This window comes from Undibacterium sp. 14-3-2, from assembly GCF_016595265.1.
Lineage (GTDB): Bacteria > Pseudomonadota > Gammaproteobacteria > Burkholderiales > Burkholderiaceae_D > Undibacterium > Undibacterium aquatile.
Genome location: NZ_JAENGS010000004.1, coordinates 173,015 through 403,700, shown reverse-complemented (window position 1 = coordinate 403,700; position 230,686 = coordinate 173,015). Strand labels below are relative to the sequence as shown.

General features: G+C 48.8%; 218 protein-coding genes, 5 tRNA genes, 2 other RNA genes, 3 pseudogenes and 1 riboswitch (1 of these 229 only partly in view). Of the genes and pseudogenes, 117 read left to right on the top strand and 111 right to left on the bottom strand.

Annotated elements, in window-relative coordinates:
- The 31 genes from Undi14_RS11940 to Undi14_RS11785 all read right to left on the bottom strand — a co-directional run.
- A protein-coding gene (locus Undi14_RS11940) for a sialidase family protein (protein WP_200180429.1) crosses the window boundary here: on the bottom strand, positions 1–1,521 show its 5' portion. 6 nt of this gene lie to the left of the window's left edge; the window shows 1,521 of its 1,527 coding nt (coding positions 1–1,521); it begins with the start codon at positions 1,519–1,521; its stop codon lies beyond the left edge, outside the window.
- A gap of 2 nt (positions 1,522–1,523) precedes the next feature.
- Positions 1,524–2,207, bottom strand: a complete 684-nt coding sequence (locus Undi14_RS11935) for a hypothetical protein (protein WP_200180428.1) — start codon at positions 2,205–2,207, stop codon at positions 1,524–1,526.
- Positions 2,191–2,352, bottom strand: coding sequence for a hypothetical protein (locus tag Undi14_RS11930; protein ID WP_200180427.1), 162 nt, complete (start codon positions 2,350–2,352; stop codon positions 2,191–2,193). Before Undi14_RS11930 ends, Undi14_RS11935 begins: the two co-directional genes overlap by 17 nt.
- Before the next feature lie 21 nt (positions 2,353–2,373).
- Complete coding sequence (locus Undi14_RS11925) at positions 2,374–4,542, bottom strand: hypothetical protein (RefSeq protein WP_200180426.1); 2,169 nt, start codon at positions 4,540–4,542, stop codon at positions 2,374–2,376.
- 8 nt (positions 4,543–4,550) lie between these two features.
- Positions 4,551–5,768 (bottom strand): phage tail protein, encoded by a 1,218-nt coding sequence (locus Undi14_RS11920; protein WP_200180425.1) that lies wholly within the window; start codon positions 5,766–5,768, stop codon positions 4,551–4,553.
- The gene (locus Undi14_RS11915) at positions 5,761–6,882 is read right to left on the bottom strand and encodes a baseplate J/gp47 family protein (RefSeq protein WP_200180424.1); all 1,122 of its coding nucleotides are present in this window, start codon (positions 6,880–6,882) and stop codon (positions 5,761–5,763) included. Before Undi14_RS11915 ends, Undi14_RS11920 begins: the two co-directional genes overlap by 8 nt.
- On the bottom strand, positions 6,879–7,238 hold the full coding sequence (locus tag Undi14_RS11910; protein ID WP_200180422.1) for a GPW/gp25 family protein: 360 nt from the start codon (positions 7,236–7,238) through the stop codon (positions 6,879–6,881). The genes Undi14_RS11915 and Undi14_RS11910 overlap by 4 nt, the downstream gene beginning before the upstream one ends.
- A 57-nt stretch (positions 7,239–7,295) precedes the next feature.
- Positions 7,296–7,559, bottom strand: coding sequence for a PAAR domain-containing protein (locus Undi14_RS11905; RefSeq protein WP_200180420.1), 264 nt, complete (start codon positions 7,557–7,559; stop codon positions 7,296–7,298).
- A gap of 2 nt (positions 7,560–7,561) precedes the next feature.
- Positions 7,562–7,984: a phage baseplate assembly protein V gene (locus tag Undi14_RS11900; RefSeq protein WP_200180418.1), complete on the bottom strand. Its 423-nt coding sequence runs from the start codon at positions 7,982–7,984 to the stop codon at positions 7,562–7,564.
- 42 nt (positions 7,985–8,026) lie between these two features.
- Positions 8,027–9,055: a phage late control D family protein gene (locus Undi14_RS11895; protein WP_200180416.1), complete on the bottom strand. Its 1,029-nt coding sequence runs from the start codon at positions 9,053–9,055 to the stop codon at positions 8,027–8,029.
- Positions 9,043–9,258, bottom strand: coding sequence for a tail protein X (locus tag Undi14_RS18530; protein ID WP_370589946.1), 216 nt, complete (start codon positions 9,256–9,258; stop codon positions 9,043–9,045). Before Undi14_RS18530 ends, Undi14_RS11895 begins: the two co-directional genes overlap by 13 nt.
- Before the next feature lie 2 nt (positions 9,259–9,260).
- Positions 9,261–9,788: a phage tail protein gene (locus Undi14_RS11885; RefSeq protein ID WP_200180410.1), complete on the bottom strand. Its 528-nt coding sequence runs from the start codon at positions 9,786–9,788 to the stop codon at positions 9,261–9,263.
- The gene (locus Undi14_RS11880) at positions 9,788–12,526 is read right to left on the bottom strand and encodes a phage tail tape measure protein (RefSeq protein ID WP_200180409.1); all 2,739 of its coding nucleotides are present in this window, start codon (positions 12,524–12,526) and stop codon (positions 9,788–9,790) included. The genes Undi14_RS11885 and Undi14_RS11880 overlap by 1 nt, the downstream gene beginning before the upstream one ends.
- Positions 12,527–12,542: 16 nt before the next feature.
- Positions 12,543–12,773: a hypothetical protein gene (locus Undi14_RS11875; RefSeq protein WP_200180408.1), complete on the bottom strand. Its 231-nt coding sequence runs from the start codon at positions 12,771–12,773 to the stop codon at positions 12,543–12,545.
- Positions 12,774–12,854: 81 nt separating this feature from the next.
- The gene (locus Undi14_RS11865; RefSeq protein WP_234030553.1) at positions 12,855–13,154 is read right to left on the bottom strand and encodes a phage tail assembly protein; all 300 of its coding nucleotides are present in this window, start codon (positions 13,152–13,154) and stop codon (positions 12,855–12,857) included.
- Between the two features lie 140 nt (positions 13,155–13,294).
- Positions 13,295–13,816, bottom strand: coding sequence for a phage major tail tube protein (locus tag Undi14_RS11860; protein WP_200180405.1), 522 nt, complete (start codon positions 13,814–13,816; stop codon positions 13,295–13,297).
- A 10-nt stretch (positions 13,817–13,826) separates the two neighbouring features.
- A complete protein-coding gene (locus Undi14_RS11855; RefSeq protein ID WP_200180403.1) occupies positions 13,827–15,248 on the bottom strand; it encodes a phage tail sheath subtilisin-like domain-containing protein in 1,422 nt (473 codons plus the stop codon).
- On the bottom strand, positions 15,238–15,438 hold the full coding sequence (locus Undi14_RS11850) for a hypothetical protein (RefSeq protein ID WP_200180401.1): 201 nt from the start codon (positions 15,436–15,438) through the stop codon (positions 15,238–15,240). The genes Undi14_RS11855 and Undi14_RS11850 overlap by 11 nt, the downstream gene beginning before the upstream one ends.
- Complete coding sequence (locus tag Undi14_RS11845; RefSeq protein ID WP_200180399.1) at positions 15,435–15,959, bottom strand: Gp37 family protein; 525 nt, start codon at positions 15,957–15,959, stop codon at positions 15,435–15,437. The genes Undi14_RS11850 and Undi14_RS11845 overlap by 4 nt, the downstream gene beginning before the upstream one ends.
- Positions 15,960–15,965: 6 nt before the next feature.
- Entirely contained in the window at positions 15,966–16,313 is a 348-nt protein-coding gene (locus Undi14_RS11840; protein WP_234030552.1) for a DUF1320 domain-containing protein, read from the bottom strand.
- A gap of 109 nt (positions 16,314–16,422) precedes the next feature.
- Complete coding sequence (locus Undi14_RS11835) at positions 16,423–16,791, bottom strand: hypothetical protein (RefSeq protein WP_200180395.1); 369 nt, start codon at positions 16,789–16,791, stop codon at positions 16,423–16,425.
- A gap of 1,043 nt (positions 16,792–17,834) precedes the next feature.
- A complete protein-coding gene (locus Undi14_RS11830) occupies positions 17,835–18,143 on the bottom strand; it encodes a hypothetical protein (protein WP_200180394.1) in 309 nt (102 codons plus the stop codon).
- Positions 18,140–18,514 carry a hypothetical protein gene (locus Undi14_RS11825; RefSeq protein ID WP_200180393.1) on the bottom strand — a complete coding sequence of 125 codons (375 nt, stop codon included), beginning with the start codon at positions 18,512–18,514 and terminating at the stop codon, positions 18,140–18,142. Before Undi14_RS11825 ends, Undi14_RS11830 begins: the two co-directional genes overlap by 4 nt.
- Positions 18,515–18,516: 2 nt before the next feature.
- A complete protein-coding gene (locus Undi14_RS11820; protein WP_200180392.1) occupies positions 18,517–18,738 on the bottom strand; it encodes a TraR/DksA family transcriptional regulator in 222 nt (73 codons plus the stop codon).
- Positions 18,739–18,837: 99 nt separating this feature from the next.
- A complete protein-coding gene (locus tag Undi14_RS11815) occupies positions 18,838–19,293 on the bottom strand; it encodes a hypothetical protein (protein ID WP_200180391.1) in 456 nt (151 codons plus the stop codon).
- On the bottom strand, positions 19,253–19,876 hold the full coding sequence (locus tag Undi14_RS11810) for a transglycosylase SLT domain-containing protein (RefSeq protein WP_200180390.1): 624 nt from the start codon (positions 19,874–19,876) through the stop codon (positions 19,253–19,255). Before Undi14_RS11810 ends, Undi14_RS11815 begins: the two co-directional genes overlap by 41 nt.
- Entirely contained in the window at positions 19,876–20,244 is a 369-nt protein-coding gene (locus Undi14_RS11805) for a putative holin (protein ID WP_200180388.1), read from the bottom strand. Before Undi14_RS11805 ends, Undi14_RS11810 begins: the two co-directional genes overlap by 1 nt.
- Before the next feature lie 94 nt (positions 20,245–20,338).
- Complete coding sequence (locus Undi14_RS11800; RefSeq protein WP_234030551.1) at positions 20,339–21,187, bottom strand: TIR domain-containing protein; 849 nt, start codon at positions 21,185–21,187, stop codon at positions 20,339–20,341.
- A gap of 63 nt (positions 21,188–21,250) precedes the next feature.
- Positions 21,251–22,051 carry a hypothetical protein gene (locus Undi14_RS11795; RefSeq protein ID WP_200180387.1) on the bottom strand — a complete coding sequence of 267 codons (801 nt, stop codon included), beginning with the start codon at positions 22,049–22,051 and terminating at the stop codon, positions 21,251–21,253.
- Positions 22,052–22,075: 24 nt separating this feature from the next.
- Positions 22,076–22,987 (bottom strand): hypothetical protein, encoded by a 912-nt coding sequence (locus Undi14_RS11790; RefSeq protein WP_200180386.1) that lies wholly within the window; start codon positions 22,985–22,987, stop codon positions 22,076–22,078.
- Positions 22,988–22,992: 5 nt separating this feature from the next.
- A complete protein-coding gene (locus Undi14_RS11785; RefSeq protein ID WP_200180385.1) occupies positions 22,993–23,445 on the bottom strand; it encodes a hypothetical protein in 453 nt (150 codons plus the stop codon).
- Between the two features lie 104 nt (positions 23,446–23,549).
- Between Undi14_RS11785 and Undi14_RS11780 the strand changes: the two genes are divergently transcribed.
- Positions 23,550–23,774, top strand: coding sequence for a DNA-binding protein (locus tag Undi14_RS11780; RefSeq protein WP_190481036.1), 225 nt, complete (start codon positions 23,550–23,552; stop codon positions 23,772–23,774).
- Positions 23,775–23,876: 102 nt separating this feature from the next.
- On the opposite strand, the gene Undi14_RS11775 is transcribed toward Undi14_RS11780, so the two are convergent.
- Positions 23,877–24,056: a hypothetical protein gene (locus tag Undi14_RS11775; protein WP_200180384.1), complete on the bottom strand. Its 180-nt coding sequence runs from the start codon at positions 24,054–24,056 to the stop codon at positions 23,877–23,879.
- Between the two features lie 112 nt (positions 24,057–24,168).
- Here Undi14_RS11775 and Undi14_RS11770 point away from each other — a divergent pair, with 112 nt between their 5' ends.
- From Undi14_RS11770 to Undi14_RS11715, 12 genes are all read left to right on the top strand, one after another.
- The gene (locus Undi14_RS11770) at positions 24,169–24,663 is read left to right on the top strand and encodes a hypothetical protein (protein WP_200180383.1); all 495 of its coding nucleotides are present in this window, start codon (positions 24,169–24,171) and stop codon (positions 24,661–24,663) included.
- Complete coding sequence (locus Undi14_RS11765) at positions 24,656–24,961, top strand: IclR family transcriptional regulator (RefSeq protein ID WP_200180382.1); 306 nt, start codon at positions 24,656–24,658, stop codon at positions 24,959–24,961. Before Undi14_RS11770 ends, Undi14_RS11765 begins: the two co-directional genes overlap by 8 nt.
- Before the next feature lie 5 nt (positions 24,962–24,966).
- On the top strand, positions 24,967–25,950 hold the full coding sequence (locus Undi14_RS11760) for a hypothetical protein (protein ID WP_200180380.1): 984 nt from the start codon (positions 24,967–24,969) through the stop codon (positions 25,948–25,950).
- Between the two features lie 14 nt (positions 25,951–25,964).
- On the top strand, positions 25,965–27,755 hold the full coding sequence (locus Undi14_RS11755; protein ID WP_370589943.1) for an integrase: 1,791 nt from the start codon (positions 25,965–25,967) through the stop codon (positions 27,753–27,755).
- 20 nt (positions 27,756–27,775) lie between these two features.
- Positions 27,776–29,023 (top strand): ExeA family protein, encoded by a 1,248-nt coding sequence (locus Undi14_RS11750; RefSeq protein ID WP_200180378.1) that lies wholly within the window; start codon positions 27,776–27,778, stop codon positions 29,021–29,023.
- A gap of 25 nt (positions 29,024–29,048) precedes the next feature.
- Positions 29,049–29,291 carry a hypothetical protein gene (locus Undi14_RS11745; protein WP_200180376.1) on the top strand — a complete coding sequence of 81 codons (243 nt, stop codon included), beginning with the start codon at positions 29,049–29,051 and terminating at the stop codon, positions 29,289–29,291.
- Positions 29,292–29,301: 10 nt separating this feature from the next.
- Positions 29,302–29,949 carry a hypothetical protein gene (locus tag Undi14_RS11740; protein WP_200180374.1) on the top strand — a complete coding sequence of 216 codons (648 nt, stop codon included), beginning with the start codon at positions 29,302–29,304 and terminating at the stop codon, positions 29,947–29,949.
- A gap of 51 nt (positions 29,950–30,000) precedes the next feature.
- Positions 30,001–30,618, top strand: coding sequence for a DUF3164 family protein (locus Undi14_RS11735; RefSeq protein WP_200180372.1), 618 nt, complete (start codon positions 30,001–30,003; stop codon positions 30,616–30,618).
- Between the two features lie 135 nt (positions 30,619–30,753).
- Positions 30,754–31,029 carry an HU family DNA-binding protein gene (locus Undi14_RS11730; RefSeq protein ID WP_234030550.1) on the top strand — a complete coding sequence of 92 codons (276 nt, stop codon included), beginning with the start codon at positions 30,754–30,756 and terminating at the stop codon, positions 31,027–31,029.
- A gap of 8 nt (positions 31,030–31,037) precedes the next feature.
- Positions 31,038–31,112, top strand: an RNA gene (locus tag Undi14_RS11725) — hammerhead ribozyme type II.
- Positions 31,113–31,114: 2 nt separating this feature from the next.
- Complete coding sequence (locus tag Undi14_RS11720; RefSeq protein ID WP_200180369.1) at positions 31,115–31,690, top strand: gp16 family protein; 576 nt, start codon at positions 31,115–31,117, stop codon at positions 31,688–31,690.
- Positions 31,680–32,030, top strand: a complete 351-nt coding sequence (locus Undi14_RS11715; protein WP_200180367.1) for a Mor transcription activator family protein — start codon at positions 31,680–31,682, stop codon at positions 32,028–32,030. The genes Undi14_RS11720 and Undi14_RS11715 overlap by 11 nt, the downstream gene beginning before the upstream one ends.
- Before the next feature lie 584 nt (positions 32,031–32,614).
- Here the strand turns inward: Undi14_RS11715 and Undi14_RS11710 are convergent.
- Both Undi14_RS11710 and Undi14_RS11705 read right to left on the bottom strand, forming a co-directional pair.
- Entirely contained in the window at positions 32,615–34,336 is a 1,722-nt protein-coding gene (locus Undi14_RS11710) for a glycosyltransferase family 39 protein (RefSeq protein WP_200180365.1), read from the bottom strand.
- A 97-nt stretch (positions 34,337–34,433) separates the two neighbouring features.
- The gene (locus tag Undi14_RS11705) at positions 34,434–34,700 is read right to left on the bottom strand and encodes a type B 50S ribosomal protein L31 (RefSeq protein WP_186885000.1); all 267 of its coding nucleotides are present in this window, start codon (positions 34,698–34,700) and stop codon (positions 34,434–34,436) included.
- 345 nt (positions 34,701–35,045) lie between these two features.
- Between Undi14_RS11705 and Undi14_RS11700 the strand changes: the two genes are divergently transcribed.
- The gene (locus tag Undi14_RS11700) at positions 35,046–35,654 is read left to right on the top strand and encodes a trimeric intracellular cation channel family protein (protein ID WP_186885275.1); all 609 of its coding nucleotides are present in this window, start codon (positions 35,046–35,048) and stop codon (positions 35,652–35,654) included.
- A gap of 39 nt (positions 35,655–35,693) precedes the next feature.
- Here Undi14_RS11700 and Undi14_RS11695 read toward each other — a convergent pair whose 3' ends face one another.
- Positions 35,694–36,338: a TetR family transcriptional regulator gene (locus Undi14_RS11695; protein WP_200180363.1), complete on the bottom strand. Its 645-nt coding sequence runs from the start codon at positions 36,336–36,338 to the stop codon at positions 35,694–35,696.
- A 448-nt stretch (positions 36,339–36,786) separates the two neighbouring features.
- Here Undi14_RS11695 and Undi14_RS11690 point away from each other — a divergent pair, with 448 nt between their 5' ends.
- The 3 genes from Undi14_RS11690 to Undi14_RS11680 all read left to right on the top strand — a co-directional run bounded on the left by Undi14_RS11690 (position 36,787) and on the right by Undi14_RS11680 (position 42,803).
- Positions 36,787–38,100, top strand: a complete 1,314-nt coding sequence (locus Undi14_RS11690) for an efflux RND transporter periplasmic adaptor subunit (protein WP_200180362.1) — start codon at positions 36,787–36,789, stop codon at positions 38,098–38,100.
- A gap of 102 nt (positions 38,101–38,202) precedes the next feature.
- Complete coding sequence (locus tag Undi14_RS11685) at positions 38,203–41,370, top strand: efflux RND transporter permease subunit (RefSeq protein WP_186885003.1); 3,168 nt, start codon at positions 38,203–38,205, stop codon at positions 41,368–41,370.
- A gap of 2 nt (positions 41,371–41,372) precedes the next feature.
- A complete protein-coding gene (locus Undi14_RS11680) occupies positions 41,373–42,803 on the top strand; it encodes an efflux transporter outer membrane subunit (RefSeq protein ID WP_200180361.1) in 1,431 nt (476 codons plus the stop codon).
- Between the two features lie 146 nt (positions 42,804–42,949).
- On the opposite strand, the gene rho is transcribed toward Undi14_RS11680, so the two are convergent.
- The gene (gene rho, locus Undi14_RS11675; RefSeq protein ID WP_186885005.1) at positions 42,950–44,212 is read right to left on the bottom strand and encodes a transcription termination factor Rho; all 1,263 of its coding nucleotides are present in this window, start codon (positions 44,210–44,212) and stop codon (positions 42,950–42,952) included.
- A 214-nt stretch (positions 44,213–44,426) separates the two neighbouring features.
- Positions 44,427–44,753: a thioredoxin TrxA gene (gene trxA / locus Undi14_RS11670; protein WP_186885006.1), complete on the bottom strand. Its 327-nt coding sequence runs from the start codon at positions 44,751–44,753 to the stop codon at positions 44,427–44,429.
- Positions 44,754–45,191: 438 nt separating this feature from the next.
- On the opposite strand from trxA, the gene Undi14_RS11665 reads away from it, so the two are divergent.
- The 5 genes from Undi14_RS11665 to ybiB all read left to right on the top strand — a co-directional run bounded on the left by Undi14_RS11665 (position 45,192) and on the right by ybiB (position 47,541).
- Positions 45,192–45,416 (top strand): DUF904 domain-containing protein, encoded by a 225-nt coding sequence (locus tag Undi14_RS11665; protein ID WP_223826996.1) that lies wholly within the window; start codon positions 45,192–45,194, stop codon positions 45,414–45,416.
- A gap of 11 nt (positions 45,417–45,427) precedes the next feature.
- Positions 45,428–45,739, top strand: a complete 312-nt coding sequence (locus Undi14_RS11660; RefSeq protein WP_200180480.1) for a cell division protein ZapA — start codon at positions 45,428–45,430, stop codon at positions 45,737–45,739.
- 77 nt (positions 45,740–45,816) lie between these two features.
- Positions 45,817–45,997, top strand: a non-coding RNA gene (ssrS, locus tag Undi14_RS11655) — 6S RNA.
- Positions 45,998–46,088: 91 nt separating this feature from the next.
- Positions 46,089–46,544, top strand: a complete 456-nt coding sequence (locus tag Undi14_RS11650; protein ID WP_200180360.1) for an EVE domain-containing protein — start codon at positions 46,089–46,091, stop codon at positions 46,542–46,544.
- A gap of 4 nt (positions 46,545–46,548) precedes the next feature.
- Entirely contained in the window at positions 46,549–47,541 is a 993-nt protein-coding gene (gene ybiB / locus Undi14_RS11645; RefSeq protein WP_200180359.1) for a DNA-binding protein YbiB, read from the top strand.
- Positions 47,542–47,647: 106 nt separating this feature from the next.
- Here the strand turns inward: ybiB and Undi14_RS11640 are convergent, their stop codons facing one another.
- Both Undi14_RS11640 and Undi14_RS11635 read right to left on the bottom strand, forming a co-directional pair.
- On the bottom strand, positions 47,648–49,891 hold the full coding sequence (locus tag Undi14_RS11640; RefSeq protein ID WP_200180358.1) for a TonB-dependent receptor: 2,244 nt from the start codon (positions 49,889–49,891) through the stop codon (positions 47,648–47,650).
- Between the two features lie 217 nt (positions 49,892–50,108).
- Positions 50,109–50,357, bottom strand: a complete 249-nt coding sequence (locus tag Undi14_RS11635; RefSeq protein ID WP_200180356.1) for a hypothetical protein — start codon at positions 50,355–50,357, stop codon at positions 50,109–50,111.
- Between Undi14_RS11635 and Undi14_RS11630 the strand changes: the two genes are divergently transcribed.
- The 4 genes from Undi14_RS11630 (at position 50,356) to dnaG (ending at position 54,473) form a co-directional block, all read left to right on the top strand.
- Entirely contained in the window at positions 50,356–51,552 is a 1,197-nt protein-coding gene (locus Undi14_RS11630) for an NAD(P)/FAD-dependent oxidoreductase (RefSeq protein WP_200180354.1), read from the top strand. The two genes, Undi14_RS11635 and Undi14_RS11630, sit on opposite strands and share 2 nt — an antisense overlap.
- A 287-nt stretch (positions 51,553–51,839) precedes the next feature.
- Positions 51,840–52,052 (top strand): 30S ribosomal protein S21, encoded by a 213-nt coding sequence (rpsU, locus tag Undi14_RS11625; protein ID WP_005877634.1) that lies wholly within the window; start codon positions 51,840–51,842, stop codon positions 52,050–52,052.
- A 127-nt stretch (positions 52,053–52,179) separates the two neighbouring features.
- Positions 52,180–52,626, top strand: coding sequence for a GatB/YqeY domain-containing protein (locus tag Undi14_RS11620; protein WP_200180352.1), 447 nt, complete (start codon positions 52,180–52,182; stop codon positions 52,624–52,626).
- 50 nt (positions 52,627–52,676) lie between these two features.
- Complete coding sequence (gene dnaG, locus Undi14_RS11615) at positions 52,677–54,473, top strand: DNA primase (protein WP_186885013.1); 1,797 nt, start codon at positions 52,677–52,679, stop codon at positions 54,471–54,473.
- Between the two features lie 324 nt (positions 54,474–54,797).
- Here dnaG and Undi14_RS11610 read toward each other — a convergent pair whose 3' ends face one another.
- Positions 54,798–55,322: a hypothetical protein gene (locus Undi14_RS11610; protein ID WP_200180350.1), complete on the bottom strand. Its 525-nt coding sequence runs from the start codon at positions 55,320–55,322 to the stop codon at positions 54,798–54,800.
- Between the two features lie 163 nt (positions 55,323–55,485).
- On the opposite strand from Undi14_RS11610, the gene rpoD reads away from it, so the two are divergent.
- From rpoD to Undi14_RS11595, 3 genes are all read left to right on the top strand, one after another.
- A complete protein-coding gene (gene rpoD / locus Undi14_RS11605) occupies positions 55,486–57,705 on the top strand; it encodes an RNA polymerase sigma factor RpoD (protein WP_370527196.1) in 2,220 nt (739 codons plus the stop codon).
- A 169-nt stretch (positions 57,706–57,874) separates the two neighbouring features.
- Positions 57,875–57,952 (top strand) — tRNA-Ile (locus Undi14_RS11600).
- A gap of 6 nt (positions 57,953–57,958) precedes the next feature.
- A complete protein-coding gene (locus tag Undi14_RS11595) occupies positions 57,959–59,407 on the top strand; it encodes a DEAD/DEAH box helicase (RefSeq protein ID WP_200180348.1) in 1,449 nt (482 codons plus the stop codon).
- A gap of 67 nt (positions 59,408–59,474) precedes the next feature.
- Here the strand turns inward: Undi14_RS11595 and Undi14_RS11590 are convergent, their stop codons facing one another.
- From Undi14_RS11590 to Undi14_RS11570, 5 genes are all read right to left on the bottom strand, one after another.
- Entirely contained in the window at positions 59,475–60,446 is a 972-nt protein-coding gene (locus Undi14_RS11590; RefSeq protein ID WP_200180347.1) for an ornithine cyclodeaminase family protein, read from the bottom strand.
- Positions 60,447–60,567: 121 nt separating this feature from the next.
- Positions 60,568–60,759, bottom strand: coding sequence for a helix-turn-helix transcriptional regulator (locus tag Undi14_RS11585; RefSeq protein ID WP_186885017.1), 192 nt, complete (start codon positions 60,757–60,759; stop codon positions 60,568–60,570).
- Entirely contained in the window at positions 60,756–61,148 is a 393-nt protein-coding gene (locus Undi14_RS11580; RefSeq protein ID WP_200180346.1) for a hypothetical protein, read from the bottom strand. Before Undi14_RS11580 ends, Undi14_RS11585 begins: the two co-directional genes overlap by 4 nt.
- A gap of 282 nt (positions 61,149–61,430) precedes the next feature.
- Entirely contained in the window at positions 61,431–61,850 is a 420-nt protein-coding gene (locus Undi14_RS11575) for an organic hydroperoxide resistance protein (protein WP_186897854.1), read from the bottom strand.
- A 140-nt stretch (positions 61,851–61,990) separates the two neighbouring features.
- Positions 61,991–62,443 carry a MarR family winged helix-turn-helix transcriptional regulator gene (locus Undi14_RS11570; RefSeq protein ID WP_200180345.1) on the bottom strand — a complete coding sequence of 151 codons (453 nt, stop codon included), beginning with the start codon at positions 62,441–62,443 and terminating at the stop codon, positions 61,991–61,993.
- Positions 62,444–62,602: 159 nt separating this feature from the next.
- On the opposite strand from Undi14_RS11570, the gene pyrF reads away from it, so the two are divergent.
- A complete protein-coding gene (gene pyrF, locus Undi14_RS11565) occupies positions 62,603–63,424 on the top strand; it encodes an orotidine-5'-phosphate decarboxylase (protein WP_200180344.1) in 822 nt (273 codons plus the stop codon).
- A gap of 36 nt (positions 63,425–63,460) precedes the next feature.
- On the opposite strand, the gene Undi14_RS11560 is transcribed toward pyrF, so the two are convergent.
- The 8 genes from Undi14_RS11560 to Undi14_RS11525 form a co-directional block, all read right to left on the bottom strand.
- Positions 63,461–63,730, bottom strand: coding sequence for a hypothetical protein (locus tag Undi14_RS11560; protein WP_190479765.1), 270 nt, complete (start codon positions 63,728–63,730; stop codon positions 63,461–63,463).
- 167 nt (positions 63,731–63,897) lie between these two features.
- On the bottom strand, positions 63,898–64,650 hold the full coding sequence (locus Undi14_RS11555; protein ID WP_200180342.1) for a LytTR family DNA-binding domain-containing protein: 753 nt from the start codon (positions 64,648–64,650) through the stop codon (positions 63,898–63,900).
- Complete coding sequence (locus Undi14_RS11550) at positions 64,647–65,720, bottom strand: sensor histidine kinase (protein ID WP_200180341.1); 1,074 nt, start codon at positions 65,718–65,720, stop codon at positions 64,647–64,649. Before Undi14_RS11550 ends, Undi14_RS11555 begins: the two co-directional genes overlap by 4 nt.
- 15 nt (positions 65,721–65,735) lie before the next feature.
- Complete coding sequence (locus tag Undi14_RS11545; protein ID WP_200180340.1) at positions 65,736–66,431, bottom strand: LiaI-LiaF-like domain-containing protein; 696 nt, start codon at positions 66,429–66,431, stop codon at positions 65,736–65,738.
- Between the two features lie 33 nt (positions 66,432–66,464).
- Positions 66,465–66,818: a hypothetical protein gene (locus Undi14_RS11540; RefSeq protein ID WP_190479773.1), complete on the bottom strand. Its 354-nt coding sequence runs from the start codon at positions 66,816–66,818 to the stop codon at positions 66,465–66,467.
- A 283-nt stretch (positions 66,819–67,101) separates the two neighbouring features.
- Positions 67,102–67,473 (bottom strand): hypothetical protein, encoded by a 372-nt coding sequence (locus Undi14_RS11535; protein ID WP_186885026.1) that lies wholly within the window; start codon positions 67,471–67,473, stop codon positions 67,102–67,104.
- A gap of 176 nt (positions 67,474–67,649) precedes the next feature.
- On the bottom strand, positions 67,650–68,579 hold the full coding sequence (locus Undi14_RS11530; RefSeq protein ID WP_200180339.1) for an MnmC family methyltransferase: 930 nt from the start codon (positions 68,577–68,579) through the stop codon (positions 67,650–67,652).
- 22 nt (positions 68,580–68,601) lie between these two features.
- On the bottom strand, positions 68,602–69,447 hold the full coding sequence (locus Undi14_RS11525) for a hypothetical protein (protein ID WP_200180338.1): 846 nt from the start codon (positions 69,445–69,447) through the stop codon (positions 68,602–68,604).
- A gap of 313 nt (positions 69,448–69,760) precedes the next feature.
- Between Undi14_RS11525 and Undi14_RS11520 the strand changes: the two genes are divergently transcribed.
- Positions 69,761–70,006, top strand: coding sequence for a hypothetical protein (locus tag Undi14_RS11520; RefSeq protein WP_200180478.1), 246 nt, complete (start codon positions 69,761–69,763; stop codon positions 70,004–70,006).
- Between the two features lie 16 nt (positions 70,007–70,022).
- Positions 70,023–70,868: a PA4780 family RIO1-like protein kinase gene (locus Undi14_RS11515; protein ID WP_200180336.1), complete on the top strand. Its 846-nt coding sequence runs from the start codon at positions 70,023–70,025 to the stop codon at positions 70,866–70,868.
- A 147-nt stretch (positions 70,869–71,015) separates the two neighbouring features.
- Here Undi14_RS11515 and phaP read toward each other — a convergent pair whose 3' ends face one another.
- On the bottom strand, positions 71,016–72,023 hold the full coding sequence (gene phaP, locus Undi14_RS11510; RefSeq protein ID WP_200180334.1) for a phasin family protein: 1,008 nt from the start codon (positions 72,021–72,023) through the stop codon (positions 71,016–71,018).
- A gap of 290 nt (positions 72,024–72,313) precedes the next feature.
- Here phaP and Undi14_RS11505 point away from each other — a divergent pair, with 290 nt between their 5' ends.
- Entirely contained in the window at positions 72,314–72,685 is a 372-nt protein-coding gene (locus Undi14_RS11505) for a nucleotide pyrophosphohydrolase (protein WP_200180332.1), read from the top strand.
- A 29-nt stretch (positions 72,686–72,714) separates the two neighbouring features.
- On the opposite strand, the gene Undi14_RS11500 is transcribed toward Undi14_RS11505, so the two are convergent.
- Positions 72,715–73,185 (bottom strand): hypothetical protein, encoded by a 471-nt coding sequence (locus tag Undi14_RS11500; protein ID WP_200180330.1) that lies wholly within the window; start codon positions 73,183–73,185, stop codon positions 72,715–72,717.
- Positions 73,186–73,316: 131 nt separating this feature from the next.
- Positions 73,317–74,735 carry an MFS transporter gene (locus tag Undi14_RS11495; protein WP_200180328.1) on the bottom strand — a complete coding sequence of 473 codons (1,419 nt, stop codon included), beginning with the start codon at positions 74,733–74,735 and terminating at the stop codon, positions 73,317–73,319.
- A 236-nt stretch (positions 74,736–74,971) separates the two neighbouring features.
- Between Undi14_RS11495 and Undi14_RS11490 the strand changes: the two genes are divergently transcribed.
- Entirely contained in the window at positions 74,972–75,550 is a 579-nt protein-coding gene (locus Undi14_RS11490; protein ID WP_186885034.1) for an outer membrane beta-barrel protein, read from the top strand.
- Positions 75,551–75,790: 240 nt separating this feature from the next.
- Positions 75,791–76,423: a glycine zipper 2TM domain-containing protein gene (locus Undi14_RS11485; protein ID WP_200180325.1), complete on the top strand. Its 633-nt coding sequence runs from the start codon at positions 75,791–75,793 to the stop codon at positions 76,421–76,423.
- A 248-nt stretch (positions 76,424–76,671) separates the two neighbouring features.
- Here the strand turns inward: Undi14_RS11485 and Undi14_RS11480 are convergent, their stop codons facing one another.
- A complete protein-coding gene (locus Undi14_RS11480) occupies positions 76,672–77,145 on the bottom strand; it encodes a hypothetical protein (RefSeq protein WP_200180476.1) in 474 nt (157 codons plus the stop codon).
- A gap of 343 nt (positions 77,146–77,488) precedes the next feature.
- On the opposite strand from Undi14_RS11480, the gene Undi14_RS11475 reads away from it, so the two are divergent.
- Positions 77,489–77,923, top strand: coding sequence for an Hsp20/alpha crystallin family protein (locus Undi14_RS11475; protein WP_186885037.1), 435 nt, complete (start codon positions 77,489–77,491; stop codon positions 77,921–77,923).
- Between the two features lie 160 nt (positions 77,924–78,083).
- Here Undi14_RS11475 and Undi14_RS11470 read toward each other — a convergent pair whose 3' ends face one another.
- The 6 genes from Undi14_RS11470 to Undi14_RS11445 all read right to left on the bottom strand — a co-directional run bounded on the left by Undi14_RS11470 (position 78,084) and on the right by Undi14_RS11445 (position 82,910).
- The gene (locus tag Undi14_RS11470) at positions 78,084–78,509 is read right to left on the bottom strand and encodes a DUF6691 family protein (protein WP_200180323.1); all 426 of its coding nucleotides are present in this window, start codon (positions 78,507–78,509) and stop codon (positions 78,084–78,086) included.
- Positions 78,510–78,522: 13 nt separating this feature from the next.
- Positions 78,523–78,951, bottom strand: coding sequence for a YeeE/YedE family protein (locus Undi14_RS11465; protein WP_200180474.1), 429 nt, complete (start codon positions 78,949–78,951; stop codon positions 78,523–78,525).
- A gap of 127 nt (positions 78,952–79,078) precedes the next feature.
- Positions 79,079–79,453 (bottom strand): glutathione S-transferase N-terminal domain-containing protein, encoded by a 375-nt coding sequence (locus Undi14_RS11460; protein ID WP_200180321.1) that lies wholly within the window; start codon positions 79,451–79,453, stop codon positions 79,079–79,081.
- A 253-nt stretch (positions 79,454–79,706) separates the two neighbouring features.
- On the bottom strand, positions 79,707–80,060 hold the full coding sequence (locus Undi14_RS11455) for a FlxA-like family protein (RefSeq protein WP_200180319.1): 354 nt from the start codon (positions 80,058–80,060) through the stop codon (positions 79,707–79,709).
- 388 nt (positions 80,061–80,448) lie between these two features.
- Positions 80,449–81,909 carry an aminoacyl-histidine dipeptidase gene (locus tag Undi14_RS11450; RefSeq protein WP_200180317.1) on the bottom strand — a complete coding sequence of 487 codons (1,461 nt, stop codon included), beginning with the start codon at positions 81,907–81,909 and terminating at the stop codon, positions 80,449–80,451.
- 113 nt (positions 81,910–82,022) lie between these two features.
- The gene (locus Undi14_RS11445) at positions 82,023–82,910 is read right to left on the bottom strand and encodes an HTH-type transcriptional regulator ArgP (protein ID WP_200180314.1); all 888 of its coding nucleotides are present in this window, start codon (positions 82,908–82,910) and stop codon (positions 82,023–82,025) included.
- 104 nt (positions 82,911–83,014) lie between these two features.
- Here Undi14_RS11445 and Undi14_RS11440 point away from each other — a divergent pair, with 104 nt between their 5' ends.
- Positions 83,015–83,617 (top strand): LysE/ArgO family amino acid transporter, encoded by a 603-nt coding sequence (locus Undi14_RS11440; protein ID WP_234030548.1) that lies wholly within the window; start codon positions 83,015–83,017, stop codon positions 83,615–83,617.
- Between the two features lie 105 nt (positions 83,618–83,722).
- Here the strand turns inward: Undi14_RS11440 and Undi14_RS11435 are convergent, their stop codons facing one another.
- From Undi14_RS11435 to Undi14_RS11425, 3 genes are all read right to left on the bottom strand, one after another.
- Positions 83,723–84,571, bottom strand: coding sequence for an alpha/beta fold hydrolase (locus tag Undi14_RS11435; RefSeq protein WP_200180312.1), 849 nt, complete (start codon positions 84,569–84,571; stop codon positions 83,723–83,725).
- Positions 84,572–84,653: 82 nt separating this feature from the next.
- Entirely contained in the window at positions 84,654–85,628 is a 975-nt protein-coding gene (locus Undi14_RS11430) for a PHB depolymerase family esterase (protein ID WP_200180309.1), read from the bottom strand.
- Positions 85,629–85,665: 37 nt separating this feature from the next.
- A complete protein-coding gene (locus tag Undi14_RS11425) occupies positions 85,666–86,358 on the bottom strand; it encodes an energy transducer TonB (RefSeq protein WP_200180307.1) in 693 nt (230 codons plus the stop codon).
- Between the two features lie 244 nt (positions 86,359–86,602).
- Here Undi14_RS11425 and Undi14_RS11420 point away from each other — a divergent pair, with 244 nt between their 5' ends.
- A complete protein-coding gene (locus Undi14_RS11420) occupies positions 86,603–87,319 on the top strand; it encodes a TonB family protein (protein ID WP_200180305.1) in 717 nt (238 codons plus the stop codon).
- A 156-nt stretch (positions 87,320–87,475) separates the two neighbouring features.
- Here the strand turns inward: Undi14_RS11420 and Undi14_RS18255 are convergent, their stop codons facing one another.
- Positions 87,476–89,443 (bottom strand): DUF4157 domain-containing protein, encoded by a 1,968-nt coding sequence (locus Undi14_RS18255; protein ID WP_234030547.1) that lies wholly within the window; start codon positions 89,441–89,443, stop codon positions 87,476–87,478.
- A gap of 235 nt (positions 89,444–89,678) precedes the next feature.
- On the opposite strand from Undi14_RS18255, the gene Undi14_RS18250 reads away from it, so the two are divergent.
- The gene (locus Undi14_RS18250) at positions 89,679–91,223 is read left to right on the top strand and encodes a DUF4157 domain-containing protein (RefSeq protein WP_234030546.1); all 1,545 of its coding nucleotides are present in this window, start codon (positions 89,679–89,681) and stop codon (positions 91,221–91,223) included.
- A 105-nt stretch (positions 91,224–91,328) separates the two neighbouring features.
- Here the strand turns inward: Undi14_RS18250 and Undi14_RS11405 are convergent, their stop codons facing one another.
- Positions 91,329–92,264: a phytanoyl-CoA dioxygenase family protein gene (locus Undi14_RS11405; RefSeq protein WP_200180288.1), complete on the bottom strand. Its 936-nt coding sequence runs from the start codon at positions 92,262–92,264 to the stop codon at positions 91,329–91,331.
- A 335-nt stretch (positions 92,265–92,599) separates the two neighbouring features.
- On the opposite strand from Undi14_RS11405, the gene Undi14_RS11400 reads away from it, so the two are divergent.
- From Undi14_RS11400 to Undi14_RS11390, 3 genes are all read left to right on the top strand, one after another.
- Complete coding sequence (locus Undi14_RS11400) at positions 92,600–93,781, top strand: GGDEF domain-containing protein (protein ID WP_200180284.1); 1,182 nt, start codon at positions 92,600–92,602, stop codon at positions 93,779–93,781.
- A 138-nt stretch (positions 93,782–93,919) separates the two neighbouring features.
- The gene (locus Undi14_RS11395; RefSeq protein WP_200180282.1) at positions 93,920–94,561 is read left to right on the top strand and encodes a hypothetical protein; all 642 of its coding nucleotides are present in this window, start codon (positions 93,920–93,922) and stop codon (positions 94,559–94,561) included.
- A gap of 364 nt (positions 94,562–94,925) precedes the next feature.
- Positions 94,926–95,390: a cache domain-containing protein gene (locus Undi14_RS11390; RefSeq protein WP_234030545.1), complete on the top strand. Its 465-nt coding sequence runs from the start codon at positions 94,926–94,928 to the stop codon at positions 95,388–95,390.
- Positions 95,391–95,529: 139 nt separating this feature from the next.
- Here the strand turns inward: Undi14_RS11390 and Undi14_RS11385 are convergent, their stop codons facing one another.
- A complete protein-coding gene (locus Undi14_RS11385; protein ID WP_200180281.1) occupies positions 95,530–95,964 on the bottom strand; it encodes a hypothetical protein in 435 nt (144 codons plus the stop codon).
- A 193-nt stretch (positions 95,965–96,157) separates the two neighbouring features.
- Between Undi14_RS11385 and Undi14_RS11380 the strand changes: the two genes are divergently transcribed.
- A complete protein-coding gene (locus Undi14_RS11380) occupies positions 96,158–98,356 on the top strand; it encodes an OsmC domain/YcaO domain-containing protein (RefSeq protein WP_200180280.1) in 2,199 nt (732 codons plus the stop codon).
- Between the two features lie 320 nt (positions 98,357–98,676).
- On the opposite strand, the gene Undi14_RS11375 is transcribed toward Undi14_RS11380, so the two are convergent.
- From Undi14_RS11375 to Undi14_RS18525, 3 genes are all read right to left on the bottom strand, one after another.
- A complete protein-coding gene (locus tag Undi14_RS11375; RefSeq protein ID WP_200180279.1) occupies positions 98,677–101,310 on the bottom strand; it encodes a DUF4157 domain-containing protein in 2,634 nt (877 codons plus the stop codon).
- Positions 101,311–101,732: 422 nt separating this feature from the next.
- Positions 101,733–103,346: a hypothetical protein gene (locus Undi14_RS11370; RefSeq protein ID WP_200180278.1), complete on the bottom strand. Its 1,614-nt coding sequence runs from the start codon at positions 103,344–103,346 to the stop codon at positions 101,733–101,735.
- A 258-nt stretch (positions 103,347–103,604) separates the two neighbouring features.
- Positions 103,605–103,733 carry a hypothetical protein gene (locus Undi14_RS18525; protein WP_370589942.1) on the bottom strand — a complete coding sequence of 43 codons (129 nt, stop codon included), beginning with the start codon at positions 103,731–103,733 and terminating at the stop codon, positions 103,605–103,607.
- Between Undi14_RS18525 and Undi14_RS11360 the strand changes: the two genes are divergently transcribed.
- Positions 103,722–103,883, top strand: coding sequence for a hypothetical protein (locus Undi14_RS11360; RefSeq protein WP_200180277.1), 162 nt, complete (start codon positions 103,722–103,724; stop codon positions 103,881–103,883). The genes Undi14_RS18525 and Undi14_RS11360 overlap by 12 nt on opposite strands.
- A gap of 94 nt (positions 103,884–103,977) precedes the next feature.
- Here the strand turns inward: Undi14_RS11360 and Undi14_RS18245 are convergent, their stop codons facing one another.
- Together Undi14_RS18245 and Undi14_RS11350 are read right to left on the bottom strand one after the other, a co-directional pair.
- Positions 103,978–105,375, bottom strand: a complete 1,398-nt coding sequence (locus tag Undi14_RS18245) for a DUF4157 domain-containing protein (RefSeq protein WP_234030544.1) — start codon at positions 105,373–105,375, stop codon at positions 103,978–103,980.
- A 404-nt stretch (positions 105,376–105,779) separates the two neighbouring features.
- A complete protein-coding gene (locus Undi14_RS11350; protein WP_200180276.1) occupies positions 105,780–106,865 on the bottom strand; it encodes a GGDEF domain-containing protein in 1,086 nt (361 codons plus the stop codon).
- A 308-nt stretch (positions 106,866–107,173) separates the two neighbouring features.
- On the opposite strand from Undi14_RS11350, the gene Undi14_RS11345 reads away from it, so the two are divergent.
- Entirely contained in the window at positions 107,174–108,121 is a 948-nt protein-coding gene (locus Undi14_RS11345) for a M23 family metallopeptidase (RefSeq protein WP_200180274.1), read from the top strand.
- Between the two features lie 263 nt (positions 108,122–108,384).
- Here Undi14_RS11345 and Undi14_RS11340 read toward each other — a convergent pair whose 3' ends face one another.
- From Undi14_RS11340 to Undi14_RS11320, 5 genes are all read right to left on the bottom strand, one after another.
- Positions 108,385–109,416 (bottom strand): toll/interleukin-1 receptor domain-containing protein, encoded by a 1,032-nt coding sequence (locus tag Undi14_RS11340; protein ID WP_200180272.1) that lies wholly within the window; start codon positions 109,414–109,416, stop codon positions 108,385–108,387.
- Positions 109,417–109,501: 85 nt separating this feature from the next.
- Entirely contained in the window at positions 109,502–111,247 is a 1,746-nt protein-coding gene (locus Undi14_RS11335) for a glutamine--tRNA ligase/YqeY domain fusion protein (protein ID WP_200180270.1), read from the bottom strand.
- A gap of 375 nt (positions 111,248–111,622) precedes the next feature.
- Positions 111,623–112,948 (bottom strand): GGDEF domain-containing protein, encoded by a 1,326-nt coding sequence (locus Undi14_RS11330; RefSeq protein ID WP_200180269.1) that lies wholly within the window; start codon positions 112,946–112,948, stop codon positions 111,623–111,625.
- Positions 112,945–113,853, bottom strand: coding sequence for an ABC transporter substrate-binding protein (locus Undi14_RS11325; RefSeq protein ID WP_234030543.1), 909 nt, complete (start codon positions 113,851–113,853; stop codon positions 112,945–112,947). The genes Undi14_RS11330 and Undi14_RS11325 overlap by 4 nt, the downstream gene beginning before the upstream one ends.
- Before the next feature lie 78 nt (positions 113,854–113,931).
- The gene (locus Undi14_RS11320) at positions 113,932–115,977 is read right to left on the bottom strand and encodes a TonB-dependent siderophore receptor (protein ID WP_200180257.1); all 2,046 of its coding nucleotides are present in this window, start codon (positions 115,975–115,977) and stop codon (positions 113,932–113,934) included.
- A 265-nt stretch (positions 115,978–116,242) separates the two neighbouring features.
- Between Undi14_RS11320 and dnaE the strand changes: the two genes are divergently transcribed.
- The 6 genes from dnaE to Undi14_RS11290 all read left to right on the top strand — a co-directional run bounded on the left by dnaE (position 116,243) and on the right by Undi14_RS11290 (position 125,902).
- Positions 116,243–119,761 (top strand): DNA polymerase III subunit alpha, encoded by a 3,519-nt coding sequence (gene dnaE, locus Undi14_RS11315; RefSeq protein ID WP_200180256.1) that lies wholly within the window; start codon positions 116,243–116,245, stop codon positions 119,759–119,761.
- Positions 119,739–121,124 carry an O-antigen ligase gene (locus Undi14_RS11310; RefSeq protein ID WP_200180254.1) on the top strand — a complete coding sequence of 462 codons (1,386 nt, stop codon included), beginning with the start codon at positions 119,739–119,741 and terminating at the stop codon, positions 121,122–121,124. Before dnaE ends, Undi14_RS11310 begins: the two co-directional genes overlap by 23 nt.
- A 170-nt stretch (positions 121,125–121,294) precedes the next feature.
- On the top strand, positions 121,295–123,040 hold the full coding sequence (msbA, locus tag Undi14_RS11305; protein ID WP_200180253.1) for a lipid A export permease/ATP-binding protein MsbA: 1,746 nt from the start codon (positions 121,295–121,297) through the stop codon (positions 123,038–123,040).
- Positions 123,041–123,197: 157 nt separating this feature from the next.
- Complete coding sequence (gene waaF, locus Undi14_RS11300) at positions 123,198–124,253, top strand: lipopolysaccharide heptosyltransferase II (RefSeq protein ID WP_200180252.1); 1,056 nt, start codon at positions 123,198–123,200, stop codon at positions 124,251–124,253.
- The gene (locus Undi14_RS11295; RefSeq protein ID WP_200180251.1) at positions 124,246–124,839 is read left to right on the top strand and encodes a Crp/Fnr family transcriptional regulator; all 594 of its coding nucleotides are present in this window, start codon (positions 124,246–124,248) and stop codon (positions 124,837–124,839) included. The genes waaF and Undi14_RS11295 overlap by 8 nt, the downstream gene beginning before the upstream one ends.
- 103 nt (positions 124,840–124,942) lie before the next feature.
- The gene (locus Undi14_RS11290) at positions 124,943–125,902 is read left to right on the top strand and encodes a DUF808 domain-containing protein (RefSeq protein ID WP_190479839.1); all 960 of its coding nucleotides are present in this window, start codon (positions 124,943–124,945) and stop codon (positions 125,900–125,902) included.
- Between the two features lie 107 nt (positions 125,903–126,009).
- Here the strand turns inward: Undi14_RS11290 and Undi14_RS11285 are convergent, their stop codons facing one another.
- Complete coding sequence (locus Undi14_RS11285; protein WP_200180250.1) at positions 126,010–127,875, bottom strand: alpha/beta hydrolase; 1,866 nt, start codon at positions 127,873–127,875, stop codon at positions 126,010–126,012.
- A gap of 187 nt (positions 127,876–128,062) precedes the next feature.
- On the opposite strand from Undi14_RS11285, the gene Undi14_RS11280 reads away from it, so the two are divergent.
- The 9 genes and pseudogenes from Undi14_RS11280 to Undi14_RS11245 all read left to right on the top strand — a co-directional run bounded on the left by Undi14_RS11280 (position 128,063) and on the right by Undi14_RS11245 (position 138,532).
- A complete protein-coding gene (locus Undi14_RS11280) occupies positions 128,063–129,394 on the top strand; it encodes a TolC family protein (protein WP_200180249.1) in 1,332 nt (443 codons plus the stop codon).
- Between the two features lie 119 nt (positions 129,395–129,513).
- Positions 129,514–130,626: an HlyD family secretion protein gene (locus Undi14_RS11275; RefSeq protein ID WP_200180248.1), complete on the top strand. Its 1,113-nt coding sequence runs from the start codon at positions 129,514–129,516 to the stop codon at positions 130,624–130,626.
- Positions 130,623–131,273 (top strand): annotated as a pseudogene (locus Undi14_RS18520) (ABC transporter ATP-binding protein); the annotation flags it as partial. The gene Undi14_RS11275 and the pseudogene Undi14_RS18520, both read left to right, overlap by 4 nt.
- A 426-nt stretch (positions 131,274–131,699) precedes the next feature.
- Positions 131,700–132,653, top strand: a pseudogene (locus Undi14_RS18515) (ABC transporter ATP-binding protein); the annotation flags it as partial.
- The gene (locus Undi14_RS11265; protein WP_186885074.1) at positions 132,650–133,804 is read left to right on the top strand and encodes an ABC transporter permease; all 1,155 of its coding nucleotides are present in this window, start codon (positions 132,650–132,652) and stop codon (positions 133,802–133,804) included. The pseudogene Undi14_RS18515 and the gene Undi14_RS11265, both read left to right, overlap by 4 nt.
- Positions 133,805–133,821: 17 nt before the next feature.
- Positions 133,822–134,979 carry an ABC transporter permease gene (locus Undi14_RS11260; RefSeq protein ID WP_200180244.1) on the top strand — a complete coding sequence of 386 codons (1,158 nt, stop codon included), beginning with the start codon at positions 133,822–133,824 and terminating at the stop codon, positions 134,977–134,979.
- A gap of 81 nt (positions 134,980–135,060) precedes the next feature.
- Positions 135,061–135,840, top strand: coding sequence for an enoyl-ACP reductase FabI (gene fabI, locus Undi14_RS11255; protein WP_186897905.1), 780 nt, complete (start codon positions 135,061–135,063; stop codon positions 135,838–135,840).
- Positions 135,841–135,902: 62 nt separating this feature from the next.
- Positions 135,903–137,327, top strand: coding sequence for a bifunctional enoyl-CoA hydratase/phosphate acetyltransferase (locus Undi14_RS11250; RefSeq protein WP_234030539.1), 1,425 nt, complete (start codon positions 135,903–135,905; stop codon positions 137,325–137,327).
- A complete protein-coding gene (locus Undi14_RS11245; RefSeq protein WP_200180242.1) occupies positions 137,324–138,532 on the top strand; it encodes an acetate/propionate family kinase in 1,209 nt (402 codons plus the stop codon). The genes Undi14_RS11250 and Undi14_RS11245 overlap by 4 nt, the downstream gene beginning before the upstream one ends.
- Here Undi14_RS11245 and Undi14_RS11240 read toward each other — a convergent pair.
- From Undi14_RS11240 to Undi14_RS11200, 9 genes are all read right to left on the bottom strand, one after another.
- Positions 138,518–139,555 (bottom strand): acyltransferase family protein, encoded by a 1,038-nt coding sequence (locus Undi14_RS11240; RefSeq protein WP_200180239.1) that lies wholly within the window; start codon positions 139,553–139,555, stop codon positions 138,518–138,520. The genes Undi14_RS11245 and Undi14_RS11240 overlap by 15 nt on opposite strands.
- A 21-nt stretch (positions 139,556–139,576) precedes the next feature.
- Positions 139,577–141,043: a ribonuclease G gene (rng, locus tag Undi14_RS11235; protein WP_200180238.1), complete on the bottom strand. Its 1,467-nt coding sequence runs from the start codon at positions 141,041–141,043 to the stop codon at positions 139,577–139,579.
- Between the two features lie 12 nt (positions 141,044–141,055).
- Positions 141,056–141,673 (bottom strand): nucleoside triphosphate pyrophosphatase, encoded by a 618-nt coding sequence (locus Undi14_RS11230; protein WP_200180236.1) that lies wholly within the window; start codon positions 141,671–141,673, stop codon positions 141,056–141,058.
- An 18-nt stretch (positions 141,674–141,691) separates the two neighbouring features.
- Positions 141,692–142,162, bottom strand: coding sequence for a 23S rRNA (pseudouridine(1915)-N(3))-methyltransferase RlmH (gene rlmH, locus Undi14_RS11225; protein ID WP_186897908.1), 471 nt, complete (start codon positions 142,160–142,162; stop codon positions 141,692–141,694).
- A 90-nt stretch (positions 142,163–142,252) separates the two neighbouring features.
- On the bottom strand, positions 142,253–142,957 hold the full coding sequence (gene rsfS / locus Undi14_RS11220; protein ID WP_200180234.1) for a ribosome silencing factor: 705 nt from the start codon (positions 142,955–142,957) through the stop codon (positions 142,253–142,255).
- Positions 142,947–143,633 carry a nicotinate-nucleotide adenylyltransferase gene (locus tag Undi14_RS11215; RefSeq protein ID WP_200180228.1) on the bottom strand — a complete coding sequence of 229 codons (687 nt, stop codon included), beginning with the start codon at positions 143,631–143,633 and terminating at the stop codon, positions 142,947–142,949. The genes rsfS and Undi14_RS11215 overlap by 11 nt, the downstream gene beginning before the upstream one ends.
- Positions 143,624–144,523: an oxygen-dependent coproporphyrinogen oxidase gene (gene hemF / locus Undi14_RS11210; protein ID WP_200180226.1), complete on the bottom strand. Its 900-nt coding sequence runs from the start codon at positions 144,521–144,523 to the stop codon at positions 143,624–143,626. The genes Undi14_RS11215 and hemF overlap by 10 nt, the downstream gene beginning before the upstream one ends.
- 95 nt (positions 144,524–144,618) lie before the next feature.
- On the bottom strand, positions 144,619–145,893 hold the full coding sequence (gene purD / locus Undi14_RS11205) for a phosphoribosylamine--glycine ligase (RefSeq protein WP_200180224.1): 1,275 nt from the start codon (positions 145,891–145,893) through the stop codon (positions 144,619–144,621).
- Position 145,894: 1 nt separating this feature from the next.
- Positions 145,895–146,620 carry a YebC/PmpR family DNA-binding transcriptional regulator gene (locus tag Undi14_RS11200; protein WP_200180222.1) on the bottom strand — a complete coding sequence of 242 codons (726 nt, stop codon included), beginning with the start codon at positions 146,618–146,620 and terminating at the stop codon, positions 145,895–145,897.
- 508 nt (positions 146,621–147,128) lie between these two features.
- On the opposite strand from Undi14_RS11200, the gene Undi14_RS11195 reads away from it, so the two are divergent.
- From Undi14_RS11195 to Undi14_RS11180, 4 genes are all read left to right on the top strand, one after another.
- Entirely contained in the window at positions 147,129–148,040 is a 912-nt protein-coding gene (locus Undi14_RS11195; protein WP_200180219.1) for a DMT family transporter, read from the top strand.
- An 8-nt stretch (positions 148,041–148,048) separates the two neighbouring features.
- Positions 148,049–149,023, top strand: a complete 975-nt coding sequence (locus Undi14_RS11190) for a quinone oxidoreductase (protein ID WP_200180217.1) — start codon at positions 148,049–148,051, stop codon at positions 149,021–149,023.
- An 11-nt stretch (positions 149,024–149,034) separates the two neighbouring features.
- Positions 149,035–149,172 carry a hypothetical protein gene (locus tag Undi14_RS11185; protein ID WP_186897915.1) on the top strand — a complete coding sequence of 46 codons (138 nt, stop codon included), beginning with the start codon at positions 149,035–149,037 and terminating at the stop codon, positions 149,170–149,172.
- Between the two features lie 82 nt (positions 149,173–149,254).
- Entirely contained in the window at positions 149,255–151,432 is a 2,178-nt protein-coding gene (locus Undi14_RS11180) for a DUF1631 family protein (protein ID WP_200180215.1), read from the top strand.
- Positions 151,433–151,442: 10 nt separating this feature from the next.
- Here the strand turns inward: Undi14_RS11180 and Undi14_RS11175 are convergent, their stop codons facing one another.
- Complete coding sequence (locus tag Undi14_RS11175; RefSeq protein WP_200180213.1) at positions 151,443–152,072, bottom strand: DUF4136 domain-containing protein; 630 nt, start codon at positions 152,070–152,072, stop codon at positions 151,443–151,445.
- A gap of 298 nt (positions 152,073–152,370) precedes the next feature.
- Here Undi14_RS11175 and pepN point away from each other — a divergent pair, with 298 nt between their 5' ends.
- The 10 genes from pepN (at position 152,371) to Undi14_RS11125 (ending at position 163,017) form a co-directional block, all read left to right on the top strand.
- Positions 152,371–155,049, top strand: coding sequence for an aminopeptidase N (gene pepN / locus Undi14_RS11170; RefSeq protein WP_200180211.1), 2,679 nt, complete (start codon positions 152,371–152,373; stop codon positions 155,047–155,049).
- Between the two features lie 124 nt (positions 155,050–155,173).
- A complete protein-coding gene (locus Undi14_RS11165) occupies positions 155,174–156,175 on the top strand; it encodes a class 1 fructose-bisphosphatase (RefSeq protein WP_200180209.1) in 1,002 nt (333 codons plus the stop codon).
- 230 nt (positions 156,176–156,405) lie between these two features.
- On the top strand, positions 156,406–157,380 hold the full coding sequence (gene tolA, locus Undi14_RS11160) for a cell envelope integrity protein TolA (protein ID WP_200180207.1): 975 nt from the start codon (positions 156,406–156,408) through the stop codon (positions 157,378–157,380).
- A 66-nt stretch (positions 157,381–157,446) separates the two neighbouring features.
- Entirely contained in the window at positions 157,447–158,673 is a 1,227-nt protein-coding gene (tolB, locus tag Undi14_RS11155; protein WP_234030566.1) for a Tol-Pal system beta propeller repeat protein TolB, read from the top strand.
- A gap of 33 nt (positions 158,674–158,706) precedes the next feature.
- Positions 158,707–159,243, top strand: a complete 537-nt coding sequence (gene pal, locus Undi14_RS11150) for a peptidoglycan-associated lipoprotein Pal (RefSeq protein ID WP_186885095.1) — start codon at positions 158,707–158,709, stop codon at positions 159,241–159,243.
- 103 nt (positions 159,244–159,346) lie between these two features.
- Positions 159,347–160,120 (top strand): tol-pal system protein YbgF, encoded by a 774-nt coding sequence (gene ybgF, locus Undi14_RS11145; RefSeq protein WP_186885096.1) that lies wholly within the window; start codon positions 159,347–159,349, stop codon positions 160,118–160,120.
- Positions 160,121–160,191: 71 nt separating this feature from the next.
- Positions 160,192–160,267: transfer RNA gene (locus Undi14_RS11140), tRNA-Lys, on the top strand.
- Between the two features lie 54 nt (positions 160,268–160,321).
- A tRNA-Lys gene (locus Undi14_RS11135) sits at positions 160,322–160,397 on the top strand.
- Positions 160,398–160,552: 155 nt separating this feature from the next.
- Entirely contained in the window at positions 160,553–161,461 is a 909-nt protein-coding gene (locus Undi14_RS11130; RefSeq protein ID WP_200180205.1) for an SAM-dependent methyltransferase, read from the top strand.
- A 98-nt stretch (positions 161,462–161,559) separates the two neighbouring features.
- Positions 161,560–163,017 carry a Ppx/GppA phosphatase family protein gene (locus Undi14_RS11125; RefSeq protein WP_200180203.1) on the top strand — a complete coding sequence of 486 codons (1,458 nt, stop codon included), beginning with the start codon at positions 161,560–161,562 and terminating at the stop codon, positions 163,015–163,017.
- 111 nt (positions 163,018–163,128) lie between these two features.
- Here the strand turns inward: Undi14_RS11125 and Undi14_RS11120 are convergent, their stop codons facing one another.
- The 13 genes from Undi14_RS11120 to Undi14_RS11060 form a co-directional block, all read right to left on the bottom strand.
- On the bottom strand, positions 163,129–164,874 hold the full coding sequence (locus Undi14_RS11120) for a methyl-accepting chemotaxis protein (RefSeq protein WP_200180201.1): 1,746 nt from the start codon (positions 164,872–164,874) through the stop codon (positions 163,129–163,131).
- A gap of 659 nt (positions 164,875–165,533) precedes the next feature.
- Complete coding sequence (locus Undi14_RS11115; RefSeq protein WP_200180193.1) at positions 165,534–167,669, bottom strand: TonB-dependent siderophore receptor; 2,136 nt, start codon at positions 167,667–167,669, stop codon at positions 165,534–165,536.
- Between the two features lie 58 nt (positions 167,670–167,727).
- Positions 167,728–167,825, bottom strand: a riboswitch (TPP riboswitch).
- Positions 167,826–167,952: 127 nt separating this feature from the next.
- Complete coding sequence (rarD, locus tag Undi14_RS11110; protein ID WP_200180191.1) at positions 167,953–168,837, bottom strand: EamA family transporter RarD; 885 nt, start codon at positions 168,835–168,837, stop codon at positions 167,953–167,955.
- Positions 168,838–169,007: 170 nt separating this feature from the next.
- Complete coding sequence (locus Undi14_RS11105; RefSeq protein WP_234030538.1) at positions 169,008–169,895, bottom strand: cobalamin-binding protein; 888 nt, start codon at positions 169,893–169,895, stop codon at positions 169,008–169,010.
- Positions 169,895–170,734 (bottom strand): pantoate--beta-alanine ligase, encoded by an 840-nt coding sequence (panC, locus tag Undi14_RS11100; protein WP_186897923.1) that lies wholly within the window; start codon positions 170,732–170,734, stop codon positions 169,895–169,897. The genes Undi14_RS11105 and panC overlap by 1 nt, the downstream gene beginning before the upstream one ends.
- Before the next feature lie 34 nt (positions 170,735–170,768).
- Complete coding sequence (locus tag Undi14_RS11095) at positions 170,769–171,545, bottom strand: ScpA family protein (RefSeq protein WP_186885287.1); 777 nt, start codon at positions 171,543–171,545, stop codon at positions 170,769–170,771.
- 99 nt (positions 171,546–171,644) lie between these two features.
- A complete protein-coding gene (locus Undi14_RS11090; protein WP_186897924.1) occupies positions 171,645–171,854 on the bottom strand; it encodes a DUF3460 family protein in 210 nt (69 codons plus the stop codon).
- A 147-nt stretch (positions 171,855–172,001) separates the two neighbouring features.
- The gene (locus Undi14_RS11085) at positions 172,002–172,583 is read right to left on the bottom strand and encodes a TIGR00730 family Rossman fold protein (protein ID WP_200180189.1); all 582 of its coding nucleotides are present in this window, start codon (positions 172,581–172,583) and stop codon (positions 172,002–172,004) included.
- Positions 172,580–173,251 carry a TetR/AcrR family transcriptional regulator gene (locus Undi14_RS11080; RefSeq protein WP_186885105.1) on the bottom strand — a complete coding sequence of 224 codons (672 nt, stop codon included), beginning with the start codon at positions 173,249–173,251 and terminating at the stop codon, positions 172,580–172,582. Before Undi14_RS11080 ends, Undi14_RS11085 begins: the two co-directional genes overlap by 4 nt.
- Positions 173,252–173,316: 65 nt before the next feature.
- On the bottom strand, positions 173,317–173,829 hold the full coding sequence (locus Undi14_RS11075) for an RDD family protein (RefSeq protein WP_370589941.1): 513 nt from the start codon (positions 173,827–173,829) through the stop codon (positions 173,317–173,319).
- A 3-nt stretch (positions 173,830–173,832) separates the two neighbouring features.
- Positions 173,833–174,549, bottom strand: a complete 717-nt coding sequence (locus Undi14_RS11070) for a DUF3106 domain-containing protein (RefSeq protein ID WP_200180187.1) — start codon at positions 174,547–174,549, stop codon at positions 173,833–173,835.
- Positions 174,550–174,551: 2 nt separating this feature from the next.
- Positions 174,552–174,968, bottom strand: coding sequence for a DUF3619 family protein (locus tag Undi14_RS11065; RefSeq protein WP_200180185.1), 417 nt, complete (start codon positions 174,966–174,968; stop codon positions 174,552–174,554).
- On the bottom strand, positions 174,965–175,537 hold the full coding sequence (locus tag Undi14_RS11060) for an RNA polymerase sigma factor (RefSeq protein ID WP_186885107.1): 573 nt from the start codon (positions 175,535–175,537) through the stop codon (positions 174,965–174,967). The genes Undi14_RS11065 and Undi14_RS11060 overlap by 4 nt, the downstream gene beginning before the upstream one ends.
- A gap of 527 nt (positions 175,538–176,064) precedes the next feature.
- On the opposite strand from Undi14_RS11060, the gene Undi14_RS11055 reads away from it, so the two are divergent.
- The 28 genes from Undi14_RS11055 to Undi14_RS10920 all read left to right on the top strand — a co-directional run bounded on the left by Undi14_RS11055 (position 176,065) and on the right by Undi14_RS10920 (position 204,585).
- Positions 176,065–177,780 (top strand): acetolactate synthase 3 catalytic subunit, encoded by a 1,716-nt coding sequence (locus Undi14_RS11055; protein WP_186885108.1) that lies wholly within the window; start codon positions 176,065–176,067, stop codon positions 177,778–177,780.
- 1 nt (position 177,781) lies between these two features.
- Positions 177,782–178,273 (top strand): acetolactate synthase small subunit, encoded by a 492-nt coding sequence (gene ilvN, locus Undi14_RS11050; RefSeq protein ID WP_186885109.1) that lies wholly within the window; start codon positions 177,782–177,784, stop codon positions 178,271–178,273.
- A 57-nt stretch (positions 178,274–178,330) separates the two neighbouring features.
- On the top strand, positions 178,331–179,347 hold the full coding sequence (gene ilvC, locus Undi14_RS11045) for a ketol-acid reductoisomerase (RefSeq protein ID WP_186897929.1): 1,017 nt from the start codon (positions 178,331–178,333) through the stop codon (positions 179,345–179,347).
- 671 nt (positions 179,348–180,018) lie between these two features.
- A complete protein-coding gene (locus Undi14_RS11040) occupies positions 180,019–180,747 on the top strand; it encodes an SIMPL domain-containing protein (protein ID WP_234030537.1) in 729 nt (242 codons plus the stop codon).
- A gap of 113 nt (positions 180,748–180,860) precedes the next feature.
- Positions 180,861–181,727 carry a CDP-diacylglycerol--serine O-phosphatidyltransferase gene (pssA, locus tag Undi14_RS11035; RefSeq protein ID WP_190479894.1) on the top strand — a complete coding sequence of 289 codons (867 nt, stop codon included), beginning with the start codon at positions 180,861–180,863 and terminating at the stop codon, positions 181,725–181,727.
- 356 nt (positions 181,728–182,083) lie between these two features.
- Positions 182,084–183,622: a 2-isopropylmalate synthase gene (locus Undi14_RS11030; protein ID WP_200180183.1), complete on the top strand. Its 1,539-nt coding sequence runs from the start codon at positions 182,084–182,086 to the stop codon at positions 183,620–183,622.
- Between the two features lie 117 nt (positions 183,623–183,739).
- On the top strand, positions 183,740–184,009 hold the full coding sequence (gene rpsO / locus Undi14_RS11025) for a 30S ribosomal protein S15 (protein WP_186885114.1): 270 nt from the start codon (positions 183,740–183,742) through the stop codon (positions 184,007–184,009).
- Between the two features lie 218 nt (positions 184,010–184,227).
- Entirely contained in the window at positions 184,228–186,372 is a 2,145-nt protein-coding gene (gene pnp, locus Undi14_RS11020; protein WP_200180181.1) for a polyribonucleotide nucleotidyltransferase, read from the top strand.
- Positions 186,373–186,470: 98 nt separating this feature from the next.
- The gene (locus tag Undi14_RS11015; protein ID WP_200180179.1) at positions 186,471–187,451 is read left to right on the top strand and encodes an NAD(P)H-quinone oxidoreductase; all 981 of its coding nucleotides are present in this window, start codon (positions 186,471–186,473) and stop codon (positions 187,449–187,451) included.
- 191 nt (positions 187,452–187,642) lie between these two features.
- Positions 187,643–188,392: a triose-phosphate isomerase gene (gene tpiA, locus Undi14_RS11010; RefSeq protein ID WP_200180176.1), complete on the top strand. Its 750-nt coding sequence runs from the start codon at positions 187,643–187,645 to the stop codon at positions 188,390–188,392.
- 44 nt (positions 188,393–188,436) lie between these two features.
- Positions 188,437–188,802 carry a preprotein translocase subunit SecG gene (gene secG, locus Undi14_RS11005; protein ID WP_186885118.1) on the top strand — a complete coding sequence of 122 codons (366 nt, stop codon included), beginning with the start codon at positions 188,437–188,439 and terminating at the stop codon, positions 188,800–188,802.
- 85 nt (positions 188,803–188,887) lie between these two features.
- Positions 188,888–188,972 (top strand) — tRNA-Leu (locus Undi14_RS11000).
- Between the two features lie 111 nt (positions 188,973–189,083).
- Positions 189,084–189,443 carry an NADH-quinone oxidoreductase subunit A gene (locus Undi14_RS10995; protein ID WP_200180174.1) on the top strand — a complete coding sequence of 120 codons (360 nt, stop codon included), beginning with the start codon at positions 189,084–189,086 and terminating at the stop codon, positions 189,441–189,443.
- A 6-nt stretch (positions 189,444–189,449) separates the two neighbouring features.
- Positions 189,450–189,926, top strand: coding sequence for an NADH-quinone oxidoreductase subunit B family protein (locus Undi14_RS10990; RefSeq protein WP_186885120.1), 477 nt, complete (start codon positions 189,450–189,452; stop codon positions 189,924–189,926).
- Positions 189,927–189,955: 29 nt separating this feature from the next.
- Positions 189,956–190,552, top strand: a complete 597-nt coding sequence (locus Undi14_RS10985; protein ID WP_200180173.1) for an NADH-quinone oxidoreductase subunit C — start codon at positions 189,956–189,958, stop codon at positions 190,550–190,552.
- The gene (locus Undi14_RS10980; RefSeq protein ID WP_186885122.1) at positions 190,552–191,805 is read left to right on the top strand and encodes an NADH-quinone oxidoreductase subunit D; all 1,254 of its coding nucleotides are present in this window, start codon (positions 190,552–190,554) and stop codon (positions 191,803–191,805) included. Before Undi14_RS10985 ends, Undi14_RS10980 begins: the two co-directional genes overlap by 1 nt.
- A gap of 34 nt (positions 191,806–191,839) precedes the next feature.
- Complete coding sequence (gene nuoE, locus Undi14_RS10975; protein ID WP_186897936.1) at positions 191,840–192,328, top strand: NADH-quinone oxidoreductase subunit NuoE; 489 nt, start codon at positions 191,840–191,842, stop codon at positions 192,326–192,328.
- Positions 192,328–193,623 (top strand): NADH-quinone oxidoreductase subunit NuoF, encoded by a 1,296-nt coding sequence (nuoF, locus tag Undi14_RS10970; RefSeq protein WP_186885124.1) that lies wholly within the window; start codon positions 192,328–192,330, stop codon positions 193,621–193,623. The genes nuoE and nuoF overlap by 1 nt, the downstream gene beginning before the upstream one ends.
- 32 nt (positions 193,624–193,655) lie before the next feature.
- On the top strand, positions 193,656–195,962 hold the full coding sequence (gene nuoG, locus Undi14_RS10965; protein WP_200180172.1) for an NADH-quinone oxidoreductase subunit NuoG: 2,307 nt from the start codon (positions 193,656–193,658) through the stop codon (positions 195,960–195,962).
- Positions 195,962–197,032, top strand: a complete 1,071-nt coding sequence (gene nuoH / locus Undi14_RS10960; RefSeq protein WP_186885126.1) for an NADH-quinone oxidoreductase subunit NuoH — start codon at positions 195,962–195,964, stop codon at positions 197,030–197,032. Before nuoG ends, nuoH begins: the two co-directional genes overlap by 1 nt.
- A gap of 12 nt (positions 197,033–197,044) precedes the next feature.
- Entirely contained in the window at positions 197,045–197,533 is a 489-nt protein-coding gene (gene nuoI, locus Undi14_RS10955) for an NADH-quinone oxidoreductase subunit NuoI (RefSeq protein WP_186885127.1), read from the top strand.
- A 16-nt stretch (positions 197,534–197,549) separates the two neighbouring features.
- Positions 197,550–198,182, top strand: a complete 633-nt coding sequence (locus Undi14_RS10950) for an NADH-quinone oxidoreductase subunit J (protein WP_186885128.1) — start codon at positions 197,550–197,552, stop codon at positions 198,180–198,182.
- Position 198,183: 1 nt separating this feature from the next.
- Positions 198,184–198,492 carry an NADH-quinone oxidoreductase subunit NuoK gene (gene nuoK / locus Undi14_RS10945; protein WP_200180171.1) on the top strand — a complete coding sequence of 103 codons (309 nt, stop codon included), beginning with the start codon at positions 198,184–198,186 and terminating at the stop codon, positions 198,490–198,492.
- 82 nt (positions 198,493–198,574) lie between these two features.
- On the top strand, positions 198,575–200,620 hold the full coding sequence (nuoL, locus tag Undi14_RS10940) for an NADH-quinone oxidoreductase subunit L (RefSeq protein ID WP_200180170.1): 2,046 nt from the start codon (positions 198,575–198,577) through the stop codon (positions 200,618–200,620).
- 26 nt (positions 200,621–200,646) lie between these two features.
- Entirely contained in the window at positions 200,647–202,140 is a 1,494-nt protein-coding gene (locus Undi14_RS10935) for an NADH-quinone oxidoreductase subunit M (protein ID WP_186897940.1), read from the top strand.
- A gap of 86 nt (positions 202,141–202,226) precedes the next feature.
- Positions 202,227–203,702 (top strand): NADH-quinone oxidoreductase subunit NuoN, encoded by a 1,476-nt coding sequence (gene nuoN, locus Undi14_RS10930; protein WP_370589940.1) that lies wholly within the window; start codon positions 202,227–202,229, stop codon positions 203,700–203,702.
- 12 nt (positions 203,703–203,714) lie between these two features.
- Positions 203,715–204,026, top strand: a complete 312-nt coding sequence (locus Undi14_RS10925) for a DUF2818 family protein (protein WP_186897941.1) — start codon at positions 203,715–203,717, stop codon at positions 204,024–204,026.
- Positions 204,019–204,585, top strand: coding sequence for an NUDIX hydrolase (locus tag Undi14_RS10920; protein WP_200180169.1), 567 nt, complete (start codon positions 204,019–204,021; stop codon positions 204,583–204,585). The genes Undi14_RS10925 and Undi14_RS10920 overlap by 8 nt, the downstream gene beginning before the upstream one ends.
- A 74-nt stretch (positions 204,586–204,659) precedes the next feature.
- On the opposite strand, the gene Undi14_RS10915 is transcribed toward Undi14_RS10920, so the two are convergent.
- Positions 204,660–205,301 (bottom strand): CoA transferase subunit B, encoded by a 642-nt coding sequence (locus Undi14_RS10915; RefSeq protein WP_186885133.1) that lies wholly within the window; start codon positions 205,299–205,301, stop codon positions 204,660–204,662.
- Between the two features lie 18 nt (positions 205,302–205,319).
- Positions 205,320–206,021, bottom strand: coding sequence for a CoA transferase subunit A (locus Undi14_RS10910; protein ID WP_200180167.1), 702 nt, complete (start codon positions 206,019–206,021; stop codon positions 205,320–205,322).
- Positions 206,022–206,205: 184 nt separating this feature from the next.
- Between Undi14_RS10910 and Undi14_RS10905 the strand changes: the two genes are divergently transcribed.
- The gene (locus Undi14_RS10905) at positions 206,206–206,766 is read left to right on the top strand and encodes a LuxR C-terminal-related transcriptional regulator (protein ID WP_186885135.1); all 561 of its coding nucleotides are present in this window, start codon (positions 206,206–206,208) and stop codon (positions 206,764–206,766) included.
- A 302-nt stretch (positions 206,767–207,068) separates the two neighbouring features.
- Here the strand turns inward: Undi14_RS10905 and Undi14_RS10900 are convergent, their stop codons facing one another.
- Positions 207,069–207,845, bottom strand: coding sequence for an SDR family oxidoreductase (locus Undi14_RS10900; protein WP_186885136.1), 777 nt, complete (start codon positions 207,843–207,845; stop codon positions 207,069–207,071).
- A 357-nt stretch (positions 207,846–208,202) separates the two neighbouring features.
- Between Undi14_RS10900 and Undi14_RS10895 the strand changes: the two genes are divergently transcribed.
- Positions 208,203–209,831 carry an electron transfer flavoprotein-ubiquinone oxidoreductase gene (locus Undi14_RS10895; RefSeq protein WP_200180461.1) on the top strand — a complete coding sequence of 543 codons (1,629 nt, stop codon included), beginning with the start codon at positions 208,203–208,205 and terminating at the stop codon, positions 209,829–209,831.
- A gap of 61 nt (positions 209,832–209,892) precedes the next feature.
- Here the strand turns inward: Undi14_RS10895 and Undi14_RS10890 are convergent, their stop codons facing one another.
- Entirely contained in the window at positions 209,893–210,687 is a 795-nt protein-coding gene (locus Undi14_RS10890; RefSeq protein WP_186897946.1) for a 3-hydroxybutyrate dehydrogenase, read from the bottom strand.
- Between the two features lie 183 nt (positions 210,688–210,870).
- Here Undi14_RS10890 and Undi14_RS10885 point away from each other — a divergent pair, with 183 nt between their 5' ends.
- The 12 genes from Undi14_RS10885 (at position 210,871) to Undi14_RS10830 (ending at position 222,436) form a co-directional block, all read left to right on the top strand.
- Entirely contained in the window at positions 210,871–211,686 is an 816-nt protein-coding gene (locus tag Undi14_RS10885) for an alpha/beta fold hydrolase (protein ID WP_200180165.1), read from the top strand.
- Between the two features lie 8 nt (positions 211,687–211,694).
- Positions 211,695–212,045: a RidA family protein gene (locus Undi14_RS10880; RefSeq protein ID WP_200180163.1), complete on the top strand. Its 351-nt coding sequence runs from the start codon at positions 211,695–211,697 to the stop codon at positions 212,043–212,045.
- An 8-nt stretch (positions 212,046–212,053) separates the two neighbouring features.
- Positions 212,054–214,288, top strand: a complete 2,235-nt coding sequence (locus Undi14_RS10875; protein ID WP_200180161.1) for a bifunctional (p)ppGpp synthetase/guanosine-3',5'-bis(diphosphate) 3'-pyrophosphohydrolase — start codon at positions 212,054–212,056, stop codon at positions 214,286–214,288.
- Positions 214,289–214,443: 155 nt separating this feature from the next.
- Positions 214,444–214,520 (top strand) — tRNA-Val (locus Undi14_RS10870).
- 215 nt (positions 214,521–214,735) lie between these two features.
- Positions 214,736–216,646 carry a threonine--tRNA ligase gene (gene thrS / locus Undi14_RS10865; RefSeq protein WP_200180159.1) on the top strand — a complete coding sequence of 637 codons (1,911 nt, stop codon included), beginning with the start codon at positions 214,736–214,738 and terminating at the stop codon, positions 216,644–216,646.
- A 71-nt stretch (positions 216,647–216,717) separates the two neighbouring features.
- Complete coding sequence (gene infC / locus Undi14_RS10860; RefSeq protein ID WP_186885293.1) at positions 216,718–217,239, top strand: translation initiation factor IF-3; 522 nt, start codon at positions 216,718–216,720, stop codon at positions 217,237–217,239.
- A gap of 156 nt (positions 217,240–217,395) precedes the next feature.
- Complete coding sequence (gene rpmI, locus Undi14_RS10855) at positions 217,396–217,593, top strand: 50S ribosomal protein L35 (protein ID WP_038493025.1); 198 nt, start codon at positions 217,396–217,398, stop codon at positions 217,591–217,593.
- 29 nt (positions 217,594–217,622) lie between these two features.
- Positions 217,623–217,982 carry a 50S ribosomal protein L20 gene (gene rplT / locus Undi14_RS10850; RefSeq protein WP_186885142.1) on the top strand — a complete coding sequence of 120 codons (360 nt, stop codon included), beginning with the start codon at positions 217,623–217,625 and terminating at the stop codon, positions 217,980–217,982.
- A 126-nt stretch (positions 217,983–218,108) separates the two neighbouring features.
- Positions 218,109–219,125, top strand: coding sequence for a phenylalanine--tRNA ligase subunit alpha (gene pheS / locus Undi14_RS10845; RefSeq protein ID WP_186885143.1), 1,017 nt, complete (start codon positions 218,109–218,111; stop codon positions 219,123–219,125).
- Positions 219,126–219,173: 48 nt separating this feature from the next.
- Positions 219,174–221,600, top strand: coding sequence for a phenylalanine--tRNA ligase subunit beta (gene pheT, locus Undi14_RS10840; RefSeq protein WP_200180157.1), 2,427 nt, complete (start codon positions 219,174–219,176; stop codon positions 221,598–221,600).
- A gap of 41 nt (positions 221,601–221,641) precedes the next feature.
- A complete protein-coding gene (locus Undi14_RS10835; protein ID WP_186885145.1) occupies positions 221,642–222,055 on the top strand; it encodes an integration host factor subunit alpha in 414 nt (137 codons plus the stop codon).
- Positions 222,056–222,064: 9 nt separating this feature from the next.
- On the top strand, positions 222,065–222,436 hold the full coding sequence (locus Undi14_RS10830; protein ID WP_186885146.1) for a MerR family transcriptional regulator: 372 nt from the start codon (positions 222,065–222,067) through the stop codon (positions 222,434–222,436).
- A gap of 364 nt (positions 222,437–222,800) precedes the next feature.
- Here the strand turns inward: Undi14_RS10830 and Undi14_RS18510 are convergent.
- Positions 222,801–223,151, bottom strand: a pseudogene (locus Undi14_RS18510) (methyl-accepting chemotaxis protein); the annotation flags it as partial.
- 1,633 nt (positions 223,152–224,784) lie between these two features.
- The gene (locus tag Undi14_RS10820; protein WP_370589938.1) at positions 224,785–225,192 is read right to left on the bottom strand and encodes a winged helix-turn-helix transcriptional regulator; all 408 of its coding nucleotides are present in this window, start codon (positions 225,190–225,192) and stop codon (positions 224,785–224,787) included.
- An 88-nt stretch (positions 225,193–225,280) separates the two neighbouring features.
- Between Undi14_RS10820 and Undi14_RS10815 the strand changes: the two genes are divergently transcribed.
- Positions 225,281–226,141, top strand: coding sequence for an SDR family oxidoreductase (locus tag Undi14_RS10815; RefSeq protein ID WP_200180153.1), 861 nt, complete (start codon positions 225,281–225,283; stop codon positions 226,139–226,141).
- 72 nt (positions 226,142–226,213) lie between these two features.
- Here the strand turns inward: Undi14_RS10815 and Undi14_RS10810 are convergent, their stop codons facing one another.
- The gene (locus tag Undi14_RS10810) at positions 226,214–228,091 is read right to left on the bottom strand and encodes a potassium transporter Kup (protein WP_200180151.1); all 1,878 of its coding nucleotides are present in this window, start codon (positions 228,089–228,091) and stop codon (positions 226,214–226,216) included.
- Positions 228,092–228,932: 841 nt separating this feature from the next.
- Positions 228,933–230,279 carry a hypothetical protein gene (locus tag Undi14_RS10805; RefSeq protein ID WP_200180149.1) on the bottom strand — a complete coding sequence of 449 codons (1,347 nt, stop codon included), beginning with the start codon at positions 230,277–230,279 and terminating at the stop codon, positions 228,933–228,935.
- Positions 230,280–230,686: the final 407 nt, after the last annotated feature.

The following is a 230,686-nucleotide window of genomic DNA, read 5'->3' as shown; positions in this document are numbered from 1 at the left end:
AAGACGGCATACGAGGCCGGGAAGATAAGGGAGCTGCAGGTAGTTGCTGTAGTCATTGGCGAAGACGTAACTATTGACCTGTAACTTGTTCGTTGTCCCCGGAAAAAAATTCACTGTTTTATAGGAGCCAGTATTTGCGTTATACCAATTGATATGCGCCGTGGTATACGAAAGAAATCGGGTGACATCAGAAGAATAGGCGAGACCACCTACAAAATTGTCGGCGCAGCGCGTTGTACGGACTACCAGCGCACCGCCACCTGATGGGTAAACAAAATGCCGATCACCCGACGGAATGCGATCAACAACGATCGCCTCTGACAAGGCAATGTTAGCAAAGCCGTAGAATGATCCAATCTTTATCGATCCCGCATTCATGCCACCGACTGAACTTTTTAAACCTGTGGTTAAATCAAAACGTTGGCCTGTCACTGGGTTTGACAGCGTGTTTGTCAGCAAGCGAATACCGGTATTATCGAGACCAACATGCACTATTTGCGGTGTTCCTGACCATCCAGCAGGCAATTTATAGGTTGTACCTCCCCGATTGAGATAATAGTTACCACTTGCCGAGGTCAGGTACTGCCGCCCAGATGAAACGGAGGTTATTGACATGCCGACATAGTTTGCCGAGTAAGGTATCTCAGAAGTGATCAGTCCTGAAAATGCCGTACCATTGAAGTTGAGCTTTTTCATCGTCCATGAACCGGCAGCGTAAGCAGCGAAGTGCAACTCGCTGTTACCAGCGGAAATTACCCGCCCACCCAACAGGCGGCAATTTGAATCGCTAGTGCCATCGCTGTTAACAGTAAAACTGTAAGCCATATTAGTGGCCGTATTGAATGCAACGATGTAGCTTGAAAACGGAGGAGCCTCGCCAATATAAAAGCTGAAATAATAATATCCGGCACCGCTACTACTCATTTCAGCGTCAGCCGATACAGATAAAAGGCTCACACCTCCAGCAGTAACGTTGACCAGTTGTTTTGGTGTGCTCCAGGTTTGCCCCAGATCATTAGAAAATACGACGGAATAGTGAGTCCCTCCGCTTTCGTAACTGCGTATCACCAACAGCAAGCGATTGCCGCCAAACCATTCCAGATGTTCAACCGTAAAGAAGCTGCTAGCGACAGGCATTGCCCCTAAGTCATAAGGTGCCCAATTCGCTCCTGCATCCGTTGAGCGCCATAAGCGCAGACCAGAAATCGACGATGCACCGTTTTGACTTGGCATGAATACAAAGGTATCACCGACAGCGACTTGCTTGCCGACATACATCTGTTTCACACCATCACGCATGGTTAAGACCGTTTCGGTCACAGTTGGCGTACTGTCGAAAAATCGTGCATCTCCAATAATGGAAACAGCATCAGGATGCTGTACACGAGATATTAAAGAGCCATCAAGGTGGCTCCAACCCTGTTGCAAAATTGCAGGATCAACCGCGAAGCTAGGCAATACACAGCCTGCGGGCGGTTTTGACTCACGCGCTACAGCATAAGTAATAGCATCAAACGTCATGATTACACCTCTGTTGCGGTCATGCCTGTCAGGCGGCCGCTCGTATAGTTATAGGTTTCGGTTCGCGTTACGCCAGCATAAGTAATCACGACACTGGCCACCGTTCCGTCCAGGTTGTAGCTGATGGTCGTTGTACGCTGACTGCCGGCGACGGTCTCAGTGATGGTCTGAGCACGTCCCTGAGCGTCATACAACATTCCGATAGAGGCAGGCTTGGACACATTTTGCAAAAAATCACTTTGCAGATTCGCTTTCCATGCCTGTATTTCTGCTTCCCATGCGTGTAAATCAGCCCATGTAGCACTTTTCCAGACATCAAAGCTGGCCAACGTAGCGGCTTTCCAATCGGCGATATGCGTTTCCGCATCGCCCTGGTAGCTGGCAATGGCATTTTGCAGTGTCGTAATGGCGGCGATCGCTGCCTGACGCTTGTTCTCGATCTCAAGTAATTTGCTCGCCGCACTGTCGAGGTTCTGGTTCATCTGATCAAAAGCGGGGGCCAATACTTCATTCATGCGTACCAAGCCAAAATCAGTCACCGTCCGCACAACTTCTTCCCACGTGACGCGTAACTCTTCGATCGAAGCTAACCGCAAGTCAAGATCTTGCCAGATGGGGTTGAAATAACGCTCGGACAGCAGCGTCAATCCATCCCTCATACGGTATTTATCAAACCGGTTTGGCATCGCTTACCCTATCCAAAACCGTTTTTAATATGTCGCCACGCAATATAACGTCGTGCCCTGGATACATCACTTGACCAAACAGCTCAATGCGTTCCTTCAACTGCACCTGATACTGCAGATCATTTTCAATTTTTTTCAAGTCCATTACAAAGCTCCCTATCAATAATTAGCTGGCGATATCGGTACGCTCAACAACGACAAACGGTGCTGAAGCGGCATTGCGGCCACCGACCAGTTTTATCTGGTAATTTGTCACGCCTGCTGGTGTGAACGTGTAGATAAAGCGTTTTGCCTGGCCATCTGGTTCATCTTTCACCACGGTGGTTACTGGCGTGAGTGATGAGCCGCCAGATTTCAGTGTGCAGGCGAGTGTGTGATTGGCCTGATCCCACTGAGCAACAACAACTTGCACCTGGACATTGTTCGTCGCTGTTGCCAGGTTGCGTAACTTAGACCAGTGAGTAAATCCTATTCCGGCACGACTGGCGGTTAATGCGTTATTTGACAATTGGAATGCCGGAGCCAGATCACTGGTACCGACCATCACCGCACGCAGCGGGACAATGTCCGGGCCATTTGCCAAACGGTTGATAGGATCGCCCAGCTTGTACCATTTACCACCGACCTGAATCTCATACGTCAGCTCGCAACCTTTCGGTACAACCTGAGGAGCAGAAATAGAAAGGTCAGAAATGCCGCCAGCCAATGAAATAGGGTTCAGCATCACCTCAACACGTGGTTGCTGGAACTGGGCTGCATACAGTGTGAACATCAAGTCTTTTGTAAGGTCGCCGCTGAAGTAGTCGCCATCTGTTCCAAAAAACAATGTGCCCTGAGTGTAGTTATTGCCCGACACGGTGGCCACACGATGATCGCCTTGCGTAATGATGACGATAGCGTAGCGTTTGCCAGCTTCCAGCATTACTGGCGGCACAGCAATCCCAGTTTCTGTCGGATATTTTTTAAGATCGCCACGTGCAACACTGACTTTAGTTACCGTCTTTCCGAGAACGGGCTTGCCACCGTCCGTTTCAGTGACCGCCACCACAACATCCCCGGATGCCCCCACCTGCGTAAATTGAAGACCAATTTTCGTCAGCCACATTGCATTAGAAACGAGGAGTGTCTGACCGATGATAGCTCCGTTATAGCTGGTTGTGACGGTATCAAGCTGATATGTGGTTTCTGTGTGGCTGGTGTAATAGCCATAGTAGCCAGACCAGCCGTAACCGGAACCATAGTAATTCCAGTACCAGCTGTTATACCAGCCACCGTAATAGTTGTAGTTATAGCCGTAATGGTAGTCCCAGACCGTGGTCGTATATTCACGGAGTACCTGGCTTTGCACTTGGTACTGACTGATTGAAATGTCGCCAGAATAGCCAGTGGTCTGAATCCGTGCTTTTGATTCATAGGCAGGCAAGATCAAGTCCGTCGCGCTGCGTGCGATCGCGACATCGTAGGGATTGAATAACGACAGCGCTGCTTGCGCCTGTGCTGACAACGGAAAGATCAGACCGTTCTTAATTTGGGAGCTATAACCGACACCTTGATCATCAGTCTTAGTGATGTCTCCGAAATAGTCAGCCTCGTAACTTGCATACGCGCTCGGCAAGTTAAGTTTAGCTTTGACCCGGGCAATATCATTGGCCAACTCGATGACATTAGCGCGTTTCGCCAGGTCACTTGTTTTGTTTGCCAGCGCCGACAGATCAGTCGCAATTGAGGCAATGCGCGGCTCGGCCAAATTGCGCCAGGCTTCCTGTTCAAACAACCGTCCTTCGTGATCACGCACATTTGGCAAACGAGCCCGCACAATCATCTCGATGCGCTCGATACCGGTGGCCGTCAAATAAATATAGGCGATCGCCAATGTATTGGTTTGTATGACAGGCGGCTGTGGATCGACTGATTCAGAACCCGGTAGCAAGTTAATGTTGCAAGCGTTCAAGCGCTGCATCGGAACCGCTTGCGGCTGTGTCGCACCTGTCGTCAGGTCGGTAAGGAAATCGCGAGGCTCAACTTGGGTATCGGTCTCTTTTCCCCACAGAACGACTGCAACGCATTTCTTCGTCACCAGCGGCAAATATTGAAACAGATTCAGTGTTTGCACCTGTTCTGATACGTAGACTTTTCCATCGTTATAAAACCGAAGAGCATCAACCGTAATTTCAGTAGCACTGATTGGAGAAACCAGTCCACCAGTGAAGTGTAGTGCATTTGAGATTGCATCTTGCCTCAAATGTTGTAAGGCGACGGCTGAATAAGACTGGATGTTGTTCAGATCTGCACTCTGCAGCTCCTGACGGTCACGAAAGACGACTTGCTTTTCCATAGGTTCTCCTAATTGATGGTCCAAGCACCAGCGCAAAGTACGCTAGCGGTGTTTTGTTCACCGGCTGTGGCCGGGCGATTAATTGATGTATCGAGACTGATCCTGTCTGCAGCACGTGCAACGTCGCGCATTGATTCCAGACAGTCATTTAAGTTTGTTTGCGGTTGTTGAACCAGATGGCCATGTGTAAAGCGCCATACAGCTGTCGGCTGGATGTTTCCAACTATTTTGACGGCCAACTCTGCATGAAAAGGTGGCATCGATAAGCGCCCCTGATTCAAATGCAAGCCGACTGTACGGCGACCAAGAGCGACATCTGGCGAGAAAAGATATAAGCGCTGAAATAAGCGGTCTCGCGCCGTCGATACTTGCGTCTGTCCGTGCAAGACTTGTCCAGCAAACAGTCCTGTCGCATTCCCTGGCATCGCCACCTGATCGTACTGTGTCTCCAATACACTCAGCCCAGGCTGCACCACACTGCGTTGTACCGTTTCGCTACTGTCCTGATAAGTTTCAGTTAGCTGGAGAGAGTAAATACGCTTGCCAGCATCGGACTGCGCTAAATGATGTGGAAAATGGTTGCAAAACGAATGACTTCCTCCTTTCCCTTCTGCCCGTATTTCTGTCACGGTAGTGGCGACATGAGTGGAGGTAGTCGTTTCACGCTCTACAACACTCAATTCTGTTTCCTGCCCGTTAACCCAAAGATATGCACGGGGCATTACCCGAAGCAAAGCATCGCTGATCAACGGAAAGGTTCGTCCCAGAATGGCTCCGGATAACATTCCACCTTGACGTTGCCCGACAACACGGTACCGATACAAGCGCAACTGCGGATAACGACTCACAAATTCATTACGTTCAGCCACGGTCTGCGCTGGTGCTGCAAACAGTTTTGCAGGCGGCGTGATTGCGCCGATCAACTCAGCACCTGCGTCTTTCGCTGCTAAACGAAAGCCAGCTAAAGTGCCTTTCAATTGATGACGCAATAAGCTGGTTCTGATCAAAGAGCGTTGCTCGGCTGTACTTTTTGCATGTTGCCAGGCGACTGTATGACGGATATGAAACTGGTCGGCTAAATGTGGTAACACCGATGCCGGCACATTCCGCACATCCTGTGCAATGACAGTATCGACGTCCAGGTAAGTAATACGCTCAGCCAGCTTTGCCAATGCGGTCACATTTGGATCTGTTGCCAGCGAAGGTTGAATCATGAGGTTAGCCATCTGCCATCCCCGCAATCACCACGCTGATGGATGAACAATCTGCCCACTGATGAGCGCCCAGGGTTTGTAATGACGGAGATAGCAACTCGACTCTGTAAACGCCCTGAACACTCTGCAATAATTCAATGATCTGCGACGGGACAACATCGCGGCCCAAGCGGCGACGTAGCTGTCCTGTCCAGTTTTCGAGACGTTCCTGTGCTTGTCGTTGCGCATCGGCAACGGAGGATCCACTGTAAAGCGTCAAACGTGCTTCAATCTGAAAAACGACTGGTGTCGCTGCAATCACAACAACCTCATCTGTCGCTGGACGGATGTCTTCTCGATTTAATTGCGTCCGCAAAATATCTAACAAAGCACTGTCTGGTGCCCCAGCATCTGTCATCGCGGACACGCGAACCGCACCCGGACGATCAGAGCTGATACCAACATCTAGCAGATCTGAATGCGCCGATAGAGCGTGATAGCGATATGCGGCCAACGTTCCGCACGCAGGACGCTCTGCGGCCAGGCGAACTCTGTTTCTGAATCGTTCGTCATCTTCATCGACCGACCCACCATAACTGGTGCTGACGTTCTGAACCGTGGCAGCAACACCAAAGCTATCCAGTAAAACAGAAATCTGATTATTGGTCAGGCCATTTGCCCGGGTGCCAGTACTCAGTGCAGATGCCCAGACCTCAACATTCATTGCGCCGGCAACTGCAGTGACGTCGGTCATTGTGGCAAATGTAAATGCGGCTCCGGCATCCTGTGCCCGCGTACCAGCCGGAATCACAATCTTGTCGATTAATGGGCTCGCAAAATTAAAGCGGAGCAATGTACGGGGCTTACCACCAGCCAGACGACGACAGCCAAGGTATTCGCCGAGGTAATCCAGATAAGGCGCTCGGGCAAAAGACACCAGATTCTGCTTGCCTGCATCCTGAATCGCTTCGCGGGTCATGCTTTCACGATAAGCGGTCAAGTTAATCAGTAACCGCTCTATTTGAGCAGGGTACAAAGTGCGACCGGTGACTGTCTCGAACTGTGCGATCATTTCCTCAATTACTTGTTGCGGATCGCGGATAACAAATTCAGGATCGGCCAGTCCGGTTAAAGGTAGCAAACTCATATCGTGACCTCAGTCTGATTTTTCTGGCCAGCAATTTCCCAGACAATATGTAGAATGATCTGACCAGGTTCAGATCCTGACCGAGGCGAAATACTGATCAAATTGATGCGTGGTTCAAACGTTTCAATAGCGTCCCATGCTTCACGCACAATATGTGGTGTAGTCTTAGAAATGGGAGCGTCTATATAACGCCATAGATCGCATGCGAACTCTGGCCGGAGCGGATCAGATCCTTTAGGCGTCGTCAGAATGACTTGAATGCATTGGGAGATGTCGTCAGCATCTGTAACAACATCACCTGGTCGATTAAGCGCCAGTTGCCAATGGGAAGCAGAGATTTGAGTGAGTGGAGTCATGGCACCATCGTGCCAAGAATTCCGGAGAAGCGATATTAAAGCAGTTGAAGAATTGCTTTAGCCTGCGAATACATTATTAGAGCCGGTAGCTGCATGACCACAACTGGCTCGATCACCTTGTCGGCAAATCTGAATATCGTGGGCAAATACAGTAGTGGAATGAGACACCATCACCGCAGCAATGTGAATCCCTGGCCCGTGTCCTAAAACAACGGCACCTTTAACGGCGATCGGTACTCCGTTAACGAACACCTTGGGCGCGAGCACGCCAACGATAATACCTCCGGCCGTGTCTTTGATAATGCGGGATACGCCAGACATAATCAGTTCAAGTCTATTCGTGCTGCTGTTAAACTAAGATTACCAGTGGCGTTGATCTCAATATCACCGACGCACTGGATCTTCAGTTTATGCTCGGCGCGATCATACTCAATGGTGGTTCCATCGTTAAAACGTACATGGCGTTTGTCTTTATTGCTGACCGGTGGCAAATCCGCCTCTGAATACACAGCACATAAAATGACGCCACTTTCCGCATTCGTATCCATCAAACAAGCAACATGCTCTCCAACGTCAAGCATCCAGTAGCTCTTATCTTTAAGTGATTTTTGAACGGCGATTGGCAGAAACATACTTTCTAAACCGTCCAAATCATCGAATCTGACGCGCGCTTTGACACCACTCTCGTCAATCGCTGAAACCACCCCAAATTTAAAACTTGCCTGTTGCTGCTGAAGTTCATTCATTTCAATACCACTTTCCCATTTTCGACGTTGGCTAAGTTCAGCTTATTTTTTGTTGTTGCCGGCAGCAATCGCTGTTCTCCTTAACTCCAGTTCTGTCGTGTAACCGCTGCTGCTTTCCTGGCTATGATGTGATTTTGAAATCTGATAACGTCCACTCAAATTCCCGAAGCCTTCCAGCTCGACATTGATTCCAGCAACCAATTTTGGATTTCCCCAGAGACTTAAAGTAGCGGTCGTCGCCTCATCATTTGCTCTGTTGATTGCTGCTTTGGCTTTACTCTTTGCCTGTTCGGGTGATTCCGCCCGCGTATTTAACTTGAGACTGTCTGCAGAAGGCTTGGCAACGACCTTCTTGTCAGATGCCACCTCGTATGTCACGACGGCTTTCTTTTGAGGGTCGTGATAGCTGACCTTAGCGCTTGAGGGCGTTCCTTTCACTTTATCCCGAAATGTATAGCGCGTCAGATCATTAATGCCAATCACTAACACGCCAGGCAACGCTCGCAGCTCTTCCAAAGAGTAAAAAATCAGTTGATCATCACGCACGTTGAATGCGTAGCCGTATTCCTGCGCCAGACGTTTGAGGAACTTCATGTCCTCTTCATGCATTTGCGTCACCCGCTTGATAGGAATCGCTTCAATATTGCCAACCACTTTAAGTTTCTGCCGTTCTGCCACGGTCTTGACGATACCGGCCAGGGTGGTGTCTTCATACGCCTTTCCCTGATTCGTGCGTAACTCTTTCATTACACTGGCAGCTAAAGCCCGGATCCTTACCGTCGATGGAGGACCTTCAATTTCAATCTCGTCAATTTCAAAGTCACCACAATCCACCAGAGCCTGACCTTGGTAGCCCATGCGTAAATTGAGCCTATCTCCCATGACGGGATACCATGCCTGCCACCAGCGACCATCGCTATCTTCAAGTGAAAGCTCCAGGCTATCTGACTCTTCTCCGTCGAGGTTATCGGTATAGCTGACCGAGAGTTTAAATGGCGTCAGATCTGCCGTTATGTCTCGCTGGTTATAGGTCAGAATAAAGACCGGAACTGCAACCCCTAACGTTTCCATGGTGGTACATCCTCTGGCAATAGTCGATCTTCCTCCTCCAGAACCGGTACACGTAATGGCAGTCCCCCCACCAAAACGGGCTGCAGACGCAAGTGTTCATTTGCCTCGGACAGCGCACTTATCCTGGTTGAGTCACCGTAATACATGTGCGCAATTTGATCCCAACGTTCGCCGTCTTTTGTGATGTGTTCAATATATTCCATCATTAACCGCCTTTCGTTGGTGCGCGGCTACCATTCTTTGCAAATCCATCACGTGCATCCAGTACAGGTTTTTCAGTACTACTTTTCTTTGCTGCAGCAGTACGTTTTTTCTTCGCTGCTTTTTTTGCTTGTGCTCTTCTTGTTTCCAGAACTCGTGGTTCGACGTACTCACGTAATGTTGCCGTCGCCTCCAGCGCGATCAGAGAACCTTCTTTATCAGTTTGCTTACTTGATGCAGTTGCATTGACCAAGACAAACCACCCCTTGCAATCCCCATTGCCCAGTACAAATTGATGCGCCTCTGCGGATTGCACCATTTGCCGTAATTTGAGCAACTCTTTTTCTGGATCACAAAAACTTGAGTGGAATACCATTTGTAGCTGAAACTCATCTAGCTTATAGCCGACCCATTGGAGACGAGGTTTACGGCCAATCAAAGCATGTTCAGCATAATTTGCGCCAAACTGCAGATCCATTCCATCAAAATAGGTAATCAACTCAAACTCTGTATCACCAAGCACTGCGTACATCAGATACTCCTACGTTGTTGTTGATTCAGCATTCGTTTTATCAAACGCTCCAGTTCCTCCATTGACAAATGGAGCGCGTCAGTTACTGCGCCAGCGACATCTCCACCGCTTCCCTGGACAGTAATTTGGGGACTGAACTGAATATGAAAGCCAGAAGAGTTGCCTGCACCTCCAGCTTTAGACCCGACACTTCGCACGCTTCCAGATCCATTTGCCGCACTACTCGCATCCTGTGCCATATTTTTTGATGCACCACTGGCAAGTTTTGCTGAACGACCGATACCAATGGCAGCTCCCTCGGCAATATTGTCACCGAAACCTATGAATACACGCGAAGGCGATTTAATACCAAGAGTGCTTGCAAACCAGTTCTTTATGTCAGAACCAAAGCCAACAATGGCGCTTTTGGCGGCAGATATTTTATTGGTGATACCGCCGATCAACCCTTGGATTAGCATTCGGCCAAAACTACTAAAAGTAGTAGGCAACTGAATACCAAAGTAACGCAGGACAGCTGAAAATCCGCGATAAAACAAGCCCACCGGAGACCAGTTCAGGATTAAGCGGCCGATACCGCGTATTCCGCCTGCGAAGGCAGTGCGAATTTCCCCCCACACTGAACCAAATATTGCCCTTGCTTTGCTCCATCGAAAGAGCATGCCTATTGGAGACCAGTTAAGAATTAAACGACCAACACCAGCAATTCCCCCAGAGAATGCGGTACGGACTTCACTCCAGACGCTACCAAAGAATGCTTTTATTTTGCCCCAGTGATGCACAATCAAGCGAGCGCCACCAACAACCGGAAAAATATAGTTCAATATTGAATAACGCTTAAATACACCATCGATTCCGGACCACAGATTGGTAAAAAACTGTTTGATCGGCGCCCAGTATGTCCAGATGAGGTATGCACCAACGGCAATCCCCGTGATGATCGCACCGATTGGGTTCATCATCATGGCCCGTCCCAACCAAAGTACCGCCTGGCCAGCAGTACGAATACCACTCAGCAAGCCGCCTCCCAGCAGCCTTCCAAGCGTCATGGCACCGCGGCCCAACCAAGAAAAACCCGTTGCAAGTTTTGTCGCAGTAGATGCTCCTGCTCCGAATAACTGAAAGACCGTCGCCAGCCGCGATCCACCGCCCAACATCAAAGCGCGGAACAGGGTGTACTTTGCTGAGATAGAGGTAAAACCGGTGATCAACGTCTGTATTGGCGATTTAACGAAGAAATTCAAACCCCAGCCAAGTGCCTGGGTAGCGATCTTCATACCGACGACGGCACCAACAAAGCCGACTGTCGCTTGAATAGCGCCGGGATGGGCTTTCGCAAAATTACCTATGCCTATGATTATGGGACTTAGTTTATCAGCTACCTCCGTTAAGGTTGGCAATAGTGCATTGCCGATGGTGATGCCGACATCAGAGACCTCTGTGTTGAATCGATTCCACGCTATACTCGCCAGAGCAGCACGATTCTGGTAATCGACATCGATGGTACCCATCGCATCTTTACTACCCATTTGTTTTTTTGTGCTCTGGTATTTATCCCAGTTCTGACGCATGGCCAGCAAATGATTGATCGTCGTTGTATCCTGAAAAACTTCACCCAATCCAGAGCTTTCCATCAACTTGCGTTGGGCGCCTTCATCGCCTTTGCTGCCAGCATCTTTCCACTGTTTCGTGAAGCCTTCACCGCGCGACGCAATGAAGTTCTGTCCGATTTCTAATGACGCCTCATAACTGGAAGCCCCACCAGCCATCAGCTCTTGCATCTTCTGTTGATAGTCGATGCCTACCTTGCGATAGGCTTCTTTTGTCTCCTTGGTATTTATGTGTGACAACCAGCTACGTAAGTTTGAAACAGCTTCTTCACCCGAACCGGCGCCTTCACGGCCAACTTCCAGACTGGCGACGATCTGAGTCAACGCTTCCTGTCCCATAATTCCTTTGGACGCAAACGCTGCAGTCATATCAGGTAAAGCCTTTGCAATATCTTCAAACTTAAAGCGCCCCTGTTTGCCGCCAGAGGCTGCGCGATTAAATGCCTCTTTTAATGCCCCCTCTCCTTTAATACCAAGGGTTTCAGACAATGAGAGAGCCATGTTGGCGACATCTTTTATGTTCGCATTCGTGGCTGTGGCGACTTTACCTAACAGGTTGGAGTAGGTACCTGCCTGGTTAGCATTCATGCCTCCGGCTACCAAGGTATTAACACCAACTAAAATCGCATCATGCCCCTGACTTGTGTTTAGTGCCGACTTACGTATAGCCTCGCCTAGCTTAACCTCCTCAACTTTGGATAAATTACCGTTGATGGCAATGTCTCTTAACCCCACTTCGAAATTAGCAGCTTTTTTGATGGATCCGACTATTGGTTTTGCGAGGTCAGCCGCTTTAGAAAATGTGCCGAACATTGCACCTTTCATCTCGTTTCTCGCTGTTCGAAGGGATTCACCTTTCGCTACTTGCCCAGCTAATCGGGCCTGTTTTTCCGTCACCTGATCGATAGTATTGCCGAGCAAATAATATTGCTTTGTAAGGGCAGACAGATTTCTGGCCGGATGAGCCAAAGCTTTTGCCATCGTATTACCGAGTCGGGCTTGTCGCTTCTTGAGATCGCCAGAAACTTCCCCTAAGCGAATCAGGGTCGTTTTTGAGCTGCCTAGAGCCCCACCGGAACTGGCCAGCAACCTGACACCGATCTTGACGCTTTTATAAAACTCGCTTGCCATAAGGGATTTTCTGGTTTTAGAATGAACGGAAGAACACTGACGACATTGCCAAAAACATCGCCACGACAACGACCACTTTGCTACTTAAAGCATGGTTGGTGTGGCTTGCCGTTACACTCTCTTTATTGGACATTTCTATTGTGTTCGCACTGGCTACTTTTTTTGGCTTAGCGCTGTCGGGACCGGTGTTTGCAATCGGCGCATACTGTATTTCTGGGTTATTCAACGCGACTAATTGGCGGCTCAACCATCGCCATGTTCACGTTTGATTTGCTCACTTGCTTCCTTAACCCAGTCCCTGAACTCATCCAGCGTCAAGCCGTCGATCTCACTCGGCTGAAACCGGAACCATCTCGCCAGTAGCCCCATCTCCGACTGAAGATGCAGGGGTGATACCCACATACTCCAGAAATCGTGCTTTCACCTTCTGATAGTCGGCAGCATCCATTTCATCCAGGTCTTCGGGGATGATGTTGCACATACGGCTTACACCCAGCACTTCCAGCAGAACTTCATCGCTGCCAGCCTGCTTTCCAATGGCTTTTAAATCTTTGACTTTGAGACGACGTAACTCAAGCGACGTGACGCTGACACCCGCAGCGGTAGTGAAAGGAAATTGCAGATCCATAGTAAGCCTCATTTGAACGTTGTTAGGAATGGAGTCCTATTATCGGTTCCGACGCTTATCTGGTCAGTTAAACTGCATTAAAAGAAAACGCCCCAAGATGACTTGGGGCGTTTTTGAATATGATTGCTTTGGATATCTAACTATCCACCGATATTTTCCCTGTAGGTCGCCAGCATGTCGTCGCCATTCACTTTAAACACGTTGGCCAGGTAATCCAGCTCCAGTACTTCCTTACCCTTGATGACTTGTTTGATGTACGTCGCTGTAAATGACGAACTGAACTCAGCGTTATCATGTTGTTTGAACGTGCCAAGCGGATTTTTCTTAAACATGACCGTCAGAAACGTCACTAACGAAACCTCTTCAACCCGGCCGCCAGACGTGTATGTTTCGATGCTGGAGCGGCACTGTATCTGCATAGTTTTAAATGGGTTTGCCATCGCCGCTGCGGATTCTTCATACAATGAATTCCATTTAATCTCGCCCTCAAGCTTATCAAAACCAGAAGGGAGTTCAATTTTACCCACCATGCCGAGCGCCTTATGTTCAGCCATGATCGCAGTAATATCTGGCAGTTTTACTTCTTCAGCACGCCCCAGCATGTTATTGCCGTCGAGATAAATGTTGGCGTTAACAATGCGGTTCACTTGGATTTTTGACATAAATTACCCCTTATTGACCAAGTTGCTTGATCATGTCGATGTTAATGAAAGACTCAAACGTAATACGTTCAGCCGGTGTTGGTGGCATAAAGTCGAGATCAAAGACCAGATGCCCCAGAGCAACTTCGGTTGCGGGGTTTTTGTTACGGTCATAAGTGCATCGGCCGTCTAGCAGCGCACCGCGACCGATCAACGTCCGAATGAATGAGTTCACGCTTTCGGTGATCGAATCGATTAATGCGTTATTGATCGGCATGTCGATGAACTGCAACATTGAATACTCAACTGACTCATGCAAGATATCGGCTGTACGACGAACATTTATGAAGTTCTTCGGATGCGTCACTGACGGCCACGCTGCAGAACGATTTCCCCAAGTGCGAATGCCGGTACCGAAGGTATTAAACAAAGTCATGATCCCTACTTCATTGAGCAGGTTGACCTCGCTCTGTGGATCATTGATCATTGCAGACAGTTGACGCTCAACACCAACGACACCATTGATCTCTGTGTTGGACGGACTCCACCAATAACCTTTCTCAGTATCTTTGGCACACATCACGCCAGCCAGGCGTTGCGAGTAAGGTTCCAGTCGTTCACTGTCGGTCGTTGCGTCATAGACCTTCAAATGTGGATAACATAAAACAGCACGACCACTGGACGTGTTAAAGTTGATGGCACCCATTGGACCACGTCCTGAAATTACCTGGTCGTAAGTTGTGCCGATCGGAGCATCAAGTAAAGTGACTGCTCGTAATTTTCCAGCTAACACAATCAGCTCGCTGGCAACGGAATTCAACGTGCAGAACCCCGGTGCAATCAGGATTTTTGCGAAAAATCCCATCGCGTTATAGGTATCGAGCAGCGCCTGCATACCTGTTCGTTTGCCGGCGTTATTGACTTGTCCGATCACATCTGCAGCGGTCACTTTGCTAGGGTCGGCATATTCATAACTGACTTTGACTTTTCCGTTAGCATCAATTGCGCCCCCAGCCTTGCGGCGAATTTCACCGCTCAGACTATTGCTGGTGTAGTCCACATCCAGCACATACGTCGTGGTACCGGCTTCATTTTTAATGACCGCTTCCGCCACCCAGGCTGGTTTTTCTGTCTTACCTATGTCGCCGGTCAAGGCCACAAGTTCACTTGGTACCGCTGTTTTATGCTTGGTTGGATCGAGAACATTAATCACAACCACGGTACCAGCGCCTTGATCGAAAATTGCATCCAGCGCCTGCGGTACTGAGAAGCCTGATAACTGCCCACCAAATTGTGCAGCCTGTCTGTCAGACAAGACGATTGTGGGCGTATTCACAGCACCTGTCGGCGCAGTCCCAATCAAGCCAATAACAGCAGACTTGACGGTGCGGATAGGACGCGCACCTTTTTCGACTTCAATGGTTTCAACGCCATGCAAAAAATTAGCGGCCATCGTTTTCTCCTTTTACCTTTGAATTTTTGGCAGTTGGCATCTGAGTTAAATGACCCAATGCTAATAATGTTTTGGTGTATGTGTCCTGCTCAGACAATTCAATCTCACTATCTGGATTAAGCATCACCTCTTGTCCACTAGCCAGCGTGACGCCAGACAGTGGGCCGGTATAACGGTACTTCGTGTTCATAGACTAAACTCCTCTTTGATAATTGTTCCATCCGACATCTTGCGTATCTCATTGCGTCCGTATTCATCTTGCATAGTGAGATTCGTCAACAAGGCTCCCGGTTCATCTTCAACTACTTCGATCAAAATGCTCTCCGTATTCATATCCAAAGCGTATTGCCAAATACCAGCTGATTCATCTAAAAATCTTTCATTTAGGGCCCACATCTTTCGATGACAATCAGGTGGCTTAAACCCAATTAAAGCCGCCCGTACTTTATCCAACACATCTACTGCACCTTCAGATCCATTCGGCAGACGCATCACTACCGTAATTGAAAGTGTTATTGTCTGGCGCTGAACTACCGTGCCGACACCTTCTATCTCTCCAAAATGACTACCCGCGTAACTGACCAGCAAGGCTCCATTTGGGTGATTAAGTCTGTATTCCGATGGCTTATCGGGAAAATTTTCAACAGCCAGAGTCTGTATCTGTCTTTTCAAACGATCGACTACAGCCTCAATAATTTGTAGTGTTGCCATAGGCACCTACTTATAGTTATTAAGCATGCCGTTTATGAAGCCTTGCACCCGTGAACGAACCTTGATTTCGCTAAGTTTTGGCACGGGGTCACCATTGGGCATGCTTATTGTCAGCTTGTCTGCGAGAGTAGACTCAGGCAAATGCTCGGAGAATTTACAAGCAAAGATAACGGCTTCAGGAATGTCGGATCGTTCAGTGCTACGGGTATAAAGCCAATAGCGAGCTAGGTTGACTGCGATATCATTGAAGAGCGACCTCAAGAGGACTGAGCCGCTACCAAGTAATGCGTTGTATGGCTCGCGACGGTTGGTACTATTCAGACCTTCCATCTGGCTAACAGCTTCGACGACCATATACTCCTGTACGTTTGTGGCGTTTTCATCATCGTTCGACAGCCAGATCAGAGTCTGTCCAGGGATTGATACTCGTAGGTTCGAGAGAGTGCAATAATGCATACAGAACTCAGATTCCGTGCATGATGAGAATCAGATCACTGGCAACAGTTGCCGTTTCCCAAGCGATACAGTTGCCGATGCTTGCAGTCACTGGACGATAGAAACTAGCGGCGATTCTCTTGTATCTGCCAACTTCCATGAGTGGTAAGAATTCAGCGGCAGCTTGATGAGATTCTGCGCTCAAGCATTCGTTGCTAGGTATCAGAGGGACATGGCCCCGGGGGGCAATGATGATGGAATAGTCACTTTTGGCTGGATTGCAGGCGAGGGCTCTTTCGACCATCTCTGATTCAGAAAACATCAAAGTGACACCAGACATTGCGGTCTGGTTACCGTGCCTAAAAATGTGCAGTGATTTGGGTGTCGAAGTAGTCATACCCAGATCTTCGCGTGATCAGGACAATTGGTCTTTTAATCCAGTTTAACAATTACCAAATTAGTTGCACGGACGAGTTTAATACGGAGGAGGGTGTGTTAAACGCTTTATAGGCCTTTACAGACGTATTCAATGACTGTGTCGTTAGCATCGGACATGTTGAACGTTCTAAGCGTTTCTGAAGGCTTAAATTTTCAGTGCAGCTTCCAAGTGATAAAAAACAGTTTCGAGTACTGCTTGATCAACCTCTGGCTATAGTTTTACGTCGTCGGCTATCGGCAAAAATGGACGCGCTGGAATACTGTCCTTGTTACCTAGCCCAGCATCTCCACCAAATTAATGAATTGGTGAACATACTTTGTTGTTACCGATAACTGTGTGGCTACGATCTGAATCTGTGGTAATGGATGAAGTCAATGCACCAGTATATTGCAGGATATGGATCCTCTTTTACCCTTTGCACAGAGGCCTCGAGCTTGCCAAGCTTGCGACCCCTTCGTCGGTTTCAAGCGAGTGCGGCATTAATTCCGACAGCGCTTGCCACTGCGAGAATTTCTTTACTCTAAAATTGTTTTCGGTTTCGGTAAAAAGTATTTGTGCGATTTTGCGCGTCGCCGATGCTATTTTATGTGTGTCACGATACGGAAACCGGACGTGATGAGTATCAGTTAGGCCAAGATTGCTTTTCATCGCAACCGTTCACAAAGACGTCTTCAATCTCCAACCGCCAGAATAAATACTTGCCCACAACAGCTCAATCACGGATAAACGCTTGTGCCATATCCACTGATGGGCGAGACTTTTCCATTACCTCGACCAGAGAAAATCATTGGCTCGCACTCGATCCGGTTTTCAAAGAGCTAAATCATGTGACAACGCCGAAAATCTGACTATGGATGGCCGACCTGCTGACGATACAGCCGCGTTGACATAGCGTATTTTCCAAGACATGGTAGACGCTGAAGTTATCTTTAACCTGGACTTGATCAAACTGATCACGTTCAGAGTTTGGCCGCTCTTCAACACTGGTGCGACATACCATGTCAGCCCCAGTACTTAACTGGACGAGCAATGCCAGGATCGCAATCGACAGTGTATTCAGCGATATCAACGCCATGTCGCGTCAAGCTACCCCACCATTGACCTGAAGGTTCTTTACGTAGATCAACCAACTCTCGATCACCCAGATAATCCAGCTCACGGCGAACTTCAATCGGCGTTGCATCCGGATAGATGGATTGCATTGTTACTTGAATCGGACCTTCAGATAGCTCCTCTGGCCGGGCGTTATACAGTGCCAGCAACAAATACCAGCGCAGCGATTCACGGCGAATTTTTGTTTGATCCATCATCGTTGATTACCTTTCAATTGGATGTTTTCGATTTTTAGTGCTACGGCATCCAGCTTGGCTTCGATCACGGTCTGATTACGTACATAGTCTTCGCGGCGTACATATTGGAGTGGTAATTCAGCTTGAAATCGCAGGAAGTCGCGTTCGAGATTCGCCCACCCCTGGGCTTCACGGCGGTTTTGTTCAATGACTGTTGAGAATTTTTCATCCCAATGCTTACTCGCGACATCACGAGACTCTTCCATTGCGGTAAAGCGTTCATTCAGGCGACGGTCAATTTGCGATAACAATACTTTCCCAGTAGTAAAGCAAAAGCCCATAAAGGTGAGTAATAAGCCCACCAATTGCCATAACTCGATTTGTAAAAGCATTGCTAACTTTCTTTGCGTGCTTGGCAGCTAATACACAACTGGCAGCCTGGCATTGCTTGCCGACGTTTCAACGGAATTGGCAAGCCGCATTCTTCGTTAACACAGAATAATGCTGAATCAGCTACCGTCTTAGTTGTGATTCCCATACGCATTCTGTGTGCTTGGATAGCTTCGTCCCGGACGACTTGTTCGAGTTCACTTGCAATGTCTAATAAATCTGTCATTTTCTTCTCGTAATCCAATCCACCAGGTCAATAAGGCGACCTGCGCAAGTGCCGTACTGGTCATACGTCTTTTTTAACGCCACTGCGACATCATCCGCGCTAGGGCTCGTTGCCGCTTCCGGTGCCGGGCAAGGCGTTGCGTATTCCGCTGGCAGCACTACTGGCTGCTCGCTCACGGGCAATGTCGAGCTGGTGCATGACGCCAGCATCAAAACGGCAATCAACACGATCAGCTTGTTTTTTTGCGAGTGCATTTTTGAAGTCTTCTGTAGTTTTTGAATCAAAGACATAGCGTGTGGACATCGCAGTACGCATGGCTTTGCTGGCAGCATTGCTGTCATTGATCAAGGTCTTATAGTTATTCAGCACAGATGTCAGATTCTGTACGGTTTCTTCTGTTTGTTTGGCACGTTCGTTCATCGCGCCTTGGCGCATACCCATAAAGAATGCACCTACTGCACTGATGACCGTTACTAGGAGCATGATCAATATGGCTTTAACTGACGAGACCAGATTAATCATTGCACGCCCCACTTCCCCAATTTGCTGCGACATACATAGGTTCGTAGCGCCAAAGGATGCGTTGAGGGTACGCGCGGTTTTCTTGCCAGTTGGCAGGGGAGCGACCAGCATTGACGCGCTCCACTGATCCGAACCACACCAGGGGATCAAGCCCCTTGCCGGAAGCCAGTGTTTTGTCACGGTTAACCCAACCCAGCCCACCGTTATAGGCAGACAAGGTAAAGGCCAGACGCTCGCAAGCGTTCTTGGCTCGGATGCGGGTATATAACCAAAAATCGTACTGCACAAGGGCACGAATAGCCCAAGAGGGATTGGTCGGCTGCGCATTGCCCAGATCATCTGGATACTGTTCGGCGATCCAATTGGCGGTGGCTGGCATAAACTGCGCCATACCCTTGGCTCCGACTGGCGAAAGTGCATTGGCATTCCATGCACTTTCTTGTTGGAACTGTGCAGCAAAACTCGCTACAGGGGCATCGATCCCCCAGACTGCACGTGCGTTACGCACCAGGGAAGACCGATGCTGCTGAGCAGAATTTGGAATTGCTGCAAACAGAGGCGCGGCGCAGATGGCGCTCGCAATACTCAGAATTAATAGGGACGTTGTGCAACGCATTACAGCCCCAAAGTCACACCGATGATGCTCGCGGCAATGATCGTCGCCCGCCGCAACATGGCGGCTGCAAACACGCGGTGATAGCCATTAACGATACGAAAATCAACGTCACCGATTGGTTCATCAGTACCTAAGCGCCAATCATCATTCAGGTAACTGTCTGGTCGCGCATAAGGGAAGAACGTGCGATCGAGCCAGAAGCCGACACTGGCAGCTAACGTCACGAGGCAGAGCTTATAGGGAACGATGGGTAACTGCTGTGGCGCAATGCGCCAGATAACGATTAGCAGAATGATAGAGATCAGCAACCATACTACATCGCGTGGTAACCGATGATGTGGAGCCAGGTAGTACTTATTACGAGGCATTTATCCTCCGAATCAAGAAAAGGTGAACAACGTCACCATTTTCTTGCTCAGAGGGTATTGGGTCTTTTAATCTTGTTTAAGTAGTCGAAACCGTTCAAAGAGCTTTGTTCATATCAACCGCGTATCCAAGTTGTTGCATTTCCTTTACAACCTTCATTTTCCAAGCACCGTGATCGTCAAGCGGAACGTATACGACGCCACTAATGTCGCTCGGAGGTTCGACGTCCCCCCTCACCAGTGCACATACTTTATCCCGGCCGAGCTTTCCTAACAGGTAGCCATGCTCAAAGACGACGTTTTGGCGCGCTCTGTTCTTTAGATTTTCTTCGCCAAACAATCCGCCAATATCACATGGTGTATAAAGCACCAAAGCAAAACCGACATTGGTATGTTCATCAATTTTTTCAATAATCGTCTTTCCTGCATTCACTTGCTCATGCAAGATTATTGCCGAGTAACCTAGTTTTTCAACAAAACGTGCGACTTCGGTTTTTGCACTGTCATCCCGGCCATGAACAATGAATATTTTGTTCATGTCAAAAGATTGATTGCTATTTGCAGATGAATGTTTGCTCGGCATGCTTTTTTGAGTATTGATCAATGCTCTTGCCTTGGACAGAACTTGTTGTGTAATGTCATTGGAGTACCTACCACTCTGAACAATGTCAGACGCATCAAATAAAGAAGTTATACCTTCATTACTATTACGTTCCATAGTTTTCAATTCGGCTGATAAATACTTCGTCTCTTTTACAACTAGTCTCGCGATCTGATTAGCTTGTAAAAAATATCCATTAAATTGAAAATTTTCACCTTTTACAAACGGATTAATTATTCGGCTTTCAATATCCTCGATATCATTGTTATCCAACTCCGTGTATTGCCTATTGCGACCACTTTTACCTAATTTTTCTGTGATCTCAATAATGATGTGATAGTACATTTCTGGGTCCGTAAAGTGATATTGTCTGGGTTAAAGTAGGTAGAGTTGAATCCAGTCGCCAAACTATTTAGGGCAATGCTCAGGCTTCCGTTTTTCTACAACTTGACCAGTAGTTTTGTTCACATCGAACACTGTCAGACAGTCTCTACCAGCAAATTCTTCGACTAGCTCGGCATCTTCTTTGGCAATAGCGGCTTTTATCTCATCGTCACTTTTATTGAGCGCTTCTACGCATTGTTGTTTTATTTTCCGATAGCGTGCTTCGTCCTGACGCAGATACTTCATCAATTCCACTGTCTGGGTACGCAACGATGAAAATGACAATGTTTGCAATTGCGCGGCCGCATCGAGGCAATAGCCAAAGTGCTGGCGTTGATCATCTGGATGCTGGATTCCCAAGTCAGACCATTTTTCCAGCTCCTGGTGGAGTGGCTTGCGAACAAACCTTTCTACTCCGCCCTCATCACGTAGCCGAACCCCATTTTCCAATGACTTCTCCGCTTCGTTAACGATGTGGAGCGTACCTTTTGCAAATAAGCGGGCATCTGTCAGATTCAACGGAATGACTTTACGCTCAGCAATCTCGGATTTCTTTGTTTCATTGGACTGATCTGGAGAGCTTGGTGCGGTAGTCGTCGGCTTTGTCTCTATAGCAGGCTCAGATGGTGTTTTATCCGGTGCAATAAATGAAGCAACAACGAAGCTTATCGCCGCCGCTATAAGACCACCGGCGACGATTTCGCGACGCGTAGGTGCTTTTCCTGTCTTCGGACCTTTGAATGTATCTGGCATGATCGCACCGATAATGGCAACCAAAATAAATAACAGAGCCAAGACCTCGATCAGGCTCGCCAAGAACGACATTAACGGCCTCTTATTCCAGATTAATTACAACTCTTCTTCGTCCCAGGTATCTCTTGGTTTTTTCTTTAACGGAGGTTTTGCAGGCTTGGCCAACGCCCAGCTGGCCTTCATCTGACTTGCTCGACATTCAAGATTAAGTCCATTCTTGAGCGATACACTTTGTCCCACAACATAGTATTTTTGTTCTAAAGGACACTGTTGATTGAATGCTGTACTTACTGCGAGATTACTTTGTAACTGACGATACCCCTGATAAAACCAAGCTGTCAGCATGCCAAGCAGAAGTGAGGTGAGAGCTAAAAAAATCAAACCAGCGCGAGTTATCTTCAGGGCGCGCTGACTGGCATTGAAATCGGAGGCAAATCGTTCGATTCTTGCTTCAGCATATTTTATTTGCTTATCTGAGCGTTGACGTTCTGCTACTAATGTTTCCTGCAGAGTAGCTTTTTCATTGATTGTTTTTTTTAGTTCTGAAAGAGTGTCTTGCCCTGAAGCATTTCTGCCGTTCGGCGCGGGTTGCTTTAATTTTTGTTCGGCGTCAGATCGAAGTATTGCTATTTTCTGATTCAGTTCACCATTTTTTGTCATTGACGCAATCAATTGACGGCTGGTTTCAGCATGGGTTTGCTCTATTTCAAAGTTCGCTACTTCGAGTTCAGTTTTTTCCAGCCATAAATCAAGTACCGCATGAGCTGGTTTTTCCTGATCTTTAAACAGATCATTGTGACCTTCTCCAAATATTTCCTTCAACTTCCCCCAAATCTCTACGCTCTCTTTTCCCGTCAGCTCAATCAGTTTTTTACCTTTCAGCTTGATCGGCCTTACTTCTGCCGGGCTAAGGCGCTCACGTCCAGGATAATTGAAAGTATTGGTAATGTTGCCATTGGCGAGTTGACCATTAAAGTCGCCATCGATGCTCGTATTATTTTCATCCATAAAGCTTATTTGTTTTTATTACCAATATTCATCGTACCAGTGTTGCTGAAATCGCCTTCCACTGTGTGGCCATAGAAATTCCCGCCAATTGAGATTTTTGTGCCAGCGCTTGTTGTTGCTGGTTTAGCCGATTTAGCGACGAGTTTAACGACCGCTTTGGCTAGTTGCTGAGCATCTACTTTTGTCTCCAATGACAAGAGATCGACAGCGTCAATCACAGCCTGATGGACAGCAGACTCACCAATTCCTGCCTCTTGGTGTTGACCCGTAAGCACGAACACAGTATCGACACCTATCGACGCCAGCGCCGCAAGTAAGTCCGCCGAGAGTCGCTTTCGTCCGCCCAGTACATCTCTAAGTCCTTGAGAGTCAGATTCGCCGACGGCTTTGGCAGCTGCTACTGCTTTTATGCCAAGTCGATCCAACTCATTCTTCAAACGAATATGTATCAAATCCACACCTTTGCTTGACTTTGTGGATATAATCCACAATAATCATTCTCACCAGTTCAAAACAATGCTTGCTCTGTCAAACAAGCGCACACAAACAAGGACGCAATGCCATGTCTAAAACACGCGATGCAATCCGCAAAGAGTTCGCCCGCAAAGGGCTTTCTTACACTGCCTGGGCCAAACAACGTGGCTACAGTCCAAACATGGTGATTGAAATCATCAACGACGATGACATCAATCCTAAACGCAAATGCCTGCGCGGTGATTGTCACAACATCGCAGTTGAGCTTGGCCTCAAAGATGGCGAAGTCAATCGTCAACTTGTTGCTGCCTGAGGCAAGCCATGAATACTAGCCGCTTTGGTGCTTCGCTGGATTGTGCTGCACTTGGTGCGACCTATCCAACTCTAACGAAAGAGCTATCTCATTCAACGTGCGTTAAGTTGCACCCTGATGCGCTGTTTGCATTTGCAAACCACGTGCCTCGTTGCGCAAGTCATCTGGATAGCGTGAGCCATCCAGCGCACAGCAGTGCATTCCAGCTTTGCTACCAGCAAGAGCAACACGGGTCGTGCCCTCAATGCGCCCAGCCAATTCATGAAAATCAACGTCAGCCATTTCTGCCGCATCACCTGAATGAATAAGGCCTGAAGGTTAGATTAACTAGCCGACATTGAATAGTACCAAAACTGTTATTTGTTTGGAAAGCAAAAAAGCTAAAGGAAGATCAATGAATATAAAAAAACGGCGAAATTGGAATGCCCTGCAGGTCTGTAATTTGCGCCAGGCATTGGAGTGGTGCAAGGAGTATGCACGCTACCGCCATAACTGCTCGATTGAGCGGATTGCTGAGCTGATGGAATTGGCTAATCACTGGTCTCTGTATAAATGGCTGGAAAACGGACGCATGCGCGCAGTCTTGATTCGTAGTTACGAAGCAGTATGCGGGATCGATTATGTCACTCGCTGGTCGGCTGCATTGTCTGGAAAGATGTTAATCCGCATTCCAAATGGACGACAACTGCAAGATGCAGATGTGATTGGTTTGCATTTTGGTTTTGCCTCAGCACTGGATTTACTGACCCAATTTTACGAGGGAAAAGCGGATGTGGCTGCGACAAGTGAGGCGTTGACCAACCATTTGCAAAAAGAGGCATTTCATCTTGCGAACGCGCAAAAACGCGGTGCTCCTGAATTCAATTTCGGTGAGGACTCGCATGACTAAAACTGACTACACCAATGCAGGGCAACAGCGTCTTTTGTCTGTCATCCGGGTGTTGGCCGGAAATGAATTTGACGGTTTATCTCTCACGTCTATTGCCAAGTCGCTTAACGAAAAAGCACCGGTTGTTAAACGAGATTTAGAAAATCTGAAAACTGCAGGAATGGGTGAACAGGATGGGCGCACTGGCCACTGGCGGCTGGGGCCGAAGTTCATTCAGATCGCTATTGCTCATTTTGATCATGTGAACCGCACAGAGAGCCGCATGGCTGAATTGAAAAAACGTTACTCAATAGGATAAAGAAAATGGCACGTACACCAAAAGCACAAGCAGCAGACGTAAAAATTGCCGAAGGCATCCCGGCAGTGCACCAAGAGCATGTGGAAATTGCATCTGATTTGGCTGTTATTACCCAAGGCTATTCAAATGACCGCGATCTGCTTAATCAATTGCTGGGTCAGGCACAAATGGCAGATGCGTTTGGCAAATTTTCCCAAACCGTTTGGAGTTCAAAGTTAGCCTACGTTAAAGAAAACAAGTTATATCAAGCACTTACTGGAAAACGTAGTCCAAACGGTTTGGAATTATCAGGGACTTGGGCAGAATTTTGCAACCTGCTTGGTGTGTCTGATGAGAAAGCGAATCAAGATATTGCCAACTTAAAAGCTTTTGGTGAAGAGGCGCTGGAAAGCATGTCCCGCATGGGCATAGGCTACCGCGAGATGCGTCAATACCGCAAGCTACCAGATGACGACAAAACGGCTTTGCTGGAGGTGGCGAAATCTGGCGACAAGGAAGCGTTTATCGATCTGGCAGAATCCCTGGTCGCTAAACACGCCAAAGAAAAAGAAGCCTTAAACACTAAGGTCGCCAACCTCGAAGCCGACCAAAAGGCGACTGAGAAAGTATTAACCGAAAAAAATAAGAAGCTCGACCAGGTACAAACCAGTCTGGAAAAACTGCAGTTACGTACCGCCCCTTGGGATGAGCGCGTGGCGCTCTTTAAGGAAGAAATCACTCAGCGCCAATCCATCATTGACGAAGCAGTTGCCCGTCATCTGCAAGCAGTGGATGCATTGGACGCCTGGACGAATGCTGAACTGACGCAGCAGCCCGATTATGACCCGGAGAACGGCGCTGCCATGCCAACGGAGGTGCTGACGGTGCTATTGCATTTGTCTGATGCGATAGAGCGCACAGCAACGCTGGTGGCAAATGCACAGCATGAATTGCGCATGCGCTTTGGCGGTTACATCGACGAAGCCCGTCAACAATTGTTGGCTGCCTGATCCGGGAGAGCCAGGTGAATACTTCTATCAGCCCGGACATCCGCGATTACCTGTGCGACTTAGCCAGGAAACTGGACGCCGCTGGCCATGGTGATCGCGGTCCGATTATGGATGCTGCCCAGGGCTTTCTGGGCTGGTCGCAGCAAACCATTTACCGCAAGTTGAAATCGGCTTGCGGCTGGGGGCCAGCGCGCAAGGCGCGTGCCGACAAGGGCAAGACCAGTGTGGCAGCAGAAGCCTTGACGATCTTGGGTGCGGTGCAGCGAGAGGCTATCCGCGATAACGGTAAGCAAACGCTGTTCACCACCACAGCACGCGGCATGCTGGAACAAAACGGTGTCGCCTTCAATGTCAGCAACGGGCATCTGAATAAACTGATTCGTGATCGGAAGCTGAATGTCGCAGCTCAGCGCAATGTGTCGCCAGTGCAGTCGCTACGTGCTTTGCATCCCAATCATGTGCACGAAATTGATCCGTCTTTGTGCCTGATCTATTACATGAACGGTAAGCAGCACATGATGCGCGATCGCGAGTTTTACAAGAACAAACTGGAGAACTACGCCAAGGTGAAGTTCAAGGTGTACCGCTATGTGATGTATGACCGCGCCAGCGGCTTGCTGGTGCCGTGGTATGTCGAGGCTTTGGGTGAAAACCAGCATAGTTTGTTTGACTTCCTGATGTTTTGCTGGAGTGTGACACCTGGCCGTCTTTTTCATGGCGTCCCAAAGTTTGTGTTGTGGGATAAGGGGACGGCCAACACAAGCGCAGCAATCAAGAACTTGCTTGTACATCTGGAAGTGACGCCTTTGGAGCACGAAGCTGGCAATTCTCGCGCCAAAGGCGGCGTGGAAAACGGCAATAACATCGTTGAAACGCAGTTTGAATCGCGTCTGCGCTTTGAACCGGTGACAGATATCGGCGAACTGAACGAACGGGCCTTCGCCTGGGCAAATGCTTATAACGCGAATCTGATACCTGGGCAGGACACGCGTCTGCGCCGTGATGGCTTGTTGCAACCGGTATCACGTTATGACTTGTGGCAACTGGTGACGGCGGCGCAATTGCGCTTGTTGCCAGCCATAGAGGTATGTAGGGCACTGATGGTGGCGCGAGAACAAGAACGCAAGGTGAAGCCAAACCTGAGCATTGATTTCAAACATCCAGACTCAGAGCGGTCGATGCTTTACAGCCTGCGTGATCTGGATGGCGTGAATGTCGGCGACAAGGTGCAAGTGCGGCCAATGGTGTATGGCGACTGTGCGATTCAGATTCAGGCACCACGCTACGATGGCGAAATGCTCACTTATCGGATAGAACCAGATCGCAACTATGACCGGTTCGGTCAATCGCTGTCAGGTAGCGTGATCGGCGAAGAGTACAAGGCGATGCCAGATACCGCGATTGAGCATGCCGCCAAGGCTATGGACGCAATGGCCTATCCGGACATGGATAAAGACGAAGTGAAGGCGGCACGCAATCGCAAAGCGACGCCGTTTGCAAACAAGCTGGATGCGCATTCCTATTTGCAAAAAGTGGAAATGCCGAACTTCATACCTAAACAAGGAGATGAAATCGAAGCACCAGCGCATCTGCAAATCGAGGGGCCGAAGTTATCAGCCATTGCAGCGATGATGCGGATTGCGGCTGCAATCAAACGTAATCTCAGTGAAGAAGAAAACACTTTTCTGCAAGCTCGCTACGCAGATGGTGTCCCTGAAGACCAGATCGACGCGCTCATCGATCAGTTTATCAATCCCGCCCAGTCAGTACCGAAACGAGCAGCCGGTGGCCTGCGGGCAGTTTAACTCGATAAGGAAGAGAAAACATGGCACTGAAATTGAAACGCGTCCTGGTTGAACTGCGATTACCGCAGTCTGCATTGGCCACCAAAGTCTTGATGGCCAATGGTCGCCCGATGAGCCAAGCCACGCTGGCGCAAATCGTGAATCACGATGACTGGCCACGCACTACCGAGCGGGAAATTATCACTTCGCAAGTGAAGGCATTTTTGTTCGCCCACGGCGCAAACAATAACCATATCCGCAATTTGTTTAAAGAAGAAAAAACCGAAAAATCCGAAGCAGTGTCATCCGCCAAGACAAGCACTGCTTCGGAAGAGCACCCATCCACAGACGAAAAGGAGCCCGTCGATATGCTACTACGAAAACATACCTTAACTGCCGATGCCCGCCGTAAGTTCAAGATTCCCCGCGATCCATTCACTGATGAAATGACGAGTGACGCTGACGTGTTTTTGTCGGACGACATCCGATATGTGCGCGCCACAATACGCCAGACGGCCAAGCACGGCGGGATGCTGGCAGTGATTGGAGAATCCGGAGCGGGTAAATCCACACTGCGACATGACCTGATCGAATGGATCAATGTAAATCACGAACCAATCACTGTGATTGAGCCTTACGTGCTGGGTCTGGAAGACAACGATGCTAAGGGCAAGATGATCAAGTCTATCGACATTGCGGCCGCCATCATTACCACCATCGACCCGAATGCTAAGCCACGTCGTGGTGGCGAGGCTCGTGCTAAGCAGATGCATGACTTGCTTCGTGCCTCTGCTCAGACCGGACGTCAGCACGTGCTGGTAATCGAAGAAGCACATGGCTTACCTATTCCAACATTGAAACACTTAAAGCGTTTTTTTGAGCTGCAGGAAGGTTTTAAGAAGTTGCTTGCGATCATTTTAATCGGCCAGACCGAACTCGAATGGAAGCTCAGCGAAAGCAACCCCGAGGTACGCGAAGTGGTGCAGCGCTGTGAGACGGTAAAGCTCCAGCCTTTAGACAATCAAGTGGAAGCCTATCTGCGCCACAAGTTCAGCCGAGTTGATGCCAACTTTGATGCGTTCTTTGACATCAGTGCGGTTGATGAAATCCGCAATCGTCTACGCCGTTCTGAAACGGAGGGTTTTCGCGGTAACCGTGCTGTCAAAACGAAGTCGCTGTGCTATCCACTTGCAGTGAACAATCTGGTGGCCGGTGCGATGAATGAGGCGGTAAAGATCGGTGCCAGCCGGATCTCGGGCGACTTAATTGCTGCTGCCGTGCGCGCTTAAGCAACTGTCATCAATAGGAGATGGTATGAAAATCGCAAAAATAAATGCCCCTGTGAACAGCTATGTCTTGCGTGTCGTGGTAAGAAACGGCTTTCAGCGCATTACAAAAGCATTCCAGATCTGGCGCATTGATTGTCAGTATCGTTCACTCGGTGACTATGCTGACGATTTAAAAGCCAATCAAATCGCTATAGAAAAAAAGCGTCACGAGTTACTTATGAAACGCTCGGACTTACGTGTCAAATTGCTTGAGATCGGAGGCAACTGAGGTGTCTACTTTGCCTACTTTTGACTGCCCTGTCTGCCGCAATCCATTGAGTTGGGATGTCGTTTTTGCCCATCAAGGCGTCCGCGATACGATGCTTGCGCTGGTTAATGCACATGCAGATGGCCGCAAATTATTGCGTCCTATGCTTGCTTACATTGGCTTGTTTGCGCCCGTAAAAACAGCGATGCGTTATGAGCGCATTGCCAGCTTGGCGAATGAACTGGTCGCACTGATCGTCACTGCGACTATTAATCGTGGTGGCCGGATCTGGCCAGCACCAGTTGATTACTGGCGCCTGGGCTTTGAAGAGGTGGTGCAACGTGCCCACAGCAATACAGGTTTGCGCCTGCCATTAAACAGTCACGGCTATCTGATGGAAGTCATCACTGGCTATGCCAGCAAAACAGCGGCACAGGCAGAAACACGCAACGAGCAGCAACGCGCAGGCCATGCAGGCACAGGCAGTCATCGCCCCCAAACCACAACCGTTGGCGTACCGGCATCTATCCAGGCAATTGCAGAGCAGCCACGTACAGCGATGCCAGCCAGCGCCCGTCAGCACCTTGATCAATTTTTAAAAAGAAAGCCACAGCATGAAAGTATTCCAACCGCAGAACCAGGCACCACAGAAACCACGGCCATTAATACCGGCCTCTGAGAAACCACGCCGTATTCCTATTGGCCCTACTGATATTTAACAGGAGAAACCATGAGTAAAAACAACGCAATGCCCGGCTTTATGCTGAATGCAGTAGGCCACTACGTGCCTGAGTCGATGGTGGAGCCTATCGACAAGCAACGCGATCAGCTGGTGAAAGAATTGCTATCGAAAGCGACGGACGTTAAATCTGCGTTAGTTGAGTTTAAAAATTCAGCTTTTGCTGATATCGCTGCATTCATTGAGTTAAGCGCGGAAGAATACAACACCAAGGTCGGCGGGAAAAAAGGCAATGTCACTTTGTATAGCTTTGACGGACAGTACAAAGTCCAGTTTGCCGTCGCGGAAAAAATCAAGTTTGACGAACGCTTGCAAGTTGCAAAGAACTTGATAGATGAGTGTATCAAGGCATGGAGCGAAGGCTCTAGTCCGGAAATTCAAGTTCTTGTTCAGAGTGCGTTTGAGACCGATAAAGAAGGAAACCTCAATCATGGTCGCATTCTCAGCCTACGCCGTTATGCAATTAAAGACGAACGCTGGCAGCGCGCCATGCTTGCTATCAGCGAGTCCATTCAAGTAGTTGGAAGTAAGCAGTATGTTCGTTTCTATCAACGACGCGAAGGTACTGATCAATACGACGCAATCAGCTTGGATTTTGCCTCAGTTTAGTTGTTGGCTGCGCCCAGTCGCAGGTGGCGGGTAACAGCGACAGCACATGCATAGGTAACCTTTCCCCATGTGAGTGTGCCGACTGACCCGCGTTAAGGGTTACTTCACATTCAATTTCAATTTTATGGAGCAATCATGAGCAAAGCAGAACTCGTTAAACACCTCGCAGAATCCGCAGATGTCACCAAAGCTCAAGCTGAATCAGTCCTGAACGCGCTGGTGAAAACCGTTAAAGACATCGTGGCTGCTGGCAATGAGATCACGATTGCCGACCTCGGAAAATTCAGTCCAACAGAACGCGCCGCGCGTACTGGCCGCAATCCCAAAACAGGTGAAGACATTGAAATTCCAGCGAAACGTGCGCCGAAATTTAGCCCGGCCAAGTCGTTCAAAGACCTGGTTAACAAATAAAGCGACTTAAGCGAAACCAGACCGAGTTAATCCTCGGTTTGGTCTGCCAGGCGTGGTTGTCTGGTACTGATGAGCAGCCAATTAAATGAAAAATCGTACGCAATACATACAACTGATTCATATCGCGAAATCCCAACTGGGACTGGACGATGATGTCTATCGATCGATGTTGACTGGTTTGGAATTGCCGAACTCTACTACCAAGATGAGTGTTCCAGAACTGCAAAAGGTATTGGATCACCTGAAACGTTCGGGCTTTAAAGTGCGTTCCAAACCAAAAGATCGATCACAGGATGACAGCGAACAAGCAAAAATGCTTCGAGCTCTTTGGCTTGAGTTGTCTGGGCTCGGATATGTCCGGGATCCAAGTGAAAAGGCACTGGCAGCCTGGGTAAAACGTGAAACCGGAGTTGCAGCTCTGCAGTGGCTCAACGTTGAAACAACTCAGAAGACGATAGAGAAACTCAAGCAGTGGCGGTGGCGCGACGAGCAGAAGATTAAAAAGATGGCATCCCAATTGTGCAGACAAGGGCATTTAGCAACCTCGGATATACATGTTCTGTCAAAAGAATGGTTTCAAACGACCAACATCACTAAACAGGTTTCAGCACAGATGTTGCAAAAATTAAAGCAATTTAAGGAGGTAACACATGGCAAATGAGTTTCGCAGTAAAGGACCAGAATTACTTATCGATCTGGCGCAACACGTAGCTGCCACCTTGACAGAGCTTGCAAAAATTGACAAAGAGCAAGCGGAGCAGCTCGGCCGAGAGATTTCGGATCGTATGGCTGGCCACTGGGGCGGACAGAATATATATTTCCCTATGGGGCTTTCATATAAGCTGTCGCAGCGTGACCTGGCAATTTACAACGAATTCAATGGAATCAATCACAGCGAACTGGCGAGGAAGCACCATGTTTCCCTACAGTGGATATATAAGATAGTTAAAACTGTCCAAAAAGAAGAAATCGCTAAGCGCCAAACGGATATGTTCCTGTAATAAAAAGCGGGTCTCAATCGGACCCGCGTCTCTTTTCCCAGTCTGTAACTTTTTTTTATTTTACCGTTCCGTTTCTTCCCATATTATCCCATCTCTTCCGATTTATCTCAGTAATTCTTGGGTATTTATATCATTCCATCTCACCCCGTCCTTATTTCGTATCTTGTATGAGGAAACTTGAATTATGTCTGACACCTTTTGGCTTCTACCACGCCCAAGATGTCAACCATGGTCACGGTAGATATCTTGGGCATGTTATTTATCGAGTGATAGCCCCGCCTTGACTATTGCAGAAGGTATTTTGTGCTAAATAGTTGCTGATCATAAAAATATGGGATGCGCTGATATTACGCGTAGCGCTAATTAGAATTGCCCCATGCTGTCCTTCCACGGGCTCAAGAGTTTGACATGTTCAAAACAGCTATCTCTATCGCCAATTGCAAGAGGATTCAATTTTTTGATTGCATTGAGCCATCGTTGGATAAGTAAGAGCCGATAACGCTGCTGAATATTCTGGGTAACGTATCCCTGATCGCGATGAGCATACCTGGTTGTAAATGATCCGATATGCTTACGCTATGTTATTACTGCAATTTGCGGCGATACAATATAAACAGTTCATCTTTATCGGCAGCGCGGTGCCCACTCCAGACGGGTTCCCATTGTTCAGCGTCAACGTGAGCTGGCATAACGGGTGCGGTGGTTTGCTTCCGGCTATTCTGCACCATCAGATAGCCGCAGTCATGATCCGAGAATCCGGCAAATTGAATTTTGCCGAAGTAAGCAAAAGTACTTCGTTGCGATGGCCCGATATATCCCTCGATACAGTATGCTTTATTCGGTAGTTGCTGGGCGAGGTCTTCGGCAACACTGGCGTATGTCACTCGGTGATTAATCCACGGCAGCCATAATGTCAGCAGTAGCAACCAGCATAAAATAAGCCCACCACTAGACAGCACAACTGCCCGCCAAAGAACCGATGGTTGCCGCGAAATACGCCAATAAACCAGAAGGAACCAGGCAAGCGTAGCGATGAAAGCGAGCATAAAAACGAACGGGTTAAAGCTTGCTTCGAAACCAGGAGCCAGCCTCAGGATTTTAGCTCCTAAGTTGCTTGGGAAGCCGGTTTGCTCTGCTATCCAGCCCAGCCAGATAAAGCCCGCAGTGCCTGTGAGTACTGTCACTGCAAACCAGTCAACAGCGTTGATCGCACTGCGCTTCATTGTTGGCAGGCCGAATGCGGCAAGAATTGCCATTGGAGGCAGCAGCGGAAGTAATAAACTTTCCTCTGCATTTTGACTCATTAAGGCCAGAATGATAAATCCGAACAGGAATGTAACTGGTAACGCAATATGCAGCGCTTTTTCTTGCCTCCGCCAAGCATAAATAGCCCACGCAGCAAAAGGCCAGGCTGGCCACGCAAACCAGATGCTATATTTAAAAAAGTAGCTGACGCTATCGATGCCAGGCCAGTTAATCTGACGATAATTCCATAGCATCCAGGCGGGAACCGGGCTGCTGTCGTATGGATGATTGATTTGTATGGCGAGTAGCCAGATTGCTGTTGGGAGCAGTGCTACCGGTAACGCTGCAACAATAAATTTATTGTGCTGCGTTTGTTGGCGATAGACGCATAGTGCAATCAGTATAAAAAATAAGGTAACCGGCAGCACCCAGCCTTTCGTCAGCACGAGCAGACCGAGGCTAAGTCCTAATTGAGCACTAAGAGAAATTTTCGGCGTATCGAGCAGGCGGACGCAAACATACAGAGTGAATGCCACCAGCGAAATTTGCAGAGTTTCAGCACCAGTTTCATGGCTACGTATCAGTAAGCCCAGGCATCCGAGGTAGATGAGTAAAGCACCGTCGGCAAGTGTGCGGCCGAAATCTTTAGGATCCGGTTGCCCCCCAAACGCGAGTTTCAGTGGCTGGGCTTCTGCACGGCGCCCGAGCAGATAGGTTGCATACCAGACTGAAACTGATCCGAGTAAAAAGAAAAAACCAGTCGACAGTCGGGCCGCCATAGGGGCGCCAACAATACCGCCGAATAGTTTGATGCAGATCGCACCGATCCAGAACGCCAGTGGTCCTTTTTCTGCCATGGGCAGGCCAACGATATGTGGCCACAGCCAGTCGGAAAGCGTGCCTTGCGTCATCGTCCACATGATGCCGAAGCTTGTCGCATCATCGCCTTTCCATGGATCTCGTCCAATCAGGCCTGGCAGGATGTAGAGCAGACAGAGAGCCAGTATTCCCCAGCGAGGAAGGGCAATGGTGGCGGAGGCAGGAAGACGAACTGGCTTCATAGCTTTAAATGTGGGTGGAAAGCGTGCTTATTGTAAGGAAAGAAGAAGTAAAAAAGGCAGCCTGAGCTGCCTTTTTTTATTTAAATCATTGCACGAATTAGTTAGCAACGGAAGTCTTGGAACCAACGCTGCCGAACTTTTTACGGAATTTGTCAACGCGACCAGCGGTGTCAACGATTTTATGTTTGCCAGTGTAGAAAGGATGGGATTCTGCAGAAACCTCAATCTTAACCAGTGGATATTCTTTACCTTCAAATTCAGCTTTGTCTTTTGTGCTGATAGTTGAACGTGTGATGAATTTGAAATCGTTAGAAACGTCGTGGAACAACACTTCGCGATAGTTTGGGTGGATGCCTTCTTTCATGCTTGCCTCAATATAAAGTTGGTAGCCAATCAGCACTTCGTCGGTCGTCTCGCTTCTTGACCCGATTGCGTATCACTTGCCAGAGTTAAAGTAATGATGGATTTCGCGATTGCAAAATGCCAAGCCCGAGATTATACAATAGGATCGATCGTTGGCGCCATATCGGATTGTTTTACCATGTTTACTAATCAATCAATGAATGCAGGGGAGGGGATTGATTTCTTAGTTTTGTTTATCTGTATAGCGTTGCTGTTTTAGTTTTATGTAATGATTTAGCCGGACTACAGTTAAAATTTGGCATTGATTGAATGACGTGAGAAGAGTATGGCAGGAAGCTATGTAGGAATGAACGCAATGTTACACACCATAGAAGTGGCAGGTGTCGTGGCTTTTGCCTGTTCCGGATTTATAGAAGCCAGGCGCAAGCGTATGGATCCGGTCGGCGTGTTTACTGTCGCCTTTATTACTGCTTTCGGTGGCGGCACGCTGCGTGATTTGTTGCTCGATCGCCGACCGCTGTTTTGGGTGGAAAATCAGGAATATCCTATATTGATTTTTTTACTGGCATTGATCGCCACACCTTTGTTTCGTCATTTGCGCCATGCTGTTACTGAGAGTGCGATCGAGTGGGCAGATGCTCTAGGCTTGGGCTTATTCAGTGTGACAGGAACGTCGCTGGCACTGGAGTTGGATATGCCGGCTTTTGTCTGTGCCATGATGGGCGTTATTACTGGTATTTTTGGTGGTGTATTGCGGGATGTGATCTGTAATGAGATACCGATGGTGTTCCGGCGCGGGCAACTTTACGCTACCTGTGCTTTCACGGGGTGCTGGGTTTATCTCGGGATGACTTACCTACAGTTTAACGATGCGGCAGCCTTACTCGCCGGCATTATCAGTACTTTCGCGTTACGGATGCTGGCAGTAAAGTTTGATCTGAAGTTGCCCGCTTGAATACGAGTAATACTGCCAGTCGCTGCGCTTACCCTGTACTCAGACAGACGGGGGATTTTTTTTAAGCGGAGGGCGTGTCAGTAAGCCGCTTAAAAACATATCCACCATATCCTCTGCGTGCGTGTTGATGCAGTATGCATTTGGGTCCTCAAGCCATTCGCCGATGAGACCTACCAGGAAACTATGATTCGCGTGCATGGCGATCCATGTATCAGTCTCCGGCGGCAACTGGCCTGAAGCTACTGCATTGTCGATAATGACCTGCACTTTATTCAGGCATTCTGTGCGTTTTTCTTTTTCAGTTTCGAAGTAGGGTAGGTCAACATTTTTTTCGCTGCGATGAAAAATAATGTCGAATACCTTGCGTTGACGAGAATCACTGGATACCAGCTTCAGAAAGTGGATATTCAACTGGCGTAGCGCTGCGATGGGATCTTTTTGGGGAGCATCACTGATTTCGTTCAATAAGGCTTCCATAGGCAGGAAGGCGCGATCACACATCGCCTGAAACAGCGCGTTCTTATCTTTAAAGTGCCAATAGATAGCGCCGCGCGTCATTCCTGCTGCACATGCTACGTCATTCAGCGTTGTGTTGGTCACGCCTTTGGTCGAGAAGACATCTTCCGCAGCATTTAACAGAGCCGTGTGGGTTTCCTGTGCTTCCTCTTTCGTCTTTCTTGCCATGATTTTCCTTGCTAAGTCCATATCTGCCGCCCGGTCGCCGAAGGTAACCGGAAGCGCTGATATCACTCTGTCTGATGCGTCCCCGTTTTTTATAAAGAGGCGCTTTCCTCTTTTTGGTCGGCATCTTAAGAGGGGGGCGCAATTATCGCAATACCAGAATGACTCTATTTCCACGAAGTTTGCGGTAGTACACATCTTTTTACGAAAAATTCATACTTTGTTACATGAGAAACAACGCTATCCAGATAATAATAACGGGCTCAATCTTGGTGCGCTTGTTGAATACAACCTGCCGTTAATTTCGATGATTTCACGATTCGTAATCAAGTTGTCATCGTTATCTGTGAATGCCTTGCTAATCTATAGGGTCATTTCAGAATTTCATTTACAAACATTCGTGTATGTATATAATAGCACACCGTCCTTTCATTTATAAGAAAGAATTTCTATGTACTCCTCAGGTTTCCCTTCGTCCCAGTCCTTGACCCTGTCATCACAGATATCGCAATTGTTCACTCGCCGCGCAGCCAGTGCGCTGGCGATCAGTTTGTCTTTAATTGTGTTGACTGCGTGCGGCAAGCAAGGTGGGCAAAATGCTGGTCCAGGCAATATGCCTCCGCCAGAAGTTAATGTAGTTGCGTTGGAAAGTCGTGATCTTGCAGTAGATTTTGAATATGTGGGCCAGACTGCAGGCTCGAAAGAAACAGAGATCCGGGCGCGTGTTCCGGGAATTCTGGAAAATCGTTTATACGAAGAAGGCTCCCGCGTGAAAGCAGGCACAGTCTTATTTCAGATCGACCCAGCAACTTATCAGACGCAACTGGCCTCCGCCGAAGCTTCTGCTGGCGTTGCAGAAGCGAAGCTGAATCAGGCAAAACGTGAATATGCGCGTCTGGCACCTCTGGCGACAGAAAAAGCGATCAGTCAAAAAGAATTTGACGATGCGAAGTCAACGTTGGAAACCGCAGAAGCGAGCTACAAGCAAGCGCGTGCGCAGGCCAATGAAGCAAAACTGAATCTGGGCTATACCAAAGTGGTTGCGCCAATAGACGGCGTGACCGGCATGGCGGCTAAGTCGAATGGTAGTCTGATCACTAGCGCAGATAGTTTGTTGACCACGATTGTTCAGACCGACACTTTGTATGTGAACTTCAGCATTCCGGAATCGGATTACTTGAAAGTTTCCAAAGAGGTGAATGGCGGCAAGGTTGCTGTACCAGGAAAAGTCGCTAAAAATGGCAGCATAGGCTTTGATGTGAAGCTGAAACTGGCTGATGGCAGTATGTTCCCAGCGACGGGAAAAATGAATTTTGTCAGTGAACGTATCAACGCTGCCAATGGCGGTTTTGATGCGCGTGCGCAAGTGACTAATCCTGACGGTACTCTGCGTCCTGGACAGTTTGTTCGCGTCATGTTGTCAGGGGCAAAACGTATAGGGGCACTCGCTGTACCGCAACGCGCTGTGATTGATGCACCAATGGGCAAGATTGTTTTTGTGGTGACACCAGATAACAAACTGGCACCTCGTCCGGTTGAGCTTGACGGCTGGTCGCACGGAGAATGGATTGTTACCAAAGGACTTAAAGCTGGTGAGCGCGTGATGGTTGACGGCGTGATCAAAGCACATGATCCTGGTATGACAGTGAAGCCAGTGCTTATTTCTGCACAGGCAGCCAATGCCGCACCAGCACCAACAGCAGCTCCGGCTACCGCAAAAGAAGGCGCTTCTGCATCTGCCGCTTCGGCTGCCAGTGCTAAGTAAACGTGTCGATACGCATTGAGAGATGCATAGCTTATTGTTGATAGCACTCCATTCTTTATGAACATCCCGCTTCTGACAGAAGCGGGCGACAAGGAATAATTCATGTTCTCTAAATTTTTTATTAACCGGCCGATTTTCGCGACTGTCGTTTCGCTGATTATCGTGCTGGCTGGTCTGGCCGCATTACGCGTCCTGCCAATTTCTCGCTACCCGGAAATTTCTCCGCCGGTAGTTAATGTGACTGCCGTTTACCCAGGTGCTTCTGCCGAAGTGATTGAACGCACCGTCGCCGCCCCGATTGAGGAACAGATCAACGGTGTCGAACATATGCTGTATATGGACTCTGTTTCGTCTGCAGATGGTCGCGTGTCAATTAACGTGACCTTTGAAGTCGGTACCGATCTCGATATTGCAGCGGTGAACGTGAACAACCGCGTGCGTCAGGCCGATGCCAAGTTGCCGCAAGAAGTGCGTCGTCAGGGCGTGACAGTTTCCAAGAGTTCGTCGAATTTCCTGGTGGTTGCAGCTTTGTATTCGCCTGACAATCGTTACGATGCTTTGTATCTTTCTAATTACGCGACGCAAAACGTGTTGGATGCGATCAAGCGGATTCCGGGAACAACGAACGTACAGATTTTCGGTGCGAAAGACTATGCAATGCGGATCTGGATGCGTCCTGATCGTATGGCGCAGCTTGGTGTCACGGTGGCAGATATTTCTAATGCGGTGAATGAGCAAAATGCACAGTATGCTGCAGGCAAGATTGGTGCTACGCCGAATAATACCGAAGAGTTGACGATGACCGTCACCGCCAAAGGGCGTTTGCTGGAACCGGAACAGTTTGCCAATATCATCGTGAAGTCGGATAAGAGTGGTGCCACGATACGCATTAAAGATGTGGCGCGTGTCGAACTGGGTTCAAAAGATTACAACCTCTATGGTCGTATTAATGGACATCCATCTGCCAATATCGGTGTGTTCTTGCAAACCGGCGCAAATGCGCTGGAAACACGTAAAGCGGTTGAGAAAACACTGGAAGACCTGAAGGCCAAATTCCCGGAAGGAATGAGTTACGCAACACCATATGACACGACACCGTTTGTGACCGAGTCTATTTATGAAGTACTCAAGACTCTGGGCGAAGCGATGGTGCTGGTGTTCATTGTCGTGTATCTGTTTCTGCAAAGCTGGCGCGCAACCATCATTCCTACGCTGGCGGTTCCTGTATCTCTTGTCGGTACGATGGCCGGTTTGCATTTGTTGGGATACAGCATCAATACACTGACCTTATTCGGTATGGTGCTTGCGATCGGTATCGTTGTTGACGATGCGATTGTGGTGTTGGAAAACGTTGAGCGTCTGATGAACGAAGAGGGCATGACCCCGAAGGACGCGGCGATTGAAGCGATGCAAGAAGTGACCGGGCCTGTGATTGCGATTGTGCTGGTGCTGGTGGCTGCTTTTGGACCGATTGCTTTCCTTGGTGGCCTTGCCGGTGAATTATATCGCCAGTTCTCTGTCACGATTTCGATCGCGGTAGTGTTATCCGGTATCGTCGCTTTGACTCTGACCCCAGCTCTGTGTGCGATTTTATTGAAACCCGGAGCAGAAAATCACCATCCATTTTTCTTGTGGTTTAACGCGGCTTTCCTGCGTTTCACAAAACACTATACCAATGGCGTCAGCTTTTTCCTCAAGCGAGCCGTGTTAGGCGTTGCGTTAGTGCTCGGCATGGTGGCTTTGACTGGCGTCCTGTGGAAAACCGTCCCTGGTGGACTGGTGCCTGATGAAGATCAGGGCTATTTCATCGGCGCGACTATTTTGCCGGATGGCGCATCGCTTGATCGCACTGATGCCGTCGTCAAACAAGTTGAAGCGGCAATGAAAACGAATCCGGATATCGACACTACATTTGCGTTAGTTGGTCTGGATTTCCTTGGCGGTGGTGGTCTGAAATCATCCGCAGCGACGATGTTCTTCCCGTTGAAACCGTGGGAAGAGCGCAGTAAATCTGCGCAACAGCTGGTTGGCGAAAGCTATATGAAAACGGGTGGCATTAAAGAAGGCTTACCTTTATTTTTTGCTCCGCCAGCGATTCAGGGTTTAGGACAAACCGGTGGTTTCGAGTTCTATCTGCAGAATGCTGGTGAAGGTGGCGTTAAACGTCTCGCAGAGATTTTGCCTTTGCTGATTGCAGAAGCGAACAAACAGCCAGAACTCGCAGGTGTGAAAACATTATGGCAAGCGAATTCACCACAATTGTACGTGGATGTGGACAATGAAAAAGCCAAATCGATGGGCGTTGCGCTGGCCGATGTTTACAGCACGCTGGCTGCTACGATGGGTAGTTACTATGTGAACGACTTCAATAAAAACGGTCGTATCTACACAGTACAGTTACAGGCAGAAGGCCAGTTCCGCGCTAAACCAGACGATATTGGCGGCATGTATGTGCGCGCTGCCAATGGTCAGATGGTACCGATCCGCGCATTTACCACGATCAAGTTCATTACCGGACCTGACTCGGTAGAACGTTTCAATGCCTTGCCTGCGATTAAACTCATGGGCGATGCTAAACCGGGCTTCAGCTCTGGTCAGGCGATCGCGGCGATGGAACGTGCAGCGAAAAATGTGTTGCCATCGGATGTGGTGTATGACTGGGGTGGTGCATCGTTCCAGGAAAAACGTAGCAGCAACGCCGCAGGTCTGGCATTGGGCGCGGGTGTCTTAATGATTTTCCTGATTCTGGCTGCACAGTACGAAAAATGGTCGCTGCCGTTCTCGGTATTGCTGGCGATGCCTTTCGGTATCTTCGGTGCGCTGCTGGCGGTGTATCTGCGTCACTTTAATAATGACGTGTACTTCCAGATCGGCTTGGTCACCTTACTTGGTTTGTCGGCGAAAAATGCGATTCTGATTGTGGAGTTCGCGGTGATGAAAGTGCACGAGGGTTATGCGCCGGTTGCAGCAGCGGTGGAAGCAGCACGCTTGCGTTTCCGTCCGATTCTGATGACGTCACTGGCGTTTATTCTGGGTGTGGTTCCGCTGGCATTCTCACACGGTGCGGGTGCTGCGGCACGTCAATCCCTGGGGACCGGTGTTTTGGGCGGTATGCTGGCAGCGACTTTCCTCGCGATCTTCTTTGTTCCTTTGTTCTTTAAACTGATTAATGACAAGCGGTTTAAAACATTCCCTGAAGACTTCCATCATCCTGATCACATCCCTCTGGGGCAGCTGATTAAAGAAAAAAAAGTAGAAGGGAAGGAGTAATTATGTTGAAAACTCGATTTGTCCTGAGCACTATCGTCGCGAGTCTGGCACTGGTGGGTTGTGCATCGGTCGGGCCTGATTATCAACGTCCTCAGCTTGAGGTTCCTGCCAAGCTGGAGGCGACCGGCGGTAAAGCGGTCAATACTGATTTTGTGCAATGGTGGAGCGCATTCAGTGACCCGGTTCTGCTTGATCTGATACAGGAAGCGGCAAAAAACAATCAGGACTTGCTGCTGGCGACTGGGCGTATAGAAGAGGCTCGCGCTCTTGCTGTTGGCGCGAAGTCGAACCGCTATCCTAGTGTTGACGCAACACTGAGCGGCTCTAAAGTCCGTACCAGTGAGACTGCCGGTAAGTTGGCCGCTGGCGCTGAGCCGGTCAGTAAAGATTTCCAGCTGGGTTTGACTGCTTCTTATGAAGTCGATTTCTGGGGAAAATTATCTCGTGCAGATGAGGCTGCGAAAGCAAGATTATTCGCACAGGAGTACAACCGTACGACGGTGCAAACCAGTTTGTTCAGTAATCTTGCACAAAGTTATTTTGCCTTGCGTGCCGCTGACGCACAACTGGCGTTAGCGCAGGCTACTTATCAGACACGTACGGAAAATTTGCGTTTGCAACAGAAACGCTTTGCATCTGGCGCGACAGGTGAGCTGGATTTACATCAAGCCGAATCTGAAGCTGCTGCCGCAGAAGTCAGCGTATCGCAAGCGAAGCTGGCTGTCTCCAATCTTGAGTCAGCGATAGCAGTGTTGGTTGGACGTAGCCCTGCAGCAGTCGCGCAGCCCGTGATCGCACGTGGTAATGATATCCAGGCGTTGTACCAACATCTGAGCTTACCTGCTGATTTGCCTTCCGATGTGTTGAATCGCCGTCCGGATATTCTGGCGGCGGAACAAACGCTGGTGGCAGCGAATGCGGATATCGGGCAGGCGAAGGCTGCGTATTTTCCTAGTCTGAAGTTGACGACAGGTATAGGTTACGAGTCGCGCGTATTCAAAGATCTGGTTGACCCGACATCGTTGCTGTGGAATCTCGGTGCCAATCTGGTGCAGCCGGTATTCCGTGCGGGAGCAATTGGTGCCGTGGTCTCCGGCGCTGAAGCTCGCAAAACGCAGGCGACTGCGCAGTATGTGCAAGCGGTGCAAGGAGCCTTCCGCGACGTGCATGATGCGTTGAGCAGCGCTGAATCGAATGAGCAGATTTATCGCGCAAATCTGAAGCGCGTCAAGGCATTGAAAGATAGTCAGCGTTTAGCTGAGTTACGCTATAAAAATGGTTACAGCAGCTATCTGGAAGTGTTGAACGCGCAACGCGATCTGGCTGCGGTCGAAACAGCGTTGATTGACACTCAGAAGGCACATCTCAGCGCTGTTGTCAGCTTGTATAAAGCGGTTGGTGGTGGTTGGGAAGTGAAAGCTATCTCACAGTAAATTGTGCGCTTAAAGCAAAAGGCTTCCTGATGTAATTCAGGAAGCCTTTTTTATTTTCATGACATTTACATCAGATAGCGAGATATAAAAAAAGCTGACAATTTACATTGTCAGCTTTTAAGTACATCCATCACAGATGGCAGTACTTAACCACCACGACGCATCATTTCAAAAAACTCTGCATTATTTTTGGTGGCTTTCATTTTATCGAGAATGAATTCCATCGCTTCGATCTCATCCATCGAATACAGCAATTTGCGCAGAATCCAGATTTTCTGAAGCTGATCTGGTTTGATCAGTAATTCTTCACGACGTGTGCCAGATTTATTCAGGTTAATTGCCGGATAAACGCGTTTTTCCGCCAGGCGACGTTCCAGATGCACTTCCATATTACCCGTGCCTTTGAATTCCTCGTAGATCACGTCATCCATACGGCTGCCTGTTTCGATCAGTGCCGTTGCGATGATGGTCAGTGAACCACCTTCTTCGACATTACGTGCCGCACCGAAGAAACGTTTTGGACGCTGTAGTGCATTGGCATCGACACCGCCGGTCAACACTTTGCCGGATGCCGGAATAACGGTATTGTAGGCACGTGCCAGACGGGTAATCGAGTCGAGCAGAATGACCACATCTTTTTTCATTTCGACTAAACGCTTGGCTTTTTCCAGCACCATCTCGGCGACCTGAACGTGGCGCGTTGCCGGTTCGTCGAAAGTGGAAGCAACGACTTCACCACGCACGGAACGCTGCATTTCGGTCACTTCTTCAGGACGTTCGTCGATCAGTAAAACGATTAATGTTACATCCGGATGATTGGTGGTGATCGCATGCGCGATATGCTGCAGCATCACGGACTTGCCAGATTTTGGTGATGCAACCAGCAAGCCGCGTTGACCACGCCCTATTGGTGCAATCATGTCGATGATCCGGCCTGTTGTATTCTCTTCGCCGCGCATTTCGCGTTCCAGCGTCAGCACCTTATTCGGATGCAGAGGCGTCAGATTTTCAAACAGAATACGGTGTTTCGATGCTTCTGGTGATTCACCGTTCACCTTGTCTACCTTCACCAGTGCGAAGTAGCGTTCGCCATCCTTAGGAGTACGGACTTCACCCTCAATCGAGTCACCAGTATGCAGATTGAAACGACGGATTTGCGAAGGCGAGATATAGATATCGTCGGTCGATGCCATGTAACTGGCATCGGGCGAGCGCAGGAAGCCAAAACCGTCAGGCAATACTTCGAGTGCGCCATCGCCAAAAATTTGTTCGCCCGCTTTTGCACGTTTTTTCAGAATCGCAAACATTAACTCTTGTTTGCGCATACGTGCAGCGTTGTCAATATCAAGCCCAATAGCCATTTCCAGCAATGCGGATACGTGTAGGGCTTTTAATTCAGATAGATGCATGGTGAGTGTCCCGGGATGGGAATATGAGGTGGGGGAGTGAACAGAGGAACTGCGGAATAAACAGAATCGTTATTTGTCTTTTGAGGTCAGCGACCTGTTAAGCATTCTTTATGTATTTGTACTTTGTGCTCAATGCGCATACGGCGCCGGATTTCATTTTTGAAGGATTGTACACCATCAGAAAGAACATCCAGCGCAGCAAGTGAGCAAATTTTCAGATATTGCTATCAATAAAAGAGATCAGCTGACCTTTAGCCAGTGCGCCGACTTTTTGTGCGGCGACTGCGCCATTTTTAAACAATATCAGTGTCGGGATGCCACGGATGCCAAATTGAGCAGGAACTGCCTGATTTGCATCAACGTCCATTTTTGCGACAATAATTTTGCCATCGTATTCTTTAGCAACTTCTTCCAGAATCGGCGCAATCATTTTGCATGGACCACACCATTCGGCCCAGAAATCGACCAGGACAGGTTTGTCAGATTTTAATACATCAGCTTCAAAAGAAGCATCGCTTACGTATTTGATGTTTTCGCTCATGGAATCCTCATCGAGAGGGAAAAATTAAGGGGTAACAGCGCCACAGAATATCGGTCGGGCAGTTGGGAACTCGCCGTATTCAGAGGTTGGATCTGGCGGCGATTGGCTTAAATTCAATAGCGGAGATTTATTTCTCACCTTGAATATGCCAATGAAGAACCAAGCGTGGTTAGCTATGCGTCAAATAATAACCTATTTTCAAAAAAAGTGTGATGCTAAGCGCCAATTTGTATAATTCGGTACGTAAAATCCCGGGAACGCATTCTGATTTTTCTGGTTTTAAGCAGTGCGCTTTTTGTTTGAGAAGTGTTTCTGGATGTTGAATGCATCGTTCAGACACTGAATTTACGTGTTTAGCTTTAGATCACGATGCTGATGCCGAGGGTTTGCTCGTATAATAAGAAGTCAGGTTTGTCGAGCCCCAATACACATAAACATATGATGATTTCCGATTTCGAATTGCTTGCTGAAAAAGTAGCCAAGCTTGCTGAGCTTACCCACGCCTTGCGGGTGGAGAACGCTGCCTTGCGTAATGAGGTGACCGCGTTAACGACGCAGAATCAGGATGTCAGGGAGCGTATGCAACAAGCGCATGAACGGATTACTGCTTTACTGACACAATTACCAGCAGAAGTCCTGAAGGATGAAGAGGTGTCAGCATGACTGATAAGAAATTGATTCAGGTCGACGTCAATATCATGGGACAAGCTTACAAGTTGTCCTGCAAAGAAGGTGAAGATCGGGCGTTGCGCGAGGCGGCTGCTTATCTTGATGCGAAGATGTGTGCAATTCGCGATTCTTCCCGGATCAAAGGTACTGACAGGATTGCTGTGATGGCGGCGTTGGGTATGACAACGGAATTGCTGGCGACGAAATCTCCCGAAGGCCCCTTATCTGGATTGTCTTTGTCGGAAGTAAAGCAAAAGATGACGCAGATGCATGAAGTGATGGATCAGGCGCTGACTCCACAAGAAAATCTATTTTGATTTTTAGAGTTATTACTTAATTTAATCAAAAATGAGCAAAATAGTTCTCGCTTCAATCGCATTTGAGAGTAAACTTTAATTCCCTGCCGTGTTCGCCAGTGCCATATATTCCTTGAACCATTTATGTGCATAGGCTGTGGGATATTGTTTGATGGGTGTGAGCGTCGCTAGTTCGATGAACCCGAAATTGAACTGACCGTGGCCAACTTGAACCGCTTAGGTTCAGGATGCCGGCATAGCGGCATCGGTGGGGACTTATTCTGAAACGACTGTCATTTCTGACAGTCGTTTTTTTATTTGGTGCGTCTGAATGTGCGACAATTTATTTTTACCTTCCTCTCAAACGACGATGAATTATTGGCTAATGAAGTCAGAACCTGATGAGATCAGTATTGATGACGTGCTGGCGATGAGGAGCGTGCCGTGGTTTGGTGTGAGAAATTATCAGGCGCGAAATTTTATGCGGGATGCGATGCGAATCGGTGATGGCGTGTTGTTCTATCATTCCAGTTGCGCCCAGCCGGGCATTGCTGGTATCGCGGAAGTGAGCAGCACATCGTATCCTGACCATACGCAGTTTGATCCCGACAGTAAATATTTCGATCCTAAGTCGACTAGAGAAAATCCGCGCTGGATGATGGTTGATATTAAGGCCTTGCGTAAAACACGCTTATTCAGCCTCGCAGAGTTAAGATCGGTACCCGGGTTAGAGAGTATGCTGGTACTGCAAAAAGGCAGTCGCTTATCGATAACGCCGGTGACTCCGCATGAATGGGAAACCATATTGGCTATTTTGGATAAATAAACTGATGACCGACGATCTGACTCAAACAGTTGCAACAGCTTTTCCAGCCGCCAGATTCATTAAGGAAATTGGCCGGGGAAAAGATGGTGCCCGCAGCATGTCATCTGAAGATGCTGCAAGCTTATATACCGCAATGCTGAATGGTCGCGTCAGCGACCTTGAGTTGGGTGCAATTTTGCTGGCGATGCGTATCAAAGGCGAGTCGATCGATGAGATCGCTGGTTTTTTACACGCTGCCCGCCCGTTTATGCTGGCGCTGGAAGCTCCGCTCAGCAGCAACTATGTTCCGGTATTGATACCGACTTACAACGGCGCCCGCAAAAAAGCGAATCTGACGCCATTACTGGCAATCTTGTTGGCTCGTCGTGGCGTTCCTGTGTTGGTGCATGGCGTTAGTAGTGACCCCGGTCGCGTGACTACTGCTGAAATTTTTTCCGCGCTGAATTTTCCCGTGTGTAGTAATGCCTCCGATATCAGCCTTGAAATGTCTTTATCGCGCCCGGCTTTTATTCCCGTTGAATTGCTTGCCCCAGCCCTCGCACGTTTGCTTGCTTTACGAAGAATACTCGGTGTCCGTAACTCGACACACACCTTGGTGAAGTTGCTGCAGCCTTTTACAACACCGGCTTTGCGCCTGACTTCTTACACTCATCCGGAATATCAGCAGATGTTGCAACACTACTTTAGTCAGCGTGCGCCACATGACGCTGGCGATGTCTTTTTGATGCGTGGAACCGAAGGGGAAACGGTTGCCAGTACCGGGCGTGCACAGCAGATAGACTGGATACATGAAGGTGAGGTGACAACCTTGGCTCACACCCAGTCTGTGATTGTCGGAGAGATTGAAAATATTTCAGAGCAGTTCGATGCTGCGACCACCGCAGCATGGATACAGTGCGTATTAAATGACGAAATTCCCGTACCAGTGAATATTGCGGCGCAGGTAGAGCATTGTGTGCTGGTGTCGCGCCTGATTCATCAGCGATTAGTGAGGTAATTTGCCGGAGATATATTTGCCGGAGATTGTGCGAAGGCACCGCTAACGATTAACGAAAAAAAACGCCGGACGATAAATCCGGCGTTTTTTTATGTGCGATGGTGTATCAGAAGTTTGCTTTGAACTGCACGCCATAGCTGCGTGGTTCATTGACGATACCTGTCAGGTTATTGAAGTCGATTGCGGCGATGACTTGTTGCTTATTGGTGATGTTACGGCCATAAGCTGCGAGTTCATATTTGCCATCGGCCCAGACGTAACCAACGCGCAGACCACCTTCCAGCATAGACTTTGCTTTGTACTCTTTTGCTTCGTACAGGAACATGTTGTAGCTGTCTTTGTAAGCCCAGTCCGTATTCGCATACAGAGTACCGGCACCGATTTGCGTCGAATATTTCAACGAGAAATTTCCTACCCATTTAGGCGCACGTGGCAACGGGTTGCCGCCGATTAAAACTGTACCGGCGACAGGGCCTTTCGTATTTGTTACAGTACAACCGTTGCCACATGGAGCAACGAACAGTTTGTCATCTTTGATTTCAGTATCGTTATAGCTGACACCTACCGTCGTTTTCCAGTTGCGGTTCAGATTTGCTTGTAAATCCAGTTCAAAACCCTGACCAACGGCTTTATCTGCGTTAACCAGTTTGTTTTGATTGACGCTGCCGCTACCAGCAGTGAGCTGCAAATCTTTTGCTGTGTAATGGAATACTGTCGCGCTCACACGGGCCGTATTGTCCAGAATATCCTTTTTGATACCGGCTTCGAATGACAAGGTTTTTTCTGATTGTGCGACGGAAATCGAGTCGCCGAAAAGAACCCGGCCTTGAACGCTGGGAGCACGATAGCCGGTTGCTGCGCGGGCAAATAAAGATGTTTCTTTATCCAATGTGTAATTGGCACCCAGATCCCAACTAACGTTAGTGGAAGACGGATGTGCTTGCAGGAAATCGGTATTTTTTCCACCAAACGGCGTTTGCGTTCTCTGTGCGTCAAAATCTTTTTTATCGCTGGTGTAGCGCACGCCGCCACGCAATTTCAGTTTTTCGCTAACTGCATAATTCAGAGTCCCGAACGCGGCCCACGATTTTGCGTTCTGATGTTGTACTGCATAGCCATTTTGTGGGTTGCCAGCGCTCATGGAGTCAAAGTTAAAACTGTCGACTTGCAGATCTTCGCTGAAATAGTACAGACCTGTGATCCATTGCAGAGGATCTTTGGTATTGGACTCAACGCGCACTTCCTGAGTGACTTGTTTCAGATTTGGAAGGCCATCAGCGGTTTCAGATGCGAACGGAATGAATCCCGGGCCGGAAGTCGCTCCGGCGCTGTAACCACCATCAACGTCAGCGCGGCTATAGAATTTTGCTTTGTCATACGCCGTGATGGAGTGAACGCTCATGCCTGGCAAATCCCAGCGCAGACGCAGGCTGGCACCGGAGGAGGTCAGGGTTTGAGTATTCAAACCATCGGTAGGGTAGGTTCCGTAATCAAAGCCAGGCACCAGATTGTTCGTGCCTTTCTGGATGATATTGGCGCGGAATAAGGTCGCGTTACCAGACATGTCGCGACCATGTAAATTAATCAGAGCGCTGAAGTCAGATGTTTTGTACGAGAACTGCAGGCGCGCAGCATTGTCACGGTAGCCTTCCAGATTTTTTTCACCGGTAGAACGTGGATTGGTCACGCGGTCATCACGGCTTTGCGCCTGACCTGAGAAGCGCATCGCCCATTCTTTGCTGAGCGGCACGTTGATGGCACCTTCCAGATTCACCGCATTGTTGTTGCCGTAACCGAGGCTGCCATAACCTTCAAAGCGATTCGTTGGTTTTGCGGAGTCGAATTTCAGTACGCCAGCTGGCGAGTTGCGACCAAATAGTGTACCTTGCGGGCCGCGTAAAATTTCAACCTGATCGACGTCAAAAACCGGGAAGCCTTTGAGAATAGGGCTCTCTTGTACGACATCATCAAAAATAAGTCCGACAGGTTGCGACGCATTCAGATCGAAATCAGTGTTGCCCAGACCACGGATATAAAAGCGTGGGAAAGACCGACCGAAATCGGATTCAATATTCAGACTGGGCACGCGCGCTGAAAGGAAGCGGATGTCCTGACCGCTGGCGTTATAAGTATCAAGCGCCTCGCCTTTAATGGCGGAAATGGACATCGGCACTTCTTTGATGTTTTCTGCGCGGCGGTTCGCAGTGACGATGACTGTTTCCAGTTTCGTTGTATCGTTGCTTGCTTCCTGTGCCCATGCAGACTGCACAGGAAACGCAGATGCGATTGCCAGCGCAATCAGACTGCGAGCTTGTACTTTCAGTACGGAATGAGAAGATAACTTTTGCATGAAGGGAGTCCCCGTAGTGGTTGATCAGTGACCAGATTGAGTGCATTAATGAGCCAGAAGTGTGCGTAGCGAAGATGGTGTTCTTTGTTTGATCGTCGCTGCGCAAACGTTTGCTTGCGGCTGCAATTAGTTATCTCTTTTGATGTAAATCAAGTCAAGTGTTAACTCTTTTATGACAAAAATAAGTTTAGATATAAGCGAAATCGTGTGGTGAATTTCAAACAGTCGGGTACTCCGCGATCAGCAACCTCAGTTTTCTGTATTTGCAGAATCCGATGGCGCGATTTTTACGATGAGGCGATTTTGCACTGTAAAGCAGCATCGCTGGTTGAACCGCACAATCAAGCAGCTGACGTGTTGGCGTCGTCGTGTGGTAGCGCCATTCTGACTCGTATTGCTGATTGTTATTGTCCGTAGCTGAAGTGGATTCCGCTACAATCACGCCTGAATTTTTTGAGGCTGCCATGAATAAACAATTTGATGTTGCTGTAATCGGTGCCGGCGCGGCAGGAATGATGTGTGCGGCGGTGGCCGGGCAGCGTGGCAAACGTGTTGTGCTGATCGACCATGCCAGCCGTCTGGCGGAAAAAATCCGCATTTCTGGCGGCGGCCGTTGTAATTTTACGAATCTGCATGCCAGCCCCGTCAATTTTTTGTCAGAAAATCCGCATTTCTGTAAAAGTGCTTTGTCGCGCTACACCCCGCAAGATTTTTTGTCTCTGATGAAGCGCTACAACATCGCCTGGCACGAAAAACACAAAGGCCAGTTATTTTGTGATGACAGTGCCGAAGACATCATTCGCATGCTGAAGGCGGAATGTGATCTGGGTAAAGTGCAGTGGCGCATGTCTTGTGCCGTCACTGATGTGCAAACGGCCGATGCAGGCTTTTTCGTTCAGACGTCGCAAGGCGACATCATGGCGGCGCAGGTTGTCGTTGCAACGGGCGGGCTGTCGATTCCTAAGATCGGTGCCACCGATTTCTCACACAAGATTGCACGTCAGTTTGGTTTGAAAATCATAGAGACCAGACCCGCTTTGGTGCCGCTGACGTTTGATGCGGCTGCGTGGGAACCGTTTGTGCCGCTGTCTGGCATTTCTCTTGAGGTCGATATTGAGACCGGTGATAAGAAGAACAGGGCGCTGTTCCGTGAAGATTTGCTGTTCACGCACCGGGGCTTGTCGGGGCCAGGCGTATTGCAGATTTCAAGTTACTGGCAACCGGGTACGCCTATCCGGATTAATCTGTTGCCGGAAATCGATCTGGCAGAAGATTTGATCGCGGCTAAAACAACGACAAAAAAGAATCTGGCGAATTATTTATCACAATATTTACCGGTACGCCTGATTGATGGCCTGCTGACTGCCCATGCATTCGATGGCAATCTAAAAATCGCGGATATGCAGGATAAGCGTTTGCGTTTGCTGGCCGAAAAAATCAATCGCTGGGAGCTGATTCCTAATGGTTCTGAAGGTTATCGCAAGGCTGAAGTGACGCGTGGCGGAGTTGATACGCGAGAGTTGTCGCAGCAGAGCATGATGGCAAACAAAGTGCCCGGGCTGTATTTTATCGGTGAGGCGGTGGATGTCACAGGCTGGCTGGGCGGTTATAACTTTCAATGGGCATGGGCTTCGGGCAGCGCTGCCGGAATGGCAGTGTGATCCGGTTCGCCCAATCTTAAGTAGCGAGAGCAGAGGCCGTCTGGGAGAGGCTAAATATACTGGGGGGAGTATATTTTAAACCCCAGATTTAACGCGGACATTTATTCGTTTTTGCCGGATACTCCCCATTTTTCTTAAAAAATATGGCTTGAGGTGTTGACTTCTTGTTGTTTTTTGCTAGGGCGAGGCAAGTTTTTTGCGTAAGATTTAATCATCGTCCTTCCCATATCTGCAAAAGCCTGCTAATATCTCGTTCTTCTATAAATCTTTCATTGGTTTGAACTTACATGACCACAATTCGCCTTAAAGAAAACGAGCCGTTCGAAGTCGCCATGCGCCGCTTCAAGCGCACTATCGAAAAGACCGGTCTGTTGACCGAATTGCGCGCTCGCGAGTTCTACGAGAAGCCAACTGCAGAGCGTAAGCGTAAGCTGGCAGCAGCAGTTAAGCGTCACTACAAACGTATTCGTAGTCAGCAATTGCCTAAGAAAATGTATTAATTCCGATTTTGTGTCTGGCTTAGTCAGATACTTTCGGTATTGCATTGCTTAGGTATTGCATGCCCGCTCCGGTCAGCCGCAGCGGGCTTTATTATTTTTATCTGATTCAGTTATTCAGGGGTAAGTCATGAGCTTAAAAGAGCAAATCACCGATGATATGAAAGCCGCGATGCGTGCCAAGGAAGCTGGCAAGCTCGGGACTATCCGTTTGTTGACGGCAGCAATGAAGCAAAAAGAAGTCGATGAACGTGTTGAATTGGATGATGGCATGATCCTCGCCATTATTGAGAAGATGATCAAGCAGCGTAAAGATTCGATTCAGCAATTCGAAGCGGGTGGCCGCCAGGATCTGGCCGATATCGAAAAAGCGGAATTGGCTGTGCTCTCTACCTATATGCCAGCAGCTTTGTCTGATGAAGAAGTTCAGGCGGCGGTTGCCGCTGCTGTTGCCGAGACTGGCGCTGCAGGTCCGCAAGATATGCGTAAAGTAATTGATGTGTTAAAAGTGAAGCTTGCCGGCCGCGCTGATATGGGAAAAGTATCCGGTTTGGTGAAAGCAGCTTTGAGCCGTTAATTTTGTATTTTATTTGTCATTTGCAGCGGTTGAAAAACCGGTAAGCAGACTTGATTCCACAAAGCTTTATTCAGGATTTACTCGCCCGCGTTGACATTGTTGACGTGGTGGGTAAATACGTCCAGCTGAAAAAAGGTGGCGCAAACTATATGGGTTTGTGTCCCTTTCATAATGAAAAATCCCCCAGTTTTACCGTAAGCCCGACCAAGCAGTTTTATCACTGCTTTGGTTGCGGTGCGCATGGCAGCTCCATCGGGTTTTTGATGGAATATTCAGGTTTAAGCTTTGTCGACGCCATCCGTGATCTGGCGCAAAGCAATGGCATGGTTGTCCCTGAAGAAGATCGCATGCTGCCTGCGCAACGGGCGGAGGTGCAGGCTAAAAGTCTGGCCTTGTCAGAAGTCATGACCAAAGCCGGGGAGTATTACAAGCAACAGTTGCGCTCGGCACCGCCAGCGATTGCGTATCTGAAAAAGCGTGGTCTGACCGGGGAGATTGCCGCTCGTTTCGGTTTGGGTTTTGCGCCGGATGCATGGGATGGTTTGCGCTCTGTCTTTGCGGACTATCAGGCGCCCGAGCTGGTTGAGGCTGGGCTGGTCATCGATAAAAGCGACGAGGAAGGTGGTGGACGCAAGCGCTATGACCGTTTCCGCGATCGCGTGATGTTCCCGATTCGCAACACGAAGGGGCAGATCATCGGTTTTGGCGGGCGCATTATGGAGCAGGGCGAGCCTAAATATCTGAACTCCCCTGAAACGCCACTATTCCAGAAGGGCTACGAACTCTACGGTTTATTTGAAGCGCGCCAGGCGATTCGGGATGCTGGTTATGTACTGGTCACCGAAGGCTACATGGATGTCGTAGCGCTGGCGCAAATGGGTTTTCCGCAAGCCGTTGCGACGCTGGGAACGGCTTGTACGCCAACTCACGTACAAAAATTGTTGCGGCAGACAGATCATGTTGTATTCAGCTTCGATGGTGATACTGCCGGCCGCCGCGCTGCCCGGCGTGCGCTCGATGCCTGCTTACCTCATGCGAATGACGATAAATTTATTAAGTTTCTGTTTTTGCCTGCCGAGCATGATCCTGATAGCTTTATCCGTGAATTCGGCGCGGACGCGTTTGAGCAGCAGGTACATGAGGCTATGCCGTTGTCCCAGTTTTTCATGCGGGAGATGATCGCTGATCATGATCTCAATTCGGCAGAGGGGCGCGCAAAAACGCAGTTTGACGCTAAGCCCTTGCTGCAAACGATGCAGCCTTCTGGGTTGCGTTTGCAAATGGTGCGCAATCTGGCGCAGGTGACGCAGACGACTCCCGCCGAGATCGAGGCTTTGTTTGAGCTTTCCCAGCCAGTTGCCCGTCAGAAGCTTGCTCCGCCACGGTCGAAACGCAGTGCGCCGGTTGGCCTTGAGCGCCAGATTATGCGGATACTCGTGGCTTATCCAGCCTTAGCGCTAATGCTCGACGACGTTGCTCTTGCTGAGGCGGCATTGTTGGCGCCGGATGGCGCAGAGATGTTGATGCAGTTAGTCGGTATTGCGAAAGAGATGGGCGAGGGGGCGCAATTTGCAGCGCTGGCTGAGCGATTGCGCGTCGTTAGTTCCGATTTCGATGGTTTGATCGCGGAAGTGGCAGGCCAGACCGATGCTGATGCTGAATTAGTCAGGCTGGAGTTGCTTGGTGCTATTCGACAGATTCGCTCTCAGGCGCTCAAATATGAGGCAGAAAGATTAGTAGCATCCGGTTTGCGTACTGAAGTAGAAAAGGCGCGCTGGCGTGAAATTATGCAGTTGCAGGAAGATTTGCGCAAAGAGGCGGCCGCGGAAGCAGGGAGTCGCCAATAGCTCGCGGCGGTTCTTTTTCCGTAAGAAATTGGTCAGTTTTTCATTTGAATTTATTTCGACTATGCCTGTGATAATAAATGGTTTGCCTATTTTTTTATCAATTTAGTTGTCATTGCTCTGGCTTTGGGCTAGAGAATGTGACGCTCGCGTGGTATAATTAAAGGCTTACGATTCAAGGTCTTAGGTTGTTTCATTTTGCGTAAAATCATTTGATTGTCGCAAAATGTGTTGTTTAGGTGAGCGTAATGCTCCTCCGAGTAACCCAAAACACTGGCGCTGAGACTCGGGAAGTCTGAAGCAAAAATGGTTTGCTCCGCATACAGGTCATCTGGTTTGATGCAGGAGTGTGTCTTTTTTGCAAAATATGTTCGCAGGCGACTTCCTCAGTTCCGGATGGTTTGATTCAATGGCTAGCGCAATGAAGAAACCCTCGAAAACCCTGATGCCTACAACGGTTAAAAAAACTACGGCAAAGGCATCTAAAAATGCAGGTGTCGGCACCGCAGCAAAAACGGTGAGTAAGGCAGTTGTAGCCAAAACAAAAACTACCAGCCCGAAAGCGCCGTCCAAAGCCATTAGTAAGCCTGTCGCTGCCAAAGCACCGAAAGTAGTCGCGCCAGTTAAGGCTGTCGCAAAAGCAAAGGCTGCAGCAACTGTTAGTGTGGCGGGTAAAAAAACGGGGGCAAAAGATATCAAAGCGCCTAAAGTAAGTAAAGCGGCAGCGTCCGCGCCGGCAGTCAAAAAGACAGTATCAAAGTCGGTTGCTGCAAAAACAGATATAAAGAAATCAGTTAGCGTCCCATCTAAAAAAACGACTGTGAAAACGACTGTAAAGCAGGTTGCAGTCAAGGCGCCACCGAAAGCAAAAAAAATTGATGAGAAGCTGGCGGAAGGTGCAGTTCATCAGGCTGAAGGTAAGCAAAAGCGAGTGACAACGGAGTCGTCCCGAGCTAAATCAGTACCATCCGCAACATCGAAAGCTTCCGTGACAACTAACAAAACCGATTCAAAGATAGTGACCAAACCTACCAAGAAATCAGCGAAAGCTGCTGCACCTGAAGTTCAGGAAATCAAGACCGGATCTGCGCCTACCGTCAGTCAGACGACAGACGCTGCCGTACTTGCTGCTATCGATACGTCCGGCTATGTTTTGCCCGGAGTAAAGGTGCCTGGACGCCGTGGCCGCAAACCAAAAGAATACCAGCCGGAAAACGAAGAAATTGCAGCATTGAATGCGGTTGAACGCGCGGAAATGAAGGCAATCGATAAGGCGAAGGCAAAAGATCGCAAAGCAAAAGAGAAAGCGTTATTGAAGGATGCGTTTTCCTCTGATCCAGAGGCGACAGAGGAAGAGCTCGAACGTCGTCGCCAGAAACTGAAAACACTGATTAAGCTTGGTAAAGATCGCGGCTATCTGACCTTTGCCGAGATTAACGATCACCTGCCGGAAAATGTTGTTGATCCCGAAGCGATCGAAGGCATCATCAGTACCTTTAATGATATGGGCGTTGCGGTTTATGAGCGCGCCCCTGATGCTGAAACATTGTTGTTGTCCGATAACGTCGTTACTGTCACGACGGATGATGATGAAGTGGAAGCGGCAGCCGAGGCTGCATTGTCAACTGTTGATTCTGATTTCGGACGCACTACCGATCCGGTTCGCATGTATATGCGTGAAATGGGCTCGGTTGAATTGTTGACTCGCGAAGGCGAGATCGTTATTGCGAAGAAGATTGAAGAAGGCCTGAAGGATATGATTCAGGCGATTTCAGCATGTCCTACGACAATCGCAGAAATTCTGGCAGCGGCCGACAGAATTGCCGCAGACGAAATAAAAATCGATGAAATCGTCGATGGTCTGGTCGATCCAAACGCGACCGAAGACGCGCCTCCTGCTCCAGCTGTCGTTGCTGCCGCAGAAGAATCTGATGAAGATGAGGACGAGGAAGAAGATGAAGAGGAAGAAGATGAGGATGGCGGTGCAGCTGCTGCTGCCGCAATTTCTTCTGAACAGTTAGAGCAAATGAAGCGTGAGGCGCTCGCTAAATTTGAAATCATTGCTTCTAATTTTGAAAAAATGCGCAAGTCTTATGAGAAAGAAGGCTATAACTCTAAGACTTACGTCAAAGCTCAGGAAGCTATTTCGAATGAGCTGCTTGGCATTCGTTTTACTGCCAAAGTAGTTGAAAAGCTTTGCGATACTTTGCGTGGACAGGTTGACGAAGTTCGTCATATTGAAAAACAAATTCTGGATGTGGCAGTGAACCGCTGTGGTATGCCACGTTCGCATTTCATTAAAGTTTTCCCCGGCAATGAAACCAATCTGAGCTGGGTTGAGGGCGAAGTGAATGCCGGACACTCCTATAGCGCGATCCTTGGACGCAATGTCCCTGCGGTTCAGCAATTGCAACAGAAATTGATTGATTTGCAGGCGCGCGTGGTATTGCCATTGCCTGATCTGCGTGGCATCAATAAAAAGATGTCGGCTGGTGAGATGAAGGCGCGTAAAGCAAAGCGTGAAATGACTGAAGCAAACTTGCGTCTGGTCATTTCTATCGCGAAGAAATACACCAATCGTGGCTTGCAATTCCTGGACTTGATTCAGGAAGGCAATATCGGTCTGATGAAGGCTGTTGATAAGTTTGAATATCGCCGTGGTTACAAGTTTTCCACTTATGCGACATGGTGGATACGTCAGGCAATTACCCGCTCGATTGCCGATCAGGCGCGTACGATCCGTATTCCGGTACACATGATAGAGACGATTAATAAAATGAATCGTATCTCGCGTCAGATTTTGCAGGAGACAGGCGCGGAGCCAGATCCGGCAACGTTGGCGATTAAGATGGAAATGCCGGAAGATAAAATCCGCAAGATCATGAAAATCGCGAAAGAGCCGATTTCGATGGAAACACCGATCGGTGACGATGATGACTCTCATCTTGGTGATTTCATTGAGGATAATCACACGCTGGCACCGGCAGATGCAGCTCTGCACGCATCCATGCGCAATGTCGTTAAAGATGTGTTGGATTCTCTGACGCCACGTGAGGCGAAAGTATTGCGTATGCGTTTTGGTGTTGAAATGTCGACTGACCATACTTTAGAAGAGGTTGGTAAACAGTTTGACGTGACACGTGAACGGATTCGTCAGATAGAAGCAAAAGCATTGCGTAAGTTACGTCACCCATCACGTTCAGATAAGCTGAAGAGCTTCCTTGAAGGTAATTAATGTTATATAATTGGCGCTGATTTTTTTCAGCGCCCGTTAATATATTGAGCTGAGTTTTCAGCGCAATGTTTTGCAGGCGGCAGCATCGGGCTTTTCCTGCAAATCCTGAAGTGATTTCCAAACCTGGATTAACCTCAGATTACAGCAGGCAGTGCTTGCAGAAAGAATTGGGCCTCTAGCTCATGTTGGTTAGAGCAGCGGACTCATAATCCGTTGGTACCGTGTTCGACTCACGGGAGGCCCACCATTTACCATGACTGATATTAAGTCCATCCCCAATTCCCCTTCCGACCAGACTGAACACAAAGTGAAGTTTGAAGATTTCGGCTTATCTCCTGATATTCTGCGTGCTTTGACTGAGCAGGGTTACGTCCACCCTACGCCAATACAAGCGGAAGCAATTCCTGTTGTATTGCAAGGCAGGGATGTGATGGGTGCCGCACAAACGGGCACCGGTAAAACTGCAGGATTTTCTTTACCGATTATTCAGCGCTTACTTGCTCATGCGAGCACCAGTGCCTCTCCTGCGCGCCACCCGGTTCGTGCTTTAATCCTGACACCAACGCGTGAACTCGCGGATCAGGTTGCTGAGAACGTCAAGGCATACTCTCGCTTCACACCGTTACGTTCCACAGTTGTCTTTGGTGGCATGGATATGGCGCCACAAGTTGCCATGTTGCGTTCCGGCGTGGAAATCGTGATTGCAACACCGGGGCGTTTGCTCGATCACGTTCAGCAAAAGACGATTAATTTATCGCAGACACAGATTCTGGTGATGGATGAAGCTGATCGTATGCTTGATATGGGGTTTTTGCCGGATCTGCAACGCATCATTAATCTGTTGCCTAAGCAGCGACAAAATCTGATGTTTTCGGCGACTTTTTCTCCTGAAATAAAAAAGCTAGCAGCCAGTTTTTTGAATGATCCGCAAACGATAGAAGTTGCCCGCAGCAATGCGACAGCCGATAACGTGACGCAGATTTTGTACAAGGTTGCGGAAGATGAAAAGCGTGATGCGGTCTCCTTCATTATCCGTGAGCGTGGTTTGAAACAAGTGATTGTTTTCAGTAACACGAAAATTGGTGCATCACGTCTCGCCGTCCATCTGGTTAAGCAAGGTGTGAAAGCGTCTGCGATTCATGGTGATAAATCGCAAAATGAACGTATGGTCGCGCTGGAAGATTTTAAACGCGGTGAAGTGGAAGTGCTTGTGGCGACGGATGTGGCTGCACGTGGTCTGGACATATCCGAAATGCCTTGCGTGATCAATTACGATCTTCCGTATAACGCCGAAGACTATGTTCACCGTATTGGACGTACCGGGCGTGCTGGTGCTAAAGGTGACGCAATTTCTTTGTACACGGATCAGGACGAGCGCTTGCTCGTTGATATTGAGAAGCTGATCAAACAGAAAATTGTCAGATTGACTCTCGCTGGTTTTGTCCCTGTTACCCATCAAGTGGAGCGCAGTCGTCCGGCGCGCGATAAATCTGAACGTACTACCGAGCGTGCTGAGCGTAGCGAAAAACCTGCGCGAGGTTATCAGCCGCCAAGAGAAAAAGTGGACCCGTGGTTCTTGAAGCCTTATGAGCCAGCTGTATCCCCTTCCCTGAAAACCGGTAGCTCTGCTAAAACCAGTGAAAATACCGACGTGAAGCCACAAAAACGTGCAGCTTTACTTGGCGGCATCCCTAAAGTCTGAACGCTCCTCAATGGCAACTGAGGTCACGTATAGCGGATCTCAGTTGACGATTTCATTGTTGAAAAACTCAGGCAGACGCTTTTTCATTAACCTCCTGCTGGTGAGATTGCCAGACGAGGTTCGCGGCACACAAATCTTCCAGAGCTGTTCCTACTGACTTAAATACCGTCACTTCCTGTTCCGATCGACGGCCGGTATGTCTTCCCGAGCAGAGATCGGCAAGCTCTGCAACAATCGCTTCTTTCTTTAAGCTGCCACTTTGTAGCGCCTGCAGAATGTCGCCAGCCTCTGCTAATGCTCCGGTAAACGTGTCCACGAATACGACAGATTTCGCCATCAGTTCATCGTCAACTTCCCGCATATCGGGTTTGAAACCGCCAACCAGGTCAAGATGCGTACCTGCTTGTATCCATTCTCCTTTGATGACGGCTTGTCTGCTTGTTGTTGCACAGGTGATGATATCTGCAGACATGCAGGATCCGGCGAGATCGCTCGTTACTTCAATCTTGATCCCCTTTGGTAAATCTGCGAAAGACGTTAACGTCTGACGGCAACGTTCTGATTTTTCTGCAGAGCGGCCCCAGATCGTGATTTTATCGATCGGTCTGGTATGGCAATGTGCGAGCGCCATATGCGGTGCAAGACTACCGTTGCCGACGAGAAGTAAATGACTGCTGTTTTTTCTGGATAAAAAACCGGAAGCGAGCGCCGATGCTGCTGCAGTTCGTTTTTGTGTTATTTCCTCACCATCCATGAAGGTTAGCGGTGCGCCAGTGATCGAATCAAATAAAATGAATATCGCGTGCACCGTCGGAGTGTCTATATTTTGTGGCGCAACCGTGACTAATTTCACGCCAGTATGACCGGACGGATTCCATGCCGGCATCAAAAGTAAACTTGAGTTGGCCTGTTCCGATAGTTGATGTGCATGTCGTTTGGGGGTAATGATCTTTTGCTGAAAAGCTTCCCGTAACGCGTGTATTAGCTGCGGATATTGCAATGCCTGCCGTACTTTTTCTTTGCTTATAAATGGAATCATATAGATAGAATCACAAGAGACTTCTGGTAAGAATCAAATGCACATCATATCGAGTCGGCAAAAAAGAAGAGGTGAAAAATATGCATTCAGCCCATCTTCGTTTGCAGACAAATTTTCAGTTTTATTCCGCTTCAAAAATTTTTTCTATCGGCATTCCGAATAATTTTGCAATTGCAAAAGCGAGCGGCAAACTGGGATCGTATCTGCCTGTTTCTATGGCGTTAATCGTCTGCCTGGATACCTCAAGAAGATCGGCGAGTTGCGCCTGACTCCAATCTTTTTGAGATCGTAATTCCCTGAGCGAATTTTTCATGCTGATTTCTCTTTCCAGCAGCGCACTGCATCGCTTATTCCCCAGCCCGCCATCAGCAAGCCCCAGACAATAAACATGCTTAATTTAGGAAAACCTGCTGCTTCCATGAAGCCATAAGATAATGCGAAGACAGCAGTCATCGCTGCGGAAATACCGACATTTTCTAATTGGCGACGTCTGATGTATTCATCCATACGGCGGAATTGTCTGATGATCGCCCAGATCATCATGATGGCTGGAATGAGCGGCGCCAGAATAATCAGGGTACGGAGCGGCTGTGGTGTCATCTGATCAGCAAGGAAATTACTGAGAAATATGACGATAAAGTATATAAAAAAAGCACTCAGTAACTCTTTGAAATACATGTGATTCGCTTGTTTTTCACGCATTATATTCTCCATGTAAAGTTTGTTTGATATGTGTGGGCAGAAAAATAGCCATTGCAAATGCAGGCTGTTTTACCTTACTTCTTGAATAATCTGAAATTGATGTATTGAAAAGTAAAGTATACTTTACATACTAGCGTTAAAATAAATAATGTCAAGCCAACTTTACATTGATGAGAAAAATAATACCCGCACCAATTTCTCAAGGAAAAACCGGTGCGGGTAACTTGTATTTGGTCTGATTCTGCCGCGCCAGGGTGATTTTCCCTGGCAAGAGCGATGTTATTACAATATGGTCAGTGTGACTTCGATGTTGCCGCGGGTTGCGTTCGAATAAGGGCAAACTTCATGCGCTTTATTGACCAGATCTTCAGCTAACTGACGATCCATTCCCGGTAACGAGATATTCAGTGCAACCTGAATACCAAAGCCACCTTTGCCATTTGGGCCGATACCAACGTCCGCTTTGATTGAAAGATCTGCTGGCAATGCAGTCTTACTCGCCGCAGCGACGAACTTCAGTGCACCGATAAAACATGCAGAATAACCCGCAGCGAATAATTGTTCCGGATTCGTACCTGCGCCGCCCGCGCCGCCTAATTCTTTTGGCGTCGTCAGTTTAACATCCAGTTGATTATCACTGGAAACAGAGCGGCCATCGCGGCCACCGGTAGAGGTTGCACTTGCTGTGTAAAGAACTTGCATAAGATTTCCCATTTAAATTGACTGCATGAAGAATATTTTCGCTACGACCCAATGAGTCGATGGAAGAATGATATTACACGATTTAATTGCGTGCAATGTAAATGGCGATTGTTTTTTTCTATGTACTCGATAAAGGAATTTTATTTTTCTGTGAGATTTGCTCTCAACTCTGAGAGTTGGCTGCGCAGATGCGTCAGTGTTTTTTGGTCTTGTCCGCTGGCACAGAGGATTTTGAGTGGAATTTTTTTTGCTGCCTTTTTCAACTCTTTCCCACTGTTCGTGAGAATAATTCTGACCTGCCGTTCGTCAGCGTCGTCCCGCTGGCGTTCCAGTAGGCCAGCTGCTTCCATGCGTTTCAATAGAGGCGTCAATGTGCCAGAGTCAAGAAACAGGGCGCTTCCTATATCTTTAACGAGAATATGATCCTGTTCCCAAAGTACCAGCATGACCAGATACTGCGGATACGTCAGGCCGAGTTCTTCTAATAGTGGTTTATAACTTTTGGTGAGTGCCAGCGACGCAGAGTACAAGGCAAAGCAAAACTGGTTATCAAGTGCCAGTAAGTCCGGTTCTTTTTTTACAGATTCGTTCATATGACACTCAAAAAATAGAAACTAAACAGAAATAATAATGGTTGCCTGACATGATAATCAAATTCGGTGTCACTTGTCTTTGATCTTCGGGTCTATCAGGCTTGAGTCTGCACGGTATAATGCTGGATTAACGAAAATCCGTATACGCAGAGGTAAGTTGTGACTTTTATCGAAAAACTAAATGCCGCCTGGGCTGAAAATCAATCTCTGCTTTGCGTTGGACTCGATCCTGATATCAGTCGTTTTCCGGCCGAGTTAGCCGGCAAACCTGATGTCATTTTTACTTTTTGCAAAGCGATGATCGATGCCACTGCCGATCTTGCCTGCTCATTCAAACCGCAGATTGCTTATTTTGCTGCATTACGTGCAGAAGATCAGTTGGAAGCCCTTTGCCGCTATATCAAAACGACTTATCCCGCTATTCCCGTCATATTGGATGCAAAGCGGGGTGACATCGGTGCAACAGCAGAGCAATACGCACGCGAAGCATTTGAACGATATGCCGCCGATGCGGTGACCGTCAATCCTTATATGGGATTCGACTCTGTCGCACCGTATATGGAATGGAAAGATAAAGGCGCGATAGTTTTATGCCGCACATCAAACGCTGGCGGATCTGATTTGCAATTCCTGGCCGTCGGTGGCGTGCCTCTGTATCAGCATGTTGCCAAACTGGTTGTCGAAAAGTGGAATACCAATGGACAATGTGCACTGGTCGTTGGCGCGACCTTTCCTGATGAGTTGGCGCAGGTACGCAATATTGTCGGCGATATGCCATTGCTGGTGCCTGGCATTGGTGCGCAAGGCGGCGATATTGCTGCGACTGTCGCTGCAGGCAAAACAGCGAACGGAACAGGGATGATGATTAATTCGTCGCGCGCAATTCTGTACGCAAAAACTTCCGGTAATGAAACCTTTGCAGAAGCTGCCAGACGCGTCGCGATTGAAACTCGTGACGCGATTAATCAGCATCGAGCTTAACTGAAACAGTATTCATTTTTACCGTTAGTCATGACACTAAAGAATTTGCTTTACGGAGCCGCGTCGTGTTTTTCTGACTGCAAAAATAATAATTACGCTGAATATTTTCAATAAAAGAAAAATACAAAAAAGACTGATTGCCAACGGGAGCACAGTGAATATCAGTGCGATGGCAATGCAAGCGATGAAAATGCTGTGCAGTGGCAAACTGGCAATCAGGTAAGCCGTTTTTTTGATCAGGTAAATAAATTCATGCAGGCTTTGGCGGAAAAATGCTGTCACTTCATCCAGATTTATTGAGTTCATCTTCTTTCCTCGGGTGTTTGTCTGAAGTAGAAAGATAGACTTAATTTCTTTGCTTTGCACACGAGCTGCGATGAACGGAATTATCTTGGGTTCCAATCAACAAAAAACGAGAATGACTGGTCGTTGTCGCCGACTGATTCAGGGACAGGGAACGTGGTTCAAGTCAATCAATTCAATCTCGTTTTCAGGCGCTCATAGCCCGTGCGGCTGACTGGAATTTTTATACCACTGCGTAGCACGGCCACCTGAGTATCTTTACTCTGGCGTTCTATTCCAGTTAATGCCTTAATCTGCAAAAGATAAGAGCGATGGACTCTGACAAAACCGGCTGACGAAAGCTGTTCCTCGATGTCCGACAGACTCTGCGTTTTCATCACTGTTCTGCCTTGTGCGTGAACCAGAATGTAGTCATCCTGCGCCTCGATAAAATCAATTTCCTCGAATGGCAGCACATGTACTTTCTCTCTGTCGCGTATCGTCAGGCGCTGCGATTGTTGCACACTTGATGTAATCAGTTGTTGCATACCGATTGGCGGTGAAGCAACTATCTTATCTTCCTGTACGAGCTTTTTCGCCTTCTGCAGTGCCTCGTCAAAACGCTGTTGGGAAAAAGGCTTTAAAAGATAATCTATTGCGTGTAAGTCAAAGGCCTTCACCGCATATTGGTCATACGCGGTCGTAAAGATAATGCCGGATTTTCTGCCGGTGGCATCCAATACTTCCAGCCCGGTTAATTCCGGCATTTGTATATCTAAAAAAATCAGATCGGGTTGATGTGCAAATATCGCGTCAACTGCTTCAGTGCCAGTCTCACACTCACTGATAACGATGATGTCCGGATGAGAGCGCAGATACTCACGGATCAGGCGGCGCGCAAGTTCTTCATCATCAGCAATTAATACTCTGAGGGAATGATTCATATCGTGTCAGCTTGTCGTTTTAACTCTATTGGTAACGATATTTCTACAAAGAAGAGATTTTCCGTGCGTGACCAGTGTACCCGGGCACGATCACCATAAATCGTATTAAAACGCTCGCGTAAATTTGTTAATCCCAGGCCGATACCGCTATCCGAGATGACTTTATCTGAAACGGGATTTTCTACCCGGATATGTAGCCATCCGTCTTGGCCACAGATACTGGCGCTAATCAAGCCGCCTTTGGGTAATTGCCGTACGCCATGTTTGATCGCATTTTCAAATAAGGGTTGCAAACTCATAGGCGGTATTAATGCAAGATCAGTATGATCAACTTGTATATTGACTTGTAATTTCTGGCCGTAACGGATTTTTTCTACCGCCAGAAAATGCCCGCAGAGATCAAGTTCTTCTCTGACAGTGATTGTTGTATGTTCAGACAAGGCCAGCGTTTTTCTGAAAAAATCTGCCAGCGAAATTGCCATGTTTCTGGCGCCAGCAGGATCAATGCTTGTCAGTGCACTGATGGAGTTGAGGCTGTTGAATAAAAAGTGAGGATCAATTTGTGTACGTAAAAGCTGTAATTCTGCATCACGGGCAAACAGGCGGGAAGCAGCCTCACGACGTTCCGCTGCTCGTAAATTATCAAAGCTAATAAGCACATCGTAAGCCAGCAGAGCAAGCAAATACAGTGCAAATCCGGTGGCGAAAATAATCGCTGCGAGCTGGTTTGATATAACGAGTACCACTTCCTGACCGGTCACGGAAATGATAGCCATATTCCAGATTTCGCATATTCCTAACAGCAGGATGCCTGAAACCATCGCACTGCTGCCGAACATCAGAAACGTCAGGAAAACAGAACGTCTGGATAAGGGAAGTGTCCGGCAAATGTAATACGATGACGTCGCCACAAAACCGAAAATCAGTGACACTGGCAGAGCAAAAGTCAGGGCGTAACTCCATTGGCACAATCCAGCGGAAACCAGGAGCCTGGAAAATAAAGCGCCTGCTAACAGCCAGATTGCGACATACCAGAGAAACCGGCGGAAATCGGACAGAATCGGAGGCATGCGAGTTCTCGAACGTCAGTTCTTCACTTCGACGCCGCCCATGATCGCATATCCTTGCAGGTATAATTTTTTATCGCGTACCATCGGCGGTACTGTCTTATCTTCGAACCCACCCAGAATGGGGACTCCCTGAGAAATGACTGTCCAGTCGTGAGGAATTTTTAATTCTATTCCTCCCCACATTGCAAAGACATTTAAGGTCGCTTCGTTTTGCAAACCGGCATTACGCAGATCAAGTTCGATACCACCCATCACCGCTGTCAGCTCGCCACCGCGGAAGTCCGGCGTTGAATTCTGCATTTTTGCGCCGCTCATAATTGCGGAGATATTGCTTTCCGCTTGCTGATTGCCGCTTCCTGTAGCCGGATTGGAATAAGATGTACTGCTATTCATCTTATCCTTGAAAATAATCATCAGACCTGCAGCGATAATAAAAACTGGCCACCAGTCACGCATTCTGAAGTAAACGATCCCCAGATGTTGCAGCGTCAGCAGCGCGCCTAAGGCAACGAAACCTGCGCCGATAAGACGACCAGAGGTATTCTGACTGCGGGAAATTTTGAGCATTCCGACCAGAATAAATACCATGGGCCAGAATTGGAAAAACTGACGTGTACTGAAAATGTCTAAATTATCTACTAGTGCTAATGCACCGAAAATTAATAACAGAACGCCAAAGAATACCTGGGTTTGCGGTTGTCGCTTACTCATGATGTGAACTCCACAGATGAACGGATAATAAAATTACTGACGTGTTGAAAGCAGACCGGCGACGATACTTTTGATACCAACGGCAATCAAAACAACTGGCCAGCTGGTGGAGAATGTCCAGCCCCACAGATTTTCTACAGATGCGTATATCCAGAAAGCCAGAATCACGGTGCAGCAACCATTCGCAATATTCTGGGGCTGGCGTGAGCTAAGTATTTCAATCAGACCAAAACATCCCATCAGTGCTGGCATGATGTACCAATAATCAGCCAGATCAGAAACACGCATTTTTTCTGCAAGAAACAGAACGCCTATCGTGACCAGTACGGTACCAAGCAAAAAGTTTTTTCTGTGTCGCGTTTGAGGCTCTTCATGTTGTCGGCTCATCTCAGCTCCTTGATCAATATTTCTTTAGACAGAGTAAAGATAAACCGTATAACGATGCTTGTCGCATATTTATCGGTGAATAGCGCTGCTTTGTCGGTGAATGACGATCTTCAGATTTTATATCGTCAATAGCAGGCAGAATAGAGAGGGCGCAGTATCTATCGTTGATGCTTAGTGTAATACCAGAGTCATTGCCGTTCGCTGGTTGCCATGAGCAGAGCAGCGCCAGAAAGAGAAGGCAAAGTAACGCAGATGGAGCTGGAATATTGAAAAGTGTAGCGACTTAACTGAGCAGTTGGTTGAAGTCGTCGGCTTTTCTGACAACGCGTCGGGATGCGGTGCCGAATATATTGTGGGTTTCCTCGACAACGTATTCGTTCGATCCCCGGGTACAGTACATTAAGCCGCGAAAATTGGTTCCTAAGTAGGCGAAGGGAGCAAGCTTGGTTTTTACCGGAGAATCGTCGCCCAGCAGTGCCCGCAGTTTGCGCTCGACATCGTACAGGCTTCTCTCATTGAGCGATACTTTGGCGCCTTTGGGCGTCGGAAAACTGGTCACAAAGGACGGGTTTTGCCCCATGGGATTGGTGAAGGTGATTTTAATTCCTAATTTCAGAAATTTGGAAATCGCGGAAAAATCATTTTCATCATACATAGCAACTCTCCCTGAACCGATGTTCTGTACTTGTTCTTCTCAGAAGTGATATTTAAAGCTTGCCAGAAATCCCCTGTTTTTACAATCTGCACAGAATAAAAAAGCAGCAACCTATGATGTATCGCAGAAGTTATTTCTCTGTCTATATCGTCGGTGCAAGCGACATGTTCATGCGGTCACGCCTGCACAGATAATTTCCATTCTGCATAGCTTTGCGGCACATTCGGATCGGTGACCAGGATCCCGCGCAGACTTTGTTTGATGGCCTCGATCATGTCCTCACTGCCAGGCGCTGATGCCGTTATCTGGTGCCAGCGAAGGGGAATCTTTGCCAGCCCCAGACTTTCATGCGCGCCGTTCAGCTTTTCAGCGTTGGCAATCAGCTGATTCTGTCCGGTCTGTTGTTTGCTGGCGAATACAATCAGGTTGTAGCTGTCGTAGGATTTCAGCCAGCGTAACTGATGAGCAAACTGGGTGTACAGCATTTCCACCATTGGAGATAGCGTGCTTGGCTTTCCCCATACATTGGCAATGAGTACACCGCGCGCATGTAAATTCCGGTAACAGTGTGCGTAAAATGCAGCGTTATTCAATGCTGGTACCAGGCCTTCGGTGTCGTAGGCGTCCAGAAAAATCACATCGGCCTGTTCGGTTTGCTGCGGTAACCATTCAGCCGCATCCGCATGAATCACCGTCAGGCGCTCGTCATCGGGCGGCACAAAAAATTGTTCCCGCATCGCGATCACGTCGGCGTTGATTTCGATAGCAGTAATGCGGCAATCCGGCAGATGGTGGTAACAGTATTTGACCAGTGAGCCGCCGCCAAGACCGATCAGAATAATATGTTTCGGTGCCGGATTGAACAGCAGAAACCCCATCATGATTCGGGAATAAGCACAGAGTAAGCGATGCGGTTCATCCAGCTTCATCGCGCTTTGCATACAGGTCGGTGTCAGATACATCATGCGCAGACCGTCATCATCGAGAATAAACGGTTTACCTTGATGCTGATCTGAAAGTGCTTGCAAACGCTTGCGATGGATCACTTCATCCGCCGGTGGCTTATTCAGAAAAAGGCGGGACAAGCTCTGACGAGGCTTCGACATGATTATCCTGAAATTCTCTGTATTAGTTCGTCGTTGTCGCTGCCGACAAGGCTGCATTCAACTGTGTAATCTTTTCTATGAGCGCTGCATTTTCGGCTTCGAGTGCTTTAATCCTTTGCTGAAGAATGACAGATTCGCTGACCTGATCCATGGCTCCGTTAGCGGTATCAGACGGATTTTCTGTCTCTTGAGATTCAGGAACCTTGTTCATTTTTGCCGGTGCTTTTTGCTCGCGTATTTTCTCGCGAACCTGTTTGGCGGCTTGCTGTAATTCTTTACGCCCCCCGGCAACTGCGGCAGCTTGCTCATTGCTTGGCAGTGTCGCGACGGCAGCCGCAGCGCTGATGGAAATAGTGCCATCGCGCACAGCCTGAACCAGTTCCGGCGCTGCTGCACGCTGAATTTTTTCTATCTGTAAAACAGCGTTGCTGCTGATACCTGCGACCCGCGCAATTTCCTGACGACTTTGCGTAGGTTTAACTACGGGAATAGCGACGTCTGTTTCTTCATTTCCCGATGTGTCGCTTTCATCTTGAGCTTTGATGCGCATAGAAATAATTTCTTTTTTTCGCAGCGCTAACATGCCGCGCTGAAAATCGGAAACGCTGCGTCGTGCCAGATGATTATCGATCATCCATAACTGCACATCTTCAATATCTTTAAAGTGATCGTTTTGTATGGTCTTAAAGGGAATGCTATGGCGCTGGCAGATCGCATAGCGGTTGTGCCCATCAATCAAGACTTCGCCCCAGAGTACCAGCGCATCACGGCAGCCTTCGGTAAGAATGCTGCGTTCCAGCGCCGCATATTCGTGTTCAGTCAGAGGGTCAATATAGGCGCGTAGCCCTTCGTGAATAATGATGCTCATAAAACCAGCCTTGCAGTGTTTCGGGAAAGGTCGCATTGTAGCCGAGAAAAAGCATTGATTTCCGCTTGTCGATCGCGAGTTCTGGCGAATGTTTGTGCAGCCTCACGTGTACAATGCGGTCTGAAACAGTTGCCACTTGGATGTGGCTCAGCATCCGGGCAGATGCGCGTTAATCCTGCGGTGATCCTGATCGTGTGCTGACTCGCTGATGCCGCTGATGTCTGGCGCTGTACATCAGTGCACTGGGTGACATTCAATAAATATAAATAATATACATCGCGCGATAAGCGCTTTTCCCAAGGGTACCCTGATGATGACCTATGAAGAATATCTGGATGAAGTCACCACGCTGATGACAGAAAAATTTGATCTCACTGATGACGCTGCGATTAAGCACGTGATGCGTGCGCAGGCGAATGATTTCTTTACGCTGCACGATGATCATCCTGAAATGCGGACGCAGGAACGCGCGGAGCAGGACGCTCAGACCATTTACGATCAGCGCAACAAATCACGTCCGCATACGCCGCCGCAACGTACCGGCAAACCGCGTAAGTGAACATGACTGCGATGGCATGAAAACACCAAAAAGACTACAGCCTCTGATCGAAGAGGGGCTGATCGATGAAGTACTGCGGCAGTTGATGAGTGGCAAAGAGGCCACTGTCTATGTTGTTCGTAGCGGCGAAGATGTTCGCTGTGCAAAAGTCTACAAAGAGGCGAGTCAGCGCAGTTTTAAACAGGCGGCCTCTTATCAGGAAGGACGTAAGGTAAAAAACAGCCGCCAGGCAAGGGCGATGGAAAAAGGTACGCGCTACGGACGTAAGATGCAGGAAGAAGTCTGGCAAAACGCCGAAGTCGATGCCCTTTATAAGTTAGCTGCAGCCGGTGTGAAAGTCCCAGCGCCTTATATTTGTTTTGAAGGCGTGTTGCTGATGGAACTGGTGACGGACGCTGATGGCAATGCAGCTCCAAGGCTGAATGATATTGCCTTGTCGGCTGAGTTGGCATTGCAATATCACGCACAATTATTACATCAGGTGGTGCTGATGCTGTGTGCAGGTGTTATTCATGGTGATTTATCAGAGTTCAATATTCTGGTCGATGGCGATGGCCCTGTCATCATCGATTTGCCGCAGGCGATTGATGCTGCCAGCAATACGGAAGCGGCAGTGATGCTGGAGCGTGACGTGGCGAATCTGGCATCGTATTTCGGGCAGTTTGCACCGCAGTTGAATGACACCCAATATGGCAAAGAAATCTGGAAGTTGTATGTTGCAGGTCAGCTGACACCCGAAACGCCGTTGACCGGGCATGTCACAGCCGATATGCGTCCGGTGAATGTGGGTGAAGTGATGCGTGAAATAGAGTCGGCCATCCTCGAAGAGCAGGAAAGATTAAGGCGCCTGGCTGAAATGTAAAAACAGGCGCTTAGTCTGATTGCAAAGATTCACAATGCTCCCGTACGCCTGACAACGGCGGAATAAATGGAATAAAAAAAATCCCGATAGAAATGTATCGGGATTTTTTTATGTGTCCATTAATTTCACAGGCCTTGCATCTGGTTGTTATTGGCGTACACGCTTTTTCGCGCCGGTTGCAGGGCTGGCTTTACCTTTATAGGCTGGTCTGCCACCTGCTTGCGGAAATGCAGGTTTATCGCCTTGCAGATTTTTAGTCGGTGGGAAAGGAAATTTCACCGCTGATTTTTTTTCCGGAACTGCGGTCTTTGGAGATGCCTCAGCTGTTGTATTTGCCGTATTTACTGCCGTTACTTCCTTTATTTGTACCGGCGTTGTAGATGCAGCAGGCGCGGTGGCTGGGATTGTTTTCTGTACTTCTGCCTTGGCTGATTTTGCTGCAGCCTGAGCCGTGGTCGCTTTTGTCGCTAATGCTTTTTTGGATGCTTTAGGAGCTGGCGCTCTTGTTGCCGGAACAGCAGTTTTTGCCGGCGTCGCTGGAACGACCTTTGTACTGACCGATTTTGCCGCCACTTTTGCTACCGTTTTAGTTTTGCTGGTCGCTACCGATGTTTTTTTTGTTTCTGCTGGCGGCAGACTGACCGCCTTCTTACTGGCACTGACTTTCACATCCGGTTCTGGTAAAAGTGAAATTTGCTTAGCGCTGGCGCTGCTTTTGATTTTTACTGGAGATACCGTTTTTTTACTGACCGGGCTTGCGTTCAGGGATTTCTCTGCGACGACCGGTAAAGCCTCGGTATTTGTGATTTTCACCGAAATCAGATTATTTTTACCTGCGTTAGCAAGATTTAGAAATGCTTCGCGCGTAGCGCTGGAGATGGTCGCCAGTTCTTTGCCATAGGCGAGCAAGCTGTCGATCTGAGGTTGTCGCTGCGTTTGTGCCAACGCTAATAATTCCTGAGGTCCGCCGCTTGCTAATACCTGGCGAGAACTCGCGGTGACTTTCTCCACGGTGTCTTTGATGGTTGCGAAGTTGAGCGCAATCATTTTTTCAAGGCCTTGAAAGGCGGTGTTAGAGAATGATTGTAAAAGTTCCAGTTGTTTGCTCAACTGCTCTTGTGCAACGACTGAAATTTGTGTTTGAATCAAAGGCATGAATCTCTCCTTAAAGGTGGATAAGACGTTTCAAGCGTTAATTTTGATCAGGAACGCCTGGTAAAGTGATTGCACAAATGAATCTTGAAATGATCGGTAAAACTGATCGCTAACAACGCAGCAGGAACAACAGTTTCTGTTTACCTTAGCTTTGCGCATTACCCTTGATCCGGTAGTTCTTTAAAAATGGCGCAATGCCGCAGTGCGCATTTTAACCTTGGATGTACGTCCCTGCCATTAAAAATATTGCAGTGCAATAAAACATCTTTTTACGTTTTATGGAAAATGACATGGCGAATGAATTCGCAACGACAGACAGCCTGAATGATTTACGTGCGCAATTGCGTCAATTTACTGCTGAACGCCAGTGGGAACAGTTTCATACCCCAAAAAATCTGGCGAGCGCCCTGATTGTAGAAGCGGCTGAATTACTGGAACCTTTTCAGTGGCTAAACAATGGCAAGGCCGATGAACTCGGTCCGGAAAAATTACAGGCGGTGCGGCATGAAATGGCCGATGTTATGGCATACCTGATCATGCTGGCAGATCAGTTAAACATCGACCTGATTGCTGCGACGAATGAAAAAATTCAGTTGAATACGCGGAAGTATCCGAGTGATATCGTTCGTGGAGATGCTCGCAAGTACAACGAGTATGAGTGATCCGATTGCGTCGCCAGATGCAGTAGGCCTTAAGCAACTCTGAAGAAGCTACTCAGTGGGTCATTTTCCAGCGTTCTTTTGGCTTTTTCTAAAAATGCCGTGTGCTGAAAATCCTGTATGGAAAATGGGAAACCTTTGGTCGTCAGCCACGCGCAAGCTTCTTCAGTCGTCGCGCAGACATAAAAATCATCACTAGGAACAACGCCAGTGTTTCGTTGCACAATTTCCAGATGAAACCGGCTGGGGCAAACGAAAGCGATACATTGGCAACCATGTGCAATTGCCCACTCACGCATCGACGTATAAGCTTTTAAAGCGGCGGAGGGCGCCATTTCCCAATATTCGCCTTGTGCCAGACTTGCCCATGCTACACCGGTTGGAGCGATTGCTTTATAGTCTTCAAACATGGCTCTGACACCCTGTTCATTAAAATTGCCTGCAAAAGCACGTACAACCACATTACGTACCTGACTCACTTCCCACTCGCCGTGTATCTTCATTATTTCACCTGTAAAGCCAGCTGGAATTTTAATATTGAATTGAGTGCACTGTACGAAAACAATCGTTAAGTAAGGTAAATGTGAAAAATAAAAACAGCATTTTCCTTATTCCAATCACATTCAAGGCAATTTCAATGTGCTGATGGCATATTTCCGGCTTGCCGATAGAGTTGAGGAATTTTATTTTTACTCAGAATCACCATGACGACACTGGCAAGCGCCAACAATAGCCAGTTGAGGCGGGGGCTGTCGAAATGCTGCGAGAGATCGAAAAGTATTCCGCCGGCAAGACTGCCCACCATATTCCCCATGCTTTGATACAGCATTTGTTTCGACATCAGTTTCCCGGTATCTGCGCAAGTTTTGTCCGCAAAACGCGCGGTCAGCACGTCTAAGGATGGGCCATAAAATACTTGTCCGAACGAGAGCAATACCGCTGAAACGATAACGGCGGCGGCAGAATGCGTAAATACAAGCATGAGTAAAAAACTCAGGAAAAGACAACCATAACCGATTTGCAGGAAGCGGAAATGATCTCTGATTCTGATCGCACGTTTAGAAATCGGAATCTGAAAAAAGATGATCACCAGTGCGGATATCCAGAATGGTGTCGATACCGGAATATCTGGTGTGAATTTAGGAATGTGCAGACTGAATCCTATCATCGGCTGTATGGCAAAACACCAGAACATCGCGTTGGACAGATAGAAAAGGATGGGCAATTCGGTCGTTCTTTGTCCTGTTTCAGCGATGTCTTGGCTGGCTGAATTTGTCTGTCGTGTTGATGCCTGTCTTTCCTGTTGCGCCAATGTCGTATGCAAGGCCAGATATTGTTTTTCATGTTCAGAAATTGCCCGCATGGCGATCAACATAAAAATGCCATACGCAATGAAGGTGACGAGGACGATCAGAAATACCAGGCGCAGGCTTTCATGCGGCACCCAGCTAGCCATCAGATAACCGCTGACCAATCCCATCCGTATAGCAAACGCCAGGCGACTGAATAATGCAGACTGATCCAGATCACGGAGTTTCAGCAAATAATTTTTTAAGCCCGGGAATGACAACCCGCTACCGAAGCCAGCGAGAACAGCAAACAGCGCGAGCGCCCACGCTTGCTGTAGAAATGCCATGCAATACAGCGCAATTCCTTCGAGAAAAATATTCCCGCAAACCATGAGCGGATGATTGACTGCACGTGAAAACCGGCTACCTGCAAATGAACCAATAACGCGACCCAGATTTAATCCGAAAAGGATAGACGCAGCCCAGAAACCAGAAAAATTTTTACCTGTTTCAGAGACGATGAGTGGCGTGTACAAAGCGACGCCGCCGGAAGCAATGGCAACACCGATGTAGATCAAATATGAATTTGCCAGCGAGTTAAATTTCTTGTTGTGCATACTAAAAGCCGCAGCTTTGATGAATGGTTTTTTTACCGGGTTGAGGCAGATATCTGCAGAAGTGCGGAATGCGTGGCATCGGTTATTTTGATGCCCGCCAAAGCCGTTATTGTACGCTGCCACTGGCTTGAATATGCCGGATTTCATTACCAGAAGTCGTCGCGATGATGTCGCTCCCCCGGCCTTTTGTAACGAATTGAAAGGTCGCAGATTCCGGTACCTGCTGTTTCATTACGGGAGACTATCAGAATTTTTATTTCAAAAAAAATTTCCCACTGCCAGACTGTTTCCACACTTTAAGCACAACTTGTCGTGCTGAGGCTGAGCTACATAGTCATTGTGTAGCAATGAATTGTAAGACGTTGGATAACCTGAGGAGTCACATGATGTTGAATAAAAAATTGGTTGTTGGAATGATTGCTACTGCTGGTTTTATGCTGAGTGCGGCAGCATCTGCGCAAGTGTATGTTGGCGCGACTGTCGGTAAAGCACATTGGAATGACGATTGCAAAAATGTCGTTTCATGCAGTACCAGTTCAAACACCTACAAGTTATTAGGCGGTTATAACATCGACAAAAACTTTGCAGTTGAAGCGAGTTATTTTTCTCTGGGAACCATTTCTGCAACCGGCAATGTTGGCGGTACGAACGTATCTGCTGATATGAAAGGTAAGGGCTTTGAAGTCTCCGGTTTATATAAATATGAATTCACCCCTGAACTGAGCGGATTTGCTAAATTGGGTCTGGCGAGTATTAAGGCTGAAGGCAGCGGCGCGGTTGCAGGCGTAGGCGCCTACAACGATAGCACTACATCAACGCAGCCAGTATTTGGTTTTGGTGCAAGCTACAAACTGACGAAAGAGCTTGCCTTACGTGGTGAATTTGAAACCCGCAAAATCAAATTCAGCGGTGACAAAGAGGCTGTCAATAACGTCTCTGTAGGCTTGCAATATTCGTTTTAATTATTGAACCTGACAACGGCGCCGTAATGCACTGTTGTCAGGAAAAAGGGGCGTACATTCTTTGCGGTGTTGCTGCCCGTTGGCAGGAAAACTGAAATTTTCCTGATCTTTGTTTTGACGTAACTGACCCGCTGTTGTTACATGTACTTACGATTAATACGACAGTCGGGTCAACTTGATGAACACATGTTTCGTTGAGATATCCATACTTCTGTTTTAATTTTTTAATGGATCCGAGCTATGTCAGATAATCAAACAAATAAACGTATTCATCCACTGGTTGCAGGTGCTGCGGTATCAGTAATGCTGGTCAGCCTGATCGGTGTTGCTGCGATGACCGGGGTATTACCTAACTCTAACAGCAAGACTGTACCGGACAACGCCAATGCCGTGGCGATGAAAGATGCCGGTGTCAATAACCAGACTTCCTTCTCACCATCAAATGAGCCTGTGCAAAACACAGCTAAGCAGGGTTACCGTTCTGGAGGTTATGATAATCTGGGCACGACAACGACAGCGGAACGTAAGCCGGCTGTTTGCGATAATTGCGGTGTCGTTGAATCGGTGCGTGCGATTGAGCAGCAGGCTTCACAGGGCAGCGGTGTTGGTGCTGTTGCCGGGGCTTTACTTGGAGGTGTATTGGGTAATCAGGTTGGCGGTGGCGATGGCCGTAAACTGGCAACCGTGGCGGGCGCTGTTGGCGGTGGTTTTGCCGGTAATGCTATCGAGAAACGTACCCGTACCACGACCGTTTATGAGGTGCGAGTGAAAATGGAAAATGGCCATGTACGTACTTTCCATCCTTCGGCACAACCAGGATGGCAATCCGGCGATCGCGTCAGAATTGTCAATGGTAGTTTGCAGTCGGCATAAGACCATCGATTAGTTGAATTCAGTTTTCATCTCTCAATATACATGCGCTTGCCAGCATAGAAATGCTCTGGCAGGCGCATCAGATATGAGAGATTGCGTGGAATTTGACTGCGGAAATTCTCAGTACAAATTTTCAGTATAAATTCCGACCAGAGATTTGCTGTGCAGATTCACATCAGCGTAGCAGCAAAAAAATAACGTCCGCTTGTCGTCGATTTTTTGGGGGGGAGGGCTTCTTGGGGGGCCGTTTAATCTGGGCGGCGAAATTCATTCTCTATCCACCGTAAGGCATTTTTTCTGTCCAGCTTATAGTTCGCAGCAACTTTCACTTTTGCCAGTTCTGTACCATCTGCATCGCAGGCGCTCAGATACGCATACGGATCATCGTCATCCGGCACAATATCCAACATGATTTTATAGTCAGCCTCATCCGTGCTGACCAGCAGATTCTTGTGCAGCAGCGCGTGTAATTGTTGTTCATGACGGCGGATCACTTCTGACGCAGTTTTGACCAGCGTACCGAACGCGTTGGCATCTAAAGGTTTAGGATTTTTTTTATCGCGTCCCATCGTCCACGGGCCAACCAATGCCGGTTCAGGTTCGCCATCTTTCAGCATTGCGACTGCCCAGCCTTCATCGTCATCATTTTTAATGACCTTTGCTGTCCAGCCTTTGTCGCGCCATAAGCGTGGCTCAAAAATCGGCTGGTCTTGTTCTGGCATAGTCTCTTCAACGTCATCGAAGTGATCGCCGGTGTTTAGATGAGTGTGTTGCAAAAGAAATTCTCTGTAAAAGCAAATACAGACGACATCCTACACGCATAGCGGCAACGTGGCAGATCTGATGCCGTTTCTGATCCGAAAACCTGCGCAAAGGCGCATGCTATCTTGCCGTGATTTGACGTTTGACGAAGATCAAATCTAAAAAAAACGGGCTTGTTTTTTGGATAGTTTATTCCTATCTTATGGATGGAATCAGGGAGCGTGTTGCCTGAATCTGCATCAGGTGCATGCGTGTCAGATATGTTTGTAAAGATGATTGCAACGACATGATAAGGAGAGAAATATGGGCGCACTAACACCGCGTGGCAGTGGTTTTTTTGATGATTTTTTCCGTGATCTGAGTCCGGCTTTTTATGTCAAACCTCTGCACGGTGATCCACTTCCCAGCCCGGCGCAAATCAAGATTGACGTACAGGAAAATGAGGGCGCTTACACTGTGCAGGCAGAAGTGCCTGGCGTTCCTAAGGACGATATCCATGTTGCTCTGGACGGCAATGTCGTTACCTTGCGCGCTGAAATTAAGCAAGAAGACAGCAGCCGGAAAGACGACAAAGTGCTGCGTAGCGAACGCTATTTCGGCGAAGTGTCACGGAGTTTTCAATTGCCTGTCGAAATTGATACCGCATCGGCGAGCGCAAAATATGATAACGGCGTGTTGAGTCTGACTTTACCTAAGAAACGTCCCGCAGGTGGTGTGCAGAAACTCAAAATCGAATAGTTTCGCTAACGGTGGCACGCGTATGTGGCATTACGCTTTTACCAGTAATGGGCAGTGAGCCTGAGTGCCATAAAAAAGCCTGCACAATTTTGCAGGCTTTTTATTTTTATATGAAATATTCAGCGTAAAAGTGATACTACTTTCAGCAGACTGCTTACTGTCAGTTCGCTTTTCTATTCTTATCGAAACGGTCAACCAGTAACATACCAACGATCATCGCCAGTAAAAATGCAGCGCCTTTGGCGATGCCGGCGCCAAGCAATACAACTGCTGGACCCGGGCAGATACCTGCCATGCCCCAGCCTATACCAAACAACAGGCTGCCACCAACCAGACGCAGATCGATCACCGAGATCGTCGGGAATTGCATGGGCTCTCCCAGCAATGAAAGAGTACGCCGGCGTAACAGCGTGAACGGAATAATAGCGACGCCGATGGCACCGCCCATGACGAAGGCCAGTGAAGGATTCCAGAGTCCGGCCAGATCAAGAAATGCGAGCACCTTTGCCGGGTTAGCCATGCCTGCGACGATCAGACCCAGACCAAATATCAGGCCGCAGAATGCGGCGGCGATCAGTTTTTTCATGTTGTCATCTCTCTCAGCGCAGGTGGCGAACGACATACACGGTCAGAAAACCGCTGCTCATAAAGGCGAGCGTCGCTACGATGGAACGCGGCGACATGCGTGCCAGACCGCAGACACCGTGACCACTGGTACAACCTGAGCCGAGGCGGGTACCGATGCCGACCAGCAGACCGGCGATCAGCAATGTGAGCCAGCCCGTATCGAGGGTGATTTCAGGCAGAGCGGAAAATTGGCTATAGGTCAGCGGTGCGGCGATCATTCCCAGCGTGAACAAGGCACGCCATGCCCAGTCGCCACGTACCGGACTGAACAGGCCAGCAACGATACCAGTGATACCGGCAATGCGCCCCAGTCCGGCCATCAGCATGACCGCTGCCAGGCCTATCAGTACGCCGCCGGCTAAGGACGTTATCGGGGTAAATTCATTCCACGCAATCTGCATCACGATTCTTTCCATCTCTGAGGTTCAAACGGAGTCCCTTTATTTATGCGCTTGCTGGCAGCAAAATCGCTGAAAAGGCTTATCTATATTGAGACTTCACAACCTGTTGCTCGCCGCATCAGGAAAATCAGGCAAATTGCTGTTGCAGATAACGGATGATATCGCTCGATTCATACAGCCAGCGGACCTTACCCTTGTCATCGGTGATTTGCATACACGGTACTTTCGGGCTGCCGCCCTGTGTCAGTAAAGCCTGACGGTGTTGTGCTGATTTTTGTGCATCGCGAAATTCCACGGTGAGCGATAGTCGCCGCATTTCCTGACGAACCTTGATACAAAACGGGCAGGTCGTGAATTGATACAAGGCCAGTTTCTGGCAGGCTGCATCGACTTTCGCCTGATCTTCCGGAGCGCGGACGATGCCTTGCGGTCTGCTCAGATGTTCTTTGAGCAGCATGAAAGGGCCGAGTATGACCCGCAATAATCTGAAAAAAAGCTTCATTAGTTCTTTCCGTGACGGTTTGCTGGCATGCAGCAAGAAGAGCGCCATTGTAAGTCAGAACGGCAGGTATCTGCTGACGCTTACTGGCTGAAAGAGTGAGTTGGATGCTAACTTTTACGGGGGATAGCAGAGCGGACTGCGGTCAATGCAACAAATTTAAGGCAGTGAATCATCCGGCACAGACAAATGCGCTGACACACCGCTGGTTGTTGCCGTGATCTCTTACTACATCGTTTTAATCGATGTGGGCAGATTAAATGTACTGATCGATACGGTTGCCCAGCGTTTCCGTCGGATGTGCAGCGGGCGTGGCATTTTGGGTGTCTTGAGTATGTGAGGTGACATTGTTGCCGGCAGCCTCATTCAACGCTTGCGCCTGTTCCAATTTCAGCCGAGCTATTTTTTGCTCAATTTCGGCGATTTGCAGTCTGAGTTGCAGCATTTGTCGTTGCGACGCTTCGGTCGTCGCTGTTTTTTCTGCGTCAGTCAACTCTTTTTGTAATGTTGCAAGTTGTCTTTGCAGTGCGGCGATTTGCGCATGACTGGCCGCGCTGATGGTTGAGGTGCTGCCGACGGCGGTGGCGGCATCGACTGGATTGACAGGCATATATCCCTCCGGCGAGATTGAACTGTATTTCGATTAACGCGCGTTGCTGGTTGATCGCAGAGTCGGTTCGCAAACCATCGACTGTCCGCTTAATGACATTAACGGCACAAAAAGCCTCAACCTCAGGGGAAAGAGGAAAATAAGCAAAAAAACAATACCGCAGGCGAACAGCTTGGCTGATTTGCGGGATCGCGGAAGGTTAATTTGTGGGATATAAGCAGGATATATGTGGCATATCGATGGGATATGTCTCCGTCTTCTATATTTGATGCGGCTTCTGGCCTGAAAACCGGCTACAAGCCAGAAACAATAAGGAGGTGAGAAAACGAAGCGATGCCAGTTAACGCAGACGCATGCCGGGTGGATCGCATGCGTCTGTTGCGGCAGATTATTTTGCCGGGATACGTTCCAGTACCGCCAGTAACAACGTCCAGTATTGACCGACAGTTTCGATATTCACCATTTCATCGGGGCCGTGCGGATAACGGATGGTCGGGCCGATGGATACCATATCCAGTTCAGGATAATGCTTTTTGAACAGGCCGCATTCCAGTCCCGCATGGATGACCATGATCACCGGTTCTTTGTGATAAATGCTTTGATAGGTGTCTTTAACGATCGCCATCACCGCAGAGCTGGTGTCAGGCTTCCAGCCTGGATAGCAACCGGAAAACGCGATCTGTGCACCCGCCAGGTCGCTTAGCGATTGCAGCGTGCTTTCGATATTTTCACGACCAGTATCGATCAGCGAACGGATCAGGCACAGGATGCTCACTTTGTCTTGCGAGGTACTGATCACGCCGACATTCAGCGAGCTTTCGGTGACGCCGGTGATCTCGTCACTCATGCGGATCACGCCATTCGGACAACTGTTGATCACGTTAATCAGCGTTGTTTGCGTTGCGGCCTGCAAGACCTGCGCAGGCAATGGTGTACTTTGCAGGCTCAGTGTTAACGCGGGTTCCACGACGGCCAGCTCGGCTTGCAATATCGCCTGATATTGCGCGACGCGTTGCTCTAACAATGCAGTTTGTGCCGCGGCGATCGTAAAGCTGCACTGCGCTTCGCGCGGAATCGCATTACGCAGCGAGCCGCCTTTGATGTCGGATAAAGATAATCCGAGTTCCTGCGCATGCCCGGCAAGGAAGCGGGCAATCAGCTTGTTTGCATTGCCGCGTCCCAGATGAATATTCACGCCGGAGTGACCGCCTTTCAGACCTGTGATGCTGAGCGTGAACGCTTGCTGATCTGCTGGCGCTGGTTGCCATTGTATAGCGACGCTGATTTCTGCATCGACACCACCGGCGCAACCCATGTAGATTTCGCCTTCCTGTTCGGAGTCGGTATTGATCAGGATTTCAGCATCCAACATGCCCGCCTGCAAGCCGAACGCGCCTGTCATGCCAGCTTCTTCATCGACTGTCAGCAGCACTTCCAGCGGGCCGTGGTGAATATCGTCAGAACCCAGAATCGCCAACGCGGATGACATACCGATACCGTTGTCGGCACCTAATGTTGTACCGCTTGCCTTGACCCATTCGCCATCGATCCATGGCTGTATAGGATCGGTCGTGAAGTCATGCACTTTATCGGCATTCTTCTGCGGCACCATATCCAGATGTGCTTGTATCACGACGGTTTTGCGGTCTTCCATACCAGCGGTGGCTGGTTTGCGGATGATGAGGTTGCCGACATGATCGACCACCACTGGCAGGCCGCGCTGTTTTGCCCATTGCTGGATAAATTCGCTGAGTGCGGCTTCGTGTTTGGATGGGTGCGGAATTGCACAGATTTGTTCAAACCATTGCCATAAAGGCTGAGGGAAAAGTTGATGAATTGCGGTTGTCATGATTGTCCTGTGTAGCCTTTTGCGCCCATGTATATCCATGTGTCCGCTTGTTTACGGCTGAGGGCAAAAGTTTAACATAGGCATCATCCTGAGCCGATAGCAGTTCATGCTCTTCAGCGCAAGGCGTGTCGCGCTGTTTCGACCAGCTTCGCAGACAAGCGCGCCAGACGTGGCGACTGTACTTTCCAGCGATGCCAGTACAAGGTGACATCAACCGGGTGGGCCGGCGCGAGTCTGACGAGTCCGGAGTCGTCCGGCATCTCTTGCAACATCAGCTCGGGAATCATGCCCCAGCCCAGTCCCAGCACAATGGCACTGTTATACGGCGAGGTGGCGGGAATGTAGTGACGGGGAAATGCGTTGTCAGATAAACCGAAATGCTCAAGCAAAAACTGCGATTGCAATTGATCTTTACGATTGAATGTCAGCACAGGGGCAAGGCGGGCGCTGTCACGTTGCATTCCCTGTGGAAACCAGCGTGCGCAAAACGCTTTGCTGGCAACTGCCTGATAACGCATGTTGCCCAGCACTTCTGCCTCGCAACCCCGCATCGCTGCTAGTTGTGCTGATATACAACCAAGCACCGTGCCGTTTTCCAGCAAAGTGTGGGTGTGCTCCTGATCATCAATGCACAGATCCAGCAAGATATTTTCTTTGATCAGAAAATCCGCCAGCGCTGGCAAAACCCAGCTGTCCAGACTATCCGCGTTGACCGCCAGCGCAATGCTGACGGGGGCATGCGGCTGATCGGAAAACGTATCGGATAAATCCTGCTCCATTTCCGCGACGCGTCGCAAGTGCTGCAAGAATCGCTGTCCGGCAGGCGTGGCGCGGCAAGGGCGGCTACGAATAATCAGCGTGGTTCCGAGCTGTGTTTCCAGCGCCCGCACTCGTTGTGACAGCGCTGATGGCGTCAGATTCAGTTGCTGTGCCGCAGCTTCAAAGCTGCCGCTGTCGATCACACTCATCAGCGCTGCACATTGGCGGGTATCGAATTTCATTATGAAGAAATTTTAATGTAATCGTAAATAAATTAAATTTACTTCAGATTAATCGTTATGCGCCGCATCATGCAAGCTTATTCATTGCAGCAGGAGCGCTAAAGATGTTCACGTTTTTCTTGAAAGGCATGGGGCTCAGTGCCAGCCTGATTATGGCTATTGGCTCGCAAAATGCGCATGTGCTGCGCATGGGCTTGCGGCGCGAGCATGTCGCTTTGACGGTGCTGGCTTGCGTGGTCTGTGAAGCGGTGCTGATCGCCATTGGCATTCTGGGTATGGGAACTTTGCTCAGCAATAACCCGCTGTGGATGCGTATCGCCAGTTGGGGCGGCGCTGCTTTTCTGTTCTGGTATGGCGTGCGAGCCATGCGTTCGGCGATGCAGTCACACAGTATGCGGGTGAGCGGCGGCGAACAAGCCATGAATTGGCGACCTGCGCTGGCGGCAGTGCTGGCGGTGACGCTGCTCAATCCTCACGTCTATCTGGATTTACTGGTGTTGCTGGGCGCTGTGGGGGCGCAGCAGCCCGGGCATGGAAAATTCTGGTTCGGGCTTGGCGCTTTATGTAATGCCGCGCTGTGGTATGGCTTACTCGGTTACGGCGCCAGATTGCTCGCACCATTATTTGCCCGCCCTCTGGCATGGCGCATTCTCGATGCCGCCATTGCTATCATGATGTGGGCATTGGCGATTCAATTGCTGATGTGATGAAGAGATTTCGCTGATGCCGTGTTGGCTTGACGCTGATGTCAGTTTGAGTTGATCACCGCCGCAGACTATGTGAATACCTGACGGCGGTGCGTGCTAGTCAGATCAAAACTGACCGTTTAAGAAATCACGATACGCTTTCAGTGTTTCCGGCTTACTTAATGCGTTCATATGACCGGCATTGGCAACTTCTTCATAACGCTTATTGCTGCGCGGAATACTGGCAAATAATTCGCGCGCGGTGGCTGCCGGGGTCTGTACATCGTTGACACCGTTAATGATCAGCACCGGGCCAGCGTAGTTACGCAAGGCGGCGCGATTATCGACGGCAGTCAACTCTTCATCAAGATTGATTTTGACGAAAGGTTTTGCAAACCACGGTACCATATTGTCGGAATAGGCGAGAGCAGTTGTGCCTGTACCTTCCATTACCAATGCGTCGATGGCGCGTTTGCTCGCCAGTCTTGCTGCGACAAAGCTGCCAAAAGAATGACCGTGTACGACCATTCGGCCAGGTACCATTTTGCGGGCATAGTCATACAGCGCGAGCGCATCGCTCTCTAACTCGATCAGACTATGCTGCTTGCCGTTTGAATCGCTGCGACCAAAACCACGATAATCAAAGCTGATCACATTGGCGTTCAGTTCGGTAAACGCTTTTGCAAAACTCGTCCCGTTGGCATCCACGCGGACACCGCTGCCCATGAAGTACAGCACCGTAAAATCAGCGCCAGGTTTGCGGATGTAAACGCCACGGCTGATCGCACCATCGGCGTGCTTGTATTCGAGATTCTCAACCTGATACGCAGGCGCAACGCTGGGCAACAAGCTGATTTTCCCGGGGTCTTTCGGCACGAATTGCTGTGCAGTGTAATTGACCGTCGTGCAGGCGCTGAGCGACAGCACCGATGCAAGTAACAGCAAGCGCGGTGTGGTGAGGCTATATTTATTCATGCGATCTTTCATCAGTGAGTACATCTGTAGGGGAGAGTTGTGTTTGCGTCGTTAGCAACAAAGTGAGTCTGGTGAAATGAATTTATTTATTTTTGCCGGATGCTGTTTCAGGTCGGCTGTTGCCGCGAGCATCTTTGCAGCGTTTGTCTTTGAAAAATGCCCATGCTTCTTCTGCAATATCGATATCTGTATTTTGTGCGCCGACCAGTCTGCTCAGAAACCACGGATAAAACTGACTCCGGCTGGGTTCCGCATGGCCACCGCCATTGATTCTGAGTAAAACGACTTGAAGCTGTTCTGGATTGTCGCCCCAGGTGATTCGTGTGCATGAGGTCGGATTGTTGGCTGCGGATTTCGGAATATCAACGCTCTTTCCGGTTGCTGGCAGGTTCGCCAGCGTGCGCCAGATATCGACGGTGTCGTTGATGCTTTTCATCGGGCTTAGCAGCGGTGTGTAAAAATATTTGCCACCGCTATAAGGTACCAGTGGATCGCGGGTGCTGGCGACGATCAGAGCGGATATTGGTGTCACGGGAGCCGCGCACACGCTTTGCTGCGGCATATTAGCCAGGACGCTGGCAAACGCCGCCAACATCGATCCCAACTCCGTCGCCAAACGGTATGCCATCATGCCGCCTTTGGATACGCCAATCACATATACGCGCTGCGGATCAGCCTGATGCGTTTGTATCATGTGCTCTATGAGTCCACGAATCATGCCCGTATCATCGGTCTCTGGCTTATTTCTGACATGAGCAAAGCTGTCATTCCAGCCTTTTTTACTGCCGTCTGGTGCGACAACCAGTAATTGTTCGCGTTCAGCAATTTCTAACCAGACGGATAAGGGGGAGACCGGAAAAGCCAGCCCCATTACTTGTGCCGCAGAAGCCCCCGCTCCATGCAGAATAATCACCAGCGGACGCAAGTTCGCATTTTGTTTCCGCGGTGTCGCCATCAGATAATGACGCGGACCGTCGGCAGTGAAAATCGCGTGAGCGGTGATCACTGCTTGCCCGGGACGTTGCCGCATTTGCAGCGATTTGTTTTCGTTTGACATACTTCACTATATCCGGTGGTGGTGTTCTTAATTCGCCTCAGAATTCCGAATAATCGCGATGTATCTTGGACTTCACATCAGCGATCAGGCGTATGGAAATCGCAGATTCCAGCGTCTTTTTTTCGTCCTGTGCTGGTAAGAACTGACAGCTCTTGAGCAGACGGATTGCCTCCATATCCGAAGCGGTACCGCTGCTCCATTCCAGAGTCATTTTTTTGACCACTCCTTTTTTATCCAGATAAACACCGATCACGATGCCGCGTTCTTTTTCTTCGTCAGAGGCAATATGCACCGCATCTGAGGTCGCACAACTGGCGGCGATCAATTGCGGCTGCTGGTAATCAATGCCACTGATACGCCATTTGAATGTGCCTTTCAGAGGCGTTTTTTCCATATCAGGCTGATCCAATACCTTGCAGTTCTGTACGGCTTGCAGCACAGCGTCATCCAGTATGCGCCAGCCGCTGCTACGGGCGATTTCTGCAGAGATGACTTTGCCATCGGCATCGGCAATAGCGGAAATCGTGGTGTCGCCTTGCAACTCATAGCGCAGCGCATATTTGGGATAGTTGATTGGGGCGCAACGAAGAAACAGCAGCGGGTAAGACTGGCTGTCAGGGGCGTTGTCTGCCTGCGAAGCACTGATCGGGTTTTCCTGCGCAGGTGGCATAGCGAAAGACAGGCTTGCGCATGTCAGCAGCAGACTAAAAAGCAGCGCGATTGTTTTCATATCAGTACAGACCTGTCAGAAAAGTGAATGGGGGAAATATGTGCCGTCTTGGTTGTGATGCGCATCAAGCGCTACGATTGTATTCAATATTTATTTAAATTGCTTGATTGAAAGATATTAGTCTAATTACAATCTTGCGACACGATTTGTGTTTTTAATTCCGCACATTTGGTTCACACCGCGACAGCAACGACGCTGTACAGATGTTGCGCCATACATCTACTTCTTTTTGAAAAGGTATCGCATGCGTCAATTTTTCGGAGCAGTTTTGTTGTGGATGCTGTTGCAAACTCTGATGTCGCCTGCCGCGATAGCCAGAGATGCGGTATCGGCAGAACCGTCCGTTGTGTCGGCATCAGGCGCAGCGTCTGCGACCAACGTCAACGCAGATTCTGTGACGCCGAAAATCAATGATATGAAAATTGATATTGCCACTGCGTGCGCGATTCCCACGTATCCCGAAGCTGCCCTTCGCTATGGTATGCAAGGTGACACTGTGCTGAAGCTGATGATCGATGAGAGTGGCAAAATCAAGGCGTTTCAGTTAGTCCGCAGTAGTGGCTGGAAAATGCTTGATCTGACAGTGATGAACGCGATTATTGGCTGCCAGATATTACCCGAAGGTCGCTGGGTGCCGAGTGAAACTTATACCGCCTATCGGTGGAAGTTTGATCAGGGCTATACCAGCCCGGCAGTGCTGGAAGCGAAGACTTGCAAATCCTCTGACAAATTGCGCATCGCCGATGACAGAGATAATAAAAATAAAGATGCGGGTATCGTCGTCGGCATTTATACGTCGGAAACAGGAAAAGTGCTGGATGCCAAAGTGCAGTGGAGCAGCGATGATGAACAACTCGATCAGGAAAGCCTGCGCCTGGCCAGATCATGTGAATTCATGCCCGCCGAACGCAGCGGCAAACGCATTCGTAACGCCGGTTCACTGCGCTTCGTTGCGAAGTAGTGCAATTCAGGTGACGCATTTTGAAGATGAGTACGTCACCGCAACCCTTAATGAAAATGCGGCTGCTGGCGTGAAAATGTGCCGGTGTTCAGATACCGTAGATGATAAATTTACGATGTATTTAGAGCAATTTTATTTGACATAACTTAACCAAGTTTACCATCCCCTTCCAGGAGGAGCATGTACTGTAGCATTATGTGCTCTGTAGTTTGCGCCAACTCCTCCCGCCCCCGTTGCCCAGTTATCTAGGTCCGTTAGAAATCCTCCCCAGGTCGCATTACCCGCGACTAATGCGAACAGTTCGCCATGTGCACCTGGTGAGCCTGGTCCACCGTGAGGTATCGCTACACCAGGAGTAGCGGTAGTTGCAAAGTTTGTTGCACCCGTCGGAGTTCGGAGACCTTGATAAGCTGCATAAGCAAGTCCGCCTCCATTAAACCAATTAGCTTGCATGTGCGCTGCCATGGAAACCGGAGCCCATTCGTGGAAACCGGCAGGACGCCTTAGCTTACCAGCAATACTGTTGTGGTGACCACCGCCCCAGTCAAGTCCAGCAAAGTTGCCGGGAGTTCTATTTTGCATAAATAAATTGAATCTAGCATCTGAGTTTGGCGCTCCGGCAAGTAGGCCGACGAGTGGGGGATCTGTTGCTGCAAAGTGTGCTGGGGTGTTCCAGATAGCCGCGCGTTGAATCAATTGTGTTGAGGAAAGTGTCTTCTCATTCAATGATGAATTTATTTTGCTTCTGGAAGTGAGTTTTTGAAATGACTTTGGTTGAATAAGTATTCTTTTAATTCCACGTCTAAAGCGGTTAGACGCGAATTTCTTTTTTCCTATTCCCGCAAGCCCGTGATTTCTTTTTATTTTTGACTTCTTGCTGTTCGCTCGGTTTATCGCTTTTCTGATATCTTTTTCCGAAACTTCATTTAAAAAATTTAAGGCAGGTTCACGCTTGTGCAGCAGGACATGATCAACGTATTCTCCAAATGTCACATTGAATTTTGAGTATATTGCTCCCCAATTTCCCCTTTCTTCGGGGATATTTTCTAGGTGTTGATCTTCTGCAAAATCACTTTGACGTTGTGCTACGTATTGAATGGCGGAGTTACTTTTTTTATTTTTGTCAGAAAGAACGGCGTCTTTTAAGTTTCGCGTTGTTGCACCAAGTGATGCGGCCTTCGCCCCCATCACATCCGCTTCTGTCTCCAGCCCGACATCATCATTGACCGGTACGCCATCTTTCATCTGCATCGTTGGCTTCACGCGTCCCTGTGCTTGCTGCACGACATGCCAGGCTTCATGCGGCAAGTGTTGTTCTTGTCCCGGCGCGACGTGAATATCGCTGCCTTGTGCGTAAGCGAGTGCGTTGAGTTGGGCTGGTTGGGATGAGTTGTAATGCACCTTCACATGATCCATGCTCATGCCGGAAAGAGATTCGATACCGGATTTGAGTTGATTCGGCAGACCAGTATTATTGGGCCTGGCGGCGACTTGTTCTTGTCTTTGTACAGTATCGAATTTTCCTTGCAGCAGTTCTTCGTCATCGATTCTTTGCGCGGTCATCAGCTTATTTTGCAGCGGCTCATCTTCTTCCACTCGCTGTGCGATGTTGAATTTGCCTTGCAGTGGTTCATCCTCTTCCACGCGTTGCACAGGCGCGAATTTCCCCTGCAACAGTTCTTCGTCTTCGGCTCTTTGCGCGGTCATCAGCTTATTTTGCAGGGGCTCGTCTTCTTCCACCCGCTGTGCGGTGTTGAACTTGCCTTGCAGAGGTTCTTCTTCCTCTACCCGTTGTATGGCGTCGAACTTCGCTTGCAACGCTTCTTCGTCTTCGACTCTTTGCAGTGCAGCGGCGCTCGCTGTTGCTTTCATTGCCTTGAGTTGGTTAGCGTGTTCACTTGCCGCCGCCATGCGCCGCAAGGCTAGTAATTGAGTAGTTTGCGGACTATCGGCTGCTGTTTCTCGCAGGCGACGTTGTATAGCCGTTTGTGGCCGTGAGTCAGTAAAGTTACTTTGCTTTTCGCTGGCAGATCTCGCAGAGTTTTGCCTGAGTTGGCGAGGGGTATTCCTTGCTTCGGAGTGTGAATTGGCTGTCGCTTGCTGCAATGGCGCTGCTGAACTCATGATCGACCTCGCGTAGTGGAAATGCTATGAGGAAAATGGTGATATTAGCGAAAAAGGTAGCTTAAATGTAAATATTTTGGAACTTTTAGCGAAATACGCATACATTGACTGGAACGGCATAAGCTGTCGTGCTTGTCATGGAATCCCGGATCGCCATGCAGACCGGTGAGTCAGTGGTGATTTGTAAATTTGAAAATACGGTAAGCAATCAACTCATGTTGAAACGAAAGGATTCATGATGCATTTACGTTCATCAATACCTGCAGAGCAAACAGCAGACCGCAAACAGACGAAAGCGACACAACTCAGAAATGACAACGTGCCTCAGATGCGGGATGGACGACCAAAGCAAATGGCACTGCAACGTTTGCAAGAAAAGGCGAACTCCAGTCAAGCCGCTGCACAACTGAAAGCGATGCAGGAAAAAATGGCGACGCAAAGGCACGCTAAGTCCATCACGCTTCAAGGCAAGTTCGATACAGTGCAATGTGTTGAGGAAGATGAGTTGCTGCAAAAAAAACCGGTAACGACACAAAGAGTTGAAGACGAAGAACTGTTGCAAGGAAAATTTGATGCCGTTCAGCGGCAAGAACACGTCAGCGCAAAGCCAAATCATACCGGCCTGCCGAATCAACTTAAATCTGGTATCGAATCCTTGTCGGTTATGAGCATGGATCATGTGAAGGTGCATTACAACTCATCCCAACCCGCCCAACTCAACGCACTCGCTTACGCGCAAGGCAGCGATATTCACGTCGCACCGGGGCAGGAACAGCACTTGCCGCATGAAGCCTGGCATGTCGTTCAGCAAGCACAGGGGCGCGTGAAGCCAACGATGCAGATGAAAGATGGCGTACCGGTCAATGATGATGCTGGGCTGGAGACGGAAGCGGATGTGATGGGGGCGAAGGCATTACAGGCTAAGGCGATACAGTTAAAAGAAATTGATGCGGTCGGTGATTACAACAAACTTGGATTACATGTTACGGGAGATACCTTTTCCGTCGTTGATCAGGTAAGCAAATTAGACGCAAAGCTGCACGGTGGGAATGAAGAGCCAGAAGTGGTCGAGAACAAAGCGCAGGCATTAACTGCGATTGCACAGGTGGCAGGGAACACCATGAAAGAAGTAAGAGATGTCGTAGCAAAAAATGGTGGTTATACCGTGGCAGCTAAAGATATGAACAAGCCTGACATAAAGACGATAGATCCATTCACCCATGGGCATGTTCAGGAGTACGGTGACAATAACTATGTTTGCCTCATGTATCAACACTCTGCGGGCTTAGACGGCTACGTCAATGGCGTTGAAGAAGGGGTTGTGAATAGTCCTGGTCAATATGGGCGAACTTTTGTTGAGGCGATGTCGTATCGCAAAGGCGAAAAGGCAGAGTTGGGGACAGAAAAAGCGAACAAAATGAAGAGCTATAAAAGTCAGCATGACCAGTCACAGCCAGATAAAAGCCTCCTGACGGTGGTAGAGGAGGGCGGAGAGCACAAGTCGGATGCGATTACCAAGTTGGCCGGCGAAGGTGCGAGATTTTTATGGGTAAGGAACAATATAGGGACAATTAAAGACTCAACGAAATTTGAAATTGATGAGAATGAAACGCACAGATTTTCTATCACCTTCAGAAATTTATGGTGTACATGGAAAGATTGGTTTAAAGGCGCCTACAATATTTCCGAAGAGTCGCAAAAAGCAACTTTGCTCGGCAAGGTCAGAACGAATACGTTGTCCCTGAAAGGAACCTCCAGAATTGATAGCGTAGCAAAGTAATTGCGCAAGAGAGCCCGATAAAGTCTTTTTAATTTTAGGCTGGGCATGTGCCGTAAGCCCCATCCAAAGAACAAACGCAAAACAAAAATCACAAGTTGCTCAACCTCACATCCACACGCTGTGTTCCACATGATTTGTCGGAATATAAGTCAGATACTGCACCATGCGCGGGGTCTGACCGTGATTCGGAGTTGCGCAGTGGGGCAGGGCTTGATGCCAGATGATAAAGTCACCTGCATTGCCCGGTACGGCGCGCGTTGTCAGTGTTTCTGCCGCAATGTGCCGGATGTTGTCTTCGGGCTTGAATTGCTTGAGCCAGTCGGCGATCTGGCGATGGAAACCGGGGACGCAATGAAAGGCACCATCGCTGTCGGCGCAGTCAGTTAAATACAGTAATCCCTGATAGCGTTCCGGTATCGGTTGCGCGATACTGACATCCCAGTGAAGGGCACTGCCGCGAAAAGAAAAATGGGTCGTTTCCGGTGGGTTGAAACTGACGTGATCGATCGTCTTGTAAATTGCCTCACTACCGTAGAGCTGCACATAGGCAGCGCGAATACGTCTTGATGCGCGGTTGCTGTTCAATTGCGGATGATTGTATAAGGGCAGCATCAGGCCGTGCCGTATGCATTGTGGCTGATACCAGCTTGACGGGTCTTGCAGCGTCGCTCCTGTATATTGCCAGATGGCGTCGCAACTGGCAGCACATGCCGCGGCGTCTATAACTTTGGGTAAAATCAGGTAACCGTTTTCCTGCCAGAACGCGATTTGTTCAGACGAAAGACGATAGTTGTCATCATCGGTCTCCGGCTCGTGCTCAGCTACCACATACTGTGCGCTGGTACTCGCGATCCAGTCTTGAAATTCTTCCAGAGTTGGACGTTTTTGTAGCAAAAATCTGAGTGCGGCAGGGTGCGCAATTTGATTGGCATACAAGGCTTGTATCTGTTGTTCCCATTCCATCGATGCGCGTGCACCGGCTTGATAAGCCGGGTCGCAATGACGCTGCCATAGTGTTTTTAAAACAGGCCAGTCTTGCATGGATTTCCTCTATCGTGATTTTTTTGCTGTTTTAACGTAGCTTTTGTATGTCATGGACACTGCAGAACGTAGTGTAAATCGCTATGAATGACCGCGCAAAAAAAGCTGATGGTTCAGCAGCTCAATCAGTAGTTCAATCAATATTTCATTCAGCAGCTTATTTCAGGAGAGTTACGAAATGATCAATCTGGTGCTCATGCATCCAAACTGATGGTATCGGTGCTTAATCACACCATCTTCCATTTTCAAGAAAATTGCATTGAGGAAATTTCGGATTGTAATCCACTATAATTGCACGCACGAAAACCAGAGCCTGTTTCCATTATAAAAGCACGATGAAGCCACTTGATATCTACACCTTAGTCTTCATGAATGCATTTATTTGTATCGGCATGAGCGTCATCATGTTTTCGGTGCATCGCACTTTTAAGTCAGAAGTGCAGGGCGTGGGGCATTGGGCATGGGCACAGTTAATGACTTTGCTGGCGTTGCCGATACTCGCGACGCAAGGAATACTGAGTGAATACGTTGCGATTCCCGGATTTAATGGCGCGATGTTGTGGGGGCAGGGCATGACTCTGATCGGCACCCAATTGTTTTACGGGCAGAAGCCGAGCTGGCGTTTGTTTTTGTTTATCTGGGGTCTTACCATCGCTGGTTTGATGTGGTGGCTGGTAGTGAATCCTGATTTCAGCATACGCGTGGCGATTTATTCACTGACCACTTTTGTGATGTATTGTGCGCTGATCCGCTTGGTCTGGCGTCATGGCGAGAAACATTTCAGCAGTTATTTTTTCATGGTGCTGTTATTAGTGCACGCTGGCCTGAATTTGTTGCGCGGCGGCGTTGCACTGACGTCGGATGAAACGAGTGTGAATCTGGCGAAGGGCAGTAATCTGGCAACAACCTATCTCGCAACATCGACAATACTGGTGCAGTTGTTAAGCGTCGTTTTTCTGGTGATGGCATCGCGTCGCTTAAAGGCTGTGCTTGAGCAGCGTGCGGTTGAAGATCCTCTGACTGGTGTGCTCAATCGCCGCGGTTGTGGCGCTTACTATGAACGACTGCAATTGCATGCCCGTCAGGCTGATTTTCCGCTGGCGCTGCTGGCGATAGATCTGGATCACTTTAAATGTGTCAATGATCTGCATGGTCATGCAGTAGGGGATCAGGTGCTTGTATTCGTAGCGGGAAAAATCCGTCAGTTGTTACGTGAATGTGATCAGATCGCACGTTTCGGCGGTGAAGAGTTTGTTGTGGTGTTGCCAGGAACAACATTGGCCGAAGCGCGATTGGTCGCCGCCAGGATTCAGGCATCGCTGAAAAATGCGCAAACGGATTTACCGCTCTGTACTCTCAGCGTTGGCATTGCCAGTAATACCAGCGCAGATGACGATTTTGATCATTTGCTGCAGCGAGCCGATGCTGCTTTATATCGTGCAAAGAATAACGGGCGTGACAGTATCGAAACAGATCTTGCAACACAGTCAGGCAGTGAGACACCTGTCGGGCAATAAACCCAGAATGTGCTGTTGCATCTGACCTTATCAGAGGTGGGGCAGGGACGAAAACGCAAAGCAAAAGTTCAGGGAAGATATGCCTGAAATAGCCATCACTTTTTGCGTCATACCGAAACAAAAGCAGAAAGGAAAAGAATGTTTTTACGTGGATTACTGATGTGTCTGGCGTTTTCCTCAAGCGCCAGTGCGCATGTTGTCATGGATGCGCTAAAAGTTGCGGATCAGAGTAAAGTCAGCACATGGCATTATCGTGTGACATCCCATGAAAATGATAAGCTCAAAAGCGTAGCTGTGTTTGATCCGTCCAAAGAGAAAAAGCAGCAATGGTTGTTGGAATCATTTGAAGGAAGAGCGTCCACAGAAAAAGAAACCAAAAAATTTCTCGAAAAAATGGAAAGTGCCGAGCAGGAAATGCTGAGCGCACAGGTCGATGAGAAATCCTTGCAGGCGATAGACGCTGGCAATAATCCCAGACGCTGGCGTTTTCACATGCGTAAAGACGCTGATTTACGAGGCGTGCCTCCTGACAAAATTGCAGGCATTATTACACTCAACGAAAAGGGCGATTTGCAAAGAGTGGAATACAGTAATACTGAAGCCTTCCGCGTCAAGATCATCCTCAAAATGAACCGAATTGTTGCCGTCACTGAATATGAAAAACAAGTAAACGGGGATAATCTGGTGAAGTCCGAAATGGTAGAAACCGATGTTTCGGTGATGGGAAAAGAAATCAGTCTTAAATTACGTACTGATTATCAAATTCTCCGCCATCAATAAGCGTCATCAATAAGCGGCGTTAATAGATGCCGTCTCCGGTGTATTACTTTGTTTCGCTGCGGTTGCTCATGCATGAGCAACCGCAAAACACAAACTTACAACCAGGCTTTCCGATCTCAGCTTGTCGTTGCGACATCGTTGTTTATATACATCGTGCTAAGACACATGTGCGGCAGCGTGGTGCAGGGCACGGGTTGCTGCTTACCGCTGTGTATGATTTTACTCAAACCGATTCAACAATTTCTTGCAATAAGAATTTTTTACTAACCCTATACTGGGCAGCAATCCGGCCTGTCATGATCGTACCCGTCACGACTCGACAGCAGCGGGAGCCAATATGTATATCAAAAATAGGGAGACTGACATGAAAAAAATCGGATCAATGATAATGGCATTTCTGATGACTGTTGCCGTATGCGGCGTGTCTTCAGCAGCAGAGGATCACGGCACGGCTGAACAGGCGACAGCAATGGTAAAAAAAGCGATTGCCCACTTTAAAGCCAATGGCAAAGACAAGGCGCTGGCAGATTTCAACGATCCTTCCAACAAACAATTCCATGACCGCGATCTGTATGTCATCGCGTTCGATATGGAAGGGACCATGCTCGCATCGGCGAATACCAAACTGGTCGGAAAACCGCTGATGGATTTTAAAGATGGCGACGGCAAACTGGTGACCAAAGAAATGCTGCAGGTCGCAAAAACGAAGGGCTCAGGCTGGGTCGAATATCGCTGGCCTAATCCCATCACTAAATTGCTGGATCAAAAAACGACGTACATAGAAAAAGTCGACAACTACCTGCTTGGTGTTGGTATTTACAAAAAATAATAAATCGGTGCTTCCTTTCTCCTCCCCGCAATGAGGGGAAAGGAGCTGCATCTCAGATTGCTGTTCTTTTGATTGTCATTAAAACAGTGAGAGTCCGGCAGAATGATGCTTGCTCCTGAGTTATCGGATGATGGCAGCATCAGTAACGGTAGCAATGTGCTTGCTGACTATCACTGCGCATAAACGGGACAGTCTGTAGTTGCGAGGTTTCACGCTGGCATTGCCTTATGACTTCGGTGTAAGCTTGGATCGTATTCTCAGCGACGCTTTTTTTGTGCGCATCCGCAATTGCTTTTGCGAGAGACGATTCTTTCATCTTTTTTTCTGGATTGAACCATCGATCATTTTCTCGTACCGCATCGATAATCAAGACATTTTTTATTTGACTCACCTGCGTAAGTAGCGGCGTCCTTGCCGTGATGCTTTCACTATCGTTCAACTGCGCCCGCATTGTCTCAACGTCCGCCGCTAACGCCGGTACTGTCAGGCAGTAACTGAGAATCAGGCTAAGAATTAACTTCATATTGTGAACTACCTGAACACAGGTTTTAAAGGGATTAATAGCGGTACGCATGCCGAACGAGTTGGCCTATTTTACTTGTGAATTTTTTAGCACTGGGAAACCTGTGTGTACATATCGTTTGCTTTAATACATCAGAGGTGCAAATCGATTGATGCGTACACGGTGCGTACACACCTAAAAGAACGGATAATGGCGCCTGATTTACTTTTAACGCGCTTTTGGCCGCTTTTTTGGAACACTCCTCATGGAAATTAAAGTCAACTTTCTCGATAAGCTTCGCCTTGAAGCCAAGTTCGATGATTTCACGGTGATCGCTGATCAGCCTATACGCTATAAGGGCGACGGCTCAGCGCCCGGGCCTTTCGATTACTTCCTGGCTTCATCGGCATTGTGCGCGGCGTACTTCGTGAAGTTGTATTGCAATACGCGCGATATTCCTACTGAGAATATCCGTCTGTCGCAAAACAATATTGTTGACCCGGAAAACCGTTACGCGCAAATCTTCAAAATTCAGGTTGAGTTACCCGCCGATATTTCTGATAAAGATCGCCTGGGTATTTTGCGCTCAATTGAACGTTGTACCGTCAAAAAAGTAGTACAGGAAGGCCCGCAATTTGTTATCGAAGAAGTCGAAAGTCTCGATGCCGATGCGCAAGCCTTGCTGACCCTGAATCCAGATGCGGACGCCGCGACCTATATCCTCGGCAAAGACTTGCCTTTGGAAAAAACCATCGCGAATATGTCTGGCTTACTCGCGGGTCTGGGCATCAAAATCGAAATCGCTTCGTGGCGCAACATCATTCCGAATGTGTGGTCGTTGCATATACGCGATGCGCATTCGCCGATGTGCTTTACCAATGGCAAAGGTGCGACCAAAGAAAGTGCTTTGGCGTCGGCGCTGGGCGAGTACATTGAGCGCCTGAGTAATAATCATTTTTACGCCGGTTCGTTCTGGGGCGAAGATATCGCCAATGCCGAGTTTGTGCATTACCCGAATGAAAAATGGTTCAAGCCGGGTAAAAAAGACGCGCTGCCAAAAGAAATTCTGGATGCGTACAGTCTGGCAATTTATAACCCCGATAAAGAGCTGCGTGGCTCGCATCTGATCGACACCAATTCGGGTAACGCAGAACGTGGTATTTGCTCATTACCATTCGTGCGCCAATCCGATGGCGCGACCGTTTATTTTCCGTCGAATCTGATCGAAAACCTGTTCGCCAGCAATGGCATGAGTGCGGGTAATACGCTGGTTGAAGCGCAGGTGCAATGTTTGTCTGAGATTTTTGAACGCGCGGTAAAACGTGAAATTCTCGAAGGCGAAATCGCCTTGCCAGACGTGCCACAAGAAGTGTTGGCAAAGTATCCCGGCATCCTGGCGGGCATACAAGGATTAGAAGAACAAGGCTTTCCGGTGCTGGTCAAAGATGCCTCGCTCGGCGGACAATATCCTGTGATGTGCGTGACGCTGATGAACCCGCGCACCGGCGGTGTGTTTGCTTCGTTTGGAGCGCATCCCAGCTTTGAAGTCGCGTTGGAACGTAGCCTGACAGAATTGTTGCAAGGTCGCAGTTTTGAAGGCCTGAATGATTTACCGCAACCCACCTTCGTCAGCCAGGCTGTGACGGAGCCGAATAACTTTGTTGAACATTTCATCGATTCCAGCGGCGTTGTGTCATGGCGCTTTTTCAGTGCCAAAGCCGACTACGAATTTGTGGAATGGGATTTCTCCGGTCATGGCGAAAACTCCAATGCCGACGAAGCTGCCACCTTATTCGGCATCCTCGCTGATATGGGCAAAGAATCCTACATGGCGGTGTACGACCAGCTAGGCGCGACGGCTTGCCGCATCCTGGTGCCCGGTTATTCAGAAGTGTATCCCGTCGAAGATCTGATCTGGGATAACACCAACAAAGCCCTATTGTTCCGCAACGATATTCTGAATTTACATCAGCTCGATGATGATGCGCTGGAAGACTTGCTGGATCGTTTAGATAACAACGAGCTCGACGATTACAGCGATATCGCCACCCTGATCGGCATTGAGTTTGATGAAAATACAGTGTCGGGACAACTCACCGTGCTGGAATTAAAACTGCTGATTCATCTCGCCTTAGCGCAACTTGAAGACGCGCAGGATTTGACGCAAGCCTTCCTGCAATACAACGACAACAGCGTTGAACGCGGCTTGTTTTATCAAGCGCTCAACGTAGTGCTGGAAGTCACACTGGACGATGAATTAGAGTTGAACGATTACGAAGCCAATTTCCGCCGCATGTTTGGCAACGAGCGTATGGATGCCGTCATCGGATCGGTTAATGGCAGCGTACGCTTCTTTGGTTTAACGCCGACGAGCATGAAACTGGAAGGGCTTGAGCGTCACCAGCGTTTGATTGACAGCTACAAGAAATTACACGTGGCGCGGGCGAAAAGTAACAGTAAGTAAACTGACGATGGTATATGCAGGGCGGGGGACTCGCCTTGCATCAAATTCACAGTAAAAAATATCTGCTACCTTTGATATTTGCAAATCAGCCACTTGGTTTGGTCGATTTGATAGAAGCCAAATAACAACCTGAGTTGATGATATGGTTAGTATCTGAAAAAGAAAGCCTCTAAAAGATCAATTGTGGTCCAAAAAATTGCAACAAAAAAGTCTTAATTGATTTTCTATACCGGAAATTATGTTGAAAGAAGAGTAGTTTTAGATGTATTAGGTCATACTTGTTCTTGTTGTGTTTTAAATTACTATCACATCGGGCTGCTTCAGTTCTTACTTTTGCGGACTTTTAGCTTTTTCTTTGCCGAATAATATTCAATATTTTGCTCAGAATCATCTCCACTTTCATCTGCATCGCTCACTCCACTGTAGGATCGTTCTTTTCTTTTATCTTTCTTTTGTGTTTTTAATGTTTCCGCGTTTTGACCAAGCGTTTTACTATCAATATCGATTTTTTGTGCGAGCGCCAGCAATGTCTCTAAGCTGCGCTCTTGTAACGTCAGGCTTGCCTTCAGATGTGTGACGTCAATGTCTGCCTGATCTTTTATCGCTTTGAGCTTCGGCGTCAAAACAATTTTGTCAAAGCCAGCTAGTTTTATCGTGAAATCGTCCAGTTCCGTCTTAACAATGCTTATCTGGGTCTTGAGGTTCATGAATGCAGCAGCGGCCTGCCACGCATCGTTTTCTCGACTTTGTACTAACTGAATAATTTGCTCCAAGCGATCGATATTACGATCCCCTAATTGCAAGCTTTCTTGCGCCAGCCCTTCGCGCGTCGCAGTGTCGAGTTGGTGGGAGTATAAATCGAGTGAGGTTTGGATTTCTTGTAATGTAGTATTGTTTTCCATTAAAGTAATCGATAGAGCTCCTCCCGCGGCAGTCTTGACGGCAATGCTGTTAATAAGGGCGTGCTCGTCGCCAGTAACACCTCCGCCTTTGTCCTTGCCCTTGACATTGACTGGTTTCGTGCGAACGCCAGGAGCTGGTGGATAGTATTGATTGGCTACAAATGTGAGCACGTTAGCACCGCCAATTTGCCGATGCGTTTTCTTGCGATTACCCGTTTGTTTTTTCGGTGCTGTAGCTGTCGACACTGTAAGTTGAAAGCGGTCTCCCTTGCTTACCAAAGTACCGAGAGTGAAGGTGCTGATGTCTTCTACAAAAATGCCGTCTTGTCCCGATCCGGCGACTTTCACGTCTTTATCGTCAATGTCGCCACCGCCGCGTAAGGTCGCCTCAGCATGCCAAGTGTTGGGCACCCGGCGCGGTATCCGTAAAATCCAGGGTTTGTTCAAATCGATGGCACTAATAACTTTTGCATCGACAAGATGTTGTTGATCGACTTCGAAGCTTTGATCTGCGTAACCTAGGCTAACCGTTACGTCAATTGTTGCAGTAGTGTCAGCTTCGCGCAGAGCCTTTTCAAACACGTCACGATAGCGAGGCGAATTGAAGAAAGTTACTTGAGGTGCAAGGTTGTCAGCTTCCATTGAACTATTCCCGGCAACTTGCCATGCGATCAAATGTCCACCAGCATATCCAACGTCATCGTTCCCAGTTGCAATCTTGTTTTCAAAACGCCCGAGGTGTCCAAATAAATCTGTCTTTTCCGTGCCGTCACGATCTGAACCAAAACGCTTTCCGGTCACTTCTGCCTTGATGCTACCGGGACGGTCAGCATTAAAGCAATTCGCCGTCATGGGGGTTTTGTTTGAAATTGTAAATCCCTCTTGTTTAATCACTCCCAGAGCCGTAGGCAAGTTGCGGACAGCAGTGACTTCGGTGATCTTCGTTACTGCTGGTGTATCCTGTCGGTTGACTATGTCAGTGGCTTCTTCAAACTCCGTCTCGGTTACACTGACCTTATCTATCGCTGAAAAATAGGTGAAAATCGGTGGTGACGCATGGTAGGCAATAGCAGGGCGAACTGGATCGGTAAAATCAAGTGCCAACTTGCTCAAACCGAATCCCTGTTTCACCTGCGGGAACATTGCTGTGATCGAACTTCCCTTCATGCCGTTGTTAATATGTGATTCCAGATAAGTACGCGCACCCTCTTTGCGTTCATCTGGCGTCATCCTTTCAAGTGTTGGAGCATCCGGTATTTTTCCAGATGTATTACCGGCTGGCAAAGCCATTACGTTGGTCTTTACGGGGGACGGGGTTTGTTCCAACACTCCAACATCAAGCGAAGTATCCATCTGTATTGCCCGCTTTTCCATCACATCAGCTTCCACCTCCAACCCCGCATCATCATTTACCGGCACACCAGTCTTCATCTGCATCGTCGGTTGCACTCGCCCCTGCGCTTGCTGCACGACGTGCCAGGCTTCGTGTGGCAAATGCTGCTCCTGTCCCGGACCCACATGAATCTCGCTACCCTGCGCATAGGCATGGGCGTTCAATTGCGCTGGTTGTGAAGAGTTATAGTGCACTTTCACATGATCCATGCTCATGCCGGAAAGCGATTCAATGCCTGATTTAAGATGGTCGGGCAGCCCGGTGTTATTTTGCTTAGGCTCGTCAGCTGCGTCTGCCGTGGCTTCACGCTGGAGGAGTTCTCCCGCCGATTTGACTTGCAGCGGCTCATCATCTTCTTCTTGCCGTTGCACGGCAGGCGCTTTCATCATTGCGCCCATGGTTTTGAGCTGCGTGGCACGCGTGCTGTTTTGTGCCATCTGCTGAAAGGCTTGGAGTTGGCGATTTTGTGGGCTGTTGTTGGCAGCGTTTTGCAGTTGGCGTTGTGTGGTGGCTTGCGGGCGCTGGTCTGTAAATTCACTTTGAATAGTAGTATCGCTTTGCTGACGTTGCGTTGCCAATTGACTGCTTGGTTGGTTACTGCGTTGCGCAGTTGGTGTTGCGTCAGTTTTCACGTGCTGCATCGGTGCTGCTGAACTCATGAATCGTCTCGTTTACAGGAAATGCCATCAGAAGAAGAGATCATTTTAATGGCAAAATCGACCGCTTTTCTTGATGACGTGAAAATTTAATAACGTCTGAAAATGCAAAGAAAGAAGACGACTGAAAGGTTCAGGCTACGTGATGAGTGAACAGGGCAAGTGAGATCACAAATCGCAGCATCCGGAAAAGATATCCCCAATAAAAATGAGCCTCGTGGCACGAAAACACGCCACAAGCCACATAGGTATTGTCCATTCTGTTATCGCAAATGTGCTCATAACAAAAATGCATGCACCAAATCCGTCAGTACGGAGCTGGCGATTCCGTCGAGCTTGTGTGTGGTGCAAGACACTGCAGTGAGGCAATTCTGATTTCGAATGCCGCCTGTACCACCCGAAGGCGGTAGGACGATTCTAAGGGATCAGAGATCTTCATTCATCGGTAGCGGATTCAATCCACCCATCGGCACAGCTTCCTTGGCGGCTTCTTGCTCGGGAGGTTGGGCGTTGTCGCCCTCGCTCTTGGCTGCATCGATAGGCGTCATCGCACGCAAGAAATTGTCCGGTATCGAGCCGGGGAAAGTGATTTCGTTTTCGTTTTTCCGGTAATTTGTGAAATTAAGCGTGCCGTTGCGCAAACCATCCCACACATCGATCCCGCCAGCCTCCAACATGGCAGTCAGCGGTGCCACATACACCAGTACTCGTCCGACTATCCCGGCGGTATTTTTGACGTCATCCTTCGCCAATTTTCCCATACCGTATTTGACCGCTTCTTTTGCATTTTTAGATGTTGAAATAAATGGAATAGATTTAAACGAAATATTTTGATATCCGCCTTTTGACCCTTTCCCCATTTCTTTCTCGAAAATTTTCTGGCTGTCGATATATCGTGACAAGGCCGCATTGTATTGGTTGCCATAGACATGGCCACCTTGGGTGAACGTATTTTTCAACCCCTCCAGTCGAGATGTCAAGGCGGTTTCCAAGGGCACATTGCCTTGGCCGTTGGCATGGATGATTTGCCCCGGAAGGCCTTCGCGACTTTGCTTGGCTTTCTTGCCCGGATCGGAGCTGTCAGTTCGGGTGAAGTCAGTGTTGGATTTCCAGCCTTCCATGGTTTCCATTACGATTTTGTTCGCCGCTTCCAATAGTTCCGGGGTAATTTTGCCGCCCTTTGCTGCCGTGGTGGCAAGTTCCCAAGAGGCGGTGGAATAACTACCTTCGGCTTTGACATCTTCGAAGGAGCGCGCATTTTCCTGATCCACCGTGTGACCACGCTTGGTGTTCCAGTCGGTGGTGAAATGCAGTCCTCGATACACTGCGACCGCACCCGGCGGCGCTTCGAACAATTCACCGAAAACGCGGAATAATTGACCCAAATCGGAGCTTAATTGTTGTTGTGCCAGCCGAATTGCCCGTGCGCGCTCGTCACCGTCCTCGATCGCGGACGCGTTTTGTAAGGCACCGTATTTTTTCCAAGCTAAATCCAGCAGACGATCCATGCCGTTTTTTAAAGCCACGTCCTTCACCTTCTTCGCGGCGGCCTGCCATTTGCGCAAACGAGTTACGACCGGCATCGGGTTGCTTGCAATCATGATCAAACGCATCCCGCCGACTGACTCCACCCACAACGTATGCTGCTCACCGCGAGCTTCGAATTGCTCTTCTTGTCGCTTGCCGATGCCATCGGCAAGATTGTCATCTTTTTTTTCAGGAGTGCTGTTAAGCGGCTCGTCTTCTTCCACCCGTTGCACCGCAGGCGGATTCATCATCGCGCTCATGGCTTTGAGCTGTGTGGAACGCGCGCTGTTTTGTGCCATCTGTTGAAAGGTGTTGAGCTGATGGCTTTGAGTGCTGTTGTTGGCCGCGTCTTGTAGCTGGCGTTGTGCGGTGGCTTGTTGGCGAAGGTCGGCAAATTCGCTTTGAACCGCACTCGAATTTCTTTGCTGGTGTTGCGTTGCCAATTGGCTGGTGCGTTGCGCAGGTTGTGCTACCTCAGTTTTCGCTTGCTGCATCGTTGCGGCTGAACTCATGACTCGCCTCGCGTGTGGGAAATGCCATCAGAGAAGAAGTAACTATACTAGCGATAAAACTTAAATAAATGCAAAGAATATTAAAAGGGTAAATATCGCATGATGCGATTGGCATAGAGCAGTTAGGAATTTGCGCGTTGAAACCGTAAAATCATCTGGCAAATAGCGCTGATTGATTTGCGTATGCTAGTGGAGTTTTTAGTAATTCGGAAGAAGTAAATCACTTTCTTTGTCGACCAAAATGGCTTTGTAGCGCCCTCAAAAAACACGTAAGACTCTGCTGTGCATGCGATTAAATTGTCGGGTACATACGCCATTGAGTTGCCACATCCCCGCCTGCAGATTCGCGTCCGGTGTTTTAATCAGAAGGTGATAATGATTGCCCATCAGGCAGTAAGCATGACAAAGCCAAAGAAATTCTTCTATGCGGCTTGTCAGAAAATTAAGAAACCACTACTTATCCTCATCATCAAGATAAATCGCACCCCGCGCATTACCGCCCAAGGTGAGGTGATAAATAGCTCCGGGGAAGCTTAAGCGTAATGGTTTGGAGTTGGGGAATGGTTTAGTTTAGAAATGTGTTATGTCAAGACTTGCCCCTTTTTCCTTTTGTTTGTGTTTTTTTGGGAAATTAAGGGACTACGATTTTGGTGCCACCACCTAACTCCACTTGCTCATTATCCACTAGCGTTTCAGAGCCTACTATTACGGTGCATTTAATTGATGGGTCTTCATAACAAATCTCATCTCCTGATTTATTTTTTGTAAGATCTATTGTTTGATCATAGGGAGTTATGACATCTGCTTCGTAGGACATGTTTTCAGGCGCTTTTCCACCGTTGTTCTTGAACTGATTGTGCACCTCGTTTTCAATTGTTTTATGGCGGCCGTTTAATCTAGGTGTCCCTGGTACCAAATTTCCATCCAGTGCATTTGCGGAACCACCCCAGTTTGCATTTACCACATGTAGACCTGTTGCATTGTTACCGTTACTTTGGTTTTTGAGCAGCCCCTTCCAACCATGGTTATGCACAGTATGCGAACCTATCGACTTTGGATCCATAATTTCACCCTTCTTCCAAGTGACTTTAGAACTAATGCTTTCGGTCCATTTTTCAGTACTTTTTGGGAGATTTACAGTTATTTCTGCCGGATTAGGGTCATAACTATATTTTTGTATTAGCACATTGCTCTCCCCCTTCGCTAGGTTAAGAGCTTTATTCTGTGCATTTACGTCTATTGAAGAACTATTTTTAGGCTCTTTTTGCTGGATGGGTTGCGATGGCGACGGGTTCAGTTCTAACATTCCAACATCCCCTTCCTTCCTCATCTGTACCGCCCCCAACCCTAAGGCTTTCGCTCCCATCAAATCCGCCTCGGCCTCCAACCCTGCATCATCATTCACCGGCACTCCGGCTTTCATCTGCATCGTCGGCTGCACGCGCCCCTGCGCCTGCTGCACCACATGCCAAGCCTCGTGCGGCAAATGGCGCTCTTGCCCTGGTGCGACATGAATCTTACTGCCTTGCGCATAGGCGTGGGCGTTCAATTGTGCTGGCTGTGAGGAGTTGTAGTGCACCTTGACATGATCCATGCTCATGCCGGACAGCGATTCGACACCGGATTTAAGATTGTCGGGCAGGCCAGTGTTATTTGGCTTAGGCGCTTCGGCTGCATCTGCTACGTCACGCTGGGCTGTTTCGGTTGCCGATTTAGCTTGGAGCGGTTCCTCTTCTTCCACCCGTTGCACAGCAGGCGCATTCATCATCGCGCTCATGGCTTTGAGCTGCGTGGAGCGCGCGCTGTTTTGTGCCATCTGTTGAAAGGTGTTGAGCTGATGGCTTTGCGGGCTGTTGTTGGCGGTGTCTTGTAGCTGGCGCTGTGCGGTGGCTTGCGGGCGAAGGTCAGACAATTCGCTTTGAGCAGCACTCGAATTTCTTTGCTGGTGTTGCGTTGCCAATTGGCTGCTGCGTTGCGCAGGTTGTGTTGCGTCGGTCTTCGCTTGCTGCATCGTTGCGGAAGAACTCATGACTCGCCTCGCGTAAGGGAAATGCCATCAGAAGGAGCGTCTATTCTAACGGCAAAGCGGATGGCCTTTTCTTATTTTGGTGAAAATTTAACAATGTCAAAAAATAAAGGCACAGATGGGAAGGTGCGGATTGAGCTATGAACTGGCGGACGAGGCGAGTCTATCCGTCGCAACACTCACAAAAGATACTACCCAATAAACATGCGCCCCGTGGCATGAAAACACGCCACAAGCCGCATACATATTAAGGGATGCTATGAGCAAATAATGAAAACGCTCAGCTTAATATTCTGAAATGCTGGTGATGCGTAGTGAATGGTGCCAGCGGCGGTAGGTGCGTACTACGCTGGGTTGCCGATGCGATGCGCGTGGGAAGCGGAAAGGAAGTGGGCAGTCGCACGCTTTCAGGCGGCTTGCGTAAAACAAGATACCCGGTTGCGGCCTTGCTGTTTGGCGTCGTACATCGCCTGATCGGCGCGGCGCTGAATGGCGGCGATATTTTGTTCGCAGCCTTCGCCGCTGGCGACGCCGATGCTGGCGGTGACTTTAATGCGTTGATGGCCGATCTGCGGCATCAGGTTTTCAATTTCGCTGCGCATATATTCAGCCAGTTTCACTGCACCGCTTAAATCGGTTTCCGGCAGAAAAACTGAAAACTCTTCACCACCGATACGGCCAACAGCATCACTTTGCCTGACTGATTTCTGCAGTTGTTTGGCGACAGCTTTCAGCGCGATGTCACCGGCTTCATGGCCATAGGTATCGTTAATTTTTTTGAAGTGATCAAGATCGACAAACAGCACCGCGAACGATTGCTGGTGGCGGTTTGCCAGGTGGATCAATTGATCGCACGTCGCATAATACGCGCCCGCGTTCAGCAAATCGGTCAGCGGGTCGTGGCTGGCGATATGACGCAACTGACGGTTAGACTCGCGCATGCGGATGAAGTACGACACCGAGCGCGCACCATAAACATGAAAAAAAGCCCCCAGATACATCAACGCTGCGAGCAAGGTTGCTATCGCATTTGTTGAATAAGGATGCGGCAAAAAAGCATTGCCCAATGCCAGACCAATGAGCGTGCCTATGGTAATCAACATACCCGCACGCTGACCGAGCAAAATATAAACACCCGGAATATTCGTAAAAAACCAGATCACCCGCATCTCATCTTCCGACACAAAATACAGCGCAGAAACATACTCCAGCAGGCATAAGCACTCGTACATCCAGGCCACCGCCATATAGCGTTGCGGTTGCCCGCGCAAGACCAGCCAGATCACCAGACTGATGAGCGTAAAACACGTCATCGAAACGACATGGATGGCATCGATATGATTTACCCCGCTGGCGACGCCCGCCAGCAACAGCGCGGTCACCCCCGCACCTGCCAGCAATAAAATGCATAAAAACCGGAATTGAAACGCCCGGTATTCCTCATTTTTAAGGAAATCAATATTGCCGTATAAAAGACGATTCAGTGCGAGCATTGACGTTGCGTGATCCGTATTTTGAAGGAGTAACCACTGTCAATGATACGCCTGACACAGACCAAACTGCGCAGATTTCTGCGCTTAGTGGGAGTGTTTGGCAACAGCATCTGGTTGCCATTTTCTGCCGAAATACCAGCGCTAAAAAACAGAGTGGCAAGTAGCAAAAAGGGTTGCGGAAGGAGTGCGTATGCTACGCTTGCGGTAAGACAGCGCGTGTTAATTCGGCAGTAAAAATTGGTCTGCGCTGAAAGCTGTTCACGGTGAATAAATACGTGCAGCAAGATAATTTTTAACGGAAATCCTTAATGGAAAAAGTTCGGAATTTGCACTTTCAATCAGCCTTGCTGTTGGTCGCCTGGCTGTGGTCTTCTTGCTGCTTTTCACAAACGACACTGGTGTCAGTAGAGAGTGTCAAAAAAGCGAATTCGACACTGGTTGTTGCGAATAACCGAAGTCGTATTCCTCTGACCTTAAGCTTGAATTTAGTTCGTTCCAGTAACATCGCCTCCGGCACAGGCTGGCCGATAGTGCGCTATATTGCACCCGGACAAACGCTGGAGTTAGTCGAAATTTCCGCATTCAATAAGCAGCAGAGATACGAGTTTTTTTATAAATTTAATTATGTGATTGGCTCGCCAGTTGCACAGCATGATCCGACTGCGAAATACAGATTGCCTTTTATTTCAGAGCAACCCGTCTTCGTCGGTCAGGCACCAGATGGCCCGATTTTTTCTCACAATGCAGTTTCAAATAAAAATGCCATCGATCTCGTCATGCCTATCGGTACGCCGATTGTTGCGGCCAGATCTGGTTATGTCATCGAAAACATCAAACAATTTGCAGATAATGGACTGGCGAAGCCTGAGTTTATGGACAAGGCAAACCTCGTGCGGATTCTTCATGACGATGGCACTTGGGCAGACTACGTGCACCTGAAACAATATTCGTCTCACGTCTTTCCGGGGCAAAGAATCGAGGCTGGCATGTTCATTGGGCTATCGGGGAATAGCGGATTTTCTACGGAGCCGCATTTGCATTTCCACTTACAGAAAAACGCAAACGGCATCATCGTCTCGCTGCCAATAGAATTCTGGCACCAAATCAAGGGCAAAATAACACCTCGCTATCACACTTGGCTTCCTTCTGAAAAAAATACTTCAACGACAACGATTCCGACAAAAAAATTAAAGGAATGTGTGAGAAAAGATTTGATCATTGACGACGCAGTGTTGAAATGTATGAAGCGAGCTTAATCTTGTGAGATAAGGCGACACACAATGATTTGGCGGTCAAAATTGGTCTGCGCCGAAAGCTATTCACGCTGAAGAACTACGTACCGCCAGCGATATGTGAACGTCGGTCATTCGGCATGAGAAAGGCGCGAGAAAGAAAATCACCGCTTGCCCCGAAAGATAGATTTCGTCAATATTCAGAAAAAACGATCTCTCAGTAAAGATAAGCCTCTTGGAACCAAAACCTGCCAAAAGCCGCATAAACATTGAGTCGGTGACGCATGTTACATTTGCTTAATACTGATTTTTTCGGATAAAAGTACCAACACTCTTTCGTGAATAAAATCAGCAATTTCTTTTGAAGAAAATTTATTTGCGTCGATATAACCGTCGGTTTTGAAGATTCCATCTACTGCACCATCATCAGTTCTAATGAACATGATTTGTTTGAATTCCTTATCAAGGATAATTTCTCGTATGGCTCGAAATTCAATGTTGCACCATTTTTTTTCTTGATATCCACTTGATAGAAATACGACAATAAGAGTGCTTTGATTGCGATAAATATTTTGTAACAGCGTATCTAAAGAAGGACGTGCCAGTTGTGACTGATAATGAAAGTCGTAAAAATAGGAATGTCGGCCAATTAGCGAGTCAAGAGCTTTAGCCACATTGCGGACTAGCTCACGATCTTCGCCAGGAAATGAAAGCGCTACGTCGAAATGATGGTTCTCAATGTTTATAACGTTCGAGGAGTCGGTAGCACCTTCATTTTGATCCAAGTTTTTTCCTGAGAATAAGCGATCATTGCTTTGATGATCAGGTGAGTCTTTTACTTGATCATCTATCAGTAGACTGTTAAACGGCGATTGTTCTGTTTGGTTCAAATATAGAAGATATTGCTTTAGTGATTGTTTAACGATATCGCGTAGAATTGGGATGTGCTCTTTCTCTAACTGATTCGCGACTATGCCAGCGTTCCCATCTGAAATTTCTGCCATTTGGGCTTGCATAGCAAGCTGATTTGTTGAACCATGCATCGCTTCGGTCGCCGTCAACATACCCAAATTCATTAAGACCTCACTAGCTGATATTTGCCTCGCAGATAGTGCAGAAGAGTCCTCAAAAAATAATTTTTTTCCTAAAGTTCCTGCTAAATATCCCCATCTCAACTCGTTCGAGAAATGTTTTGCGTTGGCAATTGAATCGTGTAAAACAAATTCATTTCGTTTGCTTTCAAAATACCCTTCAGGAATGAAATCTCTAAGATCAGACAATAGCATGGCCCTAAGTTGTTTTAATATCCACCAGTCCATATTTTCTTAATTTGAAAGTTTGTAATTTAGTGTTATTTGTCTTAGATGATCTATCTTTTCTAAAGAAATGACGTATAGAGGAATTTCACTTTCCCCAACTATCCTTCAAAGTAGTCACCCGATTAAACACAGGTTTCCCCTTCACAGAATCCACGCGATCTGCGACAAAATATCCATGGCGTTCAAATTGCAAACGTGTGTCTGGTTCGACGTTGACCATGCCTGGCTCAACGTAGGCGCGGATGGTTTCTAAAGAAGACGGATTCAACAACGTCATAAAGTCTTTGCCGCCTGCGTCTGGATTCGCATCGGTGAACAGGCGGTCGTACAGGCGGACTTCGGCTTCTAAGGCGTCGGCGGCGTTGACCCAGTGGATGTTGCCTTTGACTTTGTAATTCGCGCTGCCTTCAGTGCCGGATTTGCTGTCGGCGAAGTAGTTGCAATGCACAGCAATCACATTACCGTTTTCATCTTTATCGCAACCGGTGCATTCCACGACGTAGCCGTAACGCAGGCGCACTTTGTTGCCGGGGAACAGGCGGAAGTAACCTTTGATGGGTTCTTCCATGAAGTCTTCTTGTTCTATCCACAGTTCTTTGCCGATAGTGAATTCGCGGTTGCCGCGTTCTGGGTGGTGCGGGTGAACGGGGGCGCTGCAGGAAATATTTTCGCCTTCAGGGAAGTTGTCGATAATCAGTTTCAACGGGCGTAGCACGGCGGTGGCGCGTGGTGCTTTCGGGTCGAGGTCTTCACGCAGGCAGCCTTCGAGTGTGCTGTAATCGATCCAGCCATCAGAGCGGGTCACGCCTATGCGTTCGCAGAAAAGTTGGATGGATTCTGGTGTGTAGCCACGGCGACGGATGCCGACGATGGTGGGCATGCGCGGGTCGTCCCAACCGCTGACGATGTTTTGCTCTACCAGTTGGCGCAGTTTGCGTTTGCTGGTGACGACGTAGGTTAAATTCAGGCGCGCGAATTCGTATTGGCGTGGCACGGGTTGTTTGAAGAAACCGCCTTCGGCTGCGCGGGCGATGATCCAGTCGTAGAACGGACGGTGATCCTGGAACTCTAAAGTGCAGATTGAGTGCGTAATGTTTTCGATTGCGTCTTCGAGCGGATGCGCGTAGTCGTACATCGGGTAGATGCACCATTTGTCGCCGGTATTGTGATGATGCGCGTGACGGATGCGGTAGATCGCCGGGTCGCGCATATTCATATTCGGTGACGCCATGTCGATTTTGGCGCGCAGGATGTGGGCGCCATCGGCAAATTCACCGGCTTTCATGCGGCGGAATAAATCTAAAGATTCGCTGGCTGCGCGATCGCGGAATGGTGAGTTCACGCCAGGCCGTGAGAAATCACCACGATTCGCCGCCATGTCTTCAGGGCTTTGGCTATCGACGTAGGCATGACCTGCATTGATCAGGTATTCGGCAATCGCGTAGAAAGTGTCGAAATAATTGCTGGCGTAATATAGGTGATTGCCACCGCCGTTTTGTGCTGAGGCTTGCCAGTCGAAACCCAGCCATTTGACGCTGTCCATGATGGTGTCGACGTATTCCTGATCTTCTTTCTCTGGATTGGTATCGTCAAAGCGCAGATGGCAAACGCCGTTGTAATCGCGGGCTAAGCCGAAGTTGAGGCAGATCGATTTGGCGTGGCCGATGTGCAGGTAGCCATTTGGTTCTGGCGGGAAGCGGGTGATGACGGTTGGCATGCCATCACGCTTGTAAGTGCCAGCAGCATTGTCGTTATCGATAATGGCGCGTAAAAAATTGGAAACGGGTGCGGCGGTTTCTGCTGCTGCCTTATTTTTGTTGTCGTTGCTCATAAATTAAACCGATAAAAAATAGATGTTTGAAACGAGACTGAGGTGCTGGTTCGTTGTACGGCAGGCAGATGGCAGGCAGGTCTCTGGCAAATTGCTTTGCGCAGGTGGTGTGCAAGGGACGCCCAACCTGATCTGTGCTCGTGAGCGAACGTGCGCTTCAGTGCTTCCATAATGGGATGACAAGCATTTTACCGTAGCGCAGCACAGAAAGCGCATTTGTTTGGCGGGTGTTTGTTGTGCGGGTGCTGGCGCTTGGCGTGAGCGTCATTGTCTGGCGTACCACGCATAAAAGACTGATGCAGGACGGATGCTGAAACTGAGCATAGCCGGGTGGTGTTGTACTCGCCCAGCGGCAACACCGATGCATCAGTCTTATCAGTCTTTTTTGTATTCGACGCGGTTTCTGCCATTGTGTTTGGCCATATACAGGGCATTATCAGCGCGCCGTATCATTTCTGAGATATTGTCGGGATGGCGGTAAGCGGCAACGCCAAAACTGGCGGTGCGTTTGCCTATGGTGTCGAATTCGTAGGCTTCGATCGCAGCACGCAGTTCTTCCGCAACAGCAATTGCGTCTTCTGCGGTAGTTTCACGGAAGATGACGATGAATTCTTCGCCGCCCCAGCGCCCAACGGCATCACTGCTGCGCACGTTTTTTTGCAGAATTTTACCGATGCTGATCAGCACCTGATCACCGACCTGATGGCCGTAGGTATCGTTGACGGATTTAAACTTATCGACATCAATAATGGTCAGAGCAAAAGCGCTGCCATAACGCTGACTGCGCAGATGTTCTTCATCAAGGATGGTTTCGAGCTTGAAGCGGTTGTATAAACCCGTCAGGCGGTCGGTATTGGACAGATATTCGAGATCCTGATTTTTCAGTTCAAGCTGGCGGGTACGTTCGCCGACCAGTTTTTCCAGATTGGTATTGACCTCGAGCATTTCATCGTGGCTGCGCTGAATTTCAGACGCCATTTTATTAAAACCATCTTCGAGTTCCTGAATCTCCCCACCGGAATTGGCGAGGATGCGGGTGCTGAAATCGCCTTGTGCCATGCCGTGCACGCCGTCGATCAGGCGCGAGAGCGGGCGTGTCAGATCATTACTCATGCGCAGCGCCAGTACGGATGCAAACGCAGTGCCTATGACGCCGATCAGCAGACTGACAATCGCAAACAGGTTTTTACTGCGCTGGCTGGATGCGGTACTGAGTTCCAGATAGACGTAGCCCAGCAGCTTGGCTTTTTCTGCCCTTTCTTTGGTTGTGCTGTCGAATAAATCAAATGCATCACCTTCGGTATTGCCCTGATAAATCGGGGCACCGAAAATCAGACTGCCTTTTCCTTTGGAGATACGGCCTTCCATGGCGGCACGCTGGTGGTCAGCGGTGAGCACATCGGGTTTGCCGCTGATGGCAAGGATATGCCTATCAGTATCAGTAATAATCACCGCTTGCGAATCATCTTCTTTCATGATCGCCTGCGCCATCGACTGCAAGACTTCGCGATTGCCGGAGAACACGCCGTATTCGCAAGCAGGGGCGAGATGACGTGTGATCAGGGCGCCGCGTGCTTTGAGCGCTCCATCAATTTCAGTAATACCGACCACGACGACCAACACCGTCAGTAAGATCATGATGGCCCATACCGGCACCAGGGCGATAAACAGTATGCGTTTTGATAGTTGCCAGTTTTTCATTGTACCGGCTCCGATAGTTGCTTGAGCTGGCGTTGAATTTCATTGTCCGACTCGATGCTGATGCCAAGTGAGCGGGCAACCTGCTGATTCGTATTTAATGAAAAATAGCGTGGATACTGTGGTGCAGGCAAGCCGCTGCCGGGCGCCAGATTGGCGATGATTTCTGCCACCTGCTGGCTGATCTGGGCTGGTGAGCTATAGACCGCAGCGAGAGCACCTGCCTTGACGTAGGACGCTGAAAACCCGAATAAGGGAACTTGCTGGCGGTAGCTGGTTAATAAAATGCTGGGGATATTATTGCGGTTATATATTTGCGCATCGGGTACGGCCAGTATCACATTGCTGTTGTTTAAAAGCCTGCGCAGGGCGCTCAGTAAATCTGCATCATCGATAACGGTTTCGATATTCAGATTCAGATCAACTTCTTTTGCCGCGGTTTGCAGGGCGGCGATGTAGTCGCTCGATTCTCTGCCGAGCAAGATGCCGACTTTGGGGCGCGTTGGCATGGTGGCGCGTATCAAGCGCAACTGTCTTGTCCACGACTGATCCATATACACCGCTGAAAACCGCCGCTGGTCCTGGCTGCGGTTATATTGCTTCGCTGTTTTGATGAAGGTTGCCCGTGGGACCAGTACGTTCAGTACAAGATTGGTAGCAGGCTTTTGCGCCATCGCCACCATGGCTGGCGTGCCAACGGCGATCACCAACTGGTTAGCGGTAGCACGGCTGAATTCATCATTTGCCATATTTTTCAGCGAGAGCAGCCTGACCGAGGTTTTATTTGATGGCTGCAAAAGACTGTTGAGGTGATTCGCAAATTCTTCGTATGCGGCACCTTCGTCACTCAGGACAATAGTGATGTTATCCAGCGTGTACGCCGACGCAGTGACGCCTGAGAACAGCATGAGTGCCCACGCGAGCAAGCAGGCGTAGCACTTGCGGCGCAAATCCCTGCTGATCAGTCGGCGTAAGCGTCCCATGATTTAAAAGTCGATCTTTAGTTTTAGTCTGGTTAAGCGGCCAGGAAATTCGTTGTCGTGGCGATATTCAAAGTAATGTGCGTTCGCAATGTTCTGCAAGATCAACGCGAGCTCGGCCTGATTCCCTGCCATTTTGAATTGGTAGGCAAGGCGGCCATCAAAACGGCGATTGCCATCGACGTAATAACCACGATTCATGACGGGATTGAAATCGGTCGCATTGAATTTCGTTTTCGCTACCTGATAGGCGACCAGGCTGCCTTGCCATTGCTCATTAAATTTATGGCTGATTAACAGGCTGTGGCTGTATTTAGGCAATGAGTCGCTATAAATAACGCCGTTGATGTTGTCACTTTTGACGGTGCCTCCTGATAATCCATAAATAATACGGGTCGCATCACCCAGCGGCGCTTTGACTTGCAATTCATAACCACGCATTAATGCGCGACCGGCATTCAGGTCGCCGCTTATCGCAGATTTTTCTTTGCGGACATCGATCAGCTCATTGTAATCGTCATAAAAAATGCGGAAATCGACATCGGCTTTGGCGATTTTACCCATGTAGCCAATTTCGGTTGATTTGACGCGTTCCGTTTGCAGTGGTGGCAAGTTGGGGTACATATCGGCACCGCGCCAGTAGCCCTCATAGATCTTTTCATATACGGAAGGAGAGCGGGTGGCACGTGAATGACTGATTCTGAATGTGTGATCAGGAGAGACATGCCAGTTGAGTGCAATCCTTGGTGTAACGTCGCTGCCGGTGTAGGTATTGTGTTCTGCCATCGCCCCGGCATTCAGCACCAGATCAGGACGGACTCGCCACTCCAGATTACCGAATAATCTTTGCAGATGGTAAGGAAAATCACCGTAAAGGTAATGGTTATCACCGACCCCCAGATAATACGGTGCATAGGTACTGTCGTAGCGTACGCTACCGCCCCACACCAGACGGGTATTTTTAAACGGTGAAAAGGTGTGTTGCGCTTCCAGATCAAACCGGCTGAATCTCGCGTCGCCATCACTGATGCCATCGGAATCGATCAACCTGGCATTGACTCTTTCCTGCGTATGAAACGCTTTCACCGATAACTCGCCGCCTGATTCCAGCGCACGGCGCCAGTAGAGCATTTCAAAATGATTTTCAGCCCTGCGCGTGACTGCGGCGACGTTGTCATATTCGCCGACTTCGCGCGGGCCGCCATTGTAGCCAAACTGAAATTCCAGCGTGTCGCTGGCGTTGATCTGGTAATCAGTACGCAGATTGAAAATCTGCATCGTCTTGTTATCGTATTTATTCAGTGTCCAGAATTTATCCTGTGAGGTCGGATGCTGGATCAATGCGTTTTCCCCTTCATCCTTGCGTATGCTCGCAGTCAGCCGGTAGCTGAGATCGCCACTTTTTGCGCCATAACGAAACACACCTTCTGAGCGGCTGTTGCCGTATGAAAAGGAGGCTGAGGCACCCTGGGATTCCGCCGCATGAGTGGAGATGATATTGATGACCCCAAGATAAGAGTTAGCGCCATAGCTGGCTGAATCCGGGCCGCGTATCACTTCTATGCGTTCAATATCTGCCAGTACTATTGGCAAATCGCTCCAGTTAACGCCACCAAACAAGCCTGAGTAGACCGAGCGGCCATCAATCAATACTTGCATGCGATCAGATGTCGTCGTTGTCACCATGCCGTGATAGGCAACGGTACTGTCTGCGGAGAAATATGGATCAGCATGATATGCCACGTACATGCCGGGAACCAGCCGGAAGATTTCGGACAGATCCCAGGCACCGGAATCTTTGATCATTTGCTTATCAATGACGGTGACCGCCGCAGGTGCTTCGTTAATGGGCTGAGATAAGCGCGATGCGGACAAAACGACGGGAATATCATCCAGAAAAAGAGATTCGCCTCTTTCAGCCGATTCTTCTACAAATCCGGCTTGCGCGTTCAGGTAAGGAGCAAATAGCAATACTGCAAATAAACGTCTGTATTTGCGGCTTGATACGCGACGCGAAAATACAGCATCTGGCATGCTAAAAACGGTTGGCAAAATAGGCTCCGGAAGGCGTCAATACTTGATTTGAGCTTAACACAGCACTTACGTGCCGCTGTCGTACCAATGCAACTTTGCGGGTAATCTGCCGGTGTTTTTTCGTAAAACTCTGCGATGGTCTTTCTTGTGGGAAAAATTCTTTGCTTCTTCGACAAAAAAGTGTCTGATCGGTTATGGTTTCGTCATAAACATATGCATTCTGATCCTTATTTGTCGTGCGTAAAGTTGATGTGCAGAACTGGGCTCGCGGTAGAATAGCGGGATGACTACAGAATTAACACTTTCTCCAGAAGCGAACGCTCAAGCAACATCCGCTGCGCCGTCCGATCCAAAATTTGTCCATTTACGTATCCACTCTGAATATTCGATTGTGGATGGTCTGGTGCGTATTGATGACGTGATTAAGGCTGCAGCCAAAGACATGCAGCCAGCAATGGCGATTACCGATCTGGCAAATTTATTTGCCATGGTTAAATTTTATAAAGCCGCCCGGGGCAAGGGGATTAAACCGATTGCTGGCTGTGATGCCTGGATTACCAATGAAACCGACCGTGAAAAACCATCACGTTTGATGTTGTTGGTCAAAAATCGCAAGGGTTATTTGCAACTTTGTGAATTGTTAGCGCAAGCCTGGCTGACGAATCAATACAAAGGCAGGGCGGAGATACGCTTTGAGTGGTTGCAGAAATTGCATGAGCAGGGCGAAGGCGGCGGCTTGATCGCCTTATCCGGTGCGCATTTTGGCGATGTCGGCGTGGCGATTGATAATGGCAATCTGGTATTGGCAGAAGAGCATGCGCGCCGTTGGGAAAGTATTTTTCCTGACCATTTCTATATCGAAATTCAACGTGCAGGCCAGGCCAACATGGAAAATCATGTGCGGCACGCGGTGGCGCTGGCAAAGAAATTACGTCTGCCGGTGGTGGCGACGCATCCGGTGCAATTCCTGAGTAAAGACGACTACATGGCGCACGAAGCGCGGGTCTGTATCTCAGAAGGCGACATGCTCGCAAATGGTAAGCGTGTGCGTCGCTTCAACGACCAGCAATGCTTTAAGACGCAGGCAGAAATGCAGGCGCTGTTTGCCGATATGCCGGCGGTTTTGCAAAATTCCGTAGAAATTGCCAAACGCTGCAATTTGACGCTGGAACTCGGTAAACCTAAGTTACCTGATTTTCCTACCCCTGATGGTATGGATATCAATGAGTTTCTGGTCCATGAGGCGAAGCGCGGGCTGGAATTCCGTCTGCAGCATCTGTTTCCGAACGAAGAGAAACGTGAGAAAGAGCGCGCCCGTTATGAAGCGCGTTTGAAGTTTGAAACCGACACCATTATCAAGATGGGGTTTCCCGGTTACTTCCTGATTGTTGCTGACTTTATTCAATGGGCAAAAAATAATGGCGTACCCGTCGGCCCGGGTCGTGGTTCCGGTGCAGGCTCACTGGTCGCATATTCACTGCTGATTACTGATCTCGATCCTTTGCAATACAACTTGCTGTTTGAACGTTTCTTAAATCCAGAGCGGGTATCCATGCCCGACTTTGATATTGACTTCTGTCAGGAAGGCCGTGACCGCGTTATTCAATACGTGAAAGATCGCTATGGCAAGGAAGCGGTGTCGCAGATCGCCACCTTCGGAACGATGGCGGCCAAAGGTGCGATTCGTGACGTGGGGCGCGTACTGGATTTTGGCTATATGTTTTGCGATGGCGTTTCCAAACTGATTCCATTCAAACCCGGTAAGCAGGTGACGATTGCTGAGGCGATTGTCGAAGAACCTTTGCTAGCCGAGCGTCAGGAAAACGAAGAGGAAGTCAAAACTTTGCTCGATCTGGCGCAGCAAGTTGAAGGCATTACCCGCAATATCGGTATGCATGCCGGTGGCGTGTTGATCGCACCGGGCAAGCTGACGGATTTCTGCCCGCTCTATACGCAGGGCGGTGATTCTGGCGTGGTCTCGCAATACGATAAAGATGACGTCGAAGCCGTCGGTCTGGTGAAGTTCGACTTTTTGGGTTTGACGACACTGACGATTCTTGATCGTGCCGTACGCTATATCAAAATGCTGGATCCGTCGATGGCGGAGTTTGATTTGGCGAAATTGCCGCTGGATGACAGGGCGTCGTATGAATTACTGACCAAAGCGAAAACCGTCGCGGTATTCCAGCTGGAAAGTCGTGGCATGCAAGGCATGTTGAAAGATGCGCGCCCCGATCGCTTTGAAGACATTATCGCGCTGGTGGCTTTGTATCGCCCGGGTCCTATGGATCTGATTCCTGATTTCTGTAAGCGTAAGCACGGTGAAAAGTTTGATTATCCCGATCCGCGTACTGAGGGCATTTTGTCGGAAACCTACGGCATCATGGTGTATCAGGAACAGGTGATGCAGATGGCGCAGGTGGTCGGTGGCTACTCGTTGGGCGGTGCGGATTTACTGCGTCGTGCGATGGGTAAAAAGAAAGCCGAAGAGATGGCAGAACATCGCCAGATTTTCCGCGACGGTGCAGCCAAAGACGGTTTGCCGCAAGAAAAAGCCGACGAGATTTTCGACTTGATGGAAAAATTTGCGGGCTATGGTTTTAATAAATCCCATGCTGCCGCCTATGCGCTGTTGTCGTATCACACGGCTTACCTGAAAGCCCATCACCCGGCCGCGTTTATGGCAGCCAATATGTCACTCGCAATGGATGATACCGACAAGGTAAAAATCTTAGTCGAAGACGCGATGGATATCTGCAAGCTGAAAATGCTGCCACCGGATATCAATCAATCGGATTACCGTTTTATGCCGGTCGGTGAACCCGGCAAGAAAGCGACGCAAATACGTTATGGCATGGGCGCGGTCAAAGGCTCGGGGCAAAATGCGATAGAAAATATCATGGCGGTACGCGCCGCCGATGGCCCTTTCAAAGATTTGTTTGATTTCTGTAAGCGGGTCGATAAACGTCAGGTCAATCGCCGCACGATAGAGTCTCTGATCCGCGCTGGTGCGATGGATTGTCTCGGAAAAGATCGTGCCGTGTTGTTAGCGACGGTATCACTGGCGATAGAAGCGGCGGATCAGGCAGAGGCTGCGGCAAATCAGGTCAGCCTGTTCGGTGACGATGATGATCTGATTCCACCGCCAGATTACATTGATGTTCCGGTCTGGTCTGACAAAAAGCGTTTAACAGAAGAAAAGCTGGCGCTGGGCTTTTACTTATCCGGCCATTTGTTCGATTCGTATGCGCCGGAAGTGCGTCAGTTCATCAAGACGACGTTAGCGAAAGTTGAGCCTTCGCGTGATTTACGCCTGATCTGCGGCATCATTACCGGTGTCCGCACTCAGATGACGCAGCGTGGCAAGTTGCTGATCGTGACGCTGGATGACAGTACGGCCGTGGTCGAAGTCACTGTCTACAGCGAGATCATGGAAGAGTTCAAATCCTTGTTTAAGGAAGATGAATTTCTGGCCGTGCTGGGCAAAGTCTCGGAAGACCGCTTCTCAGGTGGCTTGCGGATTTCGGCAGAAAAAGTTATGGATATCGGTCGGGCTAGGGTGCAGTTTTCTCAGGGCTTACGTCTGACTTTACAAGCCAGCACCGATACCAAAAAACTGCAGGAATTGTTGAAGCCGCATCTGAATGCGGATGGCTGCCCGGTATTGATCAGCTATCAGAATGCGGAGGCGAGTGCCGAATTGTATTTATCCGATCAGTGGCGCGTGAATCCTGACGATAATTTACGTCTGAGTCTGGGTGAATGGTTGTCTCCGAAAAATGTCACGATCGAATACGCCTGATTTCATGCTGACTGATAATCTCCTTACCGCTGACGCCAGTGTCATTCCAGCAGCACATCTGAGCGTGCCGCCGGAACGACACTGGCGTCAGCGATTGCCTGAGCAGATACTGATGTGTCTGCCGCTGACTCTGTTTTTTCCGGTCGGTGTGATGTATGCCGGTATCTTTTTTTTCTATCTCACACTGATCCTGTCGGGACAAGCATCACGCAAACTGGATAACATCCGGCAGAGCCCAATGTTGATGCCGGTGCTGCTGCTGACGGCAGTCAGTGTCGTCATCGCACTGACGCAACAGCGACCGCCTGAGATGGGAAAAGAGTTCTGGCCCGCGCTGATGCATTACCAGACTTATCTGTTGCTGCTGCCGTTTCTGGCGCTTGATGCGGGAGAGTGGCAGCGCAAAGCGGTGTCAGTTTTTTTTGCTGGTGCCGTGATGGCTTCGACCTTATTCGTTGCGAATTTCTTTCATGTCTTGCCGGATAACACGCTGTTCCACAGCTATGTTTTGTATCAGGGTAATAAAGCCATTTTGCTCGGCGTCTTGTTAGCGATCGCGGCAGGCTGGATGCTGCATGAACTGCGTTTGCGACAAAATCATTATCTGTTGCGCATTCTGGTGTTGCTGTATGTGGTGGTGGCCTTGGTGTTGCTGTCAAAGACACGCACCGCGAGCCTGATGTTTTTCCTGATGGGCGGCCTGATCTTGTTGCGCAATCTACGATGGAATTTACGCAGCCTGTTGTTACCGTTGGTGTTGTTAGTCACCATCGCAGCGTGCTTGAAATATGTTGCAGACTTGCCGCGTCCGGCGAGTTGCGTTGTGAGTCAGGTGCAACTGCCACCTTGGGAGATCGCCAAATTACGCGCCGTTTGCACAATACAACAAGTGAACGATTTTGCGCATGGAAAAAAATCATCAGATGATGACGGCATGCGTGCTGAGATTTACCGGATTACCACAGGCATGATTGCGGAAAAACCGTGGAGTGGACACGGTATTGCATCGTGGATGCCGAATTACCGGCAGCGCTCACAAGGTTTGAGCAGCAACGGCATGACGACGCCGCATAATGACTACTTGCTGTATGCAACAGAGTTAGGCATGGCGGGCGTTGCGGCCTTGCTGTGGATCTGGTTCAGTCAGTTCAGAATCGCCAGAAGAATGGCGTTCAGTAAAGATAATTCAACGAAAGACAAAGCTATGCTGTTGAGCATGTTAACCTTGGCGATGATGACAGGGGCGATGTTCAATGCGATTTTGCGCGATGCGGTGTTCGGTCTGGCATTCATGATTTTGCTGGCGATTTCACTAGCCGGTTTGCGTCAGAATATGCTCAGAGATAAAGCGAATCAGGCCTGAAGCAATTGGTGCCGGTTGCGTTGTGGCGATAGGCTTGAATGCACAAGGTGTGCTGGAACAGTTTTGATGGGGAATATTTCAGAATGAAAAAGCAATCCCCTATATCTGCTGCGCCTGACAGGTCAAAAATGCCTGAAAACCCGCATAAAATATAAGACATTATAAAAAATATGAGTTTGATTAATAAAGAAACGATCACAGTATTTCAGCGGCTATGGATATCGGTACAGGCATATCGCTCGCGGATTTTGCTGGCATTGCTGACGATGCTGGGCACCGCGGCGACCGAGGTCATGTTTCCGAAAGTGCTGGGTTATCTGCTCGATCACGGCTTTAAAGGTGAACAATCGCATATGGCTTTATGGAAAATTCCGGTCGCGATTATCGGTATTTTTCTGGCGCGCGGCTTGTGTACCTTTACGACCAGCTATCTGATGAGCTGGATTTCCACCAAATTGCTGAACGAATTACGCGCCAAAATTTTTGATCGCATACTGAACGTGCCGGTCAGTTTTTATCAGGCAGAATCCAGTAGCCGCATCATCAACACCATCATGTTTGAAGCGCAACAGATTGTGGAAATGCTGAAGGTGTCAATGACAACGCTGTTCCGCGATTCGCTGACGGTGCTGGTGCTGTTGCTGGCTTTATTGTGGCGCAACTGGCAACTGACTATCGTCGCGTTGGTGCTGATACCGGTTATGGCGGTGCTGGTACGCGGCGTCAGCAAGCGCTTGCGTAAGCTGAATCAGAATCAGCTGAGTGTGAATAATGAACTGACGCAAGTGATAGAAGAGGCGACCCGCGCGAATCAGGTGATCCGCATTTTTGGTGGTCAGCAATACGAGCAGCAGCGTTTTGAAGATAAAAATGAAAAACTCCGCGGCTATGCGATGCGTACCACGGTGGCCGTGGCTTCCACTACACCGTTGACGCAGTTAGCGGCGGCATTCGCGGTTGCCGTGGTGATCATGATTGCGGTGTCGCAGGCAGCTGCAAATCAGACCACAGCTGGTAATTTTGCAGAATTTTTCACTCTGATGCTGCTGTTACTGACGCCACTGAAACGTCTGGCGGATTTGAATGGCCCCATGCAGCGCGGGCTTGCCGCATCTGAATCGGTGTTTGGTCTGATTGATACTCCACCGGAAACAGACAGTGGTGAAAACCTGACGGCGCGCGCGCAAGGAAAACTGGAATTCGTGGCGACCAGTTTTGCTTATCCCGGACAAGAACAGCGCGCGTTGAACGATATCAACCTCAGCATACTACCGGGCGAAACCATTGCGCTGGTTGGCATGTCGGGCGGTGGCAAGACTTCGCTGGTGAATCTGGTGCCGCGTTTTTATACACCTGTGAGTGGCGATATTTTGCTGGATGGACGTTCACTGAGCGCAATCTCGCTCACCAGCCTGCGCCAGCAAATAGCGATGGTGAGTCAGAATGTGGTGTTGTTTGATGATACTGTCGCTGCCAATATTGCGTATGGTGACCCGCAGCCCGATCCGGCGCGCATTGCTGCTGCGGTGCAGGCGGCGCATCTGAATGATGTCGTGCGTGATTTGCCGGAAGGCTTGAACACCACTATCGGTGATAACGGCAATCGCTTATCTGGCGGCCAGCGTCAGCGTCTCGCAATTGCCCGGGCAATCTATAAAGATGCGCCTATCCTGATTCTTGATGAAGCGACTTCTGCACTCGACAGCGAATCAGAGCGTGCTGTGCAGGAAGCACTGGATGAACTGATGCAAGGGCGAACGACACTGGTGATTGCACACCGGCTTTCCACAATTGAGCGCGCGAGCCGGATTGTGGTGCTGGTGGACGGACGGATTGCCGAGACCGGTACGCATACAGAACTGTTGACCAGAGACGGCGTGTATGCAAACCTGTATCGTTTGCAATTTGCAGATTAAACCAGATACACGGTTGCTGCAGCAGCATTCTGAGCGTCTGAAGGTATTTGCGTATTGCTGGCATCAGTTTTGCGTAAACCCGATCAGTACTGTGTACTATGCTGTAGAACTTTTTTAATCCGGATGATGAGCTCTTTTTCATGGAACAAGTAGCACGATGATGCAATCAGTTTCACCACCAACGCCGCGATTACTGGTAATCGCTCCGAACTGGATAGGTGATGCAGTAATGGCGCAGCCATTGTTGCAACTACTCCGGCAGCAATATCCTCAGCATGCAATCGATGTGTTGGCACCGACATGGGTGGCACCGGTTCTGCGGGCGATGACTGAGGTTGACACTATATTGGAGACGCCGTTTAAACATGGCGCATTGCAATTACGTGAGCGATGGCGTTTTGCCCGCTTACTGTGCAGGCGTGGCTATGATGCGGCCTATGTGTTACCAAATACCCTGAAATTTGCACTGCTGCCCTGGATGGCAGGAATAAAAAAGCGTGTCGGCTATAGAGGCGAAAGTCGTTACGGTCTGATCAATGTGATGCACTTTGACGACAAAGCGCATCCCCGACCTATGGTGACGTTTTATGCAGCACTGGCTTTTTCTCCGTCACCGCAGGCGCCGTTGAACTTGCCAAGGCCAACACTGACAGTCAGTGCTGCTCAACGCGCCGCAGCGTTGAAAAAGGCCGGTTTATCCGATGAAAAGCCTGTGATCTGCTTCGCCCCCGGTGCGGAATTTGGTTCCGCAAAACGATGGCCAGCCAGCCACTTTGCGACGCTGGCGAAATTAGTGCTTGTCAGTTATCCGCAAGCGCAAGTCGTGTTATTGGGATCGCCTAAAGATGCATTGGTCTGCGATGAGATCGTGGCAGCTTGTCCACAAGTGCATCACCTGGCAGGTAAAACCTGTCTGGATGATGCGGTGGCACTAATGTCAACGGCTATCGCGATGGTGGGCAACGATTCAGGACTTTTACATATCGCCTCGGCACTGAATCGCCCGGCTCTGGCCATTTATGGGCCGACAGATCCCGATCATGCACCGCCATTTTCAGATATTGCGCATTCGTTTTCTCTGCGTCTCAAATGCGCCCCCTGCAAGCAGCGCGAATGCCCGTTGGGACATCATGATTGCATGCAAAAATTAAGTCCTGATCTGGTCTGGCCGCATTTACAGTCGATTATGAAGGCGACCTCAGGTCGTGTTTAAGGACTCGGGCGAGATGCAGCAAATCATGGATTTACTCGAACGTGCCGCTGGCAAGCCTTTGCCGGACTGGGACGTGTTACGTTCGTCGTATCAGTTACGTCAGTTCAGCAAAGGTGAAAATATCTTTGGTGCCGGAGAGTGGCAACCTTACGTCTATGTTGTCCGTACCGGCATTGTGAAGCTGACTTATCTCAGTGAAGGCGGCCAGGAGTGGATAAAGTCGTTTATCGGCGAGGCGGACTTTTTTGCCTGCCCGAATGTGTTGCTGGCTGGTTTGCGTACGGATTACTTTGCGACTGCGGTTGAGCAATGCGAGATCGAGCAGGTCGATTACTCGGAAATCAATAAGCTGATCGCGCTGCATCCGGACTGGCAGCGGGCGGTACGTCAGTTACTGGAATGGCATATTGTGCGTAAGGAGCAGCGCGAGCGTGAACTTTTGACGATGGCACCGGAAGAGCGTTATCAGTCGTTTTTAAAAAACTATCCTGCGATTGCATCCCGCATACAGTTGCGCGATGTTGCCCATTATCTGGGGGTGACGCCGGAAGCATTGAGCCGCATCCGTAAGCGTATCCAAACCTGATCGGATGTTGCTGCATATACGGATTGCCGGTAACAGCATTTATGTGGCACTGAATTCCCGCACTGCCGTGGTTGTTTGAATTAAATTTAAGAGGAAGGGCGTTATGGCCGGAGGAAGTTTACTCGCACTGTTTGATGATATTGCGACGGTGCTGGATGATGTGGCGGCGATGACCAAAATTGCCGCAAAAAAGACTACCGGTGTATTGGGAGACGATCTTGCCCTGAATGCTGAGCAGGTCGCAGGGGTGCGCGCGAATCGTGAATTGCCGGTGGTCTGGGCGGTCGCGCTTGGTTCTATGAAAAATAAAGTGATACTGGTGCCGCTGGCGCTATTGCTTAATGCGCTCGCCCCTTGGGCGGTGACACCTTTGTTAATGCTGGGTGGCGCGTATTTATGTTTTGAGGGATTTGAAAAGCTGGCGCATAAGTATCTGCACAGTGTAGAAGAAGTCAGCAGCGAGCACGAACAGTTACTGGCGGCCGTCGCCCATGATGACGCAAGCATCATGGCGTTTGAAAAAGAAAAAATCAAAGGTGCTGTGCGCACGGATTTTGTTCTGAGTGCCGAAATCATCATCATTACTCTGGGAACCGTAGCGTCTGCTCCGTTTTCCTCGCAAGTGACCGTATTAGCCATGATTGCAGTGATCATGACGATCGGTGTTTATGGTTTAGTGGCCGCGATAGTGAAACTGGATGATGTTGGTTTATATCTGAAGCGCAGAAATGCAACTGGCATCGTGCGGAGTTTGCTGCAAGTGACTGGAAATGGCTTATTGGCATTTGCGCCACGTCTGATGAAATCTCTGACGGTGATCGGCACTATCGCCATGTTCATGGTTGGCGGCGGCATACTCACGCATGGCATTCATGCGATGCATGATCTGATACAGAATATCGCGCAAGGCGGAGCCGATCTGCCGCTGGTGGGCGGTGTGATCGCAGCGGTAGCCCCTTCGGTACTCGATATGCTGTTTGGTATTGTTGCCGGTGCGCTTGTTTTGGTGGTTGTGAATGTAGCGGAAAAGCTCAGGCATCTATTCAGACGTAATGCCGCATAAGCAATGACGGCAGTACACGAATAATTGTGATCGTTGATCGAAAAAAGAGGCAGGTTTTACCTGCCTCTTTTTTTATCGGGAACTATCTGACGGCGGCTCCGTCGTTTTCAGGTTTCAAAAATATATTGTCCCGGTGCCGCTCCCAGATCCGCATCGTTGCGTGGCTGCAGAGCTTTGATTTGCGTTGCCGATGAATGTCTGGCCAGCCATTGCTGCCAGTAAGTCCACCACGAGCCTTGTTCTGTTTTAGCTTCCTTCAGCCAGACATCAGGATCTTCATAGCTGGCGCCATGTCCCTTGCTTGGCATAAATTGGTAGCTGCGATGGGCATGACCCGGCTCTGAAACAATGCCCGCATTATGACCGCCCGAGGCAAGTACAAAGTCGATGCTGGTATCCGTCAGTACATGAATTTTGTAAACAGAGCGCCAAGGTGAAACATGGTCTTTCACTGTTCCCACGACAAACATTGGTATTTGTATGTCTTTCAGTGCGACAGCATGTTGGTGCACTTCGTAATGCCCCTTTGCCAGATCATTATGCAGGAACAGGTGTTTTAAGTATTCGCTGTGCATACGGTAGGGCATACGGGTTGTATCAGCATTCCATGACATCAGATCATTTGGCTTATTGCGCAGCCCTAATTGATAGTCGCGCATGATTTTTGACCAGATCAGATCGCGGGAATTCAGTAACTGGAACGAACCAGCCATTTGTTTGCCATCGAGATAGCCTTGTTTCCACATCAGGGCGTCCAGCATGGCTAACTGGCTTTCATCGATAAATAATCCGAGTTCGCCTGGTTCGCTGAAATCGGTTTGTGCCGCGAGCAAAGTAATGCTGCTGACCATGCTGGCGAATGGTTTTTCGCCATGAATTTTTTGCCCGGCCATCGCGGCAGCACCGATTGCGAGCAGGGTGCCACCGAGACAGTAACCGACCGCGTGCAACGGCTTTTTGCAAATGCTGTGAACTTCTTTTAATGCCGCAAATAAGCCGCTGTCGAGATAATCATCCATACCGAGATCGCGGTCTTCACGACCCGGGTTACGCCAGGAAATCATGAATACGGTATGACCCTGCTCAACCAGGAAGCGCACCATGGAATTATGTGGAGACAGATCCAGAATGTAATATTTCATGATCCAGGAGGGAACAATGAAAATGGGTTCTGCATAAACCTTTGGCGTTTGCGGAGAATACTGAATCAGTTCAATCAGGTGGTTGCGGAACACGACTTTGCCCGGTGTGACGGCGACGTCCCGTCCCGGTTTGAATGGAGCTTGCTCCTCATCGTTTTCTTTATCTTCATTGGTCGGCAGACTGACGCCAACGTCTTCCAACCAGTGCGTGAACCCGGACAGGATATTTTTACCGCCGCTCTGCTGCGTTGCTTCCAGAACTTCCGGATTAACCCAAGGAATATTCGACGGTGAGCTCATATCCAATAGCTGTCTGGCCATGAAGTTGACGACGTCTTCATGATGCGCCGTGACGCCACGTATACCGGTCGTCGCGGTATTCCAAAAATCCTGTGTTTGCAGAAACGCTTTCGACATTGCGTTAAATGGCCATTGCGTCCAGCCGGTATGGGAAAAGCGTGTGTCCGATGTACTGGCCGGGACGCTGTACTTTATCGCCTCGGCCGTGCTAGTTGCCCGTGTCGCTGCGTTAGGACTGAGCGTTGCTGCACGCATAAATGCGGGCCATTCGGCGGCTTGCTTTTGCAGCAGTCCGACCAATTCCATTTGTTTGCCCGGCGTGGTCGCCAGATGCATAGCCCAGTCAGCCCACGCCAGATTGACACTGGCAGGCGAAATCCCGCCTGTCAGTTTTGCGATGTGATTTTGCAGTGCCATATCCATAGGATTGACGGGGGCTTCTTCTCCGGTCAGATAACAAATCTGGTCGTGATGTTCCTTATTTGCAGGCAGGGATGTTATCGTATCCTGAAGGGGCTTATTTGTACTCATCTGACTTTCCTTTAGCGGTAGTTCCGATTGTCACAAACTTCAAAAGGGGGTGAATTGATGCGAATCAATTCGATTGTGCAACATTATCAATACACTGCGATGACTAACGTCTGGTGCTAATATGAAAAACTTTGTTTTCAATCTTCATCGACTGCCATTATGCACTTGCCCGCTAAAACAAGGCGGCGTGAAAAAAAACAGTCACCCTCGAAAAATCCTATGGTTACCCGTCAGTTTGTTTTGCCTGCATTTGTTGACTCTGAGTGGCACGGCATATGCCGCAGAATCGCTGGAGCAGGCATGGGATATCGCTCTCAAGCGTGATCATGTGCTGGCCTCTGCGCAATACAAAGAGCAGGCAGCACAACATCAGCTCAGCTCCGCGCAGGCGAATTACTTGCCTAAGCTCGCTGTCGAAGCTGGTTATTTAAGAACAGAGTCGGAGCCTGCGGCCAAGATTAATATTCCTGCTTTGCCGATGCTGAAAGGCGCCAGTCTGCCATTTGCACAGGATTCTGCCTATTTTGGTGGTGTGACGGTGTCCGCACCGCTGTACACCAGCGGGAAAATTTCATCCGGGGTGGCTGCCGCGCGGGCGCAGGCAGATGCCAGCGAAGCCCGCACCAAGCTGACCCGTAGCGAGTTAAAACTGGCAATAGCGCAGTCATATATCGCCGTGCTGCGGGCGGAACACGCGAACGAGGTTGCGAAAAGCCATATCAGCGCGGTGAGCAAGCATGTCAGCGATGTGCAGGAATTGTTCCAGCAAGGCTACGTGGCTAAACATGATTTACTGGCTTCTCAGGTGGCGCTGGCTAATGCGCAGCAACTCGGCTTGCAGGCAGCGAATGCGCTGGAACTGTCGCGTGCTGCGTACAACCGCTGGATGGGGCGCCCATACGATCAGACGGTGGAGTTGGTCGACATAGGGCTGGCAGGTCAGACGCCTACTGAAAGTGATCTGAATACCTTATTACAGACCGCCAATACCCAGCGTAAAGAATTGCAAGAACTGACGATGCAAAGTACGGCATTGCAAAATCAGGCTGCCAGTGTACGTGCCGGGCATTTGCCGCAAATCGGCGTCAGTGCAGGCTATAGCAAACTGGAAAATCGCTATCTGGCCGAAGATAAAGCATGGTGGGTTGGCGTCGTGATGAAATGGGAGTTGTTTGACGGCGGATTGATCCGGAATCAGGCATCACAACTCGCGGTCAACGCACAGGCAGTTCGCGAAGCTGAACTTGATGTCCGGGAAAAGATCGCCTTGCAGGTGCGCCAGTCCTGGTTGTCTCAGCAAGAGGCGAACGCCCGCATGCAACTGGTTTCAAAAGCAGTCGAACAGGCCGATGAAACCTTACTGCTGGCGCGTGAACGTTATCGCTCCGGCCTTGCGCCGAACAGCGATGTGCTGGATGCAGAAACCCGCCGTTTGCAGGCTTACTCAAACCGGGATAATGCCTTGTACGACAGAGCCTTTGCGCGTCTGCAATTGCAGCATGCTGCCGGACAGCTTTGATATGGCTACACATCAGTCACCGTTCACTCAGCACCTGATCGCGAGCAGTCGCCGTGCACATCAAGCGTACGCTGGCTTGTTTCTGCCTCGCGTCCCCCTTTATCAATGTGAGAATACAGATGGAAAAAAATCGTAAGTTTATCGGCCCTGCATTGTTGGGTGTTGCCGCCATCGTGATTGGCGTTGGATTTTTTTATTATCTTGCCAGCAGCCGGAAACTACCTGAAGGGCTGATCGCTGCCAGCGGCCGCATTGAAGGTGATCGTATCGTCGCCGCCGCAAAATATCCGGGCCGCATCAGTAAAATATTTACCAGAGAAGGTGACACCGTGGCGGCTGGTACGGTTGTCGCGCAACTGGAAGACACCAGTTTTCAGGCGAAGGCTGAGCAGGCCAGGCAGGCGCTGAATGCGACCGATGCGCAATTGAACGCAGCACAAGCGAATTTAGATATTGCACAACGGGAAGTGCCGATGGGCGTCAGTGTTGCTGATGCCGGTGTCAGCCAGGCACAGGCGGCGCTCGCTAAGGCCAGCGCGGTTGAACAGCAGGCGCGGCGCGATGCACAAAGACACAAAGAATTGTTTGAGCGCGGTGTCATCGAACGTCACCGGTATGAGCAGGCTGATCTCGCATGGCAGGTTGCGCAATCGGATGTGAAAGCCTCACAGGAAGCAGTGAAACGCGCGCAACAAGGCTTATCTCAGGCAGGTTTGGGAAACGATAAAGTCAAAGCCAGACAACAGGAAGTTGAAGCCTTACGGGCACAACGCGACAGAGCGGCCGCTGCAGTGGCCGAAGCCGATTCTGTGCTTGGCGATCTGGTGATCAAGTCGCCTGCAAGCGGCATCGTATTGACGCGTTTGCGGGAACCGGGCGAAGTGGTTTTACCTGGTGGCGCAGTCGTTGAAATGGTGAATCTGGATCAGTTGCATTTAAAAGTCTATGTGCCAGAATCAAAAATCGGTCAGTTGCGTCTGGGCTTACCAGTGCGTATCTACACGGATGCACAACCGGATCAGTTTTATGAAGCGACCGTCAGTTATATTTCCTCACGTGCTGAATTCACCCCTAAAGAAGTGCAGACCACGGATGAGCGCGTGAAACTGGTGTATGCCGTCAAACTGGCGATTGCAAAAAATCCTGATCATAAGCTGATGCCTGGAATTCCAGCCGATGCTGTTATACGCTGGAAAGAGAATATCACCTGGCAAAAGCCACGCTGGAAATGAACTTGTCTGCGGCAATGAAACCTGATCAACAGTCAGAGGCGGATAGCGTTGCTGCGCCGTCTGCATCGTCCGCACCGGTGGTGGATGCGCGCGAGCTGACTAAACGGTATGGCGATACCGTTGCCATGGATGGCATCAGTCTGCAGGTACAGGCAGGCGAAATTTACGGTCTGATAGGGCCGGATGGTGCGGGTAAAAGCAGTTTACTCAAAGCCGTTGCCGGTGTGCTTGCCCATGACGGCGGTGACTTACGGGTATTCGGCTGTCTGATCAATTCCGAAAAATCCAGCGAGCAGATCAAAGACCGCATTGGTCTGATGCCGCAAGGGCTGGGACAGAATTTATATGGCGATTTATCGGTAGAAGAAAATATCGATTACTTTGGCGGCTTGCGTCTGCTGAGCCGTGAAGAACTGCGTACGCGCAAGGAAGCGTTGTTACGCAGTACCCGGCTTGAGCGTTTCCGTGACCGCCCGATGAAAAATCTTTCCGGTGGCATGAAACAAAAGCTGGGCCTGGTCTGCACACTGATACATGAACCTAAACTGGTTATTCTGGATGAACCAACGACAGGAGTTGATCCAGTATCCCGACGTGAATTCTGGAGCATACTCTCGCGCTTGCTGAAGGAAAAGGGAATCACCGCGCTGGTATCGACGGCGTACATGGATGAGGCCAGCCGTTTTCATCGCGTTTCTTTGATGCATGCTGGAAAAATTCTGGCATCAGGTGAGCCAGAAAAGATCAGGATGCTTGCGCAAGGCTCCATCGTCAGCAGTGTCTGCGCTGATGCTTCGCAACAGGTGGCGGCGGTACATCGGCTGACGCAGACGTTCCCACAGTTGGAAGTGCTCGGGCAAGACATGCGGATTTTTGTCGACCAGCCAGATCCTGCGTCAGCAAAAGCTGAAGTCGTATCTTGCCTGCAAGGCATACCGCAGCAGCGGACCGAGGTGCTGGAACCTGAGTTGGAAGACGTTTTCATCGCTTTGCTGAGGAAAAAAGATCTGGCCGGGAAAGACGAAAAAAACACTACTGCACAACCCGCAGCGCAACGACATCCAGACAATGGCCTGGCAATTGAAGCAGTGAATCTGAGTCGGACTTTTGGTGAATTTAAAGCCGTTGATCAGGTCAGTTTTCAGGTGCCGCAAGGTGAGATATTTGGTTTGCTGGGCGCGAATGGTGCCGGGAAAAGCACGGTCATCAAAATGCTGACGGGAATACTGAGTCAGACCGATGGCAAAGGGCGGGTTGCCGGTGCCGACATGCGCACGGCAGGACGCCAGATACGTGAGCGCATTGGCTATATGTCGCAGGCATTTTCGCTGTATCTGGATTTATCGGTGCTGGAAAACATCCGCTTATATGCTGGTATCTATGGCCTGACCCGGCAACAAACAGCCGCGCGCATGGATTGGATACTCGACATGGCTGGTTTACGCCCGTTTGGTAAAGCACTGGCAGCAAGTCTGCCCATGGGTTTGAGGCAACGGCTGGCGCTGGGATGCGCGCTGATACACCGGCCACAAGTCCTGTTTCTGGACGAACCAACCTCGGGCGTTGATCCCATGGGGCGACGCGCATTCTGGGATGTGCTGTTCCGCCTCTCGCGGGAAGAGAACGTGACGATACTGGTGACCACGCATTACATGTCGGAAGCCGAACATTGCGATCACCTGGCGCTGATGTATGCCGGTCGTATCGTCGCCGATGCTTCCCCCGATCAGTTAAAAGCCGATGTGGAAAAAGAGGCTGGCAAACTCTATGAAATTCAGACCGGCGATGCGCAGGCGGCTTTGGATCGTTTGCAGGCCGCAGGTTATTCAAGTGCTGCGTTGTTTGGTTCGCGAGTCCATGTGCTGATGCCTGACGATGAACAGGCGTTGCGTCAGATGGCGGATGTGATTGCGGATACAGGCGTGCTGAAAGTGTCACCGAAACGTCTGGCGATGGAAGATGTGTTCGTGCATATCGTGACTCGCCTTGAAGCGGAAGATGCGAAAGCCAGAGGAGAAAAAATATGAATCTGCGCCGTATCCGGGTGGTCGCATTTAAAGAATGGCGCGAAATCGTTCGTGACCGGCTGTTTTTTGCATTAGCTTTTTTTGTACCGTCTCTGCTGATGCTCTTGTTCGGTTATGGCCTGTCGCTGGATGTGGAAAATATTCCACTGGCGATAGTCGATTACGATCAGTCTGTCACTTCGCGTGACTATGCGCATCGTTTTACAGATTCCCGTTATTTCTCTTTTCAAGGTTATGCCAGACATGAGAAAGAGGTGGAAAAACTCGTCATCGATAATACCTTGCGGGCGGTGATCGTGATTCCGCCGCAGTTCGGACAAAATCTGAAAGCGGGGCGCTCAGCGGAAGTACAGACCTGGATCGACGGTACGTTTCCGTTCCGCGCTTTGACCACCAAAGGCTATGTGACGGCAATCAACGCGGCGATCAATGTGGAAAATTTATCCGCACATTTTTCTGCGATGACCGGTATCAGTCAGGAAAAAATACGCAGCAGTTTGCAACCGGTCAAATTGGAAACACGTTACCTCTACAATCAGGAAGTCAAAAGCATCTGGTCGGTCGCACCGAAATTAATCATGGTGATTCTGATGCTATCACCGCCATTTCTGACCGCGCTGGGGGTGGTCAGAGAAAAAGAGTCTGGAGCCATCTATAACGTCTATTCCTCCACCTTATCGCGTGGCGAATATCTGATCGGAAAACTGCTGCCGTATGTCGGTATTTCTATCGTCAATGCCTGCGCACTGAGCGGGTTTGCGCTGCTGTTATTTGGCGCGCCATTTAAAGGCGATCCCCTGTTCTTCCTTATCTCCACGATACTGTATGTGATCTGCACGACGGGTATTGGTTTGTTGGTATCGGTGATGGTGAATACGCAGGTGGCGGCGATGGTGGGGACTGCTATCGTGACCGTGGTACCAGCGGTACTGTACTCGGGAATGATTATTCCGATTCCATCGTTATCGGCCATTGCCGCGGTGATTGCACATCTTTTACCCGGTATGTATTACGCTGAAATTACGATAGGCAGTTTTCTGAAAGGCGTTGGTTTTGCCGCTTTGTGGATGGATTTACTGATACTGACTCTCTATGCAGCAGCCTTATTTACCGCCGGATTTCTGGCGTTTCACAAACGTCCGGATAATTGAGCGATGAGGAAACTGACATGATATTTCTGTTTGACCGGGTCTGGTGGAGTCGTTTGCAGGCGATGATCTGGAAAGAGTTATTGCAACTCTTACGTGATCCTGTATTGCTGGTGTTTGTGCTGTATGCATTCTCGGCGGATATTTATAACGCGGCTTCCGGCGTCTCGTTTCAGTTGAATAATGCGGCATTGGTGTTGTTTGATCTTGATCGCAGCGCCGCATCACGCGAACTCGCCGGACGCTTTATGCCCCCTGAGTTTCGCTGGGCCGGTGCGATCGATCATGCAAAGCAAGGGCAGCAGTTGCTTGACGATGGCAAAGCGATGGCTGTGCTGGATATTCCTCCGGGTTTTGGCGCAGCGCTGACGCGCGGCGATAACACTTCTGTGCAATTGCAGATTGATGCGTCGAATTCTGTGCTGGGTTTTTTAGCTGCCGTTGACGCGACCCAGATTGTGGCTCGCTATGGGCTGGAACAGGCGGCAGGCAATCTCGGTTTCAGTGCTGATTTATCTGCGCTGGATGCCCCGGTCATCAACAATAACAGCCGGGTCTGGTTTAATCCGAATCAGAACGACGCCTGGTTCATGGGCATTTCAGAGTTGCTCAACGTGGTGACCTTATTTTCTATGTTGCTGCCGGCAGCGGCGATGGTCAGGGAGAAAGAACGCGGTACGATCGAGCAATTGCTTGTCTCACCGTTGTCACCTTTGCAGATTATGATTCCTAAAATTGTGGCGATGGTGGCGGTGTTGTTGGGTGGAACAGCATTGGGTTTGTTTGGTATCTTAGTCCCGATCTTTTCTATTCCGGTCAGCGGCAGCCTGCTGTTGTTTTTTGCGTTAACCACCTTGTACGTGAGTACACTGGCCGGCATCGGTATCTGGATTGCAACGTTGACGAACAATATGGCGCAGGCCGGTATGATGGTGATCCTGATACTGGCACCGATGATGTTTTTATCCGGCGCCTGGACGCCGCCCGAAGCGATGCCAACGCTGATGCGCTGGGGAATGTATGTGTCACCGCTGTATTACTACATCAATGCCAGTTATGGCATTTTGATGAAAGGTGCAGGCATCAGCATATTGTGGCCTTTGTTTTCGGGCATTCTTGTTATCGGTTGTATCGTCAGCGGCGCGACCATATTACGTTTCAAAAAACAGTTTGGTTAGAACTCATTTCATCAATCGGGGTGAGTTGAGTTCTGAATTGAATCGCAGATTGAAAACTTGTGAATAAGAACAGGAATTAAGATGATAAATACAGGCGGCAGTTTTTCACTGGCAGGAAAGCGGGGCTTGATCATTGGTCTCGCTAATGAGCACAGCATTGCTTATGGCTGCGCGGCGGTGTTAAAAAAAATGGGCGCCTCGCTGGTTGTTTCCTGTGTGAATGAGAAAGCGCAGACTTTTGTTGCGCCTCTGGCGGCAGAGCTTGAGGCGCCCCTGATTGTCTGTAATGTTGAGCAGGACGATGCGCTCGAATCTCTGGTGAATGCGAGCGTCAGCCATCTCGGACAGATCGATTTTCTTATTCATTCCATTGCATGGGCACCGAAAGAAGATTTGCAGGGCAGGGTGATAGATAGTTCTGCTGCCGGGTTTTTGCAGGCTATGAATATTTCCTGTCACTCCTTCGCCCGCTTGGCGCGTTTATGCGAACCGCATTTAAGCCAGAGTGCAAGCCTGATCACGATGAGCTATCTGGGCGCAGATGAAGCCGTCGCACACTACGGGTTGATGGGGCCGGTCAAAGCAGCACTGGAATCTTTGGTGCGATATCTGGCGATGGAAATGGGGCAGCATGGCCACCGTGTCCATGCGATGTCTCCTGGCCCGGTACCAACCCGTGCCGCATCAGGATTACAGGATTTTGACGCACTGATGTCCAAAGCCGTGGCACGTTCCCCGTTGCGGCGCTTGGTGAGTCTGGATGAAATCGGGCAGCTTGCCGCATTTCTCGTCAGTGACGCCTCTTCCGGAATGACGGGGCAGACTTTATATGTCGATGCTGGTTATCATATTGTGAATTAATCATTTCTTGTATCCTTCTGTTTTTTTCGTTCCCACGTTTTATCTCTTTCTGGAATACCACTATGAATGACCGCATGAATAGCGATACCAATGTGCCTGACATGATAGTCAATGTGATCTATGACGAATTACAGATCGGTCAGACTGCCAGTGATATCAAGACTTTGAGTAATGAAGACATACAGGCATTTGCAGCGATTTCAGGTGATGTGAATCCTGCGCATCTTGATCCGGAGTATGCCGGCAAAACTTTATTTCACGGAGTGATTGCACATGGTATGTGGGGCGGGGCGCTGATTTCCAGTGTGCTCGGCACGCAGTTGCCGGGACCCGGTACGATTTATCTTGAGCAGGACCTGCATTTTGTAAAACCTGTGCGCATCGGCGATACGCTGACGACGACGGTGACGGTGGCCGCAAAAGATGATGAAAAAAAACGCGTTACGCTGAGTTGTGAAATCATGAATCAGCATAGTGCGCGAGTGGTGTTCGGGAACGCGCTGGTGATTGCACCTGTAGAGCGGGTCAGTCGCCCGCGTGCGCATTTGCCTACTGTCACTATGTTCGATCTGGGTGCCCGTCAGCAAAAATTGCTGGATAGTGTGCGTAGTCTGGCTGCTGTACGTTGTGCGGTGGTTCATCCATGTGATGCTGATTCTCTGGCTGGTGCACTGGATGCGGCGAAACAAGGACTGATCTTGCCTGTGCTGGTGGCACCGTTAGCCAAACTGAATGAAGTTGCCCAACTCGCGCAACTGGATATTTCTGGCATCGAAGTGATTGATGTGCCACATAGCCATGCGGCGGCAGAAAAAGCGGTTGCGATGGCAGCTGCTGGTGAGGTGGAAGCCTTAATGAAAGGCAGCCTGCATACCGATGAATTGATGGGTGCTGTCGTCCATTGCCCTGCATTGCGTACCAAGCGCCGACTTTCTCATGTTTTTCACCTTGATGTTCCCATGTATCACAAGGTGTTGTTACTAACCGATGCCGCCTTGAATATTGCCCCCGATCTGCTGGAAAAAGCAGATATTCTGCAAAACGTGATTCAACTCGCGCATGCACTGGGAACGGCTGAACCTAAAGTGGCGATATTATCGGCAGTCGAAACAGTGAATCCGAAAATTGCTTCGACGCTCGACGCGGCGGCCTTGTGCAAAATGGTGGATCGCCGGCAGATTACCGGTGCGATAGTTGATGGGCCACTGGCATTTGATAATGCGATTTCTGCGGAGGCGGCGAGGATAAAAGGTATTACGTCTGTGGTCGCTGGTCACGCAGATATTCTGATGGTTCCTGATCTTGAATCCGGCAATATGCTGGCGAAACAGTTTGAATATCTTGCCGGTGCATCGACGTGTGGCGTGGTACTCGGTGCACGGGTGCCAATTGCTCTGACTAGTCGTGCCGATGGGCCTGCGGCGCGGGTTGCTTCTGCAGCGCTGGTCAAATTATTGGCGCATGAATACAGAAAAAATACGCCATGAAAATGAGTGCGATTTTATCGGTGAATTCTGGCTCATCAACCATTAAGTTTGCGCTTTACCCTCTGCATGATCGCCAGGTAGACGCCGCCAGTATGTCTGGCATCGTGGAAGGCCTGGAACCCGGTGGACAGCCTTGCATACGTCTGGATGCCGGCGACATCAGGCAGCAGTTTGTTCTGGAAGATCTGGAACCCGACGCGGATGGTGACTCGTTTGCTGCTGTACTCAAAGCCTTGCGGGAATTAATCGGCCAGCATAGTGCAGGCATACGTATTGCCGGAGTTGCCCACAGGATCGTGCACGGTGGTGCGCGCTATGCCGAGTCAGTGTTGATCGATGATGACACCATGACTTATCTGCGGACGCTGAATACGCTTGCTCCGCTGCATCAACCGCACAATCTGGATGGTGTGCTGGCTTTTCAGAAAGCCTATCCCGAAGTGCCGCAGATTGCCTGTTTTGATACGGGTTTTCATGCACAGATGCCTGTGACTGAACGTACGATAGCTTTACCGCAAAGTTTACGTGAAGAGGGCATTTGCCGTTACGGTTTTCACGGGCTGTCTTACCGTTATGTGGCTGGTCGTCTACGGCAGAATTCAGACAAAGCTGACCAACGTGTATTGATGGCGCATCTGGGGAATGGTGCCAGTGTTTGCGCCATGAAAGAGGGACGTAGCATCGCGACGACGATGGGCTTTTCTGCATTAGACGGACTGATGATGGGAACCCGTTGTGGCGCACTTGATCCCGGTGTCATCCTGCATTTATTGCAGGCAGGATGGAATGCGAAACAACTGGAAAAAACCCTGTACAAAGAATCCGGGCTGTTAGGCGTTTCCGGTATTTCTGCGGACATGCGAACCTTGCGCAGCAGTGGACAGGCGCAGGCACAAGCTGCGATAGACTTATTTACGTATCGCGTCATCCGTGAAGCTGGCGCATTAACCGCATGCCTGAACGGCGTCGATGTATTTGCGTTTACCGGAGGTATCGGTGAGCACGATGCGATCTTACGACAACAGGTCGGTGCAGGACTGGAATATCTTGGCGTCAGGATAGATCAGGATAAAAATATTGCTGCACGAGGCGATGAAATCTACGCAATTCATGCGAGTGACAGTCGGGTTGATATCTGGGTTGTCCCAACGGATGAAGGGCGCATTGCCGCTATGGACGCTTTTGATTTGCTATTTCCAGGCTAAACGTGCTTTCAAAGATAAGCCCGCTGGTGGCATGAATAAATAACGTAAGCCGTGCAATCCTGCATTTTTTGAAAGCTGATACACTGCCAGCGGTATCAGTAATCCTGCCAGGCTGCCGATGATTAAATGTGCGGCGGCGCTTTGTATGTGCAGTAATTTGCTCAACACTATCCTGACGCCGCTGCCGGTCAGGATATGCATCAGATAAATCGGCATTGAGCAGTATCCCAGCGTCGCCAGCCATGTCATCCATTGTTGATTCCATTGCGCCAGCAACACCGCTGCGCTGCAGATCAATGCAATTCCTGCGATTGCCAACGCCAGATTCAGCACAGACTTATCGGTATAGACCAGATGCAGTTGGGCGTGGAATAAATATTCTAGTCCGGTGAAAATTGCTACGGCGCATAGTGTTGCTGTGAGTGCGTGTGTTTGCAGAATATCTTTCCAGCGCAAGGCGCTCATTCCCAATACAAAGAAAATCAGATAGCTGCCGATAAAATCCAGAGGAAAGGGCAGTTGCACAAACATCTGTAAAAACCAGGCGGCGAGCGCTGTCAGAGGTAATGCCCATTCGGGCAAAGACTGACGTTCGCGATACAGCATTGCCATCAAAACGAAAATGGCAAATAACACATACAGAAACCAGAACTGCGCCCGTGGCTGCCAGAACAGCGATAACACTTCGCCAGTCGTTGTCGAAGAAGTGGTATATCCGGATAAAAAAACCTCAATAAAACCCTGTAGCAATGACCAGAGAATATAGGGGTACAGCACGCTGTCAACTTTGTCGGCGATTAATCCGGTGCGACCATATTTTTGCAAGGATGGTAAAAAAAACAGTCCCGACAAAAAGAAGAACAAAGGCATGTGGAAGCTGTAAATGACACTGTCAACCAGCTTGAACAGTTCCGCATCGACCTTGACGCCAGCATTGAATACCCCGCGACTCACGTGGCCGTACACCACTAACAGTATGCCCAGGCCTTTGGCGTAATCAACCCAGTGATCGCGGTTTTGCATGAAATAAAATAAGCAGAAAAATTACATCAGGATGATGTCGTATTGTTCTTGATGAAACACGTTTTCAACCTGCAGTGAAATCGGTTTTCCAATGAAGTCACCGAGCATGGCCAGATGTTGTGATTCTTCTTCCAGGAACATATCGACCACGACCTGCGACGCCATGATGCGGAATTCACGCGGATTAAATTGTTTCGCTTCACGTAATAATTCACGCAAAATTTCGTAGCAAATAGTGCGGGCAGTTTTTACCTGACCTTTACCATTGCAGGCAGGGCAGGTTTCGCACAATACATGCGCCAGTGATTCACGGGTGCGTTTGCGCGTGACTTCAACCAACCCCAGTGCGGAAAAACCAGATACAGACAGTTTGGTGCGGTCACGCGACAATGCCTTGTTTAACTCAGACAGCACGGCAGCTTTGTGTTCTTCATTCTCCATATCAATGATATCGAGAATAATGATGCCACCCAGATTGCGCAATCTCAGTTGTCTGGCGATTGCGTGTGCTGCTTCCAGGTTAGTTTTGAAGATCGTGTCGTCAAAATTGCGACCAGCGACAAAGCTTCCGGTGTTCACATCAATCGTCGTCATCGCTTCAGTCTGATCGACGATCAGATAGCCGCCAGATTTCAGATCAACACGGCGGCCTAAGGCGCGTTCAATCTCTTCTTCCACGCCGTACAAATCAAACAGCGGACGTTCGCCCGTATAGTGTTGCAGCTTGGGTAGTACGGAAGGCATATAATGCCTGCCGAATTCTTGCAGCATCAGATAATTCTCGCGCGAATCGACTTGAATATTTTCTGTTTCTTCATTGACGAAATCGCGTAAGACTCTTTGTGCCAGATTCAGATCCTGATACAGTAAGGTCGTTGGCGGCTTGGTTTTGCCAAGCTGGGTGATCGTAGACCACGTGCGGCGCAGGTAATTGACGTCAGCTTTCAAATCTTCATCAGATGCATCTTCCGCCATCGTCCTGACAATGAATCCGCCTTTTTCATCTGCCTGTTGCAGACTCTGTACTTTGCTGCGCAATGTTTCGCGCTCTGCTTCATTTTCAATTTTTTGAGAGATGCCGATATGGGTGTCCTGCGGCAGAAACACGAGCATGCGTCCGGCAATCGAGATCTGGGTGGACAGGCGTGCACCTTTCGTTCCTATCGGGTCTTTAATGACCTGAACGATGATGGCCTGGCCGTCAAACAGCAGCTTTTCTATCGGCGTCAGTGGTGCATTCGAACTACCCTCCTGAGGGCGTGCATCCCAGATATCGGCAACGTGTAAAAAAGCCGCCCGCTCAAGCCCAATATCAATGAAAGCCGACTGCATGCCGGGTAAGACGCGCACGACTTTACCAAGATAAATATTGCCGACGAGGCCGCGGGATAAGGTTCTTTCTATGTGCAATTCTTGCACTGCTCCCTGAAAAATCAGAGCAACGCGGGTTTCTTGTGGCGTAATATTAATGAGGAGATTTTCGCTCATGAAGTTCAGAAATTAAGGGATAAAAATTCCAGACTGACGTAACACCTGACAAGTCTCAAATAACGGTAATCCCATGATGCCAGAATAACTGCCATTGATGTGGGAAATAAAACGTGCTGCAGCACCTTGTATACCGTAGCCACCAGCTTTATCGTAGGGTTCTGGCGTGTCACAATAATCCTGAATTTGCTGTGCAGTTAATGCCGCAAAGCTGACTTCTGATACTTGTGTTGCCGCGATAAGACCATGTTCGTGTTGTACCGCGATACTGGTCAACACTTCGTGGGTGTTTCCTGCCAGCAGTGTGAGCATCGATACCGCTTCGTCGCGGTTCGCCGGCTTCCCAAGTATTTGCTGATCAATCACAACGGTGGTGTCTGCTGCCAGCACGGGATGCACCGGCAGCTTGCGCATGTGTATAACCTTCCATGCCATTTCAGCTTTTTCTCTGGTCACACGGCTGACGTAGTCGTGCGGTAACTCTCCGGGGAATACAATTTCTGTCACGTCCGGGCCGCGTGGCGGTATATCTCGGAGCAGGAGTAATTCATATTCGATACCGACCTGCGTGAGTAACTCGCGGCGGCGCGGACTTTTTGATGCGAGATAGATTTGATTTTCGCGTTGCATTTTTATGATCTACTCAATTTATACGCGGTGATAAGGATGATTTTGCGTGATGGACCAGGCGCGATACAACTGCTCAGCCAACACGACTCTGACCATGCCATGCGGCAACGTCAGACTTGAAATTCTGATCAGCGTGTCCGCTTTTGCTTTGAATTCTGCATCCAGACCATCTGCACCACCGATGACAAAAACCACGTCCCGCCCATCCTGTTGCCATAGGCTCAGATTCTGAGAAAGGGCGACGCTGGTCCAGTCTTTACCGCGTTCATCTAATGCGATGACGCGCGCATTTTTGGGAATGACGGCTTCGATTTTTGTGCGCTCTAACGCCATGACCGTTTCCGCCGTTTTGCTGCCAGAACGTTCTACGGGCTTGATTTCTTTCAAGTGTATCCGGCATTCAGGTGGCATCCGTTTGGCGTATTCCTGAAAAGCCGTTTCTATCCAGTCTGGCATTTTATGACCAACTGCGGCGATGATGAGTTGCATAATATTTTTTAAAAACTGAAATGAGCTAAAGGTCTGGCGCAAACAAATGGCTGCGCAAGGCAGCCATTTGTTGATTCATAACAGCGCAGGTTACTCGACTGTTTTTTTACGGGCCGGACGTTTGGCCGCAGCTTCTTTTGCTGATGCCACAGCTGTTTTTGTTGCCGCGACTTTAATACGGCCACCAGTCGGAACTTTTGGAGCTTTCACTGTGCTGCCATCGGCTGCTTTGCGGGTAGCTGTTTTGCGTGCAGGCTTTGCTTCACCATCCACAGTTTTCGCCGTGCGTGGTTTGCGCGCTGGTTTTTTCTCATCGTCGATCGTGGTCTGAATCGCCATCATGTCGTGCGTTACTTCCAGAGGTGCAGCTTTACCTGCTGTTTTGCGCGTACGTTTTGGTTTTTCTGCATCGACAGTAGTGCTTGCCGGTGCTACCGCTTTTGTTGTACGTTTTGCTGCGCCGAGTTTGACAGGTTTGTCGCCCCAGATTTCTTCCAGACGATAGTAAGCGCGGATCGCTGGTTGCATGATGTGCACAACCATGTCGCCCAGATCGACCAGTACCCATTCACCGGTGGTTTCACCTTCGACGCTGATGACCGTGCCGCCATTTTCTTTGACTTTATCGCGGACAGACGCGGCCAATGCCTTGGTCTGACGATTCGATGTGCCTGAAGCGACCAGAACACGGTCAAACAGGCTGGTCAGGTGCGTAGTATCAAACAATTGTATGTCTTGTGCTTTCACATCTTCGAGAGCATCAATGACCAGTGTTTGTAATTTTTTAATATCCATTATTTTGATAAATTGAATGTTGTTGTATGTAGTCTAGCACCTTGTGAGTGACTAGCAATCTGATTGTCGGGTTATGCTGTTTTAATTCTTTACGCAGTTGGGTCGCGGATACATCAATGGCCAGACTTGAGTCCAGATAAGTTCCTCCGGCAGCGCTTGCACGCATTTCTTCTGGGCTTATCATTCTTTCCTGCCACTCTTTTGTCACTGCAGGGCAGGCGAGGCTGATATCGAATCCGGGACGACTTGCAGCACATAAATGCGCGATGCCGAATAAGTCTTTCCACTGATGCCATGTGTGCAGATTCAGCAATTGATCTGCTCCCATGGCAAAACAGATAGAGGCTTGCGCTCCCAGTTCTGTTCGCAGTTCGCGCAGCGTTTCTATGGTGTAACTGGCGACATGGGCTTCTGCGCGTCGTATTTCCTGCTCATCAATGATCAGCTTGCAGTCTGACCATTCTTCAAAAGCCAGCTTCAGCATGCTGACTCTTTGCTCTGATGTAGCCGTCAGAGCAGATTTTTGCCACGGTTGTCCGGCTGGGATAATGCGTAATTCATCCGGTTTAAGTACATCGCACAAATGCTTTGCCAGTGCGATATGGCCAGTATGGACAGGATCAAAACTGCCACCCAGAACCAAGGCGCAATAAGGATTTTTACTGCTTAAACCCATTCCCTGTGCACCAGAAAATAATTTGTTAATTGAGCCTCGGCACTATCAGTTTCCGGAGCCCAGTTGTAACGCCATTTTGCGACAGGAGGCATAGACATCAGAATGGATTCTGTCCGCCCTCCTGATTGCAGGCCAAAATGTGTGCCACGATCAAACACGAGATTAAACTCCACATAGCGACCACGACGATATGCCTGGAAATCCCGCTCCCGCTCACTGTAGGAGAGTTCTTTGCGTTTTTCAAGAACCGGCAGGTAGGCAGGGATGAACGCGTCACCGACTGCTTTGGTCATCGCGAAACTCTGCGCAAAATCTAATTCGTTGAAATCATCGTAAAAAATGCCGCCGACACCGCGCGCTTCCTTGCGGTGTTTTAAATAAAAATACTCATCACACCACTTTTTAAAACGCGGATGCAAATCACTGCCAAACGGGCTCAGTGCGTCTTTGCAGGTCTGATGAAAATGGCGTGCATCATCTTCGAAACCGTAATACGGTGTCAGATCCATGCCGCCGCCAAACCACCAGACGGCATCTTTACCTTCCGCATGGGTGGTGAAAAAACGTACATTCATGTGTACAGTTGGCGCATAGGGATTGCGTGGATGTAATACGAGTGAGACACCCATTGCTTCCCATTTTCTGCCTGCCAGTTCCGGACGGGTGGCTGCTGCTGATGGCGGTAAATTGTTGCCCATGACATGGGAAAAATTTACCCCGCCCCGTTCAAAGACATGGCCTTCCTCGATCACGCGGGAAATGCCGCCGCCACCATCGGGGCGTTCCCAACTGTCGCGGATAAACTGATGGCCATCGGTAGCCTCAAGCGCGGCAACAATATTTGCTTGCAACGAAAGTAAATAATTTTTAACGGCTTGTGTATCGGTCATTATATGTTGAACAGGGTGGTCTTCAAAAAGCAAGACGGGTTGGACATAGTCCAACCCATTCGTTGTTGCGCAGGGAATACTCCCCGGGAGCATTGTCAGTGCTTGCGGTTCAGTGCGCGCCAGCCGATATCGCGACGGTATTGAGCACCGTCAAAATGAATTTTTTCAACAACATCGTAGGCATGTTTTTGCGCAAGTTTCACTGTGTCGCCAAGGCCGACCACGCACAAAACCCTGCCGCCATTGGTACTGAGTACCTTGTCGTTCAGCACGGTGCCAGCATGAAATGTAACACTGTCAGGCGTTTCTGTTGGAATACCCGTAATTTTGTCACCTTTACGTGGTGCATCGGGGTAACCGGCCGCGGCCATCACGACACCCATCGCTGTGCGTCTGTCCCACTCAAGTTCTACGGTGTCCAGCGTGCCATTGACCGCATGCTCCATCACACTGACCAGATCGGTTTTCAAGCGCGCCATGATAGGCTGAGTTTCAGGGTCACCCATGCGGCAATTAAATTCCAGTGTCTTCGGTGTGCCGTGCTCATCAATCATCAACCCAGCGTACAGAAAGCCGGTGAATACGATGCCGTCTTTTGCCATGCCCTGTACTGTCGGCACAATGATCTCGCGCATCACGCGGGCATGTAACTGTGGAGTGACAATCGGTGCAGGAGAGTATGCACCCATACCGCCGGTATTCGGGCCTTCATCGTTATCCAGCAAGCGTTTGTGATCCTGACTGGTTGCCAACGGCAAAATATTTTTACCGTCCACCATGACGATGAAACTGGCTTCTTCACCGGCTAAAAATTCTTCAATGACCACGCGTGCGCCTGCGTCTCCGAGCTTGTTGTCGGACAGCATCATGTCAACGGCTGCATGTGCTTCATCCAGGCTCATCGCCACTACTACACCTTTACCAGCAGCGAGGCCATCTGCCTTAATGACGATAGGAGCGCCTTTGGCTGTGATGTAGTTGTGCGCTGCCTGAACATCGGAGAAAGTCTGATATTCGGCAGTCGGGATCTGATGACGATGCATAAACGCTTTAGCAAAGTCTTTTGAGCTTTCCAGTTGCGCAGCTTCTTTCGATGGACCAAAAATCTTCAGACCACGGTCGCGGAAAATATTCACAATGCCTGCTGCCAGCGGAACTTCCGGACCAACGACGGTCAGTTCAATCTGCTCTTGCTGAACAAAATCGGCAAGTGCGGAGGGATCAGTGATGTCGATATTTTTGAGACGGATGTCCGTTGCAGTTCCACCGTTACCAGGGGCAACGAAAATTGTCTGTACCCGCTCAGATTGAGCAAGTTTCCAGGCAAGAGCGTGTTCGCGGCCACCAGAGCCGACAACCAGAATTTTCATATTATTCTTCTACGATGGCGTTGGTATAAACTTCTTGTACGTCGTCCAGATTTTCAAGTGCATCCAGTAATTTCTGCATTTTGGTTGCATCTTCACCGGTAAAGACTGTTTCTGTCGCAGGTTTCATCGTGACTTCGGCAACTTCCGGTTTGAAACCAGCAGCTTCGAGTGCTGCGCGTATATCTGACAGATCAAATGGCGCGCATAATACTTCGATACCACCTTCTTCATCGGTAACCACATCATCTGCACCTGCCTCAAGCGCGGCTTCCATCAACGCATCTTCATTTGTTCCCGGCGCAAATAACATCTGGCCGCAGTGTTTAAACATGAAAGCAACAGAACCTTCTGTACCCATGTTACCGCCATACTTATTGAATGCGTGGCGTACTTCGGCAACCGTGCGGACGCGGTTGTCGGTCATGCAGTCAACGATCAGTGCAGCACCACCGATACCATAACCTTCGTAACGGACTTCTTCATAGTTTGCGCCTTCCAGAGTCCCGGCACCGCGTTGTATCGCGCGCGTGACGTTTTCTTTCGGCATATTGGCATCTGCAGCTTTATCAACGGCAAGGCGCAGACGTGGGTTGGAATCGACGTCTTCTCCGCCCATACGCGCTGCCACGGTGATTTCTTTAATCAGACGCGTCCAGATTTTGCCGCGTTTTGCATCGGTAGCCGCTTTTTTATGCTTGATATTGGCCCATTTACTATGTCCTGCCATGGTCGCTCTTTCCTGAATTGGCAATTGCTGAGCCATCTGGTCAGCGGTTTTGCCTAGCTTAGTTTGATATTGAAGACGCCCATTTTATCATACTGGCATGGTGGAAAATGGCGAAATCAACAGTCCGATAGGCTTATAGACACACTAATCATTCGTCTGAATAATCCTTCAAAGCAGCCCCGTTATGGCAAGAAGTGGTGACGTTGAACCTTGTGTACGCACTGCCTTGTTGGCCTGAGGTTTTTCGCCCGTTGTTGTATTGTCGCGATTTCAGGATATGTCTTCCGCATGCGATGCATGACCTCGCTTTTTCGCCATTTTGCTGACGCGTTTGCAAAAAAATGATGCCAACCGCGCATTGCGTTTTTGGCAGGATGTTGCAAGTTGCCTACAATAAACGTGTACTAATTATTTGCAATTGAGGCTATTCGAGTCTGAGTTGTAGTAAATGGGTGTTCTCATTTCTCAGTTTTCCTCTTATTTCGTCAGATAGCCTTACAATTCCGGTATGCATTCACAACAACCGAACTCTCATACGCGGCAGCATTATCTTGGTGGACTCGCCATAGCCATTGCCGGCGCCATTCTGTTTTCAACCAAAGCCATCGTTGCCAAGCTCATATACCGGTATCAGGTTGACGCAGTCACTCTGATTACTTTTCGCATGGCTTTCTCGTTGCCGATTTTTGCGGCGATCGCCGTCTGGCAAATGAGGAATTCATCTCCTTTGTCGGTTTCAGACCGGTGGCGCTTGGTTGGGTTGGGATTGGTTGGCTATTACCTTTCCTCATTTTTAGATTTTCTGGGCTTGCAGTACATCACTGCCGGGTTGGAGCGATTGATACTGTTTCTCACTCCTTCATTTGTTCTGCTGATGTCGGCGGTATGGTATCGCCGGAAAGTCTCGATGTTGGAATGGGCGGCTTTGGTTGTCAGTTATTTCGGTATCGTCCTGGTGTTTTTACACGATCTTGAGTTTGGTGGAAAAGACGTCTTGCTGGGCTCGGTGATGGTACTGGGCGCGGCTGTTTCTTATGCTGTTTACCTGATCCAGTCCGGGCAAATGGTGCGTCAACTGGGTTCTTTGCGGCTGGTTTCTTATGCGATGTGCGTATCCAGTGTTGCCTGCATAGGCCAGTTCTTTGCGTTGCGTCCAGCTTCCATGTTACTGCAGCCAGCTCCGGTTTACTTTTTATCGGTCATTAATGCGATATTTTGTACGGTATTGCCTGTGTTTATGACAATGATTGCAGTACAGCGCGTAGGCGCGGCAACTGCCTCACAAGCGGGGATGATAGGTCCGGTCTCCACCCTGTTCTTGGGCGCTTTTTTTCTCGCTGAACCGATTACCGGCTGGCAGATAGCTGGTACGGTGTTAGTGATGGGCGGGATGTATTTGTTAACCAGAAAAAAAATGTAGGAGCAAATATGGTCAAAGCAATCAGGATGCGCAGTGTAGGTGGTCCCGAAGTAATGGAATATGTGGATGTTGAGTTAGGTAAGCCGGGGCCGGGCGAAGTGCTTATCCGGCATAAGGCATGTGGCCTCAACTATATCGATGTTTATTTTCGTACCGGTTTATATCCTCAAGCTCTTCCCGCAGGCTTAGGTATGGAAGCCGCTGGCGTCGTTGAAGCGGTCGGCGATGGTGTGCGTCATGTTGTTGTCGGCGACAGGGTTGCGTATGCAGGCCGGCCTTTAGGAGCATATTCAGAGGCGCGGGTCATGCCGGCTGCGCAATTGGTTCGCCTGCCTGACAGTATTTCGTTTGAGACTGCAGCGGCAATGATGTTGCAGGGACTGACGGTGCAGTACCTGTTTCACCGTACCTATCCACTTAAGGGCGGGGAAACCATACTCTTTCATGCCGCCGCGGGGGGAGTGGGCTTGATTGCCTGTCAGTGGGCGCGCGCAATTGGTGTCAATATGATAGGAACCGTAGGGTCAGACGAAAAAGCAGCGCTGGCAAAAGCGCATGGATGTGCTCATGTTATTAATTACAATAAGGAAAACTTTGTCGAACGCGTAAGGGAAATTACGGAAGGCAAAGGTGTCTCGGTCGTTTATGATTCTATCGGCAAGGATACGTTCACTGGCTCTCTGGATTGTCTTGCTCCGCTTGGAATGATGGTCAGTTTTGGCAATGCTTCGGGCCCTGTCCCTGCGTTTTCGCTGAGTGAGCTTGCCTCAAGGGGTTCTTTGTTCATTACCCGGCCGAGTTTGATGAATTACACTTCAAACAGAGTTGATCTGGAACAGATGGCGTCACATTTGTTTACGATGGTTGAAAGCGGAAAAGTTAAAATCGACATCCGCCAGCGTTATCCCTTGAGTGAAGTTGCCAGTGCACATCAGGATCTGGAAGCACGCAGAACAACAGGGTCGAGTTTATTGATTCCATAAGGCGATTAACTATGCTTCCGAAAGAAAAAGAAAGACCATCGGCAGATGATGGGCGTCCGAAGTTTGGACGTCTGCTGCTGGTTTTGTTTGCTGCAGTCATGTTGATCGTGCTGATTACGCTGGCGACTGAGGCTTACTACACGAATTAAGTGCACCGGAGAATCTCTTCATGATGAACCGCTTGCTTACCTGAATGACGTTTCGATCTTTTCATACACCGAGTCTCGAATTATGGATACTGTTCCTTTAAACACCGCCAAAGTCAGTGAGTTTTCGAGTTCGAGTCGTTTGCTGATGTTGCAAAGTCTGGTGCCTGTTGCCACCAATCTTGTTTCGTCGCAACTAGAGGCATTTACATCGCGATTAACGGATGCCTTATTTAAAATTTCTGACCAGACATTACAGCCGGAAGAGGCCGCCAACAGTTTTCAGGCTTGTCAGTTACTGAAGCGCAACCAGACCACTTTTTACCGTTTGTTGGCATCGCAGATTTCAACGATGCTGATGAAAGAAGTCGGCGCGATTAATACGCGCAAACGGCTCAAAGATAATCACGATATCAAGGATATTTCTCTCGTCACTTTCGAGGAAATGGAAAATAAAGTTCTGACTAATAATCTGACGAAATCGCTGGAGGTAAACAGCGCAGAAAAATTGGTGGAGCTGAATTGCCGCATCGGCCTGGTAATGAAACGTACGCCAATTACTGTGTCGCAAAATCCTTTTCGCCCAGAGATCTTTGTCAATGCGGTGTTGCAGGCCTGGATGGAACTGGAATCAACGACAGTGACGCCGCATCTGATTATACGGATCATGCAACCGGATTTATTTCTGAATTTAAGTTCAGTTTATCAGGGATTGAATGATGCGTTGGCTGAGCGCGGTATCGTTGTCGATACGGATGCCGTGAAGCGGGAAAACAAAAAACGGCATGCCCCGTTGAAGAGTGAGGATCTTGATTCACGCGATCCTTATCTGCAAAATAAATTAAGAAATATTTTCTATCCTCAGGCGTCTAAAGAGCGAAATCAGTCAGGCGGTCTTGGTGCGGTTGCGCAAGATGGTGCGGGTCAGTCAGGCCCCCTTCAATCATGGTTGCCTGCGGGCGCTGGTGGGGCGGTGGATACGGTAACGATAGATCGTCAGTTTTTTGATTATCTGACTGGGATGCAAAAGCAGATTCAGCAAAACCAGTTGGAGCAGCCGGAAGACCGATCGCACCTGCGTCGTTTAACACAAGAAGCTTCTGCGGGCGAATTAACCCATATTGATCAGAATACGATAGAACTGCTGGCCAGAATCTTCGATTATGTGTTCAGTGACGACAGTATTCCGGAAGAAATTAAAAGCCTGATCGGACAGCTGCAGATACCGACTCTGAAGGTTGCTTTGCTCGATAAAGATTTCTTTTTTAAAGAAAATCACCCTGCGAGAGTATTGATTGATACCCTCGCAAAATCCAGCGTGCTGCTGGGGAATGATGCAACCAGTGAAGATCCTTTGTATCAGATGATAGAGGGCATCGTTGATCGGGTTCAGCAGGATTTTGATCAGCAGATCGAGTTGTTTTCTGATGTGGTTGCTGATCTGGAGGCATTTCTTAAAAGTGAAGAGGCGCAGACCGAACAGGCAATTTCTGAGCCGGTAGAACAAGCGCTGAAGCAGGAAAAAATGCGTCTGGCGCGCGAATTTGCCGAAAATGACGTCGCGATTCGTACCGACACTGGAGAAGTTGCCGGATTTGTTGAAGAGTTTTTGCGTAAGCAGTGGATACGTATTCTGACCATTGCACACAATGTAAAAGAAGAAAAGCCAAACGCACTCGAAAATGCGTTGCGGACGATGGATGATCTGATCTGGAGTCTGAAACCGAAAAATACATCCGAAGAACGCAAAGAGTTGGTCAGTAAGCTTCCTGCAATGCTGACTTTGCTGAACGCGTGGTTGAATGCGATCAAATGGGATGAGCCGGATCGGGTTTTATTTTTTTCCAAATTGGCCGAGCGCCATGCTGCTATTGCCCGGGCTCCTTTAGAGTTGTCACCACGCCGTCAACTGGAAATCGCCGTCAATATTGCGCAACGTGCGAGTGAAAAAAGACTGAACCGTCATTTTGTCGATCAGAATGAACAGGAAATGGACGAATGGGGGCAAATGGTCGAGGGATTGGAGCGTGGCGTCTGGTTTGATTTCACGACCACTGCAGGTGTTACGAATCGCTTCAAACTGGCATGGGTGAGTCCGAAACGGACCCGCTATATTTTTACAAACCGTCAGGGACACGATTCGTTTTCTATATCTCGCGAAGAATTGCTGGCGCAGTTGCGGAATGGTGATGCCACGATTGTTTCCGCTGAATCAATCGTGGATCGCGCACTGGTTGAGGCTTTGCGCGATCCACCGAATTAAACTGATGCACTTATTTTTTTAATGGCAGTTCCACAGTTCTTGTTCTGCCATTGATACCCGGAAAACCCTGCAAGGCACTTTCTATCAGATAAGGCATCTGTTCAGAGATTTGCTGATTCAATTGTTCAGTGCTGACTTTAATATCCGCCAGTTTTTTTCCGCTTTGAAAGTCGCTGATGTTGATTTCCAGTTGATGCAGATAGTAACGCCGGACACTGAAATCGAGATTTCTGCTCATATAGTACGGGCTGCCGAAATAATACGGCGAGTAAGGCGAAAAGCGATAGCCGCGGCTGAAATGCATTTGCCAGAATGGGTCATACATTGCCGGAGCCCATGGCGCAGACACCTGAATTTCACTCAGGCTCGTTCCGTACTGCATGCCGATTTTTAATGCAGGCGTTACTCCCGCGGTGATTTCCTGAAAACCGTGCAAACCTAGTTGTTGTCTGAGTTCCTCTTCATACAATTTGTATTCTGGATTGTTTTCCTGAGACGGCGATCTTTCGACGATATACGATGTCGCTTGTTTATTTCCCGGCCATTCGTGAAACACACTGACCTGGCTGGTGAACGTGCTGGCACAACCTGTCAGCAATGTACTGATGAAGATGATGGCCCAGGATAAGAAACTTTTCATGGCTTTACTCCAAATCTTAAGATAGTTTCATGATAGCGATCATTCAGCATCGTTGCAGAAATTTTTGTATTGATTTGTATATGAAAGCGCCGTACTCAGGCAACTGATAACGGCAATTCAGATCCGCGGTTTTCAATAAATTGATGCGTTCACGACAGGCAATAAGCAGATGTCATTCTGTATTTATTGCACTATCTTTCTCTGGTTTAAGGTGTTGTGCTTTTTGTCTTGGTAAAATGGTGGCCTCACAAAGTTCATAAGACTTTGATTTATACTATTTTCGCGAGATTCCAAGGCCATGCGTAACGATACCGTCATCACTCCTCAAGCCATACTTCGTCAAGACTACGTCGCCCCAGGTTACTGGGTTGATACTGTAGAAATGGGTTTTGATCTGGATCTCAAATCTACCCTGGTCGCTAACCGTATGGTCATGCGCCGCAATCACGAGAGTACGGAAAAAGATCTCGTGCTGTCCGGCGAGTCCCTAAAATTAGTGCAATTGCGTTTGAACGGCGTGAAGCTGAAGAAAGCTGATTATCAGATTGATGGTGAGACGTTGCGCATTCCAAATGCACCGGATGAGGTGACACTGGAAATCACAACGCAGATACAACCTTCGAAAAATACTTCCCTGTCTGGTTTGTACGCATCCAAAGGAAATCTCATCACACAGTGTGAGGCCGAAGGTTTTCGCAAAATTACCTGGTTCCCTGATCGTCCTGATGTCATGGCGAAATATACGGTCATGCTGCGCGCCGATAAAAAGAAATTCCCGGTATTACTGAGTAATGGCAATCTGATTGATGAAGGCGATCTTGATGACGGACGTCATTTTGCGAAGTGGGAAGATCCGTTTAAAAAACCTTCGTATCTGTTTGCTTTGGTTGCCGGAACCCTGGTTTGTCAGGAAGAAAAATTCAAGCTGAAATCGGGACGCAAAGCATTACTGCAAGTCTGGGTGGAAGAAGGTAACCTCGATAAAACCCAGCATGCCATGGACTCGTTGAAAAAGAGCATACGCTGGGACGAAGAACGTTTCGGGCTGGAACTCGATCTCGACCGCTTCATGATCGTCGCTACTGGTGATTTCAATATGGGCGCGATGGAAAACAAGGGCCTGAATATTTTTAATACAAAATATGTATTGGCGAATTCCAGCATCGCCACCGACATTGATTATGCCGGTATCGAATCCGTGGTGGGACATGAATATTTCCACAACTGGACCGGTAACCGGGTGACTTGCCGCGACTGGTTCCAGTTGTCTTTAAAAGAAGGCCTGACTGTGTTCCGTGATCAGGAATTCTCTGCCGATCTGGTCGGTACGACGACCGGGCGCGCTGTTAAACGTATCGAGGATGTACGTGTGCTGCGGCAGGTGCAGTTCTCCGAAGACGCTGGCCCTATGGCGCATCCGGTACGACCAGATTCCTTCGTTGAGATCAATAATTTTTATACGGTGACGATTTACGAAAAAGGTGCCGAAGTTGTTCGTATGTACTACACCTTGCTCGGGCATGATGGCTTCCGTAAAGGAATGGATCTGTACTTTGAACGCCACGATGGTCAGGCGGTTGAGTGCGATGATTTCCGTGCTGCAATGGCAGATTCCAGCGGGCGTGATCTGACTCAGTTCGAGCGCTGGTACAGTCAGGCCGGTACTCCACGTGTCAGCGTGGTGACTGCTTATGATGCCGAAGCACAGACTTACGATATCAAGCTGACGCAGTCTTGCCCGGACACTCCGGGTCAGGAAAAAAAATTACCGTTTCATATTCCTGTTGCGATGGGTTTGCTTGACGCTGAGGGAAAAGATATTCCCTTGTATTGCGATGATTACCCGGCGCAGGCGGGTGCTACGAATCTGGTCATCGAACTGACTGCCGCATCGCAAACCTTCCGGTTTAATAAAGTCGCCAGCGAGCCTGTGCCATCCTTGTTGCGTAACTTCTCGGCACCGGTTGTGCTGGACATTGATTACACCGATGAAGAGCTGGGATTGTTGTTGGCGAATGACAGCGATCCGTTTAACCGCTGGGAAGCAGGGCAGCGCCTTGCCACCCGCCGTCTGGTTAAATTGACGAAAGCGCTGCAGGCAGGTGAAGAACTCTCGCTCGATGACTGGTTCATCAATGCATTGCGCAACACACTGAACGACGAGTCTCTCGATCCGGCATTCCGTGAGCTCATGCTGACGTTGCCATCCGAAGCGATGATTGCAGAAGCATTTGATGTGGTTGATCCGCAAGCGATACATACCGCTCGTCAGTTTGTCCGTGCGACGATCACCCGTCATTTGAAAGCAGATTTACTGCATGCCTATGAAACCCATCAAACGCCCGGTAAATACCGTCCTGATGCTGTATCGATGGCGAAACGTAGTCTGAAAAATTTGGCGCTTTCATACTTACTCGAATGGGCAGATGAAAGCACTTTCGATCTGGCGTATGTGCAGTTCAAGGAAGCTGCAAACATGACTGATCGTCTGGCGGCATTGGCGGCGCTGACAAACTTCAATGGTACTGAAAAGCAGAAGAAAAAATCAGAGAAAGCGCTGCGCCGCTTCTTCAAAGACTTCAAAAAAGAAGACCTGGTGATCGATAAGTGGTTCATGTTGCAGGCAACAGCACATACAACCGACGTGGAAAAAGTAAGAGAATTAATGCAGCATCCGGCTTTCACCTTAACGAATCCGAATCGCGCGCGCAGTCTGGTATTTAACTTCTGCAATGCAAACCCATCGCAGTTCCACGCAGCAGATGGCAGTGGTTATGCGTTGTGGGCTGAATTGGTGATTGCGCTGAATAAGATTAACCCGCAGGTGGCTGCCCGTCTTGCACGTAGCCTCGACAGATGGAAAAAATATCCGGTTGGTTTGCAAGCACAGATGAAAGCAGCTTTGCAAAAAGTGTCGGTGACGAAGAAATTATCCAAGGATGTCGCTGAAGTCGTCAGCAAAGCACTCGCCGCATAAGTTTGTCTTTGGCGTTTGCCGCCACATAGGCAATCTGCGGGTCGCGGGCCAGAAAGCAGCCAGTACCCGCATGTTTGCTTAGCCATTTGATTATTGAATTTGAGTTTTTAACATAAGGAACATCATGAAACGTGTCAGTCTGACCCAGTATCTGGTTGAAGAGCAGCGTCTGAATAATTCTATTCCCGCAGAGTTACGCTTACTGATCGAAGTCGTCGCCCGCGCCTGTAAAACCATCAGTCATGCGGTTGGTAAAGGTGCGCTCGGTGAGGTTTTGGGCAGCGCTGGCAGCGAGAACATTCAAGGCGAAGTACAAAAGAAACTGGATATTTTATCTAACGAGATTTTGCTTGAAGCAAATGAATGGGGTGGTCATCTGGCCGCAATGGCATCCGAAGAAATGGAAACCATACACCCGATTCCGAATCGTTATCCTATGGGCGAATACATGCTGTTATTCGATCCGCTTGATGGCTCCAGCAATATCGATGTGAATGTTTCTATCGGGACGATTTTTTCAGTCCTGAAAGCACCTGAAGGAATGGCCGCACCAACCGAACAGGATTTCCTGCAACCGGGCAGCAAGCAGGTTGCAGCCGGATATGCGGTATATGGCCCGCAGACTGTGCTGGTGCTGACAACTGGCAATGGTGTTAATTGCTTCACGCTGGATCGTGAAATGGGTTCCTGGGTGCTGACACAAAGGAATATGCAGATTCCTGCGGATACCAAGGAATTCGCCATTAACACATCGAATTCACGTCACTGGTATCCGCCAGTCACGCGCTATGTCGATGAAATGCTGGCAGGTGTGACTGGTCCGCGTCAAAAAGATTTCAATATGCGCTGGATTGCTTCTATGGTGACCGATGTGCATCGCATCTTGTGTCGCGGTGGCATTTTCATGTATCCGGCCGATAAACGCGATACCGAGAAGCCAGGTAAGTTGCGCCTGATGTACGAAGCGAATCCTATGTCATTTATCGTTGAACAAGCTGGTGGTGCCTCAACGGATGGCAAACAACGGATGCTTGACGTTCAGCCGACAGCCTTGCATCAGCGTGTCGCTGTTTTCCTGGGTTCTAAAAACGAAGTTGAACGCGTGACCCGTTATCATCAGGAGTGATGGATTTTATCGGTGAAAATAAGAAAAGCGGAGCAATATGCTTCGCTTTTTTACATGGTGCTGTCACAGAATGCCTGTATTTCTTTGAAAATTACTGAATTTTGCAAAAAATACGGCGAATTTCATGGAGGGGTTTATAATTTCACTATGTGCTGTATCAAATTAATCTTTCGCCACCAAAATTTCGGGCTCATCGGAACTAATCCGTTGCAGGCGAATCATAAAAGGTTATGAATCAAGTTTCTATTTCAGCTTATCCGGGCAACCTTCACCAATCTCAGACAGGTAACTGGCGTCCGGTCGTTCTGGCGGCGCTCGTCCATGTTTTGTTGTTAGGTTTTTTGTGGATCGGTGTGAGTTGGCAAAATAAAGAGTCAACAGCAGTTGAAGCTGAAGTCTGGGACATGACGACGCGCGAAGCCGCACCGGTTGCGGTTGAAATTCCTCCGGCACCACCGCCAGAGCCAGAACCTGTCAAATTAAAAGACATTCCCCCACCGCCTCCTGCTGTAAAGAACAAGAACGACTTGCCAAAGGAAGATCCTGAGATCGCTTTGCAGCAAGAGAAAAAACGCCTGCTCGCAGAAAAGAAAAAAGCCGAAGAACATCAGCGCGCGTTGGCTGAGGAAAAGCGTCAGGCAGAGCAGGAGTTGCAGGCGAAAAAAGACAAAGAGCGTGAAAAATTACGCGAAAAAGAACGCGAACAGGAAAAAGAGCGTCAGAAAGAAAAAGACAAAGAAAAAGAACGCGACAAAGAAAAAGCAGAGAAACAAAAATTAGCGGATCAAAAAGCGCAACAGGCGAAAGACAAAGCCGCCAACGACAAGCTGTTTAAAGAAAATATGCAACGTTTGTCAGCACAAGCGGGTGTGACCGGTAGCGGTGGAACAGGTACTGCCGCAAAATCAACCGGAAATAACCGAGGTGATCCAAGTTATATGGCAAAAATTGCCGCTAAAGTTCGCTCAAATACCATTTACAGTGGTGTTGATGCAGTTGCTGGTAATCCAACAGTTGAGTATAGAATTGAGCTTATTCCCGATGGTTCTTTGCGCGGTGCGATTAAAAAACTGAAGTCGTCCGGTAATCTGGCGTTTGACGATGCGGTAGCAAAAGGAATAGAAAAATCGGCTCCTTTTCCTAAAGATAAAAATGGTCAGGTGCCCGGAACCCTGGATTTTGCATACAAAATGAAGGAAGAGTGATAGTTAATGATGTCTTTTTTGAAAAAAATTATTGTTCGTGTCGTGCTCGCCTCCGCGACAGGCAGCATGTTTATTGCGCCAGCCAGTGCGCAGTTGCGTATTGAAATTGCGGGTGTGGGATCAAGTCAGATTCCGGTGGCGATTGCCGCATTTGCGGATGAGGCTATGACGCCGCAGCAAATCACCAGCATCATTAAGGACGATCTGAATCGCAGCGGTTATTTCAAAATTATCGAGGCTGGCGCGGTCATCACTGAAACCAGTCCGGTTAATTTTGATGAGTGGAAAAAGCGCGGCGCCGAAGCGCTGGTGGTCGGCAGTGTGCAGCGTCTTGCAGATGGTCGTTTTGACGTTCGCTACAAGTTGCTCGATACGATGAAATCGGCGTCCTTATCCGGCTTCTCTGTTGCGGCAACACCTGAAAATACACGCAAGACAGCACATAAGATTGCGGATGATATTTATGAAAAACTGACGGGCGTGCGTGGTGCATTCTCGACACGTATTGCCTACGTGACCAGGGCCGGGCGCGAGTATCGACTTGAAGTTGCTGATGCTGACGGCGAAGGTGTCCGTGTAGCATTGCGTTCAAATGAACCGATTATTTCGCCTTCATGGTCGGCGGATGGCACCAAGGTTGCCTATGTGTCGTTTGAAGCGAAAAAACCTGTGATCTGGGTGCAGAATCTGATGACCGGTGAACGTAAGGTGATTGCGAATTACAAAGGCAGCAATTCGGCGCCTGCGTGGTCTCCGGATGGCTCAAAGTTAGCAATCGCACTGTCACGTGATGGTTTGACGCAGATTTATTCCGTCAATGCGGACGGGTCTGGTTTGCAACGTCTGACCAGCAGTAGTGGCATTGATACCGAGCCACAGTTTTCTGCAGATGGCCAGTCAATTTACTTCCTGAGTGACCGCAGCGGTGGCCCGCAGATCTATCGTATGAACAGCAACGGTGGAGAAGCCAAGCGCGTGACTTTCAGCGGGAGTTATAATATAACGCCGCGGATCTCACCGGATGGTCGCACTTTAGCTTATATCTCGCGCCGTGAGGGTAAGTTTCAGTTGTATGCGCTTGATTTAGTCAGTGGTCAGGAACAAAGACTGTCAGACACAAGTAAAGACGAATCCCCAAGTTTTTCGCCAAATGGTCGCTACATCATGTACGCAACCGAATCTGGGCGACGTGGTGCTTTGGCAGTAGTTTCTGTCGATGGTAAAGTTAAGCAAAAATTGACGGTGCAAGCCGGAGATATTCGGGAGCCCACCTGGGGTCCTTTCATGAAATAAGTTGTAATCACTTTTTTTTAATCAGGAGAGAAAATGCGCTTCACATCCCAATCCAAAACTCTGGCTATGCTGGTTTCCAGCGTTGTTCTGATGACTGCCTGTGCTTCTAAAGTACCACTCGAAGACAAAGCAAAAATCGAAGAAAAACCAGTTGCAACAACTCAGACTCCGGCTGACCCAAATGCTGTTAAAACAGTTGATACTGGTTCTGTCGATCCTTTGAACGATCCAAAAGGTGTATTGGCGAAACGTAGCGTTTATTTCGACTTCGATAGCTATGTCGTTAAAGATGATTACAAATCTGTCGTTGAAGCGCACTCCAAATATCTGAGCACAAACAAAGGCCGTAAGATCCTGATCCAGGGTAATACCGATGAACGTGGCGGCAGCGAATACAATCTGGCTCTGGGTCAGAAACGTGCTGAAGCTGTTCGTAAATCTATGAGTCTGTTGGGTGTTTCTGAAGCGCAAATCGAGGCAGTGTCTTTGGGTAAAGAAAAACCAAAAGCAGAAGGCCACGATGAAGCAGCTTGGGCAGAAAACCGCCGTGCTGATATCGTTTATCAGTAATAGCAGCGTAGTTTAAAAGTGCCCTTGGCGGTCTTTTGAGCTTATTTGACGCCGGATTCCTCATTCAGGATATCCGGCGTCTTTCATTCTATTTTTGATTGCTATGAAATTGACCTCTATTCGTCGTTCTTTTGCCATGGCTGCTCTGTCAGCGGCTTTTTCCACTGCCCTGATCCCGTCATTGGCATCGGCAGGAATTTTTGATGACGATGAAGCGCGTAAAGCGATTCTGGATTTACGCTCTAAAGTAGATGCAGTAAATCTTCGTCTGGATAATAAACTCGATACCAAAGCGGACAAAGGTACAGCGCTGGATCTGGCTAATGAAAATGAACAACTGCGTGCTGAGATCGCTAAGTTGCGCGGACAGGTGGAAGTGTTGGCGAATGACATAGCCAATACCCAGCGTCGTCAGCAGGATTTTTATGTCGATCTGGATAATCGCCTGCGTAAGATTGAGCCTAAGCGCCTGACGGTCGACGGCAAAGAGGCAACGGTAGAGCCAAATGAACAGCGCGCTTACGACAATGCGCTCAGTTTATTTAAGGCTGGTGATTATAAAAATTCAGTGACATCGTTCAGCAGTTTTCTAGTGGCGTATCCACAGTCAGCCTTTGCTGGTTCGGCTCAGTACTGGATGGGCAATTCATACTATGCACAGCGTGATTGTAAGAACACGATTGTGGCTATGCAACAACTGGTGAAAGTGTATCCGGATCACCCCAAGGCGCCTGATGCATTGTTAAATATTGCTGGATGCCAGACTGAGATGAAAGATAAAAACGCGGCTAAGAAGACGCTGGAGAGCCTGATTGCGCAATATCCGGAAAGCGAAGCCGCGCATGCTGCGAAGAATCGTATGACATCGGCGAAGTAAGTCTGGCAAGGATTTAATCCTATCCATGCCATTGACAGCGACCTGAAAACACCATATAATTTCGGTCTTTCGGGTCGTTAGCTCAGCTGGTAGAGCAGCGGACTTTTAATCCGTTGGTCGCAGGTTCGAATCCCGCACGGCCTACCACGAATACAAAAAAGACTTATGTCATGTAAGTCTTTAATTTTTTTAGCAAGTTTTGGGTCGTTAGCTCAGCTGGTAGAGCAGCGGACTTTTAATCCGTTGGTCGCAGGTTCGAATCCCGCACGGCCTACCAAAACAAAAGGACTCAGGTGTATGCCTGAGTCCTTTTTTGTTTTTCCAATCATGACGAGAGAAGCCGAGACCGGCACAATGCAAACTTTTGTATTGTTCTCCCATCGCCTGTGAATTGGAATTATCATTCCTGATTAGCTTAGCGGATAGTCCATCATGAAAAAGCCTGTAGTCAAAAAAAACAAACAAAACAAGTCAGACGGGCAGAGCGGGCAGGATGCGGCAGATCACAATGAAAAGCATGAAATCCGCCCCGGTCAGTCGCTGGAGTTACTCAAAGAGCTGCATATTCTCACCCGCGATGGCAAACTGAATCAGGATAGCCGCCGCAAGCTCAAGCAGGTCTATCACTTATATCAATTCATCGAGCCTTTGCTGGAAACTCTGCAAAAAGACCATGCCGATATCAGTCTGGTCGATCATGGGGCAGGGAAGTCCTATCTCGGCTTTATTTTGTATGACCTCTTCTTTAAAGTCGGCCAGTCGCAAAGCAAAGCCCATATCTATGGGATTGAAACCCGTGATGAACTGGTGCAGCGATCGACAGAACTTGCCCGGCGTCTCGATTTTCCCGGTATGTCTTTCCTGACTTTATCCGTCGCCGATTCGATTACCTCAGATCAGTTGCCAGACCAGATTGATATCGTCACCGCTTTGCATGCATGTGATACGGCGACGGATGATGCGATACAGTTCGCCTTGAAAAAGAAGGCTAAATTTATGGTGTTGGTACCTTGCTGCCAGGCAGAAGTTGCCGCTGAATTGCGCAAAAATAAAAGCGATGCTGTGCGCAATAATCCTTTATCTGAAATGTGGCGCCATCCCATACATACGCGCGAGTTTGGCAGTCAGATTACCAATGTGTTGCGTTGTCTGCAGTTAGAGGCGCATGGCTATCAGGTTCGCGTCACTGAGCTGGTAGGATGGGAGCATTCGATGAAAAACGAATTGATCATTGCTGAATACAAAGGCCTGCCTGCGAAACGTCCGGCAGAGCGGCTGGCGGAAGTACTGAAGACGACGGGGCTGGATGCTATGCAGCGACGTTTTTTTGTCACACCGTAAATCTGGCGTCACTTGCAGGTCATAAAAAATGATTAATATCATTTTCACTCTGACGTGCTGTATCTCTCTCATGGTATTGATAGTAAAGGATAGAAAACATGCTGGCTGCCGTTGACCTTGGTTCCAACAGTTTTCGTTTGCACATCGCCCGTCATGAAGGTGATGCGATTCGTGTCGTTAAAAGTGCGCGTGAGCCTATCCGGCTGGCGGCCGGGCTCGATGCGGATGGTAATCTGACGCCGCAGGCGATACAAAATGCGGTTGATTGCCTGGCGCGCTTCCGTGAAATTCTGAATGCCTATCCGATTGACAGTGTCCGTGTTGTTGCGACGAATACGATACGTATCGCTAAAAATTCTGCAGCCATTCTGCCGCGAGCCGAAGCGGCGATTGGTCATCCGATTGATGTGATTTCCGGTGAAGAAGAGGGCCGCCTGATTTATATGGGCGTATCGAACGCGATTCCTGTGCCCGATGAGCGCCGTCTGGTGATGGACATCGGCGGTGGCTCGACGGAAGTGATACTCGGACGTGGGCACGAGATCATCAAGGTTGAATCGTTCAGCATAGGCACCGTCAAGCATAGCGCCAGTTTTTTTCCAGATGGGCGTCTGACGGAAGCGGCTTTTGAAGCGGCTATTCTTTCCGCGAGATCGATGTTTGAAGATGCCGCGCCACCTTATCAGCCACAACACTGGCGCAAGGCTTACGGCTCATCTGGCACGATGCGGGCGATTGCCGATGCGATCGTCAACAATGGTTTGGGCGATGGTAAACTGACTTTAAAAAGTCTGAATGCACTGAAACAATACTGCATCCGCTGCGGACAACTCAGCGAACTTGAATTGACTGGCATTAAACCCGAGCGTGTTGCCATGGTGATCGGTGGGCTGGCGATTTTGATCGGGCTGATGCTGGAATTTAACATCGAAGTGTTGTTGCCGGTTGAAGCAGGCTTGCGTATGGGCGTCATGTGGGACTTGTATTTACGTGCGACCAAACGCGACCGGCGCGAAGTGTCGGTGCAGAAAATCACCCAGCTTTTCCATATCGATATGTCTCGTGCAAATCGCGTTGCAGATATGGTGAAATCGATTTATCAGCAACTCAAACCGGCATCTGATACCTATTTGCGCTTGTTGTACTGGAGCGCGATGTTGCATGAAGTAGGCATGGTCGTTTCTCACACTGGTTACCATAAGCATGGCGCCTACATGATAGAAAATGCCGACATGGCGGGATTCACCACCAGCGAGCAAAGGATCATGAGTAAGCTGATCCTCAGTCAGAAAGGTAATTTGCGCAAAATCAGTGAAGGTCTGACTGAAATGGATTTTGCCAAAGCGGTGCTGGCATTGCGTCTGGCCGTGATGCTGATGCATTCACGGGCAGAAATTGACTATGAAGATATTCGTCTCAAAATGAAAAAGAATATCGAACTCGACATGCGCCGCGACTGGGTTTCCCTGCATCCGACGGTGGCTTACTGGTTGCAAAAAGAAACCGAATGCTGGCGTGAGGTTGGCATGGATTTTCTGGTGCGGGCAAATGTCTGAAGTCAGAGAATGCACATTGAAAAAAAGGCTCGCATGTTGCGAGCCTTTTTTATGAGCTTTTTTTATGAACCTGCACCAGCTCCTTCGTCACAGGAGTTCGTGCTGATACGTTTAAAATTCTTCCCAGTCTGAGCTTTCTTTTGTTGTCGCTGGTTTTGTTGTGCTCGCACGTTTCGTTGTACTCGCAATTTTTTTCAACGGCTGCGCCTGACGCTGGCTGGCGATCCGTGGCGATGCTTTTAATGGTGTCGTATGTGTCGCACGTGTGGTGTGCGACGATGACGCGCTGATCGTTGTTTGTGACGCATCCAGCTTGAACATGCTGACCACGTTCGCCAGATTTCTGGCCTGGTCTTGCATCGCGGCCGAAGCCGCAGCGGCTTGTTCTACCAACGCTGCATTTTGTTGCGTGACCTGATCCATCTGGATGATGGCCTGGTTCACTTGTTCTATGCCAGATTGCTGTTCATGGCTGGCCGCTGTGATTTCGCTCATGACATCGGTGATGCGATTGACGCCGGTGACAATTTCCTGCAACGCGAGGCCCGCTTCACCTACTTGTTGCGAACCCAGCCCTACCTTTTCAACCGAATCATCAATCAGTGTTTTGATTTCTTTCGCTGCTGCGGCTGAGCGTTGTGCCAGATTGCGGACTTCTGACGCGACTACTGCAAATCCGCGTCCCTGTTCACCGGCGCGCGCTGCTTCCACTGCCGCATTCAGAGCGAGAATATTGGTCTGAAAAGCGATGCCATCAATCACACTGATGATGTCGACAATTTTCTTCGAGGAGCTGTTAATGGCTTCCATGGTGTTGACGACCGTTGTGCCCGCCACGGAACCCTTGGCAGCCACATCGGCGGTGGACAATACCAACTGATTAGCCTGGCGAGCATTTTCCGCATTTTGTTTGACGGTCGATGTCAGCTCTTCCATGGAAGCTGCTGTTTCTTCGAGTGAGCCAGCCTGTTCTTCGGTGCGCGCAGATAAATCCAGATTGCCTGAGGCAATTTCGCTGGAGGCGGTTGCGATCATATCGGTGCTCTGACGCACTTCGCCAACCACTTTGGCGAGACTCTGGCGCATGCTCTTCATCGCGAACAGCAGGCTGTCCTGATCATTTTCACGGGTGTGGACATCAATCGTCAGATCGCCGGCGGCAATGCCTTTAGCGATGTCGGCCGCATATTCCGGTTCGCCGCCGATAGCGCGCTCAATATTGCGTGCCACGATCACGATGATCGCGCTCAATACGATGCCGATACCTGCCAGCAAAAAGATGGCATTCCACAGATCTTTGATGAAGGCATCCGTCAGGTCGTCGAGGTATAAGCCGGTGATGAAGGTCCAGTCCCACGGCTTGTATGTCAAAAGATAAGCGCCCTTGGGAAATACCTGTTTAGGATCCGCATTGCCCGGTTTGGTCCAGACATACTCTATCCAGCCTTCACCTGCACCTTTGGCAATGGTTGCGACATTGCGATAGAAAAACTGGCCGCCCGGGTCTTTGAAGTCACTGACATCTTTGCCGATGAGTTCGGCTTTGATCGGATGCATCACCACAGTCGGGTGAGAGTTGATCACGGTATAGTAGCCATCCTTGCCGTAGCGCATGGCCTTGAGGCGCGCCAGCGCTTGTTTCTGGGCTTCTTCCAGCGGCATCGCGCCAGAACTGACCAGCGCCGCGTACTCTTTCACTGTTGACATACCGACGTCCGTCGCAAAGCGCAATGCAATCTGTCGCTCTTCAAAGCGTTGTGCTTTATTTTGCAATACATTCACCGTGCTGATACCGAGCAGGCAAAGCCAACTGATGATGAGTGGTAAATAAAGTTTGCTGCGAAAGCTGAGTTTCATGTCTCTTCCTGTCTTGTTAAAGAAAATTTTTTTCTTAAGGGGGGTTATACAAATGCGGCATATTTTTTGTGATATGAGGCAGGGGTAAAAAACACCTCATCGTTCACGGTTTGCGGTCACTGGCTGATTCAGATTAATTCAGCCCGGCCGGACGCTGGCAGATAAAGATCGGGTAACTTTATCGAAACCGATTTAGGCAATCAAAGCGATCAATTCTATATAAAACACTATGTTAATATAGAAACGTTGATTTATATCAATATTGCGGCAATAACAACAAAATCCAGTTAATTCCGATCTTTTGCTTGATCTGCTGGCATGGTGTGTTGAAACACGTTTGTTTTTTGATTGATACCTCTCGCTCTTCAGCATTCTGCTCTGCTTTGGATTTGTAAAACGTGTTCCGGGTTCGTGTTTTTTGGTAAAAGTAGGGAGTATGTTGAATTTTTGCTTAAATCTCGTTGAATTTATTGGGGGTTAGAAAATACTCCCCCCAGTATATTTTTCGTTAAATTGACCTGCTGCCATCAAATAGTAGTCAGACTGACTATCAAACTGGTAATCAATCCAGCAATAAAAAAACGACGATCGCCGTGGCGTATCGTCGTTTTTTATTGAGATGAAGGCGCCGTTTCAGCGCAGATCAGCTTGCCGTGACATCAGAAATCAAACTGTGCAGACAGTTTGTAAATCCTTGAGGCGCCAGGCAGCAAGTAGCCACCGAGGGATTGCGTGACATCGCGCCAGTAGAATTTATCGAATGCATTGTCGATATTAAAGCGCAAGGTCGTCGCGGTGCCGGCGATGTTGGTCACATAACGTGCGCCCAGATTCACGACCTGATAGCCGGGCACAATCACCGCGTTATCTGGCGAATAGGCTTTATTGCCGGAATACTGCCAGCTCGCATTCAGATTCAGTCCTTTGACTTGTGCAACGGCGTAGTCGGCATAGATGCTGGATTTCAGCTTAGGTACGTTTAACACGCGTTTGCCATCGAGCGCGGCATTTCCCGTGTCTTGCTGTTTCGCTTCGAGTGCGGTGATGCTGGCACCAAGATACAGTTGCGAACTCAGCTTGCCCTGCGCTGACAGTTCCAGCCCGGTATGTTGTGCTTCGCCATTCTGTACATAAACGTTGGCGCTGTTCGTGTATTCGAGTGGTTTCTGAATGCGGAAGACGGCCGCGGTCAGGCTCAGATCACGGCTCAGATCGCTCTTGATACCGAACTCCAGTTGTTTCGAGCGTGCCGGATTCAGCATGACATTCTGATTGCTGGTGCCGAAAGGGGCGATGCCGCCATGTTCCAGCCCTTGCGCAAACGAGCCGTACAAAGACATGGATTGCACAGGTTGATAGAGCAGTGCTGCATTCGACACCCAGGCATTGCGGTCATAGCCGGGATTATTGAGCTGGGTGCGCTCTATATGCAGATGGCGCACGCCGACATGCAGTTTCCAGGCCTCGCTGAGGCTGATGATGTCTTGCGCAAATACCGACCATTCTTTATCGGTGCGACGTAAGCTGGCCGCACCCGGCTGATTTGGCGATGGTGCGACGGCAACCGGGTTATACAGATTGCTGGTACCAGCGTAATCGTAAATGTAATCGCCAAAATAATCTTTGCGGCGGGAAGTGGATAAGCCTGCTGCAAACGTATGGGCAAATACGAAGGTGTTAAATTTACCGCTGAGCAGCGCCTGGGTGCCGGTCATCGATTTCGACTCATTCAGGCTGCGATAGTCATACACGTCGTAATCGCCATTTGCGCAATAGCCCGGGGCCAGATTGGCAGAACTGCAGCCATACGGAAACGCAGTGTAATCGTCGCGTTTGAATTCATGCTGATTCGCGGCAAAGCTGGCGTTCCAGTCAGCGTTGATTTTGTATTCAAAACGCACGCCCACATTGGTGTTGCGGGTATCGACCGGTTTCGCCCAAGGCTGTTGATTCAGCATCATATCGGCGCTGATGTTACGTGGCAGATCGGTGCCATTCGTGAGCTGGAAGCCCGGCACCGAGAGCTGCGATTTGTGCTGGTAATCGAGATCGAGTTGCAACAAAGCCTGCGACGACAAATGCCAGTCGAATGCGCCGGAAATAAACTGGCGCTCACCATTCGCCCCTTTGACATACGAGCGCAGGCGTTCGCCTGCGGCATTGATGCGATAACCGAATTGGTGGTCGGCGCTCATGCCGCCCAGATCGGCACTGCCATACAGCGTGCCGCGTTCTGAAATTTCAGTGGTGATGCTGCGCAGCGCGGAAGCAGTCGGGCGCTTGGTCACATAATTCAGTATGCCGCCCGGTGTCGCGAAACCAGATTGGAAACCTGAAATACCTTTGAGGATTTCAACGCGTTCTTTATTTTCCAGCGGAATCGAGGCATCACCCGGAATCGCAAAACCATCTTTGCGATAGCTGCTGGAATTATCCAGCGCAAAACCGCGAATCGAGAATTGCTCGGCATAGCCGATCGCGTTATAGGCGTCATTCACGCTGGCATCGAATTTCATCGCATCGGTGGTCTGGCGTATACGCAAATCCTGCATTTGCAGCGTTGTCCATGCGGTGACCGAAAACGGTGTCTCGATCAGTGAGGTATCCAGAAAACCGGCGGCTTTGGTGCGTTCGGCTTTGGCATCGCTGAGCCGGTTGCCGCTGACGATGACTTCAGGTAAATCTTTTTCAACGGATTGCGCGCGCGCCGCGTTCCATGCAAATGCCTGTGCGACAGCAATGGCGATCAACGATAAACGGCGTGGATGAAGAAGATGTGCAGATGGGTTTTTCATGTTGTACTCTCGGTTGCGGTGAAGTACAGCGCGGGAGTACACAAAAGGACGTGGCAGAGGCATGAACTTTGCGCTTCCCTTCGCTGGCATTATCCAGATCAGGTATAAGGGACTCTCTCACCCGGAAAAACATTTCCAGGACCCCTAGCGAAGGCGCCACTTTAACATGAATCGTTTAGCTCAATAAAAAAAAGCACACCAGGTGTGCTTTTTTGCCTCAAATATACTGGGGGGAGTATCTTAAAACCCCCAGCAAATACGCTGAGATTTGGTGCAAACAGGCTCATACTCCCTGTTTTTTAGCTGCGAAGCTGATCCACATGCCTTCCAGCGAATACACCAGCAGCGCCGCCCAGATCGCGATAAAGCCGAGCAATTTATGCTGATCAAACGCTTCGTGAAACACCCAGATGCCGAGTAAAAGTTGCACGCTGGGCGCGATGTATTGCAGTAAGCCGAGTGTCGTCATCGGAATCCGGCGCGCACCGGCGGCAAACAGTAACAGCGGTATCGCCGTGATCGGGCCGCTGAGCGCGAGCAATATCTGCATGTGGCTGTCTTGTACAAGAAACGCATTTTGCCCATGCAAAGTCAGCCACGCCAGATAAGCGAAAGCGAACGGAAACAGCAGTATCGTTTCCAGCGACAAGCCTTCCAGCGCGCCCAGTGACGACGTTTTACGCAACAGACCATAAGTGCCGAAGGTGATGGCCAGCGCTAAGGCCACCCAGGGCAGATGGCCGGTTTGCCAGGTCAGCCAGGCGACACCAAGCGCAGCAAAGGCGACGGCCAGCCATTGACCCGGACGCAGCCTTTCCCGCAACACCGCCGAGCCGATCAGAATATTCACCAGCGGTGTAATGAAATAACCCAGACTCGCATCGACGACATGACCATCGTTGACGGCCCAGATGTAGATAAACCAGTTGCTGGATAAGAGCAGGGCGCTGAACGTAAAACCGGCAATCACTTTCGGCTGGCGACGGACAGCGCTCAGCCATGACCATTGATGACGCCAGGCGAGCACGCCCGCTAAAAACAGCAGCGACCATAACATACGATGGATCAGTATTTCTAAGGAGGGAACGCTTTGCAGTGCTTTGAAATACAGTGGAAACAGACCCCAGACGATGTAAGCGGAGCCTGCCAGGAAGATGCCTTTACGCATGAATCATATCCAGAAAAAAGCCGCACAGCGGCTGAGGCATGAATTATCCTCGTAAAGACAGAATCATGCTTGATGGGTAACTATTTGTTGCGTTGAATGGGGCGGACAGTGGGCTGATCGTGGGCTGATCGTGGGCCGAGAGTGGTGATGACTCGGGGGCGTCCGTCCGATTACTTTTCTCTGGCCGCAGCAATTTGCTTGCAGAGTGCTTCGGTGCCATCGAGTATCCGTGGCCCGGCGCGGTTCAGCCAATCGCCATTCACCGCGTACAGATGATTTTTCTTTGCCGCAGTCAGCACAGAAAACTGCCGCCACTCATTCAGGCTATCGGTGTTGCTGCCACCGGTGATGATCGCATCCGGGTTTGCTGCCAGCAAGGCTTCCACAGACACGGTGGGGCTGATTTCTTTCAGTGCACCAAAGACGTTTTTGCCGCCACATAAGCGGATTGCTGCCGAGACCATGTGTGTATCATTCAGCGTCATCAGCGGCTTGCGATTGACTTGATAAAAGACACTGATGGGTTTGTCGCGTGCGCTCTGATATTGTTGCTGAAGGTTGGCGAGCCGCAAACGGAATTGCTCCGCGGCCGCTTTGCCTGCAGCTGGCGTGCCAGCCAGTATCGCCAGACGTTCAAGCGAGGTGGCTACCATCTCATAATCGCGCGGCTCACTCTCAAAAACGGTGATGTGATTGTCGCGTAATTTGTTAACCAGCAATTTGCCGCTACCTGTGCCCCACACCACTACGAGGTCAGGTTTTAAGGCCAGCAATTTTTCCAGATCTAAGGCAAAGACATTGCCGACCGACGGCAAGGCCTTTGCAGCTGCGGGAAAATCGCTGTAATCACTGACCGCAACGATACTTTTTGCCGCGCCAGCTGCAAATAATAATTCCGTCGCATGCGGGGCCAGGCTGATAATTCTTTGTGCTGGCTTGTCGAGTGTAATCGTACGCTGCGCATCGTCTTTGACACTGACCGCTGCCACACCGCTGGCGCTGACCAGCAGTGTGGGCAGTATGCAGATGGAGCTAACCAACATGCGCAGCGACGTCATCAGATTTCCAGATTGTCGATCAGACGGGTATTGCCGAGCTTCGCGGCTGCCAACACTACCAGCGGCGCGCCCTGCGCGATATCGCCAGCAGACGGCGGTTGCAGGTCGGCACGTTTGCGGATCGCAATGTAATCCGGTTTCCAGTGACGATTTGCGAGGCTGGCCATGGCTTTGCGTTCGAGTTCAAACATATCCAGATGACCGCCACGGACTTCTTCTGCAACCTGATTCAATGCCTGATACAGCGCCGGTGCTTCGGCCCGTTCTTCGGCAGACAGATACATATTGCGTGACGATAAGGCGAGGCCGTCTTCGGCACGGAAAGTGTCGGCGGCGATGATTTCGGTCGGCAAGGCAAATTGCTTGCTCATATTTCTGACGATCATCAGCTGTTGATAATCTTTCTTACCGAATACGGCAACGCGTGGTTGTACGCAAGAGAATAATTTCAACACCACTGTGGTCACGCCAGTGAAAAAGCCGGGGCGGAATTCGCCTTCGAGAATATTGCCGAGATCGTCTGGCGGACGGACGCGGAATTCCTGCGGCTCCGGATACAGATCTTTTTCTGTCGGCGCGAACAAAATATAGACGCCTTCTTTTTCCAGCTTTTCTACGTCAGCCTGGAAAGTACGCGGATATTTGTCGAAATCTTCGTTCGGTCCGAATTGCAGGCGATTGACAAAAATCGAGGCGACCACCGGGTCACCATGCTTTTTTGCGAGACGCATCAGCGACAAATGGCCTTCGTGCAGATTGCCCATGGTTGGCACGAATGCTGTGCGTAACTGACCGCTCAGATGGTCGCGTAATTCTTCAATGGATGAAATGATTTTCATAATGAATGTGTGATGTTTCGGTTATCAATGATACTCAGACTGGCGAATAGGCGAGTCTGACGTAGATGGGCGCGAAGGCTTCGGCCTGCGTGATTTCTATCAGCGTTTCTTTCGCCAGTTCGAGCAAGGCGACAAAATTCACGACCAGTACCGGCGCGCCGCGGGAAGGATCGAATAATTCGGAGAATTCGACAAATTTAGTCGATTGCAGCTTACGTAAAATACCGGACATGTGTTCGCGTACCGATAATTCTTCGCGGCTGATTTTGTGATGCGCCACCAGTGTTGCCCGCTTCATGATGTCGGCCCAGGCGGCTTGTATATCGGCGATTTCCACGTGCGGCCAGTGCAGTACCGTGTTTTGCTCGACGAACACCTGCGCATGCAAAAAATCACGGCCTAATTGCGGTATCGCATTTAAATCGTAAGCAGCCAGTTTCATTTGCTCATATTCGAGCAGGCGTCGTACCAACTCCGCGCGCGGATCTTCGGCCTCGTCTTCGGCATTGCTTTTGGTGGATGGCAGCAACATGCGCGATTTAATCTCGATCAGCATGGCGGCCATCAGCAGATATTCTGCGGCAAGCTCCAGATTATGTTCGCGAATCTGATCGACATACTTCAGATATTGCAAGGTCACTTGCGCCATCGGAATGTCGAGAATATTGAAATTCTGTTTGCGGATCAGATACAGCAATAAATCCAGCGGCCCTTCGAATGCCTCCAGAAAAACTTCCAGCGCATCTGGCGGAATGTATAAATCATTCGGCAGCTTGAACAGTGGCTCACCGTACAGTCGCGCAAACGCCATGCCGTCAACGACATCGGGCGTGCTATCAACGGCACCGACCAGAGGTAACTCTGACGAGGGAAGTTCAGAAGTAGTCACAAGCAGGGCGCTCTGACAGGATCAGCCTTTGTTTTGGTAAACGTAAGCTTGTTGAGGCACGCGGGATTCCAGATTGTTTTTTTGCGTTTCCAGATCAACTGGAGCTTTGTCCCATAACAGCGCGCGACCGTCACGCTGGCTTTGCTCCAGCTTAGGATTCGCAGTTTTTAAACTTTTGAGAAAGCCAGTTGCTTCGGATTCGTACAGAGAAAATTGCTTGGAGAATTTCATAGTATTGAAATAAACACGTAAAGAACGGATGAAGCGGCATTTTACTCTGTATTTCCGGGAAAACCGCATTCGTCCAGATATGGATGGAAAAGTATTCGCAGGCACTGACGCTTCCCAGCGACGCGTCTGTGGAAGAGTACTGGCAGATTACAGGTCTGGTTTATCTACCCATTTACGCACGTGTACAGGTTGATAGGTCGCGAAGTGCTGTAATAACTCTGCCGGATTACTACTGGAGTAGAGTAGTTCCAGATGCGCTGAGCGCAAGAAGCCTTGTTGCAGGGTATTTCTCAGAAAGTGCAACAGACCGTCGTAAAAGCCTTCGACATTCAGTAAGCCTATCGGTTTGTCATGAAAACCCAGTTGTGCCCAGGTCATGACCTCGAATAATTCTTCGAGTGTGCCTATGCCGCCTGGCATAGCGATAAAACCATCGGATAATTCCGCCATCATAGCTTTGCGCTCATGCATATTTTTGACGATATGCAGCTCGCTCAGGCCGCGATGACCGACTTCTTTATCCATCAGGGCTTTGGGGATAATGCCGGTGACGTTTCCGCCAAGTCGCATGACTTCGTCGGCAATGATACCCATCAGGCCAACGTTGCCGCCGCCATAGACCAGCCCCAACTGTTGTTCGACCAGATTTGCTGCCAGTTGTCTGGCACCTGCGGCATAGGCGGGCAGGATTCCTGCCGCTGAGCCGCAATAAACGCAGATTGCTTTCATGAATGATTCATTTTTTGCAGGTAGTTCTGCGACATTTTTTCAAACACTTGTTTGGTTTCGCCGCGTAAATACGGGCTGATCAGTACGATGACCTGATAGCAGCCGCGCGCCAGTGATTCCGACATGGTTTGCAGCTCTGAATATTTACGCGGATTACGCACATATTCATACGACAGCCAGTAAGTGGCGACTACCACCATGTTGGTTGCGAGTGCATCTATATCCATATCGGTTGCTTCGAATTCACCGTCGGCACGCAAGTCGTGACAGAGATCGGTGGCGACTTTGATTTTATGCGACAGGATTTCTTTGAAGTTGAGTTCCAGCTTACGGTTGCGAGACAGTAAATCACTCAGATCGCGATAGAAAAAGCGATAGCGCCATACCAGTTCAAAAGTCAGATGCAGATAGGTCCAGATATCCTGGATATTTGCTTTTCTACCCTGCGGAAAGGCGAGCTTTTTATTAATTTCCGCCTCAAACTGGGTAAAAATGGAGTTGACGATATCGTCTTTATTGCGGAAATGGTAATACAGATTGCCGGGCGAAATATTCATTTCTTCGGCAATCACCGTTGTTGTGATGTTTGGCTCACCAAATTCATTAAACAAGCGGAGGGAAAGTTCGAGGATGCGTTCCCGGGTGCGGCGAGGAGCTTTGTGTTGCATGTGATTCTTCTCGAAAAATTATTTCATTAGAATAACATCGTTCTGTTCAACAGCAAAACCTCTCGCTACATTGTGGCAATTTTCTCGTTCTCAGAAGAAACGTGAAATAAGCGTGTTTTAGCGAGCTTATCGTGTAAAAATTGACCATGTTCGTCGAGACGTGATGTCATCGCCCAGCCTGTGATGCCGATACCGAGAACGATTACCATCGGCCACTCTTTAAGTCCGAGCTGATAATTGATGGCCATTGCTGGAATAAACCACATCCAGGCAAGGCAATAGCGGACGATCGCCTTCACCAACGGAAGTTTTTTGCCGTCGGTATCTGCCACGCGGATGCGCCAGGTTTGCATCGCAAGCGTTTGTCCGCTACGGGTCCAGCAAAACACAAAATAAATACCGATGACGATAAACAGCCAAACCTGCCGTAAATGTCGCAAGGTCAGTGCGTGCTTGCTTTGCGTGATGACATCAAACAAAAAACCGGCAACAAAGACGATGCCGAATAAGAGCAAGGCCTCATAGACCATGCAAATTAAACGGCGACGTAAAGTGGGTGTGGCTAAAACGCTGTTCACAGATTATTTCGATACGGCTTGGGATGCAGAACCCGCTGCCGGAGCGACGGCAGGTTCACTGACGGCAGGCAGACTGCCGGAAGCTGGCGCAGGTGCGGCCACTAATGCCGCTGCCGATGCTGGCGCCGGTGTTACTGGCGCGATCGGCGTTGCTAATGCTGGTTTTGCCGGTGGCTTAGGACCCAGCTTAATCGGTGCCAGTATTTGCGGATTTTTCACCAGATCCGGCGATAAATTGGTCACGCTTTTTTTCTTTGCATGCTCCTGCGCGAGACGTTGTTTTTCTTCGGCGCTGAGTTGCTGATATTGCTGCCACTGCGCTGATTTTTGCTCAGGTTTCACCAGCGAGCTTTTCGCGAAATTTTCACGCGCTGCCATGCGTTGTTCCGGTGTGAGCTTAATCCATTCGCGCATTCTTTCTTGCACGCGAACTTGCTCTTCCGGCTTCATTTTTGCGTAGCGTGTGACTATTTCCAGCCATTTTTTCTTGCGGCCTTCAGGGAACTTATCCCATTCTCCTGCCAGTGGCGCCAATGCCTGTTTTTGCATAGCACTCAGCTCCGACCACAATGGCCTTACCAGTGTGGCAGGTGCGGCAATTGCAGGTGTGGCAGCTGGTTTGGAAGCAGGCACAGCATTAATACCGCCCGCCAGCGCAAATGGCAGGCCGGTGCTGAAAAGCAGGAAAAATACGTAATGACGTAAATTGGAAAACGCCACGTTTACTCCTCCGCTTTATTCAGATAAGCGGTAAAGCCGGTATCGACATAAGCTGCGGGCGGTAATTCATCAACGAGGACAGCTGCATCAATATCAGCTAATTCGCTGATGTTTTGTTGCTGTTCATACTCGTAAATACCAAATAATCCGGCAACCAGCGCCAGCATAGGGAGCAATAAACTCACTTTGCCAAACCAGGAGCCCATGCCTTGAGACGCAAAACCATTTACCCCGGCGAAGACGTTTTTGATTGCCAATACACTGACAGGAGCGTCCTGCTTCTTGCGGGCAAGAGCAAGCTTGCGTGCTTGCGCCAGTCTCTCCAGTGCCGGAGACGGGATATTTTCTGCTGATTCGTTCAGGGCACGTTTTACCTTGTAGGCAAAATCAAGATCCCGCGATTCTTTTGAGTAGTTCATAACTGTATTCCTTTAGCCTTGAGGTTGGCGGCCAGTGCGTGGGTTGCACGAGAGCAATGCGTTTTGACGCTGCCTTCTGAGCAGCCCATTGCTGCGGCTGTCTCTGCGACATCCATGTCTTCCCAGTAACGCATGAGGAACGCTTCCCGTTGACGCGCAGGCAGCTTTTTTATTTCATCATCAATAATATTCAGAACCTGTTCGCGTTCTAACTTATCCGCAGTCGATTCTGCTGCTTCAGTTCCTTCTTCAGCAGCGTAACTTTCAAGCAAGTCAAAGTTATCATCTTCCTGATTATTGCCGGGCGTAATGCTGGAAAACAGGCTGACCCAGGTATTCCGCACTTTCTCACGCCGGAAAAAATCCAGAATGGTATTTTGCAATATTCTCTGAAACAGCATGGGCAATTCATTTGCCGGCTTGTCGCCATACTTTTCAGAGAGTTTAATCATTGCTTCCTGGACAATGTCCAGCGCTGATTCCTCGTTCCTGACAGTATAGACAGCATGCTTGAAGGCACGCCTTTCCACATTTTCCAGGAAATTCGATAATTCTTTATCAGTAGCCATTGTTGGCGATATTCATATAGTGATGGTGCATTTACTTGTCAATAGTGGCGCTACCCGCTAAAAAGCTGCTTGCTTTTAAAATTGCGCATATCCTAGCAAAAATAGCCTTACGTGTCCCAAGTTTTGTCTTGCGGCGAATTTTCGCGGATCAAATAAGTCATTGAAAAAAAGAGAAAAGAATAATTCTGCTTGACCAAAATGCTGCAACGCATTACCGTATGAGTCCACCTCAAAATCTCGGGGTATCAAATACTTGTCTGGAGTAACCCACAATGTTATTGCCCGCAAGTGCGCTTTAATGAAGCTGTTTGTTCTAACCCATGCCACAAGCGTGAGAAATTTGTCGTTGTAAAGCCTTAACACTGATTGAACGAGTGCCTTAAGCATTTTCCGGTACCACGCCCAACGGGAGTGTAAAAGAAAATGTCGCGGTACAAAAAGGAATATCAGCTCACCGGATTTACATGTCGATTTCGCCAGGAAAGAACATCCGATCAATTTCCTATGGACCTTGAAAGGACAACATAATGAGTTCAGAATTTACAGGCGCAGAGATACTGGTCAAGTGTCTTGCCGAAGAAGGTATTGAGCATGTTTTCGGATATCCGGGCGGCGCAGTACTTTATATCTACGACGCAATCTACAAACAAGATAAGTTTCAGCATATCCTCGTTCGTCACGAACAGGCTGCGATTCATGCTGCTGATGCTTACTCCCGTTCTTCCAATAAAGTAGGTGTGGCTCTGGTCACATCCGGGCCTGGCGTTACCAATGCGGTGACCGGTCTGGCAACTGCTTACATGGATTCTATTCCTATGGTGATCATCTCGGGTCAGGTATCCAGTGCCGTTATTGGCCAGGATGCTTTTCAGGAGTGTGACACGGTAGGCATTACTCGTCCTTGCGTGAAACATAATTTCCTGGTCAAAGATGTCCGGGATCTGGCAGAGACGATCAAAAAAGCATTTTTCATCGCAACAACCGGACGCCCTGGTCCTGTGCTGGTTGATATCCCTAAAGATATCAGCATGCACAAAACCACTTACAGCTATCCGCGTGAAGTTGAGATGCGTTCTTATAAGCCTGTCGATAAAGGACACGCCGGTCAGATTCGTAAAGCGGTTCAGCTATTGCTGCAGGCAGAGCGGCCGATGATCTACACCGGTGGCGGCGTTATTCTGGCGCATGCGTCTGCTGAATTGAACAAGCTGGTGGATGAACTGGGATTTCCTTGCACAAACACGCTGATGGGTCTTGGCGCTTATCGTGCCAGCGACGAAAAATTCGTCGGTATGCCCGGTATGCATGGGACGTACGAAGCCAACATGGCGATGCAGCACTGTGATGTGCTGATTGCGATCGGTGCACGTTTCGATGACCGCGTGATTGGCAATCCTAAGCATTTTGCGTCGAATACGCGCAAGATTATTCATATAGACATTGACCCTTCCTCAATATCCAAGCGCGTGAAAGTGGACATTCCTATTGTTGGTAATGTCAAAGACGTATTGCAAGAGATGTTGTCGCAGTTAAGCGCAGTCGAGACGCGTCCTGATCCGAAGCCGCTGGCAGCATGGTGGAAGCAGATCAACGAGTGGCGCGGCAAGGAATGCCTGAAATATGCCACTTCGTCTGAACTCATCAAGCCGCAATCGGTGGTTGAAAAAGTATGGGAAGTAACCAATGGCGATGCCTTTGTGACTTCCGACGTAGGACAACATCAGATGTGGGCGGCGCAATACTATCGTTTCGATAAACCGCGCCGCTGGATTAATTCCGGTGGTCTGGGTACGATGGGCGTTGGCCTGCCATACGCGATGGGCGTGCAGATGGCAAATCCTGATGCGACCGTTGCCTGCATTACCGGCGAAGCCTCGATACAAATGTGTATTCAGGAATTGGCGACCTGTAAGCAATATCACCTGACACCCAAGATCATTTTGTTGAACAACCGCTTCCTCGGCATGGTCAGACAGTGGCAGCAAATTGATTATGGCTCACGCTATTCCGAGTCCTATATGGATTCACTGCCGGACTTCACCAAACTGGTGGAAGCTTATGGTCACGTTGGCATGAAAATTGAAAATCCTGCAGACGTTGATGGTGCAGTACGTGAGGCGTTCGCAATGAAAGACAGACTGGTATTCATGAACTTCATTACTGATCAGACCGAAAATGTCTGGCCTATGGTGAAGGCTGGTCAGGGCTTGACTGAAATGCTGCTTGGCTCGGAGGATCTGTGATATGAGACACATTATCTCCATCCTTTTGGAAAATGAAGCCGGTGCGTTGTCCCGCGTGGTCGGATTGTTTTCTGCCCGTGGCTACAATATTGAAACGCTGACGGTTGCGCCGACCGAAGATCCGACCTTGTCCCGCATGACCATCGTCACCAGCGGTTCCGATGACATCATCGAGCAGATCACGAAACACTTGAATCGTCTGATTGAGGTGGTGAAGGTGGTTGATCTGACTGAAGGCGCGCATATTGAGCGTGAGCTGATGCTGATCAAGGTGAGAGCTGTAGGCAAAGAGCGCGAAGAAATGAAGCGCACAGCGGATATTTTCCGCGGCCGCATCATTGACGTGACCGAAAAAACCTACACCATAGAATTGACGGGCAACAAAGGTAAATTGGATGCATTCATTGATTCCATCGACCGTGCGTCAATTCTGGAGACAGTCAGAACGGGTGGCTCAGGTATAGGACGCGGCGAACGCATCCTCAAAGTATAAGCAAGTATTCATCTGCCTCTGGCATATAAAAATCATTCAAATTAAATAGGATAAAAAATGAAAGTTTTCTACGATAAAGATTGTGATCTGTCCCTGATCAAAGGTAAAAACGTTGCCATCATCGGTTATGGTTCACAAGGTCATGCACACGCGCAAAATCTGAACGACTCCGGTTGTAACGTGACGGTCGCTTTGCGTAAAGGCGGCGCATCATGGTCTAAAGCAGAAGGCGCTGGCCTCAAAGTGGCGGAAGTCAACGAAGCGGTGAAAGCTGCTGACGTCATCATGATTTTGCTGCCGGATGAAAACATCGCTCAGGTCTACAACGAAAACGTTGCACCTTACGCCAAGCAAGGTGCGGTACTCGCGTTTGCACACGGCTTCAATGTGCACTACGGTCAGGTTGTGCCTCGTGCTGATCTGGACGTCATCATGATCGCCCCGAAAGCACCAGGCCATACCGTGCGCGGTACTTACTCTCAAGGTGGCGGCGTGCCGCATCTGATCGCTGTCTATCAGGATAAATCTGGTTCTGCCCGTGATATCGCTTTGTCGTATGCGATGGCGAATGGCGGCGGTCGTGCCGGTATCATCGAAACTAACTTCCGCGAAGAAACAGAAACAGATTTGTTCGGTGAACAAGCTGTGTTGTGCGGTGGTGCCGTTGAACTGATCAAAGCGGGTTTCGAAACTCTGGTGGAAGCTGGTTATGCACCGGAAATGGCGTACTTCGAATGTCTGCATGAATTGAAACTGATCGTTGATCTGATCTATGAAGGCGGTATCGCTAACATGAATTACTCGATCTCTAACAATGCCGAGTACGGCGAATACGTGACAGGCCCACGCGTTGTGACGGAAGACACCAAAAATGCGATGCGCCAATGTCTGAAAGACATTCAGACTGGTGAATACGCGAAGAGCTTCATTCTGGAAAACAAAGCAGGCGCGCCTACCTTGATTTCCCGTCGTCGTTTGACTGCAGAACATCAGATCGAAGAAGTCGGCGCAAAATTGCGTGCGATGATGCCTTGGATCGCTAAAAACAAACTGGTTGATCAATCGAAGAACTAATTCTTCAGATCGCCGGGCATCATCCAGCGTGCGCTGGCAGGCGCGCGCAGCTCGAAGGCTAAAAGTCGTCCACTGGGACGACTTTTTTTTACGCCTACGAGTGCGCTTGGATCGCTAAAAACAAACTGGTTGATCAAAGCAAAAACTAATTGCCGAGATCGCAGGGCATCATCCAGCGTGCGCTTGCAAGCGCACGCAGCTCGAAAGCTAAAAGTCGTCCACGTGGACGACTTTTTTTACGACTACGAGTGCGCTTGGATCGCTAAAAACAAACTGGTTGATCAATCGAAGAACTAATTCTTCAGATCGCCGGGCATCATCCAGCGTGTGCTGGAAGGTGCGCGCAGCCCGAAAGGTGAAAGTCGTCCAACGGGCGATTTCTTTGCCTTCAAATATCCCTTGTTTTACCCGTAAATTTTGAAAATAAGGGGAGTATGTTTCATTTTCGCGTATATGTCTTAATGAAATATAGGGGTTTTAAATATACTGGGGGGAGTATATTTTTTTTCTTGAAATGGGTTGATTCACAGGTTTAACTCTGAAATTCGATTCCCAGCGAAGTCATTAATTGAATCGTAGATGGGTGTGATCATTGAAAAAGAGGTATCTTTGCAACTTGAATCAAGATGACTTGTCTGAATCAACAATACCAACATTTCTGGAGAATGATCATGAAAAAACTACTTGGCTTTACTGCTGCTTGTTTGCTGGCATTGCCGGTTGTCGCGCAGACGCTCACTGGCACCGTCATTACGGTCTCAGGATCGGCGGACGTGAAGGCGGACAATGATCAGGCGGTGCTCAATTTTTATATCGAAGAGCAGGACAAAGACAAGACCGCGGCAGCGTCGAGGGTGAATCAGAAAATGAAATCCGGTACTGATCTGATCAGGAAAGAAGATCCGCAGGCAGAGCTGCGGACGCGGTCTTATTATTCTTACCCCATCTATGCTGAAACCCCAGTCAATGCGGCCGGGCAGCCTGTCAAACGCCAGATCATCGGGTGGCGTTCAGGTCAGTATCTGGAGGTGAAAACCACGAACATTGCGCAGTTGTCGTCCACGGCAGCAGCAGGGCAGAAAGTGTTAGCGCTGAACGGTGTCAATTTTGGCTTATCTGATGCCGCGATTAAAAAATTTGAAGCCGCGCGAGTTGAGGCTGGTTACCACCAGTTTTCTGACAAAGTAAAAATGATTGCATCGACGCTGGGTAAGAAGCCGGATGATATTGTGATCGAGTCTCTCGATTTCGATAACGCCGGCAGTGAATTGCGTCAGTTTGAAGAGGCACCGATGATGCTTAAAGCGGCCAGAGCCGACGCAGCAGCAACGGAACCCAGCTTCGAGCCAGGATTTACTTCATTGAATATAAAAATCACTGGAAAACTGCGACTGAAATAGACCATACACTCGTGCTTGCGGGTTTGCCTGACCGATAAACAGGGTTATACTGCCAGCGCAAAGTGCCAGGTTCCGCCCGATATGTTCGGGCTATTTTATTTCTTTAGATTCACATGCCATCTTTTAATCGACGCAAACCCAAAGGTAACTTCAAACTTTTCCCCAAAGGCGTACGTAAAACGCAGCAAAGAACAGATGCTGACGGTATTGCCTTACCGGTAAAAGCGACGGCGCGCGGACGTGGCATTTATTTGTTGCCGAATGCATTTACGACGGCGGCTTTATTCTGCGGTTTTTACGCGATCGTCATGGCGATGGATCAGCGTTTTTATCAGGCGGCACTCGCGATTTTTGTTGCGATGGTGCTGGATAGTCTGGATGGTCGGGTTGCGCGGATGACGAATACACAGAGTGAATTCGGCGCGCAGTACGACAGCCTGTCAGACATGATTTCCTTTGGCGCAGCGCCAGCGCTGGTCGTGTATGAATGGTCGCTGCGCGGCATGGATAAACTAGGCTGGCTTGCCGCTTTTGTCTATTGCGCTGGCGCAGCGTTGCGACTGGCACGCTTTAACACGAATATCAGCATCGTTGATAAACGTTATTTTCAGGGCTTACCAAGCCCGGCGGCGGCGGCGCTGGTTGCTGGTTTCGTGCTGCTGATGGATGATTTGCACTTTGTCGGTGGCGACCTTCGTTGGATCGCGTGGGGCATCACCTTGTTTGCCGGATTGACCATGGTGACGAATGTGCCATTTTACAGTTTCAAAGATGTGAACCTGAAAAAAAGCGTTCCTTTTATTGCGCCTTTGTTAGTGTTACTGGTGTATGTGGTGGTGGTCAGTGATCCGCCTAAAGTGTTATTTGGTTTGTTTGTGTTGTATGGTTTGTCTGGTTACGTCGTCTTGTTGTGGCGCTGGCGCAAAGGTCGTCCTATCAGCATTATTCAGACCAGCGTGGAAACCCACGACGATAAATAAAATTTTGTTTTAAAGCGGAATCGCCACAATGTACAAAATGCATTGTGGCTTTTTTTCTTTTCGGATTAATTAAATTAGAAATAGGCTGCTATAAATTCTTGCACTTTTCTGTGTTCACGCTTATAGTCGAATGCATGAACTTTTCAGTCACATCCCTCACATTAAAAACTTTAGCAGACGCCTCCCGTCTGCTATCGCTATTTGCATTTCTACTAGTGCGGTAACGCGCTAAATCCCCTATACCCACAATTTGTGTAATCTCTTACCCCTGTGTGCGTTGCAAGGGTGGGGCAGAGAATATTCAGCATTTTTATCGATTCATTTTCAATCTCAAACATTCTTTTCAGGAGAAAATCATGGCAGACAAACTCATCATATTTGACACCACTTTGCGCGATGGCGAGCAATCCCCGGGTGCGTCGATGACAAAGGATGAAAAGCTGCGTATTGCAAAACAACTGGAACGATTGAAAGTTGATGTCATTGAAGCGGGTTTTGCGGCTGCGTCTCCTGGCGATTTTGAATCGATCAAGGCGATTTCCGCGACGATTAAAGATTCCATCATTTGTTCTTTATCGCGCGCCAATGACCGCGATATTTCCCGTGCCGCAGAAGCTTTGGCTGCTGCTCAACGCAAGCGTATTCATACCTTTATTGCGACCTCTCCTTTGCACATGGAGAAAAAATTGCGCATGAGTCCGGATCAGGTGTTGGAGCAAGCGATTCAGGCCGTGCGTTTTGCGCGTAATTTTACTGACGACGTTGAATTCAGCCCGGAAGATGGCAGCCGCTCCGAAATGGATTTTTTGTGCCACGTAATTGAAGCCGTGATTAAAGAAGGTGCCACCACAATTAACTTCGCCGACACGGTCGGTTATGGTGTGCCTGAGTTGTACGGCAATATGCTGAAAACCTTGCGTGAACGCATTCCGAATTCCGACAAAGCAATCTGGTCGGTGCATTGTCATAACGATCTGGGAATGGCAGTGGCGAATTCACTGGCCGGTGTCATGATCGGTGGTGCGCGCCAGGTCGAATGTACGATTAACGGACTTGGCGAGCGCGCCGGTAATACCGCACTTGAAGAGATCGTGATGGCGGTGCGTACGCGTAAAGATTACTTTAATCTCGATCTGGGTATTGATACGACCCAGATTGTTCCCGCATCGAAGCTGGTGTCGCAAATTACTGGCTTTGCAGTGCAGCCAAATAAAGCCGTGGTTGGCGCAAACGCGTTTGCACATGCCTCCGGCATTCATCAGGATGGCATTCTGAAAGCCCGCGATACCTATGAGATTATGCGCGCCGAAGACGTGGGCTGGAGTGCAAATAAAATTGTTCTCGGTAAGCTCTCTGGCCGGAATGCATTTAAACAGCGCCTCGAAGAGCTGGGCATTACGCTGGAATCTGAAGCGGAAGTGAATGCGGCATTTGCCCGTTTCAAAGAGTTAGCGGATCGCAAAGCTGAGATTTTTGATGAAGATATTTTGGCGTTGGTTTCAGATGAAGAGCAGGCCAATGACAAAGAGGCTTACCACTTTGTTTCGCTGGCCCAGCATTCTGAAACTGGCGAATCTCCAAAGGCGAAAGTGGTGTTTGCTTTTGCCGGTAAAGAAGTGACTTGCGAAGCAAAAGGAAACGGCCCTGTGGACGCGATTGTGAATGCGATTGAGTCTGAAGTGAACAGTGGTGCTGAATTGCTGCTGTTTTCAGTCAATGCAATTACGACTGGCACACAGTCTCAGGGCGAAGTGACGATGCGCTTGCAAAAAGCCGGACGTATCGTCAATGGCGTCGGTGCTGATCCTGATATCGTCGTGGCGTCTGCGAAAGCCTACTTGTCAGCGCTGAATAAACTCGAGTCAAAGTCAGAAAAGCTGAATCCACAAGTTTGATTCATTGATTATTTGTGTGCTATAGTCTCGGCTCCCGTCATTTTGGCGGGAATTTATTTCACGATAACGACGGTTTTGTCATCAAACGACTCTTGTTATCGCATGTAAAGGAAAATTATGTCTATCGAAAAAAGTGCAAAAGCCGCTATCGTAGCGGATAACGCCCGTGGTCAAAACGACACAGGTTCTCCAGAAGTTCAGGTTGCTTTGCTGACAGCCCGTATCAATGATTTGAACGGTCACTTCAAAGCCCACGGTAAAGATCACCATTCCCGTCGCGGTCTGATTATGATGGTTAACCGTCGTAAAAGCCTGCTGTCTTACCTGAAAGGTAAAGACCTGAATCGCTATCGCGCTCTGATCGAAAAACTCGGCTTGCGTAAGTAATTCTTGCTGAATTTAGCAAAAAATTTATAGCAAAAAGCCTGCGTCAGTTGACTGTCGCAGGCTTTTTGTTTATCTGGTGTTTTGGTTTTGTGCGAAATTTTTAGCAAAATTTGTTAGAAATAAGCAAAAAACTGGCAAAAGGCAATCCTGACGGATTGCACGTGGTGAGGTGAACGACAGCGCCTGAAAATCTGTCGGCAAAATAGAAAGGACACATTGTGTTTAACAAAATTACGAAAACTTTCCAATACGGTCAACATCAGGTGACATTGGAGACTGGTGAAATCGCACGTCAGGCCTCTGGCGCAGTGATGGTCTCGATAGAAGACACTGTCGTACTGGCAACTGTGGTTGCAAAAAAAGATGCAAAACCTGGTCAGGATTTCTTTCCTCTGACCGTGGATTACATGGAAAAAACTTATGCTGCAGGCCGCATTCCTGGCGGTTTCTTCAAGCGTGAAGGTCGTCCATCAGAAAAAGAAACATTAACTTCACGTTTGATCGATCGCCCGATTCGCCCTTTGTTTCCAGAGGGTTATCTGAATGAGGTTCAGGTGATTGTGCATGTATTGTCCGTCAATCCTGAGATTGATCCGGATATCGCTGCGATGATTGGTGCTTCTGCTGCGATTTCTGTTGCAGGCATTCCTTTCAGTGGCCCTGTTGGTGCCGCGCGCGTTGGTTATATCGACGGTCAGTACGTATTGAATCCAACTGCGACGCAGTTGAAATCTTCCAAGCTGGATCTGGTTGTTGCGGGTACTGAACAAGCTGTATTGATGGTGGAATCCGAAGCGCAGCAATTGTCTGAAGAAGTCATGCTGGGTGCGGTTGTGTTCGGTCACGAGCAAATGAAAGCTGTTATTGATGCGATCCACGAATTGGTGCGCGACGGTGGCAAACCTGAAGTGCAATGGGCACCTGCAGCAAAAAATGAGCCGCTGATCGCTGCGGTCACTGCTGTTGCAGAACCGCTGTTGCGTGCTGCATATCAAACCAAAGAAAAGCAAGCCCGTACTGAGCAATTGAAGGCTGCAACGTCTACAGTTGCTGCTGCGCTGGCTGAACAAGCTGCCGCCAAAGGTGAAGTAGCTCCTGATTCAGCAGACGTCGGCAATATTCTGTTTGATCTGGAAGCGAAAATCGTTCGCTCCCAAATTCTCGAAGGTGAACCGCGTATTGATGGTCGCGACACTCGAACTGTACGTCCTATCACTATCCGCACTGGTATTTTGCCACGTACGCATGGTACCGCTTTGTTCACCCGTGGTGAAACACAGGCTTTGGTGATTGCAACTTTGGGTACTGCACGTGACGAACAAAAAATCGATGCGTTGATGGGCGAATACTCTGACCGCTTCATGTTGCATTACAACATGCCTCCATTTGCTACTGGTGAAACTGGTCGCGTTGGTACGCCTAAGCGTCGTGAAATCGGTCATGGTCGTTTAGCTAAGCGTGCATTGCAGGCGGCATTGCCTGATCCGGAAGATTTCAGCTACTCCGTACGTCTGGTTTCTGAAATTACTGAATCCAATGGTTCTTCTTCGATGGCGTCTGTTTGTGGCGGCTGTCTGGCCTTGATGGATGCGGGTGTGCCGATGAAAGCGCATGTTGCAGGTATCGCCATGGGTCTGATCAAAGAAGGTAACAAGTTTGCTGTTCTGACTGATATTCTGGGCGATGAAGATCACCTCGGCGATATGGACTTTAAAGTTGCCGGCACTGCCGAAGGTATCACTGCATTGCAAATGGATATCAAAATCCAGGGCATTACTAAAGAAATTATGCAAGTCGCTTTGGCGCAAGCTAAAGAAGGTCGCGTCCATATTCTGGGCAAAATGCAAGAGGCAGTTCCGGTTGGTAACACCGAATTGTCCGATTTCGCACCACGTCTGATCACAATCAAGATCAATCCTGAGAAAATCCGTGACGTGATCGGTAAAGGTGGTGCGGTGATTCGCGCGCTGACTGAAGAAACAGGTACCCAGATCGACATCAGCGACGAAGGCGTTGTTACTATCGCTTCTGTCGATGCGGCGGCTGGTCAAGAAGCCAAGCGTCGTATTGAAGAGCTGACGGCAGAAGTCGAAGTTGGCAAAATCTACGAAGGTACTGTGTTGAAGTTGCTGGACTTCGGTGCGATTGTGCAAATCATGCCAGGTAAAGATGGTCTGCTGCACATCAGTCAGATCGCCAACGAACGCGTCAACGCAGTTGCTGACTATCTCAAAGAAGGTCAGCAAGTACGCGTCAAAGTGTTGGAAACCGATGATCGTGGTCGCTTCAAGTTGTCCATGAAAGCAGCTGCTGTTGAAGGTGATGCGCAGGCTCAGTCACAAGAGCCGCAGGCAGCCCAGTAATTGTGCTGTTTGTCATGAGTTGTTGAAAAAAAACGCCCGTTTAAACGGGCGTTTTTTTATTGACTTACAATGATTTTTTTATTTATTCGGTGAGTTTTATGCGTGCAATTGAAATTACGAAATATGGAGCGCCCGAGGTTTTGCAATTGTGTGAGCGCGAGATTCCGCAAGCGCAGACTGGTGAGGTTTTGATTAAGGTGCATGCTGCAGGCGTGAATCGCCCGGACGTGCTACAGCGGCTTGGCTATTACCCTGTTCCTCAGGGTGCTTCAGATTTGCCAGGGTTGGAGGTTGCCGGAGAAATTGTTGGTGGAGACTTATCGACGACTGATTTTCAGATGGGTGATATCGTCTGCGCGCTGGTGCAGGGTGGTGGATACGCTGAATATTGTGTTGCACCTGCTGCGCAGTGTCTTCCCGTCCCCAAGGGTTTAAGCATGGTCGAGGCAGCTTCATTGCCAGAAACTTATTTCACCGTCTGGAGTAATGTCTTTGATCGCGCCAGATTGAGTGCTGGTGAGACTTTACTGGTACAGGGGGGCACATCAGGAATTGGTGTTGCTGCGATTCAGATCGCAAGCGCTCTCGGGCACCGGGTTTTTGCTACGGCGGGAACAGATGAAAAATGCCGTGCTGCTGAGGGATTGGGAGCAGAGCGTGCTATTAACTATAAAACTGAAAAATTTCCCGAGGTTGTCAAATCACTGACTGCTGGTAAGGGGGTGGATGTAATTCTTGATATGGTCGCAGGAAGTTATATTCCAATGGAGATCGATAGTCTCGCAGATGATGGCCGGATTGCGATTATTGCCTTGTTAGGCGGTAACCGTGGAGAAGTTGATTTTGGGCAAGTCTTACGTCGGCGATTGACGATAACCGGGTCAACCTTACGTCCACGTTCGGTTGAGTTTAAGAGGCAGATTTCTTCACAATTGCAGCAACATGTCTGGCCGTTACTTGAGGCAGGAAAAATCAGGCCGGTTATTCATCAGGTGTTCCCTTTGACTCAGGCGGATCAAGCGCACGCTTTGATGGAGGATGGTCGTCACATAGGCAAAATTATGCTGCAGTTTGTGTAATTCTGTCGGGGTTCTTATTTTTCGAGATATCGAAGGCACAGATCGCAGTGTGTCGAGAAATGAATGGCCCAGATGTGCAGGGCAGACATATGTCGGCTTGGGCTGTAGGTCGTGTTTGTTTTGTGCTGCCTTTGTTTGACCGGGTATTGTCAGCGGGATACAATAGACGGTTATTTATATTCTGATCTCTTATGCGACGTACACTAATTGCGGGTAACTGGAAAATGAACGGCAGCTTCGCGGCCAATCGTTCGTTGTTATCTGAAATCGTAGCCGGATTGCCCGTATCTTCGGATTGTGATGTTTTGGTATGTGCGCCAGCGCCGTACCTGACTCAATGTGCTGAGTTGCTGACAGCGAGCCTTGTAAAATGGGGTGCACAAGATGTTTCTGAGCATGCACAAGGTGCATTTACCGGTGAGGTTGCCGCATCGATGCTGGTTGATTGCGGTTGTCGATATGTGATCGTCGGGCATTCTGAGCGGCGCGCATATCATGCTGAATCGAATACGGTTGTCGCAAGAAAAACTTTGCGTGCGTTGTCCGAGAACTTGATCCCTATTGTATGCGTGGGGGAAACCTTGGAGCAGCGTGAAAGCGGTCAGACAGAAGAAGTTGTTGCTGCGCAATTGCAGGCGGTGTTGGATGTTGTTGATGTTGCGCAAATTACTCAGCTTGTTGTCGCTTATGAGCCAGTGTGGGCAATTGGTACCGGTAAAACGGCGACGCCACAAATGGCACAGGATGTACATGCCTTTTTGCGTCAGCAAATTGCTTTGAAAGATGTTGCCGCAGCTGCTTCGGTGCAAATACTTTATGGTGGTAGTATGAAGCCCGAAAATGCAAAGGACTTACTGGCAATGGCAGATATTGATGGTGGTTTGATCGGTGGTGCTGCGTTGAAGTCCGCTGATTTTCTTGCTATTGCTGCTGCGGCTTGATTGTATTGCTGAAGATTGAAGATTAATTTTTTTAGGTGTTTTGAATGCAAACTTTTTTTACATTGGTAGTGGTCGTTCAGGTTATCTCTGCATTGGCAATTATTGCGCTCGTTTTGCTGCAGCATGGTAAAGGTGCGGATATGGGGGCTTCCTTTGGTTCGGGTGCTTCCGGTAGTCTGTTTGGTGCAACAGGTTCCTCCAATTTCTTGTCGCGCTCCACAGGCATTGCGGCTGCAATATTTTTTGCTGCAACATTGGCCTTGGGTGTTTTTGGTGGTGAGCGTAAGCCAGCTGGCGGTGTGATGGATAATCTGCCAGTGACAAAAGTAGCGCCTGCAGTTGTGCAAACACCCGCACCAGCTTCTGCTGCTGCGGCTTCATCTGCGCAACCGAATCAGATTCCAAAATAAATTTATATTTCCCGGCAAAAAAACTTGAATTTCCTCGATTGTGCGTTGAACAATGAGGTCATTCAGGGTAGAATGCTGGGCTTATGCCGACGTGGTGAAATTGGTAGACACGCTATCTTGAGGGGGTAGTGGCGAAAGCTGTACGAGTTCGAGTCTCGTCGTCGGCACCAAAAAACAAATCAGTTTTCTTTTCTGATTTTGTCGAGGAAGTGGCTGTTTTTTGATGATGTCCTTCAAAAATGGCTTGCTTCAATATGGCGTTCAAATACAGGTAGCCTAACGTGAACCTCGAAAATTATTTCCCAGTTCTTCTCTTTATTCTGGTTGGTATCGGAGTCGGTGTATTGCCTCAGGTTTTGGGGCGGCTACTAGGTCCGTATAAGCCGGATTCTCAAAAAACATCAGCATACGAGTGTGGCTTCGAGGCATTTGAAGATGCGCGTATGAAATTTGATGTGCGATATTATTTGATCGCGATTCTCTTCATTCTCTTTGATCTTGAAACTGCATTTTTCTTCCCGTGGGGCGTTGCTATGCGCGATCTGGGGTGGGCTGGTTTCTTGATTATGCTTGGCTTTGTGCTCGAATTTGCTGTCGGGTTTTGGTACATCTGGAAAAAAGGCGCTCTGGATTGGGAGTGATGGAAAATGGCTATTGAAGGTGTGTTGAACGAAGGCTTTGTTACGACAACAGCCGATAAGCTGATTAACTGGACGCGTACGGGTTCTATGTGGCCGATGACGTTTGGTTTGGCTTGTTGTGCGGTTGAAATGATGCATGCTGGTGCGTCCCGTTATGATCTGGATCGTTTTGGTGTTGTGTTTCGCCCATCTCCACGTCATTCGGATGTGATGATCGTCGCGGGTACCTTGTGCAACAAGATGGCGCCTGCGTTGCGAAAAGTCTACGATCAGATGGCTGAGCCTCGCTGGGTTATTTCCATGGGTTCTTGCGCTAACGGTGGTGGTTATTATCATTACTCGTACTCCGTTGTGCGCGGCTGTGATCGCATTGTTCCAGTTGATATTTATGTGCCTGGTTGTCCGCCGACGGCAGAAGCATTGCTGTACGGTGTCATTCAGCTGCAAAACAAGATTAAACGTACAAACACTATCGCGCGCTGATCGCGCGATTGCTGAGGCAGCCTTTAACTATGACGATCAAATTAGAAAAACTCGAGCAGGCATTAAAAACAGTCTTGGGTGAGCGTATTCTTGAGCTGAAAAATGCTCTCGGTGAGTTGACGATTGTTGTGTCGGCAGCTGAATATTTGCAGGTGATGCGCGATTTGCGTGATCACTCAGATACGTGTTTTGAAGAATTGATTGACCTTTGTGGTGTTGATTATTCAACCTACGCTGATGGTGCCTGGGATGGTTCCCGGTATGCAGTCGTAACGCACTTGTTGTCGATCAGAAATAACTGGCGTCTTCGGGTTCGTGTTTTTGCGCCTGATGATGATATGCCGCTTGTATCTTCTTTGACTGATGTCTGGAATGCTGCTAATTGGTACGAGCGCGAAGCCTTTGATTTGTATGGCATATTGTTTGACGGTCATAACGACTTGCGTCGTATTCTGACTGATTATGGTTTTATTGGTCACCCATTCCGCAAAGATTTCCCTGTGTCTGGTTATGTGGAGATGCGTTACGATGCGGATCAAAAACGCGTTGTCTATCAACCTGTGACTATTGAGCCGCGCGAAAATACCCCGCGTATTATTCGCGAAGAAAATTACGGGATGAAATAATGGCTGAGATTAAGAATTACACACTCAACTTTGGTCCTCAGCATCCTGCTGCGCATGGTGTATTGCGCTTGGTGCTGGAATTGGATGGTGAAGTTATTCAGCGTGCCGACCCTCATATCGGCTTGTTGCATCGTGCAACTGAAAAATTGGCAGAACAAAAAACATTTTTGCAATCTGTTCCGTACATGGATAGGCTCGATTACGTCTCGATGATGGCGAATGAGCATGCCTACGTTATGGCGATTGAGAAAATGCTCGGTTTGGAAGTGCCCCTGCGTGCGCAATACATACGCGTGATGTTCGATGAAATTACTCGTTTGTTGAACCACTTGCTGTGGATAGGCGCACATGCGCTTGACGTCGGTGCAATGGCGGTGATGTTGTACGCGTTCCGTGAGCGGGAAGATTTGATGGATTGCTATGAGGCGGTTTCCGGTGCGCGTATGCATGCGGCTTACTATCGTCCTGGTGGCGTCTATCGTGATTTGCCTGACGAAATGCCTAAGCATAAAGCATCTTTGCTGAAGAACGAAAAGTCTATGCGTTTTCTTAATGAAAACCGCCAAGGTTCTTTGCTTGATTTTATCGAGGATTTTACAAATCGCTTCCCGAAATATGTCGATGAGTATGAAACCTTGTTGACGGATAATCGTATCTGGAAGCAGCGGTTGGTCGGTGTCGGTGTTGTATCGCCTGAGCGTGCGAAAGCGATGGGCTTTACCGGTGCGATGTTGCGTGGATCTGGTGTTGAATGGGATCTGCGTAAAAAACAACCATACGAAGTTTATGATTTGCTCGACTTTGATATTGCTGTTGGTGTCAATGGTGATTGCTATGATCGCTATCTCGTTCGCGTAGAAGAGATGCGTCAATCTAACCGCATTATTAAACAATGCGTAGAGTGGCTCAGAAATAATCAGGGGCCTGTGATTTCAGATAATCACAAGGTTACGCCACCACATCGTGTTGACATGAAGTCAAATATGGAAGATTTGATTCATCATTTCAAGTTGTTCACAGAAGGCTTTCATGTTCCTGCTGGCGAGGCTTATGCCGCAGTTGAGCATCCAAAGGGTGAATTTGGTATTTACTTGATGTCCGATGGTGCTAATAAACCGTACCGCTTGAAGATTCGCGCTCCAGGCTTCCCGCACCTGCAAGGTCTGGATGAAATGGCGAAGGGACATATGATTGCCGATGCTGTAACTATTATTGGTACTCAGGACATTGTTTTTGGTGAGATTGACAGATAAAAACGTCATCTGACGTTTATTTGAGGCATTAGCTATGGTGTTATCAGAGCAGGCATTTAAAAAAATTGATCGTGAACTGGCAAAGTTCCCGGCTGACCAGCGCCAGTCCGCTGTGATGGCCGCTTTGGCTATTGCGCAGGATGAAACTGGTTGGATCTCTCCTGAAGTAATGCAGACTTTGGCTGACTATATTGGTATGCCTGCCGTTGCTGTACAGGAAGTGGCTACTTTCTACAATATGTACAACACGAAGCCAGTCGGTAAATTCAAAATTACCGTTTGTACTAATTTGCCTTGTGCTTTATCAGGTGGCGAGCGCGCGGCGCACCATCTGAAGCAGAAGCTGGGTATTGATTACAAAGAAACCACTGCCGATGGGCAATTCACCCTGGTTGAAGGTGAATGCATGGGGGCATGTGGTGATGCACCTGTCATGTTGGTCAACAATAAACGTATGTGCAGCTTTATGTCGAACGAAAAAATCGACGGACTTGTGAATGAACTGAAAGAGGCGGGTAAATAATGACGAGTCTGCACAATCGCCATATTAAGCCCCTCATTCTCGCGGGTCTGGATGGTAAAAACTGGCACTTACAAGATTACGTGGCTCGTGGTGGCTATGCATCCTTGAAACGTATTCTTTCAGAAAAAATTCCACCTGAACAGGTTATTGCTGAGCTCAAAGCGTCGTCTTTGCGCGGTCGTGGCGGTGCTGGTTTCCCGACTGGCCTGAAATGGAGTTTCATGCCACGCCAGTTTCCTGGACAGAAATATCTGGTCTGTAATACCGATGAGGGCGAGCCTGGTACATTTAAAGATCGCGATATCATTCGCTATAACCCGCACGCGCTGATCGAAGGTATGGCCATCGGTGCGTATGCCATGGGTATTACTGTCGGTTATAACTACATCCACGGCGAAATTTTTGCGGACTATGATCGCTTCGAAGAAGCGATTGAAGAGGCGCGCGCAGCGGGGATGCTTGGTAATAATATCGCGGGCTCCGAATTTAGTTTTCAATTGCATGCGTTCCACGGTTACGGTGCCTATATTTGTGGCGAAGAAACGGCATTGTTGGAGTCGTTGGAAGGCAAAAAAGGCCAGCCGCGCTTCAAACCTCCGTTCCCGGCCAGCTTTGGTCTGTACGGAAAGCCGACAACCATCAACAACACTGAAACATTTGCAGCAGTTCCGTTCATTTTTGCCATGGGTGGCGAAAATTATGCTGCCCTTGGTAAGCCAAATAACGGCGGTACAAAAATATTCTCTATTTCAGGTGACGTTGAGCGGCCCGGTAATTACGAAATTCCATTAGGTACTCCATTTGCTACTTTGCTTGAGTTGGCTGGTGGCATGCGTGGTGGAAAAAAAATCAAAGCAGTCATTCCCGGCGGCTCTTCCGCACCGGTGATTGTTGGTGATGTGATGATGAATACGGATCTTGATTATGATTCGATTTCTAAGGCTGGCTCCATGCTTGGATCCGGAGCCGTCATCGTCATGGATGAAACCCGTTGCATGGTCAAATCGCTGGAACGTCTGTCGTATTTTTATTTTGAAGAGTCGTGCGGGCAGTGTACGCCTTGCCGCGAAGGTACAGGCTGGTTGTATCGCCTTGTTCACCGGATTGAAAATGGATTAGGTCGCCCTGAAGATCTGGATATGCTGAATTCCATCGCAGACAATATTCAGGGTAAAACGATTTGTGCGTTAGGTGATGCAGCAGCGATGCCGGTTCGCGCATTCGTAAAAAATTTCCGCACAGAGTTTGAATATCATATCGAGCATAAGCATTGCTTGGTTCCCACTTACCTGTAAGCCAGCTTCGGTTAGCACACTTAGAGTAGACCATGGTTGAAATCGAAATAGACGGCAAAAAAGTCGAAGTCCAAGAAGGCAGTATGGTGATGGACGCTGCCAATAAACTTGGCACGTATATCCCGCATTTTTGTTACCACAAAAAATTATCTATTGCGGCAAATTGCCGCATGTGTCTGGTTGAGGTTGAAAAAGCGCCTAAGCCGCTGCCTGCCTGCGCGACTCCCGTCACGCCTGGCATGATTGTGCGTTCTCACAGCGATAAGGCTGTGAAAGCACAAAAAGCAGTAATGGAATTTCTGTTGATTAACCACCCTCTGGATTGCCCGATTTGTGATCAGGGTGGCGAATGTCAGTTGCAGGATCTGGCGGTTGGTTATGGCGGTACTACTTCTCGCTACGAAGAAGAAAAGCGCGTTGTTTTCCACAAAGATGTCGGTCCGCTGGTGTCGATGGAAGAGATGAGCCGTTGTATTCACTGCACACGCTGTGTTCGCTTTGGTCAGGAAATTGCAGGTGTGATGGAATTGGGTATGCTCAATCGTGGCGAGCATTCCGAAATTACCTCTTTCGTTGGTAAGACTGTCGACTCTGAACTGTCCGGCAACATGATTGATCTGTGCCCTGTGGGCGCATTGACCTCCAAGCCGTTCCGCTATTCTGCGCGTACATGGGAATTGTCCCGTCGTAAATCTGTTAGTGCACATGATGGTTTAGGTTCGAATCTGATTGTTCAGGTTAAAAATAACAAAGTAATGCGTGTTGTTCCTTTCGAAAACGAAGAGATCAATGAATGCTGGATTTCTGACAAAGACCGTTTCTCTTACGAAGGCGTGAACAGCGCTGAGCGTCTGACTAAGCCGATGATCAAGCAAGGTGGTCAATGGCAAGAGACAGATTGGCAGACAGCGTTAGAATACGTAGCGCATGCTATGCGTAATATTCGTCACGAACACGGCGCTGATTCTGTCGCTGCTGTTGCTGCACCTAATTCGACTCTCGAAGAATTATTCTTGCTTCAGCGGATAATCCGCGGCATCGGTTCAGATAATGTTGATTTCCGCTTGCGCCAGTCTGATTTTTCTTTGAATGGAAGTGTCAAACCTTGGCTGGGTACATCCATTACCAAGTTCGCGCAACTGAAGAACGTTTTTGTCATCGGTTCATTCTTGCGGAAAGACCATCCTTTGTTGGCAGCACGCCTGCGTCAGTCCGTCAAATCTGGTACAAAGCTCAGTGTGCTCAATGCAACTGATGATGATCTGCTGATTAAATTGGCGAATAAGGCAGTCCTCGCACCTTCGTTATGGGCGCAGTTCCTGGCCGAGGTAGCGGTTGCCGTTGCAGTTAAAAAAGAAATTGCTAAACCGGCTGGTCTGGAATCCGTTGACGCTGGGTTGTTGGCTCAAAACATCGCGACAACACTGTTATCCGGCGACGCAGGCGTATTTTTAGGCAACACCGCGTCCTATCATCCGGAAGCGTCTCGTTTGCATGCACTTGCACAATGGATTGCAGAGCAAACAAGTGCGGATTTCGGTTATCTGACAGAGGCAGCGAATACGGTCGGTGGTTATCTTGCGAATGCAATTCCTGCCAATAATGCTAAGCCCGTGTTTGCTGAAGGTAAGAAAGCGTATGTTGTGCTTCATGCCGAGCCTGCATTAGATACTGCGAATTCAGCTCGGGCGGAAAAAGCCTTAGCGGAAGCTGACATGGTTGTTGTTATGTCTCCGTTTAAGCACGGCGCTGAATATGCAGACGTTTTATTACCTGTTTCGCCATTTACGGAAACTGCCGGTACATTTGTCAGTTGCGAAGGACGTGTTCAGAGTTTCCATGGCGTTGTTAAACCGCTTGGCGATACACGTCCTGCATGGAAGGTATTGCGTGTTCTGGGGAATTTGTTAGGTCTGGATAATTTCAATTACGAAACATCCGAAGCCATTCGCGATGAAGTTTTAGGTGGTAATGATGTTATCGCGAAACTGAATAACATCGCTGCTTTAAAACCTGCTCTCGAATCTGTTTCCGAGGCTGGCTTGGAGCGGGTTGCAGATGTTGCTATTTACAGCACAGATGCGATCGTCAGAAGAGCTGAATCGTTACAAAAAACTGCAGACGCACGTGCACCGCAGGCTTGGATCAGTACTGGATACGCAGAAAAAATCGGTGTCTCCGAAGGTGACATGGTCAAAGTCACTAAAGGCGGATCAATCCTGTTGAATGTCGGTATCGATGGATCTTTACCTGAAAATGTAGTTCGGGTTGCTACCGGTTCGGTCTTGACTAGTAAGCTGGACGGCATGTTCGGTGCTATTAATGTGGAGCGTGCATAATGAATTGGCTGCTCACTGTTCAAACTTTTGGTCAGGGCGTATTTGGCTATTTCTGGCCTCTGGTCTGGAATCTGATCAAAATTGTCTGCGTTGTTGCTCCTATCATGGGCTTGGTTGCCTATCTCACTTTGTGGGAACGTAAGATGATAGGTTGGATGCACATTCGCCTTGGCCCTAACCGTGTCGGACCTGCAGGTCTTTTGCAGCCTATCGCTGATGCTGTGAAGCTATTGCTGAAGGAAATTGTTGTTCCTGCAAAAGCAAATAAAGTTCTTTTCATACTCGCACCGATTATGACGATTATGCCTGCGCTGGCGGCATGGTCTGTTATTCCATTCGGCCCTGAAGTTGTGCTCGCGAACGTCAATGCTGGCTTATTGCTGATTATGGCAATCACTTCGGTTGAGGTCTACGGCATTATCATCGCAGGCTGGGCATCTAATTCTAAGTATGCGTTTTTAGGTGCCATGCGTGCTTCTGCGCAGATGATTTCTTATGAAATTGCAATGGGTTTCGTATTAGTCATTGTACTGATGGTTTCAGGAAGTCTGAATTTGTCGGATATCGTTAATGCACAGACAAAAGGTTACTTTGCATCGATGGGACTGAATTTCCTGTCATGGAACTGGTTGCCGTTGCTGCCGATGTTCGTTGTTTATGTTATTTCTGGGATTGCAGAAACAAACCGTCATCCATTCGACGTGGTTGAGGGCGAATCTGAGATCGTCGCTGGTCATATGGTCGAATACTCGGGTATGTCTTTCGCTATGTTTTATTTGGCGGAGTACGCGAATATGATCCTGATCTCGACAATGGCATCATTGATGTTCCTGGGTGGTTGGGATGCTCCTTTGAATTCCATCGTATTTAACTGGGTACCGGGTTGGATTTGGCTGGGTCTGAAAACATTTGTTGTGGTTTCCATGTTTATCTGGGCTCGTGCGTCTTTTCCTAGATACCGTTACGATCAGATCATGCGTTTGGGTTGGAAAGTATTTATCCCTTTAACTCTGGTGTATCTGGTGTTTGTCGCTGCATGGATACAAACGTCATGGAATATTTGGAAGTAAGAGGCTGAAAAGATGGAAGCAATCAAAGATTTTTTTGGCAGCCTGATGCTGCGCGAACTGATAAAGGGACTGGCATTGACTGGTCGCTATATGTTCGCCCGCAAAATTACTGTCCAATTCCCGGAAGAGAAAACGCCGCAATCACCACGTTTCCGTGGTTTGCATGCGCTGCGTCGTTATCCTAATGGTGAGGAGCGTTGTATCGCCTGTAAATTGTGTGAAGCAGTTTGCCCTGCGATGGCGATTACGATTGAATCGGATCAGCGTGAAGATGGTAGCCGCCGTACGACGCGTTACGACATCGATCTGACCAAATGCATTTTCTGCGGCTTCTGCGAAGAATCCTGTCCCGTTGATTCCATCGTTGAAACGCATGTATTTGAATACCACGGTGAGAAGCGCGGCGATCTTTATTTTACTAAAGAGATGTTATTGGCAGTCGGTGATCGCTACGAACCACAAATTGCAGCTGCTCGTGCTGCTGACGCTGCATATCGCTAATTAGAACGGTTTCATTATGGAATTTACTACCGCATTATTTTATGTTTTCGCAGCGATCCTTGTGCTCGCTGCGACGCAGGTGATTACCGCTCGTAATCCGGTGCATGCCGCGTTGTTCTTAGTGCTGTCGTTTTTCTCTGCAGCCGCGATTTGGTTATTGTTGAAGGCGGAGTTTCTGGCCATTGTTTTAGTGTTGGTATATGTCGGCGCGGTCATGGTCCTGTTTTTGTTCGTTGTGATGATGCTGGACATCGACATTGATAAATTGCGAGCAGGATTTTGGGGACATCTACCATTGGCTGCGACTGTTGGTGTCGTGATTGTTCTTGAGATGTCTGCAGTGTTATGGCGCGGGTTCTTACGTCCGGATAATCACGTTCCAGCCGCCGCAGATACGATCGGTAATACGAAAAATCTTGGTATAGAAATTTTTACTCGCTATACATTGGCGTTTGAAATTGCTGCGGCGATTTTATTACTCGCTATCGTTGCAGCCGTTGCGTTGACTTTACGTCGTCGCAAAGACAGTAAATATTTTGATCCGGCAAAAGCAGTCAAAGTGAAGAGTACTGATCGTGTTCGCATCGTTAAAATGAAAGCAGAGTCCGAACGTACTTTAACTTCATCGACAGAAAAGCAAGAGGGCTGATATGGCTTTGACACTGACACACTATCTGATACTTGGCGCGATTCTGTTTGCGATTTCTATCGTTGGTATTTTTCTGAATCGGAAAAATATTATTGTTTTGCTCATGGCGATCGAACTGAATTTGTTGGCAGTGAATATGAATTTCATTGCGTTCTCTCATTATCTGGGTGATACCGCCGGGCAGATTTTTGTATTTTTCATTCTGACGGTTGCTGCTGCTGAATCTGCGATTGGCTTGGCCATTCTCGTTGTCCTGTTCCGTAATCTGGACACGATTAATGTCGAAGATCTGGACGCACTCAAAGGATAATGTTTCATGGGGCGAATGCAGTGTGCGTCGCCCCATCATTCGCTGGCGATTTAAAAAAGTAATAAGCTAAAAAAGGGTCATCATGGCGGGGCAACTTAACCCACAACTACTATTGGCAGTACCTCTGGCTCCATTGGCAGGATCTGCCATCGCCGGTTTACTGGGCACCAAATTTTTTGGTAACGTCGTAGGGCGTAAAGTTTCACACACCGCGACCATACTCGGTGTGCTGGTTGCATTCATTATTTCGTGCATGACGCTTAATGCTTTGATGAATGGCGCACCCGTCTATAACGCCACGTTGTATCAATGGATGCAGGTAGCCGGTTTGAAACTGGAAGTTGGTTTTCTGGTGGATAACCTGACTGCAATGATGATGTGTGTGGTGACCTTTGTATCACTGATGGTGCATATTTACACTGTCGGCTACATGGCTGAAGATGAAGGTTATAACCGCTTTTTCTCATATATCTCGCTGTTCACGTTCTCCATGCTGATGCTCGTAATGAGCAATAACTTCCTGCAATTGTTTTTCGGTTGGGAAGCTGTGGGTCTGGTGTCTTATTTGCTGATTGGTTTCTGGTACACCAAACCGACTGCTATTTACGCCAACATGAAAGCTTTTCTGGTTAACCGTGTGGGTGACTTTGGCTTCATACTTGGTATCGGTTTGTTACTCGCTTATGCGGGGTCGATGAACTACATGGAAGTCTTCGCGAAAAAAGAAGAGCTGGCCAAACTGATTTTCCCGGGAACTGACTGGATGCTGATTACGGTCGCCTGTATCTGCTTGTTTATCGGTGCCATGGGTAAATCTGCACAGTTTCCGCTGCATGTCTGGTTGCCGGATTCGATGGAAGGTCCAACTCCGATTTCTGCGCTGATTCATGCGGCGACGATGGTTACGGCCGGTATCTTCATGGTATCGCGTATGTCGCCGTTGTTTGAGTTGTCTGATACCGCCTTGTCCTTTATTCTCGTTATCGGTTCGATTACCGCCTTGTTTATGGGTTTCCTGGGGATCATCCAGAACGATATCAAACGCGTTGTTGCTTACTCCACGCTGTCGCAGCTGGGTTATATGACTGTCGCCCTGGGCGCTTCTGCGTACTCGGTTGCCGTGTTTCATCTGATGACACACGCATTCTTTAAGGCGCTGTTGTTCCTTGCTGCCGGCTCGGTCATCATCGGTATGCACCATGATCAGGACATCCGGAACATGGGCGGACTTCGTAAATACATGCCTATCACCTGGCTCACTTCATTGTTAGGTTCTTTAGCATTAATTGGTACGCCATTCTTCTCTGGTTTTTACTCCAAAGACAGTATTATCGAGGCTGTACAGGCGTCTCACATTGCTGGCTCTGGCTTTGCTCAGTTTGCTGTCTTAGCGGGTGTATTTGTCACAGCGTTTTATTCTTTCCGTATGTACTTCCTGGTGTTCCACGGTAAGGAAAATTTTGGGCATGCCCATGATCACCATGACGCGCACCATGCAGCGGATGATCATGATGAACATCATCACGGATTGGCGCCAGGCCAAAAACCGGATGAGTCTCCGTTCGTCGTCTGGTTTCCGCTGGTGATGTTGGCGATTCCGTCTGTATTGATCGGTTTCATTGCGATTGAACCTATGCTGTTCGGTAGCTTCTTTAAGGACGTTATTTTTGTCAATGAAGCGCATCATGCAATGGAAGAGTTAAAGCATGAATTCCATAGCCCTATCGCCATGGCAAAGCATGCACTGACAACGGCACCGTTCTGGTTAGCATTAGCAGGTGTGGCAACTTCCTATTTCTTCTATATGGTTAAGCCGGCAATACCAGCGGCAATCAAGAAAAATGCAAGTGCCGTCTATACTTTGCTTGATAACAAATACTACATGGACAGGTTTAATGAAATCGTTTTTGCAGGTGGCGCACGTTTGCTTGGTCAGGGACTGTGGAATGTTGGCGATAAAGGTTTGATTGATGGACTGGTCGTTAATGGTAGTGCAAAACTGGTGGGATGGTTCTCAAAGCTTGTTCGCTTATTCCAGAGCGGGTACATCTATCACTATGCTTTTGTAATGATTTTGGGCGTGTTGGCATTCCTCGTGTATTTCATGCCATTCCCTTTTGCTAAATAAGTGACCTCGGCTAAAAAAATATAATCATGATGCAGTCAACTTCCTCCTTACTCAGCCTGGCGATCTGGTGCCCAATCGCATTTGGTATTTTTGTTCTGGCTTTTGGCCGTGATAGCAACCGTGGTTTAGTTCGCGGCGTGTCTCTGCTTGGTTCTTTAACGAGTTTTCTCGTAACCTTGCCATTGATTACAAATTTTGATAATTCAGCGCATGGGATGCAATTTGTTGAAAAATTCTCCTGGATAGAAAAATTCAACATTTTTTACTCACTAGGTATTGACGGCATCTCTCTTTGGCTGGTACCGCTGACCGCATTTATTACAGTGATTGTCGTTATCGCTGCTTGGGAAGTGGTTGAGAAGCAGGTAGCTCAGTATATGGGCGCTTTCCTGATTCTGTCCGGTCTGATGATTGGTGTTTTCTGCGCTTTGGATGGCATGTTGTTTTATGTGTTCTTTGAAGCGACTTTGATACCGATGTATATCATCGTTGGTATCTGGGGCGGCCCAAACAGGGTTTATGCGGCATTCAAATTTTTCCTGTACACCTTGCTCGGCTCTTTGCTGACTTTGGTTGCCATCATTTATCTTTATATTCAGGCTGGACATTCGTTTGACATTTTAGTCTGGCACAAACTGCCGCTTCCGATGTCAACACAGATCGCTATTTTCTGCGCATTCTTGATGGCATTTGCTGTTAAGGTGCCGATGTGGCCAGTGCATACATGGCTACCTGACGCTCACGTTGAAGCGCCTACTGGTGGTTCGGTTGTTTTGGCTGCAATCATGCTGAAGCTTGGTGCTTACGGGTTCTTGCGCTTCTCTTTACCTATCGCTCCAGACGCTAGTCACTATATGGCTGGTTTCATGATCACTTTGTCTCTGGTTGCTGTGATTTATATTGGTCTGGTCGCGCTTGTGCAGGCTGATATGAAGAAGCTGGTCGCATACTCATCTATTGCGCATATGGGTTTTGTTACACTCGGGTTTTTCATGTTTAACGACATGTCTGTGCAGGGTGCGATTGTGCAAATGATTTCTCATGGTTTTATCTCTGGCGCGATGTTCCTGTGTATCGGCGTTTTGTATGACCGCGTGCATTCACGTCAGATCGTAGACTACGGTGGTGTAGTGAATAAGATGCCTAAATTTGCAGCATTGTTTGTATTGTTCTCGATGGCTAACTGCGGTTTGCCAGCCACTTCGGGCTTTGTCGGTGAGTTCATGGTGATTCTCGGTGCAGTACAGTTTAACTTCTGGATTGGCATGCTCGCCGCAACAGCGTTGATTTTTGGCGCGGCGTATTCTTTGTGGATGGTCAAACGGGTTGTTTTCGGCAAAATTACGAATGAGCATGTTGCTCATCTGAGTGACATCAATGCACGTGAATTTTTTATGTTGGGCGTTTTGGCGATCGCTGTGATTGTAATGGGATTGTATCCAGCACCTTTTACCGACGCGATGCAAGTTTCCGTGACTGATCTTTTGAAGCATGTGGCGACGTCCAAGTTACCGCTCTGATTGAAGATATAGACAAGTAAGCCCGTCGACAATTTTCGTTGCGCTAATTGTGTGACAGCAGATTAATGCTAGTAGAACTGAATAATATGAACTTCACACCACTTTATCCTGAAATATTTTTGCTGCTGGCAATTTGTACTATTTTGCTGGTTGACATGTTTTTGCCTGACAGCAAACGTAATCTGACTTATGTCATGAGCATACTTGCTTTGTTTGTTTGTGGTGCGCTGACTATCGCGACTTCGAATAGTGACGGGTCAACTTATGTCAGCAATAACATGTTTGTTTCGGATCCGATGTCGACCCTGCTCAAACTGTGTTCTTACCTTGCGGTGGGTATGACTTTCATCTATTCACGTCAATACGTGACAGATCGCGGTATGACGAATGGCAAGTCGGGTGGTGAGTTTTATGTCTTAGCGTTGTTTTCTCTGTTAGGTCAGATGATCATGATTTCAGGGAATAATTTCCTGATTATCTATCTTGGTCTGGAATTGATGTCTTTGTCTTTGTATGCACTGGTTGCTTTGCGCCGTGAACACACTCAGTCAACCGAAGCATCGATGAAATACTTTATTCTGGGTGCGCTGGCATCCGGTTTTATGCTCTACGGTATTTCTATGTTGTACGGTGCCACTGGTTCTTTGGAGTTGGCGGAAGTTGCCAAGGTAGCGAGTTCTCCAACTGCAAATAAAACTATTCTGGTGTTTGGTATTGTATTTCTGGTGGCGGGGCTTGCGTTCAAGTTAGGTGTTGTTCCTTTCCACATGTGGGTACCCGATGTATATCAGGGCGCCCCTACAGCAGTGACGTTGTTACTGGGTGGTGCACCGAAATTAGCAGCCTTCGCTATGACATTCAGGTTGCTAGTTGAAGGATTGTTCTCTCAGGCGGTAGATTGGCAACAAATGTTGGTCGTACTGGCTGTGCTGTCGATGGCGATCGGTAATCTTACAGCTATCGCCCAGACCAATCTGAAACGGATGCTTGCATACTCGACTATTTCTCATATGGGCTTTTTGCTGTTGGGTCTGTTGTCTGGCGTTGCTCACGGTAATACTGCTCTTGCCGCAGATGCGTACAGTGCCGCGATGTTTTATAGCATCACGTATGTGTTAACCACTTTAGGCACTTTCGGCGTAATTATGTTGTTGGCACGTTCCGGTTTTGAAGCTGAAAATCTGGACGATCTGAAAGGTCTGAACAAACGCTCGCCTTGGTTTGCATTGGTCATGTTGCTGTTGATGTTCTCTCTGGCAGGCATCCCACCGTTGATGGGCTTTTATGCCAAGTTGTCAGTGTTACAGTCGGTAATGGCAACCGGACAAGTATGGTTATCATTAGTGGCCGTGCTGTTCTCCTTGATTGGCGCGTTTTATTATCTTCGCGTTGTTAAACTGATGTACTTTGATGAAGCCTCAGACAACGCTTTGATTACTCCTAGTGTTGACGTTCGCGTGGTCTTGAGCCTGAATGGATTGGCCGTTTTAATTCTTGGCGTGATCCCTGGTGGTTTGATGACTGCATGTTTGAACGCGGTTGTAAAAACTTTAGCGTCGTAAGGTTCATCTCTTTTGACTAGTTTGACTTCCGTCTGGCTGATCGTCGTGTTGGCAGTTATCGCTGCCAACCTGCCATTTTTTAATGAACGCTGTTTCGCAGTTTTTGCGCTACGGCGTTTTTCTTTTATCAAACCATTTTGGTTGCGTTTGCTTGAGCTGATCATCTTGTATTTTGTGATTGGTGCTACAGGTGTTTTCCTTGAGAGTTCAAGCGGCAATCGTTTTCCGCAAGGATGGGAATTTTTTGCTATCACCGCTTTTTTATTTCTGGTTTTAGCTTTTCCCGGATTTGTCTTTCGTTACCTGAGGCGGCGTCGTGACTGATTGTTTTTCTGGCGACGCGCACTTACGTGAGGAAAAGATCAGTAGCGACCTGGTCTACGAGGGTGATTTTCTGCAGGTTCAAAAGGATAGCGTTTCTTTGCCAAATGGCCATATCGCCACCAGAGAATTTATACGCCATCCGGGGGCTGTCGTCATTATTCCGATATTTGACGACGACAAAGTTTTGCTTGAACGTCAATTCCGCTATCCGCTTAATCGTGTTTTTATTGAATTTCCAGCAGGGAAAATTGATGCCGGTGAAGATCCATTGATTTGTGCTCAAAGAGAGTTACGCGAAGAGACCGGTTATACGGCAACAGATTGGCGACATCTCTGCACGATTCATAACGCCATCGCTTATTCCGACGAAAGACTGGAGATTTACGTTGCCCGTGGTTTAACAGCAGGTCCGGCTTCTTTAGATGATGAAGAGTTTTTAGAGACATTCACAGCCACTTCAACGGAGATGTCAGATTGGGTAAGAGAAGGCAAGATTACTGATGTAAAAACCGTGATAGGTTCATTCTGGCTGGAAAAAATATTGACAGAGAAATGGTAAGTTGAGAGCCAGAAGGTAAAATAAAAAAAGGCCGACGTATAAATTACGTCGGCCTTTTCAATTAGCTGCGTTGTTTATGCAAATGCGCTTGTATCAATCTTTGCTTCTGTTTTTGCGACAACCTCTTCCACGCTGATGCCATGAGCGAGTTCAATTAACTTAAAACCGTCCGGAGTGACATCAATCACACCCAGGTCGGTAATGATGCGGTTGACAACGCCAACCCCGGTTAACGGTAGATTGCAGGATTTAAGAAGTTTGTGCGCATTATCTTTCGCAACATGCTCCATCAGCACGACGACACGTCCTACCCCCGCGACCAGATCCATTGCGCCACCCATACCCTTGACCATCTTGCCCGGAATCATCCAGTTAGCGAGATCGCCATTTTCACTGACCTGCATTGCCCCTAAAATGGCAAGATTGATTTTTCCACCACGTATCATTGCGAAAGAATCGGCCGAGCTAAAAATTGAGGAGCCGGGCAGGGTAGTCACCGTCTGTTTTCCTGCATTAATTAAATCCGGGTCAACTTCATCTTCGGTTGGAAAGGGGCCAATCCCCAGCAGCCCATTTTCTGATTGTAACCAGACTTCCATGCCGGCAGGCACATGGTTCGCCACCAGCGTCGGCAGACCTATTCCGAGATTAACGTAAAACCCATCCTGTAATTCTGATGCTGCGCGTGCAGCCATTTCATCGCGATTCCATGCCATATTATTTCTCCTGGTATCTTATTTAGTCGGACGCACAGTGCGTTGCTCAATACGTTTTTCGGGTTGCGTATTGACGACGATGCGATGCACGAAAATACCCGGGGTATGAATTTCATCCGGATCCAGATCACCTGTTTCTACCAGCACTTCAACTTCTGCAATAGTGACTTTCCCTGCCATAGCCACATTGGGATTGAAATTACGTGCCGTTTTCCGATAGACCAAATTTCCCGCCTTATCTGCTTTCCACGCTTTTACGAGCGAGACATCGGCGACCAGGGCTTTTTCCATGACATATTTCTGACCATCAAATTCGCGAATTTCCTTACCTTCTGCGACGATAGTACCTACACCTGTTTTCGTGAAAAATGCTGGAATGCCAGCTCCACCGGCGCGAAGTTTTTCTGCCAGTGTTCCTTGTGGTGTGAATTCCAATTCCAATTCGCCAGCCAGATACTGACGCTCGAATTCTTTATTTTCACCGACATAGGAAGAAACCATTTTTTTGATCTGACGTGTCGTCAATAATTGGCCCAGCCCAAAACCATCTACGCCCGCATTATTAGAAATGGCAGTCAATTCTTTGACGCCAGAGTCACGCAACGCGGTAATCAAAGCTTCAGGTATTCCACATAAACCAAAACCACCGACCGCTATTGTCTGCCCATCTTTGACTACATTAGCCAACGCGGCCTTTGCGTCCGGGTATTCCTTATTCATCGTCGTCTCCTCATAGATATTCAGGGAAATACTTGTTTGTTTTTTTCGCAGCAACACGAATATCGGTTGATAGCGCATTACTTTTTTCAGAATAGGGCTCAGCATAAGATGCTGAGCTATACTCCGCAATACCGTAAAACTACCTGAATAAATTTACCTTATCCATCTGCACAAGAACAGCCATATGATAGAGATGCACACTATTGATTTTGAAGTTATTTTCCAACAAGCACCGATAGGAATGTGTGTCTCTCAAAACCGTATTATTTATGCCTGTAATGATGATTTGGCGCAGATGTTTAACTATAAAAAAGAAGATCTGATCGGGCAATCTTTCCAGATACTGTATCCCAGTCCGGATGAGTTTGAGCGAACCGGTGCACGCATTACACCTATCATGAATGCGAAGGGCTCCTATTCTGATGAGCGCATTATGAAGAGAGCGAATCAAGAGTTATTCTGGTGCCATGTAACGGGACGAGGGTTGCGAAAAAATGAGCCGCACGCGGCCGGTATATGGACATTTGAAGACCTGAGCGCAAAGCGCCCAGTGAGCGCCGAACTCACGCCGAGAGAAAGGGAGATCGCTGCCCTGCTTGTCGAGGGGAAGACCAGTAAATTGATCGCCAGACAGATCTCATTAAGCCCGAGAACCGTTGAAATGCACAGGGCGAAGCTGATGAAGAAATTTTCTGCAGCAACATCAAGCGAGCTTGTGCACAAGCTACTGGGAATTATGCGTTGATCTGTTCGTCGGCATTCGAGTGTAAAGCAGGTGCTTAGCTGATACTGGCGATTTGAATAACTTTGGATGCCGGCGAAGGTAGTGAGGTTATTCATCTGCCAGTAACAGAATTGTCCATCGTTTTTTATCAAACGAAATGCACTCTGAAATCTGACAGGCTGATGATTTGTAGATCGCTTGAATGTAGAGAGTGATTACCGGAATTGCCGCCAAAAGTCTCGCCGGTGAAGAATGAATGCTTATTTTTTGACTCGTATGAGTTAGGGTCGTTGACCTTACTCACACGAGATCAATGAAATCAGTTACTGCACACTCATTCCATCATCTGCCGTTACGATTGCACCGTTCAGGAAGCGGGATTCTTCTGCTGCCAACAACAATAAAAGACCATCAAGGTCTTCTGGTGTACCGACACGCTTGCGGGGCAGCATTTCTATCAGTTTCTGTCCTTGTTCGGTATCGAAATATTCCTGATTAATTTCTGTCGAAATATATCCGGGGCAAATCGCATTGACGTTGATTCCGTATTTACCCCATTCGACTGCCATTGCTTTCGTCATGTGTATGACGGCGGCTTTACTCATGCAATAGATACCAATTTGTGGCAACACGCGCAGCCCCGCGACTGACGCAATGTTAATAATGCGGTGTTGTTTTCTTTGATCGCCTTTATATCTGGCGATCATACGTTTTGCTGTTTCCTGCGCAACAAAGAATGAACCTCGTTGATTGGTATCCATTACATAGTTGTAATCATCGGGGGTAACGTCGACCAGACGTTGCGTCGTTGATACACCTGAGTTATTGATCAGAATATCGATAGGGCCAGCTTCCGTTTCAGCATGGGCGATCGCTGATTTGATGCTCGCATAGTCTGTCACATCCAGCGCGACGACGTGGGCGGCACCACCATCGGCTTCAATTTCTGCGCGTAATTCTTTCAGTCTGTCAACGCGTCGTGAGGCAAGTACCACCTGTGCGCCAGCTTTTGCCAGCACTTTCGCAAAACGAGCACCTAAACCGCTTGATGCACCGGTAATCAGTGCAACTTTTCCTTCAAAATTAATTTCTATTCCCATCAGTATCTCCTGCAAAAATTTGGATAAACTCAGTATTCTGTTTAATGCACTATCATGACATATAGCGTCTTTCTGTGTTACCCAGAATTTAGCACGCCCCGTCTTTTCATTGATAGTTCGTAGAGATTCATCGCTTTAATTGATGCATGCTAAACACTGCTCTGCGATAATTATCTTTCGCCAACACTCAGTATCAGCTTTCCGCAATGGATGTCTTCATCTAATCGGCTGCTTGCGCAATGGCAGATCAACAGCTAACATGCGTTGATTAATTTAGCACGTTCGTTCGAAAAATATTTTAAAGCGATTACAGTCATGACCCAAAACATTCTTGAACAGTACGGTCCCCGCGATGCGATGGAGTACGATGTCGTTATTGTCGGCGGCGGTCCTGCAGGCTTGTCTGCTGCGATCAAACTCAAGCAACTCGCAGTGGAAAAAGGAAATGAAGTTTCCGTATGCGTGCTGGAAAAAGGCGGCGAGCTTGGTGCGCATATTCTTTCCGGGGCGGTAATGGATCCAGAGGCGCTGAGTGAGCTTTTTCCTGACTGGAAAGAGCTTGGCGCCCCTCTGAACACAGAAGTGACTGAAGACCGTTTTTTATTTTTATCTGAAACCAAGGCTTATAAAACACCAAACTGGATGTTGCCTGCCTGTTTCCAAAATCATGGAAACTATGTGATTTCGCTGGCCAACGTTGTGCGTTGGCTTGGGCAGCAGGCTGAAGCATTGGGTGTTGAGATTTTCCCGGGCTTTCCGGCTGCAGAAATCCTGTATAACGACGATGGCTCGGTAAAAGGAGTTGCGACCGGCAATATGGGCGTAAATCGTGAAGGTGAACCAGGTCCGGCATTCCAGCTTGGTATGGAGTTGCATGCAAAATATACTTTGTTTGCTGAAGGTGCGCGTGGACATCTTGGTAAGCAATTGATCGCCAAATATGCGCTGGATGCGGGCAAAGACCCACAGACTTACGGCATTGGTATTAAAGAATTGTGGGAAATTGACCCGGCTAAGCATAAGCCTGGTCTGGTAATTCACACGGCCGGGTGGCCGCTGGACAATGCTACCTATGGTGGTTCTTTTCTGTATCACCTGGAAAATAACCAGGTCGCAGTCGGTTATGTAGTCGGGCTTGGATATGAAAATCCCTATCTGTCTCCATACGAAGAATTTCAGCGTTATAAAACGCATCCGGAAATCCGTCAGTTCTTTGATGGGGGTAAGCGGATTGCGTACGGTGCGCGTGCGATTACAGCGGGTGGCTTACAGTCATTGCCTAAGCTGACTTTCCCAGGCGGTGCATTAATCGGTTGTGATGCCGGTTTCCTGAACGCCAGCCGCATCAAAGGTAGTCACGCTGCGATCAAGACAGGGATGTTAGCTGCAAATGCGGTGTTTGATGCTTTAGGTGAAAATCGCCAATACGATGAAGTGACTGCATACAGCGCAGCTTTTGAAGCATCGTGGTTGCATGAGGAATTGCATAAAGCACGTAATTTCAAACCATCCATGAGTAAAGGCTTGGTACTCGGCACATTAATGGTTGGGATTGATCAGGTCGTTTTTGGTGGCAAAGCACCTTGGACCTTGAGACATACGCATGCCGATCACGAGTGTTTGCGTCCAGCTTCTGAGTTTCAGCCAATCAATTATCCGAAGCCTGATGGCAAGCTAACGTTTGATCGTTTATCTTCTGTGTTTATCTCCAATACGAATCATGCTGAAGATCAACCTATTCATCTGACCTTGAAAAATAGTAACGTTCCGGTTGACGTGAATCTGGCGAAATATGCCGGGCCAGAAGCGCGTTACTGCCCAGCAGGTGTCTACGAATTTATGAAGACAGATGATGGTAAGGATCGTTTGCAAATTAACTCCCAAAACTGCGTTCATTGTAAGACTTGTGATATTAAAGATCCGACGCAAAACATCGTGTGGGTCACCCCTGAGGGCGGTGGCGGACCGAATTATCCGAACATGTAAAACTGAAAAAGCCGCTGTTAGCAAACAGCGGCTTTTTTTATAAAGAACACAAGCGATAAAGTTATTGGGCTGCCCAGCCGCCATCCATATTCCAGGCGACACCTCTGATCTGACTTCCTGCATCGCTGCAGAAAAACACTGCCAGAGCCCCCAGTTGTTCCGGAGTCACGAATTCTCCTGACGGTTGCTTTTCCGCGAGCAGCGCTTTTTTTGCCGCTTCATTGCTGATGTTGTCTCGCTCGGCGCGGGCATCAACCTGTTTTTGTACTAATGGCGTCAGTACCCATCCCGGGCAAATCGCGTTACAGGTAATTCCCGTTTGCGCGTTTTCGAGCGCCGTTGTTTTTGTCAGCCCGATCAAGCCATGTTTAGCTGCAACATACGCAGACTTCTGTGCTGACGCGACCAACCCGTGCACCGACGCCAGGTTAATGATGCGCCCCCAGTTTTTTTCCTTCATATACGGCAGTGCGAGCCTTGTCGTATGGAAGCAGGAGGTCAGATTAATCGCAATAATGGCATCCCATTTTTCGACCGGAAAATCCTCAATATTGGCAACATATTGAATGCCTGCATTATTCACCAGTATGTCGACACCACCAAATGTTGTGCTGGCAAATGCCATCAAGGCGGTAATCTCGCTGGCTTTACTCATATCGGCATTGTGATAAGCCGTTTTGACGCTGAATTTTTCTTCAGTGGCTTTCTGAATTGCCTGAATCTCATTCGGATCACCAAAGCCGTTAAATACAATGTTTGCGCCCGCGGCAGCGAGAGAATGCGCGATACCCAAGCCGATTCCTGAAGTTGAGCCCGTTACCAGTGCTGTTTTTCCACGTAAAAAAGATGCTTGCATGTTGACTCCTGACATTAGTTATATAAAAAAGCATGCGTAACAAAGCGAATGTGAATGATTTTAAGCGTAACGATCGGTAAAATGTGAGTTACTAGCAGTAGTAAAAATACTATCTCAGAGGAATGCCTCATGCAGCCAAGGCGCAATACCGTTCAATGCTTGTCTCCATCGGGACTGCATACCATGTCCTACAAAGAGTGGGGGGATCCTGCTAATACCGATGTACTGATCTGTGTGCATGGTGTGACGCGGGTTGCCGACGATTTTGATGCTGTCGCGCTATCCTTGTCTTCGCATTACCGGGTTGTCTGTCCAGATGTTGTCGGTCGCGGCTATTCTGGCCGACTGCGCAATCCCTTGCACTATCAATTGCCGCAATACGTCAGTGACATGGTGACCTTGCTGGCCCGTTTGCAAGCAACAACTGTCGATTGGCTCGGTACCTCGATGGGCGGACTGATAGGAATGGGAATTGCTTCGTTGGAAGGGAATCCGATACGTAAGCTGATCTTGAATGATGTGGGGCCGGCGCTTAATCCTGAGGCTTTGTTACGAATCGGCACTTACATTGGTGAGGATTTACAGTTCCGTACTTTCGAAGAGGCTGCCGCGTACATTAAGACGATTTCGCTTTCATTTGGTGAGCATACTGAGGCTCAGTGGAGTAAATTGGCACATGATGTCTTGCGCCAGACTTCCGATGGTCGTTGGCGCAAGCATTATGATCTGTCATTGGCGGAAGTGTTTAAGGCGACGACGCCGGAAATGATCGCTGCAGGGCAGGCGATGCTGTGGACTGCTTATGATGCGATTCGTTGTGAAACCTTGCTGGTGCGCGGCGCTGAATCTGATTTGCTGACAGCCGATACTGCGCTTGCAATGACGAAGCGCGGCCCATGTGCGCAGTTGATAGAAGTGCCGCACGTCGGGCATGCCCCAACTTTTGTCAGTGAAGAGCAAATCAAACTGGTGCGTGATTTTTTGTTAAGTGAAAAATAGAGTGAATGATGGAAATAAAGAGATTGCACGTTGGTAAGCGCTTATCTGAAGTGGCGATATGTAATGGCATTGTTTATCTGGCGGGGCAGATACCGGAAGATGTGAGTCAGGGTATTGCTGGTCAGACTAAAGAGGTACTCGGTCATGTTGATCGCCTGTTGTCGGAGGCAGGGAGTGATAAATCTCGGATACTCTCTTGTCAGATTTTTTTGACTGATATCAGTCAAATTGGCGAGATGAATATTGTCTGGGATGCGTGGGTTGCAGAAAATAATTCACCGCCACGCGCGACCGTAGAAGCCCGGCTTGCCAATCCTGATTGGTTGATAGAAATCGTTGTAACAGCAGCGCAAAAATAAAGAATTGTATGGTATCGACATCAGTTGCCGCATCAGAATCACAGTTATTGGAAGGTCTTTCAGAAGCAGAGAAAGATAGACTCATTTCTGCACTCGAATTTGTTACGCCGTTTTATGCGGAAAAAGACGTAATTACCGGACAGAATGCGTTGCAGTTTGTGCGTGGAGTGGCTTCCACACTGGCGATGTTGCGCACTGATATAGACTCACGTATTGCTGCTTTATTGTTCGAATTGCCTGAATTAAGCCCGATCGCGGCCGAGCAAATCGAAGCCCGTTACGGACAAGAGATTGCTGATCTGGTCAGCGGCATCAGGCGTCTGATGAAACTCCGGGAGACCGCGTTAACCCATCATGATGTCGGTCATGGCAAGGATGCGGCTGAGAAAGCTGCAGCGCAGATGGAAACGTTGCGCAAAATGATGCTGGCAATGGCAACCGATATGCGGGTGGTGTTGATCAGGTTGGCGTCACGGGTGACTACTTTGCGTTATTTTGCCGAGTGCAAGCGCGAAGACAGCGCTACACAGCAATATGCCAGCGAGACGATGAACCTGTATGCGCCGTTGGCAAACAGACTGGGCGTCTGGCAACTGAAGTGGGAGCTTGAGGATTTATCGTTCCGCTTTCTCGAGCCTGCACAATACAAACGTATAGCCAAAATGCTGGAAGAAAAGCGTGTGGAGCGCGAGAGTTTCGTTGCAACGGCATTGGCACGTTTAACCTCTGAATTGAAAAGCGCAGGTATCAAAGGCGAGGTGTCTGGCCGTCCTAAGCACATTTACAGTATTTGGAAAAAGATGAAGGGTAAGTCAGTTAATTTTGACGAACTCTATGATGTGCGCGCGTTCCGGGTTGTGGTTGACGATATAAAGGATTGTTATACCGTGCTTGGACTTGTGCACAACGTCTGGGCACCGATTCCTAAAGAGTTTGACGATTACATTTCCCGCCCAAAATCGAACGGTTATAAATCTCTGCATACAGTCGTTGTTGTTGAGGATGGCCGGCCACTTGAGGTACAGATTCGTACGAAAGAAATGCACCAGTTCGCGGAATATGGAGTCGCTGCGCATTGGCGTTATAAAGAGAGTGGCGGCTCTAACTTCACGGCACAAGAATATGACGAAAAAATTGCCTGGCTGCGACAGTTACTTGCTTGGAAAAGTGAGGTTGCTGATGCGGTTGTTGAGCACGAAGACATACAAAGAGAGTGGGTGGAAAAGCTGAAGTCTGCAAGTCTGGATGAGCGGATTTATGTTCTGACGCCGCAGGCAAGAGTGATCGAATTGCCGCGAGAGGCGACACCGGTTGACTTTGCTTATCAGTTGCATACAGACGTTGGTCATCGTTGTCGCGGTGCCCGAGTCGATGGCGTGATGGTGCCGTTAAACACGCGTCTGCAGAATGGGCAGACCGTTGAAATCATTACGCTGAAGGCAGGATCTGCGCAGTCTGGCCCATCGAGAGACTGGCTTCATTCCGAGTATTCGGTCAGTACCCGTACCCGTAGCAAAATTCGTGCGTGGTTTAATGTTATTGATCAGCAGGAAACCCTGGCATCGGGGCGGGCCCTGGTCGAAAAAACTTTGCAGCGTGAAGGTAAGACTGCCGTTAATCTTGAGGAGTTGGCGCGGAAGCTGGGCTTTGCCGCATTGGATGATTTGTTGCTGTCTGTCGGTAAAGAAGAATTCAGTCTCAGGCAGATAGAAACCGTGCTCAGGGATAGCCCGGTCGAAATACCTGATGATCTGAATATCACCAATAAGAGTCGTGCATCAAGTGTTACGCAAGGTGCGAAATCTGGTGTGCTGGTTGTTGGAACAGATGGATTGATGACGCAGTTGGCGCGTTGTTGTAAGCCCGCACCGCCGGACGATATCGTTGGGTTTGTCACCCGAGGTAAGGGCGTTTCCATTCACCGGCTGACCTGCAAAAACTTCGCAGAAATGCGTAATAAAGCACCTGAGCGGGTGATTCAGACGACTTGGGGTGAGCACGGTAAGGATACGGTTTATCCTGTCGATATTTTTGTATTGGCGCAGGACAGACAGGGATTGTTGCGCGATATTTCTGAGGTTTTTTCTAAGGAAAAAATTAATGTGGTTGGCGTAAATACACAGAGTGCAAAATCGCAGGCCCGGATGTCGTTTACTGCTGAAATCGGCGGCACTTCGCAATTGCAAAAAGCATTGACGACAATACGTGAAGTAAGTGGAGTGCTTGAGGTTCGGAGGCAATAATGCAAGTGGGGGGGCGAATGCGGTTGGCCTCAAAGTGTTGCTACCGGCGCTGGAATACATACGGGGAAAAATACAAGTACTTGTCCGGTTCTTAGAAAAAGTTCGGTTCAGGGCTAGTAATTGTTCGCGGGTCTCTGCTATACTTCGGTTTCTTTAGACGCGTAGCTCAGCTGGTTAGAGCACTACCTTGACATGGTAGGGGTCGTTGGTTCGAGTCCAATCGTGTCTACCAATGAATTTAAGAAATATAAGTATTTTAGATAAGAGCGAGAAAGGCATCCTGGTTATGACACCGCGAACTACCACGCAAATGGTTTGGGAGCGACTCTAGTCGAGGATCTTTTTCGTCTGTATCAAATTTGAAAAAGCACGGCTAGCCGTGCTTTTTTTTCGTCTTTATTTTCTAATCGCAAATTTCGGCAAACTTCTGCCACTATGGAGAGTGACATGGTCTCAGTAAAACTTCCTGATGGTTCGCAACGTCAATTTGATGCGCCTGTAACCGTGGCGCAAGTTGCTGCCAGTATTGGTGCTGGCCTGGCAAAGGCGGCGCTCGCTGGCAGAGTTGATGGCGTATTGGTGGATACCTCATTCCTGATTGAGCGAGATGCTGAGTTGGCAATTGTGACCGACAAAGATGCGGATGGGTTGGATGTGATTCGTCATTCGACAGCGCATTTGCTGGCTTATGCGGTAAAAGAATTATTTCCCGATGCGCAGGTGACAATTGGGCCTGTGATCGAAAACGGCTTTTATTACGACTTTTCTTATAAGCGTCCATTTACTCCTGATGATTTGCTCGCGATAGAAAAGAAAATGACTGAGCTCGCTAAAAAAGATGAGCAAGTTGTCCGCAAGGTGTTGCCGCGAGATGAGGCCGTTGCTTACTTTAAATCGATCGGTGAAGCGTATAAGGCAGAAATCATTGAGTCGATTCCTGTTGATCAGGATGTCTCTCTTTACACCGAGGGTACTTTTACTGATTTGTGTCGCGGTCCGCACGTGCCATCCACTGGCAAGCTGAAAGTCTTTAAATTGATGAAGCTTGCGGGTGCTTACTGGCGTGGTGATTCTAAGAATGAAATGTTGCAGCGTATTTACGGTACTGCGTTTGTTAAAAAAGAAGATCAGGAGCAATACCTGCACATGCTGGAAGAAGCTGAAAAGCGCGATCACCGCAAGCTGGGTAAGTCGCTGGATTTATTCCATTTTCAGGATGAGGCTCCGGGCCTGGTATTTTGGCACGCGAAAGGCTGGACTATCTGGCAGCAAGTAGAGCAATACATGCGCAAGGTTTATCAGGATTGTGGTTATCAGGAAGTGAAAGGTCCGCAGATTCTCGACAGTAGTCTGTGGGGTAAAACCGGGCACTGGGATAACTATAAAGACAATATGTTTATCACAGAGTCGGAAAATCGCTCTTATGCGTTGAAGCCGATGAATTGCCCTGGACATGTGCAGATTTTCAATTCTGGGATGAAAAGTTATCGCGATCTGCCATTGCGGTTCGGTGAATTCGGTCAGTGTCATCGCAACGAGCCGTCCGGTGCTTTACACGGAATTATGCGTGTGCGCGGCTTTACTCAGGATGATGGACATATTTTTTGTACAGAGGCGCAAATTCAGGATGAGGTAATTGCTTTTCACCCTCAGGCAATGAAGGTCTATGATGACTTTGGCTTTAAAAATATTGCAATCAAACTCGCCTTGCGGCCAGAAAATCGCATTGGCAGCGACGAAGTCTGGGATACCGCTGAAGAAACGCTGCGCGCTGGCTTGCGCGCTTGCGGTGTGACTGAATGGGAAGAGTTGCCGGGTGAGGGCGCATTTTACGGTCCGAAAATCGAATACCACCTGAAGGATAGTTTGGGTCGTCCTTGGCAAGTCGGTACTATGCAGGTCGACTTTTTTATGCCGGGTCGCCTGGGTGCTGAATATGTGGCTGATGATAACAGTCGCAAAGTGCCGGTAATGCTGCATCGCGCTATTGTTGGCTCCATGGAGCGCTTCATCGGAATTTTGATTGAAAACCATGCCGGCGCTTTGCCTTTGTGGTTATCTCCAGTGCAAGTTTCCGTGTTAAATATCTCGGAGTCGCAAGCGGAATACGCAAAATCTGTTGCTGAAATCCTGAAGAAACAAGGGTTTAGAGTTAACACAGATTTGCGTAATGAGAAAATTACCTATAAAATACGCGAGCACTCTATTCAAAAAATGCCTTACATAGTAGTAATAGGCGATAAAGAACGAGATGCAAACACAGTCGCTGTGCGTACGCGTGGCAATCTGGATCTGGGGGTAATGCCTCTTGATGCCTTCATAGCTCGTTTAAAAAACGAAGCAGACACTAAGGTTTAACAGATAAGTCCGCAATCTTGCTGTAAGCGAGATTGGCACGGTAAAGATTTAATTTTTTAAAGGAAACTGCAATAGCTACCGAAAGAACACATCGTATCAACGGGGAAGTTACCGCGCTTGAAGTGCGCTTGTCCGGCGTTGATAATGAACCTCTGGGTATCGTTAAACTGAGTGAGGCATTCCGTTTGGCCGAAGAGGCTAATGTGGATTTGGTGGAAATTGCACCCACTGCCCAGCCTCCTGTTTGTCGTTTGATGGATTACGGCAAGTTTAAATACCAGGAACAGAAAAAAGCTCACGAAGCCAAACTGAAGCAAAAAGTCATTTTGGTGAAAGAAGTGAAGTTCCGTCCTGGTACAGATGATGGTGATTACAACATCAAGCTGCGTAATCTGGTCAAGTTTCTGGATGACGGCGATAAAACAAAGATTACTTTGCGTTTCCGCGGTCGTGAAATGGCGCATCAGGAAATCGGTATGCGTGTGCTTGAGCGCCTGAAGCTTGATTTGGAGCCTTACGGCCAGGTAGAGCAGTTTCCAAAAATGGAAGGGCGCCAGATGGTCATGATTCTGGCACCTAAGAAAAAGAAATAAGTATTTTGTAGTACTTGTTTGGTACGGGTATTACGATAGATCTGTTTCGTGAGGAACAGATCACAATAAGTGAGAAGTAGGCATCCAAGAGTAGCGTTTATTGCTGCCACCTACCATCATATAAAACCGGAGCTGTCGTCAACGACAGATAGTGTTATGCCAAAAATGAAAACAAAGAGCTCTGCTAAGAAGCGCTTTCGTGTACGTCCAGGTGGAACAGTAAAGAGTGGTCACGCTTTCAAGCGCCATATCTTGACTAAAAAGACCACAAAGAACAAACGTCAATTACGTGGTACACGTAACATCAATGCGTCCGACGTGACATCAGTCATGCGCATGATGCCTACCGCTTAACCTCATACTCACTATTTTAAGGAGTTATTATGCCTAGAGTAAAACGTGGGGTTACCGCTCGTGCCCGTCATAAGAAAGTTCTGAACCTTGCTAAAGGTTACCGTGGTCGTCGTAGTAAAGTATTCCGTATTGCTAAGCAAGCAGTTATGCGTGCAGGTCAATACGCATACCGCGATCGCCGCAATAAAAAACGCGTATTCCGCGCATTGTGGATCACTCGTATTAACGCAGCAACCCGTCAACACGGTATGACTTACAGCGTGTTCATGAACGGCTTGAAAAAAGCCTCCATTGAACTCGACCGTAAAGTACTGGCTGACATGGCTGTGATGGACAAACCAGCATTTGCTGCGATTGTTAATCAAGTTAAAGCCAACCTGGCTGCGTAATCAAAGTAATTTGTAGTCGTTGCGATGTGTTAAACATCGCTATATCAAGCGGGGCAGAGGTTGAATCCTATGCCCCGTTTTGTTTTCAGCTCATTATTTCAGCTTCACAGTAAGCGGGAACAACGCATGAACCCTTTAGATCAAATCGTCAGCCAGGCATGTGCTGATTTTCTCGCGGCACCGGATGCCGCTGCACTTGAAAATGCTAAGGCATTGTACCTGGGCAAAAGTGGCCAGATTACCGAACAGATGAAGAGTCTGGGGAAATTGTCTCCGGATGAGCGCAAAGTGCAGGGCGCGGTGATTAATGCTGCTAAAGTCAAAATCGAAAATGCTTTAACTGAGCGTCGTGATGCTTTAGCAGACGCGCAATTGCAGACGCGTTTGAATGCAGAAGCGATCGATGTGACATTGCCCGGGCGTGGGCGTGGTATCGGTGGCATTCATCCTGTGATGCGCACCTGGAAGCGCGTTGAAGAAATTTTCCGCTCAATTGGTTTTGACGTCGCTGACGGCCCTGAGATCGAAACCGACTGGACCAATTTTACTGCTTTGAATAGTCCTGAAAATCATCCTGCCCGCTCTATGCAGGACACTTTCTATATTGATGGTAAGGATAGTCAGGGTAAGCAATTGCTGCTGCGTACGCATACCAGCCCTATGCAGGTGCGATATGCACGCATGAGTAAACCTCCAATCAAAATTATTGCACCTGGCCGCACTTATCGTGTTGACAGTGATGCGACACACTCCCCGATGTTCCATCAGGTTGAGGGCTTATGGATTGCCGAAGATATCAGCTTCGCGGATCTGAAAGGTGTCTATCTGAATTTTGTAAAAGCGTTTTTTGAAACAGACGATTTGCAGGTGCGCTTCCGACCTTCCTATTTTCCATTTACCGAGCCATCAGCCGAAATTGATATCGCTTTCGGTAGCGGGCCTTTAAAAGGTCGTTGGCTGGAAGTATCGGGTTCTGGTCAGGTGCATCCTGCTGTGATCCGGAACATGGGACTCGATCCTGAAAAATACATAGGCTTTGCGTTTGGTTCCGGCCTTGAGCGCCTGACGATGTTGCGTTACGGCGTCAACGATCTGCGCTTGTTCTATGAGGGCGATTTGCGCTTCCTGAAGCAATTCAACTAATTTTTTGAGCAATCTGAGCTCAAGCATCTAACAATAGACGGCTGAATTATGCAATTTTCTGAAAACTGGCTCCGCACCATGGTCAATCCGAAGATGACTTCGGATGAGTTGTCTCATCTGTTGACCATGTCAGGTTTGGAAGTCGAAGAAGTGGAGCCTGTTGCTCCTCCTTTCAACAATGTCGTGGTTGCTGAGATTCGTGAAATCGTCAAGCATCCCGATGCTGATCGTTTAAATGTGTGCCAGGTTGATGTCGGCACCGGCACATTGTTGAATATCGTTTGCGGAGCGCCGAATGTCCGCGTTGGCATGCGTGTGCCTTGTGCAACAACTGGTGCGGTTTTGCCTCCGGGTGCTGACGGTAAGCCTTTCGTGATTAAGGTAGGCAAGTTGCGCGGCGTTGAATCGCAAGGCATGTTGTGTTCTGCACGCGAATTGAAATTGTCTGAAGACCATGGCGGCTTGATGGAATTGCCGTCAGACGCGCCAGTGGGCCAGAATTTCCGTGACTACTATGAGTTGAATGATCTGAAATTTACGATCAAGCTCACACCGAACAAGGCAGACTGCTTATCCGTCTTAGGTGTCGCCAGAGAAGTATCTGCGCTGACTGGAACGCCTTTGCAGATGCCTGTGACGGATGTTATTGCGCCATCCTTGCAGGAAGTGTTGCCGGTGAAAGTATCCGCGTCTGATCTGTGTGGCCGTTTCTGCGGTCGCGTGATTCGTGGCGTCAATGCGAAAGCACCGACCCCAGACTGGATGAAACAACGCCTCGAGCGCAGCGGACAGCGTCCTATCTCTGCGCTTGTTGATATTTCCAATTATGTGATGCTTGAACTCGGGCGTCCATCGCATGTTTTTGATCTCGATAAAATCCATGGCGGACTCAATGTGCGCTGGGGTAAAGTCGGTGAATCACTGAAGCTGCTGAACGGCAATACAGTTGAGGTTGATGAATGGGTTGGCGTGATCGCCGATGAAAAAGAGATCGAATCTCTGGCCGGCATTATGGGGGGTGATTCGACCGCTGTTTCTCTGGATACGCAAAACATTTACCTCGAAGCTGCTTTCTGGTGGCCGCAGGCAATCCAGGGCAGGGGCCGTCGTTTTAATTTCTCTACCGATGCCGGACATCGCTTTGAACGTGGCGTCGATTTTGAAAATATCGTCGAACATATCGAACGTATCAGTGCTTTGATCGTTGAGATTTGTGGTGGCCGTGAACAGGTAAAACTGGGTCCGGTTGATGATCAGATTATTAATTTGCCGCAACGTTTGCCGGTGAAATTACGTACCGCACGGGCGCAAAAAGTTATCGGCGTGCCGTTGACTGATGAGGTCATCGCCGATATTTTCAAACGTCTGGGATTGCAATTTACGCAGCAGACAGGTGAATTCCTGGTGACGCCGCCATCCTATCGTTTCGATATCGAAATCGAAGAAGATCTGATTGAGGAAGTCGCGCGCGTTTACGGTTTTGAGAATATTCCGGCTTTACCTCCGGTTGCCGCGAACGCCATGCTGATCGCGCCGGAAAATCAACGCTCGCTGTTTGATTTGCGTGCGCTGGTTGCTGATATGGATTATCAGGAAGTGGTTAACTACAGCTTCGTTGAAGAAGCCTGGGAAAAAGACTTTGCCGGTAACGATCAGCCTGTGAAGTTATTGAATCCTATCGCTAGTCAGATGAGTGTGATGCGCACCAATCTGATCGGCAGCCTGGTAGCGAATGCTCGCTATAACCTGAATCGTAAAGTCAGCCGTATCCGTGTTTTTGAAATCGGTGCTGTTTATCTGCGTGATGCTTCCGTACAGGATGGCCCGTTGGAAGTCGCTGGTTATCGTCAGCCTAAGCATCTGACCGGACTCGCTTATGGCCCTGTCGTTGAAGAACAATGGGGCGTAGCAACTCGCAATGTTGATTTCTTTGATGTGAAAGCGGATGTCGAGGCCTTGTTTGCGCCAAAAGTTGTGCGTTTCATCAAAAATGAACATGTTGCTTTGCATCCGGGACGTAGTGCCAGCATTGAATGTGACGGCAAGATTGTCGGCTTTATCGGTGAACTGCATCCACGCTTGCAACAAAAATACGATTTGCCGCTGGCGCCGGTTGTCTTTGAAATCGATACAGCAGCTTTGCAATCCGTCAATGTTCCGGTTTATCAGGAAATATCGAAATTCCAGGCTGTGAAGCGTGATCTTGCTCTTGTGGTTAAACAATCCGTTTCCGTGCAAGAGATGATCGATGTGTTTAGCGCTGAAATAGGCCGGAACGAAGCCTGTAAAATTGTGCAAGCTATTGTTTTATTTGATGAATATCGTGGTAAGGGCTTGGAAGCAGATGAGAAAAGTCTTGCTTTCCGCTTTAGCTTACAAGATACTCAAGCTACATTGCAAGATGACAAGGTTGAAGCCGCAATGACCGCATTGACTCAGGCCGCAGGCTTGAAGTTTGCTGCCAAGCTGCGCTAAGATGATTGGCTTACGCCCGTATAGACTAGATGAGTTTGATAATGAATGACGTAAATTCCGCTGAATTTCAATCGGTGCTGGATGCCGATTTAAATCGTGCGATGCTGGAGGCCAGGGCGCGTTCTCAAGCGGAAAAAGAGTTACCCACTTTAACTAAAGCTGAGTTAGCCGAGCTGTTGTTTGAGCAGGTCGGCCTCAACAAGCGCGAAGCTAAAGATATGGTGGAAACCTTTTTCGATGAAATTCGTGATGCACTGGAACGCGGCGAAGCGGTGAAGTTGTCCGGCTTCGGTAATTTTCAGTTAAGAGACAAACCACAGCGTCCCGGGCGCAATCCTAAGACGGGCGAAGAAATTGCGATTACTGCCCGTCGTGTTGTCACCTTCCATGCCAGCCAGAAATTGAAGGGTATGGTGGATGACATCAGCGGTCAACCATTGGCTCATGCTGCTTAAAAGATTCTCATGACTGAAATTAAAATCGAAACAGTGACCTTGCCACCGATTCCGGCCAAGCGTTATTTCACGATTGGAGAAGTAAGCGAATTGTGTGGCGTTAAGCCACACGTTTTGCGTTATTGGGAGCAGGAATTTTCGCAACTGAAGCCGGTAAAACGCCGGGGCAACCGTCGTTATTACCAGCATCATGAAGTGCTTCTGATACGTCGTATCCGCGAACTTTTGTATGAGCAGGGCTTCACGATCAACGGTGCCCGCAATAAACTCGGTAGTGCCGCCGGGCGTATCCAGGAAACTGACGAAGTGGTGGAAACTCCGGTGGATCTGCACTACATCCGTGATGAGCTACGCTCCATACTGAATTTGCTCACCCCGTAAAAAACCGAAGGGCAAAGTGATTGCCCTCGGATGTTTTATTTCCTGATGCTTTACTTCCTTATTATTACCTCTTGATTGTACGCAATCGCACTACGGCAGATTCAGTTTGAGTTTCTGCCGTTTTCAATTCAATTTTCCTTTTCTGTTGTTTTAATCTCAGCAATTGACCTTGTTCTTCATGTTCCACATGAATGTCGCTTTGGTAGATTTTAAATACACTGACTGCATCAATCAGCGCTGAGGCCTGGTCCTCCAGGCTCGCGGTTGATTTCGCTCCCTCGTCTGCGAGGCTGACATTATGTTGTGTGATCTCGTCAATGGCGGCGATTGCTTCATTGACGCTGGAAATACCCATGCTTTGCTCCCGGCTCACATCTGCCACATGCCGGATCAGATCGGTCACTTGGGCGATATTTTCGGCGATTTCCTGCATCGTTTTTCCTACCGAATCAATCATGTTGTTACCGTGTTGTACTGCTTCGCTTGATGTGTTGATTAAGGACTTGATTTCCTTGGCGGCATTCGCGCTGCGCTGCGCGAGATTTCTGACTTCGCTGGCGACTACTGCAAAGCCACGCCCTTCCTGTCCGGCTCTGGCAGCTTCAACTGCCGCGTTGAGCGCAAGGATATTGGTTTGGAATGCAATGCCATCCATCACACCGATAATTTCCGCAATTTTGCGGGAGCCGGATGTGACAGATTGCATCGATACGATGGCCTTATCCATAACCTGCAAGCCTTGTTGCACGTGTTCTGCGGAAGTATTGGCGAGGCTGCTTGCCTGCGCCAGATTGCCGGCATTCTCTTTTACTGTGCTGGTCAGTTCCTCGACTGAGGTTGCAGTTTGTTGCAGAGAGCCAGCCTGCGTTTCAGTACGGTTGGCAAGCTCTGCATTTTCATTATGGATATGATGGGCAATGTTGTTGACGTTTTCAGCGCCAGTACGGATATTTTGTACAAGGTGACTCAAGCCCTGATTCATTTTTGTGACCGCGTTAATCAATTGCGCCAGCTCATCTTGCCCGCTGCGTTCAGGCATCTGAATTAAATCTCCCGATGCCGTTTTTTCGATATTTTCAGTCAGTGTTTTGATATCTCTCGACAGTGCGAAATAGATTCCGAGCAAAAAATAGCTGGCGATCAGTACCAACAACATGAGTGCTGAAAACATTTTGGCTATTTTCTGATTCAGTTGTTGCGCGTGACGCGTCAGGCGCTGATCAATCAGCGTGGAAACGGTGTTACTCGCAGCGTTCAGATTTGCCAGCGTTTCATCGCCGGCTTTTAAAAATGCGTTCCCTGAGCTTTGATTGACTGAAGACAGTACTTCATCTTTGGCTCTTTCCAGATATTGTTCTGAGACGCCGATCGCTGCTTTAAGCGAGCGGAATTCCGCTTGATAATCGGGATTACTTTTTTCCAGAGAATCCACTCTTTGTCGCAACTGCACTAACTCGTATTTCGCCATCAGTTGCAACGAATTGAGCATCACATCTTCGCCACCTTCAAATAAACCAGTGTCGATATATGATGCGCCACGGGCTGACATTACCGCGATTTTCTCTGCGATGGAGGGAATACCGGTCAGATAGATATTCGCCAGTTCATGAGTGACGAAATCGCTGTCGAGAGCGAGCTTGGAAGCATAAGCACGCTCCTGAATTTGCTGATTCAGGCGCTCTGATAATTTGGTGTATTCGGTAAAACTGACGGCAGACTTTAAGCTGGCTTGCTGGCCAATCAGATCTTGCCAGCGTTTTTTTATGTCGTTGTTAACGTCCGGCTTTTTCAGACTCTCATTAATTTGCTTTTGATTCGAGCTGAGTGCGTCAGCGACTTGCTTATTTCCATTGAGCTGCAGATGCTGCAATGCCCTTTGTTTCCGTATCAGGGTTTCCAGATCCTGATATCCGTGTATCTGCTGTGTGGCGAATTGCTTTTCTTTGCTAATGCCGACCTCTGCCCGCATTTCTATGAAGAGCAGCGTCAGAACAATGAAGAGAGGAATAGAAAATGCCGCGGCGATGAACGCGACCTTATGCCCGATGCGAAAACCTTGCGTCAGACGAATGGCGGGAGAGAGGAGTGTGAGCACGATTTTCTTAAAGGAAAAATGCATGGAGGAAACATATTTAACGTGAGAATAGTTCTTAAATATGACTTCGTTATGACCTTAGGGAAGCGTGTTCAGACGCGCCTTGAATTGCCCGGCGGACTCACTGCGGAGCGTGAATCGGCGCCAGATGGGCGAACAGGTGCCGCGCAAATCAAGCGGGGCGAGCACTCAGGCCAGACCCGTTTTGAGTGAAGTGAAAAATGCAATTGGTATGAGCAGCTTGCAGAATTGCCTATTGCTCACTTTTCTGAATTTGTGCCGCGATAATTTCTGGCAGATGAACCTCTATCCAATCTGCCAGCGCTTCCACTTTTTTAGCGATTTCTGTGCCGGATTGCGTCAGCGTGTATTCCACATGCGGCGGTACCACAGGATAAGAAATCCGCTCAACGAAACCATCCGCTTCCAGCCATTGCAAGGTTTGCGCCAGCATTTTTTCACTGATGCCATTGACCTTGCGCCGTAAATCGCTGAAGCGTTGCGTTCCGCTTAGCAGCGCAACCAGAAGCAATACGCCCCAACGACTGGTGACGTGTTTAAGAACTTCTCTGGACGGACATTTCTCGGCGAACAGATCGCCGCGCTGCATTCTGTCTGCCAGGCTCAGTGCAAAAGGTATTTCGACCGCTTTCATTTCCATTCTTTACTTACCTATTTGTACGTACTTACTTTTAGTTAGTTAAGGCGCTATTATGCCTGCTCCTACTCAATTTACAAAGGGATTTGCCATGATAGTCGTCACAGGTGCTTCCGGCCAGCTTGGTCGTTTAGTGATAGAAGCCTTATTAAAAAAAATTCCAGCCGGTGAGATCGTTGCGGCGGTACGTAAGCCAGACAGCGTGAATGATTTGGCCGAGCGCGGTGTACAGGTGCGGCAGATCGATTACAGTCGCCCTGAAACGCTGACCAGCGCATTCAAAAAAGGTGAGAAATTACTGCTCATCTCCAGCAGTGAAATCGGGCAGCGCGTATCTCAGCATAAAGCCGTGATCGATGCGGCGAAAAATGCCGGTGTTGAACTGATTGCCTATACCAGTCTTTTGCATGCAGATTCTTCCCCATTGCCGCTGGCTGCCGAACACAAGGAAACCGAGCAACTGCTGCAGGCTTCAGGTTTGCCAGTCGTCCTGTTAAGAAATGGCTGGTATACCGAGAACTATCTCGCCAGCGTGCCAGCGGCTTTACAGTACGGTGTCTTGCTGGGAAGTGCCGGAGATGGTCGCATTTCATCTGCTGCCCGCGCTGATTACGCCGAGGCCGCGGCTGTCGTGCTGACCAGTGAAAATCAGGCAGGGCGGATTTATGAGCTGGCAGGGGATGATTCGTATTCTTTGCAAGAGCTGGCGCAAGAAATCGCGCGGCAATCAGCTAAAGCAGTGGCTTATCAGAATTTGCCGGAAAGCGCTTACAAAGATGCCTTGCTGAGTGCGGGTCTGCCTGAACCGGTGGCAGTGTTGCTTGCCGAATCTGATGTCGGTGCATCGAAAGGTGGGCTGTTTGATGATAGCCATCAATTGAGCAAACTGATCGCGCGTCCAACAACGGCATTGCCAGTATTGGTCAAAGCGGCTGTCGCGTCGGCATCCTGAAAATAGGAATGCAGCCAGTCATCATCATGCTCATCGATGACTGGCTGCATTTTGCTGAAAATACTTTTTGGCTTAAATCTGCACCCGGGTGCCAAGTTCGATCACACAATTATTCGGCAGATGGAAAAAGTCCACGACACTCAATGAGTTGCGAGACATCAGTGCGAATAAAATTTCTCTCCAGTGCGCCATCCCTGTACCTTTCGTCGGTACAACGATTTCGCGGCTCAGGAAATAGGAAATTTCAAACATATTCAATGTCAGGCCATGTGCCTTACACAACTCCAGCGCTTTCGGAATATCCGGCGTATTTTTAAAGCCATAGTTCAGTTTCACTTTCCAGAAACCAGGTGCTAAAGCTTCGACCTGTACCCGTTCTTCAAACGGCACCCACGGCACATCATGAAACTTCACCGTCAAGATGATATTGCGTTCATGCAGCACCTGATTGTGTTTCAGATTATGTAATAAGGCTTGCGGCACCGTATCTGGGTTCGCGACGGCATACACCGCTGTGCGCGATGCGCGCGGCGTGTTGTCACCGGATAAGGCGGTTACGAAAGGCAATAACTCAGGATCGCCTTTGCGTATGCTGTCGATCAATAATTCGCGGCCACGTCTCCAGGTCGCCATCACCAGAAAGATCGCAACGCCCATCGCCAGCGGAAACCATCCGCCCTGCAAAAATTTCAGCGAACACGCGACAACCAGCAAAACATCCAGCGTTAAAAATACGCCGGTCGCAGTGACTGCCAACGCGAATGGCATTTTCCAGCCGTGATGAATCACGAAAAAAGTTAAGATGGTCGTAATCATCATCGTCACCGTCACGGCTATCCCGTAGGCTGCCGCCATCGCGGAAGAGCTGCCAAAGCCGACAACGGCGAACAATACGCCAGCGAGCAGCAACCAGTTAACGCCGGGCATATAAATTTGCCCCATCTCTTTCGCCGAGGTGAAGTTCACCTGCATGCGCGGCAGCAGCCCTAACTGCACTGCCTGCTTGGTCATCGAATACGCACCGGAAATAACTGCTTGCGAAGCGATGACGGTGGCGATCGTTGCCAGTACCACGGCGGGTATTAGAAAATGCTCTGGGAATAAGCGGAAAAACGGGTTTTCAATTGCCGATGGATCGCGCATCAGCAAGGCACCCTGGCCCATGTAGTTGATCGCCAGCGCAGGTAATACCATGCCTGTCCATGCTAATTGGATAGGGCGTTTTCCAAAGTGCCCCATGTCTGCATACAGCGCTTCAGCACCCGTAAACGCGAGCACGATCGCACCGATCACGATAAAAATATGCCAGCCTTGCGAGCTTAAAAAACGAATCGCGTTCAGCGGATTCAGTGCAGCAAGAATCGCCGGTTGCAACATGATTTCACTGATCCCCGCAACGGCTAACACAGCAAACCAGATCACAATCACCGGGCCAAACAGCTTGCCAACCACCGCTGTGCCGTAGCGCTGCACAGCGAACAAGGCTATCAATACGCCGATAGAGATCGGTAAGACGTAGGGCTTAAATCCCAGCGACACCACCTCTAAACCCTCGACTGCGCTCAGTACAGAAATCGCCGGAGTGATAATACTGTCGCCATAAAATAAAGACGCACCGAAGACGCCGGTCAGCAACAGGATTAAGCGTCGCTGCCCCGTATCACCAGCGGCTTTCGCCGCTAATGCGGTGAGCGCCATGATGCCGCCTTCGCCCCGGTTATCTGCGCGCAAGATCAGCAGAACATACTTCAGCGTCACCACCATCATCAAACCCCAGAAGATGACCGACACCGCGCCGATCAGATGCGTCGCATTCAAAGGCACGCCCGTCGCAGGGCTGAATACCTCTTTCATGGTGTACAAAGGGCTGGTACCGATATCGCCATAGACCACGCCCAGCGCACCGAGCGTTAAGGCAGCCATGCTTTCGCGGCCAGAATGTTGACTCATACAATTCCCGAAATTCAATGAACAGGAACGCACTATGCAGTGGCGGGTATCAGGAAAGCATAAGGAAAAATCAGGACTGAAGTGGTCGCTGCATCAGGCGTGTGCTTTTCCAACACAACACAGCCCACATCGCAGCGGCGCAGCTTTTGGCGAGGTGCGCAGGTTCAGCAGGGTAGATTTACTTTTTGCAGCCGATGCGTGTTTTTTAGATAGATCGGCGCAACTGACTTGTACTGCTGGCGTTAAGTCAGCAACAGGATTAAGTGGTACGTAAAACCCGATGCGAACAGCCCGGATTCCGCATACTCCCCCCTGTTTTTAATAAAACACCCAAAATCTCAGCACAAACATTGGGCTTATAAACATACCCCGGGGAGTATATTTTTGGCATTTTGAGGGGCTTGAATGTGCTGGATTGGCTACTTGACGCCGGGTGGGTAACGCTGGCATCAGTTGATGCGATTGTTTTTTAGAGGGAGCTTAAAGCTGGGGTGTAGCCTAGAGCTTCATAATACCTACCCAAGGACTCCCAATATAAAAAGCATAGCTTTATTCCTAAGAGTGCAATGAGCCCTATTCTTACTGCCCCAGCATGTTCTCAATCCTCCGCCATCGATTGCAAAATCCTTTTGTATTTTCAGCAAGAGATGTCGAGCAAGTATCCACCACGAAATAGTTTGTGGAATATATAGTATTCACTGCGAGATCAAGTCGAGTGTGAAGTTAAGTAAGTAGTAAAGCCAAAACAAAACGCAGGGAACGACCCATGTTAGCATCCGCCTTGAACCTATAGTTAGCCTGATGGCTGATGGTTAACTGTTTGCGCACAATGAATTGCCGTCTAATCTTGCTCATGATAATCAAGTGGCTTGTGATAAAGGGATGGAAAATGATAGTCCTTGGTGTAGAAGGCCGCGCCTGAGAACTCGTTTTCGGATTGGTCTGTCCACACCCAGCTATTCATTCTTGTTTTGAGTACACCATATTGGCCGGGCGCTGCAAGTTCCGTCATTACGTCTCGGATAAATGCTCGGTACCGCTTGCTTAGGAAGTACTGCTTGTATAGGGAAGATGGCATCCGCATGCGAATTGCCGAATCGTCACCTTCAACTTTTATGCCAACGAGAGTCGTGGGTGGGGCAAGTCGAATTATTCGCTGATCAATGCCTCGTTCCAGTAGAAAATTTTGCCCGACAACTTCAATGTCTCTGGCAATCTTGCTTAATGGTGTGTAATTTCCAAGTTCGCTTTGCTTGTTGGCTTCGCTCAGCATTTCTCGAAGCTCAACAACCTCCTTCTCCTCACGTATTTGGCCTAAGACTTGAATGAATTCGTCGCCATTCCGGCTCTCTTTCGCGAGCAGCGGAAGAAATGTGGGCATTGGTATGTTGATAGATGCAGGTGCCCGGCCAAGCTTTTCCAAGCCTTCGTGCAAGGTACCTCGAAACTTGGCGAATCCGCTTGAGAACACGCTGTCGAACTTAGATGCGCTAGCGGCTCCGATGTTCACGCGTGAAAGAAAATCGTTGGCAAAGAAATCTCTAAGGGGGTGCGGCATGTATGCGAGGTCATGCTTTGCAGCAAAGGCTTGGTGCCATATGTATTGATGACCAAGCCAACCCATGACCGCAAGCATTCGCTGAACATGTCGGGACATTTTGTCCCATTCAACGATCTTGCCGTTCTTGGCGTAAATCTGTAAATCTCTTCCAAGGTCGTCGTCCCTCGGGCTTGACAGAAGAGCTTCGATTAATGGACTCTCTTTTTCGACTCCATGAGCGCGGAAGACCAGAAAGAACTCAGAGCTGCTGTGTTCCCAAATGAACTTACTAAACGCTTGAACTTGGCCAAAGTATTCACTGAAAAGTGTGCGGTCCTGCCCCTCCTTGTAAGCCTCACGCCAGGGCTCAGCAAGACCGCGTGCTATAGTGTTAAGCGCCGTATCTAGAGGTTCTGGTACAGGTAAGAATTCGACGCCTAACGAAGAAAGTAGCTTCTTTCTTGCTGGGGTGAATTGCTCCTTGTAGTTATCCGGCACAACTACATTTTCGCAAAGAAGCAGGGCTTCAGCGAACCTGCCGAGTGCTGCTTGCTCAATGTCAAGTACCCCTAAGTCGCGCAACTTAGCCTTTCCCAGTGCGCGTTGGATGCTCGACACAGTCGCATTATCGATTAGTGCTGTCGTCATATTGAATTGAAAGGTTGATTTTTATTTAATTTGACAAAAATGAAGCTTAACCCGGAATGTTAAAAAACACCATTTTCTTCAAGTGCCTCGAAAGCCGCATGAAGTCTTACTCCATTTGGTTGTACTGGGTATAGACTCAGTAATAACCAAGCGGACACTAACATCACTTCACCGGCGTCCAAACCCCGTTTACCTCAACAGCTGCGGGAATATTGACGTGATTAGCGTTCACGCTTCGTACTTGAACAGCCACGCGCATGGGACACGCATCTGCCTATGCTGGCAACAGACAAAAATCACCCTCAAAACGGCAGGAAAACAGCCGTAATTCTGCATACTCCCCCCCTATTTTTAATAAAACACTCGAAATCCCTGCATAAACATTGGGCTTGTAGATATACCCCGGG

What these genes read in the sequence shown, in the direction of transcription:
- Undi14_RS11820 (WP_200180392.1), bottom strand. Translation starts at nt 18,738, where the DNA reads ATGACAGATTTATTAGACATTGCAAGTGAACTCGAACAAGTCGTCCGG.
- Undi14_RS11180 (WP_200180215.1), top strand. Translation starts at nt 149,255, where the DNA reads ATGGATACTGTTCCTTTAAACACCGCCAAAGTCAGTGAGTTTTCGAGT.
- Undi14_RS11790 (WP_200180386.1), bottom strand. Translation starts at nt 22,987, where the DNA reads ATGGATGAAAATAATACGAGCATCGATGGCGACTTTAATGGTCAACTC.
- Undi14_RS11695 (WP_200180363.1), bottom strand. Translation starts at nt 36,338, where the DNA reads ATGGCAAGAAAGACGAAAGAGGAAGCACAGGAAACCCACACGGCTCTG.
- Undi14_RS11495 (WP_200180328.1), bottom strand. Translation starts at nt 74,735, where the DNA reads ATGAAATCCGGCATATTCAAGCCAGTGGCAGCGTACAATAACGGCTTT.
- Undi14_RS11930 (WP_200180427.1), bottom strand. Translation starts at nt 2,352, where the DNA reads ATGGACTTGAAAAAAATTGAAAATGATCTGCAGTATCAGGTGCAGTTG.
- Undi14_RS11165 (WP_200180209.1), top strand. Translation starts at nt 155,174, where the DNA reads ATGAAACGTGTCAGTCTGACCCAGTATCTGGTTGAAGAGCAGCGTCTG.
- Undi14_RS11730 (WP_234030550.1), top strand. Translation starts at nt 30,754, where the DNA reads ATGAGCAAAGCAGAACTCGTTAAACACCTCGCAGAATCCGCAGATGTC.
- Undi14_RS11420 (WP_200180305.1), top strand. Translation starts at nt 86,603, where the DNA reads ATGCGTCAATTTTTCGGAGCAGTTTTGTTGTGGATGCTGTTGCAAACT.
- nuoN (WP_370589940.1), top strand. Translation starts at nt 202,227, where the DNA reads ATGAACTTCACACCACTTTATCCTGAAATATTTTTGCTGCTGGCAATT.
- Undi14_RS11715 (WP_200180367.1), top strand. Translation starts at nt 31,680, where the DNA reads ATGGCAAATGAGTTTCGCAGTAAAGGACCAGAATTACTTATCGATCTG.
- Undi14_RS11390 (WP_234030545.1), top strand. Translation starts at nt 94,926, where the DNA reads ATGAAAAAAATCGGATCAATGATAATGGCATTTCTGATGACTGTTGCC.
- phaP (WP_200180334.1), bottom strand. Translation starts at nt 72,023, where the DNA reads ATGCCTTTGATTCAAACACAAATTTCAGTCGTTGCACAAGAGCAGTTG.
- Undi14_RS11885 (WP_200180410.1), bottom strand. Translation starts at nt 9,788, where the DNA reads ATGTACGCAGTGCTTGGTGATACAGAGTTTGAGTTGATTACCTATTTT.
- rng (WP_200180238.1), bottom strand. Translation starts at nt 141,043, where the DNA reads ATGAGCGAAAATCTCCTCATTAATATTACGCCACAAGAAACCCGCGTT.
- Undi14_RS11925 (WP_200180426.1), bottom strand. Translation starts at nt 4,542, where the DNA reads ATGGAAAAGCAAGTCGTCTTTCGTGACCGTCAGGAGCTGCAGAGTGCA.
- Undi14_RS11810 (WP_200180390.1), bottom strand. Translation starts at nt 19,876, where the DNA reads ATGCGTTGCACAACGTCCCTATTAATTCTGAGTATTGCGAGCGCCATC.
- Undi14_RS11115 (WP_200180193.1), bottom strand. Translation starts at nt 167,669, where the DNA reads ATGAAAAACCCATCTGCACATCTTCTTCATCCACGCCGTTTATCGTTG.
- Undi14_RS11775 (WP_200180384.1), bottom strand. Translation starts at nt 24,056, where the DNA reads ATGGCTGACGTTGATTTTCATGAATTGGCTGGGCGCATTGAGGGCACG.
- Undi14_RS11095 (WP_186885287.1), bottom strand. Translation starts at nt 171,545, where the DNA reads ATGGCGTTTGCGCGACTGTACGGTGAGCCACTGTTCAAGCTGCCGAAT.
- Undi14_RS10835 (WP_186885145.1), top strand. Translation starts at nt 221,642, where the DNA reads ATGAATGACGTAAATTCCGCTGAATTTCAATCGGTGCTGGATGCCGAT.
- Undi14_RS11290 (WP_190479839.1), top strand. Translation starts at nt 124,943, where the DNA reads ATGGCCGGAGGAAGTTTACTCGCACTGTTTGATGATATTGCGACGGTG.
- Undi14_RS11895 (WP_200180416.1), bottom strand. Translation starts at nt 9,055, where the DNA reads ATGGAAACGTTAGGGGTTGCAGTTCCGGTCTTTATTCTGACCTATAAC.
- tolA (WP_200180207.1), top strand. Translation starts at nt 156,406, where the DNA reads ATGAATCAAGTTTCTATTTCAGCTTATCCGGGCAACCTTCACCAATCT.
- Undi14_RS11560 (WP_190479765.1), bottom strand. Translation starts at nt 63,730, where the DNA reads ATGAACTCAATAAATCTGGATGAAGTGACAGCATTTTTCCGCCAAAGC.
- Undi14_RS11460 (WP_200180321.1), bottom strand. Translation starts at nt 79,453, where the DNA reads ATGAAGCTTTTTTTCAGATTATTGCGGGTCATACTCGGCCCTTTCATG.
- Undi14_RS11340 (WP_200180272.1), bottom strand. Translation starts at nt 109,416, where the DNA reads ATGGACTGGTGGATATTAAAACAACTTAGGGCCATGCTATTGTCTGAT.
- fabI (WP_186897905.1), top strand. Translation starts at nt 135,061, where the DNA reads ATGATAAATACAGGCGGCAGTTTTTCACTGGCAGGAAAGCGGGGCTTG.
- Undi14_RS11040 (WP_234030537.1), top strand. Translation starts at nt 180,019, where the DNA reads ATGAAAAAACTACTTGGCTTTACTGCTGCTTGTTTGCTGGCATTGCCG.
- rplT (WP_186885142.1), top strand. Translation starts at nt 217,623, where the DNA reads ATGCCTAGAGTAAAACGTGGGGTTACCGCTCGTGCCCGTCATAAGAAA.
- rho (WP_186885005.1), bottom strand. Translation starts at nt 44,212, where the DNA reads ATGCATCTATCTGAATTAAAAGCCCTACACGTATCCGCATTGCTGGAA.
- Undi14_RS11240 (WP_200180239.1), bottom strand. Translation starts at nt 139,555, where the DNA reads ATGCAAAACCGCGATCACTGGGTTGATTACGCCAAAGGCCTGGGCATA.
- Undi14_RS11750 (WP_200180378.1), top strand. Translation starts at nt 27,776, where the DNA reads ATGGCACTGAAATTGAAACGCGTCCTGGTTGAACTGCGATTACCGCAG.
- Undi14_RS11830 (WP_200180394.1), bottom strand. Translation starts at nt 18,143, where the DNA reads ATGATGGATCAAACAAAAATTCGCCGTGAATCGCTGCGCTGGTATTTG.
- Undi14_RS11195 (WP_200180219.1), top strand. Translation starts at nt 147,129, where the DNA reads ATGCATTCACAACAACCGAACTCTCATACGCGGCAGCATTATCTTGGT.
- Undi14_RS11405 (WP_200180288.1), bottom strand. Translation starts at nt 92,264, where the DNA reads ATGCAAGACTGGCCTGTTTTAAAAACACTATGGCAGCGTCATTGCGAC.
- ybgF (WP_186885096.1), top strand. Translation starts at nt 159,347, where the DNA reads ATGAAATTGACCTCTATTCGTCGTTCTTTTGCCATGGCTGCTCTGTCA.
- Undi14_RS11825 (WP_200180393.1), bottom strand. Translation starts at nt 18,514, where the DNA reads ATGCTTTTACAAATCGAGTTATGGCAATTGGTGGGCTTATTACTCACC.
- Undi14_RS11595 (WP_200180348.1), top strand. Translation starts at nt 57,959, where the DNA reads ATGACTGATATTAAGTCCATCCCCAATTCCCCTTCCGACCAGACTGAA.
- Undi14_RS11630 (WP_200180354.1), top strand. Translation starts at nt 50,356, where the DNA reads ATGAATAAACAATTTGATGTTGCTGTAATCGGTGCCGGCGCGGCAGGA.
- Undi14_RS11185 (WP_186897915.1), top strand. Translation starts at nt 149,035, where the DNA reads ATGCTTCCGAAAGAAAAAGAAAGACCATCGGCAGATGATGGGCGTCCG.
- Undi14_RS11310 (WP_200180254.1), top strand. Translation starts at nt 119,739, where the DNA reads ATGTCACGATCGAATACGCCTGATTTCATGCTGACTGATAATCTCCTT.
- Undi14_RS11520 (WP_200180478.1), top strand. Translation starts at nt 69,761, where the DNA reads ATGACCTATGAAGAATATCTGGATGAAGTCACCACGCTGATGACAGAA.
- Undi14_RS11125 (WP_200180203.1), top strand. Translation starts at nt 161,560, where the DNA reads ATGCTGGCTGCCGTTGACCTTGGTTCCAACAGTTTTCGTTTGCACATC.
- Undi14_RS11380 (WP_200180280.1), top strand. Translation starts at nt 96,158, where the DNA reads ATGGAAATTAAAGTCAACTTTCTCGATAAGCTTCGCCTTGAAGCCAAG.
- Undi14_RS11840 (WP_234030552.1), bottom strand. Translation starts at nt 16,313, where the DNA reads ATGGTCGTCGAAGCTGTTAGCCAGATGGAAGGTCTGAATAGTACCAAC.
- purD (WP_200180224.1), bottom strand. Translation starts at nt 145,893, where the DNA reads ATGAAAATTCTGGTTGTCGGCTCTGGTGGCCGCGAACACGCTCTTGCC.
- Undi14_RS11065 (WP_200180185.1), bottom strand. Translation starts at nt 174,968, where the DNA reads ATGAACTACTCAAAAGAATCGCGGGATCTTGATTTTGCCTACAAGGTA.
- Undi14_RS11570 (WP_200180345.1), bottom strand. Translation starts at nt 62,443, where the DNA reads ATGAACGAATCTGTAAAAAAAGAACCGGACTTACTGGCACTTGATAAC.
- Undi14_RS10905 (WP_186885135.1), top strand. Translation starts at nt 206,206, where the DNA reads ATGATAGAGATGCACACTATTGATTTTGAAGTTATTTTCCAACAAGCA.
- Undi14_RS11485 (WP_200180325.1), top strand. Translation starts at nt 75,791, where the DNA reads ATGTCAGATAATCAAACAAATAAACGTATTCATCCACTGGTTGCAGGT.
- Undi14_RS11245 (WP_200180242.1), top strand. Translation starts at nt 137,324, where the DNA reads ATGAAAATGAGTGCGATTTTATCGGTGAATTCTGGCTCATCAACCATT.
- tolB (WP_234030566.1), top strand. Translation starts at nt 157,447, where the DNA reads ATGTTTATTGCGCCAGCCAGTGCGCAGTTGCGTATTGAAATTGCGGGT.
- Undi14_RS11325 (WP_234030543.1), bottom strand. Translation starts at nt 113,853, where the DNA reads ATGCTGTTCTCAGGCGTCACTGCGTCGGCGTACACGCTGGATAACATC.
- rsfS (WP_200180234.1), bottom strand. Translation starts at nt 142,957, where the DNA reads ATGGATATTAAAAAATTACAAACACTGGTCATTGATGCTCTCGAAGAT.
- Undi14_RS18530 (WP_370589946.1), bottom strand. Translation starts at nt 9,258, where the DNA reads ATGGAATATATTGAACACATCACAAAAGACGGCGAACGTTGGGATCAA.
- Undi14_RS11190 (WP_200180217.1), top strand. Translation starts at nt 148,049, where the DNA reads ATGGTCAAAGCAATCAGGATGCGCAGTGTAGGTGGTCCCGAAGTAATG.
- Undi14_RS10950 (WP_186885128.1), top strand. Translation starts at nt 197,550, where the DNA reads ATGGAATTTACTACCGCATTATTTTATGTTTTCGCAGCGATCCTTGTG.
- Undi14_RS11805 (WP_200180388.1), bottom strand. Translation starts at nt 20,244, where the DNA reads ATGCCTCGTAATAAGTACTACCTGGCTCCACATCATCGGTTACCACGC.
- Undi14_RS10830 (WP_186885146.1), top strand. Translation starts at nt 222,065, where the DNA reads ATGACTGAAATTAAAATCGAAACAGTGACCTTGCCACCGATTCCGGCC.
- Undi14_RS11795 (WP_200180387.1), bottom strand. Translation starts at nt 22,051, where the DNA reads ATGTCGTTCTTGGCGAGCCTGATCGAGGTCTTGGCTCTGTTATTTATT.
- Undi14_RS11650 (WP_200180360.1), top strand. Translation starts at nt 46,089, where the DNA reads ATGAATTATTGGCTAATGAAGTCAGAACCTGATGAGATCAGTATTGAT.
- Undi14_RS18250 (WP_234030546.1), top strand. Translation starts at nt 89,679, where the DNA reads ATGATGCATTTACGTTCATCAATACCTGCAGAGCAAACAGCAGACCGC.
- Undi14_RS10890 (WP_186897946.1), bottom strand. Translation starts at nt 210,687, where the DNA reads ATGCAAGCATCTTTTTTACGTGGAAAAACAGCACTGGTAACGGGCTCA.
- nuoE (WP_186897936.1), top strand. Translation starts at nt 191,840, where the DNA reads ATGGTGTTATCAGAGCAGGCATTTAAAAAAATTGATCGTGAACTGGCA.
- rlmH (WP_186897908.1), bottom strand. Translation starts at nt 142,162, where the DNA reads ATGCAACTCATCATCGCCGCAGTTGGTCATAAAATGCCAGACTGGATA.
- Undi14_RS11515 (WP_200180336.1), top strand. Translation starts at nt 70,023, where the DNA reads ATGAAAACACCAAAAAGACTACAGCCTCTGATCGAAGAGGGGCTGATC.
- Undi14_RS11550 (WP_200180341.1), bottom strand. Translation starts at nt 65,720, where the DNA reads ATGCCTCCGATTCTGTCCGATTTCCGCCGGTTTCTCTGGTATGTCGCA.
- nuoI (WP_186885127.1), top strand. Translation starts at nt 197,045, where the DNA reads ATGGAAGCAATCAAAGATTTTTTTGGCAGCCTGATGCTGCGCGAACTG.
- Undi14_RS11685 (WP_186885003.1), top strand. Translation starts at nt 38,203, where the DNA reads ATGTTCTCTAAATTTTTTATTAACCGGCCGATTTTCGCGACTGTCGTT.
- Undi14_RS10985 (WP_200180173.1), top strand. Translation starts at nt 189,956, where the DNA reads ATGACGATCAAATTAGAAAAACTCGAGCAGGCATTAAAAACAGTCTTG.
- Undi14_RS11505 (WP_200180332.1), top strand. Translation starts at nt 72,314, where the DNA reads ATGGCGAATGAATTCGCAACGACAGACAGCCTGAATGATTTACGTGCG.
- panC (WP_186897923.1), bottom strand. Translation starts at nt 170,734, where the DNA reads ATGAAAATCATTTCATCCATTGAAGAATTACGCGACCATCTGAGCGGT.
- pheS (WP_186885143.1), top strand. Translation starts at nt 218,109, where the DNA reads ATGAACCCTTTAGATCAAATCGTCAGCCAGGCATGTGCTGATTTTCTC.
- Undi14_RS11880 (WP_200180409.1), bottom strand. Translation starts at nt 12,526, where the DNA reads ATGGCAAGCGAGTTTTATAAAAGCGTCAAGATCGGTGTCAGGTTGCTG.
- hemF (WP_200180226.1), bottom strand. Translation starts at nt 144,523, where the DNA reads ATGACCGATACACAAGCCGTTAAAAATTATTTACTTTCGTTGCAAGCA.
- Undi14_RS11855 (WP_200180403.1), bottom strand. Translation starts at nt 15,248, where the DNA reads ATGGCCGCTAATTTTTTGCATGGCGTTGAAACCATTGAAGTCGAAAAA.
- Undi14_RS11260 (WP_200180244.1), top strand. Translation starts at nt 133,822, where the DNA reads ATGATATTTCTGTTTGACCGGGTCTGGTGGAGTCGTTTGCAGGCGATG.
- Undi14_RS11500 (WP_200180330.1), bottom strand. Translation starts at nt 73,185, where the DNA reads ATGAAGATACACGGCGAGTGGGAAGTGAGTCAGGTACGTAATGTGGTT.
- Undi14_RS11350 (WP_200180276.1), bottom strand. Translation starts at nt 106,865, where the DNA reads ATGCTCGCACTGAATCGTCTTTTATACGGCAATATTGATTTCCTTAAA.
- Undi14_RS11575 (WP_186897854.1), bottom strand. Translation starts at nt 61,850, where the DNA reads ATGCAAGTTCTTTACACAGCAAGTGCAACCTCTACCGGTGGCCGCGAT.
- Undi14_RS11435 (WP_200180312.1), bottom strand. Translation starts at nt 84,571, where the DNA reads ATGAATAAATATAGCCTCACCACACCGCGCTTGCTGTTACTTGCATCG.
- Undi14_RS11395 (WP_200180282.1), top strand. Translation starts at nt 93,920, where the DNA reads ATGTTTTTACGTGGATTACTGATGTGTCTGGCGTTTTCCTCAAGCGCC.
- Undi14_RS11265 (WP_186885074.1), top strand. Translation starts at nt 132,650, where the DNA reads ATGAATCTGCGCCGTATCCGGGTGGTCGCATTTAAAGAATGGCGCGAA.
- Undi14_RS11770 (WP_200180383.1), top strand. Translation starts at nt 24,169, where the DNA reads ATGAATATAAAAAAACGGCGAAATTGGAATGCCCTGCAGGTCTGTAAT.
- Undi14_RS11055 (WP_186885108.1), top strand. Translation starts at nt 176,065, where the DNA reads ATGAGTTCAGAATTTACAGGCGCAGAGATACTGGTCAAGTGTCTTGCC.
- Undi14_RS11375 (WP_200180279.1), bottom strand. Translation starts at nt 101,310, where the DNA reads ATGAGTTCAGCAGCACCGATGCAGCACGTGAAAACTGACGCAACACCA.
- Undi14_RS10990 (WP_186885120.1), top strand. Translation starts at nt 189,450, where the DNA reads ATGGCTATTGAAGGTGTGTTGAACGAAGGCTTTGTTACGACAACAGCC.
- Undi14_RS11085 (WP_200180189.1), bottom strand. Translation starts at nt 172,583, where the DNA reads ATGAAAGCAATCTGCGTTTATTGCGGCTCAGCGGCAGGAATCCTGCCC.
- Undi14_RS11700 (WP_186885275.1), top strand. Translation starts at nt 35,046, where the DNA reads ATGAACGCAATGTTACACACCATAGAAGTGGCAGGTGTCGTGGCTTTT.
- Undi14_RS10880 (WP_200180163.1), top strand. Translation starts at nt 211,695, where the DNA reads ATGGAAATAAAGAGATTGCACGTTGGTAAGCGCTTATCTGAAGTGGCG.
- Undi14_RS11935 (WP_200180428.1), bottom strand. Translation starts at nt 2,207, where the DNA reads ATGCCAAACCGGTTTGATAAATACCGTATGAGGGATGGATTGACGCTG.
- Undi14_RS10885 (WP_200180165.1), top strand. Translation starts at nt 210,871, where the DNA reads ATGTCCTACAAAGAGTGGGGGGATCCTGCTAATACCGATGTACTGATC.
- Undi14_RS11470 (WP_200180323.1), bottom strand. Translation starts at nt 78,509, where the DNA reads ATGAAAAAACTGATCGCCGCCGCATTCTGCGGCCTGATATTTGGTCTG.
- ybiB (WP_200180359.1), top strand. Translation starts at nt 46,549, where the DNA reads ATGACCGACGATCTGACTCAAACAGTTGCAACAGCTTTTCCAGCCGCC.
- Undi14_RS11455 (WP_200180319.1), bottom strand. Translation starts at nt 80,060, where the DNA reads ATGCCTGTCAATCCAGTCGATGCCGCCACCGCCGTCGGCAGCACCTCA.
- Undi14_RS11680 (WP_200180361.1), top strand. Translation starts at nt 41,373, where the DNA reads ATGTTGAAAACTCGATTTGTCCTGAGCACTATCGTCGCGAGTCTGGCA.
- rpsO (WP_186885114.1), top strand. Translation starts at nt 183,740, where the DNA reads ATGTCTATCGAAAAAAGTGCAAAAGCCGCTATCGTAGCGGATAACGCC.
- Undi14_RS11535 (WP_186885026.1), bottom strand. Translation starts at nt 67,473, where the DNA reads ATGTATGATGAAAATGATTTTTCCGCGATTTCCAAATTTCTGAAATTA.
- pheT (WP_200180157.1), top strand. Translation starts at nt 219,174, where the DNA reads ATGCAATTTTCTGAAAACTGGCTCCGCACCATGGTCAATCCGAAGATG.
- rpmI (WP_038493025.1), top strand. Translation starts at nt 217,396, where the DNA reads ATGCCAAAAATGAAAACAAAGAGCTCTGCTAAGAAGCGCTTTCGTGTA.
- Undi14_RS11835 (WP_200180395.1), bottom strand. Translation starts at nt 16,791, where the DNA reads ATGACTACTTCGACACCCAAATCACTGCACATTTTTAGGCACGGTAAC.
- Undi14_RS11445 (WP_200180314.1), bottom strand. Translation starts at nt 82,910, where the DNA reads ATGAAATTCGATACCCGCCAATGTGCAGCGCTGATGAGTGTGATCGAC.
- Undi14_RS10900 (WP_186885136.1), bottom strand. Translation starts at nt 207,845, where the DNA reads ATGGGAATAGAAATTAATTTTGAAGGAAAAGTTGCACTGATTACCGGT.
- Undi14_RS18255 (WP_234030547.1), bottom strand. Translation starts at nt 89,443, where the DNA reads ATGAGTTCAGCAGCGCCATTGCAGCAAGCGACAGCCAATTCACACTCC.
- Undi14_RS11250 (WP_234030539.1), top strand. Translation starts at nt 135,903, where the DNA reads ATGAATGACCGCATGAATAGCGATACCAATGTGCCTGACATGATAGTC.
- nuoF (WP_186885124.1), top strand. Translation starts at nt 192,328, where the DNA reads ATGACGAGTCTGCACAATCGCCATATTAAGCCCCTCATTCTCGCGGGT.
- Undi14_RS11175 (WP_200180213.1), bottom strand. Translation starts at nt 152,072, where the DNA reads ATGAAAAGTTTCTTATCCTGGGCCATCATCTTCATCAGTACATTGCTG.
- Undi14_RS10805 (WP_200180149.1), bottom strand. Translation starts at nt 230,279, where the DNA reads ATGACGACAGCACTAATCGATAATGCGACTGTGTCGAGCATCCAACGC.
- Undi14_RS11015 (WP_200180179.1), top strand. Translation starts at nt 186,471, where the DNA reads ATGCGTGCAATTGAAATTACGAAATATGGAGCGCCCGAGGTTTTGCAA.
- Undi14_RS11780 (WP_190481036.1), top strand. Translation starts at nt 23,550, where the DNA reads ATGTCTAAAACACGCGATGCAATCCGCAAAGAGTTCGCCCGCAAAGGG.
- pal (WP_186885095.1), top strand. Translation starts at nt 158,707, where the DNA reads ATGCGCTTCACATCCCAATCCAAAACTCTGGCTATGCTGGTTTCCAGC.
- Undi14_RS10910 (WP_200180167.1), bottom strand. Translation starts at nt 206,021, where the DNA reads ATGAATAAGGAATACCCGGACGCAAAGGCCGCGTTGGCTAATGTAGTC.
- Undi14_RS11385 (WP_200180281.1), bottom strand. Translation starts at nt 95,964, where the DNA reads ATGCGTACCGCTATTAATCCCTTTAAAACCTGTGTTCAGGTAGTTCAC.
- Undi14_RS11400 (WP_200180284.1), top strand. Translation starts at nt 92,600, where the DNA reads ATGAAGCCACTTGATATCTACACCTTAGTCTTCATGAATGCATTTATT.
- Undi14_RS11450 (WP_200180317.1), bottom strand. Translation starts at nt 81,909, where the DNA reads ATGACAACCGCAATTCATCAACTTTTCCCTCAGCCTTTATGGCAATGG.
- pepN (WP_200180211.1), top strand. Translation starts at nt 152,371, where the DNA reads ATGCGTAACGATACCGTCATCACTCCTCAAGCCATACTTCGTCAAGAC.
- rarD (WP_200180191.1), bottom strand. Translation starts at nt 168,837, where the DNA reads ATGCGTAAAGGCATCTTCCTGGCAGGCTCCGCTTACATCGTCTGGGGT.
- trxA (WP_186885006.1), bottom strand. Translation starts at nt 44,753, where the DNA reads ATGAGCGAAAACATCAAATACGTAAGCGATGCTTCTTTTGAAGCTGAT.
- Undi14_RS11920 (WP_200180425.1), bottom strand. Translation starts at nt 5,768, where the DNA reads ATGGCTAACCTCATGATTCAACCTTCGCTGGCAACAGATCCAAATGTG.
- Undi14_RS11370 (WP_200180278.1), bottom strand. Translation starts at nt 103,346, where the DNA reads ATGAGTTCAGCCGCAACGATGCAGCAAGCGAAAACTGAGGTAGCACAA.
- Undi14_RS11425 (WP_200180307.1), bottom strand. Translation starts at nt 86,358, where the DNA reads ATGAAAACAATCGCGCTGCTTTTTAGTCTGCTGCTGACATGCGCAAGC.
- Undi14_RS11845 (WP_200180399.1), bottom strand. Translation starts at nt 15,959, where the DNA reads ATGGCAACACTACAAATTATTGAGGCTGTAGTCGATCGTTTGAAAAGA.
- nuoK (WP_200180171.1), top strand. Translation starts at nt 198,184, where the DNA reads ATGGCTTTGACACTGACACACTATCTGATACTTGGCGCGATTCTGTTT.
- dnaE (WP_200180256.1), top strand. Translation starts at nt 116,243, where the DNA reads ATGACTACAGAATTAACACTTTCTCCAGAAGCGAACGCTCAAGCAACA.
- ilvN (WP_186885109.1), top strand. Translation starts at nt 177,782, where the DNA reads ATGAGACACATTATCTCCATCCTTTTGGAAAATGAAGCCGGTGCGTTG.
- rpsU (WP_005877634.1), top strand. Translation starts at nt 51,840, where the DNA reads ATGACCACAATTCGCCTTAAAGAAAACGAGCCGTTCGAAGTCGCCATG.
- pssA (WP_190479894.1), top strand. Translation starts at nt 180,861, where the DNA reads ATGCCATCTTTTAATCGACGCAAACCCAAAGGTAACTTCAAACTTTTC.
- Undi14_RS11060 (WP_186885107.1), bottom strand. Translation starts at nt 175,537, where the DNA reads ATGGCTACTGATAAAGAATTATCGAATTTCCTGGAAAATGTGGAAAGG.
- Undi14_RS11580 (WP_200180346.1), bottom strand. Translation starts at nt 61,148, where the DNA reads ATGCGTGAAAAACAAGCGAATCACATGTATTTCAAAGAGTTACTGAGT.
- Undi14_RS11910 (WP_200180422.1), bottom strand. Translation starts at nt 7,238, where the DNA reads ATGACTCCACTCACTCAAATCTCTGCTTCCCATTGGCAACTGGCGCTT.
- Undi14_RS11620 (WP_200180352.1), top strand. Translation starts at nt 52,180, where the DNA reads ATGAGCTTAAAAGAGCAAATCACCGATGATATGAAAGCCGCGATGCGT.
- Undi14_RS11690 (WP_200180362.1), top strand. Translation starts at nt 36,787, where the DNA reads ATGTACTCCTCAGGTTTCCCTTCGTCCCAGTCCTTGACCCTGTCATCA.
- nuoL (WP_200180170.1), top strand. Translation starts at nt 198,575, where the DNA reads ATGGCGGGGCAACTTAACCCACAACTACTATTGGCAGTACCTCTGGCT.
- Undi14_RS11480 (WP_200180476.1), bottom strand. Translation starts at nt 77,145, where the DNA reads ATGCCAGAACAAGACCAGCCGATTTTTGAGCCACGCTTATGGCGCGAC.
- Undi14_RS11640 (WP_200180358.1), bottom strand. Translation starts at nt 49,891, where the DNA reads ATGCAAAAGTTATCTTCTCATTCCGTACTGAAAGTACAAGCTCGCAGT.
- Undi14_RS10810 (WP_200180151.1), bottom strand. Translation starts at nt 228,091, where the DNA reads ATGAGTCAACATTCTGGCCGCGAAAGCATGGCTGCCTTAACGCTCGGT.
- Undi14_RS11860 (WP_200180405.1), bottom strand. Translation starts at nt 13,816, where the DNA reads ATGTCAAAAATCCAAGTGAACCGCATTGTTAACGCCAACATTTATCTC.
- Undi14_RS11815 (WP_200180391.1), bottom strand. Translation starts at nt 19,293, where the DNA reads ATGTCGCAGCAAATTGGGGAAGTGGGGCGTGCAATGATTAATCTGGTC.
- nuoH (WP_186885126.1), top strand. Translation starts at nt 195,962, where the DNA reads ATGAATTGGCTGCTCACTGTTCAAACTTTTGGTCAGGGCGTATTTGGC.
- Undi14_RS11335 (WP_200180270.1), bottom strand. Translation starts at nt 111,247, where the DNA reads ATGAGCAACGACAACAAAAATAAGGCAGCAGCAGAAACCGCCGCACCC.
- Undi14_RS11865 (WP_234030553.1), bottom strand. Translation starts at nt 13,154, where the DNA reads ATGGATCTGCAATTTCCTTTCACTACCGCTGCGGGTGTCAGCGTCACG.
- Undi14_RS11905 (WP_200180420.1), bottom strand. Translation starts at nt 7,559, where the DNA reads ATGTCTGGCGTATCCCGCATTATCAAAGACACGGCCGGAGGTATTATC.
- Undi14_RS11800 (WP_234030551.1), bottom strand. Translation starts at nt 21,187, where the DNA reads ATGTACTATCACATCATTATTGAGATCACAGAAAAATTAGGTAAAAGT.
- tpiA (WP_200180176.1), top strand. Translation starts at nt 187,643, where the DNA reads ATGCGACGTACACTAATTGCGGGTAACTGGAAAATGAACGGCAGCTTC.
- Undi14_RS10915 (WP_186885133.1), bottom strand. Translation starts at nt 205,301, where the DNA reads ATGGCATGGAATCGCGATGAAATGGCTGCACGCGCAGCATCAGAATTA.
- Undi14_RS10875 (WP_200180161.1), top strand. Translation starts at nt 212,054, where the DNA reads ATGGTATCGACATCAGTTGCCGCATCAGAATCACAGTTATTGGAAGGT.
- Undi14_RS11475 (WP_186885037.1), top strand. Translation starts at nt 77,489, where the DNA reads ATGGGCGCACTAACACCGCGTGGCAGTGGTTTTTTTGATGATTTTTTC.
- Undi14_RS11430 (WP_200180309.1), bottom strand. Translation starts at nt 85,628, where the DNA reads ATGTCAAACGAAAACAAATCGCTGCAAATGCGGCAACGTCCCGGGCAA.
- Undi14_RS11490 (WP_186885034.1), top strand. Translation starts at nt 74,972, where the DNA reads ATGATGTTGAATAAAAAATTGGTTGTTGGAATGATTGCTACTGCTGGT.
- Undi14_RS11555 (WP_200180342.1), bottom strand. Translation starts at nt 64,650, where the DNA reads ATGAATCATTCCCTCAGAGTATTAATTGCTGATGATGAAGAACTTGCG.
- Undi14_RS11200 (WP_200180222.1), bottom strand. Translation starts at nt 146,620, where the DNA reads ATGGCAGGACATAGTAAATGGGCCAATATCAAGCATAAAAAAGCGGCT.
- Undi14_RS11285 (WP_200180250.1), bottom strand. Translation starts at nt 127,875, where the DNA reads ATGAGTACAAATAAGCCCCTTCAGGATACGATAACATCCCTGCCTGCA.
- Undi14_RS11705 (WP_186885000.1), bottom strand. Translation starts at nt 34,700, where the DNA reads ATGAAAGAAGGCATCCACCCAAACTATCGCGAAGTGTTGTTCCACGAC.
- Undi14_RS11850 (WP_200180401.1), bottom strand. Translation starts at nt 15,438, where the DNA reads ATGAACACGAAGTACCGTTATACCGGCCCACTGTCTGGCGTCACGCTG.
- Undi14_RS11120 (WP_200180201.1), bottom strand. Translation starts at nt 164,874, where the DNA reads ATGAAACTCAGCTTTCGCAGCAAACTTTATTTACCACTCATCATCAGT.
- Undi14_RS11465 (WP_200180474.1), bottom strand. Translation starts at nt 78,951, where the DNA reads ATGCAGATTGCGTGGAATGAATTTACCCCGATAACGTCCTTAGCCGGC.
- Undi14_RS11530 (WP_200180339.1), bottom strand. Translation starts at nt 68,579, where the DNA reads ATGTCGAAGCCTCGTCAGAGCTTGTCCCGCCTTTTTCTGAATAAGCCA.
- Undi14_RS10815 (WP_200180153.1), top strand. Translation starts at nt 225,281, where the DNA reads ATGATAGTCGTCACAGGTGCTTCCGGCCAGCTTGGTCGTTTAGTGATA.
- waaF (WP_200180252.1), top strand. Translation starts at nt 123,198, where the DNA reads ATGATGCAATCAGTTTCACCACCAACGCCGCGATTACTGGTAATCGCT.
- Undi14_RS11590 (WP_200180347.1), bottom strand. Translation starts at nt 60,446, where the DNA reads ATGATTCCATTTATAAGCAAAGAAAAAGTACGGCAGGCATTGCAATAT.
- secG (WP_186885118.1), top strand. Translation starts at nt 188,437, where the DNA reads ATGCAAACTTTTTTTACATTGGTAGTGGTCGTTCAGGTTATCTCTGCA.
- Undi14_RS18245 (WP_234030544.1), bottom strand. Translation starts at nt 105,375, where the DNA reads ATGAGTTCTTCCGCAACGATGCAGCAAGCGAAGACCGACGCAACACAA.
- Undi14_RS11735 (WP_200180372.1), top strand. Translation starts at nt 30,001, where the DNA reads ATGAGTAAAAACAACGCAATGCCCGGCTTTATGCTGAATGCAGTAGGC.
- Undi14_RS11130 (WP_200180205.1), top strand. Translation starts at nt 160,553, where the DNA reads ATGAAAAAGCCTGTAGTCAAAAAAAACAAACAAAACAAGTCAGACGGG.
- nuoG (WP_200180172.1), top strand. Translation starts at nt 193,656, where the DNA reads ATGGTTGAAATCGAAATAGACGGCAAAAAAGTCGAAGTCCAAGAAGGC.
- Undi14_RS11635 (WP_200180356.1), bottom strand. Translation starts at nt 50,357, where the DNA reads ATGGCAGCCTCAAAAAATTCAGGCGTGATTGTAGCGGAATCCACTTCA.
- Undi14_RS11710 (WP_200180365.1), bottom strand. Translation starts at nt 34,336, where the DNA reads ATGAAGCCAGTTCGTCTTCCTGCCTCCGCCACCATTGCCCTTCCTCGC.
- Undi14_RS11215 (WP_200180228.1), bottom strand. Translation starts at nt 143,633, where the DNA reads ATGGGTTTAAGCAGTAAAAATCCTTATTGCGCCTTGGTTCTGGGTGGC.
- Undi14_RS11090 (WP_186897924.1), bottom strand. Translation starts at nt 171,854, where the DNA reads ATGAAATTCTCCAAGCAATTTTCTCTGTACGAATCCGAAGCAACTGGC.
- Undi14_RS11765 (WP_200180382.1), top strand. Translation starts at nt 24,656, where the DNA reads ATGACTAAAACTGACTACACCAATGCAGGGCAACAGCGTCTTTTGTCT.
- Undi14_RS11105 (WP_234030538.1), bottom strand. Translation starts at nt 169,895, where the DNA reads ATGACGTCGCTGCGCATGTTGGTTAGCTCCATCTGCATACTGCCCACA.
- Undi14_RS10935 (WP_186897940.1), top strand. Translation starts at nt 200,647, where the DNA reads ATGATGCAGTCAACTTCCTCCTTACTCAGCCTGGCGATCTGGTGCCCA.
- thrS (WP_200180159.1), top strand. Translation starts at nt 214,736, where the DNA reads ATGGTCTCAGTAAAACTTCCTGATGGTTCGCAACGTCAATTTGATGCG.
- Undi14_RS11440 (WP_234030548.1), top strand. Translation starts at nt 83,015, where the DNA reads ATGTTCACGTTTTTCTTGAAAGGCATGGGGCTCAGTGCCAGCCTGATT.
- Undi14_RS11760 (WP_200180380.1), top strand. Translation starts at nt 24,967, where the DNA reads ATGGCACGTACACCAAAAGCACAAGCAGCAGACGTAAAAATTGCCGAA.
- Undi14_RS11915 (WP_200180424.1), bottom strand. Translation starts at nt 6,882, where the DNA reads ATGAGTTTGCTACCTTTAACCGGACTGGCCGATCCTGAATTTGTTATC.
- Undi14_RS11540 (WP_190479773.1), bottom strand. Translation starts at nt 66,818, where the DNA reads ATGAGCCGACAACATGAAGAGCCTCAAACGCGACACAGAAAAAACTTT.
- Undi14_RS11275 (WP_200180248.1), top strand. Translation starts at nt 129,514, where the DNA reads ATGGAAAAAAATCGTAAGTTTATCGGCCCTGCATTGTTGGGTGTTGCC.
- Undi14_RS11345 (WP_200180274.1), top strand. Translation starts at nt 107,174, where the DNA reads ATGGAAAAAGTTCGGAATTTGCACTTTCAATCAGCCTTGCTGTTGGTC.
- Undi14_RS10980 (WP_186885122.1), top strand. Translation starts at nt 190,552, where the DNA reads ATGGCTGAGATTAAGAATTACACACTCAACTTTGGTCCTCAGCATCCT.
- Undi14_RS10820 (WP_370589938.1), bottom strand. Translation starts at nt 225,192, where the DNA reads ATGGAAATGAAAGCGGTCGAAATACCTTTTGCACTGAGCCTGGCAGAC.
- Undi14_RS10895 (WP_200180461.1), top strand. Translation starts at nt 208,203, where the DNA reads ATGGAGTACGATGTCGTTATTGTCGGCGGCGGTCCTGCAGGCTTGTCT.
- Undi14_RS11330 (WP_200180269.1), bottom strand. Translation starts at nt 112,948, where the DNA reads ATGAAAAACTGGCAACTATCAAAACGCATACTGTTTATCGCCCTGGTG.
- Undi14_RS11720 (WP_200180369.1), top strand. Translation starts at nt 31,115, where the DNA reads ATGAAAAATCGTACGCAATACATACAACTGATTCATATCGCGAAATCC.
- Undi14_RS11080 (WP_186885105.1), bottom strand. Translation starts at nt 173,251, where the DNA reads ATGCAACACAAAGCTCCTCGCCGCACCCGGGAACGCATCCTCGAACTT.
- Undi14_RS11525 (WP_200180338.1), bottom strand. Translation starts at nt 69,447, where the DNA reads ATGAGCATCATTATTCACGAAGGGCTACGCGCCTATATTGACCCTCTG.
- Undi14_RS11360 (WP_200180277.1), top strand. Translation starts at nt 103,722, where the DNA reads ATGATTGCCCATCAGGCAGTAAGCATGACAAAGCCAAAGAAATTCTTC.
- Undi14_RS11545 (WP_200180340.1), bottom strand. Translation starts at nt 66,431, where the DNA reads ATGAGTAAGCGACAACCGCAAACCCAGGTATTCTTTGGCGTTCTGTTA.
- Undi14_RS11745 (WP_200180376.1), top strand. Translation starts at nt 29,049, where the DNA reads ATGAAAATCGCAAAAATAAATGCCCCTGTGAACAGCTATGTCTTGCGT.
- Undi14_RS18525 (WP_370589942.1), bottom strand. Translation starts at nt 103,733, where the DNA reads ATGGGCAATCATTATCACCTTCTGATTAAAACACCGGACGCGAATCTG.
- msbA (WP_200180253.1), top strand. Translation starts at nt 121,295, where the DNA reads ATGAGTTTGATTAATAAAGAAACGATCACAGTATTTCAGCGGCTATGG.
- ilvC (WP_186897929.1), top strand. Translation starts at nt 178,331, where the DNA reads ATGAAAGTTTTCTACGATAAAGATTGTGATCTGTCCCTGATCAAAGGT.
- Undi14_RS11030 (WP_200180183.1), top strand. Translation starts at nt 182,084, where the DNA reads ATGGCAGACAAACTCATCATATTTGACACCACTTTGCGCGATGGCGAG.
- Undi14_RS11230 (WP_200180236.1), bottom strand. Translation starts at nt 141,673, where the DNA reads ATGCAACGCGAAAATCAAATCTATCTCGCATCAAAAAGTCCGCGCCGC.
- Undi14_RS11665 (WP_223826996.1), top strand. Translation starts at nt 45,192, where the DNA reads ATGATGATTTCCGATTTCGAATTGCTTGCTGAAAAAGTAGCCAAGCTT.
- Undi14_RS11585 (WP_186885017.1), bottom strand. Translation starts at nt 60,759, where the DNA reads ATGAAAAATTCGCTCAGGGAATTACGATCTCAAAAAGATTGGAGTCAG.
- Undi14_RS11900 (WP_200180418.1), bottom strand. Translation starts at nt 7,984, where the DNA reads ATGAATGAACTTCAGCAGCAACAGGCAAGTTTTAAATTTGGGGTGGTT.